Source organism: Nitrospirillum amazonense (genome assembly GCF_029594735.1).
GTDB lineage: Bacteria > Pseudomonadota > Alphaproteobacteria > Azospirillales > Azospirillaceae > Nitrospirillum > Nitrospirillum amazonense.
In genome coordinates this window covers 230,687-458,309 of record NZ_JARPAF010000004.1, presented here as the reverse complement: position 1 = coordinate 458,309, position 227,623 = coordinate 230,687, and the positions used below count along the sequence as shown (strand labels likewise).

At 67.3% G+C, this 227,623-nt stretch carries 210 protein-coding genes, 6 tRNA genes and 2 pseudogenes (2 of these 218 cut by a window edge); 73 read left to right on the top strand and 145 right to left on the bottom strand.

Annotated elements, in window-relative coordinates; all coding sequences use genetic code 11:
- The 5 genes from P5F91_RS22885 to proS all read right to left on the bottom strand — a co-directional run.
- On the bottom strand, positions 1-588 hold the 5' portion of the coding sequence (locus P5F91_RS22885; protein WP_277908353.1) for a pepsin/retropepsin-like aspartic protease family protein. Its footprint begins 405 nt before the window's first position; only the first 588 of its 993 coding nucleotides appear in the window; it begins with the start codon at positions 586-588; its stop codon lies off the left edge, out of view.
- A gap of 148 nt (positions 589-736) precedes the next feature.
- A complete protein-coding gene (locus tag P5F91_RS22880; RefSeq protein ID WP_277908352.1) occupies positions 737-1,651 on the bottom strand; it encodes a DNA-3-methyladenine glycosylase family protein in 915 nt (304 codons plus the stop codon).
- A complete protein-coding gene (locus P5F91_RS22875; RefSeq protein ID WP_277908351.1) occupies positions 1,648-2,385 on the bottom strand; it encodes an ABC transporter ATP-binding protein in 738 nt (245 codons plus the stop codon). Before P5F91_RS22875 ends, P5F91_RS22880 begins: the two co-directional genes overlap by 4 nt.
- Complete coding sequence (locus P5F91_RS22870) at positions 2,378-3,658, bottom strand: lipoprotein-releasing ABC transporter permease subunit (protein WP_277908350.1); 1,281 nt, start codon at positions 3,656-3,658, stop codon at positions 2,378-2,380. Before P5F91_RS22870 ends, P5F91_RS22875 begins: the two co-directional genes overlap by 8 nt.
- Positions 3,659-3,778: 120 nt before the next feature.
- Entirely contained in the window at positions 3,779-5,095 is a 1,317-nt protein-coding gene (gene proS / locus P5F91_RS22865; protein ID WP_277908349.1) for a proline--tRNA ligase, read from the bottom strand.
- 451 nt (positions 5,096-5,546) lie between these two features.
- Here proS and P5F91_RS22860 point away from each other — a divergent pair, with 451 nt between their 5' ends.
- Entirely contained in the window at positions 5,547-7,238 is a 1,692-nt protein-coding gene (locus tag P5F91_RS22860) for a methyl-accepting chemotaxis protein (RefSeq protein WP_277908347.1), read from the top strand.
- 85 nt (positions 7,239-7,323) lie between these two features.
- Here P5F91_RS22860 and P5F91_RS22855 read toward each other — a convergent pair whose 3' ends face one another.
- From P5F91_RS22855 to P5F91_RS22845, 3 genes are all read right to left on the bottom strand, one after another.
- A complete protein-coding gene (locus P5F91_RS22855) occupies positions 7,324-9,141 on the bottom strand; it encodes a DUF885 domain-containing protein (RefSeq protein ID WP_277908346.1) in 1,818 nt (605 codons plus the stop codon).
- 134 nt (positions 9,142-9,275) lie between these two features.
- Positions 9,276-9,821, bottom strand: coding sequence for a hemerythrin domain-containing protein (locus P5F91_RS22850; protein WP_186454506.1), 546 nt, complete (start codon positions 9,819-9,821; stop codon positions 9,276-9,278).
- A gap of 86 nt (positions 9,822-9,907) precedes the next feature.
- The gene (locus P5F91_RS22845; RefSeq protein WP_145608495.1) at positions 9,908-10,378 is read right to left on the bottom strand and encodes a hypothetical protein; all 471 of its coding nucleotides are present in this window, start codon (positions 10,376-10,378) and stop codon (positions 9,908-9,910) included.
- Positions 10,379-10,453: 75 nt separating this feature from the next.
- On the opposite strand from P5F91_RS22845, the gene P5F91_RS22840 reads away from it, so the two are divergent.
- Entirely contained in the window at positions 10,454-11,746 is a 1,293-nt protein-coding gene (locus P5F91_RS22840) for an NCS2 family permease (RefSeq protein WP_277908345.1), read from the top strand.
- 753 nt (positions 11,747-12,499) lie between these two features.
- Positions 12,500-13,399, top strand: a complete 900-nt coding sequence (locus P5F91_RS22835; RefSeq protein WP_145608498.1) for a LysR family transcriptional regulator — start codon at positions 12,500-12,502, stop codon at positions 13,397-13,399.
- Here P5F91_RS22835 and P5F91_RS22830 read toward each other — a convergent pair whose 3' ends face one another.
- The gene (locus P5F91_RS22830; RefSeq protein ID WP_145608500.1) at positions 13,400-13,957 is read right to left on the bottom strand and encodes a DNA-3-methyladenine glycosylase I; all 558 of its coding nucleotides are present in this window, start codon (positions 13,955-13,957) and stop codon (positions 13,400-13,402) included. It lies immediately after the preceding gene.
- Between the two features lie 79 nt (positions 13,958-14,036).
- On the opposite strand from P5F91_RS22830, the gene P5F91_RS22825 reads away from it, so the two are divergent.
- The 3 genes from P5F91_RS22825 to P5F91_RS22815 all read left to right on the top strand — a co-directional run bounded on the left by P5F91_RS22825 (position 14,037) and on the right by P5F91_RS22815 (position 16,212).
- Positions 14,037-15,233 (top strand): iron-containing alcohol dehydrogenase, encoded by a 1,197-nt coding sequence (locus P5F91_RS22825; RefSeq protein WP_277908344.1) that lies wholly within the window; start codon positions 14,037-14,039, stop codon positions 15,231-15,233.
- 29 nt (positions 15,234-15,262) lie between these two features.
- Complete coding sequence (locus tag P5F91_RS22820; protein WP_145608504.1) at positions 15,263-15,601, top strand: hypothetical protein; 339 nt, start codon at positions 15,263-15,265, stop codon at positions 15,599-15,601.
- A 266-nt stretch (positions 15,602-15,867) separates the two neighbouring features.
- Positions 15,868-16,212, top strand: coding sequence for a YXWGXW repeat-containing protein (locus tag P5F91_RS22815; RefSeq protein ID WP_211106805.1), 345 nt, complete (start codon positions 15,868-15,870; stop codon positions 16,210-16,212).
- Positions 16,213-16,323: 111 nt separating this feature from the next.
- On the opposite strand, the gene P5F91_RS22810 is transcribed toward P5F91_RS22815, so the two are convergent.
- The 32 genes from P5F91_RS22810 to P5F91_RS22655 all read right to left on the bottom strand — a co-directional run bounded on the left by P5F91_RS22810 (position 16,324) and on the right by P5F91_RS22655 (position 47,482).
- Entirely contained in the window at positions 16,324-16,857 is a 534-nt protein-coding gene (locus tag P5F91_RS22810; RefSeq protein WP_145608507.1) for a hypothetical protein, read from the bottom strand.
- Positions 16,857-17,363: a hypothetical protein gene (locus tag P5F91_RS22805; RefSeq protein WP_145608509.1), complete on the bottom strand. Its 507-nt coding sequence runs from the start codon at positions 17,361-17,363 to the stop codon at positions 16,857-16,859. Before P5F91_RS22805 ends, P5F91_RS22810 begins: the two co-directional genes overlap by 1 nt.
- Positions 17,364-17,424: 61 nt before the next feature.
- The gene (locus P5F91_RS22800; protein ID WP_040846278.1) at positions 17,425-17,688 is read right to left on the bottom strand and encodes a DUF1467 family protein; all 264 of its coding nucleotides are present in this window, start codon (positions 17,686-17,688) and stop codon (positions 17,425-17,427) included.
- A 96-nt stretch (positions 17,689-17,784) separates the two neighbouring features.
- A complete protein-coding gene (locus P5F91_RS22795) occupies positions 17,785-19,449 on the bottom strand; it encodes a ribonuclease J (RefSeq protein ID WP_277908343.1) in 1,665 nt (554 codons plus the stop codon).
- A gap of 44 nt (positions 19,450-19,493) precedes the next feature.
- Positions 19,494-20,285, bottom strand: coding sequence for a type III pantothenate kinase (locus tag P5F91_RS22790; protein WP_145608512.1), 792 nt, complete (start codon positions 20,283-20,285; stop codon positions 19,494-19,496).
- Between the two features lie 17 nt (positions 20,286-20,302).
- The gene (locus P5F91_RS22785) at positions 20,303-21,025 is read right to left on the bottom strand and encodes a biotin--[acetyl-CoA-carboxylase] ligase (RefSeq protein WP_277908341.1); all 723 of its coding nucleotides are present in this window, start codon (positions 21,023-21,025) and stop codon (positions 20,303-20,305) included.
- Between the two features lie 62 nt (positions 21,026-21,087).
- The gene (nuoN, locus tag P5F91_RS22780; RefSeq protein WP_145608514.1) at positions 21,088-22,527 is read right to left on the bottom strand and encodes an NADH-quinone oxidoreductase subunit NuoN; all 1,440 of its coding nucleotides are present in this window, start codon (positions 22,525-22,527) and stop codon (positions 21,088-21,090) included.
- An 18-nt stretch (positions 22,528-22,545) separates the two neighbouring features.
- Positions 22,546-24,231 (bottom strand): NADH-quinone oxidoreductase subunit M, encoded by a 1,686-nt coding sequence (locus P5F91_RS22775; protein ID WP_145608516.1) that lies wholly within the window; start codon positions 24,229-24,231, stop codon positions 22,546-22,548.
- A gap of 19 nt (positions 24,232-24,250) precedes the next feature.
- Positions 24,251-26,212 (bottom strand): NADH-quinone oxidoreductase subunit L, encoded by a 1,962-nt coding sequence (gene nuoL, locus P5F91_RS22770; RefSeq protein WP_145608518.1) that lies wholly within the window; start codon positions 26,210-26,212, stop codon positions 24,251-24,253.
- A 5-nt stretch (positions 26,213-26,217) separates the two neighbouring features.
- Positions 26,218-26,526: an NADH-quinone oxidoreductase subunit NuoK gene (nuoK, locus tag P5F91_RS22765; RefSeq protein ID WP_044559312.1), complete on the bottom strand. Its 309-nt coding sequence runs from the start codon at positions 26,524-26,526 to the stop codon at positions 26,218-26,220.
- Between the two features lie 15 nt (positions 26,527-26,541).
- Positions 26,542-27,150: an NADH-quinone oxidoreductase subunit J gene (locus tag P5F91_RS22760; RefSeq protein ID WP_145608520.1), complete on the bottom strand. Its 609-nt coding sequence runs from the start codon at positions 27,148-27,150 to the stop codon at positions 26,542-26,544.
- Positions 27,151-27,317: 167 nt separating this feature from the next.
- Positions 27,318-27,806, bottom strand: a complete 489-nt coding sequence (nuoI, locus tag P5F91_RS22755; RefSeq protein ID WP_040846283.1) for an NADH-quinone oxidoreductase subunit NuoI — start codon at positions 27,804-27,806, stop codon at positions 27,318-27,320.
- Positions 27,807-27,896: 90 nt separating this feature from the next.
- Entirely contained in the window at positions 27,897-28,916 is a 1,020-nt protein-coding gene (gene nuoH / locus P5F91_RS22750; protein ID WP_145608522.1) for an NADH-quinone oxidoreductase subunit NuoH, read from the bottom strand.
- The gene (nuoG, locus tag P5F91_RS22745) at positions 28,909-30,975 is read right to left on the bottom strand and encodes an NADH-quinone oxidoreductase subunit NuoG (RefSeq protein WP_277908340.1); all 2,067 of its coding nucleotides are present in this window, start codon (positions 30,973-30,975) and stop codon (positions 28,909-28,911) included. The genes nuoH and nuoG overlap by 8 nt, the downstream gene beginning before the upstream one ends.
- A gap of 20 nt (positions 30,976-30,995) precedes the next feature.
- Complete coding sequence (gene nuoF / locus P5F91_RS22740) at positions 30,996-32,276, bottom strand: NADH-quinone oxidoreductase subunit NuoF (protein WP_145608526.1); 1,281 nt, start codon at positions 32,274-32,276, stop codon at positions 30,996-30,998.
- Between the two features lie 5 nt (positions 32,277-32,281).
- On the bottom strand, positions 32,282-32,914 hold the full coding sequence (nuoE, locus tag P5F91_RS22735; protein WP_145608528.1) for an NADH-quinone oxidoreductase subunit NuoE: 633 nt from the start codon (positions 32,912-32,914) through the stop codon (positions 32,282-32,284).
- Complete coding sequence (locus tag P5F91_RS22730; RefSeq protein WP_145608530.1) at positions 32,911-34,104, bottom strand: NADH-quinone oxidoreductase subunit D; 1,194 nt, start codon at positions 34,102-34,104, stop codon at positions 32,911-32,913. The genes nuoE and P5F91_RS22730 overlap by 4 nt, the downstream gene beginning before the upstream one ends.
- Before the next feature lie 8 nt (positions 34,105-34,112).
- A complete protein-coding gene (locus tag P5F91_RS22725; RefSeq protein WP_145608531.1) occupies positions 34,113-34,760 on the bottom strand; it encodes an NADH-quinone oxidoreductase subunit C in 648 nt (215 codons plus the stop codon).
- 21 nt (positions 34,761-34,781) lie between these two features.
- The gene (locus P5F91_RS22720) at positions 34,782-35,354 is read right to left on the bottom strand and encodes a NuoB/complex I 20 kDa subunit family protein (protein WP_040849827.1); all 573 of its coding nucleotides are present in this window, start codon (positions 35,352-35,354) and stop codon (positions 34,782-34,784) included.
- Between the two features lie 81 nt (positions 35,355-35,435).
- Positions 35,436-35,804 carry an NADH-quinone oxidoreductase subunit A gene (locus P5F91_RS22715; protein WP_040849814.1) on the bottom strand — a complete coding sequence of 123 codons (369 nt, stop codon included), beginning with the start codon at positions 35,802-35,804 and terminating at the stop codon, positions 35,436-35,438.
- A gap of 447 nt (positions 35,805-36,251) precedes the next feature.
- Positions 36,252-36,328, bottom strand: a tRNA-Asp gene (locus P5F91_RS22710).
- 175 nt (positions 36,329-36,503) lie between these two features.
- The gene (locus P5F91_RS22705; RefSeq protein ID WP_145608533.1) at positions 36,504-36,728 is read right to left on the bottom strand and encodes a hypothetical protein; all 225 of its coding nucleotides are present in this window, start codon (positions 36,726-36,728) and stop codon (positions 36,504-36,506) included.
- Between the two features lie 188 nt (positions 36,729-36,916).
- Positions 36,917-38,602: a Na+/H+ antiporter gene (locus tag P5F91_RS22700; RefSeq protein WP_145608534.1), complete on the bottom strand. Its 1,686-nt coding sequence runs from the start codon at positions 38,600-38,602 to the stop codon at positions 36,917-36,919.
- Positions 38,603-38,666: 64 nt separating this feature from the next.
- Positions 38,667-38,825 (bottom strand): hypothetical protein, encoded by a 159-nt coding sequence (locus P5F91_RS22695; protein ID WP_186454508.1) that lies wholly within the window; start codon positions 38,823-38,825, stop codon positions 38,667-38,669.
- A gap of 53 nt (positions 38,826-38,878) precedes the next feature.
- Complete coding sequence (locus tag P5F91_RS22690; protein WP_145608536.1) at positions 38,879-39,730, bottom strand: hypothetical protein; 852 nt, start codon at positions 39,728-39,730, stop codon at positions 38,879-38,881.
- A 325-nt stretch (positions 39,731-40,055) separates the two neighbouring features.
- A tRNA-Val gene (locus tag P5F91_RS22685) sits at positions 40,056-40,130 on the bottom strand.
- Between the two features lie 321 nt (positions 40,131-40,451).
- Positions 40,452-40,724: an HU family DNA-binding protein gene (locus tag P5F91_RS22680; RefSeq protein ID WP_004274300.1), complete on the bottom strand. Its 273-nt coding sequence runs from the start codon at positions 40,722-40,724 to the stop codon at positions 40,452-40,454.
- Between the two features lie 160 nt (positions 40,725-40,884).
- Positions 40,885-43,293 carry an endopeptidase La gene (lon, locus tag P5F91_RS22675; protein ID WP_145608538.1) on the bottom strand — a complete coding sequence of 803 codons (2,409 nt, stop codon included), beginning with the start codon at positions 43,291-43,293 and terminating at the stop codon, positions 40,885-40,887.
- Positions 43,294-43,653: 360 nt separating this feature from the next.
- The gene (gene clpX / locus P5F91_RS22670) at positions 43,654-44,919 is read right to left on the bottom strand and encodes an ATP-dependent Clp protease ATP-binding subunit ClpX (RefSeq protein ID WP_040849805.1); all 1,266 of its coding nucleotides are present in this window, start codon (positions 44,917-44,919) and stop codon (positions 43,654-43,656) included.
- A gap of 265 nt (positions 44,920-45,184) precedes the next feature.
- Positions 45,185-45,820 (bottom strand): ATP-dependent Clp endopeptidase proteolytic subunit ClpP, encoded by a 636-nt coding sequence (clpP, locus tag P5F91_RS22665; RefSeq protein WP_145608540.1) that lies wholly within the window; start codon positions 45,818-45,820, stop codon positions 45,185-45,187.
- A gap of 131 nt (positions 45,821-45,951) precedes the next feature.
- Positions 45,952-47,289, bottom strand: coding sequence for a trigger factor (gene tig, locus P5F91_RS22660; RefSeq protein ID WP_277908339.1), 1,338 nt, complete (start codon positions 47,287-47,289; stop codon positions 45,952-45,954).
- A gap of 108 nt (positions 47,290-47,397) precedes the next feature.
- Positions 47,398-47,482 (bottom strand) — tRNA-Leu (locus P5F91_RS22655).
- A 363-nt stretch (positions 47,483-47,845) separates the two neighbouring features.
- Here P5F91_RS22655 and P5F91_RS22650 point away from each other — a divergent pair.
- Positions 47,846-48,550 (top strand): GNAT family N-acetyltransferase, encoded by a 705-nt coding sequence (locus P5F91_RS22650; RefSeq protein ID WP_277908338.1) that lies wholly within the window; start codon positions 47,846-47,848, stop codon positions 48,548-48,550.
- A gap of 76 nt (positions 48,551-48,626) precedes the next feature.
- On the opposite strand, the gene P5F91_RS22645 is transcribed toward P5F91_RS22650, so the two are convergent.
- The 4 genes from P5F91_RS22645 to P5F91_RS22630 form a co-directional block, all read right to left on the bottom strand.
- Positions 48,627-50,975: a transketolase gene (locus P5F91_RS22645; protein ID WP_422394491.1), complete on the bottom strand. Its 2,349-nt coding sequence runs from the start codon at positions 50,973-50,975 to the stop codon at positions 48,627-48,629.
- A 161-nt stretch (positions 50,976-51,136) separates the two neighbouring features.
- Positions 51,137-52,957 (bottom strand): hybrid sensor histidine kinase/response regulator, encoded by a 1,821-nt coding sequence (locus P5F91_RS22640; RefSeq protein WP_277908337.1) that lies wholly within the window; start codon positions 52,955-52,957, stop codon positions 51,137-51,139.
- 467 nt (positions 52,958-53,424) lie between these two features.
- Complete coding sequence (locus P5F91_RS22635; protein ID WP_138918590.1) at positions 53,425-53,676, bottom strand: hypothetical protein; 252 nt, start codon at positions 53,674-53,676, stop codon at positions 53,425-53,427.
- A 486-nt stretch (positions 53,677-54,162) separates the two neighbouring features.
- Positions 54,163-55,734: an NAD(P)H-hydrate dehydratase gene (locus tag P5F91_RS22630; protein ID WP_145608548.1), complete on the bottom strand. Its 1,572-nt coding sequence runs from the start codon at positions 55,732-55,734 to the stop codon at positions 54,163-54,165.
- Between the two features lie 125 nt (positions 55,735-55,859).
- Here P5F91_RS22630 and P5F91_RS22625 point away from each other — a divergent pair, with 125 nt between their 5' ends.
- On the top strand, positions 55,860-56,516 hold the full coding sequence (locus tag P5F91_RS22625) for a glycine-rich domain-containing protein (protein ID WP_277908336.1): 657 nt from the start codon (positions 55,860-55,862) through the stop codon (positions 56,514-56,516).
- Positions 56,517-56,534: 18 nt separating this feature from the next.
- Here the strand turns inward: P5F91_RS22625 and P5F91_RS22620 are convergent, their stop codons facing one another.
- Positions 56,535-56,900 carry an MmcQ/YjbR family DNA-binding protein gene (locus P5F91_RS22620; RefSeq protein WP_145608552.1) on the bottom strand — a complete coding sequence of 122 codons (366 nt, stop codon included), beginning with the start codon at positions 56,898-56,900 and terminating at the stop codon, positions 56,535-56,537.
- Positions 56,901-57,024: 124 nt separating this feature from the next.
- Positions 57,025-57,100: transfer RNA gene (locus P5F91_RS22615), tRNA-His, on the bottom strand.
- A 486-nt stretch (positions 57,101-57,586) separates the two neighbouring features.
- Between P5F91_RS22615 and P5F91_RS22610 the strand changes: the two genes are divergently transcribed.
- The 4 genes from P5F91_RS22610 to P5F91_RS22590 all read left to right on the top strand — a co-directional run bounded on the left by P5F91_RS22610 (position 57,587) and on the right by P5F91_RS22590 (position 63,923).
- Positions 57,587-57,925, top strand: coding sequence for a P-II family nitrogen regulator (locus tag P5F91_RS22610; protein ID WP_004274165.1), 339 nt, complete (start codon positions 57,587-57,589; stop codon positions 57,923-57,925).
- 236 nt (positions 57,926-58,161) lie between these two features.
- Positions 58,162-59,571, top strand: a complete 1,410-nt coding sequence (glnA, locus tag P5F91_RS22605) for a type I glutamate--ammonia ligase (RefSeq protein ID WP_145608554.1) — start codon at positions 58,162-58,164, stop codon at positions 59,569-59,571.
- A 297-nt stretch (positions 59,572-59,868) separates the two neighbouring features.
- A complete protein-coding gene (locus P5F91_RS29920; protein ID WP_422394490.1) occupies positions 59,869-61,677 on the top strand; it encodes an ATP-binding protein in 1,809 nt (602 codons plus the stop codon).
- Complete coding sequence (locus P5F91_RS22590; protein WP_145608557.1) at positions 61,677-63,923, top strand: EAL domain-containing response regulator; 2,247 nt, start codon at positions 61,677-61,679, stop codon at positions 63,921-63,923. The genes P5F91_RS29920 and P5F91_RS22590 overlap by 1 nt, the downstream gene beginning before the upstream one ends.
- Here P5F91_RS22590 and P5F91_RS22585 read toward each other — a convergent pair.
- Positions 63,913-64,293: an MmcQ/YjbR family DNA-binding protein gene (locus P5F91_RS22585; RefSeq protein WP_145608559.1), complete on the bottom strand. Its 381-nt coding sequence runs from the start codon at positions 64,291-64,293 to the stop codon at positions 63,913-63,915. The two genes, P5F91_RS22590 and P5F91_RS22585, sit on opposite strands and share 11 nt — an antisense overlap.
- 91 nt (positions 64,294-64,384) lie before the next feature.
- Here P5F91_RS22585 and P5F91_RS22580 point away from each other — a divergent pair, with 91 nt between their 5' ends.
- Positions 64,385-64,927 carry a GNAT family N-acetyltransferase gene (locus P5F91_RS22580; RefSeq protein WP_145608561.1) on the top strand — a complete coding sequence of 181 codons (543 nt, stop codon included), beginning with the start codon at positions 64,385-64,387 and terminating at the stop codon, positions 64,925-64,927.
- On the opposite strand, the gene pdxR is transcribed toward P5F91_RS22580, so the two are convergent.
- The gene (gene pdxR / locus P5F91_RS22575) at positions 64,924-66,348 is read right to left on the bottom strand and encodes a MocR-like pyridoxine biosynthesis transcription factor PdxR (protein WP_145608563.1); all 1,425 of its coding nucleotides are present in this window, start codon (positions 66,346-66,348) and stop codon (positions 64,924-64,926) included. The two genes, P5F91_RS22580 and pdxR, sit on opposite strands and share 4 nt — an antisense overlap.
- A 129-nt stretch (positions 66,349-66,477) precedes the next feature.
- Here pdxR and P5F91_RS22570 point away from each other — a divergent pair, with 129 nt between their 5' ends.
- Complete coding sequence (locus tag P5F91_RS22570; RefSeq protein WP_277908335.1) at positions 66,478-67,116, top strand: FMN-binding negative transcriptional regulator; 639 nt, start codon at positions 66,478-66,480, stop codon at positions 67,114-67,116.
- Between the two features lie 107 nt (positions 67,117-67,223).
- Here P5F91_RS22570 and P5F91_RS22565 read toward each other — a convergent pair whose 3' ends face one another.
- On the bottom strand, positions 67,224-68,138 hold the full coding sequence (locus tag P5F91_RS22565) for a protein phosphatase CheZ (RefSeq protein ID WP_145608567.1): 915 nt from the start codon (positions 68,136-68,138) through the stop codon (positions 67,224-67,226).
- Between the two features lie 389 nt (positions 68,139-68,527).
- Here P5F91_RS22565 and P5F91_RS22560 point away from each other — a divergent pair, with 389 nt between their 5' ends.
- Entirely contained in the window at positions 68,528-68,812 is a 285-nt protein-coding gene (locus P5F91_RS22560; RefSeq protein ID WP_145608569.1) for a hypothetical protein, read from the top strand.
- Positions 68,813-68,817: 5 nt separating this feature from the next.
- On the top strand, positions 68,818-69,780 hold the full coding sequence (locus P5F91_RS22555) for a DUF1028 domain-containing protein (protein WP_277908334.1): 963 nt from the start codon (positions 68,818-68,820) through the stop codon (positions 69,778-69,780).
- On the opposite strand, the gene P5F91_RS22550 is transcribed toward P5F91_RS22555, so the two are convergent.
- Together P5F91_RS22550 and P5F91_RS22545 are read right to left on the bottom strand one after the other, a co-directional pair.
- Positions 69,755-70,561, bottom strand: a complete 807-nt coding sequence (locus P5F91_RS22550; protein WP_277908333.1) for an enoyl-CoA hydratase-related protein — start codon at positions 70,559-70,561, stop codon at positions 69,755-69,757. The two genes, P5F91_RS22555 and P5F91_RS22550, sit on opposite strands and share 26 nt — an antisense overlap.
- Before the next feature lie 67 nt (positions 70,562-70,628).
- Positions 70,629-71,477, bottom strand: a complete 849-nt coding sequence (locus tag P5F91_RS22545; RefSeq protein WP_145608576.1) for a hypothetical protein — start codon at positions 71,475-71,477, stop codon at positions 70,629-70,631.
- A 480-nt stretch (positions 71,478-71,957) separates the two neighbouring features.
- On the opposite strand from P5F91_RS22545, the gene P5F91_RS22540 reads away from it, so the two are divergent.
- The 4 genes from P5F91_RS22540 (at position 71,958) to P5F91_RS22525 (ending at position 74,931) form a co-directional block, all read left to right on the top strand.
- Positions 71,958-72,608 carry an RNA polymerase sigma factor gene (locus P5F91_RS22540; protein WP_145608578.1) on the top strand — a complete coding sequence of 217 codons (651 nt, stop codon included), beginning with the start codon at positions 71,958-71,960 and terminating at the stop codon, positions 72,606-72,608.
- Positions 72,605-73,126: a hypothetical protein gene (locus P5F91_RS22535; RefSeq protein ID WP_145608580.1), complete on the top strand. Its 522-nt coding sequence runs from the start codon at positions 72,605-72,607 to the stop codon at positions 73,124-73,126. Before P5F91_RS22540 ends, P5F91_RS22535 begins: the two co-directional genes overlap by 4 nt.
- Positions 73,127-73,176: 50 nt before the next feature.
- Complete coding sequence (locus tag P5F91_RS22530) at positions 73,177-73,635, top strand: periplasmic heavy metal sensor (RefSeq protein ID WP_145608582.1); 459 nt, start codon at positions 73,177-73,179, stop codon at positions 73,633-73,635.
- Positions 73,636-73,740: 105 nt separating this feature from the next.
- The gene (locus tag P5F91_RS22525) at positions 73,741-74,931 is read left to right on the top strand and encodes a beta/alpha barrel domain-containing protein (protein WP_145608584.1); all 1,191 of its coding nucleotides are present in this window, start codon (positions 73,741-73,743) and stop codon (positions 74,929-74,931) included.
- A gap of 84 nt (positions 74,932-75,015) precedes the next feature.
- Here the strand turns inward: P5F91_RS22525 and P5F91_RS22520 are convergent, their stop codons facing one another.
- The 11 genes from P5F91_RS22520 to P5F91_RS22470 all read right to left on the bottom strand — a co-directional run bounded on the left by P5F91_RS22520 (position 75,016) and on the right by P5F91_RS22470 (position 88,278).
- A complete protein-coding gene (locus P5F91_RS22520; protein ID WP_145608586.1) occupies positions 75,016-75,435 on the bottom strand; it encodes a 3TM-type holin in 420 nt (139 codons plus the stop codon).
- Between the two features lie 23 nt (positions 75,436-75,458).
- Positions 75,459-75,875: a glycoside hydrolase family protein gene (locus P5F91_RS22515; RefSeq protein WP_145608588.1), complete on the bottom strand. Its 417-nt coding sequence runs from the start codon at positions 75,873-75,875 to the stop codon at positions 75,459-75,461.
- Between the two features lie 46 nt (positions 75,876-75,921).
- Positions 75,922-76,317 (bottom strand): hypothetical protein, encoded by a 396-nt coding sequence (locus P5F91_RS22510; RefSeq protein ID WP_145608589.1) that lies wholly within the window; start codon positions 76,315-76,317, stop codon positions 75,922-75,924.
- 67 nt (positions 76,318-76,384) lie between these two features.
- Positions 76,385-77,179, bottom strand: a complete 795-nt coding sequence (locus P5F91_RS22505) for a hypothetical protein (RefSeq protein ID WP_277908332.1) — start codon at positions 77,177-77,179, stop codon at positions 76,385-76,387.
- A gap of 14 nt (positions 77,180-77,193) precedes the next feature.
- A complete protein-coding gene (locus P5F91_RS22500; RefSeq protein WP_277908331.1) occupies positions 77,194-80,088 on the bottom strand; it encodes a LamG domain-containing protein in 2,895 nt (964 codons plus the stop codon).
- A gap of 10 nt (positions 80,089-80,098) precedes the next feature.
- Complete coding sequence (locus tag P5F91_RS22495) at positions 80,099-80,644, bottom strand: hypothetical protein (RefSeq protein WP_277908330.1); 546 nt, start codon at positions 80,642-80,644, stop codon at positions 80,099-80,101.
- A 7-nt stretch (positions 80,645-80,651) separates the two neighbouring features.
- Positions 80,652-81,095: a phage tail assembly chaperone gene (locus P5F91_RS22490; protein ID WP_211106810.1), complete on the bottom strand. Its 444-nt coding sequence runs from the start codon at positions 81,093-81,095 to the stop codon at positions 80,652-80,654.
- Positions 81,092-86,278 carry a phage tail protein gene (locus P5F91_RS22485; protein ID WP_277908329.1) on the bottom strand — a complete coding sequence of 1,729 codons (5,187 nt, stop codon included), beginning with the start codon at positions 86,276-86,278 and terminating at the stop codon, positions 81,092-81,094. The genes P5F91_RS22490 and P5F91_RS22485 overlap by 4 nt, the downstream gene beginning before the upstream one ends.
- A gap of 4 nt (positions 86,279-86,282) precedes the next feature.
- Positions 86,283-86,747, bottom strand: coding sequence for a C40 family peptidase (locus P5F91_RS22480; RefSeq protein WP_145608598.1), 465 nt, complete (start codon positions 86,745-86,747; stop codon positions 86,283-86,285).
- 21 nt (positions 86,748-86,768) lie between these two features.
- Complete coding sequence (locus P5F91_RS22475) at positions 86,769-87,686, bottom strand: DUF2163 domain-containing protein (RefSeq protein WP_277908328.1); 918 nt, start codon at positions 87,684-87,686, stop codon at positions 86,769-86,771.
- Positions 87,687-87,690: 4 nt separating this feature from the next.
- Complete coding sequence (locus tag P5F91_RS22470) at positions 87,691-88,278, bottom strand: DUF2460 domain-containing protein (protein WP_277908327.1); 588 nt, start codon at positions 88,276-88,278, stop codon at positions 87,691-87,693.
- Positions 88,279-88,522: 244 nt separating this feature from the next.
- Here P5F91_RS22470 and P5F91_RS22465 point away from each other — a divergent pair.
- A pseudogene (locus P5F91_RS22465) lies at positions 88,523-89,560 on the top strand (integrase core domain-containing protein).
- Between the two features lie 851 nt (positions 89,561-90,411).
- Here P5F91_RS22465 and P5F91_RS22460 read toward each other — a convergent pair.
- The 25 genes from P5F91_RS22460 to P5F91_RS22340 all read right to left on the bottom strand — a co-directional run bounded on the left by P5F91_RS22460 (position 90,412) and on the right by P5F91_RS22340 (position 111,766).
- Complete coding sequence (locus P5F91_RS22460) at positions 90,412-91,131, bottom strand: hypothetical protein (RefSeq protein ID WP_145608604.1); 720 nt, start codon at positions 91,129-91,131, stop codon at positions 90,412-90,414.
- A 220-nt stretch (positions 91,132-91,351) separates the two neighbouring features.
- Entirely contained in the window at positions 91,352-94,033 is a 2,682-nt protein-coding gene (locus P5F91_RS22455; RefSeq protein ID WP_145608607.1) for a hypothetical protein, read from the bottom strand.
- Between the two features lie 129 nt (positions 94,034-94,162).
- The gene (locus tag P5F91_RS22450) at positions 94,163-94,675 is read right to left on the bottom strand and encodes a hypothetical protein (protein ID WP_145608609.1); all 513 of its coding nucleotides are present in this window, start codon (positions 94,673-94,675) and stop codon (positions 94,163-94,165) included.
- 69 nt (positions 94,676-94,744) lie between these two features.
- Entirely contained in the window at positions 94,745-94,924 is a 180-nt protein-coding gene (locus P5F91_RS22445) for a hypothetical protein (RefSeq protein ID WP_277908326.1), read from the bottom strand.
- A gap of 41 nt (positions 94,925-94,965) precedes the next feature.
- Positions 94,966-95,292, bottom strand: a complete 327-nt coding sequence (locus tag P5F91_RS22440; RefSeq protein ID WP_145608613.1) for a hypothetical protein — start codon at positions 95,290-95,292, stop codon at positions 94,966-94,968.
- Between the two features lie 4 nt (positions 95,293-95,296).
- Positions 95,297-96,034 (bottom strand): hypothetical protein, encoded by a 738-nt coding sequence (locus P5F91_RS22435; RefSeq protein ID WP_145608615.1) that lies wholly within the window; start codon positions 96,032-96,034, stop codon positions 95,297-95,299.
- A gap of 3 nt (positions 96,035-96,037) precedes the next feature.
- Positions 96,038-96,259: a hypothetical protein gene (locus P5F91_RS22430; RefSeq protein WP_145608617.1), complete on the bottom strand. Its 222-nt coding sequence runs from the start codon at positions 96,257-96,259 to the stop codon at positions 96,038-96,040.
- A 21-nt stretch (positions 96,260-96,280) separates the two neighbouring features.
- Positions 96,281-96,703 (bottom strand): hypothetical protein, encoded by a 423-nt coding sequence (locus P5F91_RS22425; RefSeq protein WP_145608619.1) that lies wholly within the window; start codon positions 96,701-96,703, stop codon positions 96,281-96,283.
- A gap of 14 nt (positions 96,704-96,717) precedes the next feature.
- A complete protein-coding gene (locus P5F91_RS22420) occupies positions 96,718-97,224 on the bottom strand; it encodes a hypothetical protein (protein WP_145608621.1) in 507 nt (168 codons plus the stop codon).
- Positions 97,221-97,805 (bottom strand): hypothetical protein, encoded by a 585-nt coding sequence (locus tag P5F91_RS22415; RefSeq protein WP_145608623.1) that lies wholly within the window; start codon positions 97,803-97,805, stop codon positions 97,221-97,223. Before P5F91_RS22415 ends, P5F91_RS22420 begins: the two co-directional genes overlap by 4 nt.
- Positions 97,806-97,862: 57 nt before the next feature.
- Positions 97,863-99,380 (bottom strand): hypothetical protein, encoded by a 1,518-nt coding sequence (locus tag P5F91_RS22410; RefSeq protein ID WP_145608625.1) that lies wholly within the window; start codon positions 99,378-99,380, stop codon positions 97,863-97,865.
- 102 nt (positions 99,381-99,482) lie between these two features.
- A complete protein-coding gene (locus P5F91_RS22405; RefSeq protein WP_145608626.1) occupies positions 99,483-100,418 on the bottom strand; it encodes an HK97 family phage prohead protease in 936 nt (311 codons plus the stop codon).
- Positions 100,419-100,422: 4 nt separating this feature from the next.
- Entirely contained in the window at positions 100,423-101,865 is a 1,443-nt protein-coding gene (locus P5F91_RS22400; RefSeq protein ID WP_145608628.1) for a phage portal protein, read from the bottom strand.
- A 139-nt stretch (positions 101,866-102,004) separates the two neighbouring features.
- On the bottom strand, positions 102,005-102,385 hold the full coding sequence (locus P5F91_RS22395; RefSeq protein WP_277908325.1) for a hypothetical protein: 381 nt from the start codon (positions 102,383-102,385) through the stop codon (positions 102,005-102,007).
- A 215-nt stretch (positions 102,386-102,600) separates the two neighbouring features.
- Positions 102,601-102,999: a hypothetical protein gene (locus P5F91_RS22390; protein WP_145608632.1), complete on the bottom strand. Its 399-nt coding sequence runs from the start codon at positions 102,997-102,999 to the stop codon at positions 102,601-102,603.
- 20 nt (positions 103,000-103,019) lie between these two features.
- Positions 103,020-104,045, bottom strand: a complete 1,026-nt coding sequence (locus P5F91_RS22385; RefSeq protein WP_145608633.1) for a hypothetical protein — start codon at positions 104,043-104,045, stop codon at positions 103,020-103,022.
- A gap of 11 nt (positions 104,046-104,056) precedes the next feature.
- Positions 104,057-105,643: a terminase family protein gene (locus P5F91_RS22380; RefSeq protein ID WP_277908324.1), complete on the bottom strand. Its 1,587-nt coding sequence runs from the start codon at positions 105,641-105,643 to the stop codon at positions 104,057-104,059.
- On the bottom strand, positions 105,561-106,121 hold the full coding sequence (locus P5F91_RS22375; RefSeq protein WP_277908323.1) for a helix-turn-helix domain-containing protein: 561 nt from the start codon (positions 106,119-106,121) through the stop codon (positions 105,561-105,563). The genes P5F91_RS22380 and P5F91_RS22375 overlap by 83 nt, the downstream gene beginning before the upstream one ends.
- 351 nt (positions 106,122-106,472) lie before the next feature.
- Positions 106,473-106,913, bottom strand: a complete 441-nt coding sequence (locus P5F91_RS22370; RefSeq protein ID WP_277908322.1) for a PepSY domain-containing protein — start codon at positions 106,911-106,913, stop codon at positions 106,473-106,475.
- A 3-nt stretch (positions 106,914-106,916) separates the two neighbouring features.
- Positions 106,917-107,981: a glucosaminidase domain-containing protein gene (locus P5F91_RS22365; RefSeq protein WP_277908321.1), complete on the bottom strand. Its 1,065-nt coding sequence runs from the start codon at positions 107,979-107,981 to the stop codon at positions 106,917-106,919.
- 350 nt (positions 107,982-108,331) lie between these two features.
- On the bottom strand, positions 108,332-108,910 hold the full coding sequence (locus P5F91_RS22360; RefSeq protein ID WP_277908320.1) for a hypothetical protein: 579 nt from the start codon (positions 108,908-108,910) through the stop codon (positions 108,332-108,334).
- Positions 108,907-109,608, bottom strand: a complete 702-nt coding sequence (locus P5F91_RS22355) for a hypothetical protein (protein WP_277908319.1) — start codon at positions 109,606-109,608, stop codon at positions 108,907-108,909. Before P5F91_RS22355 ends, P5F91_RS22360 begins: the two co-directional genes overlap by 4 nt.
- The gene (locus tag P5F91_RS22350) at positions 109,598-110,848 is read right to left on the bottom strand and encodes a hypothetical protein (protein ID WP_277908318.1); all 1,251 of its coding nucleotides are present in this window, start codon (positions 110,846-110,848) and stop codon (positions 109,598-109,600) included. Before P5F91_RS22350 ends, P5F91_RS22355 begins: the two co-directional genes overlap by 11 nt.
- Positions 110,849-110,870: 22 nt before the next feature.
- The gene (locus P5F91_RS22345) at positions 110,871-111,497 is read right to left on the bottom strand and encodes a hypothetical protein (RefSeq protein ID WP_277908317.1); all 627 of its coding nucleotides are present in this window, start codon (positions 111,495-111,497) and stop codon (positions 110,871-110,873) included.
- On the bottom strand, positions 111,494-111,766 hold the full coding sequence (locus tag P5F91_RS22340) for a hypothetical protein (protein ID WP_277908316.1): 273 nt from the start codon (positions 111,764-111,766) through the stop codon (positions 111,494-111,496). The genes P5F91_RS22345 and P5F91_RS22340 overlap by 4 nt, the downstream gene beginning before the upstream one ends.
- On the opposite strand from P5F91_RS22340, the gene P5F91_RS22335 reads away from it, so the two are divergent.
- Positions 111,765-112,385: a helix-turn-helix domain-containing protein gene (locus P5F91_RS22335; RefSeq protein ID WP_277908315.1), complete on the top strand. Its 621-nt coding sequence runs from the start codon at positions 111,765-111,767 to the stop codon at positions 112,383-112,385. The genes P5F91_RS22340 and P5F91_RS22335 overlap by 2 nt on opposite strands.
- A 32-nt stretch (positions 112,386-112,417) precedes the next feature.
- Here P5F91_RS22335 and P5F91_RS22330 read toward each other — a convergent pair whose 3' ends face one another.
- A complete protein-coding gene (locus P5F91_RS22330; RefSeq protein WP_145608646.1) occupies positions 112,418-112,822 on the bottom strand; it encodes a hypothetical protein in 405 nt (134 codons plus the stop codon).
- Positions 112,823-113,324: 502 nt separating this feature from the next.
- Between P5F91_RS22330 and P5F91_RS22325 the strand changes: the two genes are divergently transcribed.
- Entirely contained in the window at positions 113,325-113,864 is a 540-nt protein-coding gene (locus tag P5F91_RS22325; RefSeq protein WP_145608647.1) for a hypothetical protein, read from the top strand.
- 18 nt (positions 113,865-113,882) lie between these two features.
- Here the strand turns inward: P5F91_RS22325 and P5F91_RS22320 are convergent, their stop codons facing one another.
- The 4 genes from P5F91_RS22320 to P5F91_RS22305 all read right to left on the bottom strand — a co-directional run bounded on the left by P5F91_RS22320 (position 113,883) and on the right by P5F91_RS22305 (position 116,020).
- Positions 113,883-114,146, bottom strand: a complete 264-nt coding sequence (locus P5F91_RS22320; RefSeq protein WP_145608648.1) for a hypothetical protein — start codon at positions 114,144-114,146, stop codon at positions 113,883-113,885.
- Between the two features lie 200 nt (positions 114,147-114,346).
- On the bottom strand, positions 114,347-114,694 hold the full coding sequence (locus P5F91_RS22315) for a hypothetical protein (protein WP_277908314.1): 348 nt from the start codon (positions 114,692-114,694) through the stop codon (positions 114,347-114,349).
- Entirely contained in the window at positions 114,654-115,289 is a 636-nt protein-coding gene (locus P5F91_RS22310; RefSeq protein ID WP_277908313.1) for an NIPSNAP family protein, read from the bottom strand. Before P5F91_RS22310 ends, P5F91_RS22315 begins: the two co-directional genes overlap by 41 nt.
- 89 nt (positions 115,290-115,378) lie before the next feature.
- On the bottom strand, positions 115,379-116,020 hold the full coding sequence (locus tag P5F91_RS22305) for a hypothetical protein (protein WP_277908312.1): 642 nt from the start codon (positions 116,018-116,020) through the stop codon (positions 115,379-115,381).
- 108 nt (positions 116,021-116,128) lie between these two features.
- On the opposite strand from P5F91_RS22305, the gene P5F91_RS22300 reads away from it, so the two are divergent.
- Positions 116,129-117,133: a helix-turn-helix transcriptional regulator gene (locus P5F91_RS22300; protein ID WP_277908311.1), complete on the top strand. Its 1,005-nt coding sequence runs from the start codon at positions 116,129-116,131 to the stop codon at positions 117,131-117,133.
- A 57-nt stretch (positions 117,134-117,190) separates the two neighbouring features.
- On the opposite strand, the gene P5F91_RS22295 is transcribed toward P5F91_RS22300, so the two are convergent.
- From P5F91_RS22295 to P5F91_RS22285, 3 genes are all read right to left on the bottom strand, one after another.
- The gene (locus P5F91_RS22295) at positions 117,191-119,599 is read right to left on the bottom strand and encodes a TonB-dependent receptor (protein WP_277908310.1); all 2,409 of its coding nucleotides are present in this window, start codon (positions 119,597-119,599) and stop codon (positions 117,191-117,193) included.
- 312 nt (positions 119,600-119,911) lie between these two features.
- On the bottom strand, positions 119,912-121,318 hold the full coding sequence (locus tag P5F91_RS22290) for a DUF2252 domain-containing protein (RefSeq protein WP_277908309.1): 1,407 nt from the start codon (positions 121,316-121,318) through the stop codon (positions 119,912-119,914).
- Between the two features lie 248 nt (positions 121,319-121,566).
- A tRNA-Thr gene (locus P5F91_RS22285) sits at positions 121,567-121,641 on the bottom strand.
- 223 nt (positions 121,642-121,864) lie between these two features.
- Here P5F91_RS22285 and P5F91_RS22280 point away from each other — a divergent pair.
- The 4 genes from P5F91_RS22280 to gcvA all read left to right on the top strand — a co-directional run bounded on the left by P5F91_RS22280 (position 121,865) and on the right by gcvA (position 125,158).
- Entirely contained in the window at positions 121,865-122,020 is a 156-nt protein-coding gene (locus tag P5F91_RS22280; protein ID WP_277908308.1) for a hypothetical protein, read from the top strand.
- A gap of 169 nt (positions 122,021-122,189) precedes the next feature.
- A complete protein-coding gene (gene dcd, locus P5F91_RS22275) occupies positions 122,190-122,744 on the top strand; it encodes a dCTP deaminase (RefSeq protein ID WP_088873773.1) in 555 nt (184 codons plus the stop codon).
- A 143-nt stretch (positions 122,745-122,887) separates the two neighbouring features.
- Positions 122,888-124,171 (top strand): UDP-N-acetylglucosamine 1-carboxyvinyltransferase, encoded by a 1,284-nt coding sequence (murA, locus tag P5F91_RS22270; RefSeq protein WP_277908307.1) that lies wholly within the window; start codon positions 122,888-122,890, stop codon positions 124,169-124,171.
- Positions 124,172-124,252: 81 nt separating this feature from the next.
- On the top strand, positions 124,253-125,158 hold the full coding sequence (gcvA, locus tag P5F91_RS22265; protein ID WP_277908306.1) for a transcriptional regulator GcvA: 906 nt from the start codon (positions 124,253-124,255) through the stop codon (positions 125,156-125,158).
- Between the two features lie 164 nt (positions 125,159-125,322).
- Here the strand turns inward: gcvA and P5F91_RS22260 are convergent, their stop codons facing one another.
- The 5 genes from P5F91_RS22260 to P5F91_RS22240 all read right to left on the bottom strand — a co-directional run bounded on the left by P5F91_RS22260 (position 125,323) and on the right by P5F91_RS22240 (position 131,853).
- Positions 125,323-126,120 carry a crotonase/enoyl-CoA hydratase family protein gene (locus tag P5F91_RS22260; RefSeq protein WP_277908305.1) on the bottom strand — a complete coding sequence of 266 codons (798 nt, stop codon included), beginning with the start codon at positions 126,118-126,120 and terminating at the stop codon, positions 125,323-125,325.
- Between the two features lie 106 nt (positions 126,121-126,226).
- On the bottom strand, positions 126,227-127,075 hold the full coding sequence (locus P5F91_RS22255; protein ID WP_277908304.1) for a substrate-binding periplasmic protein: 849 nt from the start codon (positions 127,073-127,075) through the stop codon (positions 126,227-126,229).
- 67 nt (positions 127,076-127,142) lie between these two features.
- Positions 127,143-130,280 carry a ligand-binding sensor domain-containing diguanylate cyclase gene (locus tag P5F91_RS22250; protein WP_277908303.1) on the bottom strand — a complete coding sequence of 1,046 codons (3,138 nt, stop codon included), beginning with the start codon at positions 130,278-130,280 and terminating at the stop codon, positions 127,143-127,145.
- A 186-nt stretch (positions 130,281-130,466) separates the two neighbouring features.
- Positions 130,467-131,024: an FKBP-type peptidyl-prolyl cis-trans isomerase gene (locus P5F91_RS22245; protein ID WP_277908302.1), complete on the bottom strand. Its 558-nt coding sequence runs from the start codon at positions 131,022-131,024 to the stop codon at positions 130,467-130,469.
- Positions 131,025-131,169: 145 nt separating this feature from the next.
- Positions 131,170-131,853: a hypothetical protein gene (locus P5F91_RS22240; protein ID WP_277908301.1), complete on the bottom strand. Its 684-nt coding sequence runs from the start codon at positions 131,851-131,853 to the stop codon at positions 131,170-131,172.
- 163 nt (positions 131,854-132,016) lie between these two features.
- On the opposite strand from P5F91_RS22240, the gene P5F91_RS22235 reads away from it, so the two are divergent.
- The 6 genes from P5F91_RS22235 to P5F91_RS22210 all read left to right on the top strand — a co-directional run bounded on the left by P5F91_RS22235 (position 132,017) and on the right by P5F91_RS22210 (position 136,552).
- Complete coding sequence (locus tag P5F91_RS22235) at positions 132,017-133,285, top strand: glycosyltransferase (RefSeq protein WP_277908300.1); 1,269 nt, start codon at positions 132,017-132,019, stop codon at positions 133,283-133,285.
- 283 nt (positions 133,286-133,568) lie between these two features.
- Positions 133,569-133,952: a response regulator gene (locus P5F91_RS22230; RefSeq protein ID WP_004271341.1), complete on the top strand. Its 384-nt coding sequence runs from the start codon at positions 133,569-133,571 to the stop codon at positions 133,950-133,952.
- Complete coding sequence (locus tag P5F91_RS22225) at positions 133,952-134,827, top strand: protein phosphatase CheZ (RefSeq protein WP_277908298.1); 876 nt, start codon at positions 133,952-133,954, stop codon at positions 134,825-134,827. Before P5F91_RS22230 ends, P5F91_RS22225 begins: the two co-directional genes overlap by 1 nt.
- Before the next feature lie 219 nt (positions 134,828-135,046).
- The gene (locus P5F91_RS22220; protein ID WP_277908297.1) at positions 135,047-135,790 is read left to right on the top strand and encodes a substrate-binding periplasmic protein; all 744 of its coding nucleotides are present in this window, start codon (positions 135,047-135,049) and stop codon (positions 135,788-135,790) included.
- A gap of 108 nt (positions 135,791-135,898) precedes the next feature.
- Positions 135,899-136,303, top strand: coding sequence for a hypothetical protein (locus P5F91_RS22215; RefSeq protein WP_277908296.1), 405 nt, complete (start codon positions 135,899-135,901; stop codon positions 136,301-136,303).
- Positions 136,304-136,351: 48 nt separating this feature from the next.
- Positions 136,352-136,552, top strand: coding sequence for a helix-turn-helix transcriptional regulator (locus P5F91_RS22210; protein ID WP_088873784.1), 201 nt, complete (start codon positions 136,352-136,354; stop codon positions 136,550-136,552).
- Here P5F91_RS22210 and P5F91_RS22205 read toward each other — a convergent pair whose 3' ends face one another.
- Entirely contained in the window at positions 136,553-137,236 is a 684-nt protein-coding gene (locus P5F91_RS22205) for an alpha/beta fold hydrolase (RefSeq protein WP_277908295.1), read from the bottom strand.
- 88 nt (positions 137,237-137,324) lie between these two features.
- The gene (locus tag P5F91_RS22200; RefSeq protein WP_277908294.1) at positions 137,325-139,598 is read right to left on the bottom strand and encodes a tetratricopeptide repeat protein; all 2,274 of its coding nucleotides are present in this window, start codon (positions 139,596-139,598) and stop codon (positions 137,325-137,327) included.
- A gap of 177 nt (positions 139,599-139,775) precedes the next feature.
- Between P5F91_RS22200 and P5F91_RS22195 the strand changes: the two genes are divergently transcribed.
- Positions 139,776-140,117, top strand: coding sequence for a BufA1 family periplasmic bufferin-type metallophore (locus P5F91_RS22195; RefSeq protein ID WP_145608666.1), 342 nt, complete (start codon positions 139,776-139,778; stop codon positions 140,115-140,117).
- 40 nt (positions 140,118-140,157) lie between these two features.
- On the opposite strand, the gene P5F91_RS22190 is transcribed toward P5F91_RS22195, so the two are convergent.
- Positions 140,158-141,984, bottom strand: a complete 1,827-nt coding sequence (locus P5F91_RS22190; protein WP_277908293.1) for a tetratricopeptide repeat protein — start codon at positions 141,982-141,984, stop codon at positions 140,158-140,160.
- A 277-nt stretch (positions 141,985-142,261) separates the two neighbouring features.
- On the opposite strand from P5F91_RS22190, the gene P5F91_RS22185 reads away from it, so the two are divergent.
- Together P5F91_RS22185 and P5F91_RS22180 are read left to right on the top strand one after the other, a co-directional pair.
- Positions 142,262-143,623 carry a chloride channel protein gene (locus P5F91_RS22185; RefSeq protein WP_145608668.1) on the top strand — a complete coding sequence of 454 codons (1,362 nt, stop codon included), beginning with the start codon at positions 142,262-142,264 and terminating at the stop codon, positions 143,621-143,623.
- A 111-nt stretch (positions 143,624-143,734) separates the two neighbouring features.
- Positions 143,735-144,832 (top strand): alpha/beta fold hydrolase, encoded by a 1,098-nt coding sequence (locus P5F91_RS22180; protein ID WP_277908292.1) that lies wholly within the window; start codon positions 143,735-143,737, stop codon positions 144,830-144,832.
- A 23-nt stretch (positions 144,833-144,855) separates the two neighbouring features.
- Here P5F91_RS22180 and P5F91_RS22175 read toward each other — a convergent pair whose 3' ends face one another.
- Positions 144,856-145,719 (bottom strand): MBL fold metallo-hydrolase, encoded by an 864-nt coding sequence (locus P5F91_RS22175; protein ID WP_145608670.1) that lies wholly within the window; start codon positions 145,717-145,719, stop codon positions 144,856-144,858.
- 105 nt (positions 145,720-145,824) lie between these two features.
- Here P5F91_RS22175 and P5F91_RS22170 point away from each other — a divergent pair, with 105 nt between their 5' ends.
- From P5F91_RS22170 to P5F91_RS22155, 4 genes are all read left to right on the top strand, one after another.
- Entirely contained in the window at positions 145,825-146,145 is a 321-nt protein-coding gene (locus P5F91_RS22170) for an ArsR/SmtB family transcription factor (protein ID WP_211106812.1), read from the top strand.
- Entirely contained in the window at positions 146,142-146,567 is a 426-nt protein-coding gene (locus tag P5F91_RS22165; RefSeq protein WP_145608671.1) for a YeeE/YedE family protein, read from the top strand. Before P5F91_RS22170 ends, P5F91_RS22165 begins: the two co-directional genes overlap by 4 nt.
- 4 nt (positions 146,568-146,571) lie before the next feature.
- Positions 146,572-147,018: a DUF6691 family protein gene (locus tag P5F91_RS22160; RefSeq protein ID WP_277908291.1), complete on the top strand. Its 447-nt coding sequence runs from the start codon at positions 146,572-146,574 to the stop codon at positions 147,016-147,018.
- A gap of 135 nt (positions 147,019-147,153) precedes the next feature.
- A complete protein-coding gene (locus tag P5F91_RS22155; protein ID WP_145608673.1) occupies positions 147,154-149,595 on the top strand; it encodes a methyl-accepting chemotaxis protein in 2,442 nt (813 codons plus the stop codon).
- Between the two features lie 205 nt (positions 149,596-149,800).
- On the opposite strand, the gene P5F91_RS22150 is transcribed toward P5F91_RS22155, so the two are convergent.
- The 3 genes from P5F91_RS22150 to P5F91_RS22140 form a co-directional block, all read right to left on the bottom strand.
- Positions 149,801-150,409, bottom strand: a complete 609-nt coding sequence (locus P5F91_RS22150; RefSeq protein ID WP_277908290.1) for a hypothetical protein — start codon at positions 150,407-150,409, stop codon at positions 149,801-149,803.
- 302 nt (positions 150,410-150,711) lie between these two features.
- A complete protein-coding gene (locus P5F91_RS22145) occupies positions 150,712-150,954 on the bottom strand; it encodes a hypothetical protein (RefSeq protein WP_145608674.1) in 243 nt (80 codons plus the stop codon).
- A gap of 119 nt (positions 150,955-151,073) precedes the next feature.
- Entirely contained in the window at positions 151,074-151,610 is a 537-nt protein-coding gene (locus P5F91_RS22140) for a DUF3291 domain-containing protein (RefSeq protein WP_277908289.1), read from the bottom strand.
- 167 nt (positions 151,611-151,777) lie between these two features.
- On the opposite strand from P5F91_RS22140, the gene P5F91_RS22135 reads away from it, so the two are divergent.
- Positions 151,778-152,095 (top strand): chorismate mutase, encoded by a 318-nt coding sequence (locus P5F91_RS22135; protein WP_145608675.1) that lies wholly within the window; start codon positions 151,778-151,780, stop codon positions 152,093-152,095.
- Positions 152,096-152,107: 12 nt separating this feature from the next.
- On the opposite strand, the gene P5F91_RS22130 is transcribed toward P5F91_RS22135, so the two are convergent.
- A complete protein-coding gene (locus tag P5F91_RS22130) occupies positions 152,108-154,486 on the bottom strand; it encodes a DUF6600 domain-containing protein (RefSeq protein WP_277908288.1) in 2,379 nt (792 codons plus the stop codon).
- Between the two features lie 214 nt (positions 154,487-154,700).
- Between P5F91_RS22130 and P5F91_RS22125 the strand changes: the two genes are divergently transcribed.
- Positions 154,701-155,372, top strand: coding sequence for a hypothetical protein (locus P5F91_RS22125; protein WP_145608677.1), 672 nt, complete (start codon positions 154,701-154,703; stop codon positions 155,370-155,372).
- 360 nt (positions 155,373-155,732) lie between these two features.
- Positions 155,733-156,755, top strand: coding sequence for a heme-binding protein (locus P5F91_RS22120; protein ID WP_338424090.1), 1,023 nt, complete (start codon positions 155,733-155,735; stop codon positions 156,753-156,755).
- Between the two features lie 98 nt (positions 156,756-156,853).
- Here P5F91_RS22120 and P5F91_RS22115 read toward each other — a convergent pair whose 3' ends face one another.
- Positions 156,854-157,723, bottom strand: coding sequence for an alpha/beta hydrolase family protein (locus P5F91_RS22115; RefSeq protein ID WP_145608679.1), 870 nt, complete (start codon positions 157,721-157,723; stop codon positions 156,854-156,856).
- A 95-nt stretch (positions 157,724-157,818) separates the two neighbouring features.
- On the opposite strand from P5F91_RS22115, the gene P5F91_RS22110 reads away from it, so the two are divergent.
- The 3 genes from P5F91_RS22110 to P5F91_RS22100 all read left to right on the top strand — a co-directional run bounded on the left by P5F91_RS22110 (position 157,819) and on the right by P5F91_RS22100 (position 159,715).
- Positions 157,819-158,367 carry a TetR/AcrR family transcriptional regulator gene (locus P5F91_RS22110; protein ID WP_186454516.1) on the top strand — a complete coding sequence of 183 codons (549 nt, stop codon included), beginning with the start codon at positions 157,819-157,821 and terminating at the stop codon, positions 158,365-158,367.
- A gap of 38 nt (positions 158,368-158,405) precedes the next feature.
- Positions 158,406-159,101 (top strand): aspartate/glutamate racemase family protein, encoded by a 696-nt coding sequence (locus P5F91_RS22105; RefSeq protein WP_277908286.1) that lies wholly within the window; start codon positions 158,406-158,408, stop codon positions 159,099-159,101.
- Positions 159,102-159,187: 86 nt separating this feature from the next.
- Positions 159,188-159,715: a hypothetical protein gene (locus tag P5F91_RS22100; RefSeq protein WP_145608682.1), complete on the top strand. Its 528-nt coding sequence runs from the start codon at positions 159,188-159,190 to the stop codon at positions 159,713-159,715.
- A gap of 38 nt (positions 159,716-159,753) precedes the next feature.
- On the opposite strand, the gene P5F91_RS22095 is transcribed toward P5F91_RS22100, so the two are convergent.
- Positions 159,754-160,596 (bottom strand): hypothetical protein, encoded by an 843-nt coding sequence (locus P5F91_RS22095; RefSeq protein WP_277908285.1) that lies wholly within the window; start codon positions 160,594-160,596, stop codon positions 159,754-159,756.
- A gap of 186 nt (positions 160,597-160,782) precedes the next feature.
- On the opposite strand from P5F91_RS22095, the gene P5F91_RS22090 reads away from it, so the two are divergent.
- A complete protein-coding gene (locus P5F91_RS22090) occupies positions 160,783-161,214 on the top strand; it encodes an OsmC family protein (RefSeq protein WP_004272298.1) in 432 nt (143 codons plus the stop codon).
- A 77-nt stretch (positions 161,215-161,291) separates the two neighbouring features.
- On the opposite strand, the gene P5F91_RS22085 is transcribed toward P5F91_RS22090, so the two are convergent.
- Complete coding sequence (locus tag P5F91_RS22085; protein ID WP_145608684.1) at positions 161,292-162,686, bottom strand: class II 3-deoxy-7-phosphoheptulonate synthase; 1,395 nt, start codon at positions 162,684-162,686, stop codon at positions 161,292-161,294.
- A 341-nt stretch (positions 162,687-163,027) separates the two neighbouring features.
- Here P5F91_RS22085 and P5F91_RS22080 point away from each other — a divergent pair, with 341 nt between their 5' ends.
- The 3 genes from P5F91_RS22080 to P5F91_RS22070 all read left to right on the top strand — a co-directional run bounded on the left by P5F91_RS22080 (position 163,028) and on the right by P5F91_RS22070 (position 166,770).
- The gene (locus P5F91_RS22080; RefSeq protein WP_277908284.1) at positions 163,028-165,406 is read left to right on the top strand and encodes a S8 family serine peptidase; all 2,379 of its coding nucleotides are present in this window, start codon (positions 163,028-163,030) and stop codon (positions 165,404-165,406) included.
- A gap of 116 nt (positions 165,407-165,522) precedes the next feature.
- Complete coding sequence (locus P5F91_RS22075) at positions 165,523-166,029, top strand: DUF1993 domain-containing protein (protein ID WP_277908283.1); 507 nt, start codon at positions 165,523-165,525, stop codon at positions 166,027-166,029.
- Positions 166,030-166,173: 144 nt separating this feature from the next.
- On the top strand, positions 166,174-166,770 hold the full coding sequence (locus P5F91_RS22070) for a glutathione S-transferase family protein (protein WP_277908282.1): 597 nt from the start codon (positions 166,174-166,176) through the stop codon (positions 166,768-166,770).
- Between the two features lie 43 nt (positions 166,771-166,813).
- Here the strand turns inward: P5F91_RS22070 and P5F91_RS22065 are convergent, their stop codons facing one another.
- The 6 genes from P5F91_RS22065 to P5F91_RS22045 all read right to left on the bottom strand — a co-directional run bounded on the left by P5F91_RS22065 (position 166,814) and on the right by P5F91_RS22045 (position 170,581).
- Positions 166,814-167,260 carry a type II toxin-antitoxin system VapC family toxin gene (locus tag P5F91_RS22065; RefSeq protein ID WP_277908281.1) on the bottom strand — a complete coding sequence of 149 codons (447 nt, stop codon included), beginning with the start codon at positions 167,258-167,260 and terminating at the stop codon, positions 166,814-166,816.
- Positions 167,257-167,544, bottom strand: a complete 288-nt coding sequence (locus P5F91_RS29915; protein ID WP_422394489.1) for a type II toxin-antitoxin system Phd/YefM family antitoxin — start codon at positions 167,542-167,544, stop codon at positions 167,257-167,259. Before P5F91_RS29915 ends, P5F91_RS22065 begins: the two co-directional genes overlap by 4 nt.
- A gap of 63 nt (positions 167,545-167,607) precedes the next feature.
- Positions 167,608-168,522 carry an amidohydrolase family protein gene (locus P5F91_RS22060; RefSeq protein WP_277908936.1) on the bottom strand — a complete coding sequence of 305 codons (915 nt, stop codon included), beginning with the start codon at positions 168,520-168,522 and terminating at the stop codon, positions 167,608-167,610.
- A gap of 15 nt (positions 168,523-168,537) precedes the next feature.
- Complete coding sequence (locus P5F91_RS22055) at positions 168,538-168,912, bottom strand: amidohydrolase family protein (RefSeq protein ID WP_277908280.1); 375 nt, start codon at positions 168,910-168,912, stop codon at positions 168,538-168,540.
- Between the two features lie 4 nt (positions 168,913-168,916).
- Positions 168,917-170,029, bottom strand: coding sequence for an isoaspartyl peptidase/L-asparaginase family protein (locus P5F91_RS22050; RefSeq protein WP_277908279.1), 1,113 nt, complete (start codon positions 170,027-170,029; stop codon positions 168,917-168,919).
- Positions 170,030-170,131: 102 nt separating this feature from the next.
- The gene (locus P5F91_RS22045) at positions 170,132-170,581 is read right to left on the bottom strand and encodes a monooxygenase family protein (protein WP_277908278.1); all 450 of its coding nucleotides are present in this window, start codon (positions 170,579-170,581) and stop codon (positions 170,132-170,134) included.
- A gap of 61 nt (positions 170,582-170,642) precedes the next feature.
- Here P5F91_RS22045 and P5F91_RS22040 point away from each other — a divergent pair, with 61 nt between their 5' ends.
- Entirely contained in the window at positions 170,643-171,224 is a 582-nt protein-coding gene (locus P5F91_RS22040) for a TetR/AcrR family transcriptional regulator (protein ID WP_277908277.1), read from the top strand.
- Positions 171,225-171,389: 165 nt separating this feature from the next.
- A complete protein-coding gene (locus P5F91_RS22035) occupies positions 171,390-172,661 on the top strand; it encodes an AmpG family muropeptide MFS transporter (protein ID WP_277908276.1) in 1,272 nt (423 codons plus the stop codon).
- Here the strand turns inward: P5F91_RS22035 and P5F91_RS22030 are convergent.
- Positions 172,631-173,200, bottom strand: coding sequence for a hypothetical protein (locus tag P5F91_RS22030; protein WP_277908275.1), 570 nt, complete (start codon positions 173,198-173,200; stop codon positions 172,631-172,633). The genes P5F91_RS22035 and P5F91_RS22030 overlap by 31 nt on opposite strands.
- A gap of 255 nt (positions 173,201-173,455) precedes the next feature.
- Here P5F91_RS22030 and P5F91_RS22025 point away from each other — a divergent pair.
- Positions 173,456-173,530, top strand: a tRNA-Met gene (locus tag P5F91_RS22025).
- Between the two features lie 97 nt (positions 173,531-173,627).
- Here the strand turns inward: P5F91_RS22025 and P5F91_RS22020 are convergent.
- From P5F91_RS22020 to P5F91_RS22000, 5 genes are all read right to left on the bottom strand, one after another.
- On the bottom strand, positions 173,628-174,149 hold the full coding sequence (locus P5F91_RS22020) for an META domain-containing protein (RefSeq protein ID WP_186454517.1): 522 nt from the start codon (positions 174,147-174,149) through the stop codon (positions 173,628-173,630).
- Positions 174,150-174,262: 113 nt separating this feature from the next.
- On the bottom strand, positions 174,263-175,282 hold the full coding sequence (locus tag P5F91_RS22015; protein ID WP_277908274.1) for an alpha/beta hydrolase family protein: 1,020 nt from the start codon (positions 175,280-175,282) through the stop codon (positions 174,263-174,265).
- A 48-nt stretch (positions 175,283-175,330) separates the two neighbouring features.
- Entirely contained in the window at positions 175,331-176,206 is an 876-nt protein-coding gene (locus tag P5F91_RS22010) for a class I SAM-dependent methyltransferase (protein ID WP_277908273.1), read from the bottom strand.
- 54 nt (positions 176,207-176,260) lie between these two features.
- Positions 176,261-177,397: a tRNA 2-thiouridine(34) synthase MnmA gene (mnmA, locus tag P5F91_RS22005; protein ID WP_277908272.1), complete on the bottom strand. Its 1,137-nt coding sequence runs from the start codon at positions 177,395-177,397 to the stop codon at positions 176,261-176,263.
- A gap of 151 nt (positions 177,398-177,548) precedes the next feature.
- Positions 177,549-177,863, bottom strand: a complete 315-nt coding sequence (locus P5F91_RS22000) for a ferredoxin family 2Fe-2S iron-sulfur cluster binding protein (protein WP_040848268.1) — start codon at positions 177,861-177,863, stop codon at positions 177,549-177,551.
- 214 nt (positions 177,864-178,077) lie between these two features.
- On the opposite strand from P5F91_RS22000, the gene P5F91_RS21995 reads away from it, so the two are divergent.
- Both P5F91_RS21995 and P5F91_RS21990 read left to right on the top strand, forming a co-directional pair.
- The gene (locus P5F91_RS21995) at positions 178,078-178,776 is read left to right on the top strand and encodes a hypothetical protein (RefSeq protein ID WP_145608700.1); all 699 of its coding nucleotides are present in this window, start codon (positions 178,078-178,080) and stop codon (positions 178,774-178,776) included.
- Positions 178,777-178,886: 110 nt separating this feature from the next.
- Positions 178,887-180,896 carry a CocE/NonD family hydrolase gene (locus P5F91_RS21990; RefSeq protein ID WP_277908271.1) on the top strand — a complete coding sequence of 670 codons (2,010 nt, stop codon included), beginning with the start codon at positions 178,887-178,889 and terminating at the stop codon, positions 180,894-180,896.
- Between the two features lie 25 nt (positions 180,897-180,921).
- Here P5F91_RS21990 and P5F91_RS21985 read toward each other — a convergent pair.
- The 4 genes and pseudogenes from P5F91_RS21985 to cysE form a co-directional block, all read right to left on the bottom strand.
- Positions 180,922-181,665 (bottom strand): annotated as a pseudogene (locus P5F91_RS21985) (YoaK family protein); the annotation flags it as partial.
- Positions 181,666-181,838: 173 nt separating this feature from the next.
- Positions 181,839-182,519, bottom strand: coding sequence for a hypothetical protein (locus tag P5F91_RS21980; protein ID WP_145608702.1), 681 nt, complete (start codon positions 182,517-182,519; stop codon positions 181,839-181,841).
- Positions 182,520-182,600: 81 nt separating this feature from the next.
- Positions 182,601-183,836, bottom strand: coding sequence for a cysteine desulfurase family protein (locus P5F91_RS21975; RefSeq protein WP_277908270.1), 1,236 nt, complete (start codon positions 183,834-183,836; stop codon positions 182,601-182,603).
- Positions 183,806-184,561, bottom strand: a complete 756-nt coding sequence (cysE, locus tag P5F91_RS21970) for a serine O-acetyltransferase (RefSeq protein ID WP_145608703.1) — start codon at positions 184,559-184,561, stop codon at positions 183,806-183,808. Before cysE ends, P5F91_RS21975 begins: the two co-directional genes overlap by 31 nt.
- A gap of 260 nt (positions 184,562-184,821) precedes the next feature.
- On the opposite strand from cysE, the gene P5F91_RS21965 reads away from it, so the two are divergent.
- Positions 184,822-185,478 (top strand): alpha/beta hydrolase, encoded by a 657-nt coding sequence (locus tag P5F91_RS21965; RefSeq protein ID WP_145608704.1) that lies wholly within the window; start codon positions 184,822-184,824, stop codon positions 185,476-185,478.
- Positions 185,479-185,569: 91 nt separating this feature from the next.
- Positions 185,570-186,379, top strand: coding sequence for a substrate-binding periplasmic protein (locus tag P5F91_RS21960; RefSeq protein ID WP_186454519.1), 810 nt, complete (start codon positions 185,570-185,572; stop codon positions 186,377-186,379).
- 11 nt (positions 186,380-186,390) lie between these two features.
- Here P5F91_RS21960 and P5F91_RS21955 read toward each other — a convergent pair whose 3' ends face one another.
- Positions 186,391-187,170: an SDR family NAD(P)-dependent oxidoreductase gene (locus tag P5F91_RS21955; RefSeq protein WP_145608706.1), complete on the bottom strand. Its 780-nt coding sequence runs from the start codon at positions 187,168-187,170 to the stop codon at positions 186,391-186,393.
- 157 nt (positions 187,171-187,327) lie between these two features.
- Between P5F91_RS21955 and P5F91_RS21950 the strand changes: the two genes are divergently transcribed.
- From P5F91_RS21950 to ybaL, 7 genes are all read left to right on the top strand, one after another.
- Complete coding sequence (locus P5F91_RS21950; RefSeq protein WP_277908269.1) at positions 187,328-188,230, top strand: AraC family transcriptional regulator; 903 nt, start codon at positions 187,328-187,330, stop codon at positions 188,228-188,230.
- Positions 188,231-188,382: 152 nt separating this feature from the next.
- Positions 188,383-189,654 carry a tyrosine--tRNA ligase gene (gene tyrS / locus P5F91_RS21945; protein ID WP_145608708.1) on the top strand — a complete coding sequence of 424 codons (1,272 nt, stop codon included), beginning with the start codon at positions 188,383-188,385 and terminating at the stop codon, positions 189,652-189,654.
- Complete coding sequence (locus P5F91_RS21940) at positions 189,654-189,974, top strand: hypothetical protein (protein ID WP_277908268.1); 321 nt, start codon at positions 189,654-189,656, stop codon at positions 189,972-189,974. The genes tyrS and P5F91_RS21940 overlap by 1 nt, the downstream gene beginning before the upstream one ends.
- 258 nt (positions 189,975-190,232) lie before the next feature.
- Positions 190,233-191,441: a hypothetical protein gene (locus P5F91_RS21935; RefSeq protein WP_277908267.1), complete on the top strand. Its 1,209-nt coding sequence runs from the start codon at positions 190,233-190,235 to the stop codon at positions 191,439-191,441.
- Between the two features lie 138 nt (positions 191,442-191,579).
- On the top strand, positions 191,580-192,470 hold the full coding sequence (locus P5F91_RS21930) for an ABC transporter ATP-binding protein (protein WP_277908266.1): 891 nt from the start codon (positions 191,580-191,582) through the stop codon (positions 192,468-192,470).
- Between the two features lie 53 nt (positions 192,471-192,523).
- The gene (locus P5F91_RS21925) at positions 192,524-196,156 is read left to right on the top strand and encodes an ABC transporter permease/M1 family aminopeptidase (RefSeq protein WP_277908265.1); all 3,633 of its coding nucleotides are present in this window, start codon (positions 192,524-192,526) and stop codon (positions 196,154-196,156) included.
- 193 nt (positions 196,157-196,349) lie between these two features.
- On the top strand, positions 196,350-198,095 hold the full coding sequence (gene ybaL, locus P5F91_RS21920) for a YbaL family putative K(+) efflux transporter (RefSeq protein WP_277908264.1): 1,746 nt from the start codon (positions 196,350-196,352) through the stop codon (positions 198,093-198,095).
- Between the two features lie 54 nt (positions 198,096-198,149).
- On the opposite strand, the gene P5F91_RS21915 is transcribed toward ybaL, so the two are convergent.
- Positions 198,150-201,479 carry a S41 family peptidase gene (locus tag P5F91_RS21915; RefSeq protein ID WP_277908263.1) on the bottom strand — a complete coding sequence of 1,110 codons (3,330 nt, stop codon included), beginning with the start codon at positions 201,477-201,479 and terminating at the stop codon, positions 198,150-198,152.
- 310 nt (positions 201,480-201,789) lie between these two features.
- Between P5F91_RS21915 and P5F91_RS21910 the strand changes: the two genes are divergently transcribed.
- The gene (locus P5F91_RS21910) at positions 201,790-202,674 is read left to right on the top strand and encodes a type 2 periplasmic-binding domain-containing protein (RefSeq protein ID WP_277908262.1); all 885 of its coding nucleotides are present in this window, start codon (positions 201,790-201,792) and stop codon (positions 202,672-202,674) included.
- A 22-nt stretch (positions 202,675-202,696) separates the two neighbouring features.
- On the opposite strand, the gene P5F91_RS21905 is transcribed toward P5F91_RS21910, so the two are convergent.
- From P5F91_RS21905 to P5F91_RS21880, 6 genes are all read right to left on the bottom strand, one after another.
- A complete protein-coding gene (locus P5F91_RS21905; RefSeq protein WP_277908261.1) occupies positions 202,697-203,155 on the bottom strand; it encodes a hypothetical protein in 459 nt (152 codons plus the stop codon).
- A 54-nt stretch (positions 203,156-203,209) separates the two neighbouring features.
- On the bottom strand, positions 203,210-203,698 hold the full coding sequence (locus P5F91_RS21900) for an arsenate-mycothiol transferase ArsC (protein ID WP_004272607.1): 489 nt from the start codon (positions 203,696-203,698) through the stop codon (positions 203,210-203,212).
- 8 nt (positions 203,699-203,706) lie between these two features.
- Positions 203,707-204,207 (bottom strand): UPF0262 family protein, encoded by a 501-nt coding sequence (locus tag P5F91_RS21895; protein ID WP_004272608.1) that lies wholly within the window; start codon positions 204,205-204,207, stop codon positions 203,707-203,709.
- 12 nt (positions 204,208-204,219) lie between these two features.
- Positions 204,220-205,512, bottom strand: coding sequence for a histidinol dehydrogenase (hisD, locus tag P5F91_RS21890; RefSeq protein WP_277908260.1), 1,293 nt, complete (start codon positions 205,510-205,512; stop codon positions 204,220-204,222).
- The gene (gene hisG, locus P5F91_RS21885; protein ID WP_277908259.1) at positions 205,502-206,260 is read right to left on the bottom strand and encodes an ATP phosphoribosyltransferase; all 759 of its coding nucleotides are present in this window, start codon (positions 206,258-206,260) and stop codon (positions 205,502-205,504) included. Before hisG ends, hisD begins: the two co-directional genes overlap by 11 nt.
- A gap of 155 nt (positions 206,261-206,415) precedes the next feature.
- A complete protein-coding gene (locus P5F91_RS21880; protein WP_277908258.1) occupies positions 206,416-206,697 on the bottom strand; it encodes a cysteine rich repeat-containing protein in 282 nt (93 codons plus the stop codon).
- Between the two features lie 179 nt (positions 206,698-206,876).
- On the opposite strand from P5F91_RS21880, the gene P5F91_RS21875 reads away from it, so the two are divergent.
- The 4 genes from P5F91_RS21875 to P5F91_RS21860 are packed head-to-tail and all read left to right on the top strand — an operon-like array spanning position 206,877 to position 209,296.
- Positions 206,877-207,749 carry a sterol desaturase family protein gene (locus tag P5F91_RS21875; RefSeq protein WP_277908257.1) on the top strand — a complete coding sequence of 291 codons (873 nt, stop codon included), beginning with the start codon at positions 206,877-206,879 and terminating at the stop codon, positions 207,747-207,749.
- On the top strand, positions 207,746-208,360 hold the full coding sequence (locus tag P5F91_RS21870; protein WP_277908256.1) for a sigma-70 family RNA polymerase sigma factor: 615 nt from the start codon (positions 207,746-207,748) through the stop codon (positions 208,358-208,360). Before P5F91_RS21875 ends, P5F91_RS21870 begins: the two co-directional genes overlap by 4 nt.
- Complete coding sequence (locus P5F91_RS21865) at positions 208,357-208,791, top strand: hypothetical protein (RefSeq protein ID WP_277908255.1); 435 nt, start codon at positions 208,357-208,359, stop codon at positions 208,789-208,791. Before P5F91_RS21870 ends, P5F91_RS21865 begins: the two co-directional genes overlap by 4 nt.
- 46 nt (positions 208,792-208,837) lie before the next feature.
- On the top strand, positions 208,838-209,296 hold the full coding sequence (locus P5F91_RS21860) for a periplasmic heavy metal sensor (RefSeq protein WP_277908254.1): 459 nt from the start codon (positions 208,838-208,840) through the stop codon (positions 209,294-209,296).
- 8 nt (positions 209,297-209,304) lie between these two features.
- Here P5F91_RS21860 and P5F91_RS21855 read toward each other — a convergent pair whose 3' ends face one another.
- A complete protein-coding gene (locus P5F91_RS21855) occupies positions 209,305-210,012 on the bottom strand; it encodes a LysE family translocator (protein ID WP_277908253.1) in 708 nt (235 codons plus the stop codon).
- Positions 210,013-210,494: 482 nt separating this feature from the next.
- Positions 210,495-211,976, bottom strand: a complete 1,482-nt coding sequence (locus P5F91_RS21850) for a catalase (protein ID WP_277908252.1) — start codon at positions 211,974-211,976, stop codon at positions 210,495-210,497.
- Between the two features lie 156 nt (positions 211,977-212,132).
- Here P5F91_RS21850 and P5F91_RS21845 point away from each other — a divergent pair, with 156 nt between their 5' ends.
- The gene (locus P5F91_RS21845) at positions 212,133-213,020 is read left to right on the top strand and encodes a hydrogen peroxide-inducible genes activator (RefSeq protein ID WP_145608725.1); all 888 of its coding nucleotides are present in this window, start codon (positions 212,133-212,135) and stop codon (positions 213,018-213,020) included.
- A gap of 15 nt (positions 213,021-213,035) precedes the next feature.
- Here the strand turns inward: P5F91_RS21845 and P5F91_RS21840 are convergent, their stop codons facing one another.
- The 4 genes from P5F91_RS21840 to P5F91_RS21825 all read right to left on the bottom strand — a co-directional run bounded on the left by P5F91_RS21840 (position 213,036) and on the right by P5F91_RS21825 (position 221,525).
- Positions 213,036-216,299, bottom strand: coding sequence for a DUF3857 domain-containing protein (locus P5F91_RS21840; RefSeq protein ID WP_277908251.1), 3,264 nt, complete (start codon positions 216,297-216,299; stop codon positions 213,036-213,038).
- Positions 216,300-216,428: 129 nt separating this feature from the next.
- On the bottom strand, positions 216,429-218,966 hold the full coding sequence (locus P5F91_RS21835) for a DUF3141 domain-containing protein (protein ID WP_277908250.1): 2,538 nt from the start codon (positions 218,964-218,966) through the stop codon (positions 216,429-216,431).
- Positions 218,967-219,253: 287 nt separating this feature from the next.
- Positions 219,254-219,667, bottom strand: coding sequence for a hypothetical protein (locus P5F91_RS21830; RefSeq protein WP_145608727.1), 414 nt, complete (start codon positions 219,665-219,667; stop codon positions 219,254-219,256).
- 157 nt (positions 219,668-219,824) lie between these two features.
- Positions 219,825-221,525 carry a methyl-accepting chemotaxis protein gene (locus P5F91_RS21825; protein WP_277908249.1) on the bottom strand — a complete coding sequence of 567 codons (1,701 nt, stop codon included), beginning with the start codon at positions 221,523-221,525 and terminating at the stop codon, positions 219,825-219,827.
- 469 nt (positions 221,526-221,994) lie between these two features.
- Between P5F91_RS21825 and P5F91_RS21820 the strand changes: the two genes are divergently transcribed.
- Complete coding sequence (locus P5F91_RS21820; protein ID WP_145608729.1) at positions 221,995-222,951, top strand: hypothetical protein; 957 nt, start codon at positions 221,995-221,997, stop codon at positions 222,949-222,951.
- A gap of 6 nt (positions 222,952-222,957) precedes the next feature.
- Here the strand turns inward: P5F91_RS21820 and P5F91_RS21815 are convergent, their stop codons facing one another.
- The 3 genes from P5F91_RS21815 to P5F91_RS21805 all read right to left on the bottom strand — a co-directional run bounded on the left by P5F91_RS21815 (position 222,958) and on the right by P5F91_RS21805 (position 226,639).
- A complete protein-coding gene (locus P5F91_RS21815) occupies positions 222,958-224,325 on the bottom strand; it encodes a DUF3667 domain-containing protein (protein ID WP_277908248.1) in 1,368 nt (455 codons plus the stop codon).
- A gap of 123 nt (positions 224,326-224,448) precedes the next feature.
- Entirely contained in the window at positions 224,449-225,144 is a 696-nt protein-coding gene (locus P5F91_RS21810; protein ID WP_145608731.1) for an HAD family acid phosphatase, read from the bottom strand.
- Between the two features lie 10 nt (positions 225,145-225,154).
- Entirely contained in the window at positions 225,155-226,639 is a 1,485-nt protein-coding gene (locus P5F91_RS21805; RefSeq protein ID WP_277908247.1) for a metallophosphoesterase, read from the bottom strand.
- 300 nt (positions 226,640-226,939) lie between these two features.
- Between P5F91_RS21805 and P5F91_RS21800 the strand changes: the two genes are divergently transcribed.
- Positions 226,940-227,623, top strand: partial view of a beta-galactosidase gene (locus P5F91_RS21800; RefSeq protein WP_145608733.1) — the 5' portion only. 267 nt of this gene lie beyond the right edge of the window; only the first 684 of its 951 coding nucleotides appear in the window; it begins with the start codon at positions 226,940-226,942; the stop codon falls past the right edge of the window.

Genomic DNA, 227,623 nt, shown 5'->3' with positions numbered 1-227,623 from the left:
ATTGAGCCGCACCCAGATGCGATTGCTGAAACGGCGGCGTGGATCCTGGGCGTACTGCATGCCCGCTTCGGCGTAGGTGTCGGCCCAATAGGCCAGGGGCACGCCATCGCATCCCTGCGGTTGAAAGAAGCGGACCGTATTGTGGGCGAAATCCAGTTCCACATCGGCCTGGGAAAAGACGTCTTGGCCCAGGACAAGGTCGATATCCCCCGCGCCGGCGGCGACCACCATGAGGCTCAGATGGTCCGCCTGCCAGCCGCCGACCGTCAAGCTTTCCACCGACGCGGCCCCGATCTCCCGAACGCCACGGCCAGGCGTCAGCACCCCATGGGCCATGGGCAGGCGTGTCACCTCCAGCCCCAGGCGTTGGGCCGCCGCTTCCGTCAGCGTGGTCTTCGAACTGCCCGTGGACAGGGCGACGCGGATGGTGTGGCCGTTCAGCGTGCCATCCACTTCCGGCCGCCCCTCATTCAGCCGCACCCCCAATTCGGCAACCTTCTGAAGGTGGCAATCCTCAGCCCCGGCCAAGGCCAGCCCCGGCATCAGCAGAAGGGAAAGAGCCAGGACGGCAAGGGGGCGTCGGAGCATCGCAGGCGATTCCAGAAATCGAATTTCGCCCCTATATTGCAAACTTGCCCGCAACCAACAAGTGCGGCACGGAACATCCAATACCAGCGACTCCACAGGACCACCCGACCGCGACATCCCGCCGCAGTCGACGGTCATGCCGACGGCCTCAGGCCAGGCTGGCCCACAGATGGGCGGTGGCCAGGCTGCGCCAAGGGGCGTGGGGCCGCATCAGCGTCGCCTGCTCCTCCGCCGTGGGGCGGCGATCCATGGCGTGGAAGCGCTGCAGGGCCGCCGCCAGGCCGGCGTCGCCCACCGGCACCCGGTCGGGCAGGCCGCAGCCGCGCATGAGGACGTAGTTGGTGGTCCACGGCCCGATGCCGCGCAGGGCCAGCAGCGCCGCCTCGGCAGCCGCCTCACCGGCTGGGTCGGTATCCAGCCGCTCCAGCGCGGCCAGGTCCAGTTGGCCCGCCACCGCCGCCTGGGCGGCATCGAGGAGGTAGCGTGCCTTGGAGCGGGAGAAGCGCCGGGCGGTCAGCACGTCCGGATCCAGGGCCGCCACCGCCGCCGCGTCCGGGTGCGCGATCATGCCCGACGGGTGCGGCCGGCCGGCCAGCAGGATCAGCTGGCGGCGCAGGTCCGCGGCGAAGGTCAGGTTGATCTGCTGACCGATGATGGCCCAGGCCAGCGCCTCGAACACGGTGGCCGCCAGGGGTGGACGAAAGCCCCGGCGGTTTCCCACCAGGCGCGCCGTCGTCGCGTCGTGGTCCGCACGCGCCTCCAGCCCGGCGGCGGCATCGGCCAGCGCCGGCGTCAGGCCCAGCATCCGCAGGGCCACCCGCTGGGCGCGCGCCAGGATCAGGGGATCGTCGCTGTCCATGCCCATCACCAGGGTACCGCCGCCGGCGGGTACCGTGAGGGTCAGCAGGTAGGCCCGGCCGTCGAACTCCAGCGCCTTGGTCAGCGCGGGGCCCGCCACCCGTTCCGCCGGGGCGTCGCGGTCGCGGTACCAGTCGCGGCCGTGATAGCGCCAAGCGGCGTCGGGGTCGAAGCCCGGCGGCAGGTCCAGGGTCAGCTGACTCAAGACTCCACCAGCACGCCGTCCCGCAGTTCCACCACCCGGTCCATACGCGCCGCCAGGTCCAGGTTGTGAGTGGCGACCAGGGCGCCGAAGCCATCTTTACCCGTACCGCTGCCCCGCACCAGGCGGGTCAGCAGGGCGAACACGTCGTCGGAGGTGTGGTGGTCCAGGTTGCCCGTGGGCTCATCCGCGATCAGCAGGCTGGGCCGGTTGGCCAGCGCACGGGCGATGGCCACGCGCTGCTGCTCGCCGCCCGACAGGCGGGCCGGACGGTGGCTGCCCCGCGCGGCCAGGCCCACCTGGGCCAGCAGCTCCTTGGCCCGTTCCCGCGCCACCGCCTTGGACACGCCGGCGATCATCTGCGGCAGGATGATGTTCTCCTCCGCGCTGAATTCCGGCAGCAGGTGGTGGAACTGATAGACGAAGCCGATGGTCTGCCGCCGCAGCGCGGTGCGGCCCGCATCGTCCAGCGTGGCGGCGTCGCGGCCGTCGATGCGGATGACGCCGCCGTCGGCATGCTCCAGCAATCCCGCGATGTGCAGCAGGGTGGACTTGCCGGCGCCGCTGGGCCCCACCAGGGCCACGATCTCCCCCCGGCGCACCGAACAGGCGGCACCGCGCAGCACCTCCAGCACCGCACCCGCCTGCTGGAAGCGGCGCACGACGCCGGACAGTTCCAGGACGGTGTCGCCCGTGGCGGGGATGATGGGCTGTTCCATGACGGACACGTCACTCATAGCGCAGGGCCTCCACCGGATCGAGGCGGGCGGCCCGCCAGGAGGGGTAGACGGTGGCGGCGAAGGACAGGAACAGGGCCATGACGCCCACCTGCGCCACCTCCATCCAGTCCAGCTTGGCCGGGATCTGGGTGAAGAAATAGATCTCGGCGTTGAACAGGTCGCGGCCGATGATGGCCTGCAGGAACTGGCGGATGGCCTCGATGTTCTTGGTGAACAGCACACCCAGCACCATGCCGAAGACGGTGCCGACCACGCCGATGCTGGCGCCCGTCAGGAAGAAGATGCGCAGCACCATGCCCCGGCTGGCGCCCATGGTGCGCAGGATGGCGATGTCCCGCCCCTTGTCCTTGACCAGCATGATCATGCTGCTGATGACGTTGAACGCCGCCACCAGGATGATCAGCGACAGGATCAGGAACATGACGTTGCGTTCGACGTCGATGGCGCTGACGAAGGCGGCGCTGCGCTGGCGCCAGTCATAGACGCGGTACTCCTGCCCCGCCGCGCGGGTGGCGGCGGCCAGGTAGGGGTCGATGTGGGTGGGGTCCTGCACGAACACCTCGATGGAGGTGTAGCCGTTGGCCACGCCGAAGAAGGTCTGCGCCGCCGCCAGGGGCATGAAGATCAGGCTGTTGTCCACGTCGTACATGCCGACGTCGAAGATGGCGGCCACGGGATAGGTGCGCGCGCGGGGGATGGAGCCGAAGGCCGTCTGGTTGAAGCGCGGGCTCACCAGGCGCAGCTGGTCACCCACATGCAGGTTCAAACGCTTGGCCATGCGGCTGCCGATGGCGATGCCGTCGCCCAGGTTGGCCTCGTCCCCCGTGGCGCCGGTGGCGGCACCGAAGGCCTCGGCCGCCCCCTCCACCAGATGGGTGGAGACGATGGGCCGGCGGCGGAAATCCTCCGGCGTGATGCCGTGGACATAAGCCGCGCTGGCCGTCCCGTCCTGGGTGATCAGGGCCTGGCCCTCCACCGTCGGCATGACGGCGGTGACGCCGGGCACGGTCAGCAGGCGCTGGGTGACCGCATCGTTCTCGGGCATGGGGCCCAGCAGGGACTGCACCTCCAGATGGCTGTACAGGCCCAGCACGCGGCCCAGCAACTCGGTACGGAAGCCGTTCATCACCGACATGACGATGATGAGGGTGGCCACGCCCAGGCCGATGCCCAGCAGGGAAAAGCCGGCGATGACGGAGATGAACCCCTCCTGCCGGCGCGCCCGGAGGTAGCGCATCGCGACCATGCGTTCGAAGGCGGAAAAGATCATTCGGGGGGCCGGGCCGTCGAGGTGGGAAGTGAGGAGGCAATGCACGTGATTCTGGGCGGAAAAAAGGCACCCGCCCTCTAGCATGCGCCAGAAGGGCGGGCCCCCCGTTTCCTGCCCTGGTCAGGCCTTGATCAATTCGGCCAGCGCCGCCTCAACCGGCAGCTCGCGCTTTTCACCGGTGGCGCGGCGCTTCAGCTCCACCACCCCGGCCTTCAGGCCGCGCGGGCCCACGGTCAGCTGCCAGGGCAGGCCGATCAGGTCCATGTCGGCGAACTTGGCGCCCGGGCGCTCGTTGCGATCGTCGTACAGCGTCTCCACGCCGGCGGCGTTCAGCTTGGCGTACAGGTCGTCGCACAAGCTGGCGCACGCGGCGTCATCGGCCTTCAGGTTGATCAGGCCCACGTGGAAGGGGGCGACCGCGTCCGGCCAGATGATGCCGTTTTCGTCATGGCTGGACTCGATGATGGCGCCCATCAGGCGGGACACGCCGATGCCGTAGCTGCCCATCTCCACCGCCACCGGCTCCCCGTCCGGGCCGGCCACGACGGCGCCCATGGGCTTGGAATACTTGGTGCCGAAATAGAAGATGTGGCCGACCTCGATACCGCGGGCGGAAACCAGCTGGTCCTCCGGCACCTCGCAGGTGGCGGGGTCGTGCTTCTCGTCCGTAGCGGCGTAGATGCTGGTGTATTTGGCGAAGAAGTCCTTCAGGTCGCTGCCGGCCTCGGGCGGGTTCTGCAGCACGTCCAGGTTCAGCCAATCCTTGTGGCAGAACACGCCGCTCTCACCCGTCTCGGCCAGGATGATGAACTCATGGCTGAGGTCGCCGCCGATGGGGCCGGTGTCGGCGCGCATGGGGATAGCCTTCAGCCCCATGCGGGCGAAGGTGCGCAGATAGGCCAGGAACATCTTGCGGTAGGACAGCTTGGCCCCTTCGGCGTCCAGGTCGAAGGAGTAATTGTCCTTCATCAGGAACTCACGGCCGCGCATGACGCCGAAGCGGGGGCGGATCTCGTCCCGGAACTTCCACTGGATGTGGTACAGGTTCTTGGGCAGGTCCTTGTAGCTGCGCACGAACGTCTTGAAGATGTCGGTGATCATCTCCTCGTTCGTGGGGCCGTACAGCAATTCACGGTCGTGACGGTCGGTGATGCGCAGCATCTCCTTGCCGTAATCGTCATAACGGCCCGACTGGCGCCACAGCTCCGCCGACTGGATGGTGGGCATCAGCAGTTCCTGGGCGCCGGCGGCGTCCTGCTCCTCCCGCACGATCTGCGAAATCTTGCGCAGGACCTTCCAGCCCAGCGGCAACCAGGCGTAGATGCCGGCGCTGGTCTGCCGGATCATGCCGGCGCGCAGCATCAGCCGGTGGGAGGCGATCTGCGCCTCCGCCGGGGTTTCCTTCAGGGTGGGCAGGAAAAACTGGGAGGAGCGCATCGCGGGAACCCGTCGCCTTCGTGAACTTGGATTACGGAAATGGAGCCGCGACTTTAGGCAATGACGTCCCCCCTGTCCATGGCGGCGGGAAAGGCGCCTTTGGCCGCGCCGCCCCACCCAAAAGATGCTCCGTGTCTACGCATGACGGGCACAACCATCCGATTTATGCAAGATAGCCATGCGCTTTGGAGTCGAACGTAAAATCCTGCGCCTATTACGGCAGTAATAATGATTGAATCACCAAATCTTGCGTCGATTGGAACGAAACACTCCACTTTATGGGAAACAATATATTAACGGCAATTTAAGAAAATTTCTAATATGTAAATGTTATCGCAATATCAGATGGAAGCCATGCATTGACCTTGAAATCCGGCTTGTGGTTTTTACCGGCCCTTAACCAATCGCTGCTATCACGCCGGGAAAGCCCGCCGCCGCAAGGACCGCAATCATGTTGGCCAATGCCAAAATTCTGACAAAGATTAACCTGGTCATCCTCGTCATGGCGCTTTCCGCCGTCGCCATCGGTATCGCCGGCTACATCGGCATGTCGACGCTGTCGGTCGCGGCGCACCGCCTGGACGTCATGGGGACCAACCTGCACCAGGCGGCGCAGCTGAACGCCAACGTGATCTACATGAACCGCGGTGAATACCGCATGGCCGCCGATCCCAAGGATACCGAGGACGTCGCCAAGAACGTCGCCGGCCGGGTCGATGAGTTCACCAAGAACATGACCCTGCTGGACCAGCAGGTGGAGGCCAAGTACCGGCCCATGCTGGCGGAGATCAAGACCGCCTTCGCCGCCTACAAGAAGGAATTCGACGGCACGATGGCGGCCAGCCGCAAGCATGCCGACCTGAAGAACGAGGCCGCCCGCCAGGAAATCCTGGACGAGGTCGCGCAGTCCCGCACCGCCTCCACCGCGCTCAGCAACAAGATCAAGGCGCTGCAGGAGTCCCTGGACGAGGACGGCACCGCCGTGGCGCAGGACGCCCAGACCGTCGCCCGCGACCTGACCATCATGATCGTCGCGGTCGCCGTCATCGGCATCGCCGTGGGCATCGTCGTCGGCATGCTGATCGCCCGCCGCGGTCTGGTCACCCCCATCACCCACATCGTGCGCAATCTGCAGGACCTGGCCCACGGCCGCCTGACCATCGAGATCTTCGGCACCGAGCGCGGCGACGAGGTGGGCGACATCGCCAAGACCGCCCTGGTCTTCCGTGACAACGCCCGCGAGGCGGAACGCCTGCGCGCCGAGCAGGAAAAGGAACAGGCCGCCCGCGTCGCCCGTGCCGCCGCCCTGGAAAACCTGACCCGCACCTTCGACGTGCAGGCCGGCGACGTCATCGGCGCTGTCGCCTCCGCCGCCACGCAGATGCAGGCCACCGCCAGCTCGCTGTCCGCCTCGGCCGAGCAGACCACCCGCCAGTCCGCCACCGTGGCCGCCGGCGCGGTGGAGGCCTCGGCCAACGTCCAGACCGTCGCCGCCGCCGCCGAGGAACTCAGCTCCTCCATCCAGGAGATCAGCCGCCAGGTGGCGCAGTCGACCACGGTCGCCGGCGACGCCGTGCGCCAGGCCACCCACACCGGCACCATCGTCGCCGGCCTGGAACAGACCGCCCAGCGCATCGGCGACGTGGTGAAGCTGATCACCGACATCGCCAGCCAGACCAACCTGCTGGCCCTGAACGCCACCATCGAGGCGGCGCGCGCCGGTGAAGCGGGCAAGGGCTTCGCCGTCGTGGCCAGCGAGGTGAAGAGCCTGGCCAACCAGACCTCGAAGGCCACGGAGGAGATCAGCACTCAGATCGCCCAGGTCCAGGAGGCGACGCGCGAGGCGGTGACCGCCATCGGCGCCATCTCCGGCACCATTGAGAACATCAACAGCATCGCCACCACCATCGCCTCGGCGGTGGAGGAGCAAGGGGCGGCGACGCAGGAAATTGCCCGCAACGTGCAGCAGGCGGCCGCCGGTGCCGACAGCGTCACCCAGAACATCCAGGGTGTGTCGCAGGCCGCGGATGAGACGGGCCATTCCGCCCATGACGTGCTGACCGCCGCCACCTCCATGGCGCGGGAGGCGGAGAAGATGCGGGGCCTGGTGGAACAGTTCCTGGTGGACGCCAAGGCCGCCTGAGGCGGACGACCTTGTCCTGAACGCCAAACGGCCCGGCAATCGCTCCCCGGGCCGTTTTCTTTGCCACCGTCCTTGGCGCGGCGGTTCAGCCCCGCCGCACGCGGGCGATATAGTCCCCCACCATGGTCTGCAGCACGTCCAACGGCACGGCGCCGGAGTTCAGGCCCACCTGGTGGAAGTCCCTGATGTCGAACTTGTCGCCCAGCGCGGTCTTGGCCTGGTCGCGCAGGCGGTTCCAGAGCGTGTGGCCGATCTTGTAGCTGCAGGCCTGGCCCGGCCAGGCGCAGTAGCGGTCGGTCTCCCGCGTCATGGCGCTTTCGGTGTCGCCCGTCAGGTCCACCATGTACTTCACCGCCTGCTCGCGGCTCCACCGCTTGTGGTGCATTCCGGTGTCGATGACGCAACGGCCGGCGCGGAACAGCAGGAACTTCAGGAAGCCGATGCGGCCCAGCGGATCGGCGTCGTACATGCCCAGCTCATCGGCCAGCTGCTCGGCATATAGGGCCCAGCCCTCGCCGTAGCCGGAGAAGAACATGTTGGCCCGGTAAAGCGGGATGCCCTTGGTTTCCTGCGCGATACAGCCCTGCAGATGATGGCCGGGGATGCCCTCATGATAGACGGTGGTGGGCAGCGACCATTTGGGCCATTCGGCCGTGTCGTGCAGGTTGAAGTAGATGGTGCCCACCCGGTCGCCTTCCAGCGGCGGGGATTCATAGTAGGCCAGCGGCGCGCCGGCCTCGATGGCGGCCGGCACACGCTGCACCCGCGCCTTGGCCTTGGGGATGTCGCGGAACATGCGCGGCAGGCGCGACGCCATGTCGTCCAGCTTCACCTGCAAATCGGCCACCAGCTGGGCCTTGCCCTCGTCGGTGTTGGGATAGTTGCTCTCGGGCCGGGCGCGCAGAGCCTTGATGCGCTCCGCCACCGTGCCTTGGGTCAGGCCCTGGGCCGCCAGCAGCGATTCCAGCCGCGCGCCGATCTCCTTGGCCTGGTCCAGGCCGATCTGGTGCACCTCATCCGGGGACAGGGTGGTGGTGGTGCTGGACTTCAGGCCCTGGGCGTACCAGGCCTCGCCGTCCTTGATGTGCCAGACGCCGGCGTCGTGCGTGGCCGTCTTGCGGGCAGCCTCCACCGCCGCGATCTGGCGGTCCAGCGCCGGGCCGACCTTGTCGGTGTAGATCTTGGCCGCCTGGGCGCCGTAGGTGTCGCCCAGGCCCTTTTCCTCGGCGCGTTTGGCGACGGAGGAAACCAGGCCCGACGCACCCGCGTCCACCCGCAGGGCACGCAGCTGGGTCAGGGTCGTGTCCAGCATGAAGTCGGCGGCCAGGATGCCCTGGGCGGCGTCATGCTTGAACTGCGCCGTCTCGGTGTCCAGCGCACCGGCGAAGGCCTCCAGACGCGCCAGATACGCATCCGCGTCGGCCTTGGCCTCGATGGGGTGGTGCACGTCCAGGAAGTTGGGAATGGACTGATAGGAACCCTGCAGCTGGCACAGCTCATAGGGCGATCCGCCGGAGCCGAAGGGGAATTTGCGGTTGCTCTCCACCGCCTCGGCCAGCACGTACTCCACGCTGTCGTAGTTCACGGCGTCGATGCCGGTCAGCGCCTTGCGGTCGATGGCCTTGAGGCGGCGCAGCTGTCCTTCCGTCACCGCGTTGTCGGCCTTGCGCCCGGCGGGGCTGCGGTCGTCCAGCTTGGCACGCAGGCCGGCCAGCTTGCCCGTGTCCATGCCGGCCATGGTGGCGCCTTCGGGGCTGCGCCGCAGATCTTCCTGGAAGAAGGTGTCCAGCAGGTGGTTAAGGTCGGCGGCGGGCTTTGAGGCATCGGCGGCAAAGCCGGGACGGACCGTGGCCAGGGCGACCGAGGCGGCGCTGGCGGCCAGGAAGGCGCGACGATTGAACATGAAGTCCCCATTATAATTTGATGGGCGAGACTACCGCCCCCGGGGACCGGGAAAAAGGCCGGGCCTGTAACGGAACGGTTACAGGCGGTGCCCGCGCCCCCCGGTGAGGAAGGGGCCGCGGGCGTCACGCGTCATCAGGAGTAGGCCTGGCCCCACTCCGCCATCAGTTCCTGCTTGCGGGCCTTGAGGCGCTCGCCCATCTCGTTCAGGTCCTCATCGCCGCGCTTGGCCTGCGAGAACAGGCCGCCGGGCTGCTCCTCCTCCTTGACGTGGTGCTTGATGTACTCACCCAGCACCTTGACCTTGGCGTCATAGAACTCGTCGCCGGGCTTCATGGCCTCGATCTCGGCGATGAGTTTCTTGGCGCCGTCATGCTCGACATAGGCCTCGTCCAGCATGTCGTCCTCCACCTCTCCCCGTTCCTCGGGATAGAAGATTTCCTCTTCGATGGCGGTGTGGACCTTCAGGGCCAGGGCGATCTTGTTGAACAGCGCCAGCTTCTCATCATCGCTGTCCAGCTGCTCGTACTCGTCGAACCAGCCTTCGACCTCGCGGTGGTCCTTCTTCAGCAGGCTGACCGCCAGCGGATCACGCGTGGCGGTGCGGCGCGTGCGGCGCGGCGTCGTGCGGGTCTTGGCCTTGGTATGGCTGCTGTGGGCGGTCTTGTGGGCCGTGGCCATGGGTGCGCTCCTTCTGCGGATGGTTGGCGCCGTTGTCGGGCCCCTGAAACCCTCCGCGCGCGCCCAAGGTTCCGCTTCGGTGCGCCTCAGCGGCCCGACAGCCCTTGCTGGCGGCAGAGCGCCGCCAGTTCATCCGCCGCCGGATCGGTCAGGGGCTGACCGTCGAACAGCACCTGGTCACCCACCACCGTCAGCAGGCCCAAGTAGGCGTCGGGCCTGCTTCGGGCCGTGCCGGGGGCCTGCGGCAGCGCGCGGGCCAGGCGCGCCGTCAGCGGGATCTCGATGCGCTGGGGTGCGGGCAGGCGGACGCCGCCGTCCAAATCGGCCGGCGCCACCGGGTTACCGTCCACATCCACGCCCGGCTGATAGGCGACATCGGGCGCCGGCTCATGCCGCACCGCCCATTGGCAGGCGGCGGGGTCGACGGCGATGGTCGGACCTTTCGACGTGCCCTTCTGCGCCCCCTCCTGGGACGCCCCTTGGGGCACCCCCTGCCCCCAGGCCGTACCGGCAGCCAGCACCAGCAGGCCGGTCATCACAGCGGCGATCCGCGGCATTGGCTTTGTCCTTGCTTGGCGAGGGCGTCCGCGCCGACCATGGGCGCGATCCTTAGAATAACGCGGGGGCATCACGTGCTTGATCGTTTTTTCGGGCTGACGCCCCATGGCACCACCGTGCGTACGGAAATCCTGGCCGGGGTCACCACCTTCCTGACCATGGCCTACATCATCTTCGTGAACCCCCAGGTGCTGGGCAAGGCCGGCATGGACCCAGGGGCGGTGTTCGTGGCCACCTGCCTGGCCTCCGCCCTGGGCTGCTTCATCATGGGGCTGTACGCCAACTATCCCATCGCGCTGGCGCCGGGCATGGGGCTGAACGCCTACTTCGCCTATTCGGTGGTGGGCGGCATGGGCTATCCCTGGCCGGTGGCGCTGGGCGCCGTCTTCCTGTCGGGCGTGGGCTTCACAATCTTGAGCCTGCTGCCGGTGCGCGAGGCCATCGTCAACGCCATCCCGACGGGGCTGAAGCATGCCATCTCCGCCGGCATCGGCCTGTTCCTGGGCCTCATCGCCCTGCAGAACGCCGGGATCGTCGCGGCCCATCCCGCCACCATGGTGACCCTGGGGCCCCTGGGCAAGCCGCAGGCCCTGCTGGCCTGCGCCGGCTTTCTGGCGCTGGTGGTGCTGGTGGCGCGCGGGGTCACCGGCGCCGTGGTCATCGCCATCATCGGCACGGCGCTGGCCGGCATGGCGCTGGGCGTCACGCCCCTGATCGCCAGCCCCGTCTCCCTGCCGCCCAACCCGGCGCCCACGCTGTTGCGGATGGATGTGGTCGGCGCCTTCAACATGGGCCTGACCGCCATCATCTTCGCCTTCCTGTTCGTCGACCTTTTCGACACCGCCGGCACGCTGGTGGGCGTATCCCACCGCGCGGGGCTGCTGGACGCCCAAGGCCGCCTGCCCCGGCTGAAGCGGGCCCTGCTGGCCGACAGCCTGGCCACCACCGCCGGCGCGGCCCTGGGCACCTCCACCGTCACCGCCTATATCGAGAGTGCCGCCGGCACCTTCGCCGGCGGGCGCACCGGCCTGACCGCCGTGGTGGTCGGCCTGCTGTTCCTGGCTGCCCTGTTCCTATCGCCGCTGGCGGCCGCCATTCCAGGCTACGCCACCGCTCCGGCGCTGTTCTACGTCGCCTGCCTGATGGTGCGCGGCCTGGCGGAAATCGATTGGGACGACGTGACCGACTCGGTCCCGGCGGTGATCACGGCCCTGGCCATGCCCTTCACCTTCTCCATCGCCGACGGCATCGCCTTCGGCCTGATCGCCCACTGCGCCATCAAGCTGCTGACCGGCAAGGGGCGGGAGTTGGGTTTGGCCCTGCCCATTCTGGCAGCACTCTTCACGCTGCGCTTCGCCCTGGCTTAAACGCCAGGGCCTTGATCCAAATAGGGAATTCCCTGGCTTTCGTTGAGTGAAATTTATGATTGGCCGCTGTTTTTGACCGAAAAGGCCGCCTTTCGGGCATCGTGCCTTGAAAATGATCAAAAAACAGATGACGGAATGATTTCGTCTCCCTATACTCCGCCCTCGTAAACACAAGGGCATAAAAAAGACCGCGCTCGCGATAGCGCGGCGCGGCCTTGAGTTTAGGGAGGAATCGCCACCAAGCGACTCAATGTCAGAGGGGGATGTACCCTCCAACGCTTGGATAATGCTACGCCGAGTTTTCGAAAGGCAAGCCCTAACGGAGGGCTAGCCTTTCTTTTTGTGCTTTTTCTGTGCTTTTGCATAATGATTGGTCAATTGCCCCGTTTATGGGCTGGTAATTGCTCAATATATAAGCTGGCGCTACCCGGCGACGCTTCGGAAGCGCTCCGCAGCGCAACAGAATCACCTCCGAATCATCCCCTTTTCATGTTGCGCCGCCGAAGCTCGGGCCGCCGTCTATCCGAAATGGCGGAGGTCACCCCTGCCGGACGACCGCGCCAACCGATCGCGCCTAGCACCGTCGGCCGAGGCGAAATGCCCAGGGCGACAGCAAAGCCCCCATGGTTGCGGTATCAGCCTGAATAATAGGCAATCGGCTACACACCGGGGCACCAGACGGCCGCCACATGGACGGCCGCCAAGATTTCCGTTTAAAATCCCCAGACCCTTTATTCATTGTCGCTCGTGATCATGACGACCACCGCCACCACCGCTTCCTTCCGGCCCCTGGACCTGGACGCCGTGCACGCCTTCGTGTTGGTGGCCACGCTGCGCAGCTTCACCCGCGCGGCGGAGGCGCTGGGCACCACCCAGTCGGCCATCAGCCTGAAGCTGAAACGCCTGGAGGACAGGCTGGGCCAGCGGCTGCTGGAGCGCACGCCACGCCAGGTGCGGCTGTCGTCGCAGGGGGCCGCCTTCCTGGAACCGGCCCGCCGGCTGCTGGCGGCGCATGACCAGGCGCTGGCCGGGCTGGAAGAGGCGCCGCACCGCCTGGTCATCGGCATCAGCGACCACGTCGCCGGCCGCGACCTGCCTGGCCTGCTGGCCCGCCTGCAAGGCCGCGACCCCACCTTGGTGATGGAGGTGCGCATCGCCGCCTCCCGCGACCTGGGCGCCCTGCTGGAACGGGGGGAATTGGACGCCGCCATCCTGCGGCTGGAACCACCCCTGGACGGACGCCCAACGGAACTGGCGACTGAGGCCGGGGAGCCGCTATTCATCGACCCCCTGTGCTGGTTCGCTGCCCCGGGCTGGGAGCCGCCCCCGGCCGCCCCGCTGCCCATCGCCACCTTGTCCGCCCCGTGCGGCGTGCGCGGCCATGCCGTGCGGGCGCTGGACGCCGCCGGCATTCCCTGGACCGAGGTGTTCGTGGGCGGTGGCGTCGCTGCGGTCGGTGCCGCCGTGTTGGCGGGGCTGGGCGTCGCGGCCCTGGCGCCACGCGCGGCCCCCCTGGGTGCCGTCGAGGTGGGCGGGCGCTTTGGCCTGCCGCCCCTGCCCAGCGCCCCGGTCGTGCTGCGCTCCGCCGTCAGCGACCGGCGCAGCCGCGCCGCGCTGGCCACGCTTGTGGCGGCGTTCCGCGCCGCCGGCTAGCTAATAGACAAACCCGTCGGCCACAGCCTTGCGCCACGGCTGGCCCAGCGCGGCCAGCTCATGATCCACGGGGCAGTCCTCGGCATGGGCCAGCGGCAGATAGCCGATGCTCATCAGGAATTCGCCCACGATCTCGCCGCCGGTAAAGCGGAAGGTGCGGCGGAACAACTTCACCCACTCCGCCTTGGTCAGGGGATGGTGCGCGGCGATCCAGGCGGCGAAGCCGCCGTGGCTGGCGCGCAGGGCCTGGATGACCCGGGCGTTGTGGATGGCGGCCTCGATCTTCAGACGGTTGCGCACGATGCCGGCGTCCTGCATCAGGCGCTCCACGTCATCCGGCCCCAGGGCGGCCACCTTGTCCACGTCGAAGCCATGGAAGGCGGCGTTGAAGGCGTCGCGTTTGCGCAGCACCACCAGCCAGGACAGGCCGGCCTGGTTGACCTCCAGCATCAGGCGTTCGAACAGCACCGCCTCATCCGTCGTCGGGAAACCATGTTCCCGCTCATGATAAGGCCCGTGGAAGGGATGGCCCGGGGCGATGGCGCAGTATCCCGACATGGGCTTAAATCCTGTGGTGAAGGGTAGGAGGACGAGGCGGGCGGATGCTAGAAGGGGACGCGGCAGGAGGAAACCCCAAATGACCCCAACGAACATCAATACCCATGTTGGCGACATCCATCACAGCGACTTCACGTTCGAGACCACGCCCCGCATCCTGGCCCAGGTGGGTGGGGCCGCGCGGCTGGGTGAGCTGGCGCGCGACCTGGGGGTGGGGCGCGTCTTCGTGGTCACCGATCCCGGCCTGGTAAAGGCCGGGGTGGTGGAGCCGGCCTTGGCCGGCCTGCGTGCCGCCGGCATCGAGACCGTGCTGTATACCGAGGTGCAGGCCGACCCGCCGGAGGCAGTGGTGCTGCACGCCGTGGCCGCAGCCCGCGCATCCCAGGCGGATGCCGTCATCGGCCTGGGCGGCGGCAGTTCCCTGGACACGGCCAAGCTGGTGGCCCTGCTGGCCGGCCATCCGCAAAACCTGCCCGACATCTATGGCATCAACCTGGCGCGCGGCCCCCGGCTGAAGCTGATCCAGGTGCCGACCACGGCGGGCACGGGCTCGGAGGTGACGGCCATCGCCATCGTCACCACGCCCAGCCATGAGAAGAAGGGCGTGGTCAGCCCCCTGCTCTATCCCGACGCCGCCGTGCTGGACGCGACGCTGACCCTGGGCCTGCCCCCGGCGGTGACGGCCATGACCGGCATAGACGCCATGGTGCACGCCATCGAGGCCTACACCAGCCGGCTGAAGAAGAACCCCCTGTCCGACAGCCTGGCCACCCGGGCGCTGATGCTGCTGTATGCCAACCTGCCCCGGGTGCTGGCCGACGGCCGCGACGTGACGGCCCGCGCCGCCATGCTGCAGGGTTCGCTACTGGCCGGCATGGCGTTCGCCAATGCGCCGGTGGCGGCGGTGCACGCCCTGGCCTATCCCCTGGGCGGCCATTTCCATGTGCCGCACGGCCACAGCAACGCCCTGGTGCTGGCCCCCGTCCTGGCGTTCAACCGCAGCCATGCGGAACAGGCCTATGCCGAGTTGGGCCGATTGATCGACCCGGCGTTGAGCGGCGCCGACGACCCCGCCGCCTCTCACGGTTTCGTGGACGCCATGACCCGCCTGGTCGGCGCCATGCCCTTCGGCCGGCGCCTGGCGGAGGTGGGCGTCACCGCCGGTCACATCCCCCTGCTGGCGGCGGACGCGATGAAGGTGCAGCGCCTGCTGGTCAACAACCCCCGACCCGTCACCCTGGACGACGCCGTGGCCCTGTACAGCGCCGTCCTCTGATCCCTTGAAAAAGAGCGTTCCCTTCGCCCATGACACCGACCCTGTCGCCCGCCGCCCGTCGCCGCTTGTTCCGCAACGTGCTGGCCTTTTTCATCACCCTGGTCGCCGTCTGCGTGGCGGCGGGGCTTATCGGCGGCACCATGGCCGTGGTGCTGGTGCTGCGCCTGGTGTTCGGCATCGGCGCCCTGTGTTCCGGCGTATGGATGTTCTTTCTGCTGGCACGCCAAATGATCCGCAACGGCCGCCCGCCCCATCCCTTCTTCTATGGCGGCTACGCCATCATCCTGGGCTGCCTGGGCGGCGTGGCGGTGCTGGGCGTCCTGATGCTGCTTCAGGTGGCGCAGCAGTTTTCCGGGGGCACGCCCTGATCTATCCCCAAGGCGGCAAATCGCCTCAGCCGGACCGGATAGCCAGGATGATCTAGTTGCCGGTGGGCATATGAACATTTTCCAATAGAGCGGACAAAATGTGGAGCCGGTGGCGACACCATTTTGCCATCAATCCTTGGCCTCATTGGCGGCGATGGCCGAGTGATTGGCGATTACCTGCGTTATGTATGACGGGAACTTGCCGTCTTCTTCGTAACAAGGGTGGCGCCAATGATATCGGCCCCGTCAAACCAAGAGGTGACCCCATGAAGTCCGTCATGAAGTCCGCCCGTGCCACCGTCAGCGCCGCCGCCCTGGCCGTGGCCCTGGCCGGTGGCCTGTTCATCGCCGGCGCCGGCACGGCCAATGCCCAGGTGGGCGTGGACCTGTGGGTGCGCGAGGCCCCGCCGCCGCCGCGCCATGAGGTGATTCCCCCGCCGCCGGAACCCGGCCATGTCTGGGTGGGCGGCCACTGGGCCTGGCATGACCGCTGGGACTGGGAGGAAGGCCATTACGCCGCCCCGCCCCATCCTCACGCCCATTGGGTGCCCGGCCACTGGCGCACCCGCCCCGACGGCCGCCACATGTGGGTCGAGGGCCACTGGCGCTGACCTGTGCGCCAGTCCTTTGACTGGCACCACGGCTGAATGAGAAAGGGCGGCATCCGGTTGACCGGTGCCGCCCTTTTCCCATGCCCTCTTTTCCATGCCCTCGGCCAAGCCTCAGCGGCGGCGGAAAGCGACGGCACCCAGGACCCGGTACCCCATGGAGGCGCTGAAGCGCTGGGTGGCGCGCTTGGTCGCCTCCTCCGCCGTGTCGGCCCCCACCAGGTAAACGCGGCCGGATACCCAATCGTCGACATAATCCGACGGCGCCATGCGGGCGGTCGCCGTCTCGCCGAAATCGGGGTTGGAGATGGTCAGTTCCCAGAAGTGCTGCGCGTTCAGGGTCTGACGGTCCAGCAGGACCAGGGGCTGCAGCCGCCGCTCGCGCAGGGCCTTGCGCTCCTTGTCCAGGTTGTCCAGTTCTTCGCGCAGTTCCTCCAACGTGGCGGTCACCGTGTCCATGGTGTTGGTGATCTGCTCCAGCTCACCGGAGGTGCCGTCGATCTCCTGCCGGAACTGGGCCACCAGGGCCTCGCGCTTCTCCAGTTGGCGGCTCAGTTCCAGCCGGCGCACCGTCAGTTCGCGCCACTGGCGGAACAGCAGCGCCGCCAGCAGGCCGATCATCAACAGCATCAGCCAACCCAGTTCCATCACGCCCCCCGACGGAAGCCGGTGGGGCGCAAGGGGCCCTTTTCCGGGAAGTGCATTTCAATCTGGCGCCGGGCGGCGGCTTCCGATTCAGCCCAGATGCTGCCGCGGTGGTCGACACCGCGCAGAGCGGGCGGCAGCTCGCGTCCTGGTTCCACCGTGGCCGACGGCATGAGGTTGCAGGCATACTCCTCCTTGTCCTTGGAGGGCTCGCCGATTTGGTGCAGGACGTAGAAGTCGCGGGCGCGCATCTCGTTGTTGTCGACGCGCAGCTGGGAAATGGCCATGCGCATCTTGGCGGCATCCGCCCGCTTGGAGCCGAGCGCCATGCGCTGCTGTTCCAGGAAGGACAGAACCTGCGTCTTCTCGTTGGAGACGGCGCGCATCTTGTCGGTGGAGGAGCCCAGCGACTTGCGCAGGCGCAATTCCACGGTCTGCCGCCACAGCCACAGCAGAATGGCGGCCAGCAGTAGCAGGGCGGAAAACCCCATCAGGATTTGGATCAGCATTCCCCAGACGACCAAACCGGCCCGTGCCAACCGCCGACCGGCCGCGCCAACCCCACCCGCCTCAAGAAGGGGCGTTCCCCGGGGGATCGAACAGCTGATCGTAGTTAATGAGGCCAAAATGAAAAACAGCCCAGACGAGCCCGAGAATTACCGCTGAAATCAGGCTCGTCCATATGAATTTGCGCTTGAGATCGGGAAATACCGGGGCGCCGGGATCGTTGCCCTTTTGCGGGCTGTCATCGCGCCGCACGCCAATGGGCAGCACCGCGAACAGAACCACCCACCACAGCGTGAAATAGACCGCGACCAGCGTGACCAGGCTCATGACGCTTCCCATCCCGTGGGCCCGTGATCAGCGCAAGGAAAGGCGCGCACGGGCCGTTTTGGCGGCGTCCCAGGGGCGCCGCTTCCCCTGCCCGGCCTACACCCGCACCAGGTGTACCTCGGTCACCGGCTTGCGGCCCTGCGCCGCATGGAAGGTGCGGCGCACCGCCAGCCGCGCGGCCTCGGTCACGGCCACATCGTCACGCCGCTCCGCCTCGGCCAGCTTATCGACCGCTTGGCCGATGCCTTTGACCAGCCCCTCGATGAACAGCGCGTCCTCTTCCCCGTCCAGCAGGCCGATGACCGACAGCTTCGGGTCCGCCAGCAGCTCGGTATCGTCCATCACCAGCGTGACGACCGCCGCGCCGTTGAAGACCATGCGGTTGCGGGTACGCAGCAGATTTCCGCCCAGGGGCACGAGGCGGCGACCGTCCAGGCACAACTTGCCCGAGGGCACGGTGCCGATGATCTCCGGCTCGCCCGGACCGATGCGGATGACGACGCCATTCTCGGGCACCAGGGCGCGCGGCACCTGGCATTCCAGCGCCAGGTCGGCATGGGCCTTCAGGTGGCGCTGCTCGCCATGCACCGGCACGGCGAGGAAGGGGCGCACCCACTGGTACATCTGCGCCAGCTCATCCCGCGCCGGATGGCCGGAGACATGGACGTCGGCGTCGCTGGCCGTCACCACCTCGATGCCACGGCGGATCAGGCCGTTCTGCACCTTGGCGATGGCCTTCTCGTTGCCGGGGATCTCGCGGGAGGAAAAGACGACGACGTCGCCCGGCTCCAGGTCGATCTCCGGATGGTCGCCGTCGGCGATGCGGGCCAGGGCGGCGCGCGGCTCCCCCTGGCTGCCGGTGCAGATCAGCACCTGGGCCTCGCGCGGCAGATAGCCCACGTCATGCTCGGTGACGAAGGGCGGTAGGTCCTTGAGATAGCCGGTGGCGCGCGCCGCCTCGTTGATGCGGCGCAGGCTGCGGCCCACCAGGGCCACCTGGCGATCGTGCGCGGCGGCGGCCTTGGCGATGGAATGCAGGCGGGCGACGTTGGTGGCGAAGCAGGCCACGGCCACACGGCGACCGGGGTAGCGGCCAATCAGCTCCTCCAGTCCCACGGCGACCGTGCCCTCTGAACCCGAGGTGCCGGGCACGGTGGCGTTGGTGCTGTCGCAGACCAAGGCGGTGACCCCCTGGTGGCCTAGGGCGATCAGCGCCGCCTCGTCCACCGGCGCGCCCACGCGGGGATCGGGGTCCAGCTTCCAGTCTCCGGTGTGCAGGACCGTGCCGCCGGCGGTGCGGATGACCAGGGCGTTCGGCTCGGGGATGGAATGGGTGAGGCTGATCAGCTCGATATCGAAGGGGCCGACCTGGAAGCGGCCGGACAGCGGCACCTCGATGATCTGCACCAGGCCGCTGAACTCCGTCTCGCGCAGCTTGGCGCGTAGCACGGCCGCGGTGAAAGGGGTGGCGTAGACGGGGCAGCGCAGCTCCGTCCACAGGTACTGCACGGCACCCAGGTGGTCTTCATGCGCGTGGGTCAGCACCAGGCCCGCCAGATCCTCCCGCCGCTCGGCGATGAACTCGGGGTCCGGCATGACCACGTCCACGCCCGGCGCGGCATCATCGCCGAAGCTGACGCCCAGGTCGACCATCAGCCATTTACCGGCATAATGGTAGAGGTTGAGGTTCATACCGATTTCGCCGGACCCACCCAACGGCAGGAAATACAGGGCGTCGGGGGACAGCAAATCGTCGATCATGGAAACCTGGAAAACGGGAAACGGCGGGACGGGCGAACGGGGCGTCAGCCCCCTGATTTGGCGTTGCGGCGATGGATGAGCAAGAGCCCGCGTAAGGTCAGGTCGCTGTCGATGTGGTCGACCATGCCCGTCTCCTCCGCGAACACCCGCACCATGCCGCCGGTGCCGATGACGGTGACGGGGGGCGTGCCGGTGGGCGACAGCTCCGCCTTGATACGGCGCAGCAAGCCCTCGATCATCGCGGTGTAACCCCAATACATACCGGACTGCATGGCACCCACCGTGCCGCGGCCGATGACGCGATCCGGCTTGGCGATGTCCACCTTGGGCAATTGGGCGGCCACGCGGTGCAGGGCGTCCAGCGACAGGGTGGGACCGGGGGCGATGATGCCGCCGGCGAAGGCGCCATCGGCATCGACCACGTCGAAGGTGGTGCCGGTGCCGATATCCAGGACCACCAGCGGCGCCTTATATCGTTCCGTTGCCGCAACGGCGTTGACCAGACGATCGGCGCCGGCCTCGCGCGGGTTGTCGATGCGGATCTCAATGCCGACATCCACCGCCGGGTCACCGATGCGCATAGGCACGCAACCGAAATGATCCTTGCATAGCCGGATGAGGTCTGGTGTGGCCGCCGGCACGACGGAGGATAGGATGGCGGCGTTGACATCCCGGGCCACGAGGCCCTTCAGCGCCATGGCCGAGGTCAGCCACACCGCGTACTCGTCGGAGGTGCGGCGGCTGTCGGTGGAGATGCGCCAGCGGCCCCGGGGCGTGTCGCCGTCATAGATGGCGAAAACCACGTTGGTGTTGCCGGCGTCGATGGCGAGCAGCATGGGGCGGGCTCCCTGTCTCAGGCGGTCTGCCGGGCAGCATGGGGGAAAAAGACGTCCCCGGCCGTGACCTTCACCAGCCCCTGGGGCGTTTCCACCAGCAGCGCGCCATCAGCGTCCAGATCGACCAGGCGGCCCTCGAAGCTGCGGTCGTGCAGGCGGACGGTGACGGGGCCGCCGATGCCCTGGGCAGCGTTCAGCCAGGCGGCGCGCACGGGCGCGAAGCCATAGTCCTGCCAGCGGCGGTACCAGCGGTCAAAGGCGCAAGCGTAGGCCGCCATGACCAGGTCCGGCTCCACATCCGCGCCCTGGGCCAGCAGCGAGGTGGTGGCGTAGCCCGGGGTGTCCGGATGGTGTCGAACATTCATGCCCATGCCGACCGCCACCCAGGCGACGCCGCCGTCCGTCTCGGCCTCGGATTCCAGCAGGATCCCGGCGATCTTGGCACCATCGACCAGGACATCATTGGGCCATTTCAGCTTGGGTGCCGCGGCGACCAGGCCATCCACCGCCTCCCCCGCCGCCAGGGCGGTGACGAAGGACAGCTCGGCCGCCCGCTGTGGCGTGCCGCCGGGCCGCAGCAACAAGGTGCAATAGAGATTGCCGGGCTCGGAAGTCCAGGACCGGCCGCGCCGGCCCCGGCCCGCCTCTTGACGAACGGCCCGCACCAGCGTGCCTTCCGGCGCGCCAGAACGGGCCATGTCCTTGACGATGTCGTTGGTGCTGCCGCAACGCTCCAGCACCGTCGGCCGGATCCACTCCGGCAGACGGTGGGACGGGGCGCCGGGATTCAGCGCCCGCCCGCTCAATGGAACAGGCTGGCGGCGGCGGCGGCGGCGCTGTTCAGCACCGGGGTGCCGATCACCAGGGCCACCGGGAACACCACCAGGGCGGTGGCGGTGACGACCCAGGACAGGCCGGCCGTGGGGCGGTCCAGCGGCTCCTTCACGTCGTCGAACCAGGAGACCTTACAGATCTTCAGGTAGTAGTAGAGGCTGATGCCGCTGGTCAGCGCCATGATGATGGACAGCGGGTACAGCCCGGCCTTCCACGCGGCCATGAACACCAGCAGCTTGCCGAAGAAACCGGCCGCCGGCGGCACGCCCGCCATGGAGAACATGAAGACGGCCAGGGCCAGGGCCAGCATGGGATTGGTCTTGGAGAGGCCCGCCAAGTCGGCGATCTCTTCCACGGCCTTACCTTTCTGGCGCATGCCGATGATGATGGCGAAGGTACCGACGGTCATCACCAGGTAGATCGCCATGTAGATCAGCACGGCCTGCACGCCCTCGGCGGTGCCGGCCGCCACGCCGACCAGGGCGTAGCCGATGTTGGCGATGGAGCTGTAGGCCATCAGGCGCTTGATATTGCTCTGGCGGATGGCCGCCAGAGAGCCCACCACCATGGAGGCGACGGAGCAGAACTCGATCACCTGGCGCCACTGCGGCAGCAGGGAACCGAAGGGGCCCTCCAGCACGCGGATGAACAGGCAGATGGCGGCCACCTTGGGGGCCACGGCGAAAAAGGCCGTGACCGGGGTGGGGGCGCCCTCGTACACGTCCGGCGTCCACATGTGGAAGGGCACGGCGGAGATCTTGAAGGCCAGGCCGGCGGCCACGAACACCAGGCCGACGATGACGCCCAGGGGCGCCGGGCCGGCCTGCAAGACCTGGGCGATGGTGATGAAGTTGGTGGTGCCGGCGAAGCCATAGATCAGGCTGATGCCGTACAGCAGCATGCCGGAGGACAGGGCACCCAGCACGAAGTACTTCAGGCCGGCCTCGGTGCTCTTGGCGTAATCGCGGCGGAAGGACGCGATGACATAGAGCGACAGGCTCTGCAGCTCCAGGCCGACATAAAGGGTCAGCAGGTCGTTGGCCGACACCATCATCATCATGCCGACGGTCGCCAGCAGCATGAGCACCGGATATTCGAACCGGTCCATGTCCTCACGGGCGATGAAGTTCTGGGCGATGATGATGGACAGGCCGGTGCCCAGCAGGACCAGCAGCTTGGAGAAGACGGCGAAGCCGTCGGTGATGAACAGGCCGGAGAAGGCCACGTCGTAGCCTTCCTGGCGGACCAGCAGCACGGATGTCGCCACCAGCGCCACCACGGCCAGGCCGCTGACCAGGCGGGTGCCATTCTTGCCGCTGAACACACCCAGCATCAGCAGCGCCAGCGCCGCCACGGCCAGGAAGATCTCAGGCAGGGCCGGGATCAGATCGGTAAGGACAGGTTGCATGGATCGTTTCCCGCTGGATCAGTGGCCGGCGTCGGGGTTGGCATCCGCCTTGGGCTCGCTCTGCGCGGGCGTCTCGGCGGGTGTTTCAGTAGTGGACGGCTCAACCGCCGGCTCGGTGCCCGGCGTCTCACTCGTCGCCGGGTGGGCCGAGAGGGTCCCGGCGTTGGCGGCCGGGACGAAGGCGGAGGCCGGGTTGGCAACCGGCGGGGTCAGTCCCTCGGCGGCCAGGGCTTCGCGGTGGTGCGACAGGATATGGTCCAGCGAGGCGGCGTACACGCTGCTGAAGCTCTTCGGATAGACGCCCATCATGATGACGATGGCGACCAGCGGGGCGAAGTAGAGGATCTCCTTCCCGTTCAGGTCGGGCATGGCGATCACGTCCGGCTTCTCCAGCTTGCCGTAGAACAGCTTGCGATAGAGCAGCAGCATGTAGGCGGCGCCGAACACCAGGCCGGTGGAGGCGAACAGGCCCACCCAGGTGTTGGCCTCGTACGCGCCCAGCATGGACAGGAACTCACCCACGAAGCCCGAGGTGCCGGGCAGGCCGACCGAGGCCAGCATGAACAGCATGAACACCACGGCGTACTTGGGCATGTTGTGCGCCATGCCGCCGTAGCGCGCGATTTCACGGGTGTGCAGGCGGTTGTAGACCACGCCGATGCAGAGGAAGAGCGCCGCCGACACCACGGTGTGCGACAGCATCTGGAACATGGCGCCGTCCAGGCCCTGGGCGTTGGCGGCGAAGATGCCCATGCTGACGTAGCCCATGTGAGCCACGGAGGAATAGGCGATCATCTTCTTCATGTCGGTCTGAGCCAACGCCACCAGCGAGGTGTAGATGATGGCGACGACCGACATCACGAACACCAGGTTGGTGTAGGTGGCCGAGCCGATGGGCAGCATCTGCAGGTTGGCGCGGATCAGACCGTAACCGCCCATCTTCAGCATGACGCCGGCCAGCATGACGGAGCCGGCGGTCGGCGCCTCCACGTGGGCGAAGGGCAGCCAGGTGTGGAACGGCCACATCGGGGTCTTCACCGCGAAGGCGGCGAAGAAGGCCAGCCACAGGATCTTCTGCATCGACGGATCGAAGGTGTGGTCCAGCATCACTCGCATGTCCATCGTGCCGACCTGCAGGTACATGGCGACGATGGCCAGCAGCATCAGGACGGAGCCGATGAAGGTGTAGATGAAGAACTTGTAGGCGGCGTAGATGCGGCCCGGACCACCCCACACGCCGATCATCAGGAACATCGGCAGCAGGACACCTTCGAAGAAGATGTAGAACAGGATGAAGTCCAGCGCGGTGAACATGCCGACCAGCATGGTCTCCAGCAGCAGGAGCGACATCATGAACTCCTTCACCCGCTTCTCGATGCTGTCCCAGGAGGCCAGCACGCAGACGGGGGTGAGGAAGGTCGAGGCCAGCACGAACCAGACGGACACGCCATCGATGCCGCGCAGGTACTGGATGCCCAATGCCGGGATCCAGCTGTGTTCCTCCACCAGCTGGAAGCCGGCGCTGGAGGGGTCGAACTTCACCAGGATGAACAGCGAAACGATGAAGGTGAGAAGCGAGGTCGCGAGGGCGATCGCCTTCGCGTTCCGCGCCACGGCCTGTTCTTCGCCGCGCACCAGCAGGATGAGTAGGGCGCCAATCGACGGAAGGAACGTCGTCAGCGACAGGATCGGCCAATCAGCCATCTTAGATGCCTCGTCCTGCTCAGGGCTTGAAGTAGAACCAGCCGACCAGCGCGACCACGCCGATCACCATGGCGAATGCGTAATGGTAGACGTACCCGGACTGCAGACGGCTGACGCCGGCGGCCACCCCGCGGGTGGTCTTGGCGACGCCATCGGGGCCCAAGCCGTCGATGATGGCGCCGTCGCCGGCCTTCCACAGGCCGAAGCCGAGGACCTGGGCCGGCTTCACGAACAGCACGTCGTAAATCTGGTCGAAGAAGTACTTGTTGAAGACCAGCACATGCAGCGGCTTCACGATCTTGGTGAAGGTCGCCGGGATGCCGGGCACGAACATGTAGCAGACATAGGCCAGGGCGATGCCGGCCAGGCCGACCAACAGCGGCAGCAGGCCCACCCACTCCGGCCCCTCATGGGCGGCGTGGATGCTGTCATGGGCGTGCAGGACCTGGATGGCGCCGCGCCAGAATTCGGCGCGGGCGGCATGGCCGACGAACCACTCGTAGCCGCCGATACCGGCGATCAGGGCGCCGATGGCCAGCACGGTCAGCGGACCAGTCATGACCAGCGGGCTCTCATGCACGTGGTCCATGACCTCCTTGGAGGCGCGCGGCTTGCCATGGAAGGTCATGATCAGCAGGCGCCAGGAGTAGAAGGCGGTCATGAAGGCGGCGGCGATGCCCAGCCAGTAGGCAAAGTGGCCGACGGCGGTGCCGGAGCCGTAGGCGGCCTCCAGCACGATGTCCTTGGAGTAGAAGCCGGCGAAACCGAAGCCAGGGAATGCGCCAATCTTGGGGATGCCAACACCGGCCAGGGCCAGGTTGCCGATCCACATCACCGCGTAGGTGAAGGGGATCAGCCTGGCGATACCGCCCATCTTGCGCATGTCCTGCTCACCCGACATGGCGTGGATGACGGAACCGGCGCCCAGGAACAGCAGGGCCTTGAAGAAGGCGTGGGTCATCAGGTGGAAGACGGCGGCCTGGTAGGCCGACACGCCGATGGCGAAGAACATGTAGCCCAGCTGGCTCATCGTCGAATAGGCGATGACGCGCTTGATGTCGAACTGGGTCATGCCGATCGTCGCGGCGACGAAGGCGGTCAGGGCGCCCAGCACGGTCACCACGGCCAGGGCGGCGGGGGCATACTCGAACACCGGGCTCATGCGGGCCAGCATGAAGACGCCGGCGGTCACCATGGTGGCGGCATGGATGAGGGCCGACACCGGGGTCGGGCCTTCCATCGCGTCCGGCAGCCAGGTGTGCAGGCCCAGCTGGGCCGACTTGCCCATGGCGCCGACGAACAGCAGCAGGCAGGCGCAGTCCAGCGCCGACACATGCCAGCCCAGGAAGTTGAAGGTGGCGTGGGCCTTGCCGGCGGCGGCCGGGAAGATCGTGCCGAACTCGACACTGCCGAAGATGATGAAGATTGAGAAGATGCCCAGCGCGAAGCCGAAGTCACCGACGCGGTTCACCAGGAACGCCTTCATGGAGGCGTCGTTGGCGCTCTTCTTCTCGAACCAGAAGTTGATCAGCAGGTAGGAGGCGACACCGACGCCCTCCCAGCCGAAGAACATCTGCACCAGATTGTCCGACGTCACCAGCATGAGCATCATGAAGGTGAACAGGCTGAGGTAGGACATGAACCGGGGCTTGTCCGGGTCATGGCTCATGTAGCCGACGGAGTAGATGTGGACCATGGTCGACACGCCGTTGACCACGATCAGCATAACCGCCGTCAGGGTGTCGACGCGCAGGGCCCAATCGACGTGGAAGTCGCCGCTGGCAACCCAGTTGGCCAGCGGAACCACGGTGGCATGACCGTTCACGGCCACGTCGATGAACAGGATGATGGACAGGACCAGCGCGACCACCATGGCGCCGCAGGTGACGAGCTGGGAGCCCAGGTCACCGATGCGGCGGCCGAAGAAGCCGGCGATGAACGCCGCGAGGAGCGGCAGGAAGATTGCTGCGATAACGGCCATGGCCCTCAACCCTTCATCAGGTTGATGTCCTCAACCGCGATCGAGCCACGGTTGCGGAAGTAGATGACGAGGATGGCGAGGCCGATGGCGGCCTCGGCAGCCGCGACGGTCAGGATGAACAGGGCGAAGACCTGTCCCACCAGATCGTGCAGGAAGACCGAGAAGGCGACGAGGTTGATGTTGACCGCAAGCAGGATCAACTCGACCGACATCAGGATGATGATGACGTTGCGACGGTTCAGGAAGATGCCGAACACGCCCAGGATGAACAGGATGGCCGCCACCGACAGGTAGTGGCCCAGACCGATATCCATCATGTTTTCCATGGTTTACACGCCCTCCCCGGTCCGGACCTTGACCACGGCCACCACGTCCTCGCGGCGGCGGGCCAGCTGGTCGGCGATGACCTGGCGGCGCACGCCCTTGCGCGAGCGCAGGGTCAGCACAATGGCGCCGATCATGGCGACCAGCAGCACCAGGCCCGAGGCCTCGAAGATAAAGGCGTATTGGGTGTAGAGCAGGTCGCCCAGCGCCTGGGCATTGCCCACGCTTTCCGGCGTCGGCGCCGCGCGGACGCTGTCGGCCGGGCCGGCGTAGACCCAGCCGGAGATCACCAGGCCCAGTTCCGCCAGCAGGGCCGCCCCCACGGCGAGGCCCGCCGGCAGGTAGCGCAGGAAGCCCTTGCGCAGTTCCTGGAAGTTGATGTCCAGCATCATGACGACGAAGAGGAACAGCACCGCCACGGCGCCCACGTAGACGATGACCAGGATCATCGCCACGAATTCCGCCCCGATCAGCACGAACAGGCCGGCCGCGTTGAAGAAGGCCAGGATCAGGAACAGGACGGAGTGCACCGGGTTGCGCGCCGTGATCACCAGCATGCCGGCCAGCACCAGCACGGCGGCGAACAGATAGAAGGCGAGAGCGGGCAGTATCATCGGCGGCTCTCCTTCCGGTGCGGGTTGCGGACGTTGGCGATCAAGATTTCTCTCCGGTAACCGGGCCCATCGTCTGGGTCCCTGACTCGACGTCGGGGGCGCGGGCGATCCCGCGCGCGGGTGTCACGGGGTTAGGCGTCACAAGGCGTTAAAGGCGCACTCAAGGCTCAGCGGTAGGGCGCATCCGCGGCGATGTTGGCCGCCAGCAGCGGCTCCCACCGGTCGCCGTTCGCCAGCAGCTTTTCCTTGTTGTAGAAAAGCTCCTCGCGCGTTTCGGTGGCGAACTCCAGGTTCGGCCCCTCGACGATGGCGTCCACCGGGCAGGCCTCCTGGCAGAGGCCGCAGTAGATGCACTTGGTCATGTCGATGTCGTAGCGGGTGGTCCGGCGCGAGCCGTCCTCACGGGGTTCCGCTTCGATGGTGATGGCCAGGGCCGGGCACACTGCTTCGCACAGCTTGCAGGCGATGCAGCGCTCTTCCCCGTTGGGATAGCGGCGCAGCGCGTGTTCGCCACGGAAGCGGGGGCTGAGCGGGCTGCGCTCATACGGGTAGTTGAGCGTCACCCGGGGCTTGAACATGTAGCTGAAGGTCAGGGCGAAGCCCTTCACCAGCTCGGTCATGAACAGGCCGCGCGCCGTGCGGTCGAGCCAGGCCATGTCGTCACCTCATTCCTTGATGCGGGGGGCGGCTCCCCCCGCGGTCACAAGTCAGTACCAAAGTCCCGCCCCGGGGCGGGGACGCATCGCTCAGTGCGGCAGCTTGTCGAAGTAGACAAGGAAGCCGGAGGTCAGGATCACCCAGACCAGAGAGAAGGGCAGGAAGACCTTCCAGCCCAGGCGCATCAGCTGGTCATAGCGGTAGCGGGGCAACGTGCCGCGCACCCAGATGAACACGAACATCAACAGGCAAATCTTGATGATCAGGTTCAGCGGGCCGGGGATGAAGCCCAGGAGGGGGAACGGCTGCCAGCCGCCCAGGAACAGGATGGAGGTCATCCCGCTCATCAGGAGCATGCTGATGTACTCGCCCAGGAAGAACAGGGCGAAGGTCATGGCCGAGTATTCGGTGTGGAAACCGCCCACCAGCTCGGACTCGCCTTCCGGCAGGTCGAAGGGGGCCCGGTTGGTTTCCGCGAGCGCCGAGATGAAGAACACCACGAACATGGGGAACAGCGGGATGCAGAACCACAGGTGGGTCTGCGCCCGGACGATGTCCGACAGGTTCAGCGAGCCGACGCACAGCAGCACGGTGATGATGACGAAGCCGATGGAGACCTCGTAGGACACCATCTGCGCGGCGGAGCGCAGGCCGCCCAGGAAGGCGTACTTCGAGTTGGACGCCCAGCCCGACATGATGATGCCGTAGACGCCCAGCGAGCTGATGGCGAAGAGGTAGAGCACGCCGACGTTGATGTCGGACAGCACCAGGCCCTCACCGAAGGGGATGACCGCCCAGGCCACCAGCGCCAGGATGAAGGTGATCATCGGCGCCACCAGGAACACGGCGCGGTTGGCGCCGGCCGGGATGATGGTCTCCTTGGTCATCAGCTTCAGGCCGTCGGCGAACGGCTGCAGCAGACCGAAGGGGCCGACCAGGATCGGGCCCTGGCGCAGCTGGATGGCGGCCAGCACCTTGCGTTCCATGTAGGTCATCATGGCCATCGCGATCAGCAACGGCACCGTGATCACCAGGATCTTCAGGATGATCGCCACCAGGGTCGCCCAGGTGAGGGGCAAGCCCAGGTGCAGGGCGAGGAAATCAGCCATGGGTACCGGTCCTCTCGGCAACGGCGGGCGACACGAAGGCCTCCGTGCATTCGGCCATGGTGGCCGAGGCGCGGCTGATCGCGTCGGTCATGTAGAAGTTCTCCACCGGCAGGGTGAAGGGGGCGGCGGCCACGGCACCGGCGGTACCAAAGGCACCCCAGGCGGCCGGGGTGACGCGGTCGATCTGGGCGAACACCGGGTTGGCGTCGGCCAGCCGCTTGCGCAGCTGCTGCAGGGTGTCATACGGCAGGGGCTTGCCCAGGGCGCCGGACAGCGCGCGGATGATCTTCCAATCCTCACGCGCCTCGCCCACCGGGAAGGTGGCCTGGCGGGTATGCTGGGCGCGGCCCTCGGTGTTGACGTAGGTCGCGTTCTTCTCGGTGTAGGCGGCACCCGGCAGGATGACGTCGGCGCGGTGGGCGCCCCGATCACCGTGGTGGCCCTGATAGATCACGAAGGCGCGGCCGAAGTTCTGGGCGTCGATCTCGTCGGCACCCAGCAGGTAGACCACCTCGACCTCGCCCTTGCGGGCACCGTCCAGGATGCCGGCCAGGTCGCGGCCCCCCTCGGCGGGCAGGAAGCCCAGGTCCAGGGCGCCGACGCGCGAGGCGGCGCGGTGCAGGACGTTGAAACCGTTCCAGTCCTCACGCACCAGGCCGCAAGCCTCGGCCACCGCGCGGGCGGCGGCCCAGACGGCGGCGCCGTCCGGACGGGCCAGGGCGCCGGAGCCCAGGATCAGCAGGGGCTTCTTGGCGGCCTTCAGCGTCTCGGCATAGGGGTGGCTGCCGTCGGCGATGGCGTTCAGCAGCGTGGCGTCGTTGCCCAGGTGCTCGATGGGGAAGGTCAGATCGACGCGCGGGCCCAGTACGGTGACGGTCAGGCCGCCCTGCAGGTAGCGCTTGCGGATGCGGGCGTTGACCAGCGCGCCTTCCCAGCGCGGGTTGGTGCCGATCAGGAGAATCTGGTCCGCCTGCTCGATGCCCGCGATGGTGCTGTTGAAGATGTAGCCGGCGCGGGACGCCGCGTCGATGGCGCTGCCGTCCTGGCGGCTTTCCAGGCTGGCCACACCCATGCCGCCCAGCAGGTCCTTCAAGGCCAGCAGGCTTTCGGCGTCGGCCAGGTCGCCGGCGATGGCGGCGATCTTCTCCGGTGCGGCACCCTTCAGCTTGGACGCGGTCAGGGCCAAAGCCTCTTCCCACGAGGCGGCACGCAGCTTGCCGTTCTCACGGATGTAGGGGCGGTCCAGGCGCTGGCGCTTCAGGCCGTCATGGGCGTAACGGGTCTTGTCGCTGATCCATTCCTCGTTCACCGCCTCGTTCAGGCGGGGGAGGATGCGCAGCACTTCGCCGCCGCGGGTGTCGATGCGGATGTTGGACCCGACGGCGTCCAGGACGTCCACCGATTCCGTCTTACGCAGTTCCCAGGGCCGGGCGGTGAAGGCATAGGGCTTGGAGGTCAGCGCGCCCACCGGGCACACGTCCACCAGGTTGCCCGACAGCTCGGACGAGACGGCGGCCTCGACGTAGGTGCCGATCTCCATATGCTCGCCACGGCCGGTGGCGCCCATCACGGACACGCCCGCGATCTCGTCGCTGAAGCGGATGCAGCGCGTGCAGTGGATGCAGCGCGTCATGATCGTCTTGATCAGCGGGCCCAGGTTCTTGTCCTTGACCGCGCGCTTTTCCTCGCCGTAGCGGCCACGGTCGAAACCGTAGCCCACGGCCTGATCCTGCAGGTCACACTCGCCGCCCTGGTCGCAGATGGGGCAATCCAGCGGGTGGTTGATGAGCAGGAACTCCATCACCCCCTTGCGCGCCTTGTGCACGGTGTCGGTGTCGGTCTTGATCACCATGCCTTCGCCGCAGGGCATGGCGCAGCTGGCGATGGGCTTGGGGGCCTTCTCCATCTCCACCAGGCACATGCGGCAGTTGGCCGGGACCGACAGCTTCTCGTGATAGCAGAAGCGCGGAACCTCGATGCCCAGCTGCTCGCAGGCCTGCAGCACGGAGGTGCCAGGCGCCACTTCAAGCTCGATACCGTCGATGGTCAGTTTCGGCATGTCTCAAATCCTTCCACCGATCACTCGGCAGCGATGCTCTGGCGATAATCGGCGATGCGGCGTTCCATCTCCGGACGGAAGTGCCGGATCAGGCCCTGCACGGGCCAGGCGGCGGCATCGCCCAGGGCGCAGATGGTGCGGCCTTCGATCTGCTTGGTGACGTCCTGCAGCATGTCGATCTCTTCCAGGCGGGCCTGGCCGCGAACCATGCGGTCCATGACGCGGGCCAGCCAGCCGGTGCCTTCGCGGCAGGGCGTGCATTGGCCGCAGCTCTCATGCATGTAGAACTTCGACAGGCGGGCGATGGCGCGGACGATGTCGGTGGACTTGTCCATGACGATCACGGCCGCCGTGCCCAGGCCGGACCCGACCTCACGCAGGCTGTCGAAATCCATCAGCACGGTGTCGCAGATGCTCTTGGGCATCACCGGCACGGAGGAGCCGCCGGGGATGACGGCCAGCAGGTTGTCCCAGCCGCCGCGCACGCCGCCCGCATGGCGCTCGATGAGTTCCTTCAGGGGGATGCCCATCTCCTCTTCCACGTTGCACGGCTTGTTCACGTGGCCGGAGATGCAGAACAGCTTGGTGCCCACGTTCTTGGGGCGGCCGATGCCGGCGAACCAGGCGGGACCGCGGCGCAGGATGGTGGGAACGCCCGCGATGCTCTCCACGTTGTTGACCGTGGTGGGGCGGGAATACAGGCCGGCGTTGGCGGGGAACGGCGGCTTGTTGCGCGGCTGGCCCTTCTTGCCCTCGATGGACTCGATGAGCGCGGTTTCCTCGCCGCAGATGTAGGCGCCCGCGCCCTTGTGCAGGTAGATGTCGTAGTCGTAGCCGCTGCCGCAGGCGTTCTTGCCGATCAGGCCGGCGGCGTAGGCCTCGTCGATGGCGACCTGGACGTTGGACGCCTCGTTGTAGAACTCGCCACGGATGTAGATGTAGCAGGCGGTGGCGCCGATGGCGAAACCGGCGATCAGGCAGCCTTCGATCAGCTTATGCGGATCGTGGCGCAGGATCTCGCGGTCCTTGCACGTGCCAGGCTCGCCCTCGTCGGCGTTGATCACCAGATAGACGGGGCCATCCACCTTCTTGGGCATGAAGGACCACTTCAGGCCGGTGGAGAAGCCGGCGCCGCCACGGCCGCGCATGCCCGATTCCTTCACCTGCTCGATGATGGTATCGCGGCCGCGGGCCAGGATGTCCTTGGTGCCGTCCCAGTCGCCGCGCTTGCGGGCGGCTTCCAGGCGGAAGTCCTCGTAGCCGTAGAGGTTGGTGTAGATGCGGTCTTCGTCGCGCAACATCGGCCTTACTCCTGCGACGCCGGCTTGACGCCGTTACGCTGCGCCATCTCGATCAGGGTCGTCGGACCGCCGATGGGCGCGGAATTGATGCGGCCGTTCTGCGGGCCGGGCTTGGGCGTCTCGCCCCGGATCAGGGTATCCAGCAGCGCCTCGGTGGAGGGGCCGTCCAGGTCCTCGTAATAGATGTCATTGAGCGAGATGACGGGCGCGTTGACGCAGGCGCCGGCGCATTCCACCTCGACCACCGTGAACTGGCCGTCGGCCGTGGTCTCGCCCGGGCCGATGCCCAGCTTGCGCTTGCACGCCGCCAGCACCTCGTCCGACCCGCGCAGCCAGCACGGGGTGGTCGTGCAGACCTGCACGAAGTGCTTACCCACCGGCTTCAGGTTGTACATGGTGTAGAAGCTGGCGACCTCGTACACGCGGATGGGGGCCATGCCCAGCATGCCGGCGACGTAGTCCATGGCGGCGCGGGGCAGCCAGTTGTCGTGCTGGCGCTGGGCCAGGTCCAACAGGGGCATCACGGCGCTCGCCTGGCGGCCTTCCGGATACTTGGCGATGATCCGCTGGGCCAGGGCCAGGTTGTCGGCGGTGAATTCGAAGGTCGCCGGACCGGCAGGGGTCTCGGAAGCGCTCATCGGTCGATCTCTCCGAACACGACGTCGATGGAGCCGATGATCGCGACGGCGTCGGCGAGCATGTGGCCCCGGGACATGAAATCAACACCCTGCAGATGGGCGATGCCCGTCGGCCGGATCTTGCAGCGATAAGGACGGTTTGACCCGTCGGAGACCAGGTACACGCCGAACTCGCCCTTGGGCGATTCGGTGGCGGTGTAGGTCTCGCCGGCGGGGACGTGGTAGCCCTCGGTATACAGCTTGAAGTGATGGATCAGCGATTCCATCGAGCGCTTCATGTCGCCACGCGGCGGCGGGGCGATCTTGCGGTCGTCCACCTTCACGGCGCCGGGGGTCTGGCGCAGCTTGGCCACGGCCTGCTGCACGATCCGGTTGGACTGCCGCATCTCCTCCACGCGCACCAGGTAGCGGGCGTAGCAGTCGCCGGTCTTGCCCACGGCGACGTCGAAGTCGTACTCGGCGTAGGTGTCGTAGGGTTGGGCCTTGCGCAGGTCCCACGGAATGCCGGAGGCGCGCAGCACCGGGCCGGTGAAGCCCCAGGCCAGCGCCTCGTCACCCGAGACGATGCCGATGTCGACCAGGCGCTGCTTGAAGATGCGGTTGGCCGTCAGCAGGCCTTCCACGTCGTCGACGAACTTCTCGAACTTGGCCGCGTAGGCCTCGATGTCGTCCAGCATGCCGGCCGGCAGGTCCTGGTGGACACCGCCCACGCGGAAGTAGTTGGCATGCATGCGGGCACCCGACACCCGCTCATAGAACTCCATGAGCAGCTCGCGCTCCTCGAAGCCCCACAGGGCCGGGGTCAGCGCGCCCACGTCCATGGCGAACGTGGTGACGTTCAGCAGGTGGTTCAGGATGCGGGTCAGCTCGGCGAACAGCACGCGGATGTGCTGCGCGCGCTTGGGCGGGGTGATGCCCAGCAGCTTCTCCGCGGCCAGGACGAAGCTGTGCTCCTCCGACATGGGCGAGACATAGTCCAGCCGGTCGAAATAGGGCATCGCCTGGATGTAGGTCTTGTACTCGATGAGCTTCTCGGTGCCGCGATGCAGCAGACCGATGTGCGGGTCCGCCCGCTCCACGATCTCGCCGTCCATCTCCAGAACCAGGCGCAACACGCCGTGGGCGGCAGGATGCTGCGGCCCGAAGTTCATCGTGTAGGGTTTGATTTGGCTTTCGACAGGATTGGCCATGGCCGATCTCACTTCTTCACGCTGCCGTCGCGCAGCGACGCGCCCAGCGGGATGACCGCCTTCTCGTCGCCCGGCAGTTGCACATCGGTCATCGCCTCCCAGGGCGACATGAAATCAAAGGCCCGGAAGTCCTGCGTCAGCTTCACCGGCTCATAGACGACGCGCTTCTGCTCGTCGTCGTAGCGGACCTCGACGTAGCCCGTCAGGGGGAAGTCCTTGCGCAGGGGGTGACCTTCGAAACCGTAGTCGGTCAGGATGCGGCGCAGGTCGGGGTGGCCCGCGAAGAACACGCCGAACATGTCCCAGGTCTCGCGCTCGTACCAGCCGGCGGCCGGGAACAGCGGGACGCAGGACGGCACGGGCGTGTCCTCATCCGTGGTGACCTTCACCCGCGCGCGCAGGTTCTTGGACACCGACAGCAGCATGTAGTTGACCTCGAACCGCTCCGGCTTGGAGGGCCAGTCCACCGCGGTGATATCGACCAGCTGGGTGAAGCGGCAGCCGGCGTCGTCACGCAGCACGGTCAGGGTCTGCAGCAGGCCCTCGCGCGTGGTGCGGACCACCAGCTCGCCGTTCTGGATCTCGGTGCCGGTCACGGCACCCGGCAGGGCCGCCGCGATCTTGGCGCCCAGCGCCTGTAGGGTTTCTTCGTTCATTCCCGATCCCTCGAGGGCCGCTTAGCGCCGAACCAGGCGGTTACCGCCCTTGATCTTCTTCTGCAGCTGCAGCACGCCGTAGACCAGCGCCTCAGCCGTGGGCGGGCAGCCCGGAACGTAGATGTCCACGGGCACGATGCGGTCGCAGCCGCGCACCACGGAATAGCTGTAGTGGTAGTAACCGCCGCCGTTGGCGCAGGAACCCATGGAGATGACCCAGCGCGGCTCCGCCATCTGGTCGTAGACCTTGCGCAGGGCCGGGGCCATCTTGTTGCACAGGGTGCCGGCCACGATCATCACGTCCGATTGGCGCGGGCTGGGGCGCGGAATCACGCCGAACCGGTCCAGGTCGAAGCGGCTCATGTAAGCGTGGATCATTTCCACGGCACAGCAGGCCAGGCCGAAGGTCATGGGCCACAGCGACCCGGTGCGCGCCCATTCCTGCAGGGCGTCCAGCTTGGCGACGACGAAGCCCTTATCCTGCAACTCCGTCGTCACGGCCTTGATATAGGCGTCCTGGGCGGGGCCCGGCGGCAGGGGCGCGCCCGCGCCGGCGGGAACACCGGCGGGGGAAACGGAAGAGTGGGTTGGCAAAGACGTCACGGGTCTGGCTCCGGTGTGAACGGGCAGCGATGCGAAGAAACGAGAGGGAAAAGGCTCAAGCGCCGTCCGGGATCACTCCCAGTCCAGCGCGCCCTTCTTCCATTCGTAGATGAAGCCGATGGTCAGGATGCCCAGGAAGGCCATCATGGACCAGAAGCCGAACAGGCCGATGCGACCCAGCGACACGGCCCAGGGGAACAGGAAAGCCACTTCCAGGTCGAAGATGATGAACAGGATGGCGACCAGGTAGAAGCGCACGTCGAACTTGCTGCGGGCGTCGTTGAACGGCTCGAAGCCGCACTCATAGGCCGACAGCTTTTCACTGTCCGGCTTCTGCTTGGCGACCAGCATGGAGCCGAAGACCATTGCCGCCGCGATCACCCCGGCGATGGCCAGGAAGATGATGATCGGCAGGTACTGGCTCAGCAGCTCGGTGGACATAACCTGACTGGACATGAGTGTGCCCCAAATTTCGTCCCGGTTGGCCCGACGGGGCTTGCGGAAGGTGCCAGCCGCAAACAAGTGCATGAAGCCCAGGCCCACACATCTGATTGTCGGTTTTTGGCCCCACCCGGCCTGCCCGCCGGTTCTGGACATAACCTCCGAACCCATGCGGGGGTCCGGACGCCTGCAACAAAAGCCCGGCTTGGGGCCGGGCGTGTTGGAATATAGGCGGGTGCCGTGCCCAAGGAAAGCAAATTACGCCATGCGTCCCGCAGGGGCCAAGGCGCTGAAAATATGGGGGAAATGACTTAAATCGCAGTTGTTGAGAGCCACTCTCAACCGCCACTCTACCGCAGGTGCGAGAACCCCGGAAAGCAAGCAGGCCGCGCTGTTGCCAGCGCGGCCTTGCTAACGCATCGAACATCCTGTCCGTGTTCGATGAAGTGGCGCGAGTGACGGGACTTGAACCCGCGGCCTCCGGCGTGACAGGCCGGCGCTCTAACCAACTGAGCTACACCCGCGTCGTTCGCAACTTTGCTTTCTGGCCTTATTTCGCACCGTTCGTTTGTCGTTCGGTGCGTTTCGCGCCGTCAGCGTCGCTGCGGTGCGCGGTTTGTAGTAAAAACGCCCACCCCTTGTCAAACAAGAAAAACGCGGCGGTGGCGATTTTTTTTGTCTTTTTATAAGTTGTTGATTTTAAGCGACTTTCTGAGCGCGACGCAGGCTGTCCAGCCGGTCAAGCGCGTCCAGCAGGCGCATCGGCACGCCGCGGTGGTCCACGGCATCGGGCCCACCGAAGGCTGTCATGCTCAGTTCCAGGGCCTGGGCCAGCGGCTCCGCCACCGTAAGGTTGCCCTGCTCCACCGCCAATTCCAGCGCGCTCAGAATCCGATCGCCCAGGCGGCGCTCATCACTCTCCATGACCGTATGCTCCGGTTCGTTGCCAGGCAGGCCGCCCGGACTCATGCGTCCGGGGATGGACCGAGGGTAGCACTTTCCAGGAAGGCGCCCGACGGGAAAACGACCACTGCTGTTGGATAGGGGCAGCCATGTGTGGGCCGGCAGCGACCCCGCCACCGCAAGTGGCGGCGGCAACACCGGGGCTGCGCCTAAAGCACGCGGGAGCGGCCGAGGGACGCTTCCATCATGTCCAGGCTGTGCATCATGCGGCGCCAGGTCTCGTCGCTGATGGCGTGGGTGCGGTGCAGACGCGCCAGCTCATCGCGCTTGGCCCGGACCGCCGCCAGCCGCAGCTCCGCCTCGATGGCCAAGCGCCGGCGGCTCAACACCCGGGCATCCACCGGCATGTCGGGGTCCTCCACCTGGCGGCGGTAGAACTCCATCAGGCGCAGCGCCGCCTCCGTATAAAGATCGGCCTCGGATGCGGCGGGAGACACGGCCTGGTGGGCCTGCTCCAGACGGCGCAGGGCAGCGCGGGCCAGGGCGGCCTCCGCCACCCTCTCCTCCTCCACCGTAAGGTCCTCTCCCGGCATGCTGAGGCCGCGCAGCAGCCAGGGCAGCATCAGGCTGGCCATGGGCAGCGACACCAGGATGACGCCGGAGGCCAGGAAAATGGCGACGTCACGACCGGGAAAAGCCACGCCCTCCCGCAGCCAGACCGGCAGGGACAGGACGCCCGCCAGGGTGACGGCGCCGCGCACGCCGGAAACGGTGGTGACGCTGACCAGGCGGAAGGTTGAGCCGGCGGCCCCCCCGGCCCGCGCGCGCCCCCGCCGCTGGGCAATGGCCCGGCTGACCAGCAGCGACAGCCAGACCCATACCAGCCGCAGGGTCAGCAGGGCGCCGACGATGGCGGCGACATGCAGGCCCAGCCAGCCGAGGCTGACCGGCATATCCATGGGCCCGGTGTGCGGGGCGCCCGCCTGCATGGCGATCATGGGCGCCTGGACCAGGATGCCGGGCAGTTGCCAGCCCAGCAGCACGAAGATGACGCCGTTGAGGGTGAACTGGATCATGTCGCCCACCGCCGTGCCCTGCAGGCGGGTGGCCACCTGCCCCGACTCCTCCAGCGGCAGCAGGTTCAGCGTCATGCCGGCGGCGACCGCCGCCAGGATGCCGGACATGTCCAGATGCTCCGCCGCCAGATAGGCGGCGAAGGGAACCAGCAGCATGGTCAGGATGGTGGCGGCGGGGGAATCGCCCCGCAGGCGTATGATCCAGCTCTGGACCAGGTGCACGGCGGCCACCACGACCACGCCCACCAGCAGGCCGCCGCCCGCCGCCCAAAGGAAGGCCACCGCCGCGCCGCCGATGGAAAAGGTGCCGGTGAGCGCCGCGGTCACGGCGAACTGCAGGCACACCAGGCCGGAGGCGTCGTTCAGCAGTGCCTCCCCCTCCAATATATGCTTCAAGCGGCGGGGCATGCCGCCGCCGGCCGCCATACCCGACACGGCCACGGCGTCGGTGGGCGACAGCACGGCCGCCAGCGCGAAGGCGGTGGACAGGGGGACGGCCGGCAGCAGCCAGTGGATGACATGGCCCGCCCCCACCACGGTGAACACCACCAGGCCCACCGCCAGGGTCACGATGATGCCGCCCAGGCGCCGCAACTCCGTCGCGGGGAATCGCCAGGCGTCCAGGAACAGCAACGGCGGAATGAACACCAACAGGAAGAGGTCGGGGTTGAGGACGATGGGCACGCCCGACGCCCAGCCCAACGCCGCCCCCAGCGCCACCTGGATCAAGGGCTGGGGCACCCGCGTCACGAACCGGCCGATGATGCCGGAAACCGCTACGGTCACCAGCAGGATGAGGACGGCGGTCATCGTTTCCATGGGGCGTCTAGTCCAGGCGCGGGGGCGGGCAGCGGGGGCGGGCAGGCGTTTCCGGGCGGGCGAATTAGCGTCCTGACCGGTCCCGGCCCGCCAGCAAGGCCGCCGCCAGGACGACGGCGCCCAGGACGATGACCAGGACGTTCATCCACGGGCCAGCGCTGCGATCATGGTTCATATCCCAGACGCGCCCGCCGATCATGGCCAAGCCCAGGATGATCAGCAAGATTCGATGCTGGCGGGTTAGCCCGCCGGCCCCGTCAGGCGGCAGGAGACCCATCACCGCCCCTGGCCGCCCGCGGCCGGCAGGACCTGGGCAGCCGTGCCGTCCTGGCTCAACGCCCGGTGCGCCCGGGCAAGGGCCACGCCCAGCAAGGCGACGCAGATGAAATTCACCACGGCCATGGCCAAGGTCCACAAGAGACTGACGACCACGTCGGTGCTGGCGGCCATCAAGTCGCCTATAAACAGTCTGTTGAAGAAGAAGCAGGGAAGCTGGAATGCCGCCTGACTGATCAGCACCACGCCAGTCAGACGCCAACCCAGGACAGACGAAGCTCTCCAGTACTTGCCGAAGGCGGGTTGCTCGCCTTGCAGAATAGCGACCAAACCAATACCCAAGCGCACGGTAACATGTAGCGCCAGCACACCCACGGCGATCGCTGCAGCGGCCCCAGCCAGCCAGACGCCAGGCCCCGCCTGATCTTCAGTTGTCGGATCCACCAGCAGGGCTTTGACGAAAAAAAGGACCATCAAGAGAATGGCCCCTGTGAAGAAGTAGAGGATCTGCCAGCCGGTGGCGGCCCACTCGTTGCGCCCGAAGCCAGGTTGCAGGAAAGTCACCGGCTCCTTGCTGGTATGAATCCAACGGCTCCAGGCAGAGAGGGAGCGCATATGTGCCCAGGTCTGGAAGACGGCGGTGATAAGAAGGAGGAAGCCGAACTCTTCCATTCGCTCGTCATTGAGCTCATGACCGACGAACTGGATGTTGCGCGTTTGAAAAAAAAGGGCAGTCGCCAGACTGAAGACGGCCGGCATACCCAGGAAACGGACGATGCGCGCCGGGTTGGCGAATACCTCGCGATAAAGATCGACCACTTCCCCCCAGATCGACTGCCCGTTCGACGCCATGCCCCCTCCAAAACCGGACGCCGTCGCCGCCGTCCTCACATGCGCAACCACCACCGTCCCCGCTGCATAAGGGTGAGGATGGGAAGGCTCCGCGCGCTTTGCCAATCACAGAAATGCCCCGTGCCGCTGGATCGCCCCTATATGGGCAACCCGGGGGGATGATTACAGGTTTGCCCCGCCGGTCAAAGTGACAATCCGGGGCCAAATGGCATAGCGACACCAGCCGCCGCCCCGGCCTTCGACCCGTTGACGCCCTGCTGCGGGTGTCTGGGCGAAAGACTGGCGGCATGCTGTCCTGGACCTGGAGCGATGGGACCTGTGGCGATGGTGGGCGGTGAGGGATTTGAACCCCCGGCCCGATGCGTGTAAAGCACCTGCTCTACCCCTGAGCTAACCGCCCATCGCGTCCGACCAGCCCCCCGCCGTCAAGCGGGTCGCCGGGACATGAGGCTTTAGCGGCCCGTGACCCGTTTGGGAACCCCTTTTGCGAAAGGGGGCCTGGAAAAATAATAATGCCGCGGAAACAAAAAAGACGGGAACACCCATTGGCGTCCCGCCTTTTATAAGCACTGGGCTCGGGACTGTAGCCGGCCATGGCCGGTGTCCCCCGAGCGCACCGCCCCATAGTTGGAGCGGCGTGCCTGAACATCCGGGCGGGGGCGGGCCGCAGGCTGCGGCGACCGGCCCCCAAGACCGGCATAAAACGGCGGTTGGGCCGTTCTTAGTTCAGCGCGTCCTTCAGGCCCTTGCCGGGCTTGAACTTCGGCTGCTTGCTGGCGGCGATGGAGATCGCCTCACCCGTGCGCGGGTTGCGGCCTTCCGAAGCGGCGCGCTCGGCAACGGCGAAGGTGCCGAAACCAACCAGGCGAACCTCATCACCCTTCTTGAGGGCTTCGGTGATGCCCTCGAACACCGCATCGACCGCCTTGTTCGCATCAGCCTTGGACAGCTCCGCACTCGCGGCGACGGCGGCAACGAGATCGTTCTTATTCACTTAAGGCCCCCCTTCTTGAAGCAGGAATCTGATCTTGGATTTCGTCCCGGTCGCGGGGCACGCGCCGGGATTGGGATTCGGTTCGGACGTACGGCCCCGGGGTTATCCGCCCCGGGGCCGTCGCGTCAGGTCTTCAATTCACACGATTTCGGTTCGTACTTCAATGCCGAATCACGTCATCCTTACCGTCTTCCGCGGCTTTCGCGGCGACGGGCTCAACGACTTCCGGCTCCGACCACTCGATCGGCACCAGCGGCTGCACCAGCGCGTTGGCCAGCACCTCGTCCGCCGTCGTCACCGGGATGATGGTCAGGCCGCGCTTGACGTTGTCGGGAATGTCAGCGAGGTCCTTCTCATTATCCTTTGGAATCAACACGGTCTTGATGCCGCCGCGCAAAGCCGCCAGCAATTTCTCCTTCAGGCCGCCGATGGGCAGGACCCGACCGCGCAGTGTGATTTCGCCGGTCATGGCGACATCCTTGCGCACGGGAATGCCCGTCAGCACCGACACGATGGAGGTTGTCATCGCAACGCCAGCGGACGGACCGTCCTTAGGCGTAGCCCCTTCGGGTACATGGACGTGAATATCCTTGCGCTCGAAAAGCGTCGGTTTGATGCCGAATTGGGCGGAGCGGGACTTCACGAAGCTCTCGGCGGCCTGCACCGATTCCTTCATGACGTCGCCCAGCTTGCCCGTGGTGGTGACGCGGCCCTTGCCGCGCAGCATCACCGCCTCGATGGTCAGCAGCTCGCCGCCCACCTCGGTCCAGGCAAGACCGGTGGTGCAGCCCACCAGATCCTCCTTCTCCGCCTCGCCATAGTGGAACCGGCGCACGCCGGCATACTTGTCGAGGTTGCGACGGGTGATCGACACCTTGTCGACCCCCTTCATCAGGATCTCCTTGATGGCCTTGCGGGCCAGGTTGGCGATCTCACGCTCCAGGCTGCGCACGCCGGCTTCCCGGGTGTAGTAGCGGATGAGGTCGCGCAACGCGTCGTCGGAGATGGTGAACTCGCCCGCCTTCAGGCCGTGCGACTTCAGCTCCTTGTCGATCAGGTGGCCGCGGGTGATCTCGATCTTCTCGTCTTCGGTGTAGCCCGACAGCCGGATCACCTCCATGCGGTCCAGCAGAGGCTGGGGCATGCGCAGGGTGTTGGCCGTGCAGACGAACATCACGTCGGAGAGGTCGTAGTCCACCTCGAGGTAGTGATCGTTGAAGGTGCCGTTCTGCTCGGGATCCAGGACCTCCAGCAGGGCGGAGGACGGGTCGCCCCGCCAATCGGCGCCCAACTTGTCGATCTCGTCCAGCAGGAACAGCGGATTCGACGACTTCGCCTTCTTCATGCCCTGGATGACCTTGCCGGGCATGGAGCCGATGTAGGTGCGGCGGTGGCCGCGCACCTCGGCCTCATCCCGCACGCCGCCTAGCGACACGCGGACGAAGTTGCGGCCCGTGGCCTTGGCGATGGACTTGCCGAGCGAGGTCTTGCCGACGCCGGGCGGGCCGACCAGGCACAGGATGGGACCCTTCACCTTGTCCATGCGCTGCTGCACGGCCAAGTACTCCAGGATACGCTCCTTGACCTTCTCCAGGCCGTAGTGATCGGCATCCAGGATGGCCTCGGCCCCCTTGATGTCCTTCTTCACCTTGGTGCGCTTCTTCCACGGAATGGACAGCATCCAATCCAGGTAGTTGCGCACGACCGTCGCCTCGGCGGACATGGGGCTCATGGTCCGCAGCTTCTTGACCTCAGCCAGCGCCTTTTCCCGGGCTTCCTTGCTGAAGCGGGTCTTGGCGATGCGTTCCTCGAGCTCGGCGACCTCGTCCTTGCCATCCTCGGACTCGCCGAGTTCCTTCTGGATGGCCTTCATCTGCTCGTTCAGATAGTACTCGCGCTGGGTCTTCTCCATCTGCCGCTTGACGCGGTTGCGGATGCGCTTTTCCACCTGCAGCACGCCGATCTCGCCTTCCATGAAGGCGTAGACCTTCTCCAGCCGCTCACCCACCGTCGCCGCTTCCAGGAGCTGCTGCTTCTCCGGAATCTTCAGCGCCAGGTGCGAAGCGATGGTGTCGGCCAGCTTGCCCGGTTCCTCAATCTGGTTGACCGAGACCAGGACCTCCGGCGGAATCTTCTTGTTCAGCTTGATGTACTGTTCGAACTGGGCCACCGCGGCGCGGGCCAGGGCCTCCGCCTCTTGCGCTTCGCCCGTCTTTTCCTCGATGGGCTCGGCGTAGGCCTGGAAGAAGTCCTCATTGCGCTCGAAACTGACGATGCGCGCGCGCTGCCCGCCTTCGACCAGCACCTTCACCGTCCCGTCGGGCAGCTTCAGCAACTGCAGCACGGTGCCGATGGTGCCGACGGAATAGATGTCGTCGGGCGTGGGATCGTCCTGGGCGGCGTTCTTCTGGGTGACCAGCAGGATCTGCTTGTCATCCTTCATCACGTCTTCCAGCGCGCGCACCGACTTTTCGCGCCCCACGAACAGGGGCACGATCATGTGCGGGAACACCACGATGTCGCGCAGGGGGAGGACCGGGTAAAGGGTTCCTCGGGTGGCTTCCAACATAGATCTGACCTTCCACTCAGAATCTCAGCGGCCAGCCCGTAATGGGCCTGGCCCGCCATCCACCAGCCGCCCCGTCATGGGCACGGCGTCGGGAGGTCGCCCTGGTAACGTGGCACACCGATCCCCCCCCTTCAAGGGCTTGAACCCGACGAAATCTGCGCTACGGAAGGGTCGGACGGCGGGAAACTCGCGCTTTTGCAACCATGTGGCCCGCCATTTGGGACCCTCGCGGTCCCAAGTGCCTGGATTCCGGACCAATTATGCGGCGAAGGCAAAATAAAACCCGGGAAACCCCCACGATCAGGGACTTCCCGGGTCTCAAGACTATCCAAACTGGCTATCGCCGATGCACGGGCCCCGTCAGGCGACGGGGGCGGCCTCCGCCTTGCGGTCGGCGTAGATGTACAGCGGCTGGGCGCGGCCCTCGACCACCTCGCCATTGATGACGATCTCATCCACGCCCTGCAGGCCCGGCAGATCGAACATCGACTCCAGCAGGATGGACTCCATGATGGAGCGCAGGCCACGGGCGCCGGTCTTGCGCTGAATGGCCTTGTTGGCGATGGACTTCAGAGCCTCTTCGGCGAAGGACAGCTTCACGTCCTCCATCTCGAACAGGCGCTGATACTGCTTCACCAGCGCGTTCTTGGGCTTGGTCAGGATCTCGATCAGCGCTTCCTCGTCCAGGTCGTTCAGCGTCGCCACCACGGGCAGACGGCCGACGAATTCCGGGATGAGGCCGAACTTCAGCAGATCCTCAGGCTCCACCTCGCGCAGCACGTCGCCGGTGCGGCGGTCGTCCGGGCCCTTCACATCGGCGCCGAAGCCGATGGACGTGCCCTTGCCGCGGGCGGCGATGATCTTCTCCAGGCCGGCGAAGGCGCCGCCGCAGATGAACAGGATGTTGGTCGTGTCCACCTGCAGGAATTCCTGCTGCGGATGCTTGCGCCCGCCCTGCGGCGGCACGGAGGCGACGGTGCCTTCCATGATCTTCAGCAAGGCCTGCTGCACGCCCTCGCCCGACACGTCGCGGGTGATGGACGGGTTGTCGGACTTGCGGCTGATCTTGTCGACCTCGTCGATGTAGACGATGCCACGCTGCGCCCGCTCAACATTGTAGTCCGCGGCCTGCAGCAGCTTGAGGATGATGTTCTCCACGTCCTCGCCCACGTAACCGGCTTCGGTCAGCGTGGTGGCGTCGGCCATGGTGAAGGGGACGTCAATGATGCGGGCCAGCGTCTGGGCCAACAGGGTCTTGCCACAGCCCGTAGGGCCGATCAGCAGGATGTTGGACTTCGCCAGTTCGACGTCGCTGTGCTTGGTGCCGTGTGCCAGCCGCTTGTAGTGGTTGTGCACGGCGACCGAGAGCACGCGCTTGGCGTGGCTCTGCCCGATGACGTAGTCATCCAGCACCGCGCAGATGTCGCGTGGGGTGGGAACGCCGTCGCGGGACTTCACCAGCGTCGTCTTGTTCTCTTCGCGGATGATGTCCATGCACAATTCCACGCATTCATCGCAGATGAACACCGTGGGGCCGGCAATGAGCTTCCGCACCTCGTGCTGGCTCTTCCCGCAGAAGGAGCAGTAGAGGGTATTCTTCGAATCGCTGCCGGTCGACTTGGTCATAAAAGCTCCGTACATCACCGGGACAGTCACCCGGAGCCATCACGATGACGGAACCGGGGCCCGATCCTCCCGGGATCGGCCGGCGGACAAGGGGATGAAACACCGCTCACCCGCCACTGCCTGCCCATTCAACACCACGGAACGCTGGGCTTTCAACCCCCCGTGTGTCTCTTCGTGTCCGAACACCCATACCGGGGTATCCCGGTGGGGGCGTTCCGGCGGAAGGTTAATCCCGCCGGAGCCCGGACGCTAAACCGTTGGCACCTCAGGCCGCCTGGGCGGTCCCACCGGCGCCGGGACGGGTGGCGATGACGTCGTCGATCAAGCCGAACGCCTTGGCCTCGTCCGCGGTCATGAAGTTGTCACGCTCCATCGCCCGCTCGATCTTGTCGATCGGCTGGCCGGTGTGGCGCACGTAGATCTCGTTGAGGCGATGCCGGATCTTCAGGATCTCGCGCGCCTGGATTTCGATGTCCGCCGCCTGGCCCTGGGCGCCGCCCGAGGGCTGGTGGATCATGATGCGGCTGTTGGGCAGCGAGAAGCGCCGCCCCTCGGAGCCGCCGGCCAGCAGCAGCGAGCCCATGGAGGCCGCCTGGCCGATGCACAGGGTCGCCACCGGGCAGCGGATGTACTGCATGGTGTCGTAGATCGCCAAGCCCGAGGTGACGATGCCGCCCGGCGAATTGATGTAGAAGGAGATTTCCTTCGTGGGGTTTTCCGCTTCCAGGAACAGAAGCTGGGCGCAGATCAGGCTGGACACCGCGTCGTTCACGCCACCGACGAGGAAGATGATCCGTTCCTTCAACAGGCGCGAATAGATGTCGTAGGCCCGCTCACCCCGGTTGGTCTGCTCGACCACCATGGGGACCAGCGTGTTCATCTGCGGCTCAAAGTCGATCATGCCTGCTCCAGCGCTGCGTCCGACCCGGGGGCCATCCCCGGGCCCGTTGCCGGTCCGGGGGAGGGACGATCCCTCCCCCATTCCGTTTGAATACCGAGGCCCGTCAGAAACCGAAGACGGGAGACGCGACCTTAGGCCGCCTCTTCCTCATCGGGGTCCTGCATCAGCTCTTCAGCCGACACGGGCTTCTCCGTCACCTTAACCTGTCCCAGGATGAAGTCGACAACCTTGTCTTCAAAAACCGGGGCCCGCAGGCTTTCGACCGCCTGGGGGTTGTTCTTGAAGAAGTCGAAAACCTCACGCTCCTGGCCCGGGTAGCGCCGCACCTCGGCCAGCACGGCCTGGTTCAGCTCTTCCCTCGCCACCGTTATATTGTTCTTCTGACCGATCTCGGAAAGGACCAGGCCCAAACGAACACGCCGGACGGCGATGTCGCGGTACTCCTTCCGGAGCTCCTCCTCGTCCTTGCCGGCGTCCTCGCCCGCGTCGCCGGCCTTCAGCTCGTCCTGCAGGCGCTTCCAGATCTGGTCGAATTCGATATCGACCATGCCCTGCGGCACCTCGAAGCTGTGCAGCTCCGCCAGCTGGTCCAGCAGGGCGCGCTTGGCGCGCAGGCGGCTCATGACGGTGTAGTCGCCGCCCAGGCGATCCCGGATCACGGTCTTCAGCGCGGCCAGGTCGTCGAAGCCCAGGCCCTTGGCGAACTCGTCGTCGATGGTCGCCTCGACCGCCTGCTTCACTTCCTTCACGTCCACCTCGAACACGGCGGCCTTACCAGCCAGCTCGGCGGCGTGGTAGCCCTCGGGGAAGGTGACGTTGACGGTGCGGTGGTCACCGGCGCGGGTGCCCTCCAGCTGCTCCTCGAAGGTGTCGATGAAGCTGCCGGAGCCCAGCTCCAGCTCATGGCCCTCGCCCTTCATGCCCGGGCGCTTCTCACCGTCGACCGAACCGTCGAAGTCGATGACGACGATGTCGCCCTTGGCGGCCGGACGGTCCTCGGTCAGCGGCGCGGAGGTCTTGCGGCCGGCGGCGATGCGGCCCACGGCCTCGTCCACCTGTTCATCGGTGATCTCGACCACCGGCTTCTCGATGGCGACGCCGCTGAGGTCGGCGGGCTCGAATTCCGGCAGCACCTCGTAGGCCAGCTTGAACTCCAGGTCGCTGGCGCTCTCGACCTCGAACTTCACGATCTCGACCTTGGGCTGCAGGGCGGGACGCAGGCTGTGCTGCTCGACCACCTTGGCGGCGCTGTCGGACATGGCCTTGTCCAGCACTTCACCCATCACCGACTGCCCATAGCGCTGCTTCAGCACCGACATCGGCACCTTGCCCGGGCGGAAGCCCGGCATGCGCACGGTCTTGCCAATTTCCTTCAGCTGGGCGTCCACGCGGCCGGCCACGTCGGCGGCGGGGATGACGACCGTGTATTCGCGGCGCAGGCCTTCGGTGCTGGTCTCGGTGATGTTCATGGGACTATTCGAACCTGTCTCTTTGATCGGCCCCGGATGCCGGCGTTCCCGGCCCCTGGGTGCCCGGGGCCGGACGGACCACGGGCGGTTGGGTTGATATCTCGTGCTTGGTGCGGGCGAAGGGACTCGAACCCCCACGACTTTCGTCACCGGAACCTAAATCCGGCGCGTCTACCAGTTCCGCCACGCCCGCGGCCAAACCCGGTTCTAGGATCGCTTGGGCGCCCCATTCCCAGAAGCCCGCCCCCGCCGACGCCGGTGGCGTCAATGGGGAATAGGCATGGAAATGGCGCCCGGACCCTTCCAGGCGCCGTCCGATCTATAGCACCCGCGCACCCGCGTAAATAGGAATCTAGGCCAGGGGTGGGGCCTATCAAAGGGCCGAGCGCCGCCCGTCCCACCCCACCGGTCAGCCCCGCCGGCCAGACCGAAAGTGGCGGCCATTGCGAGGCCCATCGACGAATCACCCCATGAAGCCGGCTATCGGCGGCAACGAAGTGCTTGTTATGCTGTACTTCCCCAAGGACAACCCGCGCCAACCGAGGTTCCCCGCCGCATGACCGCCGCCGCCATGACCGCCCCGTCGCCGCCGCCCCTCACCCCCGATCTGCCCCGCCCCGCTCTGACCGCCGACCGGCTGCCCGGCCGCACGGTGGATCTGGAACGGATCGACTTGGACCGCCATGCCCCTGGCCTGTGGCTGGCGATCGGCCAGCACGCCAACCTGTGGGACCACATTCCCGGCGGCCCCTTCGCGGACCAGGCGGCCTTTACCCAATGGCTGCGCGACCGCCTGCCCCGGCCGGGGCAGACCATGTACGCGGTGATGGACAAGACGGGCGGCGCGCCGGCGGCCGCCGGCCTGCTGCTGCTGCTGAACGCCAACCCCGACATGGGAACGGTGGAGATGGGCCTGGTCTACGGCCCCCTCCTCAGCCGCAAGGTGACCGGGACGGAGGGCGTGTTCCTGCTGATCGACTATGCGCTGGGCCAAGGGGCGGGCCAGGGGGGCTATCGCCGCCTGGAATGGCGCTGCGGCCCGCCCAACGTCGCCTCCATCAAGGCGGCGCTGCGCTACGGCTTCACCCATGAGGGGTTGCTGCGCCAGACCTTGTGGCTGAAGGGCCGCAACTGGGACAGCAACGTCTTTTCCATTCTGGATGCGGAATGGCCGGCGCGCCGCCAGCGCCTGGCGGCTTGGCTGGCGCCGGAGAACTTCACGGCCGACGGCACCCAGATCAGGGCATTGGGAGAGTTCTGAGGGTCTGTGTCGCCCTCAAGCGGCGGCCGCGGGCCACCACCGGCATGGGGGCTCATGCCGGTGGCTTGGTCGCATATCAGCCCAAAAGCACCTTGGCGCACGCGTCCACGATGGCGTCGGCATCCAGGCCCTGGACCCGATACAGGTCGGGGATGTCGGCGGACTGGCCGAATGTCTCAACCCCCAGGGCCGCCACGGTCTGGCCGCGCACGGAGCCCAGCCAGGACAGGGTGGCGGGATGGCCGTCGATGACGGTCACCAGCTTGGCACCGGCCGGCAGGGCCGACAGCAAGCGGTGGACATGGGCGTCGCCGCCCCTGCCCTGCCGTTGCGCCGCCGTCCAGCCGGCGTGCAGCCGATCCGGCGAGGTCACCGCCAGCAGGCCGGCGCCGGGGCAGTCCTCCAGCACCTGGGCATGGGCCTCCAGCGCCTCGGGCGCCAGGGCGCCGCAATAGACGATGGCGAACTCCGCGTCCGGCGCCGGCGGACGCAGCCAATACCCGCCGGCGATGACGGCGTCGCGGTCCAGGCCCCGGTCGCGCTTGGGCTGGTCCACTTGGCGGGTGGTCAGGCGCAGGTAGAGGGAGCCGCCGTCCGGCCGCTGCATATGGTCGAACCCCCAGGCCATGATGGCCGCCAGTTCATCGACATAGGCGGGCTCATAGCTGGACACGTTGGGCAGGCCCATGCCGATCAGCGGCGTGGCGATGGACTGATGCGCCCCACCCTCAGGCGCCAGGGTGACGCCCGAGGGAGTGGCGACCACCATGAAGCGGGCATCCTGGTAGGCCGCGTAGTTCATGGCGTCCAGGCCGCGCTTGATGAAGGGGTCGTAGAGGGTGCCGATGGGCAGCAGCCGGGCGCCGAACAGGTCATGGCTGAGGCCCAGGGCCGCCAGCATGAGGAACAGATTGTGCTCGGCGATGCCCAGCTCGATGTGCTGGCCGCCGGGGGCCCCTTGCCAGCGCTGGGCGGAAACCACCTTCTGTTCGCGGAAGACATCCTGCGTCTCGGTACGCGCGAATAGGCCGCGCCGGTTCACCCAGGGGCCTAGGTTGGTGGACACGGTGACGTCGGGGGAGGTGGTGACGATGCGCGCGGCCAGGTCGTCGTCGCCCTTGGCGATCTCACCCAGGATTTTGCCGAATCCCTCCTGCGTCGACATGCGGGCGCCCAAATCGACCGCCAGGGCGGGCGGCACCGGGATCGCGGCGGCCTTCAGGCGGCGGCTCGCCTTACCCGGACCGGTACCCTGGGCGAAAGGCACGTCCGCCAGGAAGGCGTCCAGCGCCGCCGGGTCGACGTCCAGGCCCGCATACCGGTCCCATTCCTGGCCGTCCTTCAGCCCGCAGGCGGCCTTGAAGGCGGCCATCTGGTCCGGGTTCATCAGGCCGGAATGGTTGTCCTTGTGTCCCTGGAAGGGCAAGCCCCGGCCCTTGACCGTGTAGGCGATGAAGCAAGCCGGGCGGTCGTCGGTCGTACCGTGAAAGGTCTCCAGCAGCGTGGGTAGGTCATGGCCCGCCAGGTTGGTCATGAGGGTGCCCAGGGCCGCGTCGTCATGGGCGTCCAGGATGTGGCGGATGCCGCGCGTGTCGCCCAAGTCGTGGGTCAGCGCCTCGCGCCAGGCGGCCCCGCCCTTGAAGGTCAGGGCGGAATACAGCTGGTTGGGGCAGGTGTCGATCCACTGGCGCAGGGCGTCGCCCCCCTCTTGCGCGAACGCGGCCTCCAGCTTCTTGCCGTACTTCAGGATCTGCACGTTCCAGTCCAGCGAGCGGAACATGCCCTCAATGGGCACCCACAGCCGGTCCGACACCACGCTGTCCAGGCTCTGGCGGTTATAGTCGATGATCCACCAGGTGTTGCGCAGATCGTGCTTCCAGCCTTCCAGCATGGCTTCGAAGACGTTGCCCTCGTCCATCTCGGCATCGCCCACCAGGGCGACCATGCGTCCCTCCGGCTGGTCCGACAGGCCCTTCAGGCGCACATAGTCCTGCACCAGGGAAGCGAAGGCGGTGACGGCGACGCCCAAGCCGACCGAGCCGGTCGAGAAGTCCACATCGTCGGTGTCCTTGGTGCGCGAGGGGTAGCTCTGGGCCCCGCCCAAAGCGCGGAAACGCTCCAGCTTCTCCTGGGTCTGGCGGCCCAGCATGTATTGGATGGCATGGAAGACGGGGCTGGCGTGCGGTTTCACCGCCACCCGGTCCTGCGGCCGCAGCACGTCGAAATAAAGCGCCGTCATGATGCTGGCCAGCGAGGCGCTGGAGGCCTGGTGGCCGCCCACCTTCAACCCGTCGCGCGACGGGCGGATGTGGTTGGCGTTGTGGATGGTCCAGGCCGACAGCCAGAGCACCTTGCGCTCCAGCGCCTCCAGCAGGCGGATCTTGTCGGCGGGGGCGGCCATAACGGTCGAGGCGGCGTCGGGCATACCGTAGATCTTCCCTAAGGGTGGGGCGCGTGCCACCGCGAGGGGAGGCGGCGCCCGATCGTTGCCCAGGGTTATAGACCCGGCCGCGCCGGGCCTGAAGCCCGGTATTTAAAAATTTGCCCCTTGAAAGTTTTGATGCCGTTTCGCCGCAGGCTGGTCCCTCAGGCGTCCAACGCCCCCGCCTGGTCATCCCTCCGGCCTCCGCCCTCGTCCTCCCCGCGCATCGCCTCCTCAATGGCGGCGCGCAGGACCTCGGGCAGGTAGGGCTTGTGGATCAGGACGCAGCCGGTGGCCGACGCCTCCTGGATGCGGGCGGGGTCGGTGTCGCCGGTGACGATGATGCCGGGCAGATGGCGCCGCACCTCGTTGCCCAGGCGGGCCACCAGCTGCACGCCGTTGAGGGGACCGGGCAGGCGGAAGTCGCTGATCACCAGGCCCGGCAGGCGCACGGCGTCGCGCATGGCAGCCAGGGCGTCGTCGGACCCGGCGGCGGTGATGACGCGATAGCCCCAGCTCTCGATGATGGCGCCCAGCGCCATGCGCTGCAGGGCGTCGTCCTCCACCGCCAGGATGGTGCGCGGGTCGCTCTCCCGCTGGGCCGGGCGCTGGCCGTCGCGGGGAAAGGCCCGCAGGCTGTCCCTGGTGGCCGGGGCCCCCACAGCCGGCGCCGTCGGCACGCAAGGCACCAGGACCGAGAAGACCGAGCCACGGCCGGGAACCGAGCGCACGGTGACGGTGGTGCCCAGCAGGCGGGCCATGCGGCGGACGATGCCCAGCCCCAGTCCCAGTCCCTTGGTCCGGTCACGTTCCGGATTGCTCAGCTGGACGAAATCTTCGAACACCGTGTCCAGCTGATCGGCGGAAATGCCCACGCCCGTGTCCCACACCTGGACCAGCATGGACCGGCCCCGGCGGCGGGTGGAAACCAGGACGCGCCCGCCGCGGCCGGTGTAGCGGATGGCGTTGGTCAGCAGGTTGCGCAGGATGCATTTCAGCAGGACGGGGTCGGTGTCCGCCTCCTCCAGGGCCGCCTGCGGGCCGGCCTTGGCGGCGGCGCGCAGGCGGATCTCCACCCCCGCCTTCTCGGCGTCGCCCCGTACGGCGCTGACCAGGCCGGCCACCATCGCCTCCAGACCGAAGCGCTGCGGATTCGCCGTCACCGTGCCGGCGTCCAGCACCGACACGTCCAGCAGGGCGCGCAACAGCTCCTCCCCCGCCGATAGCGCTTCCCCCATGCCCGCGATCAGCTTGCGGTCAAGAGCGTTGGCCAACCCGTTGGCGGATGCAGGGCGGAAAACGGCGCCACCGGCAGCCGCCGGGGCAACAGCGGCGCGGCCGTTGGCCGCCCGCTCACTCAGCATATTGTGGTAAAGCCGCATGGTCTGCAGCGGTTGGCGCAGATCATGGCTGATCGCGGCCAGGAAGACGGACTTGGCGCGATTGGCCCTTTCCGCCTCCTCCGCCCGCGCCTGGCTTTCGGCGACGGCGGCGCGTAGCGACTCATAAAGCTGGACATTGGTCAGGGCCACGGCGGTGGAATGGGCAACAGCCTGCAGCAATGCCACCTCCTCGGCCTTGGGCATGCGCACCGTCGCCCAATAGGCGCCGATGGCGGCCACCGGCTCATCCGTGCGGACCGGCACCATCACCAGGCTTTTCACAAAGGTGGGGCGGTAGGCGTCATGGGGGATGCGATCATCCTGATAGATGTCGGGAATGACCGCCGGCTGCCGGTTCAGCATGACCCAGCCGGATATGCAGGTGGACAAGGGAAAGCGCCGGCCCTTCCACAGGGGGCCGATGGCATCCTCATCCGCGTAGTGGCACAGCTCGCCATCCCGCAGGACGAAGGTGACGCCGTCGGCACCGCTCAGCGCCCTGGCCGCCATGCGCACCACAGCCATGACGCTGGGCACGTCGCGGCAGAAGGACAAGGCCTGGACCAGATCCACCAGGTCACCCACAGGGCCGGTGAAAGTCACGGGAGGGAACGGAGCCGGGACGGAAGGCGCAGGCGGGATGGGCGCCGACCACGCCGGGGCCTCAGAGGACATCGCGTCTTTCCATCCCATACCGACCGTCCCTAGCACGCCTTCCGGGGCATACCGGCATGGCGGAATGCCTGCCGGCATAGCCACCAGCGAGAGTGGCCCAGGTGGACGATATGGGCAATTCCACCAACTATTCCAGGCCGTTCCGGGGACTACCACCTCCGGCGAGGGACACGCGGCCGGTTCGGCGGGGCGGTTCCGATCCCGTCCACCGCCTGGTCATGATCTGTAGGAAACGCCGCCGGCGTTGCAGCCATGCGGCGGATGCGATGGCCCTCACCCGCGCACCCTCAGGAAAACACGCAGTCACCCTGGGTGGAGACGGGCTGCCGGGTGGGGTCGGGTTGGAAAGGGTGGTTGCGCAGAAGATGTATGAGCGCACCGAGTAGGGGGTCCCGTCAGCTGGCGACCCGCTCGTTGAACAGGCGGCTGAAGCTTTCAGCCGACAGCGTGCGCTGGTCCGGGGCGCAACTGCCTTCGGGCAGGTTGTTGCGCACCATGAAACGCACGTGTGGGATGTGGAAACTGTCTGTGGTGATGGTCAAGACCTCTGCCGTTTCCGTCACGCTGCCGGAAACGACCCGACGATACTGCGCGCCAACCTGCAACGGATCGTCCAGGCGCGACCGGCGGAAAAGAGAGAAGCCCACACTTGCCCCCCTAATAAAGCAGGCCCGGCACTCCACCCAATGAACAGGGCGTTTATTGGCGCCGACACCAGACGTTCGGGATAAAGGCCCCGTCGCCTTGCCCCGCCCGCGATACCTCGACATGGGTCGGCGCCACCCCCACAGTTCCCAATACTTCGGGAAGCCGACCCTTCCCAGGCCCGGACCAGATACGCGTGCCGGAAGCCCAGTGGGGGTGGAAATGGTTATTGTGCCGGCCAGTCACGCCCCTGGTCGGGGGCAAATGCCGCGAAGCAGTTTCAATCTATATCAAGAGTATCTCATTGTTTTAGTGCGGGCAATGCTTTTGGCATATGGCAAATATGGCATTTTAAATATTCCTGCCGCGACAGGCTGTGGGGGTTGGTCTGCGCCAAAGGGGAGGGCTTAGTCGCCGACGTGGATGTCAGCGGGCTTATCTACAATTTTATAGGATTTTTATTTGGCATCTCGCCGCCCGCCTTGCCGTCACGTTGCCGCCAAGTCCGCCAACAGGGTCGGCACCTGTTCTGGCAAGTCCTCGGCCACCAGGCCGGGACCGAAGCGCAGGGCGGCCCGGGCATGCAGCCAGGCGGCGGCCAGGGCGGCATGCCAGGCGTCCATGCCGCCGGCCAGCAGGCCCAGGCACAGGCCCGCCAGGACGTCACCCGACCCTGCGGTGGCGAGCGTGGGCGGGCCGCCGGCCTCGATGGCGGCACGGCCATCAGGGTGGGCGATGACCGTGTCCGGCCCCTTCAGCAGGATGACCGCACCCAGATGGCGGGCGGCGGCCTGGGCGCGCGTCAGCTTGTCCCCCGCCAGTACGGCGTGCCCCGGCCCGAACAGGCGGGCGAACTCGCCTTCGTGCGGGGTCAGCACCACCCGGCCCGCCAGATGAGCCCCCAGCGCGTCCGCCTGGCCGGCGAAGGCGGTGAAAATGTCGGCGTCCAGCACAAGGCCGAAGCCGGCACCCCCGGAGCCGGCATCCACTTGGCCGCCCGCGCGCCGGCGGGCAGCGGCGACCAGGGCGCGCAGCAGCGCCTGGCCATCGTCGTCCGTACCGGCGCCCGGACCCAGCACGGCTGCCGTGATGCGCGGGTCGGCCAGGATCGCCTCGGCGGCGTGCAGGTCCGCCATGGGGCGCACAATCTGGCTGGGGCTGGAAAGGCGATAGATCAGCTCCGCCGCGGGTGGGCTGGCCACCGTCACCAGGCCCGCGCCGGCGCGCTGCGCGGCGCGCGCCGCCAGACGCGCCGCCCCGGTCATGACCGCCCCGCCCAGCACCAGGGCATGGCCCCGCCTATATTTATGGTCATCGACGCGGGGGCGCGGCAGGTGGCCGGTGAACAAGGCCGGCCCGTTCTCCCAAACGTCCGTGGCCACCGCCGGGTCCGCCAGCACGACATCGGGAATGCCGATGTCGGCCACGATGGTGGCGCCGCAGGCCACACGGCCGGGCAACAGCAGATGCCCCGGCTTTTTGCGGAAGAAGGTGACGGTGACGTCGGCCCGGACCATGACGTCGCCCACCGGCGCGCCGGTGTCGGCGTCCAGGCCGCTGGGCACGTCCACCGCCAGCACGACGGCCCCGCCCCGGCGCGCATCCGCGATGGCGGCCACCACCTCCGCCGCCCTGCCGCCCAGGGGGCGCGACAGCCCCACGCCGAACAGCGCGTCGATCACCACCGTCGCCCCGGCCAGCACGGCGGGTACGGCCTCCAGCACCGAGTCCCGCCCCCAGATCTCCACCCAATCGGCCGCCGCCAGGGCCGCATCACCCGTCAAGCGCTCCAGATCCCCCAGCGTGGCCAAGCGCACGGGCCAGCCGGCGGCGGCCAGATGACGGGCCGCCACGAATCCGTCACCGCCGTTGTTGCCCGGCCCGCACAGCACCGTCACCGGACCCAGGCCGAAGCGCGCCATCACGACGCCCGCCACCGCGCGGCCCGCATGCTCCATCAAGGTGATGCCCGGCACTCCCCCCGCAATGGCGGCGGCATCGGCGGCCCGCATGTGGGCCACGGACAGCAGGGCGAGGGCGGAAGCGGCGGTCGGGGCCATGGGCGGACACTCGGGCGATTGAACGACCAGGGGTTGATGCCGGCGGCGGCAAGACAACGCCACGCTGGCGGCGGCGGGATTCCCCAGGTATAATGGAGTCGTCCGTAACCACCCGTCGAGGGCTTATGTCCGCCATTTGGGGACCGGGTACGTTGATCCTGGCCAGTTGGGCCACCATAGCCGCCTGGGGCGGCCACCTTCTCAACAAACGTCAAAAACGCCTGCGGGCCGTGTTCGTCCACGACCTCTCGCTCGCGACGGAGCGCTTCCGCAAGCGGTATGACCTGGACGCCGCCGGCGCCGCTTTCTGGGAACAGGAGTTCCGGCGTTATTTCGGCCTGATGGCCGCCCCGCCGGGATGGGCGGCAAAACAGCCCTTGGGCGCACCCGACAGCCTGGTCGATGACTATTGGCACGAACTGGTGCTGTGTACCGCCCTGTATGCCGCCTACTGTCAGGCCGTGGCCGGCCGCTTCATCCATCATCATGTCGGCGCCGGTAGCGCGGAGGCTTATGCCCGCACCTGGATCGCCTACAAGGAGTGCTACGGGGCGCCCGACCCGTTGGCATGGCCGGCGCCCAGCCCCCTGGCCGTGGCCTGGGTGAGCAAGACGCGGAGTCACGGCGGCGGTGCGACCGACTCATTCTCCACCAGCGGGGATGGCGGCGGCCAAGGCCACCATCACGGCGGCGGCGGGGATGGGCATGGCCATTGCGGCGGCGGGCACGGCGGATGTGGCGGCCATGGCGGATGCGGGGGCAGTAGCTGCGGCGGCCACTGACGTTCGCCGCAGATCCGACTATGCCGAACCGGCCACGTCGAACCGCCGGACCAGGGTCTTGGGCGCCACCGCGCGCCATTGGCGGTGTAGCAGGCCCATCACCTTGTCCAAAGAGCTCTGGCTGGAGATGGCGGACAAGCGCGCCAACACGATGGGCCAGCCCACATAATGGTCGGTCAGATGATAGACGGCGGGTTCGATAGCCATCAGCAGGGCGCGCTCGTCCGTGTCCACGCCGGTAACAACCAGGGTGTCGCCGTCCTCGCGCAGGCGGGCCAGGAGCTTGCCGCGCACCTTCAGCGCTGGCGTGCCATAGGAGGTGCCCTCCTCTACTCCCGGCCAAGCCAGGGCCCGGGCGCAGATGTCGCCGAAGGTGAAGGTCATGGTGCCGCCCGGCTTGCCTGTCGGGAAGTCAGTCTAGCGCCGCCGCATGGTGAAAGGACCCAGAAAAGCAAAAAGGCGCCCGGTGAGGGCGCCTTTGCTGTCCTTATACATAGTACAAGGAGGATGGGGCGATGGATGGGACTCGAACCCACGACCGCTCGGACCACAACCGAGAGCTCTACCAGCTGAGCTACCACCGCCGCCGTGAGGCGGGTTTCTGCACCACCTGCCCCCACCCCGTCAAGCATTCTGATAAAATAATCTTCACATGCCGGGGTCGCGCCCCGCGATAGGCTGCAATCGAGGCATTGGCATCCCCGCAAATCAGCCACACCGACACCTCAAAGGACAAAATACAGGCCGTTGATTAATTTTTGTGCTGTTGTTTGCATAAGAAGCGCGCATACGTTGGGGGCGGAGGGGCCGGAGGGCCGGGCTCGCCCCGTCGGCCGGGTTGGCATGGGGCGTGCTATCCTGTTGCCCCGGTCCGGCCGGGCCACATGGGGGGCGGCGACGCCTGTTGCGGGATGCGCCCCACCCGTGTTGTCTATGGGCCAGATACCGAATTGAAAATCGTGGGGGGTTTCCGGCATCAGTTCCCAGGCATGCGGCCCCGTTGGTCCCCGCAGTCCCGGCACTGGTGCCGACCATCTCCCGCCCTTGAAGCGAAGGCGTGGCCGTAAGCGATGAAAAAGATCGAAGCCATCATCAAACCGTTCAAGCTGGACGAGGTGAAGGAAGCGCTGCACGAAGTCGGCATCAAGGGCATCACCGTGACCGAGGCCAAGGGCTTCGGCCGGCAGAAGGGCCATACCGAGCTGTATCGCGGCGCGGAGTATGTCGTGGACTTCCTGCCCAAGGTGAAGATCGAGATCGTGATGGACGATCAGTTGGTCGATCGCGCCATTGAGGCTATTCAACAGGCGGCGCATACCGGCCGTATCGGCGACGGCAAAATTTTCGTGACCCCGGTGGAGGATGTCATCCGCATCCGCACCGGTGAACGGGGGCCGGACGCCGTCTGACGCCGGTTCGCCGGATGCCACGCCGGGTGGCATAGACGGAAACGGCCGGGCGCGTTGCCGTCCGGGATATCAATGGTCATCGATCATTGATCATACATTTGGGGCTGGCGGCCCGGGATGGGAGTAACCCAGGGCGCCGGAACATTATGGGATGGGGGGCGCAGCGATGTTCCCGCCCATGCACGCAAAGTCAGTAGTCACCCAACATCTCCCAGAACTTTAGGGAACCCATCAAGATGTCCGATATCGCGAAGTTCTTCGACCTGGTTAAGGAGCACGACGTCAAGTACGTCGACTTCCGTTTCACCGATCCGCGCGGCAAGCTGCAGCACACCGCCCAGCACATCAGCACCGTGAACGAGGAGATGTTCACCGACGGCGTGATGTTCGACGGGTCGTCGATCGCCGGTTGGAAGGCCATCAACGAGTCGGACATGATCCTGATGCCCGACCCCGCCACCGCCATCCTGGACCCGTTCGCCGCCCAGCCGCTGCTGACCGTGTTCTGCGACGTGCTGGAGCCCTCCACCGGCCAGCCCTACAAGCGCGACCCGCGCTCCATCGCCAAGGCCGCTGAGAACTACATGGCCAGCGCCGGCATCGGCGACACCGCCTACTTCGGCCCCGAGGCCGAGTTCTTCGTGTTCGACGACGTGAAGTTCGACGTCTCGATGAACCGCGTCATGTACGAGTTCGACAGCGAGGAAGGCCCCTACACCTCCGCCAAGGCCTATCCGGAGGGCAACCTGGCCCACCGTCCGGCCGTCAAGGGCGGTTACTTCCCGGTGGCCCCGGTCGACGCCGGCCAGGACCTTCGCGCCGAGATGGTGACCGTGCTGGCCGACATGGGCGTCGAGGTCGAGAAGCACCACCACGAGGTGGCCGCGTCCCAGCACGAACTGGGCATCAAGTTCGGCACCCTGGTCCGCATGGCCGACACCATGCAGCTGTACAAGTACGTGGTGCACAACGTCGCCCACGCCTACGGCAAGACCGCCACGTTCATGCCGAAGCCGGTGTTCGGCGACAACGGTTCGGGCATGCACTGCCACCAGTCCATCTGGAAGGAAGGCAAGCCCCTGTTCGCGGGTTCCGGCTACGCCGACCTGTCCGAGACCGCCCTGTACTACATCGGCGGCATCATCAAGCACGCCCGCGCCCTGAACGCCTTCACCAACCCGCTGACCAACAGCTACAAGCGCCTGGTCCCGGGCTACGAGGCGCCGGTGCTGCTGGCCTACTCCTCGCGCAACCGGTCGGCCTCCTGCCGCATCCCGTTCGTGAACAGCCCGAAGGGCAAGCGCGTCGAGGTCCGCTTCCCGGACCCGGGTGCGAACCCCTACCTGGCTTTCGCCGCCATGCTGATGGCCGGCCTGGATGGCATCCAGAACAAGATCCACCCCGGCGACGCGATGGACAAGAACCTGTACGACCTGCCGCCGGAAGAGCTGAAGGAAGTGCCGACCGTCTGCCGTTCGCTGCGTGAGGCCCTGGAGTCCCTGGCCGCCGACAACGCCTTCCTGAAGAAGGGCGATGTCTTCACCGAGGACTTCATCAACAGCTACATCGACCTGAAGATGGAAGAAGTGCTGGCGTTCGAAACCTCGCCGCATCCCATCGAATACAAGATGTACTATTCGGTCTGATTGGATCGGCTTCCCTCAGGGAAGCCTCCTGTCGGGGAAGGGCCGTCCAGCCGGGCGGCCCTTTTCTTTTGTGCGGGGCCGCGCCGCCGCCCCCTCTTTCGCACCCTTGCCCGCCGCCGTCCTGTACCGGAGGATAGAGCCAGGCCCCTGTCCGCCGCCGATGGCAGACGTTAAGCTAAGGGGATAACGTGTCTTTTCCCGGCCGGGGCACCGCCTGGGCAGCGGTTGCCGCCCGGACATGCGAGGCCCAGATGCCGGGATCGGCCCGACGGCGGATCGCAAGCGGAAGCATGGCTCATGGCACAGTCCTCCGGCCCCCGGTCGCTTGAAATGGGAGCGGCGGAAATGGTCGCCACCACCCCGCTCCGGCCACCGGCCGACTTGTCCAACCGGATCGCGCGCACCGCCGGCGGATTGACCTTGCGGCTGCGCCTTCTGCTGGCCTTTGGCCTGCTAACCTTGGGCATGGCGTTGGTGGGCGGGCTGGCCATGGACCGGCTGGGCGCGCTCAACGACAAGGCGGCCGTCATCCGGGACAACTGGCTGCCCAGCACGGCCGTGAACGGGCAGATGATCTCGGCCATCAAGAGCCACCGCCTGGCGGAGGCGCGGCTGTTGTTCGCCCCCGAGGCCGACCTGGAGCGCAACCTGCAGGCGCTGGACCAACGCAGCCAGGATGTCGAGATCGCGCGCCGCGACTATCAGCAATATATCGTGATGAACACGGAGGATGAGCAGCGCCTACACGCCTTCGACCAGGCCTGGGCCGCTGGACAGCAGTACCAGATGCGTTTGCGCGACCTGGTGCGGGAGCATAACCGGGACCAGGCTATCGCCCTTTACAACGGGCCGCTGCGCGACGCCGATACCCAGGCGACCGACGCCATCCTGCGCGATCTGGCCTTCAACGTGAACCAGGGTCGGGCCACGGCCCGCGAAGGCAACACCATCTACGCCGCCACGCGCCTGCTGCTGTGGTCCGCCATCGGCCTGGCGGTGGTTGCGGGCACCGCCCTGGCCTGGCTGGCCATCCGTACCATCGCAGCCCCCATCCAGGCCATGACCCTGGCCACGGAGGCCTTCGCCCAGGGCCATTACGACCATCCCCTGCCCTGCACCGACCGGCGGGACGAGATCGCCGGCCTGGCGGCGGCCCTGGCCGTGCTGCGTGACAAAAGCGCGGAGCGCGACCGGTTGATCGCCGCCCGCACCAATGAGGCGCAGTCCCTGTCCGCCGCCAAGACGGAGGCGGAGACCAACCTGGCCACGCTGCGCCAGTTGCAGGACCAGTTGGTGGAATCGGAGAAGCTGGCCGCGCTGGGATCCCTGGTTGCCGGGGTGGCGCACGAGGTGAACTCCCCCCTGGGCGTGGCCGTCAGCGCCAGTAGCACCCTGGCGTTGGAGACCAAGCGCTTTCTGGCGGCCATCGAGGCCGGGCAGCTGCGGCAGAGCACGGTGGACCGCTTCGCCCGCGTGGCGCGTGACAGCACCGACCTGCTGGAGCGCAATCTGGACCGCGCGACCACCCTTGTGCAGCACTTTAAGCAGGTGGCGGTGGACCGCGCCAGTTCCCAGCGCCGCCGCTTCAACCTGGGCGAAATGGTTTCCGACACCCTGACCACACTGGGCCCCATGCTGCGGCGCGCCTCTTTCAGGGTGGAGACCACCATCCCGGACGGCATCGACCTGGACAGCTACCCCGGTCCGCTGGGCCAGGTGTTGACCAACCTGATCCAAAACGCGGAACTCCACGCCTTCGACACGGCACTGCCGGCGCGGGAACGCCAGACCACCGGACAGCTGCTGCGCATAGAGGCCAGCCGCAGCGCGCGGGATGTAACCCTGCGCGTGCAGGACAACGGCGCCGGGATGGGCGAGGATGTGCGGCGGCGCTTGTTCGAACCGTTTTTCACAACCAAGATGGGCCAGGGGGGATCGGGCCTGGGCATGCATATCGTCTACAACATCGTCACGGGCATCCTGGGCGGGGCCATCGCCGTGGCCTCCACGCCCGGTCAGGGGACGACCGTGACGCTGACGGTACCCCTGATGGCGCCACACACCGCCGACGACGCGCCGTCGTCCTCACCGGGAGAACCCGGCTGATGGCGAACCCGGCTGAAGCCCTGATCCATATCGAGGATGACCGGGGAACCGCCCGACAAAGCGGGCCGGGCTGGCGCATCCTGGTTGTCGACGATGACGAGCAGGTGCACCTGGCCACCCGCCTGGCCCTGGAGGGTATGGATTTTCGCGGCCGGCCGCTGACGCTGGACAGCTGCTATACTGCCTGGGAGGCGTTCGAGTATCTGGCCGGCACGCCCGACATCGCCGTCGTGTTGCTGGACGTGGTGATGGAGGATGAACGCGCCGGCCTGGATCTGGTGCGCCGTATCCGGGAGGAATTGCGCAACGACCAGGTGCGCATTGTGCTGCGCACGGGCCAGCCGGGCTATGCCCCCGAGCTGGAGGTCATCCGCCAATACGACATCAACGATTACAAGGCCAAGACCGAGCTGACGGTCACCCGCCTGGCCTCCAGCATCATCACCGCCCTCAGGTCTTATGAGCAGATCGTGGCCTTGGACCGGCACCGCCGGGGGCTGGAGCAGGTGATCAAGGCCTCCGCCGACCTATTCAGCGAGCGCAGCCTGAACGAGTTTAGCGCCGGCGTCCTGATCCAGCTGGCCGCCCAGATGGGCATGGAGCCTGAGGGCCTGTTGTGCGCCCAGGGCACGGTGGACGGCCCTGTCATCGTGGCCGCCGCCGGCCGTTTCGCCGGCCACATCCGCAAGCCCCTGTCCAGCCTGGGCAATATGGAGATCGAGGCCGCCTTGCTGGAGGCGTTCTCCCGCCGCGAAGGGTTCAAGAGCCGGGGTGGTGACATCCTGTACCTGCAATCGGGCAGCGCCCACCCGGCGGCCATCTACATGTCCACCCCCACGCCAGTGGACGAGCAGAAGCGCGACCTCGTGCGCCTGTTCACCATCAACGTGGCGCTGGGCTTTGAAACGGCGACCCTCTTCGAGCACCTGCGATCTGTCGCCTTCACCGACCCCCTGACCGCCCTGCCCAACCGGGCCGGCTTCATCGCGGCGTTGGACCGGGCGGCGTCCGGCCAGAACCTGGTGGTCATCCTGCTGGACCTGGACCAGTTCCACTTCATCAACGCGCGCCTGGGCTTTCAGGTGGCGGACGCTTTGCTGCGCGCCGTTGGGCACCGTCTGGTGGCCAATTTCCCCGAGGCTGTGGCCATCAGCCGCTTCGGCGGTGACCGCTTCGCCCTGGCCCTGCCGGCCCCGGCGCAGGCGGAACTGTCGCTGGCCCTGCTGGAAAGCCGGCTGGAGGTGGCGTTCGAGACCGGATTCGATGTCGCCGGCCGCCACGCCAGCCTGTCGGCCACCAGCGGCTGCACGTTCACCGTCACCGGCACGACCGGTGGCGATGACGGCCAGCCGGCCGGCGACCTGCTGGTGCAGCAGGCGTCGCTGGCCCTGAAGGATGCGAAGTTGCGCGCCCGTGGCCGGCTGATCGCCTTCAATCTGGAGCTGGAGCGGCGCAACCATGCCGGCCTGGCACTGCTGGCCGAATTCCGTGCCGCCCTGCGCAACCGCGAACTGGTGCTGCACTACCAGCCCAAGCTGGACCTGACAACCGGGCGGCCGGTAGGGGTGGAGGCGCTGGTGCGCTGGCAATCCCCCCGGCATGGCCTGCTGATGCCGGCCCAGTTCCTGGATCTGGCGGAGGCCAGCGGCCTGGTGCTGCCCATGGGGCTGCAGGTGTTGGAGATGGCCATACGCCAGCGCCGCGCCTGGCGGACGGAGGGATTGGACATCCCGGTTGCCGTCAACGTCTGTGCCTTGCAAGTGCAACAGGCGGATTTCCTGCAAGGCATCGACGGCGTGCTGATGGCGCAGGAGGCCACGGCCGAGGGCATCGAGATGGAGATCACCGAGTCCGTCTTCGTCGGCGACGACGCGCGCACGTTCGACCATATCCAGGGTTTGCGGGACCGTGGCTTCGGCGTGGCCCTGGACGATTTCGGCACCGGCTATTCATCGCTGAGCTACTTGAACCGCTTGCCGGCCACGACGGTGAAGATAGACCGGCGTTTCGTCCAAGACATGAACCGGGACGCCAAATCGGACATGCTGGTGCGCGCCATCATCCAGGTGGCGGCAGTCATTGACGCCAAGGTGGTGGCCGAGGGTGTGGAGACGGTGGACCAGGCGGAGCGGTTGCGCGCCCTGGGCGTGCCCGTGGCTCAAGGCTTCCTCTACAGCCCCGGCCTGCCGGCCGACGAACTGGCCATCTGGTGGCTGAAGCAGGATGCGCCAGGGGTTAAGGACTAAGCCGTTTTCCTGCGCCAACTACCCTTTTTCGAGGCCGCGTCGGCCCCTGGGCCACCGCCAGACGCCAGGCAGCCGTCAAAGCGCCGGTCAGCATGGCCTCATCCGCTGCCGCCAAGGCCACGTGGGTGGCGCCACCCCACCCCCAGCCGCCGGGAACCGGCTGGAAGACGGCCGGAGCCGCTGCCACCCTCATCTCTTGCTCCTCCACCGCCAGCTTGACCATGCCGCGCCCGAGACCAGGGTCCCCCGCGTCTTGATCAAGCGTGGCGAAGATGCGGTTACCCACGCGAAAATCGGCATGGCCCATGTGCGCGCCTTCCTCCACCCCGGCCAGCGAGCGCGCGATGCGGCGGAAATCGTCTGGCGTCATGGCGGCAATTCCCCAAAGCGACGGGACAGGCGGTGATACCAGTGTATCATCAACAGCTTAAGGCATGGATCGAAGATGGGAGAGGGACACCGTGGCCTACACCTTGCGCAAGGCGACATTGGCGGACAAGCCGGCGTTGCAGGCCTTGATCCAAGCCTCTGCCCGGGGCCTGAGCGGGGACCACTACACGCCCGAGGTGGTGGAGGGCGCGCTTGCCGGCGCCTTCGGCGTGGACAGCGACCTGATCCATGACCAGACCTATTTCGTGGCGGAGGAGGCGGACGGCCTTTTCGTCGGCTGCGGCGGGTGGAGCCGGCGCATGACCCTGTTCGGCGGAGATGCCCGACCGGATCGTAGCCCGCAGATGCTGGACCCGGCCCGCGACCCCGCCCGCATCCGCGCCTTTTTTGTCCATCCCCAGCGCGCGCGCCAGGGCATTGGCCGCGCCCTGCTGGAGGCCTGCGAGGCGGAAGCGCGGGCGGCGGGCTTTCAGGCGCTGGAACTGATGGGAACCCTGCCCGGCGTCCCGCTCTACCGCGCCCTAGGCTTCCACCCCACGGGCGAGGTGCTCCACCCCCTGCCCAACGGGCAGACCATCGCGTTCGTGCCCATGCGCAAGGAGTTGGGGGCTTAACCCTGGCGGATCGCCGCCGACAAGATGCGCGCGGCGGGAGCCATCGCCGCCTCCGCCGTGCCAGCGAAGCCCAGAACGAAGCCACCGGCGGGTGCGGAACCGAGGTAATAGGAGGAAAGGGCCGCCGCCTTGACGCCCCGCGCCAGGACGGCCTCCGCGATGGCCGCGTCGTCGCCCGGCACCCGCAGCCGGGCCACCAGATGCAGGCCGGCCTCGGGATTGCCGTCAGCATCCAGCACATCGGCGGCATGCTCGGCCAGGGCCGCCATCAGGGCCTGGCGCCGGGCGCGATAGAGGGGGCGCATGCGCCGCACATGGGCGGCAAGGCGACCCTGGGTGATGAAGCGCGCCAAGGTCTGTTGCGTCAGACCCGGCGCCCCCCGGTCCTGCATCCACTTCGCATTGGCGAACCGGTCCGCCAGGGCCGGCGGCACGATGAGATAACCCAAGCGCAGGCCCGGGGCCAAAACCTTGCTGAAGGTCCCCAGGTAGAGGACCCGCCGGCCGCCGTCCAGGGTGTGCAGCGGCGTCAGCGGCCGGCCGCCATAGCGGTATTCCCCATCGTAATCGTCCTCCAGCACCCAAGCATCGGCCACCTCGGCCCAATCAAGCAGCGCCAGGCGGCGCCCCAGGCTGAGCGTCGCGCCCAAGGGATATTGATGGGTTGGGGCCACCAGGGCCAGGCGGGCGCCGGGCCGGGCGGCCAAGCCGGCGGCCACGTCCATGCCGTCGCCATCCACCGGCACCGGCACGATTTCCAGCCCCGCCGCCGCCAGGGCGCACCGGCCGGCGACATAGCCAGGCTCCTCGAACCAGACGGCGTCGCCAGGAGACAGCAGGGTGCGGGCCACGAGATCGATGCCCTGCTGGGCGCCGCTGACGATGATGACTTGACCGGGGGTGCATGCGATGCCGCGGGCCACGGCAACATAGTCGGCGATGGCGGCACGCAGCTCCACCGTGCCGCAGGGGTCGCCATAGGCCAGCAGGTGCGCCGGACGCCCGCGCTGGGCCGCCATCCCCGCCTTGGCCCAATCGGCCCAGGGGAACTGGTCCAGCGCGGGGATGCCGACGGCCAGGGGCATGGGGGGCGCCGTCAGCGCTGTGGGGTTGGCGGATACGGGGGCGCCGGGCACGGCGCGGGGTGCCGTCGTGGCCACGCCCTCGGCCACGTACATTCCGGCCCCGACACGGCCTAGCACATAACCCTCGGCCACCAATCGATCATACGCCTGGACGACGGTGATGCGGGCCAGCCCCTGGTCGCGCGCCAGTTCCCGGCTGGACGGCAGCCGCGTACCGGCAGGCAGGCGGCCGGACAGGGCGGCATCGCGGAAATAGGCGACGATCTGGTCCTGCAGCGATGTGGACGCCTGCCGGTCCAGCATCAGGCTATTCCAGAGGGGCGCGATGGCGGACATGGACGGCGCAATCCCTCATACCGGAACGGGCCTACTGGACTTATCAGAACGCGATAATTGGCGCTATGAGGCAATCCAGTTTCGCAGGAAGCTGCGCGCCATCATCCGCAGCATGGAAAGCCTGCCGCCATGTACCGCCCGATCCATTTCAAGGAAGACCGCTTACCCGTGCTGCACCAGGCCATGGCGGCCATTGGCTTGGCCAATCTGGTGACGGTGGGGGCGGACGGCGTACCCCAGGCCAGTCCCCTACCCCTGCTGCTGCGGGCGGATGAGGGACCTTGCGGCACGCTCTATGGACACTTTGCCAGAGCCAATCCGCAATGGCGGGAGACGCCGGCGGGCAGCCCGGCGCTGGCCATCTTCATGGGACCCGACGCCTATATTAGCCCGTCCTGGTACGCCACCAAGGCGGAAACCGGCAAGGTGGTGCCCACCTGGAACTACGCCACCATCCATGCCCGGGGGCCGATCACCTTCTTCGAAGATGCAGACGCCCTGCTGAACCTGGTGGGCGGCCTGACCGATCGGCATGAGGAGGGCCGCGCGGCCCCCTGGAGGGTCGCTGACGCGCCCGACGATTTCATCCAGGCGCAACTGCGCGGCATCGTCGGCTTCCGCCTGATGCTCACAAGCGTGGAAGGCAAGTGGAAGATGAGCCAGAACCGCCCCGCCGCCGACCGCACCAGCACCGTGAGCGGACTGGCTCGGGATGGGGCCGCCAGCGTCGCCGCCCTGGTGCGGGCGGGTGGTGCATCGGTGCCCTGACTATTGGGGAAAATGCTCCACATGCCGGCGCACCCGGCGGCCTTCGCCCCCCTGCAGAAGGCCGTATCAACATATTCGCGCGCGAACCAAGGCGGGCCTACATGGCTTCAGTGCGCCGCCTCGAACAACGCGTCGATTTCCTGCTGGGTGCGCAGCGCATCGGCCGACAGGCCGGTGGTGCTGGGGATGACCATGTCCTTCACCGGCGCGGCTGGCTTCGCCGCCACCGGTTGCGCGGGCGAAACGGCACTGAACAGGGCATCGATGGTGGTCTGCGACGGCGCCTGTAGGGCGGGCCCATGCAGAAGATGGGCATCGGGCCGGGCGTCGTCATGCTTGTACGGCAGCAGCACCTCGCGCGGGGCATCCGCCGGCGGCATGGCGGGGGCGGTCGAGGCCTGCGGCAGGGTGCGCCAAAGGCCGGTGATCACGCCCACCCGTTCCTCGATATAGCTCAAGGTGTTCACCACCTTGGCGGTGCGCTGACCGCAGATGTCCTGGAAGGAGCAGGCCATCATCACGTCCATGCAGGCGTTCTCCAGCGCCGTCAGCAACTGACCGTCGACCATGCGGCCCGGGCGCAGACGACGCAGGGCGCCGGTCATGCGTTCCACCGTGGTCAGGATGCGATTGGTCGCCTCCTCCGTCGCGGTAACGATAGCGTCCAGCTCCGAGGTGGCGGCGCTGATGCGGTCGGCCTTGGGATCGCTGGGCTTGATGGCCGCGATTTCACGTTTCACCAGGCGGATGGTGTTGGCCATGGCCTCCACCTCTGCCTTGAGGAAGGCGATTTCAGGGTTGCCCAGTTGACCACCGGCCGGGGCCGGCGCAGGGTCATTGCGGGAGGCCGCGATCAATCGCTGGATGCTGGCGATGGTACGCCGAAGCTCATCGGTTTCCACCGATCGTGCGCGCCGCTGAACCTCATAGAAAAAGTCCCGGCCCTTGGCCGTGGCCAGCAGGGATTCCTCCATCTGCCTGTATTCGTCCAGCGTCAGGCCGGAACTCCGGGTCGTCTGCATGCCCATAACGCCCTCTCACAAATACGCCACGCGGCCGGCCTGCCCCGGCTTACGGTGCTCAAGCCTAACTTCCTCATGAGTATGAGTTTTCCGTCAATATAGGCTTCCTCCGTAGACGTATGTATTTCAGATGAGTTTTACCTTACGCAATGTGGGTAGTTCTCATCACATTTGTGATAAAAGCCGGCACGTCTGGCTCTGTACCTACCTCTAACTAAATAAAGAAACCCGTTCCCTTTTCACATAAGAACAACCATAGATGGTGCCGTGCCCACTCCGCCTACCCCCGTGACCGTGCCCATCCGGCAATGGTACGATTGCTCCATTACAGGATGCCCAACCCTGGAACGGGCCATTCCTAAGACACCCATTTCTAAGACAAGCGAAAGATGCGGACCTTGCGCCACATATTTCCCCATTGTGCGACGCGGCTGGTCGTCCTGTTGCTGGCCGGCGCAGTGATGGGGACCACCCATGGCGCGCTGGCGGCGGAAGCGGAGGCGGAAGCCAAATCGGTGGCGCTGGAGGCCAGTTGCAAGCCCAACAAAGTGGAGGCGGTGCAGCGCTTCGTCGGCAACAATCCCGACATCGTCTACAAGATCACCTGTCAGAACGGGAAGGACTTGGCGGTTTATGTCCGCTGCCAGGGCCGCACCTGCTTCCTGGTGCGCTGATGCCCATGCGGTGGTGGTTGGCCCCCCTCGCCCTGGCCGGCCTGCTGGCCGCGACGGCACCGGCGGGTGCCACCTTCTCCATTATCGCCTGCGACCAAGACCGCTGCGGCGTGGCCGTCGCCACCAACAACCTGGCGGTGGGGGCCAGCGTGGACTACGCCCAGGCCGGCGTCGGCGCCGTCGTCACACAGTTCGAAACCAACCCGGCCATGGGTCCCAAGGCCCTGGCCCTGATGGCCGCCGGTCATACCCCAGCCGAGGCCCTCGCCACCCTGTTGCGGGAGGATGGTGACTTCGATGGCGAGGGAATGGAAGCGCGCCAAGTGGCCTTGGTCGACGCTCAAGGACGCACTGCCGTCTTTACCGGACGCGACGCTATGGCGTCCGCTTACGCTGGTGATAGGCGCGGGCCGGGCTATGCCGTGCAGGGCAACGGCCTGGCGGGCCCCGCCGTGCTGACGGCCATGGAGGATGCCTACAAGGCCGCGCGGGGTGGGTTGGAGGATAGACTGCTGGCGGCGCTGGAGGCTGGCCAAGCAGCGGGTGGGCAGAGTATCGGCAAGCTGTCCGCCGCCTTGGTGGTGCGCACGCCCGATGGCTTCCCCCTGGATTTGGACTATCGGGTGGACGCCAGCGCCCAGCCCTTGCCCGATCTGCGCGCCCTGGTGGAGCGCCACCATGCCTGGCAGGCGGTGATCCGCGCCGACAGGGCCGCCCGCAAGGGTGACACGGCCGCGGCGCGGGCGGCCCTCGCTGAAGCCGCTCAACTGGCCCATGGCTGGGATCGGGTGTGGCGTCGCGCCGCCCGGGTGGCACTGATGCTGGGCGATACCGTCGCCGTACGCGATTACTTGGCGCGCATGGCCGCGGCCAATCCGGTTTGGGGCCTGCAAGAGGCCGCCGATCCCGTATACCGGGGACTTGCCTCCCCGGTTGACGCGGCTAGCGCCCCCAACCCCGCCAGGTGAAGATGGGCCGGCGCTTGGCCAGGAAGGCCTGGCGCCCCTCTTCGAAATCCACGTTGCGGGCGGCCTCTTCCAGGAAAGTGGCGGCGCCGGCACCGGTGGTGGCTGTGGCGCCATCCTGGACGGCCTGAATGATGCGCTTGGCCGCCTGTATTGAGAATTGCGATAGGCCGCACAGGGTCGTTGCATACTCGCGCGCCGCGTTCGCCAGCGCGGCGTCTTCCACCACCCGGTCCACCAGGCCGATGGCCAGCGCCTCCTCCGCCCGGATCAGCCGGCCACTGAACAAAAGATCTTTGGCGCGGGCGGGCCCGACATGATCGACCAGGCGCCTCGTGTCCTCGAACGGGTAGACGAACCCCAGCTTGGCCGGGGTGATACCGAAGCGGGCGCCGGCCCCGGCAAAGCGCAGATCGCAATGCAACGCTAAGCCGCAGCCGCCCCCCACGCATAACCCCTGCACCATGGCGATGGTGGGCTTCGGGCAGCGCTCCAGCGCCAGGTTGGCGGATCTCACCGCGGCGTTGAAACGGGCAGTGCCCTCCGCCGTGGCGAACAGCTCGGCGAATTCGGTGATGTCGGCCCCGGCGGAGAACGCGGTACCACCGGCACCGGTCAGTATGACCACCCGTACATCGGCATCGATCCCCAGCCCGTGCATAAGGCCGGGCAGGGCCAGCCACATCTCCAGCGACAGCGCGTTGTGCTTGTCCGGGCGGTCCACCGTCAGGGTGGCCACGCCCTCCTGCACCGACAGGCTAAAGCCCGGAACCGCCTCATCCATCCCGTCCACCGGTGTTGCACCAACCGCCGTGGCATAGTGGCCGGGTTCGACCGCCCCCGGCAATGCCTTAGCCCCTTAAGGGACGGAAATAGCGCAAGACGGACTGCAACTCCGTACGCAGGCCGGAATCCTCACGCAACCGCGCCTGCAGTGCATTGTCGCGCTTGGCTAGATAGACCACGTGGTCCTTGGGTGGAAGGGAGCGGTAGGAGGGCTTGGCGGCCAGCGTGCCATCATCCTGCACCGTCGACAGAAAAAAAGAAGACCGCATGAATTTGGAAAACAGTTTGTTCGCCCCCTCCGCCGGCTCCCGCGAAATGATCGAGCATATATAGAATAGTCGAAAGTAATAGTAATTATTATAGATGCGCTGAACGACAAAGAATTGCTCACTTGGGGCAGAAACCTTTGAGATCAGCTGCTGATCTTTGAATCCTGCATAGAAGTAATTTGACGCCTCGCGAGCGAACAGTAGCGGCTTCTCCCGTTCCTGGCTGATGCGCTTGCGATAATCGATTAGCGCGCGCCCCACCAGGGTCTGGATCATACGCCGTTCCACATCCAGATCCGGCGGCAAGCCCATCAAGAATTCCATCGCGGGCAGCAACTGCACGGGGTGCGTGATGGCGACGCGCTTGGCCCGCCCCTTGCCCAGCAGAGAAGCCTGCAGCCACTCGATGGTGTCATGCGCCTGCCAACGCAGCCGGGTCATCATGGGGATGGTGGACAGGCCGCTGGCCTGCAGAAACAGACGTACCTGATCCCGCCAGGATTTCTGCGGCAGCGTGAAATATTCCACATCGGTCAGGCGAAGGGGCGAGGCGACGCTTTCCCCCGCCACCGGTTCCGGCCGGTGGTTGAGGCTGCGTCCGAAGATGACGCCCTTAGTCTTCCGTTCCCGCTCCGCCAAGCTCATGACAGCAGTCCGCCCGCCCGCACCGCACCTGTCCGCTCTCCGCCTCACCCGTCCGCGACGCTTCGCGCGGTAATCTTCATGTGCGGGAAAGGTATCATATTTGATCACATTGATTAACTAATAGCGCGCACCACTTTCGCGAGTAGGCATATAAAGTGACATTGACCGCCGCCTGTCCGTTCTGTCGCACCCCTAGATAGCGCAGGGTTGCGCGACAGCCTCACGTACCATAGCCAAGTTTGTGTCACAGGCGTAGGCGGCTTTTCAGGTGGCGCCGCCATTTGCCCTTCCCCCTACCGCCCGTAGATACACAACCTAACCAGGCAAAATCCGCAAGGGATGCCGTCGCCCATGTCCCCGTCCTTTCCTTCCCTCAGTTCAACTGTCACGGCCACGCCCTCGTCCGGCGGGGAGGGCTACGCCTATGGCCTCTCTGGCGCAAAGGCAGCGATTGGTCTAACTACGCGGGTGGGCGGCCTAATGGGGCTGCCCTTCACCCGGGACGGCAAAGGCGACCCTGTGCAGCGGAGCGATGGCCAAAACCTGGCCACCAGCAGTGATGAATACCTGGTCGGCCGGGTTGCCCAGGGCGACGCGCAAGCCTTTCGGGTGCTGACGGATCGGCATTTGGACCGGACGGTCACGCTGGCGCGCCGCGTCCTGGGTGGGGCGGCCGAGGCAGAGGACGTGGCGCAGGAAGCTTTCCTGCGCTTGTGGCAACATGCTGAGCGTTTCCGCCCGGCCGAGGCCCGCTTTTCCACGTGGTTTTACCGAATCACCGTAAACCTGTGCCTAGATCGCAGACGCCGGCCAGTGCACGACACGCTCGAAAACGTGCCTGAACCGGTGGATCCATCCCTTGACGCCGTCGCCCTGGTGGAACGCTCGGAACTCGGGCGGTTGGTGGCGCGGGCAGTTGATGATCTGCCCGAACGGCAACGGGCGGCCATTTCCTTGTGCTATGATGCGGGCCTGAGCAACGCGGAGGCCGCGGCCGCCATGGAAGTAAGCGTCGGCGCGCTTGAAACCCTGCTGGTTCGGGCCCGGCGCGCCTTGCGGGCGACGTTGGCGCCCCTGGCGCCATCCGATGCCCAAGACGGTCGACGCTCACGGACGGGAGGGCCGCGATGATGGACGGGATGATGACGATCGCGGAATTCGAGGATCTGGTGGATCTGCACGGCCCGGACCCAGAGTTGTGGCCGGTGGCGGACCGCCCCCGGGCAGCTGGTCTGCTAGCCCAATCGGATGCGGCGCGGGTCGTGCTGACCCAGGCTGGCTTGACCGAACAGGCGCTGACGGCTATGCCCCTTGACCGGGCCAGCGCCGAACTACGCCGCGCCATTTTGGCCATCCCCAACGCCGCGACCGGGGGGCGAGCCGCCACGCGCATCACTGACCGTAGGTTGCCTACCCCGCGAACGGGACTGCCCGGCCGAGCCCCAGCCTTCGCCGGCGGGAGCCGCGCGGTCTGGGCGGGCGGTATTCCCGCTGCCCTGGTATCTGGACTGGCGGCGGCCGTGGTCGGCATCGTATTGGGGGTACATGGCGTTTCTCCCCTGGCTCTGCCCTCCAATGACTCGCGAACCTCCGCGACGACCGAATACATGAAGGCTATGACTGAAATCGACACGGAGATTGGACAGTGACCGAGGGGCGTGCGCATTCCGACCCGGGCACTTCCCCTGGGAGCCCCACGTTGTCCAAGCTGGTGATCGTCCTGCTGGCCATTTCCGTCTCGATCAATCTGCTGGTCGCGGGCATGGTCGTGGGTCAGCGCCTGGATGGCGTCCGCCCGCCGGGCCGGGTGAATGTTGCCCGTGGTGACGCCAACCCCAATAACAACACCCGCCCAGGCCCCTATGACCTGTTCGTGAAGAACGCGCCGGAGCAAGTGCTGCCGTTCCTGAAGGATGCCATCACGGCTCACCAGGATCTGTCGCAGATCCAACTGCAACAACTGCGGGATGCCCGCCGCGAGGCGGTGCAGCAGTTGAAAGCGCAACCCTTCGACGCCGCGGCCGCCAATGCGGCCTTCGCCCGGGTGCGCGGCTTGATTGCAGAAATTCAGCAGAATGTGCACGAGACCGCACTGGGCGCTTATGCCCGCGCCTACGGCCAAACGCCACCTTCCGCCAACCCCGACAAGCCGCAGTAAGGGCGCGCGGTTCCACGTACACCTACAACGCGGCTTGCCCAAGCCCACGGGCCATCGTCTATGATCCTCCAGCGCATGTCCTGAGGACGACGGAAGGATGGCCACATGGCCGAGGATAATAAGCAAGTGATGGCGCCCAGCGCCGGCATCTCAACGCCCCCCGGAGAGACCGCTCAGGCCTGGCCTCCGGCAGACGTTGTCGGTCAATGGACCGACGTCTATTTCAAGCGCACCCGTACCATCGTGGAACGGCACGGCGACGTTCCCGTCACCTACGCCGTTTTCATGCGGCGGCCCGTGGTGTTCGCCCCCAGGCTAGCGCTGGACTGGCTTAAATCGGTGGCGGCGGCCCGGGGCTTCACGCCGGAAATCGAGGTCCGCTACCACGAGGGACAGTGGGTGGGTGCTGGCGAACCCATGATGTGGATCACGGGGCCCTTCTCACAGCTCGCGGAGCTGGAGACCTTATTCCTGATGAAGCTGGGGCCCGCTTGTGTGGCTGCTCATAACGCCTTCGTAATGAGCGCGGGCCTCCCCAAATCCGCCTTCCTGGCCATGGACGCCCGCCATTGCGCCGGTACTGAAATGGCCGACCTGATGGCCTATGCCGCCAGCGTCGGCTCCCAACGGGCCAAGCGCAAGGTCGGCGCCATTGGCTTCATCGGCAACGCCACAGATGCCACCGCCCACTATTTCGGCCAAACCCACGGCTTCGGCACCATGCCGCACGCTCTGATCGGCTACGCCGGCTCCACCGTCAAGGCGGCCGAGCTTTACCACGATACCTTCCCCGGCGAAGCGATGACCGTGCTGGTGGATTATTTCGGCCGTGAGGTCAGCGACACCCTCGCGGTATGCCGGCGCTTCCCTGAGCTGGCCGCCGCAGGCAGCCTGTCGGTACGCCTGGACACACCCGGCGGACGCTTCGTCGAGGGTTTGGATCCTCCGCAAAGCTATGCGGTGTTGGAGCGCCGCGCGCCGGACAGCATCCGGGGATACCGCGATGAAACCGAGCTGCGCTATCTGATTGGCGCCGGCGTTTCCGCCGCAGGTCTGCACTGGGTACGTGAGAACCTGGACCAAGCGGGTTTCACCAAGGTGCGCATCGTCGCCTCAAGCGGTTTCAGCCCCGCCAAGTGCCGGGTCATGGCCGATGCCCAGGCGCCCATCGACGTGGTGGGCACCGGCAGCTTCCTGCCCGAACATTGGGGGGAAACCTATGCCACGGCCGACATTGTCGCCTATGATGGCGTGGCCCGCGTGAAGATGGGACGCGAGTTCTTACTGAAACGCTAATTCCCAAAGCAGGAAAGCCCCAGGCGGCCTTTCCGCCATTCGGGAAAGGCCGCCTGGGGGCGTTCGCGACATGATGCGGGGACGTTACTTAACGCCTTTGACTTTTTCCAAGGTGCGCAGGCCGCCAAGGCCAAGCATACCGAGCAAAATTGTTGTCAACTGATCATCAAGCTTGGGGGGCTGGATCACGGCATGGCCAGCGACCAACCCGGCCACCCAGACGAGCAGCGGCATGGCGATGTACTGATAGGCCAGCGCGGTGCCACACACCCAACCGATGAAAGGACGCCACCCCGCAACGAAGACGCTGTTGTTGCCAGCTTCGGCACGATTGACGTCCAACTGGGCCAGATCCAATTGCTGGATCCGATCGGCGGCCTCTTTGTAAGCGGCGGCCTCGGCTTGTGCACGGGCGGCCGGGTCCGGAATGAAGTCCAGTAGCTTGGTCACAACCGGACCGATCACGCCTGTGGCCGGTGATAGGATGTCCTGTAAAATACCCATTGGCGAAACTCCCGTGACGTAACTCAGCCGGCCTTGAGCAGCGCCGCGATACGGTTGGCCCTGGCGCCGACTTGGCTGGCCCAACGAGAGGCGAGGGCGGATTCCGCCGCCGCGTCGAACCGACCTGCCTGGAGATGGCCCAGGGTGATGTGAAAAGTAAGTAAGGTTGGAACGCCCATGTTGAACGCCATATTGGCCAGGGCGCGCTGCCGCGCCTCGGAAAGGGTGCGCCACCAGGGTAAAGCGTGGTCTAGTTCCGCTATAACGCGGGCTATGTCGTTTGCCAGCAGGGCATCGACTTCACCGCCCGACAAGCCGACATCGCTCAGGTTGCGGCCGACACCAATAGTCAGCTTTCCAACGGTGTCAGTGTAAGGTTTGAGGCGAACACCTTCGTCACGGCGCAGGTCGGCAGCCAGCGCCATCGAATCCAAAGTCATCGATGTCATCCTATCGTTTGGATGTTTGAAAGGGCATAACCTCGCGTCAGACCACCCCTTGCGCAAATTGGTTGGCGGCCAAGCGGTGCAAGTCGTCGATGCGCTCGTGTGCGCGGGTCAGGTTCTGGCTTTGCCTGTCCAGCTTGGTGCCCAAGGCCTCAATCTGGGTGGCCAGCGCCGCCAGTTGGACAACGACAGCTTTCATTTCGCCCTGAGCCGCAGCGAAGGCCTGTCGTCCCTGCTTGTCATTGGCAATATCACGCTCCGCCCGTTCCAGACGGCTTGCCAAGACCGCTACCCGTTCCGCCAAGCCAACGTCCTCGTCATCTTCGGCCCGCCGGCGGCGGGAGCTACGATGCGCCAGGGCGGAAACGGCGATGGCCAATGTAGAGCCCAGGGTGGCGCTGATCGCCAGGGGGGTTTCTCCTGCCACGATGTCCATGTGTTCACCGATCCTTGTCAGAATAAAAACGCCAAAGGCAGGCAGACAGCGGATGGATAACCAATTCTCAAGCCCGGCGCTCACCCGCCAGGATGGCCTTCGCCCGCTCGGATGAGAGCAGCCCCGCCATCTGAAACACCTGGAGCGCGGCCGCGGTGGCCGGATTGTCGAGATCAACTGTATTGGCGCCCAGCGCCGCCTGCCGCGTGGCCCGCACCTCGGGATCGCTGCTGGTGGAGATAGCCAGCCACTCGGCCGGGGTCAGCAGATAGACGATGGCGTCCCGGGGCGTCATGACCCGGGGCCAACGGACCAGCATCAGAGCGCGACAGGCGGTGGCTTCCTCCGCCGTAAGGGGCCGAACGTCGGACCAGGCGCCGGCAACCAGGTCAACCGTTTCGGTGGCGGGGTCGAAGGTGGGGAGCGGCGGCGGCACCAGCTCGAACGGCGCCTCGGCCAGCAAGCCGGTGGCGGGGTCCGTCTCCAGCGCATCGTCCCGCGTGCGGATCAGGTGCAGCAGCTCGGCCGGGGCGTTGGCCAGCAGCGCGCCGGCGGCAGCCCAGGCGGCATGGGCCGGGTTGGGCTGATCGCCGACGTGGGCGCCAGCGTCGTCGAACAACGGCACGGTGGCGTCCGGCTCCGGCCGGCTGGCCAGCAGAACCGCATCGTCATAGGCGTCAACTTGTGCTTGGAGGGCGCGGATGGCGCGGTTGATGGCCAGCTGGCCGGCGATGTCCGCCAGCGACGCGGTGGCGACGTCGGCCGGATGGTCGGCACAGCGCGGCCGGCCGTCCACCAGGCTCCAGCGGTAGACCAGGCTGTCGCCCTTGTAGGCGTCGATCATGTCGGTGGCACGGATCATCGTGGCGCCCTCCTTCAGGCGGCGTAGCGGGTGGCGCCGCTGCGGTTGATGTGGACGAGGGTGGCCCAGGCCAGGCGTTTGCCGGCCACGCCGGTCGCCTGGACGCACACCGTCTGCGAGGCGGTCTCGGCCACCACGGTGACGTCGCAGGTGGTGGTGGCGCTCTCATAGTCGGTGGCCAGCGTCTGGACGGCCGCCACCGTGACGTTGCCATTGGGCAGGCGGTAGACACGGGCCCGGCGCTGGTAGCCCATGCGCTCCGTCGGCGTGGCACCATACTCGGTGGCCTCGACATCGACGAACAGCTGCAGCTCATCGCCCTCGGCCACCGGCAGGCGGGCGATCACCGTGGGTGTGGCGTCGGTGGTGGCGACGACGGGGAAGACGACGCGGTTGGCGTCGATGGGCGCCACCGGCACCCGATCCGCCAGGATGCGGTCGCGGAAGGTGATGGCCGGCTGGCTGGCGACGGCCTGGTTGGCCGTGGCGATGACATAGCCGCCCTGTCGCGCGGCGACCGCGCTGTGGTTATCGCTGTTGCTGGTGGTCGCGAGGCCGGTCAGGTGGGCCGTGCGCACCAACCCCTGGAACACTGACGTGCCGTCGCTCTTGGCAGCGTAGAGCGCGCCCGTGTCCGGGTCATGCGCGAGGCCCTGTACGGCGGCGGAGGTACCGCCCAGCACACACTTGGCGCCCGGCTGGAACAGGGGCCGCTCATCCGCGTACATGCGGGCGATCTGTTCAGGCGTGGGCGCCGTGGCGCTGATGCGGAGTTGGGCGATGGAGTTGATCAGCGGCGCCGTCAGCGTGGCACCGAGCCCGATGCGCAATACGTGGGCGGCGGCTGTAAGGTTGGTAGTGCCGCCGGTGGTGGAGGCCGCCACCCGCATACCATTGTACCACAGCTCCCAACAGCCACTCCGACGACACGCGATTACCTGCGCCCAAACCCCAACCGGCACCGATGCCATCGACAGGGTCATGACGCTGAACACATCGAATTGAAGCGCTCCTGCCGACTTCGATAATCCCCAGGAACCGGCATCGTAAGCATTGGAGGAACACCGAGTGACATAAGTTTCGTTGCCGCCACCCGGGTTTATCCATGCCGCCAACATGAAATCCCCGGTGCCAAAATCCAGGGCGGCGGTGTAAGGCTGCTCTAGGTAGTTGCTGGTTGAAAATCCGCCGATGGCCGACAGGTCGGCCGTCGTCGCGACCAGCGACTTGGTCAAGGTACCCACGGGTCGCACGCCAACTGCAGCGACGGACCGATCCGGTTCAATCAGATCGACGGAAAGACTGGTCACCAGCCCGGTCTGGCCGGCGGTATAAGGGCTGTCGAAGTTGATCCGAACTTTGGGGGATGTGTCGGTGGCGCGGAACTGCATGAACACCGTCGATGCAGTCGTGCTGGCCGTATAGCCACCGGCCAGCGGCACTGTCGCGCCGTTGTCGGTTACCTCGCTCCGCATAATTGCGCCGACAGTCCCCCGCCGCATCGTGAGGGCAACCAGATAGGTCTGCCCCACGACGCATCCGGAGAGCTGATACACCGCCTTGCTCGCTGTCACGGTCGAAGCCGTCTCCGCGATTTGCAGGTCGGAGCCGCTGATCGACAGCGTCAGATTGCCATCCGTCGTGGTCCACCCCGTGGTGCCGGCCGAGCTGGTCCACGTCGCGATATTGGCCCCCGTCACGCTGGCCGTACTGGTCGAGGACAGCGCCAGGCGGCAATCACCCACCAGCCAGCCAGTGTTGAAGGCGCCCCCTCCATTGGCGATGTTGGCGCTACCTGTGATGCAGGCGACCATGCCCGACGCCGGGTTAATTGGGTCAGGCGCCCTGAGCGCCAGGCCGCTGGCCGAGCGGGCCGCTATGTCGTTGATGCCCGTGGGGACTCCCAGCAACGCCGGGATGCTGCTAACAGTCTCGGAGCGGATCGGCGTGAAGCCGGTGACCGCCAGCGTCGTGGGGTGGTAGACCCGCACCGTGGTGCCGTCGCTCGCGTGCAGGAAGTTCTCAGCGTCAAAGGCGACCGATGTGACGGCGGCCGACGAGGACGGATAAGTGACACCACCGAACGGGCCGATGATGTCCAGATAAAAGCCGGTTCCGACCGCCACGGTCGGACGCGGCATTCCAGTGGAACGATCGATAGGCGCGCCAGGGAGAACCGTGGCCGCCACGGCGTTCACGACGGTGTTGGTCAACACGCCGCGACCGGTGGCGATGGTATACCCGGCCCCGGCATTACGGCTGGCGATGCCGGTAGCATAGGCCAGCGATGTCGTGGCGTTGGTTAGCACCGCCCGATCGCTGATGAAATCCACCTCGATGAGGCCGTACCCCCCGGCCGCGCCCCACAGATGGCCGTCGCGCGCGAAGACTGCCTGCGGGGACTGGACCATGTTGTAGGTGGCCAGGGCGGCCCCGCCGCTGTTGAACACCATCCACATGGCTGGCGTCGCCTGATCCGCGTCATAGATGATCATGGTGCTGCCCACCACGACGATCAGCGCCTGACCCGGGAAGCTCGCCCGGCTGCCCCGAGTGCTGCTGGCGGCTTCGGTGACCCAACTCTGCCAGGTGCAGCGCTTGCGCCAGGCGCCACCATCGCTGTCGCGCGTCGTGTCGTACCAGAACACCGCCGCCGGCGCCCCGGCCTGGATCTGACCCAGGAAGCTATTGAGCGATGACAGCCCGCTGACCGCCACAGCCGCCGCCTGGGCGGCCTGGGCGATGGTGGCCGATGACGCGGCGGTGGTCACGGCCGCCTGGGCCGTGGTGGCGCTGGTGCCGGCGGCGCTGACGGAGGCGTCCAGCGTGGCCTTGGCCACGTTCACGGCACTGGTCAGCGCGTTGACGCTGGTGGTGAGGCCAGCGACTTGGGTGGCGAGATCGGTCATGAGTGGCCTCTTACTTGAAGGCGATGGCGGTGACGTAGCGGGTCTGGCTGTCGGTGAAGGCCGTGGCCATGCTCACCAGCAATCCATCGATGCTGTCGGCGGTGGATTGCGCGGCGGCGGCGCTGCCGGCAGCGGCCGTGGCCTGGTTGGTGGCGATGCCGGCCTGCGTAGTGGCTGCGGCAGCGGCGGCCTGGGCCACCTGGACGTTGACGTAGGCGTTCACCGCCGTGGCCGTCTGCTTGCCCAGCGCCAGGATGGCGCGGTTCACCACCACGTTGGTGTTGCGCAGGCCGTGCGACAGCAAGGGCGCCCCGGTGGAGGGGTCGAAGTCCCGCACGGCCTCATAGGCCGTGTTGGTGTAGGACGCGCCGGGCCAGGGCGTCTCCAGCGTCAGACTGCCGTCCGCCGTCACGGCGACGACGACGCCCACGGGATCGTCCTCGCTGACGGTCAGCAGGGTGCCGGGAGCAAGGTTGGCCAGCCACGCCGTGCCCGTGCCGGTGACCATGGCGCTGCCGTTGGTGAGGGTGATGGTGCCGGTGGTGTATTGGGTCATGGCGGCCTCAGCTGGGGGGCACCGGCCACGCCGGCACGGTGGGGTCGGTGGTGTTCGCGGGCAGGTCGCGCAGCGCCTGGCGATAGGCTGTCCAGGCCGCGCGCTGCGCGTCGGTCATGGCGGCCCAGCGGTCGGGCAGCACCCGGATGTCGCTGGCGGACAGCATCAGGTCGCGCTGGTCTCGCAGTTCCGCCACAGCGCGGGCCCAGGCTGCCGCCGCCAGGTCGGCCTCCTCCCGGGGCGCCAGCGCGCCGTCCACCACCCGGCAGGACCAGATGCCCTCGGCCTCACCGTCGGCGATCTTCAGCCGGCCGATACCATCGGGACCCACCCCCTCCACCAGCAGGCTGTACGGGTTGCGGTGGTGCAGGGCCAGGATGCGGCCAGTGGCGGGATCGTAGTCGACATAGAGATGCACGGCCGCGTCGGCCGGTGCCGGGGCGTCGGTCATCGGAACCACCTCACTTGCACATAGACGTTCCAATACTGGGTTCCGGCGTAGGTGGTGGTCACGCCGTCGGCGCTCGTGTCGGCGGGTCGCCAGCCCTGCAGGGTGTAGGTATAGGTATCCAGGCTGGGGTCGCTGAACGCGTCCATGGTGAACACCCACTGATAGGGTGCGCTGGTCAGCGTGGCGCCAACCGTGGCGGTATCACCGGTGCGCGTGTTGCTGCGCACAACCTGGATCTTCGGACTGCTGGCCGCACCCGCCGTGCCCGGCGTGGCACTGAAACTCACCTTGATGTCACACGGGTTGCCGCGCACCTGGAAAGCGGGAACGGTGGTGATGGTGGTCCACGCGCCCTTGTTTGCCATCGTGATGCTGGAACCATCCTGATAGGCAGACACCGATGCCGTGCCGCTGGCCACGCCGACGCCCAGGTCGTTGCTGTTGAACAGCTCCCGCCCGTTCTGGTCCCAGCTCCAGATGCCGTAATCGCCGCCACGGTAGCCGATCTGCACGCGGTCAGTGCTGCCGTTGGCACTGACATTGATGGATGGGCCGCCACCCAGGTTGCCGTGCAGATCAATGTAGCCGCCCGATCCGGCCCAGACCCTGATGTCCTTGCTGACGATATTTCCACTCGTCAGTTGCCCCACGCCGATGGTCCCGGCGTAGACGATGCCAGCTCCAATAGTGCCGCTGGTCAGGACGTTGGCCGACAGGTTCTGGATGAAGGCGTTGTTGATCACCACCTGGCCGCCGGAGGTGACGAAGAATGGAGACTGCGTCGTGGTGCTGTTGGGTGGCACCAGGGCCAGGGTGTCCGCGCGGATGATAAAGGTGCTGCTGCTGCCGCTGTTGGCCAGCCCGATCCCGGCCACATAGCCGTTGATGTCGGTCTTGAGCACCCATTGGGCGTTCAGACCGTTGACACTGGACTGCAGGGTGGTGATCGACGCGGTGTTGCCGTTCACCGTCGTGGACAGGCTGGTGATGGAGGTGGCGTTGGCGCTGTCTCCATTGGCCCGGGCCGTCATCTCGCTTTGAAGGTCCGCCCGGGTCTTGGGCAGGCCGGTGGCGCTGTCATTCACCTGGGCCGACAGGCTGCTGATGGAGGCCGACAGGGCGTTGTCGGCATTCGCCCGGGCCGTCTGCTCCGTCTGGATGGCGGCAGACGTGGCCAGGGCCTGGCCTTCCTGGGTGTAGACCGTGGCGACGGCGCCGCTTTCCACCTTCACCTGCCGGAAGGCGATGGACGTGCAGTTGCTCAGGCCTTCGGCCACGAACCGGGCCACCATCTGGGTGGTGCCGGTGGGCGCCGTGGCGGTGACGGCATGGGCCGGCCGCGTGCCGGGCGCGCCCAGGCCATGGCTGGTGCCGATGGGTTTTTGCGGACCGTCCAGCAGGACGTTACCGGCCGCATCCTTGAAAATCAGGTCAAAGTAGACCTGGCCAGCCCCGCCCGCGTTCAGGATCATGTGGCTGTCGCCGGTGATGGTGTAAGTCGCGCCAGGCGTGCTGGGCATGGGTGGGCTGCTGGCGGCCACCACCCCCGATGGGTTGGCCAAGTAGCCGATCAAGCCCGCAACGGCCTCCGTCACAGCCGCCATGGCGCCCAGCGTCCAACTCCCGATGTCGGGACACAGGTTGGGGTTGGGTCCGACATAGGCCGTCAGGCTGGCGAGCGACGTCGACAAGGCGCTATCGGCGTTGGCCCGGGTGGTCTGCTCCGCCGCCAGGTCCGCGCGCGTCTTCGCCAAGCCGGTGCTGCTGTCGTTCACCTGGGCGGCCAGGGCGCTGGTCGCACTGGCGTTGGCGCTGTCGGCGGTGGCGCGGGTGCTGGCCTCGTTGCTGATGGCGGAGAAGGCCGCCGCCAGGCCGGTGGTGGGGTTGTGCACCTCGCTGGCCAGGGTGGTGATGGACTGGGCGTTGGCGCTGTCGCCGCTGGCCCGGGCGGTCTGCTCCGCCTGGATGGCGGCGCCGTTGCCGTTGATCGCCGCCGTCAGGGTAGTGGTGGTGGTCGCCAGGCTGTTGGCGGTGGTCTGCTGCGCCTGGCTGACGGTGTCGATGTGCGCCTGCAACTGGCTGGCGCTGTCCAGGATGGACTGCGCCCGCGTGGCTGCTTCCAGCTGGATGGCCTGGGCGCGGACCGCCGCCTCGGCCGCCACCTGGGCCGCGACGCTGCCGGCCACGTCGGTACCGCCGGTGACCAGGCCCAGCGTGTTCACCAGGTCCGTCACCAGCTTGTCCTTGCCGATGGTGTTGGCGGCGATCTGGGCCGATGTCACATAGGGCACCAGGAACTGCAAAGGCGCGCTGATGGGGCAACCGGCCGTGCCGAAAGTGTCGAAGGTCTGGCACACGGCGTAATAGGTCTGCCCCGCCGTCAGGCCGGCCACCATTAAGGGCGCGGTGCTGCCGCTGGCCGCCGGTGCCCCGCTGGTATCAACGGTCGCGGTGGCCCCCACCCAGACATTGACCCCGGCGAAGTCCAGCGCGTCCGCACCCGTGGGGGCGATGAAACCGAACAGGGTGCCGGCCGTGGTGGGGAGTGCCGTCAGCTGCACCTGCGCCGGCACGGGGTTGTTGACCGTGAGGGTGGCGGCCTTGCTCTCCCCGCCCAGCTTGTCGCGGATGGTGACGCTGAAGGTCAGGCGGCGGTGCGGGCCGCCGGCGTCCTTCGCGTTCATGCTGTCGAAGAGGTAGAAGTACTCCTCCGTGGTCACCAGGTCGGCGCGCAGCACGGCACCGCTGTCCGGTTCTATGACCGTGACGGCGTAGGCCTGGAAGTAGGGGTTCACGTAGCCGGAGCCGGCGCCATAGGGCTGGTTGCCCAGGCTGGCGCTGGTGGCGGGGAAGTTGCCCTGCCACACCAGATGGATGTCCCGGCCCACGAACTCGGTATCCAGGCCCTGGCCGTACAGCTCCAGGTGGGTGACGCTGGCGCCGCCCAGCACACCGCCCACCGCGATGCTGACGGCGGGCCCCCAGGTGGAGCGCACGTCGGTGCCGATGCTGCTGGCCGCCTGCACCGTGTAGGTCACCGCCTGGGTCACGGGCATCAGCAGGGTGTCGGTCGATCCGGCCGGCACCTTGACCTGCTGCCAGTCGGTGACGCCGCCACTAACCGCCACGCCCCAGCGCAGCACGGTGTCGGTCGCCATGCCGGCATTGGCCGGCGTCCAACGGGCGCGGATGCCCAGCTGCACCGTGCCGTCGGCCAGGAAGGCGTTCTCCACCGCCAGGGTCAGGCCCGTGGGGGCCGGCAGCACGCCCACCGCGCCAACCGGGTTGTAGAGATACGCATTCGCCTCCGCCAGGCTGCGCTCCGCCGCCTGGAAGATGTTGAAGCTGGTCAGCTTGATGTACAGCGTCTGGCCGATGTAGGCGGCGGGCAGGTCATACTTGAACACGGCCTCGTCCAGCCGCAGGAAGGGCGTGCCGGCCGGGTAGTCAACGGCTACGGTGCCATAAAGGCCACGGTTCAGGTCACAGAGATGGTAGGCGGCACTACCGGTCAGCGTGGCCGGGCCGTAGGCAAGCATCTCCGCCCCCACCAGGCTGAGCGTGCGCCCGGCGGCGGCATCGTCGGCGCTGCCACCCGCCAGCTTCAGGCGATTGGTGGCCAGGCTGATGTAGGCATCCGCCGCCCCCGCCGTCAGGGCCTGGCCCAGGGTGCCCAGCCGCGCCGGCGCCGTGATCTGGCCCACCCGCTGATAGGTCAGGTCGTCGACCGACACCCAGACGGAGCAGCCACCCCAGTTGGGCGACAGGCCACAGGCACCGATCCACACCTGCTGCACGCCGCCGGATAGGCCAGGCGATGGTTCGAAGATCACCGGGTCGGCCAGGTCGCCGGGATCGACGCCAGTGTTCAGCGGCGTGTTGCTGGTCACCGGCGTGGGGTACAGCGTGGCCGTGCCGATGCCGGCCGGCAGCTCCTCCACCGTGAAGGTCAACAGGCCCTCCTCATCCTCATCGATCTGGATGATGCGGACGGGGAACTTGGCCAGGCCCAGGGCGGTGTCGGTCAGGGTGACGATGTCGCCCGGCTCCAGCAGGGCGAAGGTCCAAGCCAGCTTGAACTGGTAGGTGTTGCGGACGTAGAGCTGGCGCTGAAGAATCAGGGTGGCGATGGCAGACGCGGTGGTGGCATCGCAGATCTCATGGGCCTGCACGGGGTCACCAGTGCGCAGGCCATAGGCGTCGATGGCCGCCAGGTCGCGCACCTCCGCCGTGGCCGTCTGGTAGGAGTTGGCGCGGTCCTTGAACTCCAGCTTGGCGGTGTTGGTGGCGTCGGCCGGGTCGGTGCGGCTGAGCGTCACCGGGTCATCGCCCGTACCGGCGATGAAGTCGTCATCGGTCAGGTCATAGACGGGCGTCAGGTCGGGCGTGAAGGTGACACCGTTGCCGGTCAGCGGCTGGTCGCCCAGGGGCAGCGCCCGCACCTGGTCGCCGGACCAATAGATCAGGGTGTTGGTCAGCTGGGCCCAGCGGTTGACGACGTCACTGGCGGCCTCCTGCTGCGCCAGCAAGGGCGACATCAGCAGGCCGGCGGCGGCGCAATAGCTGCGCCAGGCGCCGAGGTCACCGATGCGGTCGGCGGGCAGGCCCACGCCATAGCGCTCATTAGTCAGGAAATCGACCAGGATGTCGGCGGGGTTGGCGTCGAAGGCGCTGGGGCCGGTGCGGGGCACGGCATTCGACTGCACTTCGAAATTATGGTTGGGCAGGCTGGCGCTGCTGCCCAGGTCATAGGAGGGTGAGGCCACATAGGCGGTATGCGGGTAGGACAGCGCCTGGTCCGTATGATTGGTGTACAGCGAGGCGAAGGGCGCCTGGTCGGCGGCGCCGGTGAACAGGGTCAGGTTCAGCTTGGCGAGGCTGGTGTCGGTCTTGTCCGCCCACACGCGGCCGATGGTGTTGACCACGCCCTCGCACAGGCCCATGGCCACGGCGCAGCTGTAGACCTGGGTGGTGGACTGCGCCCCGCCGCCCTTGCCGCCGCCGGTGTCGCTGGCCACGGCCTTGGAGGTGAAGTCGTTGTACCAGAACAGGTTGGGGGCAGCGCGCTGGGTGCCCCACAGCAGGGGAATGGGTAGGCCGGCGGCGCTGGTCTGCACCTGCAGCCCGGTGTAACTGGGTTTGGTGTCGGCATTGGTCTTGCCGCCGCCGAATAAGCCGGACATGGCATCAACCCCACAGGCTGTAGAAGATCAGGGGACGGTCGAGGAAAGGCAGTTGGCGCAGGTCGCCCACCACGCAGCGGCCGTCACGGGCATAGGCGTGGACCAACTCGAAGCGTCCCGTCATGATGGCGCCGTGGCTGAAGCACCGGCCGAAGCGGGCCAGCACCACGTCGCCCGCCTGGGGCAGTCGCACCGCCGGATCGAAGGGCCGGCCGAAGCGCCCGGTCCAATCGACATAGCGCTCGTCCGAGCGGTGCAGATGCCAGTCGGGCGGATAGGGGCGCGGATCGAAGGGTGGCAGCACGCCCGTGTCCACGAACACGCGGACCAGCAGCATGGAGCAATCGACACCCGCCCCCTTCATGTCGGCCAGTTGGTGATAGGGCGTGCCCACCCAGGTCAGGGCCTCCCCCGCGACCGAAGCGCGCGCGGCCACCTCCCCAGCGACGCGGCTTGCGTCGTCGATCATGGTCATCTCCGGGAAATGGGATCAGGCTGCGGTTTCGGCGGCCGGGATGTAGGGGAAGGCGCGAAGGTTGGCCAGGTTGTTGAACCGGGCCTTGCAGGTGGTGGCGGTATGGTCGCAGCCATAGGTGATGGTGAACGGATCGCCCACGGCCGGCGCATGCGGCAGGGGATAGGCCAGCCCCATGTTGCCGCCGCTGACCACCTTGATGGCCCGCACCACCCCGGCGTTGAGGCCACCGGTGAAGCTGATGGCGCCCTGGACGAAGCCCTGGGGATCGACCGCAGCACCGACCCCGTCGGGGGCCAGGGCGGAAAGCGGCGTCGCTGGCACGATGGTGCCGACAATCGACCCCTGGCCCACGCTGTTGCTCCAGCTATAGCGGGAGCGCAGCAGGGAGCAGCCGCTGTCGTACGGGGTGTGCAGACAGTTGGCCTGGTAGAGGTTGCGCGGCATCTGCTGGTCCAGCAGCACCAGGTCGCCCTTAACCGTCAGCGTCGCACGCGCCCGGCCGGCTTGGGCGGTGGACACACGGCCCTCGAACAGCAGGATGGTGCCGAAGGCGGCGGTGCTGGCTCTGGGCATCAGCGCCCGCTCCAGCCGGATGCGGGCGCCGTCGAAGCCGCCGTTGTTGACGAAGGCGTTGACCGGCACGTCGCCCAGCAGCTCACTGGCGGCGCTGTCGATGGTGATCTCCATCTGCGGCACCTCCAGCTGGGCCTTGGCCGACCAGGTGGTCCGGGCGATGCGGGGGCCGGTGGCCAGCCAGGTGTTGCTGCCGTAGCTGACGGCCCGGTCGGTGCTGGTCCAGCGCCAGACCGTGCCGGTGGGGGCGCTGGGGTTGCCGACCTGGGCCGTCAGGGTGACGGTGAACAGGTCAGCCGACCACAGGTTGGGCGTGGTGCGCAGCCATTGGATGAAGGCGGTGTCGGTGGAGCGCATGGCGTCAGGCCCTCACGCTGATCAGGTTGACCTGCTTCGCCTGCCACAGCTGGGCGGCGAACTTCTCGAACTCCAGGCCGTCATCCTTGAAGCGGCACAGGAACGCGTATTGGAAGTCGGCGGAGATAACCGTGCCGGCGCCGGGTGCGCTGGCGAAGGTCAGGACGTTGCCGGCGACGCTGTAGCCGGAGGTCTGGCGGGCGCCGTTGACATAGACCGTCACGCCGCCGATGACGCCGCCCACGGGCTCGACATAGCCGCCGAAGGTGCGGACCAGGGTGAAGCTGGCGGCGGCACCGTCCCCCACGGCGATGGTCTGAGCCGTTGCTTGGCCGTCATCCGGATCCTGGAACAGGAACGGCATGAATGCGCCCTGCATCTGCAAATAGAAGCCCAGCAGCTGCTTCAGCTCGTTGGCCGCCGCCGTGTCCCGCAGGAAGTCATAGCTGAGCTGGAATTCCCAGAGGGGCGCCGACCACATGGCCATGCGGGTCTCACGGCCAGACGCCGCTGTGGCAATCTTGGTGGAAAGCGTCGGTTTCTTGGTGACGGAATAGCCCAGGCCCGCCAGGGCCGGATAGATCGCGGTCATGGCACAGCCTCGCTCAATATTTTCGATCTGAGATCGCTCGCGGAAACCTGAATTGCCAGGTTCGGAATGATTTTCTGTGCTGAGAGAGTAATGACCTGACAGTTCCGGCCACACCGGCCCCCCGCGGGGGCCGGTGTGGCCATGCCACCTCTGGTGGGTTTGATGGAGTTGCGAGCAACATCACCCCAGGAACCGGAGAGCGACATGACCTACGGCACAGAAGGTAGAACGCCGTAAGCAGAGCCTGCTTGAACTTGCGTCCGACCTCGGCAACGTCAGCAAGGCCTGCAAGGTAATGGGCTACAGCCGACAGTAATTTTATGAGATCCGCCGGAACTACCAGACCTTTGGCGCCGACGGCCTGATCGACCGTCCGCCCGGCCCGCGCGGCCCCCATCCCAACCGCGTGTCGGCGGAGGTGGAAACGGCGGTGCTGGACCATGCCCTGGCCCATCCCTGCCACGGCCCCCTGCGGGTCGCCCAGGAACTGGCGATGCGGAACATCCAGGTATCATCCGGCGGCGTGCGTGGCGTGTGGCAGCGCCACAACCTGCTGACCAAGCACGACCGCTTGCTGCACCTTGAGAAGAGCACGGCGGAGCGCAAGCTGACCCTGTAGGACGAGCAAATCCGCCTGCTGGAACGCTTCAGCCCGGAGTTCCGGGAACGGCACATCGAGGCGCCCCACACCGGCGCCCTGGTGGCCGTGGACACCTTCTTCGTCGGCGTCCTCAAGGGTGTGGGCAAGGTCTACCTGCAGACCGCCATCGACTGCCACAGCCGTCATACCTGGGCCAGGCTCTACGCCAACAAATTGCCGTTGATCGCCGTCCAGACCCTGAACGACGACGTGCTGCCCACCTTCGAGGCCGAAGGCGCCACCGTCGAGGCTGTGCTGAACGACAACGGCCGAGAGTTCTGTGGCCGCGAGGATCAGCACCCCTATGAACTGTTCCTCCAGTTGGAACGCATCGAGCACAAGCGGACCAAGTCAAACGCCGGCAATCCAACGGCATTGTCGAGCGACTGCACCGCACGCTGCTCGACGAGCACTTCCGCGTCGAAGGCCGCCGCACCTGGTTCGACACCATCGAAGACCCGAAGGGCAGCGCGGAGCAGCAAGATGCAGGTCGTGCTCGACCAGTACCTGATCATCTACAATACCAAGCGGCCCCACCAGGGACGCGGCATGAAGGGCACAACACCCCTCCAGGCCTTCCGCGACGGCATCCCCAAACCACAGAACGAGGCGCCCGAAGCCAACCTCAAACCCGCCGCCTGATGACCTCACCCGAAGTGGCGACTGTCAGGGGATAACCGTCTCTGTACAGATCTTCTCTATTTTACAAATGTATTTGTTTATAAATGACCGCCAGTTTCCTATATATAAAACCCTGCGCCGTTATTTCGACGTTTTATATATTCTGCCTAATAATCTTCATTTATTACAAATTTATCATCCTCAAATTTAATGCTTGCCCCGCATATCTTTTGCGAAGCGCCATAATTAGCATAATTCTTAAGTATATTGTAGTATACGAACTTATTAAATTCGATATCTGACAAATTTGGGCACGCCGTTATGAAGACTGGATAAAATATCCTATACAAGCGATAATTTCCAATTTGATCTGGAGAGCTAACGCCTTTAAGAAAGGTCGTAAGATTTCTAAGATCAATAATGACACTATCAACGTATCTATATTCGGAATCATCCGTAGCCAGCGTAACACCAAAAGTATCAAGATATGGTCTGTCGTTCACAGACGCATTTATGTAAATGGTGGTCTTAGGCCGTATTCTGGTACCGCGGGCGACAGGATCATCGCCTAAGAGGGACTGGCCTTGCGATCGCGTAAATGTCAAATCTATAAACATCGTCGTGCCAAGACTGGCTATGCATTGTACAGCTGGCAAATTTATACAACCTGGCCGTTCCCTGCCAGTGCGTATTGCGTCTTGATGCTGGAGCAGAGCAAGCCTTTGCGGGTCTCTAGTTAAGGCTGATTCGGCAAGAACATCTCCAGAACCGGAGGGCTGCATTATAGCGGAGGATTGTTCCGACCGAGCTGGCGCGAAAAAGGCAGCCGAAATCAACAAAGTTATTATGAAAATAACTTTCTTTATTCTCATTTACTTATTCCCCGCTCGTTTTATTACTATATACTCATCGACCTCAGAAAGTGGACGTCGGTGTTTCTCGGCCCAATATCTTTCCTCCCGGTTCATTTTTATTTTGCGCACATCAACTTCTTTGTGCACCTCATATCCGCAAAAACCCCCATGGACATGATCTGCAGAGCGATTTGTACTAGAACCTACATTATACGAATCAAATGCATCCAAGTATAAAAACTCATAAAGCTTTTTGCGATCAAGGCCAGGACAGGCTCGAGCAAAAATCAACCGAAAAAGGTCATAAATCTGATAACGATCGAATTCCTCTTCCGTCCTCGCCCCAAACAGCCGCACCTGAGCGTCAATCATCATGATTCTTATACTTTGGACATTCCGTTCTGCCCCCCCATCGACAACGAGGGAAACTCCATAATTTGTGCCCTTGGCGGGTCCACTGTGCGTTGAGAAACCGTTGGTGAGAACGTCCATCTCAATCGACGATGCCAAACCCGGCCGCCCCGTCAAGTCAGGCGGGGTGTCCCCAAACAGGGTTTGCTCCGGTCGGGGGAACATTCGGACACGCGCAACCGTCGCCAAACTTGCTAGGCAACGTGCCGCCGGCACGTCCATACAGGCCATCATCTCTTGACCCGACCGGATCAACCCTTGATGACGACGGACCTCCGACAACTGGGCGTCCTGGGGCTTGATCTCCTCAGGCTCGGCATAGACCATCTGCGCATCCCGCAGCTGCAAGCCGGTCGGAGCCTGGCGCGGGGGCGCGAGGGAGACAACCGCGTCCGCCCTTGGCGGAGGGGGTAGCGTAAATGGTGGTGGGGGCGGAGGTGAACCACACCCGGCCAATGCGGCCAAGCTCAACCCCACCACGGTCATCCTATATCGCACCTGACTACCTCCCCTCGCTGATACCGCCGACCATGGCTCTGGCGCAGTATTAGAAGGAAAAATTTCGCTTTTGCCCACGCAGCGCCGATACCAGCTTGTCGCCATGGCGATTGAAGAAGCTGGCCACGTCGCGGCTGTCCATGGCCTGGACAGTGAAGGTCACATTGGCGCCACCACCGGTGCCGGAAACAGCATTCGTGTTGGCGACACCGCGGCCCGGCAGGTTCAGGTTGGCGGCGGCGTAGGCCGGCACGGCCAGGTTGGGCAGTGTCTGGGCCGCCAGCGCCGACCGGAGGGGCGAGGCGATGCTGGCCGGCAGCACCATCTCGTCCTTGTGCAACTCCGTCAGCATGCCATCGGCCGGCACCCGCCCCCAGCCGCCGGCAGCACTGGACAGGCTGCTGGTCAGGCCGGAGATCGCCAGTTGCACAGCGGCGGAAATAGCCGGCGCGACCCACCACGCCGGCCCGGCGCTGGCGGAGGCGTAGGCATTGGCGGCGCCGGTGGCCGCCGCATCTTTAATCTGGGCGGTCGCGGTCTCCACCGACTGCGCCATGGCCTTGGTGGCCGTGTCCTGGTCGGAATCCTGCCTGATCAGGTTGCTCATGATCCAGGCGTTGGCCTGCTTCTCGGCCATGCCCACCAGTTCAGACAGGGCGGATTTCGCCATGTCGCTGACCGCCTGGCGCACCGTCTTGGTGCCGGTGACCAGCCCCTGCACCATGGTGCCCATGGATTTGGTGATGCCGCTGACCGTCTGCTGGTATTCCTTCTGCTTGTCATGCTCCAGTTGGTGCGTGATGTCACGATCCTGCTGTTCAGCGGCCCGCCTGATCTTTGCTATCTTCTCGTCGTAGTCCTTCGCGACGCTGGCTTCTTCCCCGGATGCGGCGGCTGCAGCCAACGCCTGCTGCCTGTAACCTTCGAGAATGGCCACTGTAGCGTCATTCTGCGCCTTGACCTCGGCTCGCTTGGCGGTGGCAACTTCCGCCAGGGACATATTCTGGAGCTGGCGTTTCTGCTCCTGATCCTTCGCGTATCGCTGCCAATCCTCGTTACTCTGGTCAATGTCCTCTTTCGCCTTGTCGTCGAGGTATTTGCGCACGGTGGCCAGGTCCGTCTCCTGAGCTTTCCTTAAAGCATCGGAACCTTTGCCGTAACGCTCTTGTTCTTTTGCCGAAAGCTTGGCGAGAATGTTATTGTGGTCATCCATGTTCCGGAGGCTGTCCTGCAGTTGTTTGCGCAGGTCCGCTGTCTCCTCATCCAAAGTTGCCTTACGGGCGGCGGTAATCTCCTTTTCGACCCGTCGTGCCTCGGCTGACCGCGCGCCATAGTTGGCCTTGACGAAATCCAACTCCCCAGCCAACGCTGCTTCCCGCTCAACTGAGCCTTCGCGGGTGGCGGCCACGCCATCGCGGATGTTTGCCAATTGGTCGCCCAGCGCCTCACGAGCCCGCCGGCGCCGCTCCGTGGTGGCGGCCTCTTCCTGAGCTTGACGAGCGCGGGCGGCCGCGTCGGCCTGCGCCTTTTCCTCAGCCGCAATGCGCGCCACTTCGGCGGCCCGTGCCCGCTCCGCCTCCGCCGCCCTTCCATCGGCCTCCTTAGCCTTCTGGTCCGGACCAGGGGTTTTCTTTAACGAGTCGACACGGTTTCTGGCGACTTCGACATCCTGGTCTGCCTGATGACGCTCCTGAGAAAGGCCGCTCCAGCCGTTGTCTTCCTCGAAAAAGCCCCTCCCAAGAGCCTCTCGCTTACGTATCGCCTCTGCCAGATCGTGTTCCGCTTGGACCAGGGGGTCGTATCTCTGGCTAAGGGCGTGCATCAGTATCGCGCGCTCGGCCAGCAGATCGTTGTTCTGCTTGGCGGCGCGCAGCGCCTGTTGATCGCTGACCGTCAGGAAGTTCAGGGCCTTGTCCAGCTCCAGAATGGCATCCGCCCCGCCCTTATAGGCGCCGGCAAGCGCCTGGGCGACCTTGTCCGCCCCACCCAAAGCCGGCGCCAGGCTCGCCAGCATACCGGTATAGCCCTGCAGCTTGTCCTTCTCTTCCACCGACGCCACACCGATGGACCGGATGGCATCCACGACGGCCGCGGCGTCCTTTTGAGAAAGGCCAAAATCCTCATGCAAAGAATTAATCCAGGCCTCAACCTGTTCCGCCGAACCGGTGGCGCCCAGGCCCACCGCCGTCAGGTGGCCGGAGATGTCCTTCGACAACTGCTTGAGCTCAACGAAGTCACCGATCACCACATAGGCGGCGGTCCCCAGCGCCGTCAGCCCGAGGCTGACAGCAACCCCCACCGGTCCGAATTCCGCCAGAGCACCAACCACCGCAGGCGCTTGCTCGACAATGGCCAGCAAGGGATTGGTCCCATCCCGGATTTCCTTGCCCATGGACAGGGACGCGCCACCCAGGTCCTTGAAGGCACCCGCGACCTTCTTGAAACTGCCTTCCGTCTTCTCCTGTGCCTCGGCATCCTTGCGGCTAGCCTCGGCGTGTGCGCTCGCCTGGGCGGTGGCCTCCGTCAAGGCCGAGGATGCCGCGGATAGCTGCCGGGACGTTTCCGCCATATTGGCGGACAGGCGGGAGGCGACCTCCTTAAGGGCCTGGACGTTGTTCTGTAGTGTGACAGCGGCATCGGTGGCCTGATCCATGGCCTGACCGCCCTGGGTGGCCGCCTTGGCCAGCCCACTAGCGTCGCCGTCAATTTGGACAGTCACTTTATCGGCCATGGCATCCCCGCAAAAACGCCACCCCATGCGGGGTATGGCATTCTTTCGTTCTAGTGGATATCAAAATCTATTTAAGACAATATTATTCATGTCAGGAAATTTAAGATGATTAAACATCGTCTATTTTTATTAATTGTTCCGCATTTTCATCAATTCCTCCAAAGCCGGTACATATCTTATTGTGGATTCGCACCACGAACCATTAGTTGTAATCTTTATTTTTGATATAGAGCCTGACCAAAAATAGGAATGATACCCTTCCTTCACAGATTCCTTCATTGGCTTGCCATATTTATTCATATATACATCGAGCAAATTGCCGCAATTCGAGCGTGACAAGTACATACCTACGAAATTCCCTTTATATGCAAGCAAGCGAACGTCATCGCCGCGCCCGTCAACAGGGAGTTTCTCATTATTCGGCTCATACGAAGTTATGCCGACTTTTCCCTCTGGCGAGTTGGAGTTATCCTTCTTCTCCAATCCCAGGCGTTGAATGTGGTCCGCGAGAGGGCTTCCAAACGCGATGCCATCAAAACCCGTCGGCTCATTTGGGAAATGCTTGCCATAGAGAAAATAGGCCCCCGCGCCCGCCATGAACACAACAGCCGCCGCCGCACCTGTCAGATACTTCTTATTCATTTTCGCCCCCTGTTGCCGAAGTGGCAATATTCAACAAACCGAACAAAATAGCAACAACTTCCACAACTTTCAGCCGATATTCCCCTCGCCGAACATCGCCAACAAGTCCGCCAGCCCCATTTCATCAGCTGGTGGCGGCCCTCCAGATTTGATGCCCAGATAGGCCGCCACCATCAGGTGAACCGGCGGATGGTGGCGCCAATAGCGCCACAGCGCCTGGTAGCGCGGTAGGGTGAACTGCCGCTCCACCTCGTCCCAGGCGCCACAGCCTGACGCCACCAGCTCCGCAGTCAGGTCGTCGATGTCGTCGACGATCCCGCCTGCGGTATCGGCTCCCCCGTCGGAATCAGTCCCGACTCGCGCAGGATGCCCACCACCGCCGACACCAGGGCCGGGAACTCGGTGGCGGCCAGTTTCTGCTCAATGGCCTCAGCCGTCAGGTCGGGCGCGGTACTTTTCAGGGCGGCCGCCACGATGCGGATGCCGGCGGATGCCTGGTCCACCGGGTCGGTCAGCAGGGGTAGCCCCTTGATGTCGGCCCACGCCGCCTTGAGGGCGGCGAAGTTCATGGGCGGCACGGGATAGTCCGTGCCCCCGATCACCACGTTGGCGCCCATGGTCTTAACCCTGGACGCTGAGCTTGCCCACCGTGCCCGAGGGATCGGCGAAGGCCATGAAGTCCAGCTCCGGCTGCATATAGTCGCCCTGCTTGGTCGCCAGCTGCAGCTTGCTGGAGGTGCAGGCGTTCAGGCTGAGCACAAAGTTCTGGCCACCGAAGGGCGTGGTCAGCACGCAGGAGAAGGTCGGGGCGACACCCTGCAGCTGGTTGCTGATCGTGGTGACGGTGCCGCCGGTGGCGCTGGTGTAGCTGTAGCTGATCAGCAGGCCGGCGCCGGTGTCGGCGGCAGCAAAGGTGTAGGTGCCGCCCGACTGGCTGTACTGGCCGGTCGTCGGCGCGCTGGCCACCTTGGCCAGCGGCACGCCGGTGGCGGCGAACACCACGCCCTGGTCGGCCTGGAAGCCGGTGCTGTTGGCCACCGTGACGGTGTAGGGGTTGGTGGCCGGCACGCTGGCCGCTTCATTCAGGGCCACCAGCTGCTGCCCCGTGGACTGGCTGCCGCCGAAGAACAGGCTGTTGAACAGGGCGCCCTGGATCTGGCCGGTCTTGGCCTTGCCCTGGATTTTGGCCTGGCCGCGGGCAACGGACACGGGGAACTGGTTCTGGCCGTACAGCTCCTTGAGCGTGAAGTCGATATCGACGGAGACGGACTGAAGGGTGCCGAACTGAATGGGGGTCGCGTTCGCCACACCGATGGGCGTGCCGAACAGGGAACCGGCGCCGAAGGAATATTGGGGCATGGATCAGATCTCCTGCAGGATGCGGGCCTTCAGCCCATCCAGGGTGGTGACAAGGTGGTTGTAGGCGTCGGTCACCCGCGCCACGGGCGAGTTGTGGATTTCCTCCGCCAGCCAGGCGGCCACCGCCCGTTCCAGCCGTTCCGGCCAGTCACAGGGGGCCGGAACGGAAACGGGCAAGGGTTCAGCGGCGGCGGCCGTATCGGCCGCCGCATCGACATCGGTCATGGCAAGCATCCTTGATAACGATTAGGGAATGAGCAGGTGCAACGGCACGATGGCCACGGCCTGGGAGCCCAAGGCCCCCTCATCCGTGGTCACCTGGCCCTCGATCCAGCAGTCGTAGACCAGCCCGCCCAGGGTCTGCTTGTCCTGGCCGGGCGGAGGCCGGAGGGCGGCCTCCACCGCGTCCAGCAGGGGGTTCAGCACAACGGCGCCGGCGGTGTCGTCGTCCGGCGCCTGGGCGTAGAGCAGAATGTCCACCCGCAGCACGCGGTGGGCCGGGAGAGTGTCGCGGCGCGTCACCTCCTCCCCCCGGCTCATCAGGAACAGGGCGGGCTGCTGTGCCGGTGACAGGTCGTTCCACAGCCGCACGCGGCGGCTGGCGGTGGCGAAGGGCGCCGCCGCTGTCAGCCGGGCGAACAGGGCGGCATGGATGTCCTCACGGGCCATGATGGGTCCTGGTTTCAAGAATTGAGCTGATTGGCGGCGGCCGTGCCGATGGCGTCGGCCAAGGCGGCGCGGATGCGGTCGGCGTTGTCGGCCAGGGCAGATGTCAGGAAGGGATGGCCGGCATAGTCGACGCGCCGGTCATAAGCCTGGACCGGGACGCTGACCGGGGCGATGGACCGGCCGAAGGCTTGGGTGATGGTGCGCAGATGCGCCCGAACAGATTCCGTGCCGTGAAAGCCGTATTCCTGGAAGGCCGCATAGGCGGCGGCAGGCGAGGAGTCGTCCACCGTCACCCCCGCCGTCGCCGCCAGGCCGTTGACCGTCAGCGTGGGAATGAGGGCCCGGCTGAGCGTGCCAGACCCGCCCTTGACCTGACTGTCCAGGCGGGCACCAGCGGCGTTGGCCAAGGCTTGCGCCTGAATCCCCATCACCTCGGCCAGCGCGGCGCCAATCACCGTCGGAAGGGCCGTCAGGCGGTCTTGCAGTTGGACAAGACCGACGACATCGACGCCGCCGCTCACAGCGGCGCCACCCGGCGATAGGGTGCCAAGGCGGCCGCCAGGCTGTCCGGCATTTCCTTTTGCAGGTAGCTGGTGGTCTCCCCGCCATGGGCCTTGGAAACCAGGCCAACGCGGTCGCGCTCGCGATATCGCAGGGCCACCAGTTCCACGCACGCCTGTTCCAGGATGGCCGGCAGGGGGTCGTAACCGGCCGTCCAGGTGACAGTCACCCGGCGGCGGCCTTTGGGAAATACGCCGCCGGTCAGCACCAGAGACAGGCCATCGTGGGCGTAGCCGTAGGCCAGGGGCTGATCCGCCGCCTGGGTGGGCACGGGCGTGCCGTCCACCGCCACCGCCATCACATCCATCACGGGATAGTAGGGCAGCGGCAGCACGGCGTTACCCGTGCCATCCAGGGTTTGGGTGTAGGTGGCCAATGACGGGTCCCGGCCCAGCCAAGCGCGAATGAAGCCGCTTTCCGCCTGGATCAAGCGCGTCAGCAGGGCGTCATCCGCCGTGCTGGTCAAGGGTGGGCTGAACCACGCCTTGACCGTGGCCACGTCGGCCAGGGGTGGAGGAGTGAGCGGCGTGGTGTCGTCCATGGGCAGCAACCTCCGAAGAGGCGGGGCATGGGACAGGCCAGCCCCGCCCGGCCCGCGTCAGCCGTTGGCGATATTGGTGATGACGCCGAAAGCCGGCGGGAAGTAGTTCTGCAGCACGCCGTCGCAGTAGACGCCGTACTCGTACCGCCGGGTGCGCAGCGGCCATTCGATCTGGTAGTAGTCGCGCCGCATGCGCATCTGCGTCACGTTGGTGACGTTGGCCAGGGGATAGGGCAGGCGCGTGGTGCGGAACAGGATGGTGCCCGCCGGCATGTTGGGATGCACCTTGATGTCCAGCGTCTGGCCGCCCACCATGCTGTAGCGGTTGAGGTAGGTGCGCACCATGACACCGCCGCCCAGCAGGGCCTGGTCGGTGTTGAAGACGAAGCGCTGGGCGGAGTTGGCGTTGCCGGTCAGGATCTTGCGGCTGATGGTCTGCGCCTCCTGGCTGCTGACCCAGATTTCCTGGGGCGACAGGCGGTAGTTGTCCCAGAAGGCTTTCAGCGCCGTCTCGATCTCCACGATGCCGCCGGCGCCGTCGGCGGTCAGCGGAGTGCCGGTACCGGCCGTGCCCGTGGGCATGACCTGGACATAGGCGTTGGAGCCGCCCTTGAACGCCTGGTACAGCAGGCCGTCGAAGGACAGGCTGTTCTGGCTGTTGTCACCGCCACCCAGACTGGCGGCCGTTTGGGTGCCCACCGCCAGGTCGGTGATGACGACAGAATTGATGGTGGTGATGGCGCCCAGCTTCTCCGCCCCGGCGGCACCCCAGAACCAGGCATAGGCGACGGCACCCGCCAGCGGCGCCACGGTGGCCGCCAGGCTGCCGGCCGAACCGGTGGTGGTGCCGGTGGCGGCGGTGGACGGCTTGGCGGCACCGCCGCCGAACTGGTCGCTGGAACCATCGGCGTTGGTACGGGTCATCTGGCCCTGGATGCCGCCGGTGACCGAGCCGTTGAGATAGCCCTCCAGCGTCAGGCCCACGGCGATGACGGACCAGGTGCCGGCCGCCAGCGCGCCGCCGCTGTTGGACGCCGTGACCACGGGGGTGGCGGTGGTGCCCAGCGCCACCGAGGCGTTGCCGCCCAGGATCATCTGTTCTTCCTGGATCATCAGGCTTTCCAGCAGGTTCTGCACCGCCAGCGCCCGCACATCGTCCAGGCCTTCGGCGGCATAGTCCGCCTCGAAGTCCACGCTGGCTTCCAGGCCCAGGCCCCGATAGACGGCGTTCATGTCCTGGGTGCGGACGGCGATGACGCCGCCGCGGTTGCCGCCGGACACGCCGGCGCGCACGCCGGTGGTGTTGACGCCGGTGATGGCCTTCCAGTTGGCCTGGATGCCGCCCCGGCCGGAGACACGGGGAATGCTGTTGCGCAGCGGCGTCAGCACCGGATAGAGCAGCTTGGCCCCGGGTTCCAGGTCATAGAAGGTCAGGCCCGAGGTGGGGCTGCCGGACTGGGTGAAGGTGGACTTGGCGAGGTCGTCGCCAGCCAGGCGCTGGCCCTGCGCAGCCTTGAAGGCCGCCAAGGTGTCCCCGGTGACGGTGGGGGGGACGGCGGTGGGAATGCCGGTCATCGATGTCTCCAACAGGGTGAAAAAGGCATGCGGCAGCCCACGCCGCCGTCAGGTGACGGGGCGGGCGAACAGCCGGGAAGGGATCAGGTCGGAAGGAAGGGTTTAGAAGGCCGGCGTCATGTGCGCCGGGTGGCGCTGCGCCTTCTTGATGGCATCCAGCGCGGTGGCCGGATCGTCCAGGGTGGTCTTGGTCGCGGCGGTGCCGGCCACGGCGGCTTTCAGCACATAGTCTTCGGCACGGGGCTGCGCCTCCAGCGCCTTAACACGCGCGGCCAGGGCGTCGCGCTGACGCAGCAGGCCGGCGCGATCAGCCCGGGCACGGTCCAGGGCCTTGCGCAGATCGCCGATCCCCAGGGCGGCGGTCTTGTCGTCCGGCGCTTCATCCTCCTCCGCGTCGGCATCATCGTCCGGCGCCTCATCGGTGTTGGCGGCCTCCAGGGCGGAGAGCAGCTCTTTCATGTCCTCGGCCGACAAGCCGGCCACGGCGGCGCTCAGCGCCTTCAGGATGGTGGCCAGCGCTGTGCAGTCGGCCAGGGCATCACAGTCCCCGCCGCCGTCCGTCTTCTTGGACGACGCGTCGGTATCGGTCATGTCGGTATCCTCCAGCTTGACCAGGGTGATGACGGCATCGGGGTTGGCCGGGCGGTCCACCAGGCTGATTTCCGTCAGGCGCAGGGCGGTGATGGTGTTGCGGTCGTCCGGGTCACGGGCGACGACCTTGCCGCCGATGGAAAAGCCCTTGTAGACGCCGGCCTTGACCTTGCGGATGGCCACAGGGTCCACTACCGTAGCGGTGATGCGGGTGCGGCGGTCGGCGCCCACCGCGGCCGCGTCCACCCGGCCGGCGGCCAGGGGCTGATGCATCTCGCGCAGGGGCCCCGAGCCCAAGCGTAGGAAGTCGGGCAAGGCCGCCTTGACGGCATCGGCCTCAACCACCTCGCCGTCGCCGTCCACGGTTTCGGTGGTGGCGATGCCTTCCACCATCAGGGTGCCGTCGGCCCCCTCCTCCACCTTGGTGAAATTGCCGAACAAGCGCATGGCGTCAGGTCTCCTCTTCAGGGCCAGTGGGGGCGGGGTTGGGGTCGGAAGTGGGTTCAGGGCGCACGTCGGGCTCCTGCCCTGGCAGGCCTTGCGTCGCCTGCTCCAACGGCACGGCCCCGCCACCGGTGTAGATCAGCGGCCGGTCGCCGCCGGGCACGGGGGGATAGCCGATGTCCGCCCGCACCTCGTTCAGGGTCTTGATGCCGGCGCGCACATGGATATTGGCGATGGTGGCGGCCTTGACCGGATCGACCTCGCGGGTGTCGTTCCAGGCGAATTCCAGGTCGGCGGCATCGAACTCGCGGTCCAGCACGTCGTCGATCAGTTCCTTGACCCACAACATGGTGGGCCCCAGCCCCTCCTCGTGCGCAGCGTCGTGGGCGGTCTGGGCGGTGGCGCGGTTCATCTGCGCCACGAAGGCCTGTGGACTGACGGAGAAGGCGAAGCACGCCACCCGCGCCAGCCACTCGTCAAACACACCCTTCAACTCCGGTTCCTTGATGGGGATGAAGGTGCGGGCGACGCCGCCGGGCACGAATTTGGCGTGGCGGCGGCTGGCGGTGTCCCCCTCATGCAGCGCGTCCCAATAGGTCTGGAACTGGCGGATCTGGTCGGGCGTCCAGGCATCGGGCACGCCGATCAGCGCCTCGGGGATGTTGCCTTCGGTGTAATATTGCAGCTGCCATATCTGCCGGCGCAGCGCGATGTTGACCGTGGTCTCGATCTGCTCCACCGGGCTCAGCCCATAGACACGGTGCGGCCGCGGGTTGCGCGGGGCGTAGATCAAATCGTCGGTGGTGTAGTCCACCGCCGGTAAGCCCTTCAGCTCTTGCTGATACGCCACCGCCGGCGGCAGGGGGGTGCGGCCGAAGGGGTCGATCACCCGCTTGATGGTGGCGCCGTCCATGACCTGCAACGCCCGCGCCCGGCCGCCCAGGGTGCGCGCCACATAGAGCGTGGGCGCGTCGATGACCAGCAGATCCTCCAGCAGCAGGCGCAGCCAGCGCGACCAGGAATGCACACCGTCCGGCCGGCGCAGAAAGGCGGTCAGCGCCGCGATGCGGGCGTCGGGCCGCGCGTCGGCGGCGTTGGTGGTTGGCGCCGCCCCACGCACCCGGATGGTCCAGGTCAGGCCCGCCATCTGATCCTTGCGGGTTTCGATAAGCAGGCGCAGCAGGTCCCAGCTGTCGGCGAGCGCCCGCAGCGCCTCGAACCGCGTGCCCTCATAGGCCTTGGGCCGTTGCAGCAGGTTGTAGCCAGAGGGGAAGTCGAACTGCCGCCCCGCCACCTCTGGCGCCGAAGGCGGCAACGGGTCCAAGGGCCCGAACCAGGAGGAGGCGTCACCTGTCACCGTGTAGGAGACGGCCGCCCCCAGGGCGCGGCTGGCGCGGGCAAGAATCCCCGGCGCTACCGCGCGCCCCTTGCTGTCGCGGTTGCTTGACATGAGTTTCGTCTTTCGTGATGGAGGCGGGCAAGCGGAATTACGCCGTAGCATTTTCGCAGCGGAGTGTTTGACCTGAGGTGGAAGGATAGGGCGTGGTTAATGAACGACGCTTGAGGCGCGCGCCGGCTCCACCAGCTGCTTAGCCAAGGGCAAGGGCACCGCGATCGACAGCAAACCCGCCCGGCATCTCTTCAAAAGCGCTCCCACCATAGCCAGCGAGAGCCTCCCTGACCGCAGGGGTCGCCTGGCACCCAAATACACTCAATCGGCGCCACATGGGATGATGCTGGTCAATCGTATCCAGAAGGGAGATGAACGCGTTCTCCAGTGACGTCTTATCCGCCCTGGTGAAGACCGTGACCTGGTGAGCATGACCACCCTTGGCCCACAGCCGCTCGGCGGCTTCCCTGTTCGCGGGTGATTGACATAGCCAAACAGGATGCAGTCCAACGAATGCGTTGAGCCGCTCACCGAAATCGGGGTCGAAGGCCAGGACAACATCGTCGTCTAAGAATGGCATCTGCTCAGTCCCCTTTCCAAGGCGCCTCTTTCCGTCCTCATCGCATCAAAACAGATCGTCCGCTGCCCACGCCTTCACCTGGACCAAGGCTTGCGCCCTACTCAAGCCCCAATCCCGGCCCCCAGCGCCGATGAGATTCTGAACGGAATCCTGATCCAGGGCATGGAGAGCGGCGACATGTTGGAAACTGAGCCCGACTATACTATGCGTTGCCATCAAAGAACTTCGAATTCCCGCGCCGCCACCACCACGTCGCAACCCCAGGAGGGATTGAGAACGCACAACAGGATTTCGCTCTTTCTTATTTTACTGACGTAATCATTGATTGTTTCTGTTTCGGAAAACTCCGCACCATCCGACAACGTCAGCATCCACTTGATGAAGTGGGTTAAATTCTCAGCCACCTCGTCCTGGCCGGAAAAAATCTTAACATCGTGCACGACATTCTGATTGATGAAGTCAACGAGACGAAACTCCACAACACCAGAGAATCTTATCGCCTTCTTCTCTTTTCGCCCTTCGCGCATGAATTCAAGAATTAGGGTCGCATCGACCGGATCCCAACCGACACCTATCAATTCCGCGTCATGAAAACCTGACAAATTACGCATCATTACCCCCGTGAAAAGAGTTTTTATTCTTTCCCTGTCTCTTCTTTCGGCGGCCTAGGGTCGTCGTCCCTCAGCTTACGTCCATCCTGCCGTTTCGTTCGCTTGCTGCCAGGGATCGGCAGCCAGTCATGAGCGTGCGGCACTCCCCAATGATCATGATCATAATCTATATCGAGTATGGGATAGCCGTCAGGGCCATAAAGTCGTTGCTGGCCGCTGCCAGGGTTGATTGCCCAGGTTCCAGGCTCTCCTTCGTTAGGCGTTTTCGTCTTCTGCGAGAAAACCCTGTCGCCACCCGCCAGCGCAGCGATAACTCCCGGAGCCATCGCCAGACCATCGGGGCCTGCCTGTGCAAACGGGACACCATCGGGGGTTCGATATTGTCCATTAAGATCACCGCTGCCATCGTAGATCAGGCGCGTGTGCCCGTCGCCGTCCTTGACCGTCAAAGTCAATTGGCCTTCCGCGTAGCCGTAGTCCACGCCGGTACCTGGAACCTGACCGCTGCGTGTCTGGCCGATATTGCCGGGGATGAGGATGGCGCCCACAAGCGTGGCGCGGCCCGCTATCGTCCGCGCCACCGCCAGGGCGGCGTCCAGGGCCGCTGTTCCACCGGCACCGATGGAAGTCCAGGTCCCGGGCTTCGCATCCAGCGCACCAGCGGGAATCCGGGGCTGGGTCAGATAATTGGCGGTTGCCTGCTTGGCCAAACCATTCTCGTTCGCGCTCACAGCAACCACCCGTTCCGGCAACGGTGGTAGGCGGACATGCAACAGGGCGATGTGGGCACGGACCACGTCGCCCTCGGTCAAGGCTCTCGCGACCGCCGCGAGCGCAGGCATGCGGCCGACCAAGTTCACAGGCTCGCCGTAGTGACGCGACAGCGTGCTTTCCAACACCGCACGGTCGCGGGGCCGCCAGACGCCGGACGGCGACCGATCCAGCAGCGGCAGGTCGCCCAGACGGGCACCGGTATCGCCATCCATGGACGCACGCCGTCCATCACCGCCCGGCGGCGCCAGGTGGTATTCGGTGATCCAGGGATGCATAGGGACTTTCCTCAGGCCGGGGCGTGGGTTGCTGGGGCGGGGGGAACAAGCCCCGCCGCCATCTCCGCGTAGACGGCCAGCAGGCCGGTGCCGTCGCCGGCGGGTTGGGCGTGGGCCAGCACCAGGGCGTCGCCCTTGTCGGGGCTGCGGCCGATGCGGGCCTTGATGTCGTCCTTGGCCTCGATCTGGATGCCGCGCGCCGTCATTTTCCAGCGCGGCGCCACCAGATCGGCCAGCAGTTCGCGATCCGGCGGCAGGGCGAGGTCGGCACCCAATTCGGGCTCCAGCGCCTCGCGCAGGCTCCAATACCATTCGGCGCGGCGGTTGACGAAGCCCAGGCGGCCGCCCCGGTCGCGGGCGCCGCTGGCCGCCGCGGCATTCATCGCCACCATGCGCAGGCCGTGTAGGACGCCCAGATCCTGCACGGAGGCGCCGACGCCGATGGCGTCCACCTGCACCGCGACGCCGCCGGGCGTCTCCACGGCCGTGGCACCCGCCAGGCGCCGCAGGACGAGGCCTACAACGGCGGCGCCATCGGGTGTTTCGCGGCCCGGCACCACGTCCAGCGGGGCGAACCAGACCCCGTGCCGGGCGGCCAGCACGGTTCGGTCCCGCCCGCCCCGCGCCACATCCACGCCCAGCGCCACCAAAGGCGGGGTGGCCTCACCAGAAGGTTGCCAGCGGGCCATCGCGGCCTCCACCCAGGCGGTGGGGATGACCTGCCAGGGATGATCCTCCCGCCCCGCGCCGAAGTCGCCGCGCAGCATCTTACTGCGCAGCGGTTCCGGCAGAGACTGCAGGGTGGCGATATAGCCGGCCCGCATCATCACCGGGTTGTCCTCCACCCGCGCCGGGATGAAGGTGCGGGACTTCGGCGTCAGCACGTCGCCATCACCCAAGGTCACAGGTTCTGGTCCCGGGACCTCACGATCCTGGCCCTGACCGTCGGTGACGAACCAGCGCAGTTCGCCCGGTGCGGCGGGATTGGGATACGTCGGGTCCAGCCAGGGCGCCCAAAAGCGGATGACCCAGGCGCCCTCGGCATCAGTGGGCGGGTTACCGGCGCCGATGACGCGGCATCGCTGGGCCGGGTCCACGCCCGGGCCCGGGCGGTTCCAGCCCACCAGGAAGCGGAACTGCGCCTCGGTGAAGTGCGGCAGTTCATCGAAGGCGATCAGGTCGTGGGGGCGGCCCTGGTATTTATGTACATCATCGGCGTGCTGCACGGCGCCGAACTCGATGACCCGGCCGTCATCCAGGCGCCAGGTCCAATCGGACTTGGACCAACGCCCCCGGCCACGGAACAGCTGCTGCGCCCGGTCGGTGACGCCCTTCAGCTGGGGAAATTCGCGACGAAAAATGATGGACAGGCGGTGGCGGGTATGGGCGGCGCCCAGCAGCAGGTCGGTCTTGCCGCCGCCGGCGGCCCCACCGTAGTAAAGAAAGTCGGCAGCACTGGTTAGCGCCTGGGTCTGCGGCCCGGGAAAGGGCGCCCAGCGGGTGTGCGCCCGCCGCTCAATTTCCGCCCGAACCACCGTCAGGGCCCGGGTCAAGACCCGCCGCTTCCAGGCGGCGGAGAAGGGCTTCGAGTTGGGCATCGTTCAGGCTTTCCAAGGCCACGGGATCGATGGGCGGCGACGCGGCGCCACCAGCGCGGGGGAGCGGACCATAGCCCTCACCCTCGCCTTCCAGCGGACCACCATCATCGGCGTCACCTGGCTTGCCGCCCCAGCCCAGGCGCACGCGGCACCAGAAGATGAGCGAGGGGGCGTGGCCCTCCAGCGCCTTGGCGTACAAGGTTTCCACGATGCGGGCGTGGGCGCGGGCGGCGCCCATCTCTAGCTCCCGCCCGAAATGACGGCGCAGCGTGCGTGGGCTGATGCCCAGCATGCGGGCGATGACACCGCGGGGAACCCCTTTGCCGGCCAGGTCCGCCACCTCCGCCCGGCGACCATCGCTGATCACCAGGCGGGCGCGGGTGGCGCGGACGGAGGTGGGGGCGGGCAACACCGGAATGTCGGTTGGGGGATGAGAGGATAAGGTTTCAGGGCCCGCCCCCTGGACAAGGGACGGCATGGGCGGCGTCTTGCGCATCGGCACGGCGGCGCACCTCTCGAAGGCTGTGAGAATGAGAGAAAGCCACTCAGGCCAGCGGCACATTCAATCGCCCAGGCCCGAAAACGAAGCACCCGGCAAGGCGTTCAGCCTTTCGGGCGCAAATCGGCATCTCATATTTCGATATATAATGGAGCTGCGAAGTGAGGTCAAGCGTCTTTTACATGCACGTCACTTTTTTGTTGGTCCGCCCCTGGCAGCCACGATACCCATGATGCGCGCGACCTCCGGCCATACATGGCTGCATCACCGATAGTCATTTATCGCACTCGGATTTCGTTGGCGCTGACATCTCATGCAATCTTATACATATTACCAATCTTTCAGACATATAGGCCGCCGCATGCTCAGGTTGGCATACAGGAGATCTTCCCTTTCAGAAAAGTTTATCTCCTTGAGTGTTTTCTGAGCAGCCTGCAATTCCAGCTTCTTAATCTTCTTGCACTTCCAAACGTCCCATACGTCGCCTGTCCAGGGATTCACCGCCACTTCGGCATAATGACCATTACCATGGACAGCATAAGCCCAGTAGCCATAGAAGCGCCCATCGTCATCGAGCCCACCTTCGAGCCAAGCCCCATCATCAACCATTTCCAATGCAATATTTGCCAATGCCTCCGCTTGGTCCAAATTCACCTTGTAAGGCAGAACATCACTCCGCTGATCCGCACCAAGGGCGCGACCAGGTGACCATGAAAGGGCCGCCGCGAAAATCAAGACCACAGAACTGGGCCAGCTTTTTAATATTCCCATTATTCATTCCCCCGCATGCTCAGCGGTAATAGGCCGCAATTTCCTGATAGTCCCCGCCACGTTCCCAACGTAGTCCACTACAGGTTCTCCATTTTCCAATATGCCGAATTGACGAGAGTCCTGCAATTTTCGCGCGAGCTCCTCTGGAGCTCGCACCCCACGAATCAAATCGCCATGGCTTTCCGCGAAGGATCGGAAGGAATCTTCCGGTGTAGCGAACGTCGACATTTCAACGTTCCCCTTTTTGTTGAACATCGTTCCATTCTCATATTTAGAATGAGCGTGTTGGCCAAAGTAATTGTTTCCATCTTTGGCAAACCTTGAATCCGGGTTTTGACCGCCCCATCCCGATTCCAGTGCTGACAGCCCTAAAATATTCTCCACCGGAACGTTGAGCTTCGCAGCAATCTCGCGGGCAACGCCAATAGTGCGCTGCACGAACCGCCGCTTCTTTTCCACGGTATCATTCTGAATCGGCCTGGCCGCGCCATGCCCTCTATTCATCACCGAAGACGGCGTACCGCCTCCGGCATCCGAAGGGGAGTAGAATTGACCGCCGCCTGGGCCAGAAGGCCGATGATTCTCATTATACTTTAAGACGGCCTGATCATCGCCATAGCCAGCAACTTTCCTTAACGTTTCCGGATTCATCCCCTGGTCCAGCAGTGTTTCCGCCAGGAACAGACGGCGGGCGGCATTGTCCGCGTCAGGCAGGACGCCTAGGCCGGCATGGGCCAAGTGGATGGCCGCCTGCACCGGTTCATCCGCCGCCAGGGCGCGACCGGCGGCCTGGACCTTGGCCAGGATGCGCCGCGCCTGCTCCGCCGTGTGGGGGCGGTCATAGGCGATGGCGAGCAAGGTCAGCAGGCGGCCGGCATCGACATCCAAGGCCTGCGGCGCCCAGGCATCTTTCGATCGCTTGGCCAGCAGGGTGCCAGTCCCCAGCACCAGGCCGGCCGGGGTCAGGACGGGATATGCGCTCAAGCCCCCGCGCCGGCGGTCCCGCCAAGCGGCGGCCAGGGCGGTATGATCGGCACCCGTATCGTCACGGGAAGGAAGCACGGTCATGGTCGGTTCTTTCCGGCGAGGGTCAATCGCGGGGCATGCGGTAATGGTCGGCCAGGGCGTCCAAGGCCGTGGTCAGCACCGCCCAGCAAACCAGGAGGCGGGCTGCGGCCATAAGGGCCAAGAACAGCATTTAGACATATCGCGCATCGGCACGGAGGTACGTTCCTGGCACGCTGAAAGGAATGAGAACGGCTATTTCACATAGGAAGCAGCGAGGCCCGCGTGGGCGTCGAAAAACAAAACGCCCGGCAAGGCATTCAGCCTTCCGGGCGCAAATCGGCATTTCATATTTCAATATATATGAATATAGCGGCATCGGAAACTGGCGTCAAGTGGCTTTTACATGTGATTTAGTTATTTCCAGAAGGCGATGAGAGCCGCGTAAACGCTTCCACCGTCAGGGGCTCATAGCGATAGGCCTTACCCGTCCAGGACATCATCTCGTAATGCCTGGGATAATCCCCGCCCTCATCTGGCCGATCAGCGTTGCTGTCGATATAGACATGGATGAAGCGCCGATAGCCGTTGTCCGTACGATCCAAGACAACCAAGTCACCCGCATCCGTCCACAGCGGCGTCAGAAAAGTCCAGATGTCGTCTTGTTTTTGATACACAAAGACCGTACATCCCGACGTGCCACAATAATAGGCATCCGCGACAGCCAGAAGTATTTCTGGAATGCCATCTCCATTCAAATCGACTTCGGCGTAGCGCACAATTTTTTTCGGATCGGCAATATGCCCAAAATCGTCGGCGCCGGCGGGTGTATTGATGGAGAGTAATTGGCGAGCCAATTTAATTTTGGCTCCCGACAATTCGGAGAATACTACTAGATGTCCAGGTGCTGGTTTCGGCGATTGCGCACCAACCGGAGCGGGACAGGTGGCCAGCAGCATAAAGCTCAAGAACAATCCCAATCGCCGTTTCATTTCTTTTTTCCTGTTTTTTGGTCCGCGCCGTCTTGGTTGTAAGGTGTATCCTTGAAATCAACGAGACGGACTTCCACTTGGCGGAAACGGGAGGGCATCTGGTCCGCTTTCCCTACGGTATCGTGCGCGTCGTAAGTTTGGAAATAGGCGATCACGCAATAGACGCCGACCCGATGGGCGGCACCGATCAACGCGGACTGGTTAATTGTCGCTGTTTTTCCGTCAGCCGTCTTGAAGGTGCGCCCATCGTAGCGCTTAAGCAGCGGCGCCATGGCTTCAACTTGGTAGGCGATCAACGTTTCAGCCGCACCGTCCTGCGCCGCTGGATTGTGAAGATAATCCTCGTCACTTTTGATATGGAACGCCTTCGCGTATTCCGTCCGCCCCCAGCCATCGCTCCCCCATCCGTGCTTCAATCCCAAACCGATGAGGACACTGCTGCGCAGCATGTAGCGCCCCAATCGTGGATCATCAAAACGAGATTCATCCGGGTCGACGGAACTGGGCGTCTTGGGAGCTGCAGCCCAAGCACCAACCGGGCTGGAGGTAAAAAAGCCGACCAAAACCACGCAAGCCAATCCCAAAGCGCGGTGCATATCACGCCCCCGAAGTTGATATTTCGGCATCATACCACCCGCGTTAGGGGGGATCTCGGCAAAAATCGCCTGTCGGTGGGGGAGTCGCAGATCAATTTTCATCGTTATAGGGCACATCCTGGAACTCGCGCAGTCTCGTTTCCACCTTGGCATCCAGTCGCCCCTTCGCGTGTTTGTCGTCGGCGTCGGCCAGAATTTTATTGCGATAAGGCTTGGTATCCCGCCCGTCATATCGGGCGAAATATGCCCGGACCGCCGCCCCTCCCACCCGGTGGAAGGCGCCGATAAGTCCAGCTTGCGTCACCTTGATGGCTTCACCTTTTATTCCAATGAATGTCCGACCTCCGTATTTTTTGTACAATGGCGCACTTTCTTTAACGATCTTGTTGATCAGATTTATACCCTGCTCATCCTGGGCCTCTTCGCTATTCAGAAAATCATCATCGGTCTTAATGTTATATTTCCTGCCGAACTCTGTGTCCCATGCGTCCTTCCCTTTGCCGCTCTTGGCGCCCAGAGCAATCAGCGTTGTTTCCTTTATTTGATAGCGCCCATACGCAGGGTCCGGATGTTTACCAGTTCCTGGATAGAAGGCGTCGTATCCATAGCTTTCCGCATGACCATTCGCCGACTGCTCGCTACCCGCGAGCTTATCGAGCAGTCCCGGTTGCGGCGTCTTTAGCCAGCGTTGCTGCCACTGTTTAGCCGGGGCAGCCGCCGTCGCGACAGCGCCCCTGACTGCCAAGGTACGGGATAAGCCTCCATCCTCGGGATCCGGGCTTACAAGGAAACGCGGCCCCGAACCGGCGGATGAATCGCCACCTGCGTCAGCCGCCGTCCACCGACCGTGGTTGTCCCTGGGCTGATCAGGACTGTATTTTACCATCGGAAAGCCGGCCGCCTTCATCAACGCGTCCGGAGTCATCCCCTGGTCCAGCAGCATCTCCGCCAGCAACAGACGGCGGGCGGCATTGTCCGCATCGGGCAGGACGCCCAGGCCGGCATGGGCCAAGTGGATGGCCGCCTGCACGGGTTCACCCACCGCCAGGGCGCGGCCGGCGGCCTGGACCTTGGCCAGGATGCGCCGCGCCTGCTCCGCCGTGTAGGGGCGGTCATAGGCGATGGCGAGCAAGGCCAGCAGGCGGTCGGCATCGAAATCCAAGGCCTGCGGCGCCCAGGCATCTTTCAGGCGCTTGGCCAGCAGGGTGCCAGTCCCCAGCACCAGGCCGGCCGGGGTCAGGACGGGATAGGAGCTCAGGCCCCCGCGCCGGCGGTCCCGCCAAGCGGCGGCCAAGGCGGGATGATCGGCACCCGTATCGTCGCGAGAGGGAAGCACGGTCATGGTCGGTCCTTTCCAACAACGGTCAGTCGCGGGGTAGGCGGTAATGATCGGCCAAGGCGTCCAGCGCCGTGGTCAATGCCGCCCAGCCCTGGGGCCAGTCGCCGGCCCAGGTGGCCTCGAACCGACGGGGCATGATTTCATCCGCGCACACCCCTTCCACCAAAGTCAGGGCCAGCAGGCCATGGGGCCCGCTGGCCCGGATCAGCACGCGGGCCTGGGCAAGGCGATCATCGGTGCGGGCCCAGCGGTTGGGATCCACATCCACCCGCACGACACCACTGCCGGACTCCGGCACGTAGGCATGAGGCTTGGGCGCCTCGGCCAAGGACAGCCAAGCGCGCCATAGGCCGCCCACGGCCTGGCCGGCATCGTGCTGCCGTTGGGTCAGGCGACCGCGCAGCAGCAGCTGCCCCAGGGGCTGCCCCGCCCGCTGGTCCAGCAATTGAGCCACCGGCAGCGAGGCCGGGGCACCCAGCAGGTCGGCCCGGCGTTCCAGCGCCTGCGGCAGGATGGCGGCGGCGGCGGCCTGCACCAGTTGGCCGCAGGCATGGCGGGCACCGGCCTTACGCGGACGACCGGCCCGGCGGCGGGGCGGCGCCTTGTGGATGGTGGCGGATGACGGGCCGGAAGCGGTTGTGGGCGTGGTCATTCCGAAGGCGTCCTTTTGCCGTAGAGGGAGGTGGCGATGGCTTCCACCGCCAGGCGATCAAATTCGTTGGGCAGATCCTCCAGCCGGATCATGGCCACGCCGCGCTTATGCCAAGCGGCGGTAGCCATGGAGCGCAGGTCGTCGGGCGTTGAGGGCGTGCGGCCCAGCCGGCCCTGCAAGCTAGTAGTGACGGACGCACCCGCGGCGCGCGACGCCGCCGCGCCGGCCGCGCATGAACGGGGGGCGGCGCCCCGGGAACTGGGGGACATGGACTTCCTTTCCTATTTCGGGCTTCAGAACCAGCGGGCTGCATTAGCCCCTGGTCATATCGCCAAGGATAGGGTAAATTTCTCCCGATTTCCAGGGTATAAATCCCCCGCGACGCCGCTTTCGCCTCAGGGTAAATTTCCCCACATGACCACCGCCGCCAAAGTCATCCCGAACGCCCCCGCGCCCAGCCCATTGGCTGAGCGGCTGGGCCGTCGCCTGTCGGCGCTGAACCTGGGCTATGCGGAATTCGAACGAGCAGCCGGCCTGAACGAAGGCACCATCAAAGGCATCATGTACGGCAAGTCCGCCTCCCCCCGCGCCGACACCATCTACAAGATCGCGCGCGGCCTGGGCTGCCGAATCGAGGACCTGATCGGTGAGAGCCGGCTGGGCGACGACTCGAGGGACGAGGTTGGCCATCTCGCCACTCCGCATCCCATCCCTTATGCCGTGCAGGAACCGCCGCCGTTGCCCGAACATGCGGTGCTGGACGCCGTACTGGACAAGGTGCGGGCTGCCTACCGCCAGGGCGACCTGGACCTGGCCGCTCAGTTGGTGCGCCTGTTCCAGTTGGACCTGGAAAAGCTGAAAATCGAACGCGAGATCGCCCGGCGCTGAGGCGCCGCCGACGCCAGCCCTCTTATCAGTCATCAGCATGACGCCCATCCCAGGCAGGCGGCCAGATCGCGGCTGAGCAACATGTCGGCTGGGCCGTCGTTCTCCCCCACCGTTGCTGTCGAATCAGCCGGCAGGGCATCCACCAGATAGAGGCGCACGCGCAGGCCGCTCGGGACTGCAGCCGTATCCAACGCAACCCAGGCGTCGGCGGCGATAGCCGCACCCCCGGCCACCTGGTGCAAGGACGGCACCATGTCCACCTGCCGGTGCCGGGTCAGCGACAACAGAGTCCATGGCCAAGCATCGCTGACCAACGCCACGACCGGCACGCCGCCCACGATGACCCGCAGGCGCCGCCCGGCGGGCGGCGCCTCGGGCGTGCCGGGATAAACCTCCCCAGCCAGGGGCAAACGCCGCTGCGACACGCGACCGGACATTCCACTCCTCTATCCCGCAATGGCCCCGATCCTGTTCCGGGATGCCGTTCCTGGTACCGGCCCGGCCCAGATCTGCCCCAATGGGACAGCCCCAAGCGCCAAGCCCTGTAAATCCGTACGTCCTCGATAAATCTTTGGCCGAAACTCCCGGTTAACGTGCGCCCCAGGGCATAGAACGCCTTTCGGCACGCCTGCCATATGTTCTCTATACGTTCTCATTTTGACGCGAGGCGGTCAAGCGGCGGCCGATGCGCCACTGACGGAACGAGCCGGAGAGCGTCACCCAGCAGGGGGATTATTCCCCGAATTTGCTTGACGGGGTATTTTTCTCCTGCCAGGGTAATCCTCACCGGCCGGCGCTTCCCCATCGGCGCCGCCCGGCGATGGCGACCCGCCCCCTGCCCCTCCCCGGGTGGGTCGCCCCCTCCCCGGGGTGGGCAGGCGCCGAACGGCTGCCGCCGCCCCGGGGTTCCTTTTGACAGTCAAAAACGGAGCCCGCCCCATGTCGTCCGCGTCACCCGCGCCGCCTGTTCCCATTGCCGCCGCCCTGCCCGCGCGCGTCTCGGCCATGCAGCCCTTGGCGGTCCAAATTCCAACCCTGGCGCGCCATGTGGCGCACGCGGCGCTCAGCGTCCGCCTGGCCAGCCGGCGGCTGGATCAGGGACACGGCCAAGCAGCCTGTGACGAGTTGTTGGAAAACGCGGCGCCTGCGCTGGAGCAGGCGCTGGAGGGCATGGGCCGGCTGGAAGCGGCACTGGAGGCCCACGGCCAGGTAAGGGAAGCGGACCTGCGCCCGGCCGCCACCTTGCGCGTGCGCATGGAGGCAGCGGCGAGCCTGCTGAAACAGGCGGACGTGCTGGCCCGGGCTGGCTTGGCCGAGGAAGCGGGCGACAGCCGCGAAGCGGCGCTATGGACGCTGGAGCGAGGCCTGGCCCTGGTGCCGCCCTTCAGCCCGGCGCCCTCGCCGGCGGCGGAAATTCCCATTCGCGCCCTGCCGCCCCGCTACCCGGCAACTCCCCCCATCGGATTGGCGCCGCCCTGAGGCGTACCGGACAGGATCTCAGCGGCGCACCACGGTGGTGCCGCCGCTGCCCCAGGCGCTGACGCCCAGTAGGAAGCCGAAATCGTACCAGCGGCCGGGGTTGGGATAGGCGTAGACCCGCGTATCGGAAATCAAGCTGTAGAGGAAACTGAAAGGCGCGATCAATCCGTGCAGCAAGCCGTAGAGGAAGCCGGGCAACTCACGGCCCGCCATGGGCGGCGGCTGGGTGGCGCACGCGCTGAGCAGCAGCCCCGCGCCCAGGATGCCGGCTCCCACCAACATGGGTTTCAGCCAACGGCGGCGGCGCAGTCCGGTCGGAATGGGCGCGGTCGCGGGGGATGACACGGACTGAACTGTAGACTGTTCCATCTTGGCCTCCCGGCAAGGACTTGGTCCCGCCACTGTCCGGAAGCCGGGGCCCGAGGCCAAGGCCCCCAAAAGGCGGCCCGGGGCCCTAGACATTGGTCAGCCCTAGACATTGGTTAGAAGGACCCTTGCCACCGGGATCCGGAAGTCGGGGCCAAACGGCGAACCTCCGGCGCGCCTTTCAGCACATGCCCGCGCCACCAGGGCGTCACGACATGGGCGCGATAGCGGTCGTAGGCCGCCGCGTCAGCGAATGCCTGGAAGGTGACGAAGACAACCTCCCCCTCCCGCACCGGCAGGCGGGGAAAATTGTTGGGTTCAGGATTGGTGACGAAGGCCGCCAGAATGGGACCGCCGGCCGCCGCCAAAGCCGGCGCCCCGTCACGCGCGAAGGCGTCAGCCAAATCCAGCGCCGCAGCGGCGTCATGGGCTGGGAAGGGGTAATAGAGGGTGGCGACCAACATGCCATGCCCTGCCGGCGGCGCGCCGGGAGGCGCGGGCGACAGGGGCGCAGGCGGCAGAGGCGCAGGGCTGGGCGTCACCGGCGGCGGCAACGGCAAAGCCTGAAGCCGCGCTTGCCGGCCGCAGCAGCAGGACATTATCGGAGTCCAGCATGGTGCCGTTCGCGGCTTCACGGTGCGCCTGCCATACTGGTCCGCCATAGAAGGCCGCCAGGCTGGCGGCGCGTGCCGGCATGTCAGGGAAACCCCGCAGCCAGACGAAGCGGTCGGGGTCATCCAAGTCGCGGAACTGGCCCACCACGCGCACACCCACCGCCTCCTGCCCTGTCAGGAAATAGCGGTCGAACAGGTCGATCAACGCGTCCCGCTGGCCTGGCTTCAGGGTGTACTGACGCAGCTCCAAGACAGCGCAGCAGGCGGCGGGGCTCGTGACCGGCGAAACCTTGACCTTAGGCGTCGGCGCCTCCGCCCGCAGCGCCACCTTCAGGGGCAAGGCGTCGGCCGGCATCAGGTCGGGCGGCCAAGCCAGCGCCCGGTCGGCCATGCCGGCGCCCACCAGCAGGGTCAGGGCCAGCAATATGGCGGTCTGCAGTCTCATGGTGGTTTTCCTTGTTCTTGTCGTTTGAGCTGTTGGTCACGCTAAAACCTCAAGTAAAGTTGAGGTCAAGCCCCTTCAAGCGCGCCCCTTCAAGCGCGGGTGAAGGCCAGGGTCCAATTGGTTTCCCAGCTGCGGCCCTCATCGGCCGACCACGCCTGCTCCCATAGGGCGGAGGTGGTGGTGATGCGTGACCAGATCACCCGCGCCTGAACCGGCCGACCCAACAGCGGATCGAAATCCTGACCGCGAAAGTCACCCCGCCGGCCGGCGAACAGGCCACCGGTGAAACGCCCGGTCAGGGGGGCCTGCAAGGTGCCGGTGCGCCCGTCCACCCGGTGGAGTGCCCAATGCCGGGCCGCCGGGTCGTACAGGCGGAAGGTAACGGCGGCGCTGGGCTGGTCCGCCAGGGCCGGTAGCTCCAACTCATCCAGGCAGGCCAGGCCGCCCAGCATGACTTGGCCGTGGGCGCTGGCCCGCGCCTCGTCCCAGCGGTCATCGCCCACCCAGCGACTCAGCCGCCGGCGGCTCAGCACCGACCAGCGTCCTGCCAGGAAGTCGAAGTCGCCTGCCCCCGGGCCGCCCGTGAGCAGATCGGGCTGGTACGGATCGGTCGGGAGGCGATCGACAGCGGGCAAGTGCTCCGCCTGAGCCGGGACGGCGGCGAAGGCCATGAGACCGGCGCCCAACAGGGCGGCGCGGCGAGTGGGGGTAAGGGGGCTGGCGGCGTGCATGGAAACGGTCCTCCGCGATGGGAAAACCGGGCGTTCTGTCCGGTGAATGCACTTTACCGGGAAAAACCTGACATCCTTTGTCAGGTATAATCTGCTAGTTTGAAATTCATGCGCGCCAGCCGTCTTCTTTCCCTGCTCATGCTGCTTCAGACCCGAGGTCGCCAGACCGCGCAGGCCCTGGCCGATGAGCTTGAGGTCACTGTCCGCACCATCTATCGGGACATCGACGACCTGAGTGCCGCCGGCGTCCCCGTCTACGGCGATCGGGGACGCGCCGGGGGATTCCAGCTGCTGGATGGCTACCGCACCCGTCTGACCGGCATGACGGCGCAGGAGGCGGAGAGCCTGTTCCTGGCGGGCCTGCCGGGACCGGCGGCGGAACTGGGCCTGGGCGACACCCTGGCCGCCGCCCAGCTGAAGCTGTTGGCGGCCCTGCCCGAACAGGGGCGCCAGACGGCCTCGCGTCTGAACGCCCGCATCCACCTGGATCCGGTGGGCTGGTTCCAGGAACCGGGCAAGGTCGACATCCTGCCCGACATCGCCCGGGCGGTGTGGAACGAGCAAGTCATCCGCATGCGCTATGAGCGCTGGGCCGGCATCGTGGAGCGCACGGTGGAACCGCTGGGGCTGGTTCTGAAAGGGGGCGTCTGGTACCTGGTGGCCCAGTCCCATGTGGAGACGCCGCAGACGAAGGCCGGCAAGCCGGCGGGCGGCCCGCGCACCTACCGCGTTTCCAACATCCTGGCCCACACGGTGCTGGACCGGCGCTTCACCCGGCCGGCGGATTTCAATCTGCCGGCCCACTGGCAGGAATCGCTGCAAAGCTTCGAGGCCGGTTTATACACCGGCACCGCCCGGGTGAAGGCCACGGCGGCGGGCCTGAAATCCCTGCGCAATTTGGGCCCGGCCTTCAACGAACGCATCACCGCCACCCTGCAGGCGGCCGACACCGACGGCTGGGCGGAAGCCGACATTCCCCTGGAGGCGGTGGAATGGACGGCCCGCCAGTTGCTGGGCCTGGGCCTGACGGTGGAGGTCCTGGGCCCCCCGGCATTGCGCGCCCACATGGGGGAAATGGCGGCGGAGCTGCACCGCCGCTATGCGGCACCCTGAAAGGAAAAGGGCACCGGCGTCGCCACCGGTGCCCCTTCCAGACTTATGCGGCCACGATCAGTAGGTGACCGTCATCTTGGCGGAGATGAAGCGCGGCGGCGCCGGCTGATAGCTGGGCAGGTTGGCCGCGACGCCATTGTAGGGCTGGGCGTTGTTGCCGAAATTGATGCCGCCCAGGTAGCGCTTGTCGAACAGGTTGGTAACCGACAGCACCAGCTTGGTCGCGAACCGGCCGGTCAGCGCTTCCGGCAGGGTGTACCCGGCCGCGACGTCGAAGGTGTAGAAGGACGGCACCTCTTCATCATTGGTCAGGGTGCTGAAGCGGTGAGCCGTGTACTTGCCCTGGATCTGGGCGAAGTAGCTGTCCCGCTCATACCGCAGCAGACCGGAAACCAGCCATTCCGGCGTATCCGTCAGCTGCTTGCCCGCCGTGGGCAGGGGCACCGTCGAGCCGTTGGCCAGACCGACGTACAGATCGTTCTTCAGGTGGCTCTGGGTATAAGCGGTGGACATATAGGCGGAGAAGCCGTCAATGGGCTTGGTGCCGACCTCGGCCTCCAGACCCTTGATGATGACGCCGCCGATGTTCTTCGACACCGTGGTGTTGGCGGTCACGTCGAACAGCGACTGCTGGCGGTTGGAGTAGTTGGTGTTGAACACGGTGACGGAGCTGATGAACCATTCCCCGGCGTAGCGGTAGCCCGCCTCCAGATCCACGGTGGTTTCCGGCTGGATGGTGGAGAGGTTCACGCCCGGCGTGTACAGGGCGGAATTGTCGGTGGCGCGGAAGGTCTGCGTGGCCGACGCGAAGATCTGGTTGCTGTCGTCGATGTGGTAGACCGCACCGGCGCTGGGCACGAATTTGCCCTGGTCCAGTTCCGGATGGGTCGGCGCGATGGCGTTGGCGTTCGCGGTGCGCAGGCTGAGCGGCAGATAGTTGATGCCGCTGCGGTTGATTTGCGAATGCTGCAAACCGACGCTGAGCGCCAGCTTGTCATCGAACAGGTTCAGGGTGTCGACCACGAAGGGGCGCACCACTTCCGTCGTCGTCTTCTGGTCCTGGGTACGGACGACGCTGCCGTCGGCGCGGAACACATGCTCGTTGTAGAGGTCGGGCCACAGGCTGACGGGATTGCCGTTGGCGTCGACCGACAGCAGCGGCTTCCATTCGCGCAGCTTGCCAGTTTCGTACTGGAAGCCCACCACCAGCTCATTGTGGCCATAGGTCCACTTGCCACGGGTGACGAAACCCGGGCGCATCTGCTGCTGGGCGAAGAGGTTGTAGAACAGCTTGTTGTCCAGCGTGTCGTGGTCGCCGTTCAGGTCGATGCCCTTGAACGCCTGGCCCGGAACGCCGAACTGCGCCGCGTTGGTTTCGGAGAAATAGCCGGCGGTGCCGCCGCCGCCGAAGCCGTACCAGAGGTAGGGCTGGACATCGAGGCGCAGGTTGTCGGTCAGGGCGAAGTTGCCCTTCACCGACACCACCAGGTTTTCGAACGGGTTGGTCGCCAGCTTGTAGTAGTTGGAGCGCTGGGTCAGCAGCGGGCCGTTGTTGTCGTTCTGCACCGTGCCGGTCGCCGCCGGGGCGGTGGGGGCGAAGAGGGTGGCGAAGTTGAAGTCATAGCCGTACTGGGCGATCTGTGCCTTGGTCAGCGCCTGATAGGAATAGGTTTCGGCCGTGTTGTAGAAGGCGCTGAGCGCGATGCGGCTGCTGTCGCCGATGTCGTGCGCGATGGAGGCGTCGACATGCTGGCGTTTGGTCGTGCCCTCGCCGCGCCAGACGTCCACCTCGGCATTGGAGTAGGAGATGAAGGCCTTGGTGCGGAAGCCCAGGTCGCCCGTATCCACGCGCACAAACTCGCGGCGCAGGTTGTTGTCGCCCAGCGCCTGCTGCAGCGTCACATGGAAATCGTCGGACGGCTTCTGGATGACCATGCCGATGTTGCCGCCCGTCTCACCCACGTTGGGCGTGTCGGCATCGCCGGCACCCTGCATGATGTAGACCTGGGACAGGTTCTCGGCGTCGATGTATTCCTGCGGGTAGACGTTAAAGGTGCCGCTGTCGTTGACCGGCACGCCGTCCAGGATCAGGCCGATCTGGTTGGATTGGAAGCCGCGGACGGAGATGGCGCCACGGCCGGTGCCGGTGGCGTCACGGCCGTTGGAGTTTACGCCCGGCGCCAGGTTGATCAGCTGGAAGGGGTTGGCCGCCGCGGGCTGATCCTGGATGAACTTCTGCGTGACGGCGGAGGCGGACTTCGGCGCCTCCTGCATCGTGATCTGGCCGGTGGCGCTCACGGGGCGGCCGCCGGTGATCAGGATGGTTTCCACGTCGCCGGCCGACGAGGCCTCCTGCGCCATGGCGGCCCCGCACACCATCACGTTGAGGGCGGCACCCGCTAGCAGGATGCGGCGCAAGCGCAAACGTTCGCGGGCGGCGACGCCGCCCGGCGTGAAAGTCGTCATGAGAATCCCCCGATCTTTTCCTACCGGCGCCCTGCTTCCCAAGAGGTCGCCAACCAATGTTTGTGCACCTGCACTAACATTGGGGTGTTGCAGTTTCAAGGCGTTGGGAGAAAAGGTCGGTTGCAGTATGTCCTTTGCGCTTCGCAGCGGCGAATTCGCCCAGAACTTGATCAAATGGTCAGGTTTTGTGACTGTTTTCTGACCGCCTGGTCAGGCAAATTGACGCACCCCAACCCAGCCCCACCGCACGGAAAAGGCGAATCGGGACAAAAACGCGATGGTTGCCGAATTGGAGGCGACGGGCGCCGGTCATCACCCCTTTTTGCCCTTGGCCTTCCGCGGCAGATCCGCCACCTCCAGCCGGCCATCGGCCACGGCCTGTTTCAACGCCCCATGGTCAGCGGCGCTGATCTCGGCATAGCCGGCGGCAAAGTCCGCCACCGCGTCGTCGAAGGTCCCGGAATTGCCAAGGTAGCCCGCGATCAACGCCGCGTCACCGGAGCGGGCGTGGGCGCGCGCCAGCGTGGCGCCGCACAGGGTGGCGTAGAAATCCAGCCGGTCGTCCTCCATCAGCGTGCTGGCCGACGCCAGCCGCCGGTCCTTCAACTGGCGGATATAGAAATGACGTCCGGCCTCATCCGCCGCCCACCCCAGGAAGCCGTCGCTAACCGTCTGCAATGTCCGCTGGCCCACCACCACCCGCTGGCCCTGGTTGGCGTAAGGCGACGGGCCGGCATAGGGCGCCAGCACCGACGCGGTCGCCTCCTTCACCTGCAGGAACAAGGGATGTCCGTCAGGGTCGACGAACAGGCCGATGGCGCAGAAGGTGCCGACGGAGCCCACGCCTACGACCTTGAAGGCCACGTCGGCCAGTTGGTAACGGTCGATGAGGAAGCGGCGTTCCTCCGGCAAGGTGTCCCGGTAACGGGTGAACAGCGCGCGGGCGCGCAGGGCTGCCTGGCCCTGGCGGTCCGTCCCTTCGTCAAAATGATAGATCAACGGTGGGGCATCACGGATGCGGGCCTGGCTTCCATCGCCCTGGGCCAGGCGGGGAAAGTCGTCGCCGGCGGACGGGGTAGCAGCCGCCTTGGCCAACAGGTCCATCTCTTTGGCGCGCGTGGCCTCATCGTTGATGCCCTGGACCATGGCGGCGATGTCCACCCTGCTGGACCAGGCGGTCAGCGGGTCCAGCGCCGCCAGTTCCCCCATGCGCAGGCGATAGGCGGTGACGGCGGCGCGCGCCATGTCCTTCGCCCCCCCGGGCGCATGTCCCGCGTCCTGTGCTGCCAGCACCAGCGAAGCGGCGAGCCGCTTCACATCCCATTCAAAGGGCGCCGACAGCGTCTCGTCAAAGTCGTTGAGGTCGAAGACGGGCCGGCCTTCGGGGCTGGCGTAGATGCCGAAGTTCATTAGATGACAGTCGCCGGAGGCCTGGACGCGAATGCCGCTGACGGGCAACTGGGCCAGGTCGCGGGCCATGACCGCCGCCGCCCCCCGCAGGAAGGTGAAAGGGCTGGCCATCATGCGGGCCCAGCGCACGGGCAGCAGCGACTGGATGCGCGTGGCGGAGGTCGCAACCAGCAGCGCGATAGGATCGCCCCGGCCCTTCAGCGGCGGCAGGGCCGCGTTACCGGAGCGGGGGGCGGCGTCGCGCAGTGCCTTGCCGGCCTCCTTACGCTTATCAGCGGGCAGGGCGCGCAGGGCGGCGAGATCGGGCATGAGTGTCTCCGGGCTGATGAAGGCTCGGGAAAGCGGCAGCTACCGCCGAGGAACGTCCGAAGTGTCGGAAGCGATTATGGCACCGATGTGAAGTCCCAACGCCATGGCCAGGGACTCAACCGGTGTACGGATTTTCCACCAGGATACCCGTGCCGTTCCACGATTGTTCATGGGAAACGACGATTGGCCGCACCTTCGCCCCGATGGGCGACGCGGACTTAAGTATCTGATTTTAAAGAGGGTTCGGATGGTGCTGCCAGAGAGGATTGAACTCTCGACCTCTCCCTTACCAAGGGAGTGCTCTACCACTGAGCTACGGCAGCGCCCGTCCGGTGGGCGGGGTAATTGCCACAGGGGCGGAGGGGATGCAAGCCTTTTGAGCGAAGAAAATGAAAGAATTTTGATCGGCAGGTTCCAGGCCCTGACGGTCCGCGGGGTCGAAGCCCTTGGCGTGCCGCCATTCTGCGCCTATTTTCGGGGCCCCGCGATAGGGCAAAGGCCAGGGCATTCACCTCCAGCCCGGCCCCTTAGGAGTAACACCGCCCCATGACCGACAAGCCGCCCGCGAAATCCGGCGCCGATAAGACCATGACCCGGGAGGAACGCCTGGCCGCCGCCCTGCGCGAAAACCTGCGCCGCCGCAAGGTGCAGTCGCGCGAACGGGAGGACGCCACCGACGCCCCGGCGGCCGAGACCGAGTGACCCCCCAAGATGTGGTGGGTACGGCCGCAAGCCCGCGCCCATTCCTGGTGCATACACCCACCAGCCAAGACGTCAGAGTCACCTTGAGCGGCGGACGGGGAGGGTCTAAGAAGGGAAAGCGCACCGTTAGTGCACATCCCACCGACCCCCGACCGCAGGAGCGACGCCCATGGCCATCATGCCCGACACCTGGATCCGCGACATGGCGCAGAACCGGGGCATGATCGAACCGTTCGTTGAGGCGCAGAAGCGCGAGGGCGTCATCTCCTACGGCCTGTCCTCTTACGGCTATGACGCACGGGTGGCGGACGAGTTCAAGATTTTCACCAACGTCGACAGCGCCATCGTCGATCCCAAGCGGTTCGACGACGCCAGCTTCGTGGACCGCAAGACCGACGTCTGCGTCATCCCGCCCAACAGCTTCGCGCTCGCGCGCACGGTGGAATATTTCCGGGTGCCCCGCGACGTGCTGGTGATCTGCCTGGGCAAGAGCACCTACGCCCGCTGCGGCCTGATCGTGAACGTCACGCCGCTGGAGCCGGAGTGGGAGGGCCACGTGACGCTGGAGATCAGCAACACCACACCGCTGCCCGCCAAGGTCTACGCCAATGAGGGCCTGTGCCAGTTCCTGTTCCTGAAGGGCGACACCATCTGCGAGACGTCCTATGCCGACCGCTCGGGCAAATACATGGGCCAGCGCGGCGTGACCCTGCCGCGCCTGTGAGCCGCGACCCACATTGATTTTCCAGGCGGCGGACCGCCGCCGCCCCAATTCCGCCATACCCCTCCGCCATCACCCTTTCAGCCGGCGCCGCCCCCAAGATGGGGGCGCAAGACCGGTACGTTCGAACCGATCGGCCCTTTCCCATGGACAAGTTACGCATACGCGGCGGCACGCCGCTGAACGGCAGCATCCGCATCAGCGGCGCCAAGAACGCGGCCCTGCCGCTGATGGCCGCCTGTCTCCTGACCGAGGGGACGCTGACGCTGGACAACCTGCCCCACCTGGCCGACATCACCACCATGGCCAACCTGCTGGCTCAGCACGGTGTGGACATGGTGTACGAGGGGGGCGCCACCTCCTGCGCCCAGCGCGCGGTGAACCTGACCGCGGCCACCATCACCTCCACCGAGGCGCCCTACGACCTGGTGCGCAAGATGCGCGCCAGCGTGCTGGTGCTGGGGCCCCTGGTAGCCCGCTTCGGCCAGGCCAAGGTGTCGCTGCCCGGCGGCTGCGCCATCGGCACCCGCCCCGTCGACCTGCACATCAAAGGGCTGCAGGCCATGGGCGCCAAGATCGAGCTTGAGGCCGGCTATATCCACGCCTCCGCCCCCGAAGGGCTGCGGGGGGCGGAGTTCGTCTTCCCCCAGGTGTCGGTGGGCGCCACCGAGAACCTGCTGATGGCCGCCTGCCTGGCCAAGGGCGAGACCGTCCTGATCAATGCCGCGCGTGAGCCGGAGATCACCGACCTGGCCCACTGCCTGGTGGCCATGGGCGCCGAAATCAGCGGCATCGGCACCGACCGCCTGCACATCGTGGGCAAGCCGTCGCTGCACGGCGCCCGCCATCGCATCGTGTCCGACCGCATCGAGACCGGCACCTATGTCATGGCGGCCGCCATCACCGGCGGCGAGCTGGAACTGGTGGGTGGCGAGTTGGAACACATCCAGGCCGTGGCCACGGCCTTGACCGCCGCGGAGGTGGTCTTCACCCCCACCGACACCGGTTTCAAGGTGCGCCGCGCCAATGGCGAGGTATTGGGCGTGGACGTGATGACGGAGCCCTTCCCCGGCTTCCCCACCGACCTGCAGGCGCAGATGATGGCGCTGATGTGCACGGCCAAAGGCGCCTCGATGATTACCGAGACCATCTTCGAGAACCGCTTCATGCACGTGCCGGAACTGGCGCGCATGGGTGCCAACATCACGGTCCACGGTTCGTCCGCCCTGGTGCGTGGCGTGCCGCACCTGACCGGGGCGCCGGTGATGGCGACGGACCTGCGCGCCTCGGTCTCGCTGGTGCTCGCCGGGCTGGCCGCCCAGGGCGAAACCACGGTTAACCGCATCTATCACCTGGATCGCGGGTATGAGCGTATCGAGGACAAGCTGAACGCCTGCGGCGCCCAGATGGAGCGTCTGAAGGGCGATTGAGCCGGCCGGGAATCCGTGGGGGCGGTGGCGGGCCACCCCTCGGATGAACTATTCTCATCCGAAAATGGATGAGCCGCCGCCATGCCCTACCACCTGCCGCCGCTAAGCACCCTGCGCCCTTTCGAGGCCGCGGGGCGCCATCTCAGCTTCAAGCAGGCGGCGGAAGAATTGAACCTCACCCCCAGCGCCATCAGCCATGCTGTGCAAGCGTTGGAGGATTGGCTGGGCACGCCGCTGTTCACGCGGGGGCACCGCAGCCTGGCCTTGACGCCGGCGGGTGTGGCCTATCTGCCCGAGGTGCGTGGCATGCTGGAACGGCTGGCCGTGGCCACATCCGCCCTGCCCGGCCGCGCGCCCAGCGGCCGGCTGGCGGTCAGCGTGGCGCCCACCTTCGGCCTGCGTTGGCTGGTGCCACGCCTGCCCCGCTTCCGCGACCAGCACCCGGACATCACCCTGACCCTGGACACGAGCCAGCGCCCAGCGGACCTGCCGCGGGACGGCGTAGACGTGGCCATTCGCATGCGCCAGGACGACTGGCGACCCGACGAGGGGACCGACCTGCACGCCGTCTGCCTGGTGCGGGAGGCGTTGATGCCCGTCTGCGCCCCCGCCCTGGCGGCGCGCGTGACCACCCCGGCCGACCTGGAGTCCCTGCCCGTGCTGCACGTCGACAGCGTGACGGAGGAGTGGGCCACGTGGGCGGTGCTGACAGGGGTGGATATCAGCGCCCTGACCGGAGGCGCCCGGTTCGACACCGTGCACATGGCGCTGGAGGCGGCGGCCAGTGGCCTGGGCGTGGCCATGGGCCGCCTGCCCCTGGTGGACACCGACTTGGCCACCGGCCGCCTGGTGGCCGTGCTGGGCCCGCCCAGGCCCATCCGCACCGGCTATTGGCTGATCACCAGCCGGGCCGGCCGCAACCGGCCGGAGGTAGCGGCCTTCCGCGCCTGGATCAAGGCGGAGCTGGCCGCGCCCCCGATCGTGTAGTCATACCAGCGGCACGAGATGGCAACTCGTGCCGCTGTAGGCCCCGACCGGGGCCGCCGGAGCGAGCACCGCAGGGCGCAGCAAGGACAAGCCTAGGCGGACGGATGTCCGCCGCCCGGCGCGTGAGGGAGCATTTGAACGGTAATGTTCAAATGCCGTGCGTATCAGGTGCCGGTGTAAACGGCGGGACGGCGGGAGATCCAGGCATCCAGCCCTTCCTCCAGATCGTGGCCGGGGACCAGGGCGGCGAAGGCGGCACTTTCGGCCGCCAGGCCCTCCGCGATGGGCATATTCACCCCGCGTGTCACGGCGGCCAGGATGGCGGCAACCGCGCCGGGCGCATGACGGATGATGCGGTGGGCGAGGTCCCGGGCGGCGGGCATGAGTTGATCATGCGGCACCACCCGGTTGACCAGCCCCAAGTCCAGCGCCCGTTCAGCGGTGAAGCTATCGCCGGTCAACAGCAGGTCCAGCGCCCGCTTGCGCCCCGCCAGACGCGGCAGTCGCTGGGTCCCGCCGAAGGTGGGCGGCATCGCCAGTTTGATCTCAGGCTTGGCGAACAGGGCGCGGTCGCTGGCCACCGCAAGGGGCGCCGCCTCCGTGATCTCGCATCCGCCGCCATAGGCCAGGCCGTTGACGGCGACGATGATGGGCTTGGAGTAGGCCTCTATACGGCTGGTGAGGGCCTGGCCCCGGCGCACGAAGTCACGAACCGCCACCGCCGCGCCCAGGCGCACGCTGCCGGCGAACTCCGGAATGTCCCCGCCGGCGGAGAAGGCGCGGTCGCCGGCACCCGTCAGGATGACGGCGCGGACCGCGTCGTCGCCCTCCATCTCCTCCAACGCCTTCAGCAGGGCGTCGACCAGGGCGTAGCTGAGGGCGTTCAGCTTTTCCGGACGATTCAGGGTCAGGGTGGCGATGCCGTCGTCATCGACGGTGCGCAAGAGGACGGGGGTAGTCATTGGGACACCTTTGCGAGGGAAGAGGCGCCCACTGTTCCCGTTTCCTTATAACCCGGACAAACGCGCCTTTCGCACCTTCACATGAGCTAAATTCACCTGAGTGAAATCAGGGCACCGGACCTAAGGGTTGGACGGCCGCGCCCAGATATCGTTCCACGATTTGGTCGAACACCCCTTCGGCGCGCAACTCGTCCGCCGCCCGTCGCAAATCCTGCGCCGCCTTGGTGGCGGCCGCGTCGCGGGAGCAGCTGAGCCATCCCTCCATGGCGCCCACCCGCCACTTACTGCCCAGCTCATCGGCCAGTCCCAGGCGGCTGATCAGCGCGTCCAGCATGACCTCCGCCCCCACCACGCCATTGACCCGGCCGGCGCGCAGCATGCGCAGGGCACTCTCCAGCGAGGGGGCCGGCACCAGGGGAACGCCCAGCCTGTCCATGAGCCGGGCGACGCTGCCGCCGGTGGTGCGGGTACTGGCCACGGGGCCCAGGGCCAGCACGTCCTCCTGGCTGACCAGTCGTGTGCCGGTGCGGGCCACCACCGCCAACGGCATCTGCAGCACCGGCGCCAGGGGGACGAAGGCGAAGGCGGACATCCCCTCGCGGCCCGCGCCCGGGGCTCCCCGTAATTGAGTGCCTGTCAGCCGGCTGTCGGGCGGATGATTGTCGGACAGGGCGAACACCACCGTGCCCGCCCGCATCAGCTCGTCATACAGGCGCAGCTGTGGCATTACCTCCAGGTGGCCGGGCTGGCCGGCGCGGCGCAAGATCGCCCTGGCCAGGTCGGGCATGGGGCCGGTGGCGCCATCCCCATCCCCTTCCGTCCACAGGGGCAGGGCAGACAGCAGGAAGCGCACTGGTCCCGCCTCTGCGCCCGTATCCTCGGGCATGGCCCGGGAGGCGGAGACACGCCCGGCCACGGCCAGCACGGCGCCGCCCGATATGGCCCGAATGAACATGCGCCTGTCCAAGCCCATGGCTTGCCCCCCGGCTTTTCCCCGCCCCCTCTTCACATGTGCAGGCCGGTCACGTTCCGGTCGCGTACTCCACCCGGTTGCGACCCAGATGCTTGGCCCGGTACAGGGCCTGGTCCGCCCGCTTGATGATTTCCGCCAGCGGCGGCACCCCCGTCGGCCCATGGCTGGAGGTCGGCCCGACGGAGATAACGCCAAAGCTGCAAGTCACCGTCACGCTCACGCCGAAGGCGTCGACGTGCACGTCCGGCGCGGCCTCGGCCCGCCCTTCCTCATGCACCTGGACCACGCCAACAGGCACGTCACCCAAGGCGATGGGGGTAAGGGAGATGGCGCCATGCAGGCGGTTCAGCACGTCCCCACAGTCGTCCCGCCCCAGGCCGGGCAACAGGATCAGGAACTCCTCGCCACCGTAGCGACCAACCGCGTCGTAGCTGCGCACGGCGGCGGACAGGCGGCGCGACACCTCGACCAGCACGGCGTCGCCAGCGGGATGGCCATGGGTGTCGTTGATGTGCTTGAAGTGGTCGACGTCGGCCAGAACCACGGTCAGCGATGCGTCCTCACGCCGTCGCGCCAATTCCAACTCCAGCAAATCCAGGATGGCGCGGCGGTTCCACAGGTGGGTCAGGCTGTCGTACATGGCAAGCTGGCGCAGTTGCTCCCGCGAGGCTTCCAACTCCCGGGTCCGCGCCTCCACCAGGATTTCCAGGGTGCGCCGCCGTTGCATGTCGGCATGGGTGCGCCAGCGGTAGATGGCGACACCGATCGCGACTACGGACAGGGCGCAGCCGGCGAAGAATAACTTGGTCTGCCACCAGGGTGGTCGGATGCTGAAAGGCACCAGGATGGAGGGGGCCATGGCCTGCAACGCCGTATTGCGGGCCACGAGTTCCAGCTCGTACGTGCCTGATGGCAGGGCGGAGTAGCGGATTTCCTCGGCCGCCGTCACGTTCCAGTCGCTTTCCAGACCGTTCAGGCGATAGCGGTAGATTTGCCCGCCCCGGCTGCGGAAGCTGGGCGTGGTCAGATGGAAGGTCAGGGGGGCGGTATCCCAGGGCAGTTCGAAATTGCCGTCTGTGGGCAAGGCCATGCCGTTGCGTTCGATGCCCGTTACCCGCGTCACCAGCGCCGGCCGGTTGAACAGCAGATCCGGCCGCGTGATATGGGTCAGGCCCTTGCTGGTGCCCACCCACAGGGTTCCGTCATCATCCTCAATCAGGGCGCTCTGGTTGCAGTCGTTCCACACCAGGCCGGTATCGTGGCTGTATTGACGCAAGGCGCCAGCGTTCCACACCAGCACCCCGCTGTCGGTAGATAGCCACATCCAGCCGCGCCGGTCCTCCAGGAGGCCCAGCACCTGGCGGTCGCCCACAAGATCCTCTGTCACATCGCCCACAGGCTGTAGAACGCCGGTGCCGGCCCCCGGCGCGTTGCCTGACGGCTCCTGCACATGGGCCAGGCGGACGGTCTCGCCGCCCAACCACAGGCTGCCGTCGCGGGCGCAGGCGATGACGTTGAAGCGGGTGACCGGGGGCACGCCGGTGATGGTCGGCGCTGTCCATTTACCCTCGCCAAAGCGCAGCACGCCGGCTTCCGTCGCAAACCACAGGGTGCCGGACGGCGCCTGGCAGGCGCTGGAAACCGAGCTGTCGGGCGGAATGGGCAGGGCAGCACCCAGGGGCGCCACGAGGGGATTCGGACCTTCCGGCTTGTCGATGACGTAAAGGCCCTTCTTGCGCGTCATGACCCACAACCGGCCCTGCGCATCGATGAAAACTTGGAAGATGAGGGGCAGGTGGGCGACGACAACGACAGGCGGCGGCGGCGCCCCGTCCTTCCCCGGATCCTGGTAGAACAGCAGGCCCGAGAAGGTGCCGCCCCACAAGCGGCCGGACTTGTCCAACGCCAGGCTGCCGACCTGATGGTTCAGAACGGGCTGGCCGCCAGGCGCCGGAATGATGTGCGGGGGAATGTCGCCCCCTTCTTCCAGCCGGGCCAGGCCACCGTCGGTGCCGATGACCAGGCGTCCGGCACCGTCACGGCGAAAGGACCAGACGGATTCATGGATCAGCCCCTGGCGCGCCGTCCAGTTGGCCCAGCTGCGATAGCCGACCCAGTGGGTCAGGCCCAAGCCGGCCGATCCCACCCAAAGATCGCCGTCGTGATCGACCAGCAGGGCGCTGACCTCCCGCGCCGGCAGGCCATTGGCGTCGCCCAGCTGCTCCCAGCGGCTCGGCGCTTGCCCCTTGCCTGGATGTGCCAGGCGCAGCAGGCCCTGGTCGCCAAAGGTGACGATGTTGCGATCCATATCCTGCAGCAGGGGCAGGAACACCCGGACGTTGGTGCGGGTCGAGGGCAGCGGCAACTGCGCCGTGAAGCGCCCACCATCACCCTCGGCAGCGGCCGGCGCCAGCGCCAGCACCTGGTGTTCACCACGCGCCCACAACGTGCCGTCGACATCACGCAGCACGTTGCCCCAGCGATCCGGAGCGACGCCCTGGTCGGGCCCCCACAACTTCAGCTGGCCTTGGCGAACCTCGCACAGCGCCTGGCCGCAGCCCAGCCATATGTCGCCGCCGCCCTGCTCGCCCACACCGAACACCCGTACGCTCTGGATTCGGTTGAGCGCCGGCTGGGCGGCCTTCTGGTCCGGCGTGAAATAAGGGCGGGCGACCCAGGCGACGGCGGCCGCGGCGCCTGGCGCGGCTTCGGCCCTATGCGCCTCCACCACCAGCAGGTCCTCGCGGCCCACCACCAGCAGGTGGCCCGCATCCAGCGACGCCAGCTTCTGGCCTTGCCATACGGGCACCGGCCGCCCGTCCTGGGACACGGGGGCGAAGATGCGGCCGTCCCAGCGGTACAGGCCGCCGGTCGTACCCACCCACAGCACCCCCGACGGTGTCACGTGGATCGCGCTGACGTAGGGTTCCTTCAGCCCCTCACTAGGGCCGAAACGCTGGAATTTTCCACCATCGAAACGATAGAGCCCGTTCTCCGTCCCCACCCAGAGGAAGCCCATGGCATCTTGCGCCAGGGCAGTGATGGACAAGTTGGCGAGGCCATCTTCCTGGGTGTAGGAGCGGAAGGCGTATTCCTGCGCCGCCGCAGGCGGCAGCAGGGCGCCAAGCCAGCCCGGGACGCAGAGCAAGACGGCCGCCAGCCAGCGCCGCACTCGCCCCCACCCCATGGCGGTCGTCCCTAAGCTCACGACGGCGACTGATCCCAAAACCTTGCCCGTGCCTGTTCCCTCGGTACCGGCGGGACTCCCCGAACGGTATACATCCCAAGATGTGACGGGGTTGGGCGCAACAACGCAAGAGTCTTTAGGCGGCGACGCCCGGCGCGCAAGCCGCCGGAACGATCGCGCCCCCGATCAGCCGGCGCCCTTGCTGCGCAGTTCGCCCGGCATGACCTCGAACAACTCGACCTTGAAGATCAGGGTGGCGCCCGCGGGGATGACACCGTCACCCGAACCCTTCTGGCCGTAGCCCATCTCCGCCGGGATGACCATTTCGATCTTGTCGCCGACATGCATGCGCGGGATCACCTCGACCCAGCCCTTCACCACCTTTTCCAGGGACATGACCGCCGTCTCATCCCGCTGGTATGAGCTGTCGAAGACGGTGCCGTCGGTCAGCCTGCCCTCGTAATGCACCCGGATGCGGTTGCTGGGATTGGGCTGCTGGCCGACGGCCGGCTCCTTCTTGCGGAGGAAACGATAGGCGACGCCGTTGGTAGACATTTCCACGCCGGGCTGCTTGGCGTAATCCAGGATGAACTGGTGCTGGGCATCGACCTGGCCGCCGATAGCGGGGCGGGCGTTCAGCGGCACCTGCGCCTGGGCGGTGCCGGCCGCGAACGGAAGGGCCAGCGTCGCCGCCAGTAGGGTGGAATAGGTCAGGGTGGAATAGATAAAGCTGTGCCCGCGCATCAAACCGCTCCTGCGAAGCCGGCCGCCCATTCCGCCGCCCTTGAGATCAAGGCCGGACGCCGGACGGTGCCGGTTGTTTTATCCTGGACGGTGGCTTCCCCCACCCGATAGGGCCACCCCAGGGGCCCACCCGCGGGGATAAGGATTACGGCTTGGGCGTATCCCCGCGCAAGCCTTCCGGAACGGGCGCGTCGATTGGGCCGAAGTTCATCATGGTGTAGCCCTTGGGCAACTCAAAAAGGGCCCCGTCCTGCCGGCCGCGCTTCAGGTCGGCCAGGTCCAGGCGAATGGTGACGGGGCCATTGCCGTCATTGGCCGTGCCTTCGACCCGCATGTAGATGCCGTCCGCCGTGGACCAGACCTGGCCCTCGAACCCGCCACCCTGGTCGTAGGTGCCGATGACGCGGTAGCGGACCACCGCCTCACCCCCCAGCGTGTCCCGGCCCAGCGCCTCGGCGTCCAGCTGTGATAGACGGGTCAGGTCGGGGGCTGCCTCCGGGTCCTGGGGGGATAGGGGCGCCACCATGTGCGACTCCGGCTGCAGCACGAAGGCGGTATCGCGATCGGGACGCAGGATGAGGATGGTGCTGAGCCCCCCCTCCCTCATCTCGCGCCGTTCCCGGCCCTGGTCATGGTAGACGCGCAGGTCCTGGCGCACGCCGTTGACCGTCAGGGCCTCCGCCGCCTGGTAGTCGCCGCCCATCTTGGGCAGGCCACCTGCGGGCAGGTCGGATACCGGCTTGGACGGGGCGGACTTTGCCGGCGCCGACTGCGCCAGAGCGGAGGGCGACAGCAGCAGCAAGGCGGCGAGAAGGATGGAACGGCGCATGGGGCGGGTGGCCCTTTCACAGGGAACTAAAGATGTGGGCTGGGGACCCTAGCGCCCGGACGGGGGCCAGGCAACGGCCCGCCGCCCTTACACGACGGCGGGCGAAGAATCCGGGCGCCTTGCCACCACGCCAAGGCCAAGGTAAGTCCGGGACGTCATGTGGATGAAGGCGCCGACACCTGTGAAAATTCTGATCGTCGCCGCCGGCTCGCATGGGGACGTCCTGCCCTTCATCGCCCTGGGCGCGGAACTGCGACGGCGCGGGCATGAACCCCAGCTTTTCGCCATGGCCGTGTTCGAGCCGCTGGCGCGCCAGGCGGGAGTGCCCTTCACCGCCCTGGGCACGACGGAATTCTACGACAGCCTGCTGCGCCATCCCGACCTGAACCATCCCAGCCGGTCGCTGCGCGTCATGGCCCAAGCCATGGAGCATACGGGGGCGACGGCCTGGGCCACGCTGGACGCCGCCGTGGTGCCGGGTCAAACCCTTGTGGTGGGCAGCACGCTGGCCTTCGCCACACGGTCGCTGGCGGAGCGCCACGGCCTGCCCGCCGTCACCGTCCACCTGGCGCCCGGCGTCCTCCGCACCCTGCACGCGCTTCCGCGCCATGGGGGGCCGGTGCCGGGTGCTGGGGCGCCACGCTGGCTTAAGCAGCTGTTCTGGCGCCTGGTCGACGATTTCATGGTGGCCCCAACCCTGGGTGCGGTGCTGAACCGGCACCGCCGGGCCGTGGGCCTGGCGCCGGTGCACCGCCCCATGGGCGACTGGTTGAACCAGGCCGACCTGGTCATCGGGCTGTTCCCCGACTGGTACGCGCCGCGCCAGCCCGACTGGCCCGCCGGCCTGGTCCTGACCGGCTTCCCCTTGTACGATGGCGCCCCCACCGCAGCGCTTCCGCCTGAGTTGGATGACTTCCTGGCGGAGGGGCCGCCGCCCGTGGCCTTCACGTCCGGCACCGCCACGGCGCGCGCGCTGGATTTCTTCACCACCTCGGCGGAGACCTGCCGCCTGTCGGGCCGGCGCGGCGTGCTGCTGACCCGCCATGCCGACCAGGTGCCGGATCCGCTGCCGCCCGGCATGATACGAGTTGACTACGCGCCCTTCAGCCGCCTGCTGCCCCGCTGCGCGGCCTTCGTCCACCATGGCGGCATCGGCACCACCAGCCAGGCGCTGGCCGCCGGCGTGCCGCAACTGATCCGGCCCATGGCCCATGACCAGTTCGACAACGCCGCCCGGGCCGTCGCCCTGGGCGTCGGCACGCAGCTGACGATGCGCCTCTACCGCCCCGCCGCCGTGGCGGCGGCGTTAGAGCGCCTGACCAGCGATCACGCCCTGAAACGCCGCTGCGCCGAGATGGCCGCCCGCCTGGTCGCCGACACCGCGATCACCGAGGCGTGCGACCGCATCCTGGCCTTGGTCCCGCGCCGCTGAGACCACCCAAGAGTTGCAAGGCGCTCAAGCCCTTGGGGTCGGCTATTGGTGATTCCGTTAAAGAGACAAGCTATCCCGGGGCGATGCTTGACAACCGTTTGGGCGCCTTCCAAAGTGCCGCGCGGCGCCGTTCAGAAGGGACGCGCCGGGAAGTGTTTTCATGTCCCGGAACGGGCAGAACGCCCACCCGGCAGGATTTCCTGACCGGCCACCGGATCGGAGGGGGCACTCTCCCGCGCCCTGTTTCCATCCTCCGCTCAACTTTTGGCACTTGGGGGTTTGCGTGTCCTTGAATATCCAGGTCCTTGTCGTCGACGACTACGCGACGATGCGGCGCATCATCAGGAACCTGCTCACGCAGATCGGCTTCACCAAGATCGACGAGGCCGCCGACGGCGCCGAAGCGTTGGCCAAGCTGCGCGCATCCACTTTCGGCCTGGTCATTTCCGACTGGAACATGGAGCCCATGACCGGCCTTCAGCTCCTCAAGGAAGTGCGCGCGGACGTCCGCCTTAAGGGCACGCCCTTCATCATGGTGACCGCGGAGTCCAAGACCGAGAACGTCGTTGCCGCCAAGGAAGCCGGCGTCAACAACTACATCGTGAAACCTTTTAACGCCGACACGCTGAAGAAAAAGATCGAGAGCGTCATCGGCGCGCTGGGGTGATGCCTGTGTCGGATTTCTTTTCCGACCTGTCTGACGAGGAATACGCCCGTATCGAGGACGCGCTGCAGTCCACGGCGCGCGGGCGTGCCTTTCTGCGCATGCGGGACCGCCGGGGCCGCGTCGTCGCCATCGACGACGTGCGCCGTCTGTTGAAGGAAGCCAAGACGGGGGGCGAGGTCGACAGCTCCGGCGCCCATATCCGCATCCTGCGGCGGGAGCTGCAGGAAATGGCGTCGCACATCGCCCAGACCCGGCGCGAGATCGCGGCCCTGAAGCCGGACGACCCTTCCGCCAACCGCATCATGCTGGCGACCGAGGAACTGGACGCCATCCTGCAGGCGACCGAGCACGCCACCACCGAGATCCTGAACGGGGCCGAGCGCATCCAGTCGGTGGCCGACCGCCTGCGCGGCGAGTCGCCGGCCGTGGCCAGCGAACTGGATAACGAGGTCATGGAGATCATGACCGCGTGCAGCTTCCAGGACATCACCGGCCAGCGCATGACCAAGGTCGTGAACACCATGCGCTATATCGAGCGCCGGGTGCACACCATGATCGAAATCTGGGGCCTGGAAACCGAAGCGGCCGAGGCCATCATGGACGATCCGCAGGACGTCCGCCCCGACAGCCATCTGATGCACGGCCCCGCCCTGCGCGGCGGCATCGACCAGAACATGGTCGATGCCCTGATGGATGGCGGTGGCTTCGCCCCGGTGGCCGCCCCCCCGCCGCCTCCACCGCCGCCGCCCGCCCCGGTCGCATCGCCGCCGCCAGTGGCACCGCCGCCCCCTCCGCCCAAGCCAGCCAAGGCACCAGAGCCGCCCGCCAGCGACGGCAAGCTGAGCCAAAGCGCCGTGGACGACATGTTCCCGTAAAGACCGACACCCCCGGATGCCCCCGCATCCGGGGGTTCGCTTTTGCGGCCGGCCACCGGTTCACGTTCGAAACGCCCATGAAAGATTGCTGACGGTGGTAGAACCCGGGCGACAGGCCTGCCATCCTTTGCCATCCTGCAAGCGAACGAATGACGCCCCCGACGGCGTGGCCGGTGGAAGGCCAGCCGGGACGGTGGGGCGAGATGGGGCAGACAAGCGATGACGGCATCCGGTGCGACGGGCACCGCCGCCGGCGTGACCACGCGACGCGGGTTCTTATTGGCCGCCGCCTTATGGGGCGCGGCCGGACGCGGTGCCGGGGCGCAGACGCCCGCCATCCGTATCGGCGGCAACCCCGCCTGGTTCCCCTACAGCTGGGAGGAGGGGGATCGGCTCCGTGGCCTGGGGGCCGACAAGGCACAGGCAGCACTGGACCACCTGGGACTGGCGGCCATACCTTTGACGTTCGGTCGCTGGCAAAGGGCACTGGCGGCGCTGGAGCACGGCCGGGTGGACCTGCTGGTCTCCGCGCTGTGGAACGCCGAGCGCACGGACCGCATGCTTTATACCGCCCCTTATGCCACCGACGACGTGCGCGCCTTCGTGCGCAGTACCGATGTGGGGCGCTACCGCACCGTCGCCGATTTGTTCGGCCGGGCGGGTGTTGCCCCGCTGGGCAGCGCCTATGGCGCCGAGATGGACGCGCTGGAGTCCCGTGGCCTGAACCTAGAACGCAGCGGCACGACGGAGGGCATGCTGCAGCGCGTGCGCTACGGCCGGGCGGATTTTTGCGTCCTGGTTCATCGCAACGGACTGCATCTGCTGGAGACAATGCATTTGGCGGGCGAGCTGGCGCCGCTGCCCTTCGCGCTGGCGCCCGTGCAGATCCGCATGCTGATCCGCCGCGACGGCCCCCTGGCCGACCGGCTGGACGCCCTGAACACCCTGATCACCGACGCGTAATGCGCCTACCAAGGCAACGACACCGCCATGTCGCGCATACTTGTCTGGGTGAGCGACCTGTCTGTATTCTCCGGGGGATAGCCCCCGCCCGCCCAACGGATCCCACGCATGCCCGGCAAACGCTATCTCATCGAATTCGTGGTGGCCCTGCTGGCCTACGGCCTGCTGATGACCCTGGCCCTGATGGCCTTGAACAACGGCTGGGTCCAGGGCGGCACCCGTACCGTGGTGGCATTCGCCCCCATGGTCGCCTGCATCGGCATCTGGTGGGCCGTGGTGCGCCACCTGCGCCGCAGCGGGCCGGAAGAGGGACGGGTGCAGCTGATCGCCATCGGCTTCGCCTTCGCCGGCACCGCCCTGCTGACCTTCACCTACGGCTTTCTGGAGGTCGCGGGCTTCCCGCGCCTGTCCATGTTCACGGTGTGGCCGCTGATGGTGCTGCTGCTGGTCGTTGGCCAGTTCCTGGGCCGCTGGCTGCAGGCGCCGGAGGGGGACGAGAATGACGAGGAGTGACGGCCCGCCCCGCCCTGGGAAGAGCCGCCATCGCAAGAGGGTGCCCGCATGAACAACCGCCTGCGTGAGATGCGCGCCCGCTATGGCTGGACCCAGGCCGACCTGGCCCGCCGGCTGGACGTATCGCGCCAGACGGTCAACGCGCTGGAGACGGGACGTTACGACCCGTCGCTGCCCTTGGCCTTCAGGATTGGGCGGCTGTTCGGCCTGCCCATTGAGATGATCTTCCGCGACGACGCGACGCCCTGATTAGGCCAGCGCCTCGGCCACGGCGCGCAACACGTCCGGATTACGGCACATGGTGACGTGGGCGCCATCCACCGCCACCACGCGGCCCTGTGGTTCCGGCACCCAGCAGCTTTGCCAGGCGACGACGCCATCGTCGCGGCTGTATATGGCGGTGGTGGGCATGGACAGGGGTTGGGACAACTGCCCAGGCTCAAGATCCTCGGGATAACGGCGGGCAATGAGTCGGATCAGGGGTTCCAGGGGCGTGGCCGTGGGCAGGCGCACCGGGCTGCCGATGGTGACCACGCGGCGCACCTGGTCCGGCCTGTGCTGCGCCAGGTCGCGGGCCAGCAGGCCGCCCAGGCTGATACCCACCACATCGACGGTCGTGCCCGTCGCGGCGCAGATCTCATCCAGTCGGCGGCGCAGGCCGGCGCGGGCTGGCGCCGTGGGGCCCCAGTTGATCCCCTGCCCCCAGGTTCGGGGCGTGTGGCCGCACCGGGCCAGAAAGCCGCGCAAAGGCCGGGTGAAGGGGTCGGCGGTGAGGAAGGCTGGTATGACCAGGACGGTGCGGTCGCCCACCGGCAGGGGGGGCGGCGGCGCGGGACGATAGCTGGGCAGCGACCAGATCTCGCCCCACAAGCCACGATACGGCGGGCGGGCCATCGCCCCCGTACGGTCGAAAACGCCTGTCAAATCCCGCATCGCCACCTCACCCCTTAAACGATTGGCGGTGGGGCGGGCCGATTCAAGCGTCGTGACGGCATCCTAACCCAAAAGACTGGCTATCCATTCAAACTGCCCCGGGACTCGTTCCTGCAGAGGCCCCCCTAACGATGGACGCTCCCACATAGGCGGACAGCGCATCCGCCAGGGCCGCGACCACGCCGGACCAATCGCCGGGGCGCGCCTGGCGGAACAGGGTGGCGGTCGGGTACCAGGGACTGTCCGTCCGCCGGGTCAGCCAGCGCCATTCCGAGCCCGTATCCAGCATCAGCCACAGGGGCCGGCCCAAGCCGCCGGCGAGATGAGCCACGGCGGTGTCCAGGGTGATGACCACATCCACCTGGGCCAGGATGGCGGCCGTGTCGGCGAAGCTGCGCAGGCCGTCGCCCATGTCCAGAAAGTCCTCGCGCACCGCCAGCGGCAGGTCCACCGTTTCCAGATCCCGGCGTCCGTCGTCCGTCTGCACCGACACCCAGCCCACGCGGCCGGCCAGGCGCGCATCGGTCAGCAGCGGCAGCAGGGGTGCCAAGCGGGGCGCCCGGTGGCGGTGGTAGGGAAACAGGGTCGAGCCCGCCCAACTGAGCGCCACCCGCACCGGCGGCAGGGTGTCCAGCACCCCGGCCCAGCGGGCAACGGCATCGGCCGGCGGGGCCAGGTACGGCACCGTGTCCGCCGCCCAGCCCAGGCCCGTGCCCGCCAGGGCCAGCAGGGCCATGCAGTCCGCCTGCACCCACTGATGCCCTGGCCTGGGCGACGGCAAGGGGTCGCGTAGGGTGCCGACGTCCTCCACCAAATCAGAGGCCGCTAACAGGTCCAGCAGGATGTCCATGCCCCGGAACACCACCCGCATGCCCGCCGCCCGCAGCGGCCGCGCATAGCGGATGAACTGCATCACGTCGCCATGCCCCCGGGTGGCGGTGATGACCAGATGCGCGCCCGGCCTCACCACGCCATCCCAGGGCGGCACATCGGCCAAGCCTTGGCCCTGGCCGGGCATATGCCGACGCCAGGCGAAATGCGGGGCGCCGCGCACTACGTCGCCCTGCTGCAGCAGGGCCATGCCCAACCCCTGGTGCAACACCGCGATGTTGGCGTCGCGCGTTGGCGGATGACGGTCCAGCGCCGTGCGGAAACAGGATTCCGCCGTCACGGGATCCCCGCGCCGCAGGGCGATGAAACCCTGGTTGGCATGCGCTTCGGCCGAGTGGGGGTCAAGATCCAGGGCAGCCGCCACATGAGCGGCCGCCTCGTCAACGCGGTTGGCGTCGATGCAGGCGGCCGCCGCGGTCACGCGCAGATCCGCGCGTTCCGGCGCCGCCTCCACCGCCCGCAGGATGGGTGCCAGGGCGGCGTCCGGGTCATACGCCGCCAGCAAGACGATGGCCAGGTCGCGCCAGGCGTCCACCCCCGGTACGCCCGCCGCCCGCGTCTGCGCCACGGCCACCGCGTCGCACGCCAGGCCACAGGCGCACAATGCCCGGGCCAGGTTACCCTGGACGCGGAAGGCGTCGATACCGGAGACCACCCCCTGGGCCTGTTCCTGCGCCAGATAATCCAGCGCCAGCCGATAGGCCGCGGCGGCGGCGACGCTGTCCCCCTGGGCGAAGCGGGCATCACCCAACTGGGCCAGCAGGCTGGCGCGCGCGCCGATAACCGCCAGGGCGTTATTGATCACCTCTGCCGCCTCGGCCGGCCGACCCAGCTGATACAGGGCGGCGGCTTGGTTGCTGTGGTGGGCCACATTCTGGGGCGCATGCCGCACCGCCGCCGCGAAATGCTCGACAGCGGCTTCGTCCCGCACCTGCAGCGCCAGCACGCCCAGCATGTTCCAGGCGTCGGCATACGTTCCATCCGCGGCCAGGGCTTCGCGGCACAGGGCTTCCGCCGCCCCCAGGTCGTCCGTGCGCAGCCGCTGCCGCGCCAGGGCGAGCAAGGCCACAGCATCCCCCTGCGGCGGCGGCGCGGGAACCGCGGGCACGGCGGCCAGTCGCGCCGCCACCTCGGGCACCCAGGGGGTGCCGGGCGCCGCCAGCGCCAGGGCCCGCCGCCAACTGGCGGCAGCCTCCTCCAGCCGTTCCAGGTCCGCCAGCACCAGGCCCAGGCTGGCGTGCAGGTCGGCCATGGCGTCGAAGCGCGTCAGGGCCTGGCGGATATGGGACTCCGCCTCCCTTAGGCGGCCGGTCTGGGCAAGCAGCATACCCAGCAGATGGGCGGCGTCGCCCCGGCCGGGGTCGCGGTCCAGGACCTGGCGATAAATGGCCTCCGCCGCCTCGTGCTTGCCGGCCTTGTGCAGGCCCACGGCGTAACGGACGAGGTCATCGGTTTGGAAGGTGTCGGTCATGGGCGGAGGCTTTCCTTCAGGCTTTCCCGTCTTTCGAGACCTGCACGCACGATACTATCCGTTTTGTCGCACGATCCGCGCTAAAGGCTGTTTTGCAAGTATCGCCGCCTGCCCTATCTTCCCCCTAGCCGGAGGGGCCGACGCGGCCGTCACCCGGCCCCAACAGGAGGAAGGCCCATGTCTCAATCCCGTGTTTCGTCCACCGTCCGGCAGACCGCCGACGTTTCTGCCACGCCGCAGACGGCCGTCACCGTCGCGGCCGCCCTGGCCGGCGCCCTGGCGCTGGCGGCGTTCGCCGGCCCGGCCCACGCCGCCGACGCCACCGAGAAGTGCTATGGCATCTCCAAGGCTGGGCAGAACAGCTGCGCCAACGCCTCAGGCACCCATTCCTGCGCCGGCCAGTCCACCAAGAACTATGACGGCCAGGATTGGAAGGCCGTGAAGGCCGGCACCTGCGCCAGCATGGGCGGCAAGACCGAGGCGTTCAACGGCACCGGCACGCCGAAGGACGGCAAGTAAGTTCCGGCGGCGGGGCCCGGCCATCCAGGCCGCCCCGCCGCTATTCCGCGACATGGCCGCGCAACGCCGCGGCCATGTCAGCGACCACGCCCGGCCAATCGCCGGGGCGCCGCTGCCGGAACAGGCGGGCGGTCGGGTACCACGGGCTGTCCTCCCGCCCCGAGAACCAGCGCCATTCGCTGCCCGTGTCCAGCATCAGCCAAAGCCGGCGCCCCAGGGCCCCGGCCAGATGGGCCACGCCCGTATCCAGCGCGATGACCAGATCCGCCTGCGCCAGGATGGCCGCGGTGTCGGCCAGGCTGCGCAGTCTATCACCCAAATCCAGGAAATCCGCCCGGTCGGCCAAGGCGGCACCCACCGTCGCCAGGTCGCGCCGCCCATCGTCGGTCTGAACGCAGACCCAGCCCACCCGGCCCGTCAGCGCCGGATCGTCCAGCAGCGGCAGCAAGGGCGCCAGGCGCGGCGCCCGGTGGCGGTGGTAGGCCAGGCGGGTCGACCCCGCCCACACCAGCGCCACGCGGAACGGCGGCAGGCCATCCAGCACCCCCGCCCAGCGCTGGACCGCGTCCGCCGGCGGCGTCAGATAGGGCACGGTATCAGCGGCGAAACCCAGGGACGTCGCCGCCAGGGGCAGCAGCGCCAGGCAATCGGCCTGCACCCAGCCGGCATCCGGCGGAAGCGGCTGGGCCAAAGGCCCCGCCCCCTCCACCAGGCCGGATGCGTTCAGCAGTTCCACCAGGGCCGCCATGCCCCGGAAGATGACCCGCATGCCCGCCTGGCGCAGGAACGGGGCATACCGGATGAAGTGCATGACATCGCCCAGTCCCTGGGTTGCCGTCACCACCAGCGCGACACCGGGCCGGACCACGCCATCCCATACCGATATGCCGGCCAGCGCCGGCCCCAGGCCCGGGATCCGATAGCGCCAAGCGAAATGGGGGGCGCCACCGGCGATGTCGCCCTGGCGCAGCAGGGCCGTGCCCAGGCCCTCATGCAGGGCAGCCAAGGGAAGGCCACCGCCAGCGGGCGTGCCATCGAGGGCGGCACGGAAAGCGGCGGCGGCCCCGGCGGCATCGTCCCGGCGCAGAGCGATGAAGCCGCGGTTGGCCTGAGCCTCGGCCATGTCCGGCGCCAGGGCCAGGGCGGCCGCCACCTGGGTCGCCGCCTCGTCGATGCGGTTGACATCGATCAGCACGGCGGAGGCGACGACGCGCAAATCGGCCCGGTCGGGTGCCAGCGCCACAGCGGCCAGCGCCGGTTCCACCGCCGCGTCCACCTGGCCGGCTGCCAGCAGGGTATTGGCCAGGTCGCGCCAGGTGAGGGCGCCGGGCGCCGACGTCACCCTTTCCCGCGCCACCGCCACCGCCTCATCCCACCAACCGCAGGCGGACAGGGCACGCACGAGATTGCCCTGGACCCGTATCTTCTCAGGGCCGGGCGCCAGATGGTCCAGCCCGGCGCGATAGGCCGTGACGGCGCCCGGGGTGTCGCCCAGGGCCATCCGTGCGTCGCCCAGGGCCGCCAGCAGCCCGCCGTGGGGGCCCAGCAGGGACAGGGCGCGGCCGAGCGCCGCGGCGGCGTCCGCCGAGCGCCCCATCTGGTGAAGCGCGCCGGCGAGGTTGCGGTGATGCTCCAGCACCTGGGGGCCGTGGCGGACAGCCTGGGCGAAACACTCCGCTGCCGTCGCGTCCCGACGCTGCAGCAACAGGGCGCCCAGCATGTTCCACGCGGCGGCGCAGGCGGGATCCTGGGCCAGCGCGTCGCGGCACAGCGCCTCCGCCCCCGCGCCATCGCCCGCATCAAGCCGCGCGTGCGCCTGGGCCAGCAGTATACGCGCGCGCTCGTCGGCGTCGGGCATGTCTGTCATGGGCGATCACGTCCTTTGAGGCATGAGGGTCCGTCAATTCGCCGCACCTTACAGCCAGTGGACCCAATTGGCACTCGGGCCGAATTGAAACCGCCGCCGCGGCCTGGATATCGCCAGGGCCGCCCACCCCGAGGCCGCAGGCATGACAGGCCGACGGGCCTGCGTTCACCTTTATGAAGGACAGGATCAGGTCGCCCCCGGCCGGATCATGGTCTAGGGTGCGTCGACATCCTCACCGTCCCTCCAGACACAATTTCCCGAGAAGGGGCCCCCTCCCATGGCATTGGCAGCATACCGACGCACCCGCCGCCTGTGGCTTTCCCGCGAGGGGTGGCAACGGCGGCTGGTGTTCTGGGGTGGTGGCGTGCTGGTGGGTCTGGCGGCCGTCGTCTTCGCCGCCCTGGCGGACAAGGCGCAGGAACTGTTCGGCGGCGCCATCGCCGGCCGGCCTTGGCTGCCCCTGCTGCTCACCCCGGCGGGGCTGGCGCTGTCAGCCTGGCTGACGCGGGCCTATTTCCCCAATGCCGGCGGCAGCGGCATACCCCAGGCCATCGCCGCCCGGGAGCTGCGCGACCAGCGGGAACGGACAGCCCTGGTCTCAATCCGCTTGGCGGTGGGCAAGATCGTGCTGACCCTGGTGGGGTTGGCGGTCGGCGCCTCCATCGGGCGCGAGGGGCCGACGGTGCAGGTGGGCGCCTCGCTCATGCATCGGGTGGGCGCCACCTTCGGCGGACGCTTTCCCGGCCTGTTGCTTGCCGGCGGCGCCGCCGGCGTGGCCGCCGCCTTCAACACGCCCCTGGCCGGCATCGTCTTCGCCATCGAAGAAATGGGGCGCGGCTTCGACATGCGGACCGGCGCCCTGGTGCTGGCCGCCGTGACGGTGGCCGGCGCCGCCCCGCTGGCCATCCAGGGCGACTATCTCTATTTCGGGCAAAGCACGGCCCATATGGCCACCTGGCAGGACTGGGCGCTAGTGCCGCTGTGCGGCGCCATCGGCGGCCTGGCCGGCGGCGCCTTCAGCCGGGTGGTGGTCCGCATGGCCAAGGGCATCGGCCACTGGCCCGGCCACGCCGGCCGCGCCGGGCGCTGGATCAAGGCCCATCCCGTCCCCTTCGCCGCCCTCTGCGGCCTGGCGCTGGCCCTGCTGGGCCTGGCCACCGGCGGCGACACCTATGGCACCGGCTATGCGCAAGCCAAGGCCCTGCTGGAGGCGGCGTCCCATCCGCAGGCCGCCGCCGCGGTATCCCCCATCTTCGGGCCGGCCAAGTGGCTGGCCACGGCCCTGTCGTCCGTCAGCGGCATTCCCGGCGGCATCTTCTCCCCCTCCCTGGCCGTGGGGGCCGGCTTGGGTGCGGAACTGGGGCACCTGCTGCCGGGCGCCAATGCCGAGGTCGCGGTTCTGGTGGGCATGGTCGCCTACTTCGCCGGTGTGGTGCAGGCGCCCATCACCGCCTTCGTCATCGTGCTGGAAATGACGGGCAACCACGCCATGGCCGTGCCCATCATGGCCGGCAGCCTGATCGGTTGCGGCGCCGCCCGCATGATAGGGGCGGAGGCGGTGTACCACGCCCTGTCCCACGGCTTCCTGGACCGGGCGCACAAGGCCATCGCCGCGCGGGGACCGTCCGCCGCGCGCTGACCCTGGCAGGGTCGCACCCAGGGATGGGAACCGACCAACGGAATATACCGGGTTGGGTGAATGTCGGCGTATATTGCATACGATAAGAACCCCGCCTGGAGCCTTCACGCCATGATCCGATCCCTCGCCCGCGCCGTCGGCGCGCCCTTGTTGTTGGGCGCCGCCCTGCTGGCCACCGCTGCCGCGCTGGCCGCCGAACCGGTGAAGCCCGTCACCAAGGAGGGTGACGTGACGGTGAAGGACTTCAGGTTCAAGACCGGCGAGACCCTGCCCGAGGTGCGGCTGCACTACACCACCCTGGGCGCGCCGCACCGTGACGCCAAAGGCCATGTCGACAACGCCATCCTGATCATGCACGGCACCGGCGGCACCGGCGCCCAGTTCCTGCGCCCACAATTCAGCGACGTGCTGTTCCAGCCGGGCGGCATGCTGGACCCGGCGCGCTATTACATCATCCTGCCCGACGACGTGGGCCACGGTAAGTCCAGCAAGCCCAGCGACGGCCTGCACGCCCATTTCCCGCAGTATGACTACGACGACATGGTGGCGCTGGAACATCAGCTGGTGACCAAACTGGGGGTGGACCATCTGCGTCTGGTCATGGGCACGTCCATGGGCTGCATGCACGCCTTCGTCTGGGGCGAGACCTACCCCGACGCCATGGACGCGCTGATGCCTCTGGCCTGCCTGCCGCAGACCATCGCCGGACGCAACCGCCTGTGGCGCCAGATGTCGATTGCCGCCATCAAGGCCGACCCCGCCTGGCAGGGCGGCGAATACAAGACCCAGCCGACGGAAGGCCTGCGCACGGCCGCCGCCCTTCTGTCCATCGCCGGCAGCGCCCCCATCCAGATGCAGAAGACCTATCCCACCCGCGAGGCGGCCGACGCCGCGGTGGAGAAAATCCTGGACGTGAGCGGCATGGAGGCCAACGACCTGATCTATCAGCTGGACGCGTCACGCTTCTACGACCCGTCCCCCAAGCTGGAGACCATCAAGGCGCCGGTGCTGTGGATCAATTCCGGCGACGATTTCATCAATCCGCCGGAACTGGGCCTGGCCGAACAGCTCGTGAAGCGCATTCCCAAGGGCCAGTTCATCCTGATCCCGGCCAGCGACCAGACCCACGGCCACGGCAGCCACACCTGGGCGGTGCTGTGGCAGGACAAGCTGGCCGACCTGCTGGCCCGCACCACGCCCAAGAACTGAGCGGCGGATCGCTGAGCGACCGGTTACAGGGCGTCCAGCGGGATTTTCAGGTAGCGGACGCCATTCCCCTCGGGCGGGGGCAGGTTCCCCGCCCGCACATTGACCTGGACCGAAGGCAACAGCAGGCGGGGCGTGTCCAGGCCCGCGTCGCGCTGCCGCCGCAGGACGACGAACGCGGCCTCATCCACCCCGTCGCGCAAGTGGATGTTGCGGGCGCGCTGCTCCGCCACCGTGCTTTCCCAGGCATAATAGTCGCGACCCGGCGCCTTGTAATCGTGCGCGGTGAACAGTCGCGTGTCCGGCGGCAGGTCCAGCAGGCGCCGGACGGAACGGTAGAGCGTGGCGGCGTCGCCCCCGGGGAAATCCGTGCGCGCGCTGCCGTAATCCGGCTGGAACAAGGTATCGCCCACGAAGGCCGCGTCACCGATCACATAGCTGACGTCGGCCGGCGTGTGACCGGGCGTGTGCAGCACCCGCACCGTCAGCCCGCCCAAGGCCGCCGCCTCCCCATCCTGGAACAGATGGTCGAACTGGCGGCCATCGGTCGCGAAGTCACCCCCCAGGTTGAACAGGCGGCCGAAGATGGCCTGGGTCTGCCGCACCTCCGCCCCGATGCCGGTCCGGCCTCCCAACGCCCGCTGCAGATAGGGGGCGGCGGATAGATGATCGGCGTGGATGTGGGTCTCCAGAATCCACTGTACCGACAGGCTCCGCGCCCGCACGGCAGCAATGATCCGGTCGGCCGAGGCCGTGCCCGTGCGCCCCGATTTGGGATCGAAATCCAGCACGCTGTCGATGATGGCGGCCGCCCCGCTGGCGGGGTCGGTGACCAGATAGGTCACGGTGTTGGTGGCATCATCGAAAAAGGCCTGCACGTCGGGGGCCATGGCCGCTGTCCCTTTCAAGGAGATGTCCGGCAAGCGCCGGAACGCTTGCCTGAAGCTGGTGCCTTCCTATATATTAGTCAAGTCTAATTTAGAAATTAGGAATGTATGATGGATTTGCCCGACCCCTCGTCCCTCGAGGCCCGCGCGGCGGAGGCGGAGGCCTTCCTGCGGTCGCTGGCCAGCCGGCACCGGCTGATGATCCTGTGCGCCCTGGTGCAGGGGGAGATGACGGTGGGCGCCCTGGGGCAACACCTGGGACTGGCGCAGTCCAACCTGTCGCAGCATCTGGCGAAACTGCGGGATGAGGGGCTGGTGGCCACGCGGCGGGAGGGGACGGTGATCCACTACCGCATCGGGTCCGACAAGGTACGCCCGATGCTGGAGGCGTTGTACGCCCTGTTCTGCGCGCCGGAGGAACAACCATGAACGGCTTCACCCCCGCGGATGCCCTGATGGGCGGCGCCCTGATCGGCGCGGCGGCAGCCGTGCTGTGGCTGGGCCTCGGTCGCATCGCCGGCATCAGCGGCATCGTGGGTGGCCTGATGACCGCCGCACGGGGCGATCGGGTCTGGCGCTTGGCTTTCCTGGCCGGGGTCATGGCGGCGCCGGTGATGTACCGTCTGGCGGGCGGCCCCGTGCCAACCGGCGCACTCGGGGCCAGCCCCACGCTGGTGATCGTCGGCGGGCTGCTGGTGGGGGTGGGCACGCGGTTGGGGGGCGGCTGCACCAGTGGCCACGGCGTCTGCGGCCTGGCCCGGCTGTCGCCGCGTTCCGCGACAGCCACCGGGGTCTTCATGGCCGTGGCCGCATTGACCGTTTTTCTCCACCGCCATGTCCTGGGGGGCTGAGCCCATGCGCGGTCTCATTCTAGCCTTGGCGGCCGGCCTGATGTTCGGGTTCGGCCTGACCGTGTCATCCATGATCAACCCGGCCAAGGTGTTGGCCTTCCTGGATGTGGCCGGCGGCTGGGACCCCAGCTTGGCCCTGGTCATGGCGGCGGCGGTGCCCGTGGCGGCGGCCGGCTTCGCCCTGGGGCGCCGTCGGCAGGCGCCCCTGGCGGCACCCGCCTTCCAGCCGCCGGCCGCCCGTGCCATCGACGGCCGGCTGGTGGCCGGGGCCGCCCTGTTCGGCATTGGCTGGGGATTGGTGGGTTATTGCCCCGGTCCGGCGCTAGCGGCCCTGGGCGTCGCGATGGCCGACCCAAAGGGGGCGGACCTGGTGGGCGCGCCCCTGTTCATCCTGGCCATGCTGATCGGGATGGCCACCGTCGCCATCATCGATCGCCGCGTGCGGAAGTAGTTTAGGAAATTATTTTCCGAATGAACTGCCCGTATTCTTCGGTATAGGTTTGCGCCACATCAATCACAGATCGATAAAATAAACGACAAAGGCCGGACAACGCAGCCAGCGCCAATAATTGGCAGGACAAATGACATGCGCGACACCGGCCCAGTGACCCAAAACGAAATCCTGGTCGGCGAAGGGGAAATGCTCGTCTCCAGAACCGACGACAAGGGACGCATCACCTTTGTCAACCAGACCTTTATCGCCATCAGCGGCTTCAGCGAGGCGGAACTGCTGGGTGCACCGCATAATCTGGTGCGCCATCCCGATATGCCGAAGGCCGCGTTCGCCGACCTGTGGGCCACGGTCCAGGCGGGACAACCGTGGGAAGGGCTGGTGAAGAATCGCGCCAAGTCCGGCGACCATTACTGGGTGCGGGCCAACGTCACTCCGGTGCAGGAGGACGGCCGCATCACCGGCTATATCTCCATCCGCACCAAGCCCGGCCGGGCGGAGGTTGCGGCGGCGGACCGGTTATACACCGCCCTGCGGCAGGGCGGTGGCGGCGTCCGCCTGGCCGGTGGGCAACTGCACGGGACCGGAGTGGCGCACGCGATCGCACGCTGGCTGGGCGGCTTGAACGCCCGGCTGGCCGCCTTGGTGCTGGTGCCCACCGCCGGCCTGGCCGCCGCCACCGCCGGCCTGCCCGCCGGGTGGGCGGCGGCGTTGGCGGTGCCCCCGACCCTGGTCCAGTGCCTGACCCTGGCGCGGCGTCTGCGCACCATCCTGCACCGCCAGGTTCAGGACATCGACGCCCTGATCCAGGGCGACCATTTGCACGTCATCGACCTGCCGGCCCTGCGCGATTTCCAGGCCGCAGCCGGCCGGCTGCGGGCCCTGAGGGCCATCCTGGCCTATCAGGCGCGGGAGCGGGTGGAGTTGGAAGCGCGGGAGCAGGAAACCACCCGCCGCACCCTGCTGGAGACCTGTCAGCTGATCGAAACCGACCTGGAGGCCACTTGGCGCGACATCAACCGCACCTCCGCCGAGGTGGAGAACGCCGTGACCGGCCTGCTGGGTAACATCCAGGAGGTGCAGCAGGATACTGTGGTGGTGGCCGCCGCCGCGACGCAGGCCAGCGGCACCGCCGCCACCGTGGCCGCCGCGGCCGAGGAACAGGGGGCGGCGGGGACGGAGATCGCCCACCAGGCGTCACGATCCAGCGATATCGCCCGCCGCGCCGTGCTGGACGCCCGCAACGCCGCCCAGGCCCTGCACCGCATGGAACATGCGACGGCCGAGGTGGGCCAAGTGCTGGCCCTGATTGGCGACATCGCCAGCCAGACCAACCTGCTGGCGTTGAACGCCACCATCGAGGCGGCGCGCGCCGGCGATGCCGGCAAAGGCTTTGCCGTCGTGGCCGGGGAGGTGAAGAGCCTGTCCGCGCAGACCGCCAAAGCCACCGAGCAGATCGCCCAGCAGGTGACGGACATCCGCAGCGCGGTGGACGGCAGCGTTCAGGCCCTGCACGCCGTCATCCACACCATTGAGCTGATCGACCAGGCGGCTACCGCCACGGCGGCGGCGGTCGAAGAACAGGCCGCCGCCAACGCTGAGATCGGCCGAGGCGCCGCGCAATCCGCCGACGTCGCCACCCAGGTGTCGAGCAGCGTCAACCACATCCGCGGCCAAGCGGACACCGTGTGCTTGGCCGCCGGCACCGTCAGCCGCCAGGTGGCCGCCACCAACCAGGCCGTCAGCCAGATGAAGACGCGCCTGCTGATGGTGCTGCGCCAGTCGGTGGCGGGGGACCGGCGCGAGTCCGACCGCATTCCGTGCGACCTGGCAGCAGCGGTGACCCTGGATGGGCGACGTCATCCGGCGCGCGTCCTGGACCTGTCGCTGGGTGGGGCCGTGGCGGCGCTGGCGGATAAGGACGTCGCGTTGCCACCGGACGGCGCCGCCGCCGTGCTGCATCTGGACGGCGTGGGCAATCTGCCCTGCAACCTTGCGGCCCAGAGCCCCGCAGGCCTGCATGTACGTTTCCACCAACTGGATGCCGCTGTGCGGGAGCGCTTGAAAGGCACTTATTACGCCATGATCGCCGCGGATGAAGGGCTGATCACCGCCGCGCGGAAGGTGGCCACCGACATTACCGCGGCCCTAATCCAGGCGCTGCGGGACGGTCGCATCACCCACGACGCCCTGTTCAGCGAAGCCCTGGACCCCGTTCCCGGGACCTCGCCGGAGCAATACATCGCCCCCTACACCGCCTTGGCGGATGAGCTGTTCCCATCTCTGCAGGAACCTGCGCTGGCCCAGGACGGTCGTATCATCTTCTGCGTGGCCGCGGCCACCAATGGTTATGTACCCACCCACAACGCCCAACCGGACGGCAAAACCCGCAGCCGGCGCCGCTATCTGGATCGCACCGGCCTAGCGGCCGCGCGCAACAGCCGCCCCTTCCTGATCCAGGCCTACAACCGTGACCTGGGTGATGGCGGATCACGGCGCATGAAGGAGATCGATTGCCCCATCGTGGTCGATCGCCGCCTCTGGGGAAATGTGCGGTTGGGGTTCGTCTTCACCTAGGCCGGCTCAGGCTCGGTACCTTGGCCCGCCGCTCAGGCGCCCCGGGGGGAATGGCCCATGCCGGTCAGGTCGTCGCCGGCAATAAGAGGGCTGGTCACAACGAAACCCCCGGGGACGGGCCCCCGGGGGTTTCGCACAACGCGCCTGAAGGGAGATGGACGGTGCCTCACAAGCGCGCGTCCGGCCGCACCTTACAGACGGGGCCTTACAGACGGGGATTGTCCGGCTGGCTGGTCGAACCGGTGGTGCCGCTGTCCGGACTGGACGGAGCCGGGGGCGGCGGCGCGGCCTCCTCCGGGCTCTGGCCGGGATCGGTCTTCTTCTGGGCGGTGTGCTTGGCCGACTTCCTGGCCTTGGACGACTTCGCGGCCTTGCCCTTGTCGTCGTTGGGGTCATGCGGCGGCAGCGGTTGCACCACGGGCGGTTTTTCCGTCACCGCCTGCCCGGAGGACGAGGACATGGAGCCGCTCTGGTCCGACGGGGCCGGAGGCATGGTCGACGGCGACGAAACGTCCGGTTGGTTCATACCGGGCTGCTGGCCTGACTGCTGGCCCATCCCGGCGCGGTCACCCGGCAGGCCGTGGGAATTGGACGGGCTGGGACTGGTGGCATCCGGCGCCGGCGGCAGGGTCGACGGCGTGCCGCTGCGGGTCGTGTCTTCGGATTGTGGCGTGCCCGGCATGGGCGTGCCCTCGGGCGGCGCGGTCTGCGCCCAGGCGGCAGCGCTCAAGACGGGGGCAGACGCCAGGCCGGCGGCCAGGGTCAGCGCGGTCGCCGTGCGGGCCCAGCCCGCGGTGGTCAACTTCGTGAACATGGGTCGTCCTCCATTCCTTGTAAGAAAGGCGTGACATCAGGGGACCGCCCAATGGTGGCGAAAAAACGTCGCAACACCGCAAACAATGTGGTCCGGGCGGGGGTATACCCTTTGCCCCAACGGCACCCCTGGGATGGGCCGGATCCTGGAACCGGGCCGGCGGGTAAGCGGGGCAGAACGGATATGAAAACGCCCTGGGGACCGTAAAGTTCCGCCAAGGCGTTTCATCTGGGGCCGAAAGCCGGCCAATTGGCGGGGTACCCCGCAAAAGTGGGCCGGCCCCCGGTCGCCGTTACCCGGCTTTAGCCATGGGGATGATGCACGGGGGCGTGATGCGCCACATGGTGCACGTGGTGATGGTGGTGATGATGGTGGCGGTGATGCACCACGCGATGATGGACCACCTCGGCCTGGGCGCTGCCGGCCGTCATGAACGGCGCCAACGCCAGGCCGAAGGCCAGGGCCAGGGCAGCGATCCCGCGACGACGCCAGGACAGGCCGACGGACGGGGAGGCGCTGGTGGTGGAGCGGGTCAGGACGGGCATGGTCTCGATCCTTTCGACATGGACAGGTCCCGGCCTCGCCGGGCACTTTCATGACACCGCCCAAAGGTGGCGAAAAAACGCCACCCCCCGGGATTTAATGCGACCTTCCCGGGGCGCGCTCACTCCCAGCCGACGCAATGCGGTTCCGGCGCCATGTCCTGAGGCGCCGCGGGCGGGGCGGCCGGGTGCGGGTACTTCTGCTTGAAGGTGAAAGCGTCGGGCGTGGCCCCGTGCCGTTCCAAATGGGCCAGACGCTCCAACCCCTCCCGCGGGGTGGGGCGATGGCCGGCGGGAACCCACCAGAGGACCTGGTACATGTCCACGGGCCGTTCGAACCACTCCCGCCGCCGCGCCATGACGGTGCGATGGGCGGATTTGTAAACGTAATCGAACAGTGCCTCGGCCGAGGCCCACACCGACATGTTCACCAGGAAGCGCGGATTGTCGCTGACCAGGATGTCGGTGGCGTTGCCACTGTCGGACTGCAGGCGCCAGACGAAGCCGGGGCTGCCTTCGGCCAAGGCGTTGATCTCGTCCAGCTGGTTCACGAAATCGGCGATGCGCGGGTCATCCATGGCGTAGAGCGCCGTGCCAACGTTCATCTGCGCCAACTGCCAGCCGCCCGGCGCGGCCCCCGTCTCTCCCCCGGCCTCCATGGCCACCCCCGTAAATTTGGTTCAGGAAGGTCTGAATTTATGCATCGGCTGTTGCGGCTTCCAGCGCACACACGACCGTTTGTTATAAAAGCCCCTCATAATTTTCACTGACGACGGTCGGCGGCGGATTGTACTGTCGGGCCCGTCCGTGATCCCAAGGAGTGGCCATGTCCGGCGCCGAGCACCCTGCCCCAGCCATTCATCCCGAACTGAAGCGCCTGCGCGACAGCATCGACAACATAGACGCCGCCCTGATCTACATGCTGGCGGAACGGTTCAAGTGCACGCAGCAGGTCGGGGCGCTGAAGGCGCGTATTGACCTGCCCAGCAGCGACCCAGGCCGCGAGGCGGCCCAGATCGAGCGCCTGCGCCGCCTGGCCGAGGGCGCCCACCTGGATCCGGACTTCGCGGCCAAGTTCCTCAACTTCATCATCAAGGAAGTGATCCGCCACCACGACGGCTTCCGCACGGCTGAACAGGTCTGATCGCCATTCCCATCAGTTGTGATGGGGCTGGCCGGGATCGTTGGGGCGGCCCGGCGCTTGCTGATGTTGCGGCTCAGCGTGCGGTTGAGGCTGTGGGTGCTGCTGCGGTTGTGGATGTTGCAGGGGCTGTGGATGCGGTGCCTCCGGCCGCGCCTGAGGCGGCGGCATGCGCTGCGGTTCGGGCCGGGGGGCCATATCCATATGCGGCCGGGGCTCCGGCGGTGACTGCGGCCGCATCTGCGGCTCCTGCGGCCGGGACGGCTGATGGACTTCGTGCGGAGGTTGGGGGCGCTCGGCCTGGTGCGGCGGCTGCGGCCCCCGCGGCTGGCGCCGTTCCTCAAAGTTTGGCGTGTCGGGCCGATGGCGTTCCCCATGCGGGACTGCCGGCGCCCCCTGCGGACGTTCGGGCCCGGCCTGTTGGGCGGGGCCCGGCTGGCCCTGAGGCGGGTGGGCCGCCGAATGCGGGGGGCCGCCCGCCCCCCCTTCCTGGTGATTGGGTTGCTGTGGCGGTCCATCGGGCCGCTGCGCGAGAGGGGACGCCTGACCGGCTGTGGGTCCGGGGCGTTCCTGCGCCGCCTGATGAACCGGCGGCGGGCCGGGCGGCTGGTTCTGGTCGCGCAAGGTCGGCAGCCCGCCAGGACCCCGGTTGGCCCAGGCAGCGCCCTCAGGTCGGTTCGTCCCTGGTTGGCCCGGATGGAATCCCGGCTCATCCGGCCGGCGGTCCGTCGGACGGAAACCACCAGGCTGGTCGGTCCCGGGCCCGTTGCCGTTGGCCCCGTTACCATTGGGCCCATTACCGTTGGAATGCGGATCGCCCGGCCGGAAAGCACCGGCCTGCGGACCTCCGGCAGGGGCACCATTAGGCCCGCGCAAATCCAGGGGCCGGGGACCTGCGCCTTCGGCCCGTGGCTCGAAACGGGGGCCGGGGTTGGCTGGGTGCGGGACGGGAGTGCCGCCCGGCGGGCCGGGCAGGTGCAGATGCTGCGCCACCTGCGGCGTCACACCGGCGGTGGCGACGGTGGGTTGCAACGGCGGTCGTCCCACAACGGCGCGCGCGTTGGCGAGCTGATGCTCGTCCCAAGGCCGGGCGCCGCCGTTATAGCGGCCGTAGCGGCCGGCCACCATGGCGTCCGCCGGCATCATCGAGGCGCCACGTCGGTTGGCGTAACTGTTGATGGTTATGTTGGTGACGTTGTTCACGACCGTCAGGTTGCGAACCACCGGCCGGTTCACATACTCCACATAGCGCGGGCTGGCCCGGTACCAGGGGTGGTATGGTTCCTGCCAGCCCAGCGGGCACCAGCCGACGGGTGGGTGCCCCCTGTCGTCATAATGGGGGCCGCCGATGCTGACGCCGATGGCCACGCCAGCCCCGAAAAAGGCGACCAGCGCCGGGGCGTAGACCGGCGGGGGCGGCGGCCCGCCGACAACGACGGTGCCGCCCGGTGCCCAGGCCCAGCGGCCACGGATATCCACCCACCGCCCGTAGTGGAAGGGGGCGAATCCCCACGGCGCATCATCGATCCAGGTCCATCCCCAGGGGGCGACATAGGCCCAGTGACCGTCGCGGTAGGGCGCCCAGTCAGGCGCGACCTGCGGATACCAGACCTGCCCATAGTCGGGCGTGGCCTGCCAGCTGCCGTATTCGCCCAGGTCGTCGGCGCCCGGCATGGCCATGACGTCCGGCGGGGGCGTGGAAGAGCCGACGCGGTCGGTGCGCAGCATGGCCGTCAAGAAGGGGTCGTGTTCGGCGGGTCGCACATTGACGTTGGGCGGATTGTCGCCCGTGATCTCCCCCGTCTGCCCACCATTGATCCGCAGGGACAGGCCCTGGCCGCTGAGTTGCGCCGACCCTTCCAGCACGGTGACGCGGGTGGGGGTGTCAGTATCCCCGGCCGAAACCTCGTACTTGCCGGGCCCCTCCAGCGTGACCAGGCCGCGCGGCGTGCGCAGGCTGTAGCGTTCGCCGGGCAACAGGCCCCGGATGCGCACATAGACCTGGCCCTGCGCGAGGTCGGCGGTGAAATCGCGGTCGTCCAGGCTGTCGATATCCAGCTCGGTGGTGCCGTCCATGATCAGCCGGGTGGTGGAGATATCGACCGTGGCGCTGGCCCCCGGCTCGGTCCACAGCGCGTTGCCGCTGGTGAGGGGGTAGTTGGGGGTGGCGGGGTCCCACTGGGTGCCGTCGGCGGTGTGGAAGGAGACGGTGCCCTGCACCCGTGCCAGCCGGCCCACCCGTGCCGGCGGATCGCCCGCATATTGGTCGCCGCCATCGTCGTAGGCCGGCGCACCCTCTTGGGCGCGCGCCAGATCGCCCATGAACGGGGGTATGGTCATCAGCAGCGCGAGCGCGGTCATGGCGCCGTAGCGAAGGCCGAGGCGCCGGGCCATGGGGCGTTCAGGTACCGCATAACTGGACATGATGGCAGGTTCCACCCTGGTTCTCGTCAATCCATGTCAGGCTGCGCGCGCATGGTGGCATAACTGCGACGAATGATGGCCCCTATTTGGACGGTGGGCGAATCCTATTGCCCGGGGCCAAACGCCGCGCGCAGAGTGCGCCCGCCCGGTCACGGAGGCCGGTTGGTGTAAGGGTTCCAGAATCATGCAGCAGTCGTTGGATACCGTGCGCGGCGCCTTCGAGGCCGATAACGCCCCCCTGGTCCCCCGTGTCCGGGCCTTCCTGGCCGATGTCCTGCGCACGCCCGCGTCCCATGCCCGCTTCATAAACGAGCTGTCGTTGATGGAGCATATGGGCAGCAACAAGATCATGGCGACCCAGCATGGCGCCGGCATGGACCTGCCCACCCTGAAGCACCTGGCGGAAGAGGCACGCCACGCCTTCTTCTTCAAGCGCCATGCCGAGGGCGTGGCCCGCCGCCCGCTGGACTATGTCCAGGCCGACCTGCTGTCGCCCGCCGCTGGGCGTCTGTATTTCCAGAAGCTGGACATCGCCGTGGAACAGGCCCTGGCGGGCGAACCGCCCCGCTCCAAAGTGCTGTACCTGCACATGTCGCTGATCGTGGAGTTCCGCGCCGTGTGGTTCTACCACCTCTATGAGACGGCGTTGCGCGGGGCGGGATCCAAAATCTCGCTGAAAAGCCTGCTGGCGGAGGAACAGGGCCACCTGTCCGACATGGCGACGCGGCTGGGCGCCCTGGGCGCGTGGGAACCCGCCCGCCTGGTGCGGATATGCCAGACGGAAACCGCCCTGTTCGGCACTCTGCTGGGCCGTCTGGAACGGGCGGTCGCCGCCCCCGCAGCCGTGGCGGCCTAACCTAAATCACCCATAGCGCCCAGGCGGTTGTGCGCTGCGGGCTGGGACGGATGAGTCCCGGCAGGTTGGCATCCATCGATGGCCAGCACGCCGCTACCTTGGCCGCCCGCCGGGTCAGCGGCGCGCCGGCGCGTAGCCTAGAGGCATCCCCGTTGCCGCCTGCTTGGATCCCCCGCGTGAGGGCGGCTTATTGCTACAGCTAAACCGTGCTTAACCTCCATTATTTGCAATTTACCTGTCACTTTTGATCACATATGCAATTAAGAGATGTTTTGACTCGCAGTAATCTTTTTTTGGTGCTACACCCCGAGAATTGCACCTCTGTGGTTGTGTCGGCGGCCCCTTGCACCACCGGCACCCATGTGCAGCGATTCAGAGAGGCCGAATATGACGGGGGAAAATGCGCCTGGTTTGAGGCGCCGCATCTTAACCGCGCAACAGAATTCGCCGGCACTGGGGCCACTGGCCCAGTTGCCGGGTCATTGGGTGGGCAAGGGCCGCGGTTGGAACATGATCGCCTTGCCGGTCGATGCTGCGCATTCCGGGGGGGTGTCGGGCAAGTTCCGTATCCTGTTCAATCAATTCGATGAAAGCTTGTCCTTCACCCACGAACTAAACGACGTGCCCAATCGCGGCGCGCCCAATGATCAAAAGATCGTAGGGTTGCAGTACATCCAGAATGTCACGCAGGTTGCCGCCATCGACTCCATGGGATCGCAGATTTCGCCCCTGAAGGCCGGCGAGGGTATTCACCGTGAGCCGGGGTTCTTCCTGAACCTGACCAATGAAGTCACGATCAGCGCGAACACCCCGCCCATGAACGGCCTCCCGCTGAATGTCGCGCGTGTGGGCAGTATTCCCCACGGCGACACCATCACCACGCTGGGTGTGTCCATCGACGTCACCAACGCGCCCATCAGCCTGGCCCCGGCCACCATCGGTGATTTTTCCGCCCTGCCCATCGGGGCGGGACCACGCGACCTCAGCAACCCCTACCTGGCGCCCTACAAACAGTTTCATGACACCCCCTTTAAGGGTGATGTGCCCTCGTCGGGCTTCCCCGGCTTCGACCCGACCGACCCGCTCAGCCTGCTGACCTTCCCGGCGGCGGAAACCTTCTCGAAAATGACCGTGCTGCTGATGGATACGACGGTGCAGGGGGGTATCGAGAACCTGCCCTTCATCGTCAAGAACGCCAATGCCACGGAGATGCGCTTCGTCCTGTGGGTCGAGGAACTGCCCGGCCATACCCCGGACCAGCCGAAGCTGCAGTTGCAGTACGCCCAGCGCGTCATCCTGGAGTTCTTCGATTCCCCCGAGTTCCCGGGACGGAAGATCCAGTGGCCGCACATCACCATCAACACCCTGCAACTGGTGCCGTGATACCACTCGCGGCCGAGCCACCGGCCGCCCAACCTGCCGTGGAAGGGGGCCGGGTCAGCTCCGCCGTCCGGTCGCATGGTACCGGACGGCACCGGCCCTTACGCGGTGCCGTCCAGCAGCAGCGGCCAGGCCCAGGCGTTGCGCTCGGTGAACAGGCGCAGATGGCCAATAGCTTTGGACCCGGCCTCCGCCGGGGTGATGACCCGGTGGCTGATGGTGGCCGCCGGGTAGAAGTCCGCCAGGCGGCGCACCCGTTCCGGCGGCATCATCTCATCATCCGCGATGCCCACCAGGGTGACGGCCCCCGTCATGCGATCGGGCATCGGATAGGGCATGGCCCGACCCCAATCCACCCGGTAAAAGGCGCGTGAGGTGCACCAGCGCCGCCACTGCCAGAACACCCCCTTAGGCAAATCCGCGCCCAGGCCCAGCAGCCGCCCCGGCAGATACCCGCAAAGCAGGGTAGCCAGCGGCCCCAGCAGGAACCAGAAAGCGATGACCGAGGGCATGTAGCTCAGCGGGTGCTTGGTCCAATGCGCGGGACCGGAGGCGACGGCGATCAACCGCGCCACCCGTCCGGCGTTGGCGTGGAAAGGCAGGCACATGCCACCCAGGGAATGGCCGACCACCCAGATTTCGGCCTCTGGATACCGATCGCATAGCCAGTCCAGCGCCGCCGCCTGGTCGACCACACCCCACACCGCCATGGTGGCGTCGGACCGGGTGACCGGCCCGGCGGCCGACGCGCCGAAGTCGCGGTAGTCATAGGTCAGCACCGCCGCGCCCCGGGCTGCCGCCAGCCAGGCGGCGAAACGCGTGTAGTAGTCGCGCGGCACGCCGGTGGCGCCATGCAGCACCACGGCCAGCCGGGGTTCACGCCCGTCCGGCGGCAGGGCCAGGCGGCCGGCCAATTGGGCGCCATCCGGGGTGGTGATGTGTACCGATTGGTCGCTTGTATCTTCCGCCATCGACGCGTCCCCCGTCCGCTGCGATCCGTTCTATGGTGACCGCCATAGAACGGGATATCACTAGACCGACCGACATACAATTGGCATTAAGGGGCATGCCGCGCCTGTCAGATGCCAAGAAGCTTTTCGTCGATACCGCCGTGACCCTGTTTCGGCGCAAGGGCTACAATGGCGTGGGCCTGAACGAGATCATCGCCGTCAGCGGCGCGCCCAAGGGTTCGTTCTACCACCACTTCCCAGGCGGCAAGGAAGAGCTGGCGGAAGAGGCAGCCCGCCTGGCCGGGCATCGCATCGCCCGCATGATCGACCAGGCCTTCACCGACGCCCCCACCTTCGCCGACGGCGTGTACGCCCTGGCCGACACCATCGCCGACTGGTTCGAGGCCTCGGACTGGCGCGATGGCTGCCCCGTCACGGCCTTGGTCATCGGCGCCATCCCCGACTCCGCGCGCCTGTCCGCCGTGGTGGCGGAGGTGCTGGAGGACTGGGCCGTGCGCACGGCAGGCCATGCCGAGCGCCTGGGCGTCAGCGACCCGCGGGAGCGGGCGGCGCGCTTTTTCATCGCGCTGGAGGGCGCCTGGCTGCTGGCCCGGGTGCAACGCACCCGTGCGCCGTTCAAGCTGGCGGCCGCCATGGTGCTGTGAGAGCGTTTCCCGTGCACGAGGCGAAGGGGGCGTCCACCATGCGTATGCTAGGCCTGATCGGCGGGATGAGCTGGGAAAGCACCACGCTCTATTACCGGCATCTCAACACCATTGCCCGTGACCGGCTGGGCGGGCTGCATTCCGCCCGCGTGCTGCTGTGGTCGGTGGATTTCGCCGAGGTGGCGGCCAAGCAGCATGCGGGTGACTGGGCAGGCGCCGGGGCCCTGATGGCCGATGCCGCCCGCCGCCTGCAGGATGCGGGTGCCGAGGCGCTGATGATCGGCACCAACACCATGCACAAGTCGGCGGACGCCGTACGCGCCGCGACCAGCATCCCCCTGCTGCACATCGCCGACGCCACCGGCCGCGCCCTGAAGGCCGCCGGCAGCACCCGCCCGGTCCTATTGGCCACCCGCTATACCATGGAGCAGGACTTCTACCGCGGCCACCTGGCCCAGCACTATGGCGTGGATGCCCTGGTGCCGGATGCCGCCGGCCGGGACACCGTCCACCGCGTCATCTACGAGGAACTGTGCCGGGGCATCGTGCTGCCCGGCTCCAAGGCCGCCATCCTGGCGGAGGTGGATCGCCTGCGCGCGGCTGCTGCCGATGGCGTCATCCTGGGCTGCACGGAAATCGGCATGATCATGGGTCAGGACGACAGTGATCTGCCAGTATTCGATACAACGCGACTGCATGCTGAAATGGCCATGGACTTCGCGTTAACAGATTAATATCTGAATGTTTTACGCCTATGGATTGCAATCCTCCATAGGAACGCTAGCATGGCGCCAGCGCGTCGGTTGGCGGGGTATGGGTGTTGTCCAGGTGGGTGAAGGGGGCCTTAGGCCTGGCCATCGTGGCCATCGTCGTTGCCGGATGGAATCTGGTCAGCGTCACCCTGCCCGTGGCCCGCGCGCTGGACCAGGATCCACGCAACACCCCGGTCCATATCGTCACCTATCACCGGGCCCTGGTGCTGCCGGGCACCCTGGTGGTGGACGTCTGGGGCACGGCGCCCACGGCCACACCGCTGGATGTGCTGCGCGTCCTGATGCAAGCCGCCGCCACCTTGCATGAGCGCAGTTATGACACCGTGGTCCTGGCCTATCGCGGCCGGCCCCGCTTCACCCTGCCCGGCTTTTACTTCCAACAGCTGGGCCATGATTACGGCCAAGGCGAGAATGCCACCGCCCTGATTCGGACCCTGCCGCAGAACGTGCGCACCCTGGACGGCAATGCCGCGTTCGAGACCTGGACCGGCGGCATGCTGGGTGTCCTGGACCGGCAGATGGACGACGTGCTGACCTTCAGCCGGCGCTGGTGGATGGAACCCCACACCTCTTGAGCCCGATACCTCTTGAGCCCGATACCTCTTGAAACGTGCTACCGCTCTCGCACAAGGTGCACGCCGCCCACGGTGCGCTCCAGACTGGCCAGCACGTCCGGAGGCAAGGGCCCCGCCGGCGCCTCCAGTCCCATCACCCCGTAGCGGCCGGCCAACAGGGCTGGCGCCAGGCACCACCACACCTGGTCGCGTGCCACGCCGGGATGATCGGCCAGATAGGCGTCGGCCGCTTGGTCAATATCATCCAACAGGGCCGCGGCGACGCCCCACTCCCCATAGAGCGCCGCGATGGCCTGGCGCAATCTGGCGGCGTTTTGGCGGCGGGCGGCCAGGATGGCTTCCACCGTGGCATCCCCCAGGTCAGGCGGCGTCACGGTCACGCCGTCCTGGGCCAGATTGGGAATCTGGCCACGGATAGCGTCCATCTGCGCCGTCAGGTGGGCGCGGGCATCGGCCGTGTCGCGCGGGTCCAGGCTGTTGGTCGAATGGAATTCCACCACCCCGCCGGGCGCCACAATCTTGCGCCGTCCCGCCAGGAAGGGCAGCAGGGCGCAGGCGGAGGCGCATCGCCCCTGGACCATCACGTCCAACTGCCGCCCATGGATCAGGCGGGCCATTTCCAGAGCGACCGCCACGTCGCCGCCCCCGGAATCCAACACCAGCGTCCGTGTCTCCGGCGTCAGGTTACGCGCCAACAAGTCAGCGTCGCCGAGCGGATGCTCGCCCGGCAGGAAGCGCCGGGGCAGGATTTCACCGTGGAAGGCCAAGGTGGCGGCGTCCACCCTCTGCCACGCCCTGTCCTGATAGGCCTGGGCGCGTACCACCATCGGATGCAGCAGGGCCACGGTCAGCAGGCTGGCCCACAGGAGCCGGCACCTCACGGCGTGGCCGGGGGACAATGCGGGCGGCGCGGAAGATCGTGCATGGACGGCCTGGAATGGTTGCGATCAGCGCATCACGGGGGTCGCCGCATGGAACTGACACGATAGCTTGCTACTCTACCCGCAGCGCCCAGGCCCCCGATAGAGCGGCCAAGGGTGTATTCCATTGCATCGAGGAGGATCGTCATGGCCCAGTTGAAGCGCACCGCGAACGCCGTCTGGCACGGGACCGGGAAGGATGGCGACGGCACCCTGACGACGCAGAGCGCCACGCTGTCCAGCGTGCCCTATTCCTACATCGCCCGCTTCGGCGATGGCAAAGGCACCAACCCCGAGGAACTGATCGCCGCCGCCCATGCCGGCTGCTTCAGCATGGCGCTGGCCTTCATGCTGTCAGGCGCCGGCTTCACCCCGGAAGAGATCAAGTCCGACGCCGTGCTGACCATGGAAGGCGAAGGCGGCGGCTGGCGCATTTCCGCTGTCAAGCTGACGGTGCGCGCCAAGATTCCAGGCATCGAGCCCGGCAAGTTCCAGGACCTGGCCGCCGAGGCCAAGGCCAACTGCCCGGTGTCGCGGGTGCTAAACGCCGAGATCACGCTCGACGCCGCCCTGGCCTGATCAGAACGGCCCAGCGCCAAAAACAACGGGCGGGGCCTCGCGGTCCCGCCCGTTTTATTTCGGTGGCGAAACAGTCCTTATTCGGCTGCCTCGGTCCGGCGCGGCTGGCCGGACCGGCTGGCCTTCAGTCCCTCGGCCACCAGGAACGCCAACTCCAGCGCCTGGTTGGCGTTCAGGCGCGGGTCACAGGCGGTATGGTAGCGCTGGGCCAACGCGTGCTCGGTGATGGCCTGGGCGCCGCCCGTGCACTCCGTGACGTCCTGGCCCGTCATTTCGAAATGCACGCCGCCGGCATGCACGCCCTCGCCCCGGCAGGCGTCGAAGAAGCCGCGCACTTCGGCCAGGATGCGCTCGAACGGGCGCGTCTTGTAGCCGGTGGCCGACTTGATGGTGTTGCCGTGCATGGGGTCGCAGCTCCACACCACGGTGCGGCCTTCGTCGCGCACCCGGCGCAGCAGCGGCGCCAGCTTGTCCGACACCTTGTCATGGCCCATGCGGGCGATCAGGGTCAGGCGGCCGGCCTCGTCCGTCGGGTTCAGGATGTCGATCAGGCGGATCAGCTCATCCGGGTCCGTGGTCGGGCCGCACTTCAGGCCAATGGGGTTCTTCACGCCACGCAGGAATTCCACATGCGCGCCATCGGGCTGGCGGGTGCGGTCCCCGATCCACAGCATGTGGGCGGAGACGTCGTACCAGTCGCCGGTGGTGCTGTCGACGCGGGTCAGCGCCTGCTCATAGGGCAGCAGCAGCGCCTCATGGCTGGTGAAGAACTCCGTCTCGCGGATCTGGGCGGTGGTCTCCGCCGTGATGCCGCAGGCAGCCATAAAGGCCAGCGCCTCATCCAGGCGGTTGGCCAGGTCGCGGTACCGCTCTCCCTGCGGGCTGCGGTCGACGAAGCCCAGGTTCCACTGGTGCACCTTGTGCAGGTCGGCATAGCCGCCCTGGGCGAAGGCGCGCAGCAGGTTCAGCGTGCTGGCGGCCTGGTTGTAGGCCTGCACCATACGCTCCGGATCCGGCACCCGCGCCTCGGCCGTGAAGTCGAAGCCGTTGATGATGTCGCCGCGGTAGGAGGGCAGTGAGACGCCGCCAATATCCTCCAGGTCGGCGGAGCGCGGCTTGGCGAACTGGCCGGCCATGCGGCCCACCTTCACCACTGGCGTGGCGCCGCCGAAGGTCAGCACCACGGCCATCTGCAGCATCACGCGGAAGGTGTCGCGGATGTTGTTGGGATGGAACTCCGCGAAACTTTCGGCGCAATCGCCGCCCTGCAGCAGGAAGCCCTGGCCCTTGGCCACCCGCGCCAAGTGGTCCTTCAGGCGCCGCGCCTCGCCGGCGAAGACCAACGGCGGATAATTGGCGAGGCGGGCCTCCACGGCTTGCAGGCGCTGGGTGTCCGGATAGGCCGGCATCTGCCGCACTTCCCGAGACCGCCAGCTATCGGGCGCCCAGCGCCCCGCCTTATCCAGTGCCATGACCCACCTCGTGAAACCCGAAAGCCAGCCTGAATTCCAAGACTTTAAGAGTAGCGACGGAGGTATCCGACGGTCGCGGGCGCGAACGCCCCTTCAAGTCTGGCAGCAAGCCGGTCTCGTTATGTACTGCCCTGTTTTATACTTTTCCAGTCTTCTTGAGGCCCTTTCACGCATTACTGTTACCCGGCAAACGCGGTTGCCGGTCGCGCCACCCCTTGAACAAAGCCCTACCCTATCCAGATGGCCGAGTCCCGGCCTAGGCAAGATGGCTTAGACTGTTCCCCTTCACGGGTCCAAAACGGGCCGGCCATGGGTCGTCAAAGGCGATCGGGAGAGGCGGTATGATGGTCCAGAACACGCGCGCCCGCGCGTCCCTGACGCGGCTGGTCCGGGTCGGCCTGCTGGCGGGCGCCTGCCTGCCCAGCGCCGCCGCGGCGCAAACCTACGCCACCGGCTACTCCGCCGGCTGGTGGTCGCAACTGGGCCTGACCAACGCCATCGAGGTGGCGGCCACCGGCGGCAGCGGCATCACCATCGGGCTGGTCGATACCGGCGTGGTGGCGACCCAGGCGGACGTCACCGGCCGCGTGTCCACCGCCTCCGCCTGCGCCGCCCGCACCTTCACCTGCCCCAGGGGCTACACCGACGACAACGGCCACGGCACTGCCACGGCCGCCATCGCGGCTGGCGCCGTCACCAGCACCGGGGCCGGCATGGCCGGTGTGGCGCCCAAAGCCACCATCCTGTCGGAGAAGGCGCTGAACGTCGGCGGCAGCGGGACGGACACGGATGTGGCCAATGGCATCATCAAGGCCGCCGACGCCGGCGCCAAGGTCATCAACCTGTCGCTGACCTACCTGCCCACCAACGCCATCGTCACCGCCATCAACTACGCCGCGGCCAAGGGGGCGGTGCTGGTGTTCGCCGGCGGCAATTCCGCCACCGCGCTGAATGGCGGTGCCAATTCCACCGGCCTTTCCGCCGCGGCCCTGACTCACCTGGCCTTCGCCGGGTCGGTCAGCGGCGCCAACAAGCTGTCCAGCTTTTCCAACACGCCCGGTTCCGGCTATGCCGTCGCCGGGACGACGCGGGTCAGCTACGCCTCCCTCTGGCTGATGGCCCCGGGCGAAAGCATCGTCGCGCCCGGCATCCAGTACGGCGTCAATGCCCTGGCCTATTGGAGCGGGACATCCATGGCCGCCCCCATGGTGTCCGGCGCCGTCGCCCTGCTGGAGGCCACCTGGCCCGTGCTGTACCGCAACGGCACCGCCACCGCCGTCCTGTTCGCCTCGGCCACCGACATGGGCACCAAGGGCGTGGACTCGACCTATGGCAACGGCCTGATGAACCTGACGACGGCGTTCAAGCCGTTGGGCACCCTGTCGGTGGTGGAGGCCAACGGCAAGTCCCTGCCCGTCACCAGCCTGACGGGCAGCCTGATCACCGGCGGCGCCCTTGGCGCGCTGGGTAGTGTCAGCGCCCAATTGGCCAGCTATACCGCCTTCGACGGTTACCAGCGCAACTTCACCGTCAACCTCAGCGGCCTGATCGCCAAGCAGCCGGTCTCCGCCTCCTCCATCACCGCGGCGCTGCCCGCCCCCACCGTCACCACCAGCAGCACCAAGTTCGCCGACGGCGGCAACCTGACGCTGGCCTATACCGACGGCCCCAGCCTGGGCGCCACCGGCCGCCCCCAGGCCCTATCGTCCCGGGACGGCTATGCCGGCCATGACGGCTGGGCCCTGTCCTACAGCCAGGGCGGCATGACACTGGCCGCCGGCCAGGGCTTCCCGGCCGCCGCCTCCTTCGCCCAGGCGCTGTGGGGCGACGCGACGCCGGTGGCGGATGCCGCCGGCACGACCGCCGGCACGCTTGGCGTGTCCACGGCCCTGACCGGCCTGGCCCAGGGCGGCGGCTTCGCGGCCCTGGGCACGGATCTGGACGGTTGGGTGGGCCGCGCCCTGGGTGGCGCCCGCCTGGCGCTCAGCTGGTCGGGCGCGCCGGGGACGGACAGTTTATCCCGCCGCGACCTGGCGGGCGGCGACTGGAACCCGTGGCGCGGGCCCGTGCTGACTGGCGGCGGGCTGGACCGCCAGGCCGACGCCGTGGCCGCCGGCCTGAACTGGACCCTGGGGCCGGGCTGGACCACCAGCCTGTCGGCCAGCCTGCTGGATGAGCGCGACGGCCTGCTGGGCAGCCGCTATCGCGGCGGCGGCGTGGTGGGCCTGGGCGACCATAACGATACCGTGTCCCTGGGCTTGGCCACCGCCGTCACCCTGTGGCCGGGCGGCAGCCTGATGCTGGACGCCAGCTTGGCCCGCACCGGCGCCGCCGACAACGCCCACGGCGTCGTCAGCGGCATCGGGCCCCTGCTGGCGCGGTCTTACGGCCTGGCGCTGGCCCAGCGCGACACGGTGACGGAGGGCGACAGCCTGACGGCCGTCTGGCGCCGTCCCCTGCGCGTGGTCGCCGGCACCGCCACCCTGCTGATGACCAGCGTGGACGACCAGGGCTATGCCACCACCACGCCTATGCGGGTGTCCCTGCGGCCGGACGGGGCGGAGACGGACATGGCGCTGAGCTACGCCGCCCCCGTGGCCACCGGCCGCTGGGGCCAGGCGCTGAGCGTGACCGGCAGCCTGGAACTGCGCCAGGACGCCGGCAACATCCGGGGCCTGACCGATCAGGTGGCGCGGGTCGGCCTCAACTTCCGCTTTTAAAAGCTGTTCGCCACATCGGTCATGTAAAATTCAAGCGCCAGGGTGACCGCGCGCACATCCGCCACCTGGGGCGCCCGTATCTTGGCCGCCATCCCAACCCTATCGGAGTGCACCCGATGTCGCTTTCCATGTACCAGGCGTCCGTGCCGGTGTTCCTGCGCCTGCTGGGCAATCTGTCCGCCATCCTGGACAAGGCCGTCGCCCATGCCGAGGCCAAGAAGATCGACCCGGCGGTGCTCGTGAATGCCCGCCTGGCCCCCGACATGCACCCGCTGGCCCGCCAGATCCAGATCGCCAGCGACGCCGCCAAGGGCGCCGCCGCCCGCCTGGCCGGCGTCGAGGTCCCCAGCTTCGCCGATACCGAGAGCACCTTCGCCGACCTGCAGGCCCGCATCGCCAAGACGGTGGATTTCCTGAAGGGCGTGACCCCAGCCCAGATCGACGGCAGTGAAGAGCGCACCATCACCCTGAAGATCCGGGGCGAGGACGTGCACTTCCCCGGGCAGGCCTTCCTGCTGTTCTTTGCTATCCCCAACTTCTTTTTCCACGTCACCACCGCCTACGACATCCTGCGCCACAATGGCGTGGAGCTGGGCAAGATGGACTTCCTGGGCCGTCCGTAAGCGACATCCGGGTCTTTGCAGATCAGAAGGCGGCGTCCCCGGGGCGCCGCCATTTTCATGTACGGGCTACTGCCATATTCTGTCAGCGTCACATCATAAAGTGACCCCCGAGACCAACAACCGACACCCTTGGGAGACGTCACGATGCTCACCTTCTTCCACTGCCCCAGCACCCGCTCGTCCAGCATCCATTACCTGCTGGAGGAACTGGGCGTGCCGTATGAAAGCGAACACATCGACATCCGGGCCGAGGGCGGCGCGCCGGAAAGCTATCGCGCCATCCAACCGCACAAGAAGGTGCCGGCCGTCCGGCATAACGGCGTGGTGGTGACGGAGCGCGCGGCAATCACCCTCTACCTGGCTGATGCCTTTCCGGAGGCGGGCCTGGCCCCCGCGCTGGACGACCCGCGCCGCGGCCCCTACCTGACCAGCGTGGTCTACATCGATTCCGTGGTCGACCCCTGCCTGGTGGCACACATGAACCAGTGGCCCTACGACGGCAAGGGGGCGGCCTACGGCAAGTTCGAGGACATGGTGGCCAACCTGGAGCGCACCTTGAGCGCCCACGACTACGCCGTCGGCGACCGCTTCACCGCCGCCGACACCCAGTGGGGCGTCATGATGTACTGGGCCCTGGACGTCATGGGCCTGTTCAAGGACAAGCCCGTCTTCCGCGCCTACCTCAACCGCCTGGCCGAGCGCCCGGCCTTCCAGCGCTTCGCCAAGGCTATGGCGGCATAATTCCGGAGACCCGGAATCTCCGGCTGGCTGGCCGACGGGGGGCCTAGCCCCCCGTCAGCGTATCCCAGGGATTTAAAATAGCGGCCCCGCTATGTCTCACGTCCTGAACGTTCCGGGTAACCAATGTCAACCCGTGCTCCAGAGCCGTGGCGGCGAGCAGTGTATCCATGACAGGGGACGGGTGCCCAGTGAGACGCCGGACCGTTCCCGTCACGATGCCCCACCGCCGGACAATGGCATCACTGACAGAGAGAGTACGGCCTTGGAACCGGTGGGCGAGACCGTCGCGGGTTATGCCAATCTGAACACGACGCGCGTCATCTTCGGGCAGGTTATGGATGCCCTTTTCATATTCTCCCAATGTGAGGATGCTCAGGAAGAGCTTCCTCTCGTCCACCGACGCGGCCCAACTTTTCACGGACGGCGCCCCTCTGGGATTGATCAGTGCCGCCACGACATTGGTATCGAGCAGCCATCCCTTCGCCGTCAAAGGTCAACATCCCGGCCCATGTCACGATCCCGGACCGGTTCCAAGTCATCACCGCCGTATAAACTCTCCAGAAATTGGACAAGCGGCTGGCGAGGCGGTTGCGGTGGTATGAGATCCGGCAGATCCTCAGCTGCGATCACGACAACAGGGTCGCGACCCCGGGTCGTGACGGTCTGCGGCCCCTCCGTGCGCGCACGACGGACGACCTCACTAAAACGCGCTTTCGCATCCTCCAGCTTCCAAGTCGCCCCTGGGGCACAGACGATCTTAGCTTTGCGGGTCATGGCAGCATCCATCTGACTAGCTGACCAGATTGTACCGGAACACTGCTAGCCACGCCATCACCCCTATGGCTTCCGCACCACCGCGCCACCCTTCATGACAAAGACGACGTTGGCCACGGCGCCGATGTCCTGGGTGGGGTCGCCGGTCACGGCCACCAGGTCGGCCAGCAGGCCGGCGTGGATGCGGCCGAAATGGTCGGCTTGGCCCAGGATGCGGGCGTTGGTGGCCGTGGCCGCCGTCAGCGCCTGGACCGGGGTCATGCCGTAGCGCACCATCCACACCAGCTCACGCGCGTTCTCGCCATGGGCGAAGACGCCCACGTCGCTGCCGCAGCCGATGGTGACCCCCACCTTCAGCGCCCGGCGGAAGGCAGCCTCCGCCGCCTGCATGGCCGGCGTGGGCGGGGTCTGGCCGGGGACGTAGCCCTTGAAATAGCGGCTGGTGGCCTCCGGCGCCGTCAGGGTGGGCAGATAGGCGACGCCGCGCTTGGCCATTTCCTTGAAGGTGGTGTCGGTGCCGTCATAGCCATGCTCGATGGTGTCCACGCCGGCCAGCACCGCCCGGCGCATGCCCTCATCCGACGCGGCGTGCGCCGCCACCGGGCGGCCGGTGTCGTGGGCGGCGGCGATCAGGGCCGCCATTTCCGCCTGGCTGAAGGTGGGGCGGGTGCCGCCGTCCGGCCCTGTGCGATAGTCGGCATAGAACTTGATCCAATCCGCGCCGCGCGCCGCCTGACCCCGGGCGGCGGCGGCCACCGCCGCCTCACCGCTCGCCTCTTCCGCCCCCTGGGGCAGGTCCATATCCTCGCGGAACTTGGCAACGGAAGGTCCGTAGGCGCCGCTGGCCACGATGGCACGGGTGGCGACGAACAGGCGCGGTCCAGGGATCAGCCCATCCTCGATGGCCTTCTTCAGCCCGATGTCGGCATAACCCGCCCCCTCCGTCCCCAGGTCACGCAGGGTGGTGAAACCCGCCAGCAGGGTGGCCGTGGCCTAACGCCCCGCCCGCAGGGTGCGGTAGGACAGGCTTTCGCGCAGCACCTGGTCGTCCCACGACGCCTCGTTATAGGGGTGCAGGAACAGGTGGGAGTGCAGGTCGATCAGGCCGGGCAGCAGCGTGGCGTCCGGCAAATCCAGCACCGCCACATCGGCCGGCGCGCCCAGGGACGCCTCAGGCCCCACGGCCTGGATGTGGTCACCCTTGACCAGGACGGCCCAACCGGCGTGGGGTGCCGTCTCCTCCGCCGTCCAAACCCGTGCCGGGCGGATCAGCAGCAAGGCATCGTCCGCCCGTGCCACCAGCGGCAGCAAGAACAGGACCGTGGCCACGCAGGCCGCGAGCAGCCCCCTTGGAGTGAACCGTCGCATGGGATCAGGGCTCGTTCTTCGGATGGGCCTTGGCGGCGCCCTCGTCCTTGAAGATGCCGAATTCCGGCGTCCCGCCCTGCTTCACCCGGATGCGGTACATGCCGGTGGTGTTGAAGCCCCAGGCCAGCGTGCCGTCGGGGGCGGCGGCGATGACGCCGCCGTCGCCGCCCAGGGCCGTCAGGCGGTGCTGGATGACCTCATCCACCGCCGCCTGCAGCTTCATATGCTGGTACTGCACCAGGGCGCAGATCTCCCGCGCCACCGTCAGGCGGATGAAGTACTCACCCGACCCGGTGGCGGAGACGGCGCAGGATTGGTTTGAGGCATAGGTGCCGGCGCCGATGATGGGGCTGTCGCCGATTCGGCCCGGCCGCTTGGCGGTCATACCACCGGTGGAGGTGGCGGCGGCCACGTTGCCCTTGGTGTCCACCGCCACGGCGCCCACCGTGCCGAAGCGATGGGCGTCAGCCGGCTCGAAGTTTCTGAGGTCCAGCAGGGTATGCTTGTCCGGCTCCGCCGGCGCCCCGGCCGGACGCGGCGGTACCGGCACGCCCTTGTCCGTCAGTTCCTTCACCAGCGCCTGCCAGCGCCGTTCGGTGAAGAACCAGGCGGGGTCGGCCTGTTCCAGGCCCGCCTCCTTGGAAAAGGCGTCCGCCCCCTCGCCCGCCAGCAGGACGTGCGGCGTCTTTTCCATGACGGCGCGGGCCAGGCTGATGGGGTGGCGGGTATGGGTGACGGTGGCGACGGAACCGGCCTTCAGGGTGGCGCCGTCCATGATGGCGGCATCCATCTCATTGCGGCCGGCGGCGGTGAAGACGGCCCCCCGGCCAGCGTTGAACAGGGGGTCATCCTCCAGCACCTTGACCGCGGCCTCAACCGCGTCCACCGCCGCGCCGCCGGACTTCAGCACGGCGGTGCCGGCCTCCAGCGCCGCGGTCATGCCGGCCTGGTAGGCGGCCGCCGCTTCCGGCGTCAGCTTGGCGGGATCGACCGTGCCGGCGCCGCCGTGCAGTTCCAACGACCAGGGGTGCGCCTTTTCGGCCGCCGGCGCCGTACCGCCCAGCAGCGTCCACCCTAGAGCCACACCCGCCAGCATCCGCGCACCGGTCGTCGCCATGCCCCTATCCCCTCAACGCCGTCATCCATGACCGTCCCCCAAGGACGGCCGCCGATCATCCCGCAGAACGGATAAGGGATAAAGGCCCATCAGCCAGGAACGTCAGCCCGCGGCCAGGCGCTCCCGCGCGCTCATGAACGGACCGGTGGGGGTGCGGGCGGTGGCGAAGGCGCCGAAGCCGATGAGGCGGGGCATGTTGACGTACACCGCCTCCATCCCGCCCTGGCGGCGGTAAGTCTCATGCCAGAAGCCCGCACCGGCATCCTTGGCCAGGAAATCCCGCCACCAGGTCTTGTGCGGCTCGCTGCGGGTGAAGCGCTCCAGGCTGTCCAGGTCGCGCCAGTATTGCCGCATGCCGATGTGGCGCAGGCCATAGATCATCCGTTCATGCGCCAGCAGGCCCTCGGGAAAATCCCGGGCGATGCGATTCAGGCCCTGGCCCAGCCGCATCAGGCCCCGGATGCCGCGCAGGCTGTTCACATGAAAGCCCAGGTAGATCACCACCAGGTCGGGATAGGCGGACAGGTCGACCGAGGCGCGGCGCTGTTGCATGACAGCCTCTCAATGAAGTTTACTTCGTAAACATACGGCATTTAAAACAGGGATGTTTACAGTGTCAACCGAGAAGGCTACCTATCATCACGGCAAGCTGCGCGACGCCCTGGTGCGCACGGCGCTCAGCCTGCTGGAGGAAAGCGGGGTGGAGGCCCTGACCCTGCGGGCGGCGGCGCGGGGGGCGGGGGTGTCGGCCATGGCGCCCTACCGCCATTTCGCCGACAAGGCCGACCTGCTGGCGGCGGTGGCGGAGCAAGGCTACGCGGACCTGCGCGACCGCCTGGCCCGGGCCGACGCGGCGGCGGACCCGCGCCAGGCCCTGGTGGAGCAAGGGGTGGCCTATGTGCTGTTCGCCCTGGAGCGTCCGGCCCTGTTCCGCATCATGTTCGGGGCGCCACTCGGCGGCATGCCGCCGAAACCACCCACCGCTGGAACCGCTTACGGCATCCTGGCCGCCCGGGTTGCCGGCCTGGTGCCGGAGGAGAAGCGCGAGGCCGCCGTGGTGGCCGCCTGGTCGCTGGTCCACGGCCTGGCCTGCCTGACGGTGGACGGCCGACTGACCCCCCAGGCCGATGCAGCGTCGCCCGAGACCCTGGCGCGCCAGGTGACCGGCCTGTTCGCGGCGGGGCTGCCGGCGTGATGGCGTGAAGCCTGGACGGGGGCATGCCGCGCAGGCGATGATGCCGCCGTCCCAGACGTCCCCGACAAGGGCCCCATCAAGGGCAGCGCCGCCTCCATGACCGTACCGTCGACTCCGCCATCCGCCGCACCTGCCCCCGCATGGACCCTCTGGCTGGATCGCCGCGTGCTGACGGTGCTGTTCCTGGGCTTCGCCAGCGGCCTGCCCTATTTCCTGCTGTTCTCCACCCTGTCGGCCTGGCTGACGGAGGTGCACGTCAGCCGCACCGCCATCGGCCTGTTCGCCATGGTGCGGATGCCCTTCATCTTTAAGCCGCTATGGGCCCCCCTGATCGATCGCTTGCCTGTGCCGATATTGACGCGACGGTTGGGCCAGCGGCGTGGCTGGGCACTGGTGACCCAAGCCCTGCTGATGGCTACCCTGCTGGCCATGGCGACCAGCGATCCTGCCGCCAATCTCTATTGGCTCGCAGTGGTCACCATCGCCACGTCCTTCGCTTCAGCCAGCCAGGACATCGTGCTCGATGCGATGCGTGTGGAACTGCTGCCCGACGCAATGCTGGGGCCGGGGACCAGCGCCTTCATGGTGGGTTATCGCTTGGGTATGATCGTGGCAGGCGCGGGTGCCCTTTATCTAGCAACCGTACTGTCCTGGCCCATGGTCTACACCATCATGGCGGCCTTGGTCGCCATCGGCATGATAACCGTATTGCTAGCTTCCGAACCGGACCACCCGCCAGTCACGGCCTATCAAGATCTGAAGACATGGGTGCGCGATGCGGTGATAGCGCCGTTTATGCGTTTCGCCACTCGGCGTGGCTGGCTTGCCATTGTGCTGTTTGTCGCGGTCTACAAGGTCGGGGACGTGTTTGTGAATGTTATGGCCACCAATTTTTTCTTATCAGACGGTTATTCCAAAGTAGAGATCGCGACTGTCACAAAGCTACTGGGCCTAGCTTGCGCCATCGGCGGCGCCGTCTGCGGCGGCATGCTGGCAAGCCGACTTGGCCATATGCGATCACTGCTGCTATGCGGTTGCCTTATGATTTTCACCAATCTTATGTACGTCGTGTTGGCGACCCAATCCCACAGCATCGTCCTATTGGCTGTGGTCGTCGGGCTGGAACTCTTCGCCGGCGGCATGAGCTCGGCAGCGTTCACAAGCTTTCTATCCCGCCTGTGTGATGCAGGCTTCACCGCCACGCAGTACGCCTTGCTGTCCAGTCTAGCCACTCTGCCCTTGGACATGCTGTCTGGCAGCAGTGGGATTTTGGCCGACCGCCTTGACTCTTGGCCGTTGTACTTCACCGTTTGTGCGGCCATGGGCATACCCGGCCTATTGATGCTAGGGCTTATGTCCCGTCTGGCGGACATTCGCCATCGTCCAGCAGAAGACGCCACCGCCGATCAGGACGGGCCGCGACCCGTGCCGGCATGATCGGCAAGCGGTGCCGCCTCCACCGTCACCGCCCCCAGGTCGATGCCAGCCTCCCCTCCCTTGCCCGACAGCCTTACGCTGCCACCCACCAGGCTGACGCTGTTGCTGATCCCGGCGCCGCCCAGGGTGCGATTCACGCCCGCCAGCAGACCGCGCAGATTGATGGGCCGGTCGGCATAGATCACCGGGTCCAGCACCTGGGTGCGCAGCACCAGCCGGCCGCTGGTCAGCGAGGCCAGCGGGTCCACCTCCACCACCGCGCGGGCGGCGGTGATGGACGGCCGGTCGGGCGTCAGGGGATTGGCCAGGCTGAGGTCATGCAGCACCAGGCGGGCGATGACCCCGCGCTGCACCTCCGGCTCCGCCCGCACCACCACGCCGCTGGCGGGGTCGTCGCTCAGGCGCGCCATGACGGTCTGGGCCCAGCCGGGCAGATCCACCGCGTAGGGGAAGACCACCACCAGGACGACCGCCATGAGAATGAGGAACCCCACCAGGCGGAACAGCAGGCGGAAGGGGGCCGTGATCAGGGACAGCATGCGGGTTTGGCGGCGTCCAGGCGGATAGGATGCGGCGGTGACTGTATCGGTGGTACCCTTGCCCCGCCACCTGTTCTTCGCGGCGCCGATCGCCCGGCGCGGGAGGGATTGGCGCTTGATAAGGGCCGCGTTCGGCGGCGCATCGGACCCATGCCGAAAAATGCGCCGTGGCTTTGGCGAGGGCCTTGACAGGCCCCGGTCAGGTGTCCTACATGACGGCCCTCACCAACGCCGGCCCGTCCGGCGGTGGTTTATGGCAGCGTAGCTCAGTGGTAGAGCAGGGGAATCATAATCCCTTGGTCGGGGGTTCAAATCCCTCCGCTGCTACCAATTCGGTGGTGTCTAACCCGCACCCGCCGCTTACACGAACCCCTGGGGCGACCTGCACGGACCCCAGGGGTTTGTTGTTTCTGAACATCGCGATAGCTTACTGGCCCACGGTGTTGCCGACCGACCCCGGTTCCGGCGTCTCCCCACCCAGGACACGCACGAACAGCAGTTCGTCGCCCTCGCTGCTGGCCAGCGTCAGGGTATCCAGATCGCGGCCGGGATCACGCTCGCGGGTCAGGGTGGTGGCGTTGGCCAGGACGTTCAGGTAGTCCTGCTCCAGCTTGGCGCGTTCCGGCGACAGGCAGGCCATGCGGGTGGTGGCGGCCGGCAGCACCTGCAGGTATCCCCCGCCCAGGGTATAGCCACCGCGATAGCGGTTGCAGCCGGCACTGCCCGACAGGATGTTGGCCGCCCCATCGCGGCTGAAGCGTATGCTGATGGGCCCGCCGTTGCCGCCGGGCATGAGGGGATAGGCGCCGCCGTTGCGCTGCTGCCAGTGCTGCAGTTCCCACCCCGTGCCGGCCAGATCCTCCGCCGAGACGTTGGACACGGGCGTGGGCATGGAGCACCCGACCAGGGCCAGAGCCGCCAGGCACATGATCGCAACGGTACGCAGCATCCTCATCCTCCCCAAGGTGTCGGCAAGCCCTTGTTCCGCATGCCGAATGTGGTGAGGTCAGACTACGCGCGGGCAAAACCGCTGGCGATACCCCTTAAGCGTGCGCCGTCCGGCTAGGGGGCCTTGCCCTCCGGCCTAAGCGGGTCCGTTTTCCAGAACCAGGCGAAGGCGCGGGCGTATTCCGCCGCCGTCTCCGCCGTGCTGCCGGGCGTGGTCGCCAGGCTGTGGTCGGCACCGGAAATGCGCCGCAGGGTGACGTCGCGTCCATTGGCGAGCAGCGTGGCGGCCGTCAGTTCCAGTGACAGCAGGGGTGTGGCCTGGTCCTCCGTCCCGCCGGCCAGGTAGACCCTCGCCTTGGACCGCCGCAGTTCCTCCGCGGCCGAAACCCGCAAGAAGGAACTCCACCGCCGATAAGGGTGGCCCCAGACGAAGGTGGTGGCGTTGTCGGGGTCGGCGTTGATGGCCCGTACCTGGTCCGCCAACCCGTCCAGCCCGTCACGCCCGACATGGGCCCAGCCGCCGCCCAGGTAGGCGAAGGCGATGATGTCGAACAGTTGCGTGGGCCCGCCGGCGCCGAAGGCCGCGACATCGGTGATGGTGGCGTCGTGCCCCGCCAGCAGGGCCGCCATCACCGCCCCTTCGGAATGGCCGAAAGCCAGGGTGCGGGCCGCGTCCACCCCCGGCTGTCCCCGCGCGTCGGCCAGCGCTGCCTGCAGGGCGGCCAGCCAGCGCTCCGCCGTGAAGTCCTGGTTGAAACGGGCATCGCAGCCTTCCGCCCCCGTGCCCTTCGCCCCCTCGGGCAGGCCGGCATAAGGCTTGTCCACCGCCAGCACGGTGAAGCGGCCATCCTTGAGTGCGGCACCCAAGGCGAAGAAGCGGGTGCTCCTGCGGCCGTCCGTGTCATGGAACAGCGCGGCGCAGCCGGAGCCCTGGATGACCACCGCCAAGGGGCGCGGGGGCCCCTGCGGCGCGGACAGGTAATAGGTCACCTCACGGCCCAGGGGGTCGATGATGTGATGTTCCAACAGGGGCCACCCCGGCACCGCCGTTCCAGCCGACGAGGCCCCCATCGCCGCCCCACCCCCCATGCACGCCCAGCCCATCAGGACCAGGCCGGGCATCCACCGCCGCATCGCCCACCTTCCCCAGCTACCTATCGGAAAGTGTATGGGCGCCATCGATTACAATCCACGCGTTATTGGTGACGGGCTGGTAACAGAGGCGTGCGCCAGGCGTCCGACACCGCCCAGCGCCAGGCCGTCGGCACGGCCGGCGAAATAGCGGGGGTTCAGCTCCGCCGGACCCACATCCACCACCGCGCCGAAACCCAGGCCACGGAGATCCTCGGCCAGCGCGTCGGGGGTGAAAAAGGTGCGCCACGGCTCACCCTCCGCCGCCGCGCGGTCTGCGATGGCCTGGAACGTCACGCGCTGGCCGTCGGTCAGGCGATCGGGCGGCAGGCTATAGTCGAAGACGATGCCGCTGCCGGCGGGCAGCGCCGCCACCCGCCGCAGGGTGTCGAGGATGGCGTCCCGCGTCAGATAGACGGTGACGCCCAGCCAGGCGACAAAGGCCGGCCGGTTCCAGTCGAAACCGGCACGCGTCAGACCATCCGCCAGGGTGTCGCTCTCGAAATCGACGGCGGCATAGGCCACACCGGCGGGCGGGGCGATGCCCGCCGCCGCCAGCATCTCTCGCTTCCACGCCTGTGTCGCCGGATGGTCGACCTCCAGGACGCGCAGGCCGGGATGGGGATTGCGATAGGCGAACGTGTCGAGGCCGGCGCCCAGCACCACGTACTGGTCCACACCCTGGGCCACCGCCGCCGCCAGCGCGTCTTCGGCGAAGCGGCTGCGCGCCACCAGGGCCGCGCGCAGGAAGCGCGCCGGCGGCGCATGTAACCGAGCCTCATCCGCCTGGATGCGGGCCTCCGCCTCCGGCCCCAGGAGGGGTAGGGCCAAGGGGTCGGTGAAGACGAGAGGCGCGTCCATCAATTGATGCGCCGCCCGCAAGGCGGCGACGGCCAGGGCGGTGCGGCTGGCACGACCTTGTTGCATGGGACCTCCGGCACCTGGGAAACGGAGCCGCACTGTACCATGGGAAGGTGGAGCTTACGCCGCGCCCACGATCCAGCCGCCACCCAAGACACGGTCATCCTGGTAAAACACGGCGGCCTGGCCGGGGGCGACACCGAACTGGGGCTGGTCCAGTTCAATGGTGGCTGCCCCCTGGGTATCCAGGAACAGGCGGGCCGCTAGGGCCGGCTGGGCGGAGCGCAACTTGACCGTCACGGGCACGCCATCGGTTGGGATGGCACCGCCCAGCCAGTTCACCTCGCGCACGGTCACGCGGGTCCGGGCCAGGGCCGCGCGCGGGCCCACCACCACCTGGGCGCTGGCGGCATCCACGCGCACCACGTAAAGCGGGTCGGTATCGCCGCCGGGCTCCACCGCCAGGGCGGCGTTGCCGCCCAACCCTAAGCCCTTGCGCTGGCCCACGGTGTAGTTGATGACGCCGTCATGCCGGCCCAGCACACGGCCATCGACATGGACGATGTCGCCCGGCGTCACGGCACCGGGACGCAGGCGGTTCACCACGGCGGCGTAGGAGCCGTTGGGGACGAAACAGATGTCCTGGCTGTCCGGCTTGTCGGCCACCGGCAGGTTGTAGCGGTCGGCCAGCGCCCGGGTTTCCGTCTTGGGCATGCCGCCCAAGGGAAAGCGCAGGAAGTCCAGCTGCGCCTGGGTGGTGGCGAACAGGAAATAGCTCTGGTCCTTGGCCGGGTCGGCGGCACGATGCAACTCGGCGCCGTTTGCCCCTTGCACCCGGCGCACGTAATGGCCGGTGGCCAGCGCCTCCGCCCCTAGATCGCGGGCCTGGTCCAGCAGGTCACGGAACTTGACCCGCTGGTTGCAGCGCACGCAGGGGATGGGCGTTTCGCCGCGCAGGTAGCTGTCGGCGAAATCCTGCATCACCGCGTCGGAGAAGCGGGATTCGTAGTCCAGGACGTAATGAGGGATGCCGATGGTCTCGGCCACGCGCGAGGCGTCGTAGATGTCCTGGCCGGCGCAGCAGGCCCCCTTGCGCCCCACGGCCATGCCGTGGTCGTACAGTTGCAGGGTGACGCCCACCACGTCGTAGCCTTCCTCCTTCAGGAGGGCCGCGGTGACCGAGCTGTCCACTCCGCCGGACATGGCGACTACCACGCGGGTGTCAGCCGGCGCCTTATCGAAGCCTAGGGAATTCATGGGCCCGCATATGGGCCAAGATGCGCCAAAGCGCAAGCGCGGCCTGGCGGTCATTCCCGCAAGGCCGGCCTGTGTGTTTGCACGCCCTCATACGCCGGGCGCCCGCGGTCGCGGGCTACAACGGCATGAGGAGAACCTCATGCCGTCGGCATCACTTGGCGCCCGGCAGCTGCACGACCAGGCCGTCCAGCTCTTCGGAAATGCGGATCTGGCAACCCAGGCGCGACGTCTTGGTCAGGCCGAACGCCAGGTCCAGCATGTCCTCCTCATCTTCCTTGGCATCCGGCAGCAGGTCGTACCATTCCGGCGCCACGACGACGTGGCAGGTCGAGCAAGCCAGCGAGCCCTCGCAGGCGCCTTCCAGATCGATGTTGTGCCGACGCGCGACCTCCAGGATCGACAGGCCCAGCGGGGCGTCCACCTCGCGGCGGGTTCCATCGGTCTCAACGAACGTCATCTTGGGCATGGGATCTGGATCACTCTGATAAGGGTTGGCCAATAAATGGGTCATCACCGGCGGGCGCCCCGGACGCCGCCCGGATCAGCCTGCTTTGGTAGAGGGCGGCGGCCCACTTGTAAAGATGGCGTCACGCATGCCGGCCGCCAACGGTGCGCCTGCGGCCGGGCGCGTCATGGAATCGACACGGACGGCGCTGTATGAAGGTCGGGAATCGCTGCCCATGACAGACAAGGCCCGTCCCATGCTGCCCCTTCGCTGGCTGTTGCCATCATTCCTGGCCCTCGCCCTGATGGCCCAGCCCGCCGTCGCGGCCAAACCCCAGGGCACAAAAGCGGCGCCGGGCGATGGTCCCCAGGGCATCGCCAACCTAAATCCCATCGCCCTTGAGTACGGCGTCAACACGCTGGACAACTTCGCCCCGGACGGCCGGACGGCCATCGTCATCCGCGCCTGGCGCGATAACGGCAACGCCTGGGGCCACGCCACCTACATGGTGTTGATGAAGCCGGCCGGCGGCGACCGCCACGGCTGGAACCTGGTGTCGGTGGAGGCGGAGACACCGCCCGGCGTCGCGGAAATCGTGCGGGACAGCCCGCACACCGGGGAGGACGCATTGCGATCCGTCGTCTTCGCCCACGGCACGGTGGAGGGCAAGCCGCAGACCTTGCTGTTGATCGCCACCCGCAAGATGGGTGACTCCGTCCCCGACCCGGCCCCCACCACCATCGCCGTCTATCAGCTGACCGCCAACGCCCAGGACGACGACCCCGTGGGCACCACCCCCGACACCTTCCGCCGCATCCGCAGCTGGCAGACCAAGAAGCCCTATTGCAGCAGCGACGCCGCGCTGGCAACCGAGCTGCACATCCCCCGCCCCGCCGACAGCGAGGCGCCGGAGACGGCCGACGGCTGTTCCTGACCCCATCCCAATCGCCGCTTCCGCCAGGATCCGTAATGGCTTAGCTTGACGGCCAAACGGTTCGGGCGCCGGATCGCCCGCAATTGGGCATTGGCTGGATGGGGAATGGCATGACGATGGGCAAGGGCGCGGCGTGCGCGGTGGCCGCCTTGGGTTTGGCGTTGACGCTGGCGGGGCCAATGGCGGCACCGGTGGCCCTGGCCCAAGGGGCGGCCCAGGGGGCCGCGCAACAGGGGCAGGACAAGCCCTACAGCGTGCCGGAACACTACACCAAGTATGAGTACCGCATTCCCATGCGCGACGGCGTGGAGCTGTTCACCGTCGTCTATGTGCCCAAGGACCAGTCCAAGACCTATCCCTTCCTAATGGTGCGCACGCCCTATGGTGTCGGCGCCCGGGTGGGCAGGGAGCTGTGGTACGGCAGCGAGGCCTATCCCAAGCAGCTGGGCCCGTCACCGGACTTCGACAAGTCCGGCTACATCTTCGTCTTCCAGGATGTGCGCGGCCGTTTCATGTCCGGCGCCAGCTGGGTGGAAATGCGGCCGCACATCGACGTCAAGAAGTCCAAGACGGACACGGACGACAGCAGCGACATGCACGACAGCGTGGATTGGCTGCTGAAGAACGTGCCGGGCAACAACGGCAAGGTCGGCATCTGGGGCATCAGCTACCCGGGCTTTTTCACCTCGGCCAGCATCATCGACAGCCATCCGGCCATCAAGGCGGCCTCGCCCCAGGCGCCGGTGACCGATCTGTATATGGGCGACGACGCCTATCACGGCGGCGCCTACATGCTGGCGGCCAACTTCAGCTTCTACGCCGCGTTCAAGCCGCAGAAGAACCCGACCACGGAACCGCGCGGCTGGTCGGATTATGATTTCGGCACCACCGACGGTTATGACTTCTACCTGAGGAAGGGCAGCCTGGCGCAGATCAGCGACCTGTTCAGCAAGGAGGACGGGATCAACTGGCGCGAAATGGTGGACCACCCCACCTACGACGACTACTGGAAGCCGCGCGCCATCGCCCCGCACCTGAAGAACATCAAGGCCGCCGTGCTGACCGTGGGCGGCTGGTTCGACGCGGAGGATCTGCACGGCCCCTTCACCACCTACAACGCCATCGAGGCGCAGAACCCCGGCACGCCCAACAACCTGGTGATCGGCCCGTGGGTGCACGGCGGCTGGGCCCGGTCCTACGGCCGCAAGCTGGGCGCGGTCGACTTCGCCTCAGACACCGGCGATTATTACCGCAAGAACATCCTCTTCCCCTTCTTCGAACAACACCTGAAGGGTGCGCCCGACCCCAAGCTGGCCAAGGCCACGGTGTTCGAGACGGGAACCAACGTCTGGCGCCAGTATGCCTCCTGGCCGCCCAAGCAGGCGCAGACCCGCACCCTGTACCTGCAGCCCGGCGGCGGCCTGGCCTGGACGGCGCCGACGGCCAAGAACGGGACCAAATTCGACGAATACGTCAGCGACCCGGCCCATCCCGTGCCCTACGTCGGCTACGTCACCACCGACGTGCCCAAGGAGTACATGGTGGCCGACCAGCGCTTCGCCACCACCCGGCCCGACGTGCTGGTCTACCAGACCGCCCCGCTGGAGAACGACGTCACCATCGTCGGGCCGGTGTCGCCCAAGCTGTTCGTCTCCACCTCGGGCACCGACAGCGACTGGGTGGTGAAGCTGATCGACGTCTATCCGCAGGACCTGCCGCCCGGTCAGGCCGGCGGGGCGGAGGGGTCAACCGACCCCAAGGCCGACGTGCCGCCGCCGTCGGTCGATCTGGGCGGATACCAGCAGCTGGTGCGCGGCGATCCGCTGCGAGCCAAGTTCCGCAACAGCTTCGAAAAGCCGGAACCCATGGTGCCGGACCAGGTGACGCCCATCCGCTACGCCCTGGCCGACGTCAACCACACCTTCCGCCGCGGCCACCGCATCATGGTGCAGATTCAAAGCAGCTGGTTCCCGCTGACGGACCGCAACCCGCAAACCTTCGTCGACATCCCCAACGCCAAGCCGGAGGACTTCAAGGCCGCGCGCGAACGCGTCTACCGCAGCCCCGACTACCCGTCGGCACTGGAGGTGCGGGTGATGCCGGGGGTGGGCGCGCCCTGAGCCGTCAGCGCCGAGCGGGCGCGCGCCGCAGGTCGTCGATCAGCGGCACGATGGCCAGCAGCAAAAGCAGCAGGGCCAACGGCACGGTCACGGAAAAGCCGATGGCCTTGAAGCCCAGGGCGCCCAGCACCCCGCCGATGAAGAACGACCCGACCAGGCTGGACAGCAGGCGCAGCTTGGCTAGGTCGGCGTGGACGCGGGTGGCGTCCTGGCCGGCGGCCCTGACGGCGTCCGGCGCCCGCCGGTTCCAATAGAGCATCTTGCCCAGCTCGATTCCGATATCCGTCACCATCCCCGTCAGGTGAGTGGTGCGGATGCGGGCGCGGGATATCTTGGTGATGATGGCGTTCTGCAGACCCATGATGAAGCACAGCAGCGGCACGGCCACGTCCAGGAAATAGGGAACCGCAGGGCGCAGCACGCCCAGCGCGCCGAAAAGCAGCAGCAGGGCGGCCTCAAGCAACAGGGGCAAGGCGTACTGGCTGGTGTTGGCCCGGCGCCGGCCCCAGTTGATCAGGATGGCGGAACAGGCGGCGCCGGCCAGGAAGGCGCCCAGGGCGCGCAGCCCCATCAGAACCATGTCGGTGGCGCCCAGCACCAGGTTGTCGGCCAGGCCCGACACCACCCCCGACATGTGCGACGTGTACTGACCCACCGCCAGGAACCCCCCGGCATTGGTCATGCCGGCGACGAAGCACAAGGCCACGGCCAGCTGCGTATCCTCCCGGTCGCCGCGTTCCGGCGCGATCAGGCGTCGCAGACGGTCCAGCGGCCCCGCAGGGCCCGGCCGCCGGGCGCCGTCGTCAAAGGAGGAAACGCTGGCGTAAGTCTTGTCCATGCCCCGCACCCGGTGGCTGCCGGGCGGCCCAGGCGCCGCCCATCCCCAAACATAGCGCCGGAGGGCGGGGGGTGATCAAGGATGGGGATCGACGGGGGCGTGTCTCAATCCAGGTCAGGCGGCGTCACGGCGCCCAGCGCCTCACCCAGCTGCTGGCACAGGGCCAGGCGCTCGGCCAGTGCCGGCACGGCGGCGAGGTTGTCGTTGTGGAAGGCTGCGGACAGGTCCACCAGGGTGCCGGCGATGGCGCCGATGACGCCCAGGGTCGCCTGCTCCAGCTGGTCCTCATCCACCGGGTTGGCGGCGTGCAGTTCCGCCACCTGGGCCGCCAGATCAGCCATGTCGGCATCCTCCGGCCCCTTGCCCGGCGTGCCCGGCAGGTCGCCGTCCGGGCGCACCAGGTCCAGGAGATAGCGGGCGCGGGCCGCGGGATCGCGCAGGGTGGCGTAGGCCTGTTCCACCGCCTGGCGGTGCCGGTCAGCCAAGGCGCGTTCCTGGGGCCCGCGCGACTTCAGCCGTTCCGGATCCAGGATGCGGATGAAGCCGGTCCGCTGGCGGTCCAGCACCGCGCGCTCGACATCGAAGCGGCGTTCCAGGTTCAGGCGTGCGAAGGCGTCCAGGTCGGCCGGCGGCTGGATGGAGCCGCAGTTGTGGCAGAACAGCGCCCGGCCGGAGACCGGCTTGCCACAGGCCCAGCAATCCCCCATGCCGCCCGGCACCACGCCGGAGACACCCTGTCCCGCTCCGTTCTGCGGGGCTTTGTTCCCACCACTACCTTCGGCCATGCGCCCGCCTACCCCTGCTTCACCCCGCCCCCGGGGAGTCATACCCTAGCCCGGCCTTCTTAAGCCAGCCGGGGCGCAACCCTACTGCTGCCGCACCGTCTGCGAAATGACAGACTGCCTATCCTGTGGCGATAGATGGGCCTGCTGTGCCGCCGGTGCCGGCGCACGACGGCCGTGCAGAGCCGTCCAGGCGTCGGCGAACTGGCGCACCTCATCTTCGGTGGTCGACCAGCCCAGGCTGACGCGGATGGCGCAACCGGCCAGATCCGGGCCTATTCCCATGGCCGCCAGCACGTGGGAAGCCGCAACCTTGCCGCTGGAACAGGCGGAGCCACTGCTGACGGCATAGCCCGCCAGATCCAGCGCCATCACTTGCGTTTCCCCCCGCCAGCCGGGCGTCACCAGGCAACTGGTATTGGCCACGCGCTCCGCCCTGGCGCCGGCCACGACCAATTCCGGCGCCGCCGCCCGCAGGCGCGCCTCCAACCCGTCGCGCAAGACCGCCAGCCGGTTGAAGGCGCCGGCGTCGCAGGCCGCCGCCGCCGCGCCGAAGCCGACGATGCCGGCCACGTTCTCCGTCCCCGCCCGCCGCCGCCGCTCCTGTCCGCCACCGCGCAGGATGGGGGCCAGGGGGGCGCCGTCGCGCACGGCCAGGGTGCCCACGCCCTGGGGCCCGCCGATCTTGTGGGCGGAAACGGTCAGGTAATCGGGCGCGAGGGCGGCCCAGTCCCAGGCCAGGCGGCCCACCGCCTGGCTGGCGTCGCAATGAAACAGGGCGCCGTGGCGCCGCACCAGGGTCGCCACCTCGGCCACCGGCTGGATGACGCCGGTCTCGTTGTTCACCGCCATGAGCGACAGGAAGGCCGGGCGGCCGGCATTCCCCAGCATCGTGTCCAGCGCGCCCAAATCGACCACGCCATCCGGGTTGACTGGGCAGCGGCCGGCCCCCGGGGTCGCCTCCAGCACGCTGGCATGCTCGATGGCGCTGGTGATGACGGGGCGCTCGCCGGCGCTGGCCAGCGCCAGGGCGTTGGCCTCCGTCCCGCTGCCGGTGAAGATCAGGGTGGCGGGGGGGAGGTTCAGCAGTGCCGCCACCTGGCGGCGCGCCACCTCCACCCGCCGCCGCGCCTCACGCCCCTGGGCATGGACGGAGGAGGGGTTCCCCGGCAGGGACAGCGCCGCCACCATGGCCGCGACGGCCTCGGGCCGGGGCGGGCAGGTGCCGTTATGGTCGAGATAGATCGACGGCATCAGGGTGAACCGGTTGGAAGGGACGGTCAGGCCGTTCAGCAGGGTGGGCGGCCGGACTTGCCGCACTCCTCATCCCCGACGCCGGCCCGGGCCATCTGGGGGGCGATCATCTCGGGGGTGACCAAGGGGACGATGGGGGCCGCCTGCTCCAGCTCCTCGATGCGGCGGCTGAGGGTGCTGACCTGGTCGGTCAGCGCCTGCAGGGCACGGGCCACGGGGTCGGGCAGGTTGTTGCAGGGCGTGCCGTAGGCCAGGAACTGGTCCTTTTCCGTCTTGGCCTTGGCCGTGACGGCGCGGGCCGGAATGCCCACCATGGTGGCGCCCGCCGCGACGTCGGCCACCACCACCGCGTTGGCGCCGATGCGCGCCCCCGATCCGATGGTTATGGCGCCCAGGATCTTGGCGCCCGCGCCGATGATGACATTGTCGCCCACGGTGGGATGGCGCTTGCCCTTGCTGAGCGAGGTACCGCCCAGGGTGACCGCGTGATAGAGGTGGACGTTGCGGCCGATCTCCGCCGTCTCGCCGATCACCACGCCCATGCCATGGTCGATGAAGAATCCCTCGCCTATGGTGGCGCCGGGGTGGATTTCGATGCCGGTGCCCATGCGGGCCAGGTGCGAAATGAATCGGCCCAGCGTCGGCCAGCCGTTACGCCAGCAGTGGTTGGCCAGGCGGTACAACAGCACAGCATGTAGGCCCGGATAGCACAGCAGCACCTCCAGGGTGGAGCGCGCCGCCGGGTCGCGGGCTTTAATACCCTCGATCTCTTCTTGAAGACGCTTGAACACCGATGCGCTCGCTGTGGTATAAATCGCGCCCGGAATGGTCGTCTGCCATCATTGCAGCCTGGCCGTCCCGAGAAACGGGGGGTCAGATTGTCCGATGCGTCCGCACATGGCTCCAGGAGGCCCAGCCTTGCGATATAAGATCGCGTGCCTGCGGGGTCAAGCGATGCCAGCGCCACGGGCCTTGATGTGGCTGTTTTCCCCCCGTGCAGGTTCCAACGGTACGGGTACCACGTTCCATACAGCAGCGGAAACGGAGCACGATGCCTGAAGTCATCATCAATGGACCGGCCGGCCGGATCGAGGGGCGCTACCTTCACGGCAAGTCGACCAACGCCCCCATCGCCCTGCTGCTGCATCCGCACCCGCAGTACGGCGGGACCATGAACAACAAGGTGGTCTACACCCTGTTCCACGCCTTCGCGCAGCGCGGCTTCTCTTGCCTGCGCTTCAACTTCCGTGGCGTCGGCCGCAGCCAGGGTACCTATGACCGGGGCGAGGGCGAGCTGTCGGACGCCGCGTCGGCGCTGGATTGGCTGCAGACCTACAATCCCAACGCCACGGCCTGCTGGATCGGCGGCTTCTCCTTCGGCGCCTGGATCGGCATGCAGCTGCTGATGCGCCGGCCGGAGATCGACGGATTCGTGTCGGTGGCCCCGCCCGCCAACATGTTCGACTTCAGCTTCCTGGCGCCCTGCCCCTCCTCCGGCCTGATCGTCCACGGCGACAAGGATGAATTGGTGCCGGACGCGGCGGTGACCAAGCTGGTCAACAAGCTGTCCAACCAGCGCGACATCAAGATCGACTTCAAGAAGGTCGAGGGCGCCAACCACTTCTTCAACGACCGGTCCGACGCGTTGAATGAGGTCGTGGGCACCTACCTGGACAACAATCTGGGCAAGACGCTTGCCGCCGAATAGAAACGGACCAGCGTTTTCCCGAGTACGCACCCGGCCCGGACGACGTGCCCTGGCGGCCGTTTTCCGGGTGGCGGTCCTGATATCATGCGGCATGGCGCTGGGCTATCCGCCGCCGGCGCGCGCGGTCATCGATGACGCGCCCCCACCCAACCCCACGCTGGTGATGGTCTTCGCGGAGCAGCCGCCCGTGCTGAACTGGAACCGCGAAACGCAGCAGCCCTACGGCCCCCTGGTCGACACCATGAACCGGGTGGCGGCCCGCGCCGGCCTGACCCTGGTGTGGCAGGAGCCGTGGACCCGGCGACGGCTGCTGAACGACCTGGACTCCGGCCGCCAGCCCCTGTGCACTCTGAACTGGGCGTTGACGCCCGACCGGGCCCGCCGTTTCAAATTCACCGATCCGTTGGGGCCGGCACCGGATTGGGTGCTGCTGGTCCGGGCGAGCGACCCGCGCATCGGCACCAACCCGACGCTGGCGGACCTGCTGACCCGCCCGGACCTGGTCTTCGGCTTTTCCGACGGGTCATGGGCGGACGAACGCTACGTCCAGCCGGGGCGCCCTCACCAACCAGGGGCTGACCAACCAGGGGCCGGCCAACCAGGGGCTGCCCCCACGCCCGACGCCCCCAACCGGGAGCGGGTGCGCGGCGGCCAGAGCACCCTGGTGGCCATGGTGGCCAAGGGCCGCATCGACTTCGCCCTTATCAACCGCCTGGCGTTGGACCGCATGCTGGCGGAACGGCACATCTCCCCGGCGGACCTGCGGATCATCCCCACGCCCGACGCCGGCCCCAGCCAGCCGGGCCGCGTCATGTGCACCCAGTCGACCGCCAGCGCCCTGATCGACCGCCTGAACCAGGCCATCGCCGAAGAGGCCCGCGTGCCCATGGCCGGCGATTGAGGCCTTCCGCCTCACAGCACCATGCCGCCCGACACCTCGATGCGCTGGCCGTTGACCCAGCGGTTGGCCTCGGTCAGCAGGCCGGCGATCATGGGACCGATGTCCTCGGGCAAACCGGGACGGCCCAGGGCGGTCATATCCGACACCCGCTTGTTGACCTCGGGATTGTCGCGGACGATGCCGCCGCTGAAATCGGTCATGACGGCGCCGGGGGCGACCGTGTTGGCGGCGATGCGGCGCTCGCCCAATTCCTTGGCCAGATAGCGCGTCAGAACCTCGACCGCTCCCTTCATGGCGGCGTAGGCGGCGCTGCCGGGAACACAGACGCGGGTCAGGCCGGTGGAAACATTCACGATGCGGCCGCCGTCGTTCATGAGGGGCAACAGCGCCTGGGTCAGGAAGAACACGCCCTTGAAATGCACGTTGTAGAGGGTGTCCAGCTCCGCTTCCGTCGTCGTGGCGATGGCGTTGTGGTGCGAGGTGCCGGCGTTGTTCACCAGGAAATCAAAGCGCTCCACGCCCCAGTCCGCCAGCAGGGCCCGCACCTGGTCGACGAAGCTGCCGAAGGTGACGGGCGCACCGGTGTCGAGCCGCAGGGCCGCCGCCTTGGCGCCCAGCCCTTCGACCGCCGCCACCACCTTGTCCGCCTCAGCCCCATTGGCGTGATAGGTGAAGATCACGTCCATGCCGTCGCGGGCCAGGGCCAGGACGGTACTGCGGCCCAGGCCACGGCTGCCACCCGTCACGATCGCCACCTTGCCCTTTGACACCACTGAATTTTCCAAGGTCATCGCTCATCTCCGTGCGAATGGGTGTTGACCTGGAAGATAGGCGCCGGCCCGTTTCGCTTGAATGCCGGAACCCCGCTAGTTCTTGCCTGATCCTGCTCGGCTTCCCACTTCCTGACGCAACGGCCCCCAAGCGGGGCGCCAAGCGAGAGTATGGGACATGTTGGACGCCCTGGTTGAGGCGGTGACCCGCTATACGGACGCGCAAAGCGGAACCAGCCCCTATCCCACCGCCATCGACGGCTTCATCGTCATGCGCACCAACCAGCAGAAGCCGCCTTCGCACATCATCCACAAGCCGGCCCTGTGCCTGGTGGTTCAGGGCGCCAAATGGACGGCCTTCGGCGACCGGCGCTATCACTACCGTGCCGGACAGGCCCTGATGGTCAATGTGGAGATGCCGGCCTCCGGCCAGGTCAGCGAGGCCAGCCCGGACAAACCCTACCTGGGCATCGTCATCCAGCTGGACCTGGGCATCCTGCGCGAGGTGTGGGAGGGGCTGGACACCCCCCTGCCCGTCAGCGACGCTACCGGCCCGGGCGTCTTCGTCACCGACTTCGACGGCCCCCTGGCCGACTGCGCCCTGCGCGCCGTGCGCCTGCTGGACCGGCCCCAGGCCATTCCGGTGCTGTATCCCACCATCATGCGCGAGATCTGCTACTGGCTGCTGAGCGGCCCGCATGGCGCGGAGGTCGCGCGCATGACCTTGGCCCAGAACCACACCCAGCGTGTCATCAACGCCATCCACATGCTGCGGGCGCGCTACACCGACGCCATCCGGGTGGACGAGCTGGCGGCCGTCGCCCAGCTGAGCCCCTCGGCCTTTCACCGGCATTTCAAGGCCCTGACCTCCATGACGCCGCTGCAGTACCAAAAGCGGCTGCGCCTGCTGGAAGCGCGGCGCCTGATGGTCTCGGGCGCGGTCAACGTCGAGGACGCGGCCTTCCAGGTCGGATACGAAAGCCCGTCGCAGTTCAGCCGCGAATACGCCCGCATGTTCGGCGCGCCGCCCCGGCGCGACACGGAAGCGTTGCGCCGGCTGGAAGGGAGCCGGGCGGCCTGACCAAGGGCGCGATACCGACACACCCGGTGCCGGCACCCATTCCCGACGAAGAACCCGGCTGGCTTTACGGGCCGGCGTTTTATAGGAATGGGGGATGTGATAACAGACGTCTTCCTTTTCGGCAGACGTTTCCCAGCTGGCAGAGTTCATCCATGAACAGCGCGTCCCCCTACGCCCCCAAGTCCGAGTTCCTGCGCGTCATGACGGAGCGCGGGTTCTTCCACCAGTGCACCGATATGGAGGCGCTGGACGCCGCCTTCCTGGCCGGGCCGGTGACGGGCTATATCGGCTTCGACGCGACGGCGGACAGTCTGCACGTGGGCAGCCTGGTGCAGATCATGATCCTGCGCTGGCTGCAGCGGACGGGGAACCGGCCCATCGCGCTGATGGGCGGCGGCACCACCAAGATCGGCGACCCCTCGGGCAAGGATGAATCCCGCCAGCTGCTGACCAACGACGCCATCGCCCAGAACATTCTGGGCATACGCAAGCCCATGGATCGGCTGCTGGATTTCAACGACGGGCCCAACGGCGCCATCCTGGCCAACAACGCCGATTGGCTGGATGAGCTGGCCTACATCCCCTTCCTGCGCGACGTGGGCCGCCACTTCACCATCAACCGCATGCTGACCTTCGATTCCGTGAAGACGCGGCTGGACCGGGAACAGCCGCTGACCTTCCTGGAATTCAACTACATGATCCTCCAGGCGTACGACTTCGTGGAGCTGAACCGCCGCTTTGGCTGCCAGCTGCAGTGCGGCGGGTCGGACCAGTGGGGCAACATCGTCAACGGCGTGGAGCTGGGCCGGCGCGTGTCGCAGGCGGCCCTATTCGGCCTGACCGCCCCGCTGCTGACCACCGCGTCCGGCGCCAAGATGGGCAAGACCGCCAACGGCGCCGTCTGGCTGAATCCGGAGCGCCTGAGCGATTGGGACTTCTGGCAGTATTGGCGCAACACCGAAGACGCGGACGTCGGCCGCTTCCTGCGGCTGTTCACCGAGCTGCCGCTGGATGAGATCGCGCGGCTGGAGGCCCTGCAGGGGGCCGAGATCAACGAGGCCAAAAAGATCCTGGCCAACGCCGTCACCGCTCTGATGCGGGGGGAGGAAGCCGGGGCCGCCGCCGCAGAGACCGCCCGCCAGACGTTCGAGCAGGGCGCGACCTCAGAAGGCCTGCCCAGCATCGACGTCGGCCTGGCGGAACTGGAGGAGGGCATCCCCGCCTATGCCCTGCTGCTGCGTTCCGGCCTGGCGGGCAGCAACGGCGAGGCCCGGCGCCTGATCAAGGGCGGCGGCGCCAAGGTCAACGACATCCGCATCGCCGATGAGCAGGCCAAGATCACCGCCGCCGACATCACCGACGGCGACATCATCAAGCTGTCGTCCGGCAAGAAGAACCACGCCCTGGTGAAGGTCGCCCGCTGATGCCCTTCCAAGTGAACGGGGGCCGGGGCATGATCCTGCGCCTGGTGCTGGTGGGCATGGCGGCGCTGGTCGCTCTGTTCGGCACGCTGGGCGTGGTCGTGGGCCTGCGGGTGTCGGCGGTTCTGCTGGGCCTGGGTTTCCTGGCCGCCCTGTTGCGGGTGTGGACCAAGGTGAAGCCGGAACGGCGCCTGCGCGCGACCCTGCGGCTGGTGCTGTTCTCCGCCCTGATCCTGGTGCTGATCGAGCGGCTGGCCGTGCTGGGCGGCTATGGCGTGCAACTGCATGAGGGCCTGCGCCTGGCCTTCGGCCTGGCGCTATGACCCCCGCCTGTCCATAGGACTCAAGGCCCCCTGCGCGTGACGGCGTTGCCCGTCCGAACGGCATAGGTGCAGCACCTTGCGGGCTGCCGCGAACCTGCCAGACTGTGCCCTTGGGTGGTCGCCAGGGGCGGCGCCACCCCGGGGATAGGCGGGGGCGCCATGTCGGGGGACGGCAGGGATCAGGGGGCCGCGATCGCGCAGACGGTCGACGCGGCCATAACCGGGGCGGCGGTTTCGGCACACCCGCCGGCCGGCCCCGTGGCCCGGTGCCTTTACCGCGCCCGCGCCGGCCTGGGCCGGTGGATGACCATCGCCTGGACCCTGGCCCTGATCTGGCTGCGCGCCCTTCGGCACCGCGCGGGTGCCGCCCTGTTCGGACGTACCCGCGCCTGGGGGCAGCGCCTGTCCTTGTTCCTGACCCTGACCGGCCCGCAGGTCGCCGCCGGCACCTTGCGCCACTGGCGCGACCGTGCGCTGGACAACGCCGCCCGCCACATGCGGGACCCGCGCGGCACCGGCGCGTCCGCCCGCCTGCGCCGCGCCTGGATCGCCCTGGCCGTGCGGGCGGGCTATGTCCTGGACCACCAGGCGAGCCGCCTGACCTGGCGCCTGGCCCGCACCCTGCGGGTGATGGAGCGGCAGGCCGCCGCCCCGGCCCGGCTGGGCCCGCCGCCCCGCAGGGGCCCGGGCGCCCTGTCGCGCCTGGCCGCCCGCCTTGCAGCCATAGGCTGGGGCGTGCTTGAAAGGCTGGCCAAGGGCCTTGACAGGGGGGGCCGACTGGTTTGGCGGATCAGCGCGGCAGGCAACGCGGTCACCGGCCGGTTCGGTCACGCCATCCTGCGCCTGGGTCGAACCTGGGGCGCGACGGGTCTGGCGCTGCTGCGCCGACTCCACGCCCGTCTGCGGCCAGCAACCGCATCCGCCCGGCAGTGGCTGGCGCACCATCTGCGCCCTGTGGGGCGGACGGCGCGTGATATCTTCCAGACCGCCCTGGCCCGCGCCCGCACCTATCCGTGGCGCCGCCTGGGCGCCCGCCTGCTGGTGCCCGCACAATGCGCCGCCGGCATTCTGTTCGGCCTCAGCCTGCTGCGCCGGGGCGACACGGTGCACATGCTGGCCGGCGGCCTGCTGGCCACCGCCTTCGTGCTGATGGCCATCATTTACACCTGGATGCAGGCCCACCAGCCCAAGGTGGAGGCGCCCGGCACGGCAGCGGCCGAAGAGACGACCGAGCCGGCGGACCTGCCGGAACCGGCGCCGATGGCGGAGACGCCCGTCGAAAAGACGATCGACCCGCCGCCCTTGGCGGCGCTGCAGACGGTGGCGCCGCGGGCGGTGGCGCCGCCCGAGATATCGTCGCCCGAGACGCCCCTGCCCAAGCCCCGGCGCAAGCGGACGCGGCGTAAGGCCGCGGCATCGCCACCGCCCGCCCCGCCATTGGCCGGCGATCTGGCAACGGGCGCCTGAGCCAAGGCGGCGCACAAGTGCCGGCTGAAAATGGCCCCCTGCCATCACCTCATAATGGCATTGATTTGCGTCGCCCCTGCAATACCATGGACGCTAACACCCTGATTTGCAGGGATGAACGCGGGGGATACTGAAACCATGCTGCAGATCGACGGTCTGACGCACACCTATGCCAACGGCGTGCAGGCACTGCGCGGCCTGACCCTGGACATTCCCCGGGGGATGTTCGGCCTGCTGGGCCCCAATGGCGCCGGCAAATCCACGCTGATGCGCATCGTCGCCACCCTGCAGCAGCCGACCGGCGGCCGCGTCACCTTCGACGGTGTCGACGTGCTGGCGGAACCCCAGCGTCTGCGCCAAGCCCTGGGTTACCTGCCCCAGGAATTTGGCGTCTATCCCCGCGTGTCGGCGGAAGACATGCTGGACCACCTGGCCGTGCTGAAGGGCCTGGCGGACAAGGCGGAACGGCTGCAGCAGGTCACCGCCCTGCTGCAGCAGACCAATCTGTACGATGTGCGCAAGAAGGCCCTGTCCGGCTTTTCCGGCGGCATGCGCCAGCGCTTCGGCATCGCCCAGGCCCTGCTGGGTGACCCGCGCCTGATCATCGTGGATGAGCCCACCGCCGGCCTGGATCCGGAGGAGCGCAACCGCTTCCACGGCCTGTTGTCGGAGATCGGGGAGAATGTGGTGGTCATCCTGTCCACCCACATCGTCGACGACGTGGCCGATCTGTGCCCGCGCATGGCCATCATCGAGGGCGGGCAGATCGTGGCCCAGGGCGACCCCGCCGCCCTGATCGAGGGCATGCGCGGCCGCGTCTGGCGCAAGGTGGTGGCAAAGGCGGAGGTTGATGCCTACCGCCAATCCCACCAGGTCATCGCCACGCGACTGGTGGGCGGGCGCAGCGTGCTGCATGTCCTGGCCGACAGTGACCCCGGTGCCGGGTTCGAGGCGGTGCCGGGTGATCTGGAGGACGTCTATTTCGCGGCCCTTCACCAGCGACGCCATCCCGCGGTGCTGGCCGCCTGATGCCGCCGGCCCCTGGCCACCCTTATCCTTTTCCGCAACGGACAGGTCACCCCATGGCCGCGCTGTGCCTTATTGCCCGCATCGCCTGGTTCGAGCTGCGCTATCAGCTGCGCCAACCAGCGTTGATCATCAACTTCCTCATCTTCTTCCTCATCACCTTCCTGGCCACGACGGTGGAGCAGATACAGGTGGGCGGCCGCAGCAACGGCGTCCACATGGACAGCCCCTTCGTCGTGCTGCAGATCGCGGGCATCCTCAGCCTGTTCGCCATGACCATGGTACTGCGCGGCCTGACCGACCCGGTGCTGCGCGACGCCGACACGGGCATGGCGGGCATGGTAGGCGCGACCCCGGTGCCCCGTCCCCTGCTGCTGGGCGGGCGCCTGGTGGGCGCCATCATCGCCTGCACCATCGCCATCTCCTCCTGCCAGTGGGGCGTCATCGTCGGACGCCTGGCCTGGTGGGTGGATCCGGAACATTTCGGCGCCTTCCGCCCGCTGGATTACCTGTACGCGCTGGGCGTGTTCAGCGTGCCCAACATGCTGGTCACGGGCGCGCTGTTCTTCGCCGTGGCGGCCTTCACCCGCCGCCAGATGGCGACGTATGTGGTCATGATCGCCCTGATCGGCATCTATGCCGTCAGCAGCAATGCCATGTCCGACCCCAGCTATCGCACGCTGGTCGGTTATCTCGACCCCTTCGGCCTGTCGCCCTACGCCAACATCACCCGCTATTGGACAGTGGTGGAGCGCAACACTCAGCTGCCGCCCCTGGCCGGCATCCTGCTGGCCAACCGGGCGATATGGGTCGGGGTGGGCCTGGCGCTGTTCGGCATCGCGCTGGCGGGGGACGCCTGGGCCCTGCGGCGGGGGCCCCGCCCGCCCGCGACGCCCAAACCGGCCACGGACGCGGCCCTTCCGGCGGCCGTGCTTCGGCCCGTCCCGCCCCGCCTGGGTTTGGGCGCAGCGTGGCTGATGCTCCGCCGCCGCCTGGCGTTCGAGGTGGGCGCCACGCTGCGCAGCCCCAGCTTCTGGATCCTGCTGGCGCTCAGCACCATCAACATGACGGCGTCGCTGCTGCTGCAGAACAAATGGTACGGCACTGAAACCTACCCCGTGACCCGCCTCATGGTGTTGCTGATCCTGGGCACCTTCACCATCGCCCCGCTGGCCATCGCCAGCTATTACACGGGTGAACTGGTGTGGCGGGAACGCCAGGCGGGCATGGCCGACATCGTAGGCGCCACACCGGCCCCCGGCTGGATCTTCACCTTGTCCAAGTTCCTGACGGTGGCCCTGGTCATGGCCGGCCTATGGCTAGTCGCCATCCTGCCGTCGGTCGGGGTGCAGATCGCCCGGGGACCCGTGGCCATCGAGCCCGGCCTGTACCTGACGCCCCTGATGGGCATGGCCTTCCCCGACATGCTGATCGTGGCGGCGTTGACCCTGTTCGCGCAGGTGCTGTCGCCCAACAAGTTCGTCGGCTATGCGGTCATGGTGGTCTACACCGTCCTTCTGGCGACGGCGCAGCGCCTGGGGCTGGAGGACAACCTGCTGCTGTACGGCGGCACGCCGGACCTGCACCTGTCCGATATGAACGGCTATGGCCATTTCCTGGCGGGCCATACCTGGTTCAGCGTCTATTGGGGGGCGGCGGCCGTGCTGTTGCTGCTGCTGACCCATCTGATGTGGCCGCGCAGCCGCACCCTGACCTGGCGCGACCGGGGCCGGGCACTGGTGACGGGGTGGACTCTGCCCACCGGCGCCCTGGCCGGCCTGCTGCTGGCGGCCTTCATCGCCAGCGGCGTATGGATCCACCACAACACCCACGTCCTGAACACCTTCCACAGCCGGGACGGGGATGAGGCCCGCGACGTGGCCTTCGAGCATGCCTACCGCCAGTACGAGACCCTGCCCCAGCCGCGCATCACCAGCGTGTCGGTGGATGTGGACCTTTATCCCGCCGTCCAGGGCTTTGACGCCCGCGGACGCTATGTCCTGGAAAATCACACACCGGCACCCCTGTCCCAGGTGCACATGGTCCTGCCCACGGGCATCGACTTGGGGAAAGCGTCGCTGGAGGGGGCGCGGCTGACCACCGAGGACCACGCGCTGAACTACTACATCTTCACCCTGGATCAGCCGTTGGCGCCGGGGGAGCGCCGGCAGCTGGACTTCACCATCAGCCAGCGCCATCCGGGTTTCACCAACAACGCCCGCGCCCCCATGGTGGTGGATAACGGCAGTTTCATCGGCTATGGCCGCGCGCTGCCCGTCATCGGCTTCACCAAGGCCCGGCTGCTGCAGGACCGCTTCCGCCGCCGGAAGCATGGGTTGGAGCCTATAGACCGCATGGCCAAGCTGGAGGACCAGAGCCAGTGGACGGTGTCGGACCTGGGATCGGACGCCGACCTCGTGGATTTTGAGACCACCATCTCCACCGTGCCGGACCAGATCGCCATCGCACCGGGCTACCTGGAAAAGGAATGGACGGCCAAGGATGCGATGGGCTGCGACCGCCGCTACTTCCACTATCGCACCGACACCCCCATCGCCCATTTCGAATCCTGGCTGTCGGCCCGCTACACCGTGGCGCGCGACACCTGGGGCGAGGGCGACCGCGCCGTCGACCTGGCGGTGTATTACCATCAGCCCCACGCCTGGAACGTGGACCGCATGATGCTGGGCATGAAGCGGGCGTTGACGTACGCCAGCCAGAACTTCGGCCCCTATCAGCACCGGCAGCTGCGGGTGCTGGAATTCCCGGACTACAGCCGCTTCGCCCAAAGCTTCCCCAACACGGTTCCCTATTCCGAGGGCATCGGCTTCGTCAGCGACCTGCGCGACACGACCAAGATCGATCCGGTGTTCTACGTCACGGCGCACGAGGTCGCCCATCAATGGTGGGGTCACCAGTTGATCGCCGCCAACGTCCAGGGCGGCACCCTGCTGGTGGAAAGCCTGGCGCAGTACACCGCCCTGATGGTGATGGAGCATGAATACGGCCCCAACCAGATCCGCAAGTTCCTGAAATTCGAATTGGACCGCTATCTGGGCGCGCGCGGGCACGAGGATCTGGAGGAACTGCCGCTGGTGCGGGTGGAGGGGCAGCCCTACATCCACTACCAGAAAGGCTCGCTGGCCATGTACGCGCTCAAGGATTACCTGGGCGAGGAGACGGTGAACCGGGCGCTGGCCCGCCTGCTGAAGGAAAGCCGGGCTCGCACCGACCGCTACGCCCTGTCCACCGACCTGGTGGCGGCCTTGAAGGCGGAGGCGCCGGACCAGGCAGACCTGATCAGCGACATGCTGGAAAAGATCATCCTGTACGACCTGAAGGTCACGGCCTCGCACGCCGAGACCCTGCCCGACGGCCGGTACAAGGTCAGCGTGACCGTCAGCGCCGCCAAATTCGAGGCGGACGGCCAAGGCAAGGAGGCGCCCATACCCTTCATCGCCATGCCCATCGACATCGGCCTGTTCAGCGCCGAGCCGGGGAAAGGGGCCTTCGGTGACCACGACGTCATCCACCTGGCCAAGCACCCGCTTCATTTCGGCGACCAGACCATCGAGCTGGTGGTGGACAGGAAGCCGGCGTTCGTCGGCGTCGATCCCTACAACAAGCTGATCGACCGCAATTCCGACGACAACGTGGCGCGGCTCGGGTCCGTAAACCTGGGCCCGTGACGGCGTGAACAACGGCAGTGACGGGGGTCCCGGTGCCCCCCGTCACTGCCGTTTCCATTCCGGCCCATAAAATGGCGGCACCAGGCGAATTCCGCCCGTTGCAGGGTGGGATGGGACGGCCCGGCCTGCTAGGGTGCCCCGCGAAGCCGGGGCATATGCCCCCAAAACCATATCCGGAGGCCACCCCCCGCCCATGGTGCATGAGACCCCCCTGATCGCCATCATCGTCGGCGGCCTCGGCTGCGCCTTCGTCCTCGGCGCCATCGCCACCCGCCTGCGCATCTCGCCCCTAGTGGGGTATTTGCTGGCGGGAGTCATCCTGGGCCCGTTCACGCCGGGCTTCGTCGCCGACCAGCACCTGGCGTCGCAGTTGGCGGAGATCGGCGTCATCTTGCTGATGTTCGGGGTGGGCCTGCATTTCTCCCTGTCCGACCTCATGTCGGTGAAGCTGATCGCCATTCCGGGGGCGCTGGCGCAGATCGGCGTCGCCACCCTGATGGGCATGGGCCTGGCCCGCCTGATGGGCTGGGGCCTGGGGGCGGGGCTGGTCTTCGGCCTGGCCCTGTCGGTCGCCAGCACGGTGGTGCTGTTGCGTACGCTGCAGGAACGCCGCCTGATGGAGACGCAGGGCGGCAAGATCGCCATCGGCTGGCTGGTGGTGGAGGACATGGCCATGGTGCTGGCGCTGGTGCTGCTGCCGGCGCTGGGCGACCTGATGGGCGGCATGGGCTCGCCCCCCCTGTCGCAGTTGGCCCTGACCCTGGCGCTGACCCTGGGCAAGGTGGCGCTGTTCGTCGCCCTGATGCTGGCGGGCGGGCGCCGGCTGATCCCCTGGGTGCTGCATCGCGTCACCCAGACCGGCTCACGCGAGCTGTTCCGCCTGGCGGTGCTGGCGGTGGCGCTGGGCGTGGCCTTCGGGGCGGCCGAGCTGTTCGGCGTTTCCTTCGCACTGGGCGCGTTCTTCGCCGGCATGACCCTGGCCGAATCCCCCCTGGCGCATGAGGCGGCAGAGGAATCGCTGCCCCTGCGCGACGCCTTCGCCGTGCTGTTCTTCGTGTCGGTGGGCATGCTGTTCGACTGGCACATCCTGATCGACCACCCGCTGCCCCTGCTGGGCACCCTGGCCATCATCCTGGTGGGCAAGGTGGTGGCGGCCTACGTGTTGGTGCGCGCCTTCCGCCATACCATCCCAACGGCGCTGACCATCGCCGGCGGCCTGGCGCAGATCGGCGAATTCTCCTTCATCCTGGCGGCGTTCGGCGTGGATCTGGGTCTGCTGCCGCCCACGGGGCAGAGCCTGATCCTGGCGGGGGCCATTCTGTCCATCCTTTTGAACCCGCTGGTGTTCATCGGCCTGCAGCGCCTGGCTGCCCACCGCCCGCGCAAGGCGGCGGCCACCACCGGCGAGGCGGAAACGGCGGAGGCCCCGACCAAGGTCAAAACCCTCACGGCCCCCGAACCGACCGCCCTGGCCGACCACGCCATCATCATCGGCTATGGCCGTGTCGGCCGCCTGGTCGGCGAGGCCCTGCGCCAGGACGGCACGCCCGTGCTGGTGGTGGAAGAGGACACCGGCATCCTGGAACAGCTGCGCGGCGCCGGGCAGGAGGTGATTGCCGGCAACGCGGCCCAGCCGGATGTGCTGGCCGCCGCCAACCTGGAGGGCGCGCGGTGGCTGTTCGTGGCCGTGCCCAACAGCTTCGAGGCGGGGCAGGTGGTGGCCCAGGCGCGCAAGCGCAACCCACAGCTGGACATCATCGCCCGCGCCCACACCGACGCCGCCGTGGACCATCTGCGCCAGCACGGCGCCAGCCTGGTCATCATGGGCGAGCGGGAGATCGCCCAGGCCATGCTGTCCCACACCCACGGCCTGCGCATCCCCGACCCCGCCCCCGCGCGCGACGCGCCGCCGGATGGGGCAGTGGCGGAGGCCGTCTGAAAGACTTAGCGGAGAAACGGGCGCGGATGATGAACCACGCCCGTTACCGCCAACCTATCGACCCGTCTCCGGCAGCACCGGCTTGCGGTCCGGGTAGGCCGGGCGGGTGAAGGTCTGCGGCGGGTTCTTGGCCAGCTGGTCCAGCGCCACGGCCACCGCCTTTTCCAGCTGCGGGTCGTGGCCCTGGCGCACCAGGGCGGGGTCCTGCTCCACCTCCACATCCGGCGGGATGCCGATGTTCTCCACCTCCCAGTCGCCATGGGTGCCGTAGAGCGCCCATCGCGGCGCGGTGATGGAGCCGCCGTCCATCAGCGGGGGATAGCCGCCGATGCCCACCAGGCCGCCCCAGGTGCGCACCCCCACCAGGGTGCCCAGCTTGGCCTTGCGGAACAGCCAGGGCAGCGCGTCGCCGCCGGAGCCCGACATCTGGTTGATGATCATGACCTTGGGGCCGTAGATGGCCTGCGCCGGCTCCACCATCTCCTCCCCCTCGCGGGTGGCGTCGATCATCTGCGGCGTCTTCTTCATCTGTTCGACGATGAAGTCCGCGATCTGGCCGCCGTGGTTGAAGCGCTCATCCACGATGGCGCCCTGCTTGCCCACTTGCGAGTAGTAGTAACGATTGAAGTTGGCGAAGCCGCCCGCCGCCGTGTCCGGCAGGTAGACATAGGCCAGGCGCCCGCCCGACAGCTGGTCAACCTTGCGCCGGTTCTCCTCCATCCAGGTGTGCAGGCGCAGCTTGGTTTCCGAGGGCAAGGGCACCACCGTGACCTGGCGCGACCCGCTGCCGTCGGCCTTGGGACCCACGGTCAGCACTGTCTGCTTGCCGGCCGTGCCCAGGAAGTAGCGGTAGACCTCCTGGTCCGCCTTCACCTCGTTGCCATTGACCGCCAGCAACAGGTCGCCCACGGCGACGTTCACACCCGGCTGGGTTAGCGGCGCCCGGGCGCCGGGCGTCCAGTTCTCCCCCTCCAGGATGCGGGCAAACTGGTAGCGGCCGGCCACGACGCGGTAGTCGGCGCCCAGCAGGCCGACGCTGACCTTGTCCTGCTTGGGGAAGGCGCCACCGCCCACGAAGGTATGGCCCAGGCCGATGTGGCCGGTCATCTCCGCGAACAGGGTGTTAAGGTCCACGCGGCCGGCCAGCGCCTCCAGGAAGGGGGCGTAGACCTGTTCGGCCTTCGCCAAATCCAGGCCCTGGGCCTTGGGATCGTAGAGGAAGTCGCGCTCGATGCGCCAAGCCTCGTGGTACATCTGCCGCCACTCGGCCCGGGGGTCGACCCAGACCTGCATCTCGTCCAGCTTCAGGGCGCCGGCCCCGGCGTCGGGCGCCTTGTCGGCACCGTTCACGAACCAGCGGCCGTGCTGGGCGTACAGCACCTTGCGCCCGTCGGCAGAGACGAAGAAGCTGCCGGCGTCCACGCCGTCCACGAACTTGTCGGTCTTGCGCGTCTTCAGGTCGAAGCGCGCGACCTCCAGGCTGGGCGGGCCGTTCTCGTCACCCTCCAGGTAATCCTCATCCGTCAGGGCTACCGGCTGGGCGGCGGCGAAGACGATACCCTCCGTCCCGACCTCGATGCCCGCCAGGTTCACGCGCGGGATGGGCAGGGCCAGGGTGCGCTGGTCCAGGCCGGCGAAGTCGATGCGGACCTCCGCGGCCTTCTTGCCATCGCCCTTCTTGTCATCCCCTTTCTTGTCGCCCTCATCCTGGCCGGACTTCTTGCCGTCGGCGGCCGCTTCCTCGTCACTCTCCGGCGCCAGGGGCGAGGGCAGGTCGCGGCGCAGCACCATGACATAGACGCGCCCGTCGGTGGCGCGGCCCATGCTGGACATGTCCAGCCAGCCCTGGTCCAGGCCATTGTTGGTGAAGGCCACGAAGTACAGGTACTTGCCGCCGCGATCGAAGCGCGGGGAGGTGGCGTTGCTGCGCCCGTCCGTCACCATCTGCGCCTTCTTGTCGGCCAGGCTGTAGACGAAGATGCCGTGCAGGTGGTTGGGCAGCTGCTTGGCGTAGGCGATCCAGCGGCTGTCCGGCGACCAGGCCGGGTTCAGCTGGCTGGCCGGGCTGTCATAGCGGTCGGTGTCCACCTTCACCGGGGTGGGGTGGTCCAAATCGACGACCCATAGGTTCAGCCGCTTGTCGGTATAGGCGATCTTCTTGCTGTCGGGGGACCAGAGGGGGCCGTAGAAATAGCTGGGCGGCTGGCCCAGGCCGATGACCTTCACCGGGCCCAGGCCGTCGGCGGAGCGCAGGTGCAGGGCGTACTCCCCACCCTGGTCGGAGAACCAGGCCACGGTCTTGCCGTCCGGCGACCAGGCGGGGTCGCGGTCGGCCACGCCTGGGCTTTGCGTCAGGTTGCGCACGTCGCCCTTCTCCGCCGGCACGGACAGGATCTCGCCATGCGTCTCGAACAGCACCCGCTTGCCGGTCGGTGAAATGGCCGCGTGCAGGATCTGGCCCGGGTCCAGTGTTTCCAGGTGGGCCCGGGTCTGCGGCAGTTCGCCGGAGATGGTCACCGGCACGGCATGCGCCTGGCGGGTGGTGGTGTCGTACAGGTTCAGGGTGCCGAACTGGTCATAGACGATGCCGCCCGGGCCGGCCGCCGCCGACTGGATGTCGAAGCCCCTCTCATTACGGACAACGGACGTGACCTTGGCCGTCTTGACGTCATAGGCGTAGAGGGCTACCGGCCCCTCGCGGTCCGACAGGAAATAGACGGTGTCGCCCACCCAAAGCGGATTGCGGTCGTTGGAGTTGTCGCGCGGGATCTTGACCACGCTGCTGTCGCTCAGCGCGGCGATCCACACGCGCGAGGTCTGGCCGCCGCGATAGTGCTTCCAGGCCGGCTGCCACTGCGAGAACGGCACGTAGGCCAGGCGCCCGCTGTCCGGGGAATAGCTGGCCTGGAAGCCGGAGGGCAGCGGCAGCTGGGTGGCAGCCCCGCCGGTGACGGGGATGGTGTAGAGCTGATCTAGGTCGCGCGGCGTGGTGCGCGGCGTGCGGAACAGCACGTTCTTGCCGTCCGGCGTCCAGCCCACCGCCACGTCGCGGCCGGGGTGCCAAGTCAGGCGCTGCGGCTGGCCGCCGGTGGCGGGCACGACATAGACGTCGGTGTTGCCGTCATAGGTTCCGGTGTAGGCAACCAGGCTGCCGTCGGGGGAAAAGACAGGGCCGCTGTTCTGCCCCTGCCCCGCCGCCAGCAGGGTGGCCTGTCCGCCCGCACGCGGCACGGTCCAGATCTGCCCGCCGTAATCGAAGGCGATCAGGCTGGCCGACAGGCTGGGATGCTGAAGCATCAGGGGCGGCGGGGCGGTGGCGGGCTTGGCCCCGGGGGACGGCGCTTCGGGCGGCTTCGTCTGGGCCTGGGCATAAGAACCGGACAAGGAAACGGGAACCAACAGGCACGCGAGCGCCACGCCAAGCCAACGCATCAGACACCGCCGGGTTGTGAAAAGGCAGGGAGTAATTGTTCCATACCGTGTCGGCCGGCGCCACGGCGCTTAGACGGCGCGCAACGATTTCTGACGCCGGCACCTGTGAACGATTTCATTTGTCAAAATACGCGCCGCAAATGGTGCCGCCATAAGGCAAGATCAGGGGTCACGCCGCCGCCGGGGGGATGCGGCGCGGCCTGCGGGGGACGGTTCGATGGGGTGGACAAGGGTGGCTACGGCACTGTTGTGCACGGCCTTGGTGACGACGAACACGCGGACGGCGGGTAATGCCGCACCGCCCGCGGATGACGCTTCCCCACCCCCGGCGCGCGCGCGGAACGATGAGGTCTTCACCATCGTCTACCCCCGCGCCACGGAGAGCGCCACCGACCCCCGGGATGAATATCCCCTGGGCCTGCTGCGCCTGGCCCTGGACAAGGTGGGTGTGCGCTACACCATCCGGCCCAGCGCCACGGTCATGGAGCAGGCCCGCGCCGCCGTGGCCCTGCAACAAGGGACGGAGGTGACGCTGATGTGGAACGGCATGTCCGCCAAGCTGGAACGGGAACTGCGGCCCATCCGCATTCCCCTTTTCCGGGGGGTGCTGGGCTATCGCCTGTTCATCATCAACAAGGCGGCGCAGGCCAAGTTTTCCGCCGTCCGCACCCTGGACGACCTGAAGCGCCTGACCGCCGGCCAGGCCCTGGGCTGGCCCGATGTCGACATCCTGCAAGCGGCGGGCCTGCCGGTGGAGGCCTTCCGCTATGATCTGCTGTTCCGCCTGGTGGGCCTGAACCGCATCGACTATTTCCCCCGCGGCGCCAACGAGATCTTCGCCGAGGTCGCTCAGCGCACGCCCGATGTGTCCGACCTGGCGGTGGAAAGCGATCTTGTCCTGGTCTACCCTTTCGACAGCTTCTTCTACACCAGCAAGGCCAACGAGGCCCTCGCCGCCGCCATCGAGAAGGGCTTGATGAAGGCCTATGAGGACGGCACCTTCCTGAAATACTTCAACGACAGCCCCTACATCCGCCAGATGCTGACCGAAGCCCATCTGGACAGCCGTCGCCGCATCGAAATTCCCAACCCGCTGCTGTCGCCGGAGACGGCGGCCCTGCCGGACCGGTTCTGGTATGGACGGTGACGGGAGCGTCCCCTGCCCGTGGTCAAACCACTCCTTGGCGGGTCCTTAGCTCGTAAGAACCACACAATTCCCGAATCAACATCTTCACCTTCTCTGGAGGATCGCAATCCTCGAGATTCTTAAGTGAGAAATAATCTTCTTCGCTTTCAATAAACTTCAGCTTCAATATCTTTTTTATTTCCTTTGAAAATAGATTTTTTATAAAACTAAGGCTAGGAAGCCCATCACTCTGGAGTTTTATGTCAATAATCGATAGTTGGCCAATGGAATTTCTCTCTGTTATTGAAATAGTATCTTCAATTCCAGAGCTCAACATTTTTATAGCACTAGAAATAGATTTGCTTTCCGCTCTTTCGATTTCCCTCATCGGATCAGCTTTCGCCCGCAGCTCCGGCGGCAGCCCCCATATCACGTCGAGGGACCGCTCAAACCACCGACGGTATAAATGGTAATCCGCTGATATCGCTTCCCTCAGACTCATGCCGCCTCCCTGCGATCCTGAACGATGGCGCAGTATCCCACGGGAAATTGGCCCTCACAACACCGGCACAGGCCCCAGCGGGAAGCGCTGCTTGATGCGGGCCAGCAGACTATCGCGCACCTGGCGATAGGCGGCCAGGCGGGTCTCGCGGTTGCCTTCGATGAAGCTGGGATCGAAGGTGTGCCAGAATTCCACGTCGCAGGCGGTGGTGCGGGTCATCTCCACGGCGCGGTGCTGCGCCTCCGGCGACAGCGACACCACCAGGTCGAAGCTGGTGTCTTCCAGCTGGTCGAAGGTCTTGGCGCGATGGCGGCTGATGTCGATGCCCATTTCCTCCATCACCGCGGCGGCGAAGGGGTCGGGGTCGCCCTCGCGCACGCCGGCGCTGTCGACATAGAGGCGATGGCCGTGCAGATGGCGCAGCAGGGCCGCCGCCATAGGCGACCGGATTGAGTTGTGGGTGCAGGCGAACAGCACGCTGGTGATCTGGGCCGGATGCACGGCAGGGGCGAAGGCGGCGAAAGGATCCGGGCGCTCCGCCATCTTTCCCCTCAGCCCCGGATATGCAGGACGCAGATGAGGGTGAACAAGCGGCGGGCGGTGCCATGGTCCATGGTCACCTTGGCGGCCAGCCGCTCGCGCAGCAGGTCGGAGCCCTCGTTGTGCAGGCCCCGCCGGCCCATGTCGATGGCCTCGATCTGCGACGGGCTGGCGGTCTTGATGGCCTTGTAATAGCCCTCGCAGATCAGGAAATAGTCGCGGATGACCGTGCGCAGGGGCGTCAGCGGCAGGGTGATGCGGTCAACCTCCGCATCTCCCTCGTCCCGCAGGTCGAAGACCATGCGGTTGTCCTCGATGGACAGGAACAGGCGATAGGGCCCGGCGTCCGGATGGTCCACCAGCTGAAACTGCTGGTTTTCCTCCACCAAGTCGAACAGTGCCACCGCCCGCTCATGCTCCACCTCCGGCCGGCGGCGGATGGCCGTCTGCTCCACCAGCTCGACGTGGACGATGCGCTGGCGGCCAGCGTCCGGCTTCGGGGCATCCGACATCCGGGCGTTCCCTCAGCGGCCCAGCCGGACGCGAACCGACAGCGCGTGCGCGCCCAGCCCCTCCGCATCGGCCAGAATGGCGGCCTGCGGACCCAGCCGGCCCAGGCTGGCGGCGTCGCAGCCCACCAGGGTGGTCCGCTTCATGAAGTCCAGCACATTGAGGCCGGAGGAGAAGCGGGCGCTGCGGGCCGTGGGCAGCACGTGGTTGGGCCCCGCGATGTAGTCGCCGATGGCCTCGGGCGTGTAGCGGCCCAGGAAGATGGCGCCGGCGTGGTTGACCTTGGCCGCCAGCGCGTCCGGATCGGCCACCGCCAGTTCCAGATGCTCCGGCGCCAGGCGATCGACCAGGGCCACCGCCTCGTCCAGGTCGCGCACCAGGACGGTGGCGCCGTTGTTGCGCCAGCTGGCCCCGGCGATGACGGCGCGCGGCAAGGTCTTCAGGTGGGTGTCCACCGCCGTGCGCACCGCCTGGATGAAGGCGGCGTCATCGCTGATCAGGATGGACTGGGCGCTGCTGTCATGCTCGGCTTGGGACAACAGGTCGGCCGCGATCCAGCTGGGGTCGTTGGCACCATCGGCCACCACCAGGATTTCCGAGGGGCCGGCGATCATGTCGATGCCCACGGTGCCGAACACTTGGCGCTTGGCGGCGGCGACATAGGCGTTGCCGGGCCCCACGATCTTATCCACCGGGCGGATGGTGGCGGTGCCATAGGCCAGCGCCGCCACCGCCTGGGCGCCACCCACGCGGTAGATCTCATCCACGCCGGCGATGCGGGCGGCCGCCAGCACCAGGGGGGACAGCGCCCCTTCCGGCGTCGGCACCACCATCGCCAGCCGGTTCACCCCCGCGACCTTGGCCGGGATGGCGTTCATGAGGACGGAGCTGGGGTAGGAGGCGAGGCCACCGGGCACATACAGACCCACGGCCGACAGCGGTGTCCAGCGGGCGCCCAGGCGCACGCCCGCCTCGTCCACATAATCGTAGGTGTCGGGCGTCTGGCGGCGGTGGAAGGCCTCGATACGGCCGGCGGCGACCTTCAGCGCCTCGATCACCTCGGGGTCGCAGGCGGCCACGGCGGCCTCGATCTCACACTCCGCGATGCGCAGCCGGTCGGGTGTCAGGTCCAGCTGGTCCCAGCGGCTGGTGTATTTGATCAGCGCCTCATCCCCGTGCAGGCGCACGTCGCGCAGCACCTCGGCCACGGCGTCGGCCACGTCGCTCTGGGATTCCCGCTTGGCATGCAGCAGCCGGTCGAAGTCCGCCTCGAAGCCGGCATCGGTGGTGCGCAGTTCACGCGGCATGGGTGACAACCTCCGTGAAACGGTTGATCCAGTCCTGGATCTCCGGATGGCGGGTCTTGAAAGCGGCGCGATTGACGATAAGGCGCGAGGTCACGTCGGCAATATGCTCGATCTCCACCAGGCCGTTGGCCTTCAGGGTGGCGCCGCTGGACACCAGGTCGACGATGCGCTGGCACAGGCCCAGGCTGGGCGCCAGTTCCATGGCGCCGTTCAGCTTGATGCATTCCGCCTGCACGCCGCGGCGGGCGAAGTGGCGGCGGGTGACCTCGGGATACTTGGTGGCCACGCGCACGTGGCTCCAGCGCGACGGATCGTCGCCCTGCGCCTCGGCCACCGGCTCGGCCACGGCCAGGCGGCAATGGCCGATGCCCAGGTCCAGGGGCGCATAGATTTCGGGATAGTCGAATTCCATCAGCACATCGTTGCCGCACACGCCCATCTGGGCGGCGCCGAAGGCGACGAAGGTGGCGACGTCGAAGCTGCGCACGCGGATGATCTCCACATGCGGCAGGTTGGTGGCGAAGCGCAGCGCCCGGCTTTTGGGATCGTCGAACGCGGCCTCGGGCCGCAGGCCCACGGCCTCCAGCAGCGGCCGCACCTCATCCAGGATGCGGCCCTTGGGCAGGGCCAGGGTCAGCCGCTCCGGCGCGCCGGACGCGGCGGCGCTATGCGCGTGCCCGGATGTCGAAACCGGGGCGGTGGCGGCCGGGGACAACGGGGCGGATGGTGGCGGCGCGGCGGCAGGCATGGAAACGCGGGCTCCGAAGGACGAACCCCATTCCGGGTCCGGAGGGCCGCAGAATAGCAGATCGTCCGCCCCCGCCAACGCCTTGGGTTGGAGGGCAGCCCTGTCTGTTTGCACAGGGCGGGGCTGCCCGCGGACCCGTCCTTGTTGGCCCGGCCTTACTGGTTCTGGGGCGCCTGGCCCTTGGCCGGCAGGGTGGCCAGCGCCGCCTTGCAGTCAGGCGACAGCTTGTCCTCGTGCGCCCTCAGGCAGGCGAGGATGCGGCCGCCGCCGGGCTGTTCGTCTTTGCACAGAGCCTGGCGGTCGGGCTGGCAGGCTTTCATGGCGGCGCGCGCGGCGGGGTGGGCCGGCTGACCATCCTGGGACTGGGCGAGGGCCGCCACGGGTGCCAGGACCAACGACAGGGCGAGGGAAGTGCCAACAAGCGTCTTGGACATCATATGGGGTATCCGTGTTGAAGGGGACAGGGACGGCCATTTCCGCCGCCTGGCCCTGGTACGCCGCGGCCCCCGCCAACTATTCGATCCCGTTTTTCAAAAATCCTGCGACCCCGCCCGAACACGGGAAGGCTCGGCCTGCGTATCAGCGCCAAATCCACCGTTTCCTGCGAGGTTCGGCCATGGCCATCCTGGGTGGCGCCAGCGTCCTTCCCCTGAAGTTCTACCCCGTTGTCGCGGCCGCCGTGGCGGCGGAGGTGGCGTGGTACGCCGCGCGGCGGCGGCCCTATCCCTGGTCGGAAACGGCAACCTCGGTGGCCGTCCTGCTGATGCGCATACCCATGAAGCTGGCGCTGGCCGGTGTCGTGGCGCCGGTGGCCTGGTATGCCTGGACCCACCGCATCGCCACCGTGCCGCTGGACCGCTGGTGGGGTCTGGCCCTGCTGTTTGCGGGAGAGGAGTTCTGCTACTACTGGGGCCATCGCCTGGGTCATGAGGTGCGCTGGGTCTGGGCATCGCACAGCGTCCACCATTCTCCCACCGCCTTGCATCTGGCCAGCGCCTTTCGGCTGGGGGTGACGGAAGTGCTGTCCGGCGGCTGGCTGGTCTACGTTCCCCTGTATTTCCTGGGCTTCAACCCGGTGGCGGTGGCGGGGATGCTGGCGCTGAACCTGTTCTATCAGTTCTGGCTGCATACCGAGGCGGTGGGCACCGTGGGCCCGCTGGAATGGGTGCTGAACACCCCCGCCCACCACCGGGTGCACCATGCCAGCAACCCGGAATACCTGGATCGCAACTACGGCGGCGTGGTCATCGTCTGGGACCGGCTGTTTGGCACCTTCGCCCAGGCGTTGCCCGATGTGCCGTTGACCTACGGCCTGGCCCATGTCGCCCCCAGCGGCAATCCGCTGGTGGTGTGCCTGCGCGAATGGAGGGCCATGGCCCGTGACGTAGCCCGGGCGCGGGGGGTGGGCGCCCGCCTGCGCCAGCTGTTTGGCCGCCCCGGCGACAGCCTGAGCGCGCGGGTCACGTCCTTGCGACAGGACATCCCGTGACGGGCCAGCAGCCCTGGGGCCGCCTGCCCGCCCCCGACGGGGACGATGGGGCGGACGACGACACCCTGATGGCCCGGGTCGCCCAGGGGGACGAGCGGGCGCTGCGCCAGGTGGGCCAGCGCCATTATGCAGCCACCTGGCGGCTGGCCAAGCGCCTGCTGACCTCGGAGGCGGAGGCCGACGACGTGGCGCAAGAGGTGCTGGTGCGGGTGTGGAACCATGCGGCACGCTGGACGCCTGGTCGCGCCCAGCTGTCCACCTGGCTTTACACCGTCACCTATCGGCTATGCCTCGACCGCCTGCGCGGCCGCCGGCACGCCCCGCTGGAGGCGGCGATGGACGTGGCCGACCCCAGCGACGGCGCCGCCGAGACAATGGAACGCCGATCGGAGCAACGGCGGGTACGCGATGCCCTGGCCAGCCTGCCGGGAAAGCAGCGCGCGGCCCTGGTGCTGTTCTATTACCAGGAAATGCCGGGGCCCCAGGCGTCGGCCGTGCTGGGCCTGAACCTGCGGGCCTACTGGTCGCTGCTGTACCGTGCCCGGGGCGCGCTGGAACGGGCGCTGACCAAGGGCAGCAGGGAGCCTTTTGGAAGGAAGGGTGAGCCATGACCATTGAGGAATTCGCCCGGTTGCTGGCGGCCCACGGGCCGGACATCGACCACTGGCCGCCGGAGACCCGGCGCACCGCCCGGCGCCTGCGTGCCCAGGACGCGGACGCGCACGACCTGTGGGAAGCCGCCTTGCGTCGCTGGGCCCCCCTTGCCGGCGACGGCCTGGAAGAAGATGCGCCGGGCGCGGCCCGCGTCCAGGCCGGCATCGACGCCAGCCTGCGCCGCATCCGCCAGCGGCAGGGTCCGGCCCCGTCGACCCCATGGCTGTCCTGGCGGCCGGCCGGCGCCGTCTTCGCCACCATGGCGGTGGCCGGCTGGCTGGCCGGCACCTGGCTGACACCGCCGGCCGAGGCGGCGGCGCCAGCCACGGCCTCGCTGGCCACCCTGTTCACCCTGGCGGGTGTGGGCGGTGACTGGCTGGTGCAGTAGCGCCCCCGTTCCCGTCCGCCCAATTCTTCACCGAAGGTTTGCCCCCATGCGCTCACCGGTTCTGCGCTTCGTCTTCCTCCTGTCCCTGGCCCTGAACCTGTTCCTGTTGGCCTTCCTGGGCGCCCAGCAATGGCGCCAGCGGGCGGCCCTGGGCGCCCTGCCCCCGGTGCTGGCCCACTCCGCCGCCGGAAACGCGCTGGCCACCCTGGTGGGGCAGTTGGCGGAACAGCTGCCGGCGGGGGATCGCAGCCTGCTGCGCAGCGCCATCGTCAGCCACATGGCGCAGTTGGAGGCGGCGCAGGGCCGCTTCACCGCCGCCATGGATCAGGTGCGGGCGGAAATCGACCGCACGCCGCTGGACCCAGACGCCCTGCGCGCCGCCATGGCCAACGCCCGCGAACAGCGCCAACCCATCGGCCCGGTGTTGGAGGACATCATGATGGAGGTGCTGCCCAAGATGTCGCCCGAGGGCAGGCATGTCCTGGCCCGATACCGCGGACGCTGACGCGCCTCTCACGGCAGGACCGCCCGGTGCAGCTCCACCGCCGCGAAGGCCAGGAAGGCCAGGCCGGCGGTGATGTCCAGCGCCCGCGCCACGCGCGGCGCCATCATGCCTCGCAAGGCCGCCACCCCCGCCACCAGCACCACCCACCACAGCAGGGAACCCGCCGCCACGCCCGCCACCGTGGTGGCGATGCGCAGGCGCGCCACCTCCGCGCCGGAAAGGGCCGAGAGGGGGACGAAGGCGGTCAGCATGGCGGCAAAGACGATGATGGTGGGCGGATTGGTCAGCGTCAGCAGGAAGGAGGAGGCCCAGGCGCGCGGCAGGGACAGCGTCGAGAGGGCGGCCGGCCGGCTATTGCCCTCTAGCGTTTCAGGGCCGGCGGGCTTCCGCCGCAGGGCGGCATAGGCCAGCCAGCCCAGGAACAGCCCCGCCAGCAGGTGCAGCGGCCGGCCATGGTCGGTGACGAAGGCCGAGACCTCCGTCAAGCCCAAGGCGGCGACACCGGCGTAGACGCCGTCGCCGGTGGCGATGCCGGCCCCGGTGGCCAGGCCCAGGCGCCAGCCGCCGGCCAGCGTCCGCCGCATGCACAGGAAGGCCATGGGGCCCACCGGCGCCGCCACGCCCAGGCCCAGCAGCATGGCCTTCAGGAAGACGCCGGCGAAAGCGGCCGGCAGGAACAGGTTGGGCGCGATGGTGATCAGCGTGTCCAAGTCCATGAGAACCATCCCAATTTTAAAAGGTCGTTCCCGCGCTGCACCGGCATTGCCAGGGTGGTGACGCCACCGCCCCGCAAGGGATGGGACGGCGGCATCGGCGGGATTGGGGCACAACAAAAAGCCCCGCGGGCAGCTGCTCGCGGGGCCTGTTATCGGGTGTGTCGGGGACGGTGCTTAGCCGTTGCCCCCAAAACCCCGTGTCATAAACAGACAAAGCCCCGCCCCAAGCGGCACAGCGGTTTGCTGGCTGAATTGGGTGACGAGGCGCATCGGAATATGACCCTTTGTTGTGATGGGCTGGAGGCTAAGCCGCCGGGCCGCCCGGCCACAACCTGAAAGTGCGCGATTGCTGAAGAAAAATGTGACCGGGTGGCTTTTCGGGCACACCCGGTCACCAGGTTCCCTGGTGCCAAGGCCAGTTCCCGGTGGGGGATCACGGGGAAGGGCCGGTTTGGGGACGGGCTCCAGGGTGGGATGGGGTGTCAGGGGATGGCCGTCTCCGGCCGGTCGGCGCCCTCGCCCTGGGCCAGGGCCCGGCGCACACCCGCTGCGTAGTCGGCATGGACCAGGGCGAAGTGGCCCAGCTGGCGCTCCACGATGGCCTGCGGCACGCCCTGCATGGCGGCAGCGATGTTGGCGAACAGCCGCTCTCTCTGGCCCTGGTCCATCAGGGTGAACAGGGCACGCGGCTGGCTGTAGTCGTCATTGCCCGCGCGATGGTCGTGGCGACCGACCTCGCCCGACAGGCGCAGCGGCGGTTCGGCCACGCCGGGGTCCTGGGTCGGGCCGCCCAGGCTGTTGGGCTCGTAATAGGCGTCCGGGTTGCCGGTGTCGTTGCGGAAGAAGCGCATGGCCCCGTCCTTATGATAGTGGTGCACCGGGCACTTGGGCTGGTTCACCGGCAGCGCCTCGTAATGCGTGCCCAGGCGATAGCGGTGGGCGTCGGCGTAGGAGAAGATACGGGCCTGCAGCATCTTGTCGGGGCTGTGGCCGATGCCAGGGACGACGTTGGACGGGCTGAACGCCGCCTGCTCGATCTCCGCGAAGTAGTTGTCGGGGTTGCGGTTCAGCTCCACCACGCCCACGTCGATCAGCGGATAGTCGGCGTGCGGCCACACCTTGGTCAGGTCGAAGGGGTTGTAGGGCGTCTTGTCGGCGTCGGCCTCGGGCATCACCTGGACCTGCAGGGTCCAGCGCGGGAAGTCGCCCGCCTCGATACTGCCGAACAGGTCTTCCTGGTAGCTTTCGCGCGACCGCCCCACCACCTGGGCGGCCTCGTCATTGGTCAGGTGCTTGTGGCCCTGCTGGGTCTTGAAGTGGAACTTCACCCAGAAGCGTTCGCCCTGGTCGTTCCAGAAGCTGTAGGTGTGGCTGCCGTAGCCGTTCATGAAGCGCGGGCTGGGCGGCAAGCCGCGGTCCGACATCAGGATGGTGACCTGGTGCAGGCTTTCCGGCGACAGGGACCAGAAGTCCCACATGGCGGTGGGGCTGCGCAGGTTGGTGCGGGGGTGGCGCTTCTGCGTGTGGATGAAGTCCGGGAACTTCAGCGGGTCGCGGATGAAGAAGACGGGGGTGTTGTTGCCGACCACATCCCAGTTGCCTTCCTCGGTATAGAACTTGACGGCGAAGCCGCGCACGTCCCGCTCGGCATCCGCGGCCCCCAGTTCGCCGGCAACGGTGGAGAAACGGATCAGCAGATCGGTCTTCTTGCCCACCGCCCCGAACACCTTGGCGCGGGTGTAGCGGGTGATGTCGTGGGTCACGGTCAGGGTGCCGAACGCGCCCCAGCCCTTGGCATGCACCACACGCTCCGGAATGCGCTCGCGGTTCTGGTGCGCCAGCTTTTCCATCAGTTGATAGTCTTGCATCAGGACAGGGCCGCGCGGGCCGGCGGTCAGGCTGTTCTGGTTGTCGGCGATGGGGGCGCCCGCGGTGGTGGTCATGCGGGGTGGCTGGCTGGTCATGACTATCGTCCCTCGTCGTCTTCTGATGGGCTTGGGCGCCTTGGCGCCCGACGAGGAAAAGCTACGCCGGCCGGCGTTCATGCGTAAAATCGATTGTTCGTATCGTGACGATAGACCATCTATATCGTCGGCGTGTTTTCAGGAGTTCGCCCGCCCGTGAACCTGCGCGATCTGCGATACCTTCTGGCCGTGGCCCAGCACCGGCATTTCGGCCGGGCCGCCGCCGCCTGCAACGTCAGCCAGCCCACCCTCAGCAGCCAAGTGGCCAAGCTGGAGGCGCGGCTGGGCGCGCCTTTGTTCGAGCGCACCAACAAATGGGTGGCGCCCACGCCGCTGGGGGAGGAGGTGCTGGTCCACGCCGCCCGGGCGGTGGCGGAGGCGGACGCCATCGTGGCCCTGGCCGGCGCGCGCGACCCGCTGGCCGGGCCGTTGACCCTGGGCGTCATCCCCACCCTGGGGCCCTATCTCATGCCCCGGGTGTTCGCCCCCTTGCGCCGGCGCTGCCCCGCCCTGACCCTGGAATTGTGGGAAGACACCACCGACGCGGTGGTGGAGCGCCTGCGCCGCCGCCAATTGGACGCCGCGCTGATCGCCACGCCCGCGGCGGGCGATGACCTGGTGGAGCGCCCTCTGTTCCACGAGGATTTCCTGGCGGCACTGCCGCCCGACCATGCCCTGGCGGAGGGCGACGGGCCGGTGGACGAGGCGGCGCTGGCGCCCGACCTGTTGGTGCTGGCCGATGGCCATTGCCTGCGGGACCAGGCCCTGGCCGCCTGCGCGCGGCCCGACCCCGGCGGCTGGTCCCTGCGCGCCACCAGCCTGGAGACCCTGCTGAACATGGTGGCGGCCGGTTACGGCACCACCCTGGTGCCGGCGCTGGCGGCCGAGGTCCACGCCGGACGGCGCGACGTGGTCTTCCGTCCCCTGGCCGGCACGGGGACCGGCCGCCGGATCCGCCTGGTAAGCCGCCCCACCTTTACCCGCCAGCCGGCGCTGGACGCGCTGGCGGACCTGGTGACGAGGGTGCCCCCCAAGGCGGTGTGAGCCCAGCAACCAGCCTTATGGTGTGACGCCATATTCCTTGAACGTCTCATCGACCCGGGAATCGGCAGCCCGGGCGGCGGCGAGGTCGGCCTGCCCTTCCGCTGCCATGCCCTTGCGCAGCTTCGCCAGGCCCCGGCCATAGAGACTGGAACCGCTGGCGGGGCGGTCCTTCAGCGCCGCGTCGTATTGGGCGATCGCCTCGTCATAGCGTCCCAGACGCAGCAGGACGAAGGCCCGGCTGTCTTGGATGGGGGTGGCGGTGGGCAACAGCCTCAAGGCCTCGTCACAGTCAGCCAGGGCGGTTTCCAGCGCGAAGCCCGCCGTTGCCTGCACCCAGCAAAGCTCATTCAACCCCGATGCCTTGTCGGCCACTTTCTCGCGGACCTTGGCGAAGTCCTCGCGCGCCTGCTGGTCACGATGGGTCTGGGCATAAAAGCGCCCGCGCGCGTACAGGACGTTTTCCTCGCCCTTGCTGCCAGCTTGGCTCAGGGCCTGGGTGAACGCCGCCTCGGCCGCGGCGTTGTCGCCCAGCCGCGCCTCTGCCGCCCCCAGGGAGGCGAGATACTCACTCTGGTTCGGCGCCAACGCCACGGCGGCTGTCAGGTCAGCGACCTTGCCCTTCTGGTCGGACGACGATCGCGCACGGGCGCGCTGGGCATAGACGGAGGCGGTGGGCTTCAGCGCCAGGGCGTGATCGTAGGCAGCCACCGCTTCATCCTTCCGGCCTAGGATTTCCAGGGCTACCCCCTTCAGGGCATAGGCTTGAGCGTCGTTGGGCCGCGCGGCGATGGCCGCGTCACCCTCCGCCGCCATGGCATCCGTGTCGCCTCGCTGACGCAAGACGTTGGCCCGTACCTCATAGGCATCCAGGCGGTTGGGATCTAGCCGCTTCAACTCGGTGGCGTCCGTGAAGGCTTGGTCAAATTTATGCAGCCGATAGTAGGCCAACATGCGCTGTCCCATGGCGGCAAGATCGAGCGGCCAAACTTGCAGGGTCCGCGAGGCGAAGAGGACCACGTCGTCATTGCGCCCCTGGTCCAGGGCCAACTGGCCGATGCCAACCATCGCCTGCTCACAGGCGGGATCAAGGGCTAATGCCTTGTCAAAGTCCGCCTGGGCTGCCTTGGCATCACCTGTTTCCATGCGGACATACCCGCGCATGCCGTAGGCTGGCGCCCAGTCTGGTTTCAAGGCGACGGCCTTCTCCGCATCCGCCAGAGCGCCCGCCTTATCACCCCGGCGGAAGAGGACGCCGGCACGATTCACCAATCCCTCGGGCGTAGGGGGCGCCTTTTCCAGGAACGCCGCTTGCTCCTTCTCCGTGGGACGGTAGTTCAGGGGAGAGATCAGGAAGACGGTCTCTTCCGACAGGGCGCGGATCTGCGCGGCGGCGGCTTCGACTTCCACCGCGGAAGCCATGTATTCCGGCTTCAGGGCACGGGTGCTGACATCCAGTGTCAGGACGTTGCGCTCCACCTTCAAATCGCGGTGGAACGCCATTTCCATTATCGTCTTGTCCACGTTACCGCCTTGAACCGTGGCGCCTAAGGCGTCCGGCGGCAGGATGATGGTCTCGCGCGTCTGTTCAAAAAAGGGATAGGCGACAGCGAAGGGGGCATCCTGGTGCGGGCCCGGTTGCCGCTTGGCGTCCGCCTTCCAGCCCAGTTCCCCTTCCTGCAGTTGCAGGGCCACGGCGGTGGTGGCCCCCAGGCGCTTCCATTCCAGCGTCTGTTCCCCATCCATCAGCAGTGTCTGCCGCCCCGTGGCCACGTCGAAATCGGCGCTGACCGTCTGCGGTCGCAGGTTGGGATAACGCTTAGTCCAGAAGTTCCGCAGCGTCCGTTCACGCGCGTCGGCCGTCAGGTTGTCCAGGCCCTGCTTGACCTGCAGGGCGCCGTCACCGGTCAACAGCTGTTCACCGTGGACGCGGGCAGGCACGCTGATCCCGGCGGACGCGTCGATGGCAAGCGTCGTCAACGCCGATGGCTCATCCGGGGCGGGCGGCACCACGGGCACCAGGGCCGCCCCTTGGGGCAGCAACGGCAGGGCCCAATGGAAATAGGGCACGGGCAGCCGATCCAGATCCCGGCCGGCATCGCCCGACCGGGTGCCATCCAGCCAATAGTCACGGCCGTCGATGTGGGCCCGCACCAGCACGTGGTCGAACAGGCCCGGCATGGGCAGGCGGGCATCCAAGCCGTCACCGCCTGTCGAGCTGACCAGGGCGGGTTCAGCCAGGATGTCCAGGGCGTGCAGTAGGGCCAGCAGCAGCGCTGTCTTGCCCTTGCAGTCACCAAAGCGGCGCGTCCAGGTCAGATCGGCCACCGCCGGCACCAGGGCCCCGTTGTTCATACCCAGGAACAGGTAACGCACCTGATCCTCCACCAGGGCCAGCGCCAGGCCGGCGCGCACCTTGGGCTCGGCCGACGCGGCTCGGATGCGTGCCACCTCCGCGTTAAGGGGCGAGTCCGGCGCCAGCACCGCCGCCTTGGCGTACAGCGCTTCCATCTGGGTGGAGAGTTCGGCCCAGGAGGCATAGGTGCTGAATTCCAGTTGGCGGAAATTGAAGTAGCGGGCGGGCGCGCCCTCTGGCCCGTGCAATTCCGCCACCTCCTTCATGTCCAGGCTCAGTTCGCCCGGAGCTGTCCTGGGCTTGTCCAGTCCATCGGTGACGCGCCAGCGCAAGGGCTGAGACCGGGGCCAGTTGGCCCGGACATGGACACGGGCGACTGGTTCTTTCCAAACCTCGGTGAACAGTACTCCCGCCTGACCTTGCAGGACGGGGTCGTTCCGCGTCAGTGTATAGGCGGCTTCCAGCACATCGCCCACCTGCAAGCCCGGGGGCTGCAGGGTGACGGTCAGGGTGCCGTCCAGGGCCGCCGCTTCCAGATTGCGTTCCCGCCGCAGGATAGTGAACGGTTGGGACGACGCCAACAGGTCGATGACCTGGTCACCCCGGCGGATCTGGTATTGATGCAGGGTGAGGACTTCGGTATCGGGGTTCCAACTCAATTGCAGGGAGCCCATGGCCCCCAGCCCCTGCGGTGTCTGCGCCCGCAACACGTCGTGACGGTAAAGCGAAAGGCCGCCAGCCGCCTGGTTCATCTGCCAGTCGGTCAGCAGCACCTGGATCGCGGCCGAGGTGCTGCCCCCCGCCAGGGCCACGGGGGCGGTGACCAGCTTCACCCAGGACTCCGGCGGGGCCACGACGGGCTTATCCGCCGCCAAGGCGTAATTGAAGCCGCCGCCCAGGCACCAGGCCAGGACCGCACCCGCCAAACACCCACGCATATCCATCCCCCACGCCAACCAACCCGGCCAACACCACCGGCCCCGGGACAGCATTCTAGACGGGAGGGCGGATCAGACCAATGGCATTTGCCCGCAGGACGTGTGAATGCGCGATCCTTACCGCCGGGGCGCCTTGGCGCGGCGGGGGGTCGGGGCGCGCTGGGGCACGGTCACCGGGGCCGTGGCCACGGGGCCGGGCTTGGGTTCGGCCGCCACCTCCACCGGCGGGCTGGTGGTGGGTTCTTCAGTGATGACGGAGGTCTCGGCGGGCGGGGGCTCCGTCGGCGTGGGGGCCGCCTTGGCCCGGCGCACCTTGGCGGCGGTGGGTTTGGACCGGGGCGGCGTCGGCGCGCTGGGCTCCGCCGCGGCGGCGGGGGCAGCCGCCGCCGGTGCCTGGTCCAGCACCGGGTTGGGCAGGCTGGTGTCGGGCGCCGGCGCGGTGGCGGCGGGAGAGGCCTTGCCCGGGGCCCTGGGCGCCCTGGCGGCCAGGTCCTGGAATAGGGCCACCATGCTGTCCAGCCGTTCCTGGCCCTTGGTGTCCAGCGGCCCGGCGGCGCCGGCCACCATCACCAGATCTTCCGAGACGCGGGTGATTTCCTCCACCGTGGCGCCAGCCAGTAGGTCGGGCAGGGTCTCCAGTGCCGCGGCCGGGTCCAGCAGCAGCATCAGGAACTGGTCGCGCACCAGCCGCTTGAACTCCGCCAGTTCCAGGCCCCGGCCGTGGGTGTCGCGCAAAGCCCGCAGGGCGTTGAAGCCCCGGGCGTCGGCCATGCGCTCCGCCAGCGCCACATGCAGCAGGGCGCGCATGCCGGCCTCGCGCAGGCCGCCCACATGCAGGCGCCGGCGCAACTCCGCCCCCTGTTCCGCCAGGAAGCGGCGGTGTTCCGGGGTCTCGCCGGGATGGCTCCGGGGCGGGGCGTCGTCGGCGTTCAGGCCGAACAGCGCCTGGGTCAGCGGGTGCCCGTAGATGCCCATGAACAGTGCCTCCGCCGTCGCGTCGCGGCGGTCGCGGTAGACGTCCAGCGCCGTTTCCATCTGGTGGGCCAGGCGCTGTTCCAGGTTGCGCCAGATGTTCTCCGACCCCACCGGGCGACGGTCGCGCCGGGCAGCGGCGGCCAGCTCCGGCACGCCGTTCAGCCAGGGGTTGGTGTCGGAGAACAGTTCATAGCTGAGGCGCAAGGGGTGGAGGCCGCGCAGGATTTCCGCCGTCGTCTCCCCCACCAGCTGGCGCACCCAGGGCTGCACCAGGTCGCGGTACAGACCCAGCGTTACGCGCGAGAGACGGGACACGGTGGCGAAGCGGCGTTCGTCATCCGGCAGGGGTTCGACGTGGGCCGCCACGTCATTGATGCTGCGGGCGGCGAAGCGCAGGACGTTGGGGTCGCCCTCCTGCCCAGACTGGCCGGAGGGGGCGGCCTCGGCCGGCAGGATCTGCGCCTCGTACAGGCCGGGGGGCAGCACGTCGATGAAGTCGATGTTGGACGCGAACTCGCGATGCTCCTTCCGCGCCACGGCGGCGGAGACGAAGATGCCCAGGTGGCCGACGCTTTCATGCACGGCGTAGACGATGGTCTGGCCGTGGCAGCGGATGTCGTCCACGCTTTCATACAGGTCGCAAATCCAGCCCAGCGCCTGCGGCGGCGGAGAGATGTTGTCACCCTTGGAGCAGAAGACGATGATGGGGGAGCGGATGGCCCGCAGGTCCACGCGCACGCCGTCCTTGGTGACGATGTCGGCGGTGGCCAGGCGATTGCCCACGAACAGCTTGTCGACGATGTACTGGATTTCCTCGCCGTTCAGCAGAACGTGGCCGTTCCACCACTTCTCGAAGCCCAGGTAGCGCGGCGCCTCGGTGTCGACCTTGTCCCATAGGGCGTACTGCTTGCCCACCAGGGTGTTGGCGGGGTTCAGGTTCTCGAAATTCTGCACCAGCCAGGCGCCGTCGAACAGGCCGGCGCCCAGGTCGCTGGCGAAGGCCGTCAACCAGCTGCCGCCCAGCAGGCCGCCGCTGTAGCGCATGGGGTCCTGCCCGCGATGGCCGGCCCAAAAGGAAAGCGGCGTGCCGGCGATGATGATGGGGCCGAACAGGTCGGGGCGGATGGCCGCCGTCATCATCAGCTGCCAGCCGGCCTGGCAGTTGCCGATGACCACCGGCTTGCCCTCGGCCTCCGGATGCAGCGCGATGACCTTTTCCAGGCAGGCGGCCTCGGCCGCGATCACGTCCTCCACCGTCTGGCCCGGCACCGGGCGCGGCAGGAAGCCGATGAAATAGCAGGGATGGCCGGCGGCCAGGGCCACGCCGATCTCGCTGTCCGACTTGAAACCGCCGATGCCGGGGCCGTGGCCGGCGCGGGGATCGACGATGACGAAGGGGCGCTTCTTCAGGTCCAGCTCGACGCCCGCCGGCGGAATGATGCGCTGCAGCGAATAATTCACCGGCCGGGGCAAGGTGGCGCCATCCAGCACCGTCTCGCTTTCGAAGCTGAGCACCGTGGGCGCCGTCTGGGCCATGTGTTCATGGTACTGGGCGCCGCGCTGCCGCAGCACGTCCATGACCAGGGCGGTGCGCTGGAAGGCATCGACCGTGTAGGCCAGCCCATCCTGCCACAGGCGGAAAGGCCAATGATTACTGGGGTCAAGGAAGCCCTCGGGCATCTCAAACGGGCCCTTTGGGTCAAACGGGCCCTTAGGGCCGGTCGCGTCGGTAAAGGCCATCAGCTTTCCCTCTTCAGTCGGTCCCCCGCGCCGCTTGCCCCCGGCGCCAGGGATAACCCCGCGAGGCCACAGTATAACCAAGCGCTCTCGCAGCCGCGAAGAAGGTTTTGCGTCGCACAAAGGGAATAGGCCGCCGGGGGGTCTGGACCGGCGGCCTACCCAGGGCGGGGGCCAACCTCACGCCGCACCGGCCGAAGCGGTACCCCGCCCGCAACAGGGGCGGAAAGTCAGAAGCTGAGGCAGCGGCTGCCCTCTTGGCCGGCGGCGCGCTCCAGCACCAGGGCCAATTCCGCCGCCACGGTGCGGGCCTGCCGCCAGGAGGCGCAGGGGATGCGGTAGCGCCAGGGCACCGGCTCCCCCGCCCACAGGACCACCTGGGCCAGCGCCTCGGGCCGGGCGATGTCGGCCGGCCGGATGGGCTGCACCGCCACCTCGGCCAGGGGGAAATCGCCGGCACGGCGGGGATCACTGATCCACACCCGGCCTGCGGCCAGGTCGACGCACACGGAACCGCCGGCCGGCAGGTGGGCCGGCGTGGCGAAGAACCAGTCGGCCGCGCGCGGCGACGGCGGCGTCTGGTCCGCCGTGGCGATGTCGGGGGTATGGGTGATGAGGTCGATCAGGGTGGTGAAGCCCAACATGGCGGCGTGTCCGGCAGGGGTCGTCCAGGCCCCCATTGAGCCGCCATCAGGCCATTAAAATTCCATAGCAGAAGGCGCCGCCGTTCATTAAAGCCCCGAAAAGGAACGGCCCGGCATCCTGCGATCCCGGGCCGCTGGAGCAGGCGTCACAGCAGGATCAGGCCGCCTTCACCCCGATGATGAAGCGCGACACCTCGGCGCTCAGATCCTCCGCCTGATGCGATACGTCGCGGGCGGAGTCCTGCAGCTGGCCGGCAGCGGCGCCGGTGGCCACCGCCGCCTGGTGCACACCGGTGATGTTGCGTGACACGTCCTCGGTGCCCTTGGCGGCCTCGTTCACGCTGCGGGCGATTTCCGAAGTGGTGGCCGACTGCTCCTCGATGGCGGAGGCGATGGCCATGGCGATGTCCGACATCTCGTTGATGGTGCGGCTGACGCTCTCGATGGCGGCCACGGCCTGGGTGGTCAGGCCCTGGATCTCGCCGATCTGGCTTTCGATGTCGCCGGTGGCCTTGGCGGTCTGGTTGGCCAGGCTTTTCACCTCGCTGGCTACTACGGCGAAGCCCTTGCCCGCCTCGCCCGCCCGCGCCGCCTCGATGGTGGCGTTCAGCGCCAGCAGGTTGGTCTGCCCGGCGATGGCGCTGATCAGCTGCACGATCTCGCCGATGCGCTGGGCGCTGTCGGCCAGGCGCCGGGCGGTGCCGCTGGTGTCGTTCGCCTCCTGGATGGCTTTGGTGGCGATGGTGCGCGACTTTTCCACCTGGCTGCTGATCTCCTGCACCGTCGCCACCATCTCATCCGTGGCGGAGGCCACGGTCTGGACGTTGGCGGAGGCCTGCTGGGCGGCGGCGGCCACGGCACTGGACTGAGTGTTTGTCTGCTCCGCCGTGCTGGCCATGCTCTCGGCCGTGGCCTGCATTTCCGTCGCGGCACCGGCCAGGGCGTCCACCAACTGGGCCACCTTGGCCTCGAAGCCCTGGACCAGGCCTTCCAGCGCCACGGCGCGGCGCTCCTTGGCCTGACGCTCCAGCTCCTGCGCCTGGGCCAGGTCGCGGGCCTTGACCATGCCGTCGCGAAACACCTCCAGCGCGCGGGCCAGCGTGCCCACCTCGTCCCCCCGGTCCGTGTCGGTGACTGTGACCCCCAGGTTGCCGGCCGCCATGGTCTCGACCACGCCGGTGGTGCGGGCGATGGGACGGACGACGCCCGAGACGATGACTACCGTGGCGCCGCCGCACAGCAGGGCGGTGACGGCGATGGCCACCCAGGTCATCCACACGGCATTGTCGGACAGGGCCTGGCCCGCGTCGGCCGCCTTCTTGCCCTCTTTCCCGTTGAAGTCGTTGTCCGCGATGATGGCATCGCGCGCCGCCTGGTATTGTTTCAGGCCCTCGCCCAGGTAGAGCGGCAACGCCTGCGCCACCTCGCCCTTGGTCACCATGTCCTGGACCCGCGCGGCGATGGCCCTGTACTGCACCCAATTGGCGTCGAATTCCTTCATCAGCCGCTCGTCATCCGTGCCGGCGGTTATCAGCGGCTGATAATCGGCGCGCGCCTTTTCCACGGCGGCGGTCGCGCCGGCGTACTGCTTGACCGTGGCCTGTATCAGCGTCGCGTCGTTGGCGCTGGCGGCGATGATCACCCGCCCCTCAACCACGCGGGCGTCGGCCACCGCCACGCCCAGACGGCCCAGCAACGCCGTCGATGGCAGCCAGTTGTCGCGCATGTCGGCGGCGGTGCCGCTTACCGCTTCCGTGCGGCTGAGGCCGAACAGCCCCAGGCCCAGCGTCGCCAGGAAGACCACCAGGAACGCCGTCAGGACCTTCAGGCGGATGGAGAGGTTGCGCCAGGCTGTCATGATAAGGGGTCCTTTCCTGGATGCGGCTTGCTATGGACGGCCAATGGCGATCCGATGAGATGACGCCCCCTTGATCCCCCTCCCCCAATTAAAGAGGGATTAACAGACACTTGTCGAAATCTGCTGCAAAAATCATATTAATTCATTGATTATTATAGAAATTTTTCTCAATGCTTTAGCTGTACTGTGGGATAGCCGGAGGGTGCGTGCGTAAATGTCGCACCCCCACAAGACGGCGGCACGCGATGACGCCAAGTTTACCCGGGCGACCTAATGCTCAAGCCTTAACGACTGGTTAGGACTGGCGGCGTAGTCTTCAATCCCTTGGGCAACCCTGGCCCCCGGGATCAGGGGTCCCTCAGGAAAAAAGCCGCCGATAAGGTCGGCCGTACCAAGGCCCAGAAGGGCCCGCCACCACCAAGCGACAACGGCCCTTTGGCAGAAGGGGCCGAAGGGATGTGTTTGCGCCATGATGCCCGCCCCGCGGTTCAGCCAGCGGCAGCCCGTCTTGCGGCTGACCCTCGCCTTCCTGATCCTAGCCTTCCTGACCCCCGCCTGCTGGGCCGTGTCCGCCCTGGCCGCCAGCGATGATCCCGTCGATACCGGCGGCCTGGCCATGCCTGGCGCCTCCGTCCCGGCACCGCTGGTGGTGCACGCCCTGAACCAAGGCACAGCCCCCGCCTACGTGCTGAAGGTGCTGAAGCTGGCCCTGGACAAGAGCGGCCGGCCCTATGTGCTGAAGGTCGACAACCACGCCCTGCCCACTGCGCAGGTGCTGCGCCTGCTGGAGCAGCCGGACAACGGCACGGTGGATGTCTATTGGCTGCCCACCGCGCCGGCGCTGGAGGCGCACTTCCAGCCGGTGCGGGTGCCGCTGGATCGGGGCCTGATGGGCTATCGCCTGCTGGCGGTGAATGAGGCGACGCAGGCCAAGATCAATGCCGGCACGCCCCTGTCGCCGGGGCAACTGTCGCTGGCGCAGGGGCAAGGCTGGCCCGAAGCCCATCTGCTGCGCGCCGCCGGCCAGACGGTGCATGAGACGGCGGGCAACCTGTACAACGAGGTCGCCACCGGCGGTGCCGACGCCGTGCCGCGCAGCAGCCTGGACATCGACCAGGAGGTGGAGCGGGCGCGTGAGGCCGGCGTGCCGGTGACGGTGGCCCGCGACGTCGCGCTCTTCTACCGCGACTTCTATCTCTACTTCTTCGTGGCCAAGCATGACGACCGGCTGGCCGACATGCTGCAGGACGGGCTGTATCAGGCCTACGCCGACGGGTCCTTCATGGCGCTGTTCCGCAACGACCCGCAGATCCGCGCCGCCATGGCCTACACCCGCCAGGGCCGCCGTGTGCTGGCCCTGGCCAACCCCGACGCCACCACACCCACCCGCGCCATCGCCGCCAGCCTGACCGAAAGCCTGGAGTAGGCGCCCTTACTCCACCAGCCCCATGGAGACGATGAAGACCAGGTAGAAGGTCAGCGCCAGCAGGGCCACCCACAGCAGCACCATGGTGCGCCACAAGGCGCCGAAGGTACCGAGGCGGTAGGCCCCCTTCAGATGGGCGTACATGTGGACGGGCGGGGCGAAGCACATGAGGCTGCCGATGGCGGCCGCCCCCAGCCCGGCGCGGGAGCCGAGAGCGGCCACCGCCGTCAGCACGGCCATGAAGGACAGGGAGTGCAGCGCGAAGACCACGTGGTCGTAGAGGTAGATGCCGCGCTTGAACAGGAACATCAGCCAGATGAAAGGCACGGATAGCGGGACCAGCAGGAAGGACAGCTTGGAGGCCGATTCCTTCATCTTGTAGAGCGTCAGCTCGGGGTTGCGCAGGGCGTGGCGGATGTGTTCCTCCAGCTTCGGCATGCCGAGGTCGACGTCGAACATCTCCTTGGAATCGGCCAGGCGCTTGGCCGCCCGCGCCCAGGACGGCTCATCACCCGTGGCCGGCTCCTCGTCCGTGGCGCCGAACAGCTTGGCCACCTGTTGCTGGCGATGCTCTTCCTTGGTGGGTTTATGGGGCTGGGCCTGGGGCTCGGCTGAAGATGCCGCCGCATCAGGGGCGGCCGTAGGCGGCGCCACACCGTCCGCAGGAACCGCGGCGGGAGCCGGGGCGCCGCCGGGCACCGCCTGGCCAGCCTTGTCCGTTGCCTTAAGGCTGGCGGCCGCCGCCACGTCGAAGGCCTTCAGCACGGCCTCCGCCACCTTCAGTTCCTGCTGGCGCTTGTCCCGGCGGGCGGTGGCCTTGTCGACGTTGCCGCCGTCCTGCCGCGCCTCGGCCAGGTCGTTTTCCGCGTCCTGCAGTTCCGCCTTCGCGTCGTTCACCGCCGATTCCAGCTCGACCCGGCCGTCGGCCATGGATCCGTGGTCCAGGTTCTTCAACGCGTTGCCGTTGATCACCTTGTTGGGGGTATCGATGAAGGACAGGGAGAAGAACATGAGGAAGACGCAGAACAGGAACAGCGCCAGGGGCGAGACATAGCGCACGCGGTGGCCGTGAACATAGTTGCGCGTCAGCTTGCCCGGCCGGAACGCCAGCATGGGAAAGGTGCGCCAGACCTTGCTGTCGAAATGCAGGATGCCGTGGAAGAACTCTTCCGCGATGTGCAGCATGGACCGGTGGACGTGCCCCGGCTGTCCGCAGGCATGGCAATAGGCGCCGGCCAGATGCGCACCGCAGTTGGCGCAACGGTGGTGCCCGTCCTCATGGCTGACGGCCGTGTGGTGCCGTTCGCCCTCGATGGCCCTGGCCACCAGGCTGGCTTCCGCCAGGCCACCGGCCGCGTCGATCTCCCCGCTCATCCCCGCCCCCCAAGGCATCCACTCCGCCGCCACGCGGCGCTGGCCCCCGCGGTTGCGCGGGGTCGTGGCCGAGGATGCGGGCGGCCCGCTTTAATTGCAAGATTGACAGGCCGGCTTAAGGATTTAGGGGATGAAGTAGAAGGGATTGGCCAGCTTGAAGGTGCGCTCGGCGTGGCCGCCGGCCAGGTCGCTGTCCTGGTCGCCCATGTTGGCGATGATGGTGTAGCCCTGCGCCTCGATGCGCGCCCGCTCCGCCGCCTTGTAATCCGCCGCAGAGCCATGGGCACCGGCGGCGCGCAGCACCAAGCCGGCCCAGCCCTCATACCCGGCGGCCGCCAGGTTGCGGGCGGTGGCCTCGCGCTCCGTCTCCGGCCGGCCGGTGATGAAGAACACCGCGACGCCCGCCGCCCGCGCCTGGCGGTAGAGTTCCAGCGTCGGCGCGATGACGGCGGCGCGTCCCATCATCTCCCACGCCGGGGCCGCGCAGGGCCCCCGGTCCAGATCGCAGCCGCCGGCCTTGATGTAGCCGAAGTCGTTGATCTTCAGCTGCAGCCAGTTGCTGAGCGAGGTCTCGTCAATGTCCAGCACCAGGGCGGGGTGGGATCCGGCCGGCAAGGTGGCGGCGCGCGCCGTGATCCAGGCCCCAGCCTCCCCCGCCACGCGTGCCAGGTCGCGATCATAGGCGCCACTGTCGTGATAGGCCACCAACTGGGTCTTCACCACGCCCAGGTTGGGCAGGTCCGCCACCGGCCCCGCCTGGTTGGCGCAACCGGCCAGCACCGTCAGGGACAGGGCGAGGATGAGGGCGCGAACGGACATGGTTGCTCCTTCAGGGGGCCGGGCAGGCGCAGCGGGTGTAGGCCTCCGCCAGGGTGTTATCCAGGGCACAGAGGTACAGCGCCTGGTTATCCGGAATCATGGCGGAGGCCTGGGGCCGGGCGACGCTGTAGATGCTGCGGTAGAGCGCGCGGGCGGGGCCGCTGTCACGGATATGCGCGATGATGCCGCGCAGGGCATCGGGACTCAGCGGCTTGGCGCCCCAGGCCTGCGCGGTGTCGTATTCCGGCACCCAATGCGCGTTGGCCACGCTGGGCTGATCGCTCAGGTTGGTCAGGTAATAGGTGGTCAGGTGGGTGATGGTGCCGTCGGGCGCCGCCTGGCCCAGCTTGAACGACGGGCTTTGCTGGTAGACCGGGCTGACGGCCGGAGTCACCAGCACGGGCACGCCGGCACCCGGCGGCCCCACCAGGCGCAGGTCGTCCATATGGATGTGGCCGGCGAACAGCACCTTGATGATGTCGTGATACTGCGCCAGCTCCGCCTCGAACCGCGCCTCCATGCCGGGGGCGAACAGTTCCACGGGCGCGGTGCAGGCAGGTATCGGTTGGCCGGCCACCGCCGCCGCCTTGGCCGCCTTGGACCAGTTGTTGGCGGTGGCGAAGCCATCGATGCCCGGCACCACGTGTGTGATCAGCCAAACGCTGTCGCCTGCAGCCCTGGCGTCGGCCAGGGCTTGGTGCAGCCAGGCCAGCGTGGTGTCCTGCGGCGTGTCATCCGCCCGGCCGCAGTTGTTCTTGTACTTGCGGGTCAGCATCACCGTGTCGAAGGACAGGATGCGCACGCCCTTCAGGGTCGGATGCGGAATGACGTAGTTGCCGGCCTGGCGCCAGTCGCGCCCGATGCCGGCCTGGTCCGCCCGGCCGTTCAGGGTACGACCGAAGCCCTGGGTCAGCAGCGGCAGGGTGTCGCCCAGGAACTGGCCGCTGGGTTCCACGGCGTAGTCGCCGCAATAGCTGTCGTTGTTGCCCAGCGCCGTCAGCACCGGCACGCCGGGGAAAGTGCGGCGCAGGGTTTCCAGCAGGGTGGTGACCGTTTTCAGGGCGAAGGCGCGGTAGGCGGCCTCATCCCCTTTGTGCGCCGGCAACGCCGCCTCGAACGTGTCGCGGAAATCGTGGGCCAGCATGTCGCCGGTGTGCAGGATATAGGCCGGGTGCGGCTGGGCGTGCCGCATGGCGGCCAGGGCGGAACGCAACACGAACCAGTTGCTGTCCCGGCCGAAGGGCGACAGGCGGCGGCCGGCCGTGCCGTCCAGGATGGCCGGCCAGTCCTTGGCCGGCGCCGCGTCCAGCCGTGCGGCCAGACTGGTATCGTCCAGCGGGTTGAAGTGCATGTCGCTGACGACCAGGAAGGGCGCCGATTCCCCAGCTGCCGGCCTGGTCGTCCCGGACTGGGCCGCGCGGGCGCCGGTGGCCCCTAGCAGCGACAGCCCCATCGCCACCACCACGGCCATGACCGGCCAGGTCCTTGCCTTCACCACCAACCGCCCCCTTGGTTTCGCAACCGCAGTATCGCGCCCCGTTGATGGCGGGCCATCCCCGCCCTGTCAATGGCCGCCGGCCCTGCGGCCGAAAAAACATGACCAGATGGACAGGATTTGTCACAACCATTGAATATTTGTTTCCGCGAACCCTTTGGTATTCCTGGTTGTATTCAGCCGAAAGGCCCGATACCGTTTCGTATTAACGCTGCGTTTCAGCGCGGGCGGCGTTACCAACCCTTTGAGAATGCGAAGCCGCACCGCAGGCGATACCGGCCCGCGCCCGTATCACGCGCCATGACCCGCCTGATCCCCGGCCTTCTCGCCCTCCTGCTGTTCAGCCTGCCCGCACAGGCGGCGGCGCCCCGCACCTTCCTCTACATGCCGGCCGACGCGCTGGGCCGGTATGACGCCATGCTCTACCGGCCGGAGGTCGAGGGGGTGCAACTGGTCTATTCCTGGAAAGGCCTGGAGCCGGCGCGGGGCGAGTACGACTTCGGCGCCATCGACGCGGCGCTGGCGCGGCTGGAGCCCCTGGGCAAGAAGCTGGTCATTCAAGTGCAGGACCGCTTCTTCACGCCCAAGGCGCGCAACCTGCCGGACTATCTGCTGACCGACCCTACCTATGGCGGTGGGCTGGTGGCGCAGATCGATCGGCCGGGCCAGGGCAAGCCCGTTGCCCAGGGCTGGGTGGCGGCCCAGTGGAACCCGCCCCTGCGTGCCCGCTACCAGGCCCTGCTGGCGGCGCTGGCCGAGCGCTTCGACGGCCGGGTGCTGGCCATCACCCTGCCGGAAACGGCCGCCGACATCGATCCCAGACAGCCCAACGCCGGCTTCAGCTGCGACGCCTATGTCGATGCCACGCTGGACAACCTGGCCGCCACCCGCCGGGCCTTCACCCGGTCCCGGGTGGTGCAATACGTGAACTTCTGGCCCTGCGAGTGGGGGGACGACCACCACTATATGTCCCGCCTGTTCGCC

Bases quoted from the DNA above. Each gene is read 5' to 3' on its own strand.
- P5F91_RS22800 (WP_040846278.1), bottom strand. From the start codon at position 17,688: ATGAGCCTGGTCACGCTGGTCGCGGTCTATTTCACGCTGTGGTGGGTG.
- nuoN (WP_145608514.1), bottom strand. From the start codon at position 22,527: ATGCAACCTGTCCTTACCGATCTGATCCCGGCCCTGCCTGAGATCTTC.
- P5F91_RS22235 (WP_277908300.1), top strand. From the start codon at position 132,017: ATGAAGGCGCCGACACCTGTGAAAATTCTGATCGTCGCCGCCGGCTCG.
- P5F91_RS22875 (WP_277908351.1), bottom strand. From the start codon at position 2,385: ATGAGTGACGTGTCCGTCATGGAACAGCCCATCATCCCCGCCACGGGC.
- P5F91_RS22120 (WP_338424090.1), top strand. From the start codon at position 155,733: ATGTGCAGCGATTCAGAGAGGCCGAATATGACGGGGGAAAATGCGCCT.
- P5F91_RS21810 (WP_145608731.1), bottom strand. From the start codon at position 225,144: ATGTCCGTTCGCGCCCTCATCCTCGCCCTGTCCCTGACGGTGCTGGCC.
- P5F91_RS22405 (WP_145608626.1), bottom strand. From the start codon at position 100,418: ATGCGCTTGTTCGGCAATTTCACCAAGGTGGAGGAGGGGGCCGACGGC.
- P5F91_RS22870 (WP_277908350.1), bottom strand. From the start codon at position 3,658: ATGATCTTTTCCGCCTTCGAACGCATGGTCGCGATGCGCTACCTCCGG.
- P5F91_RS22690 (WP_145608536.1), bottom strand. From the start codon at position 39,730: ATGGCGTCGAACGGGCAGTCGATCTGGGGGGAAGTGGTCGATCTTTAT.
- P5F91_RS22150 (WP_277908290.1), bottom strand. From the start codon at position 150,409: ATGTTCACGAAGTTGACCACCGCGGGCTGGGCCCGCACGGCGACCGCG.
- P5F91_RS22460 (WP_145608604.1), bottom strand. From the start codon at position 91,131: ATGGTCTATGCCGAGCCTGAGGAGATCAAGCCCCAGGACGCCCAGTTG.
- P5F91_RS21825 (WP_277908249.1), bottom strand. From the start codon at position 221,525: ATGACAGCCTGGCGCAACCTCTCCATCCGCCTGAAGGTCCTGACGGCG.
- P5F91_RS22730 (WP_145608530.1), bottom strand. From the start codon at position 34,104: ATGGCCAATCCTGTCGAAAGCCAAATCAAACCCTACACGATGAACTTC.
- P5F91_RS21820 (WP_145608729.1), top strand. From the start codon at position 221,995: ATGATGCCCGCCCCGCGGTTCAGCCAGCGGCAGCCCGTCTTGCGGCTG.
- clpX (WP_040849805.1), bottom strand. From the start codon at position 44,919: ATGACCAAGTCGACCGGCAGCGATTCGAAGAATACCCTCTACTGCTCC.
- proS (WP_277908349.1), bottom strand. From the start codon at position 5,095: ATGCGCTCCTCCCAGTTTTTCCTGCCCACCCTGAAGGAAACCCCGGCG.
- glnA (WP_145608554.1), top strand. From the start codon at position 58,162: ATGTCCGATATCGCGAAGTTCTTCGACCTGGTTAAGGAGCACGACGTC.
- P5F91_RS22815 (WP_211106805.1), top strand. From the start codon at position 15,868: ATGAAGTCCGTCATGAAGTCCGCCCGTGCCACCGTCAGCGCCGCCGCC.
- P5F91_RS21960 (WP_186454519.1), top strand. From the start codon at position 185,570: ATGGCGCTGGGCTATCCGCCGCCGGCGCGCGCGGTCATCGATGACGCG.
- P5F91_RS22070 (WP_277908282.1), top strand. From the start codon at position 166,174: ATGCTCACCTTCTTCCACTGCCCCAGCACCCGCTCGTCCAGCATCCAT.
- P5F91_RS22700 (WP_145608534.1), bottom strand. From the start codon at position 38,602: ATGGAAACGATGACCGCCGTCCTCATCCTGCTGGTGACCGTAGCGGTT.
- P5F91_RS22200 (WP_277908294.1), bottom strand. From the start codon at position 139,598: ATGACCGACACCTTCCAAACCGATGACCTCGTCCGTTACGCCGTGGGC.
- P5F91_RS22245 (WP_277908302.1), bottom strand. From the start codon at position 131,024: ATGCGCGGGCACAGCTTTATCTATTCCACCCTGACCTATTCCACCCTA.
- P5F91_RS22415 (WP_145608623.1), bottom strand. From the start codon at position 97,805: ATGGACGACACCACGCCGCTCACTCCTCCACCCCTGGCCGACGTGGCC.
- P5F91_RS22255 (WP_277908304.1), bottom strand. From the start codon at position 127,075: ATGTTCATTCGGGCCATATCGGGCGGCGCCGTGCTGGCCGTGGCCGGG.
- P5F91_RS22085 (WP_145608684.1), bottom strand. From the start codon at position 162,686: ATGGCACTGGATAAGGCGGGGCGCTGGGCGCCCGATAGCTGGCGGTCT.
- P5F91_RS21930 (WP_277908266.1), top strand. From the start codon at position 191,580: ATGCTGCAGATCGACGGTCTGACGCACACCTATGCCAACGGCGTGCAG.
- P5F91_RS22260 (WP_277908305.1), bottom strand. From the start codon at position 126,120: ATGACTACCCCCGTCCTCTTGCGCACCGTCGATGACGACGGCATCGCC.
- P5F91_RS21830 (WP_145608727.1), bottom strand. From the start codon at position 219,667: ATGTTGGGCTTCACCACCCTGATCGACCTCATCACCCATACCCCCGAC.
- P5F91_RS22220 (WP_277908297.1), top strand. From the start codon at position 135,047: ATGACGGCATCCGGTGCGACGGGCACCGCCGCCGGCGTGACCACGCGA.
- P5F91_RS22305 (WP_277908312.1), bottom strand. From the start codon at position 116,020: ATGCACGCCGCCAGCCCCCTTACCCCCACTCGCCGCGCCGCCCTGTTG.
- P5F91_RS22075 (WP_277908283.1), top strand. From the start codon at position 165,523: ATGTCGCTTTCCATGTACCAGGCGTCCGTGCCGGTGTTCCTGCGCCTG.
- gcvA (WP_277908306.1), top strand. From the start codon at position 124,253: ATGCCCTACCACCTGCCGCCGCTAAGCACCCTGCGCCCTTTCGAGGCC.
- P5F91_RS22855 (WP_277908346.1), bottom strand. From the start codon at position 9,141: ATGTTCAATCGTCGCGCCTTCCTGGCCGCCAGCGCCGCCTCGGTCGCC.
- P5F91_RS22315 (WP_277908314.1), bottom strand. From the start codon at position 114,694: ATGTTGGTCGCCACCCTCTATTACCCCTTCCCAGCCCATGACGCCGCT.
- nuoI (WP_040846283.1), bottom strand. From the start codon at position 27,806: ATGGCCTGGCTCGACCGCACGGCGCGCGGCCTGTTCATGACCGAGCTG.
- P5F91_RS22725 (WP_145608531.1), bottom strand. From the start codon at position 34,760: ATGAACGAAGAAACCCTACAGGCGCTGGGCGCCAAGATCGCGGCGGCC.
- P5F91_RS21860 (WP_277908254.1), top strand. From the start codon at position 208,838: ATGCGCTCACCGGTTCTGCGCTTCGTCTTCCTCCTGTCCCTGGCCCTG.
- P5F91_RS22215 (WP_277908296.1), top strand. From the start codon at position 135,899: ATGCCCGGCAAACGCTATCTCATCGAATTCGTGGTGGCCCTGCTGGCC.
- P5F91_RS22825 (WP_277908344.1), top strand. From the start codon at position 14,037: ATGACCCCAACGAACATCAATACCCATGTTGGCGACATCCATCACAGC.
- P5F91_RS22760 (WP_145608520.1), bottom strand. From the start codon at position 27,150: ATGATACTGCCCGCTCTCGCCTTCTATCTGTTCGCCGCCGTGCTGGTG.
- P5F91_RS22585 (WP_145608559.1), bottom strand. From the start codon at position 64,293: ATGACGCCAGACGATTTCCGCCGCATCGCGCGCTCGCTGGCCGGGGTG.
- P5F91_RS21865 (WP_277908255.1), top strand. From the start codon at position 208,357: ATGACCATTGAGGAATTCGCCCGGTTGCTGGCGGCCCACGGGCCGGAC.
- P5F91_RS22860 (WP_277908347.1), top strand. From the start codon at position 5,547: ATGTTGGCCAATGCCAAAATTCTGACAAAGATTAACCTGGTCATCCTC.
- P5F91_RS22850 (WP_186454506.1), bottom strand. From the start codon at position 9,821: ATGGCCACGGCCCACAAGACCGCCCACAGCAGCCATACCAAGGCCAAG.
- P5F91_RS22055 (WP_277908280.1), bottom strand. From the start codon at position 168,912: ATGCGACGGTTCACTCCAAGGGGGCTGCTCGCGGCCTGCGTGGCCACG.
- P5F91_RS22210 (WP_088873784.1), top strand. From the start codon at position 136,352: ATGAACAACCGCCTGCGTGAGATGCGCGCCCGCTATGGCTGGACCCAG.
- P5F91_RS29915 (WP_422394489.1), bottom strand. From the start codon at position 167,544: ATGACCCGCAAAGCTAAGATCGTCTGTGCCCCAGGGGCGACTTGGAAG.
- P5F91_RS22565 (WP_145608567.1), bottom strand. From the start codon at position 68,138: ATGCAGACGACCCGGAGTTCCGGCCTGACGCTGGACGAATACAGGCAG.
- P5F91_RS22395 (WP_277908325.1), bottom strand. From the start codon at position 102,385: ATGCCATTCTTAGACGACGATGTTGTCCTGGCCTTCGACCCCGATTTC.
- P5F91_RS22325 (WP_145608647.1), top strand. From the start codon at position 113,325: ATGTCGTCCGCGTCACCCGCGCCGCCTGTTCCCATTGCCGCCGCCCTG.
- P5F91_RS22400 (WP_145608628.1), bottom strand. From the start codon at position 101,865: ATGTCAAGCAACCGCGACAGCAAGGGGCGCGCGGTAGCGCCGGGGATT.
- tig (WP_277908339.1), bottom strand. From the start codon at position 47,289: ATGAACATCACCGAGACCAGCACCGAAGGCCTGCGCCGCGAATACACG.
- P5F91_RS22550 (WP_277908333.1), bottom strand. From the start codon at position 70,561: ATGGATGAGGCGGTTCCGGGCTTTAGCCTGTCGGTGCAGGAGGGCGTG.
- P5F91_RS22310 (WP_277908313.1), bottom strand. From the start codon at position 115,289: ATGAGACTGCAGACCGCCATATTGCTGGCCCTGACCCTGCTGGTGGGC.
- P5F91_RS22155 (WP_145608673.1), top strand. From the start codon at position 147,154: ATGCGCGACACCGGCCCAGTGACCCAAAACGAAATCCTGGTCGGCGAA.
- P5F91_RS22115 (WP_145608679.1), bottom strand. From the start codon at position 157,723: ATGGCGGAAGATACAAGCGACCAATCGGTACACATCACCACCCCGGAT.
- murA (WP_277908307.1), top strand. From the start codon at position 122,888: ATGGACAAGTTACGCATACGCGGCGGCACGCCGCTGAACGGCAGCATC.
- hisG (WP_277908259.1), bottom strand. From the start codon at position 206,260: ATGCCTGCCGCCGCGCCGCCACCATCCGCCCCGTTGTCCCCGGCCGCC.
- P5F91_RS22830 (WP_145608500.1), bottom strand. From the start codon at position 13,957: ATGTCGGGATACTGCGCCATCGCCCCGGGCCATCCCTTCCACGGGCCT.
- P5F91_RS22485 (WP_277908329.1), bottom strand. From the start codon at position 86,278: ATGTCCGGCTTATTCGGCGGCGGCAAGACCAATGCCGACACCAAACCC.
- P5F91_RS22240 (WP_277908301.1), bottom strand. From the start codon at position 131,853: ATGCGCCGTTCCATCCTTCTCGCCGCCTTGCTGCTGCTGTCGCCCTCC.
- nuoL (WP_145608518.1), bottom strand. From the start codon at position 26,212: ATGGCCGTTATCGCAGCAATCTTCCTGCCGCTCCTCGCGGCGTTCATC.
- P5F91_RS22775 (WP_145608516.1), bottom strand. From the start codon at position 24,231: ATGGCTGATTGGCCGATCCTGTCGCTGACGACGTTCCTTCCGTCGATT.
- P5F91_RS22195 (WP_145608666.1), top strand. From the start codon at position 139,776: ATGTCTCAATCCCGTGTTTCGTCCACCGTCCGGCAGACCGCCGACGTT.
- P5F91_RS22490 (WP_211106810.1), bottom strand. From the start codon at position 81,095: ATGACCGACGCCCCGGCACCGGCCGACGCGGCCGTGCATCTCTATGTC.
- P5F91_RS22145 (WP_145608674.1), bottom strand. From the start codon at position 150,954: ATGCCCGTCCTGACCCGCTCCACCACCAGCGCCTCCCCGTCCGTCGGC.
- P5F91_RS22540 (WP_145608578.1), top strand. From the start codon at position 71,958: ATGGGGCTGCCCTTCACCCGGGACGGCAAAGGCGACCCTGTGCAGCGG.
- P5F91_RS21905 (WP_277908261.1), bottom strand. From the start codon at position 203,155: ATGAGTCTGAGGGAAGCGATATCAGCGGATTACCATTTATACCGTCGG.
- P5F91_RS22705 (WP_145608533.1), bottom strand. From the start codon at position 36,728: ATGGAGAGTGATGAGCGCCGCCTGGGCGATCGGATTCTGAGCGCGCTG.
- P5F91_RS22845 (WP_145608495.1), bottom strand. From the start codon at position 10,378: ATGCCGCGGATCGCCGCTGTGATGACCGGCCTGCTGGTGCTGGCTGCC.
- P5F91_RS22430 (WP_145608617.1), bottom strand. From the start codon at position 96,259: ATGACCGATGTCGATGCGGCGGCCGATACGGCCGCCGCCGCTGAACCC.
- P5F91_RS22625 (WP_277908336.1), top strand. From the start codon at position 55,860: ATGTCCGCCATTTGGGGACCGGGTACGTTGATCCTGGCCAGTTGGGCC.
- P5F91_RS22645 (WP_422394491.1), bottom strand. From the start codon at position 50,975: ATGCCCGACGCCGCCTCGACCGTTATGGCCGCCCCCGCCGACAAGATC.
- P5F91_RS22020 (WP_186454517.1), bottom strand. From the start codon at position 174,149: ATGCTGCGTACCGTTGCGATCATGTGCCTGGCGGCTCTGGCCCTGGTC.
- P5F91_RS22510 (WP_145608589.1), bottom strand. From the start codon at position 76,317: ATGGACATCGTGGCAGGAGAAACCCCCCTGGCGATCAGCGCCACCCTG.
- P5F91_RS22135 (WP_145608675.1), top strand. From the start codon at position 151,778: ATGTCCGGCGCCGAGCACCCTGCCCCAGCCATTCATCCCGAACTGAAG.
- P5F91_RS22330 (WP_145608646.1), bottom strand. From the start codon at position 112,822: ATGTCCGGTCGCGTGTCGCAGCGGCGTTTGCCCCTGGCTGGGGAGGTT.
- P5F91_RS22250 (WP_277908303.1), bottom strand. From the start codon at position 130,280: ATGGGGTGGGGGCGAGTGCGGCGCTGGCTGGCGGCCGTCTTGCTCTGC.
- P5F91_RS22130 (WP_277908288.1), bottom strand. From the start codon at position 154,486: ATGGCCCGGCGCCTCGGCCTTCGCTACGGCGCCATGACCGCGCTCGCG.
- P5F91_RS22365 (WP_277908321.1), bottom strand. From the start codon at position 107,981: ATGACCGTGCTTCCTTCCCGTGACGATACGGGTGCCGATCATACCGCC.
- P5F91_RS22105 (WP_277908286.1), top strand. From the start codon at position 158,406: ATGCGTATGCTAGGCCTGATCGGCGGGATGAGCTGGGAAAGCACCACG.
- P5F91_RS21835 (WP_277908250.1), bottom strand. From the start codon at position 218,966: ATGCCCGAGGGCTTCCTTGACCCCAGTAATCATTGGCCTTTCCGCCTG.
- P5F91_RS21815 (WP_277908248.1), bottom strand. From the start codon at position 224,325: ATGAGCGGGGAGATCGACGCGGCCGGTGGCCTGGCGGAAGCCAGCCTG.
- P5F91_RS22375 (WP_277908323.1), bottom strand. From the start codon at position 106,121: ATGCCGTCCCTTGTCCAGGGGGCGGGCCCTGAAACCTTATCCTCTCAT.
- tyrS (WP_145608708.1), top strand. From the start codon at position 188,383: ATGAACAGCGCGTCCCCCTACGCCCCCAAGTCCGAGTTCCTGCGCGTC.
- P5F91_RS22630 (WP_145608548.1), bottom strand. From the start codon at position 55,734: ATGGCCCCGACCGCCGCTTCCGCCCTCGCCCTGCTGTCCGTGGCCCAC.
- nuoF (WP_145608526.1), bottom strand. From the start codon at position 32,276: ATGTTGCGCGACGAAGACCGCATCTACACCAACCTCTACGGCTACGAG.
- P5F91_RS22110 (WP_186454516.1), top strand. From the start codon at position 157,819: ATGCCGCGCCTGTCAGATGCCAAGAAGCTTTTCGTCGATACCGCCGTG.
- P5F91_RS22620 (WP_145608552.1), bottom strand. From the start codon at position 56,900: ATGACCTTCACCTTCGGCGACATCTGCGCCCGGGCCCTGGCTTGGCCG.
- P5F91_RS22360 (WP_277908320.1), bottom strand. From the start codon at position 108,910: ATGAAACGGCGATTGGGATTGTTCTTGAGCTTTATGCTGCTGGCCACC.
- P5F91_RS21880 (WP_277908258.1), bottom strand. From the start codon at position 206,697: ATGATGTCCAAGACGCTTGTTGGCACTTCCCTCGCCCTGTCGTTGGTC.
- P5F91_RS22410 (WP_145608625.1), bottom strand. From the start codon at position 99,380: ATGACCGGCATTCCCACCGCCGTCCCCCCCACCGTCACCGGGGACACC.
- P5F91_RS22225 (WP_277908298.1), top strand. From the start codon at position 133,952: ATGCCTGTGTCGGATTTCTTTTCCGACCTGTCTGACGAGGAATACGCC.
- P5F91_RS22570 (WP_277908335.1), top strand. From the start codon at position 66,478: ATGTACCGCCCGATCCATTTCAAGGAAGACCGCTTACCCGTGCTGCAC.
- P5F91_RS22000 (WP_040848268.1), bottom strand. From the start codon at position 177,863: ATGCCCAAGATGACGTTCGTTGAGACCGATGGAACCCGCCGCGAGGTG.
- P5F91_RS21895 (WP_004272608.1), bottom strand. From the start codon at position 204,207: ATGTCGGATGCCCCGAAGCCGGACGCTGGCCGCCAGCGCATCGTCCAC.
- P5F91_RS22715 (WP_040849814.1), bottom strand. From the start codon at position 35,804: ATGTCCACCGAGCTGCTGAGCCAGTACCTGCCGATCATCATCTTCCTG.
- nuoH (WP_145608522.1), bottom strand. From the start codon at position 28,916: ATGGCTGATTTCCTCGCCCTGCACCTGGGCTTGCCCCTCACCTGGGCG.
- P5F91_RS21950 (WP_277908269.1), top strand. From the start codon at position 187,328: ATGTTGGACGCCCTGGTTGAGGCGGTGACCCGCTATACGGACGCGCAA.
- P5F91_RS22010 (WP_277908273.1), bottom strand. From the start codon at position 176,206: ATGCAACAAGGTCGTGCCAGCCGCACCGCCCTGGCCGTCGCCGCCTTG.
- P5F91_RS22050 (WP_277908279.1), bottom strand. From the start codon at position 170,029: ATGGCGACGACCGGTGCGCGGATGCTGGCGGGTGTGGCTCTAGGGTGG.
- P5F91_RS21925 (WP_277908265.1), top strand. From the start codon at position 192,524: ATGGCCGCGCTGTGCCTTATTGCCCGCATCGCCTGGTTCGAGCTGCGC.
- P5F91_RS22090 (WP_004272298.1), top strand. From the start codon at position 160,783: ATGGCCCAGTTGAAGCGCACCGCGAACGCCGTCTGGCACGGGACCGGG.
- P5F91_RS22810 (WP_145608507.1), bottom strand. From the start codon at position 16,857: ATGGAACTGGGTTGGCTGATGCTGTTGATGATCGGCCTGCTGGCGGCG.
- P5F91_RS22170 (WP_211106812.1), top strand. From the start codon at position 145,825: ATGATGGATTTGCCCGACCCCTCGTCCCTCGAGGCCCGCGCGGCGGAG.
- clpP (WP_145608540.1), bottom strand. From the start codon at position 45,820: ATGATCGACTTTGAGCCGCAGATGAACACGCTGGTCCCCATGGTGGTC.
- P5F91_RS22355 (WP_277908319.1), bottom strand. From the start codon at position 109,608: ATGAAAATTGATCTGCGACTCCCCCACCGACAGGCGATTTTTGCCGAG.
- P5F91_RS22350 (WP_277908318.1), bottom strand. From the start codon at position 110,848: ATGACCGTGCTTCCCTCTCGCGACGATACGGGTGCCGATCATCCCGCC.
- P5F91_RS22505 (WP_277908332.1), bottom strand. From the start codon at position 77,179: ATGATCCGTGCCACCGACATGATCGACGCCTACAAGGGCGACAGCCTG.
- P5F91_RS21980 (WP_145608702.1), bottom strand. From the start codon at position 182,519: ATGGCCGAAGGTAGTGGTGGGAACAAAGCCCCGCAGAACGGAGCGGGA.
- P5F91_RS22340 (WP_277908316.1), bottom strand. From the start codon at position 111,766: ATGTCCCCCAGTTCCCGGGGCGCCGCCCCCCGTTCATGCGCGGCCGGC.
- P5F91_RS22470 (WP_277908327.1), bottom strand. From the start codon at position 88,278: ATGACCGCGATCTATCCGGCCCTGGCGGGCCTGGGCTATTCCGTCACC.
- P5F91_RS22015 (WP_277908274.1), bottom strand. From the start codon at position 175,282: ATGCGGCGGTGGATGCCCGGCCTGGTCCTGATGGGCTGGGCGTGCATG.
- P5F91_RS21900 (WP_004272607.1), bottom strand. From the start codon at position 203,698: ATGGCGGAGCGCCCGGATCCTTTCGCCGCCTTCGCCCCTGCCGTGCAT.
- P5F91_RS22165 (WP_145608671.1), top strand. From the start codon at position 146,142: ATGAACGGCTTCACCCCCGCGGATGCCCTGATGGGCGGCGCCCTGATC.
- P5F91_RS22205 (WP_277908295.1), bottom strand. From the start codon at position 137,236: ATGCGGGATTTGACAGGCGTTTTCGACCGTACGGGGGCGATGGCCCGC.
- P5F91_RS22835 (WP_145608498.1), top strand. From the start codon at position 12,500: ATGACGACCACCGCCACCACCGCTTCCTTCCGGCCCCTGGACCTGGAC.
- mnmA (WP_277908272.1), bottom strand. From the start codon at position 177,397: ATGAATTCCCTAGGCTTCGATAAGGCGCCGGCTGACACCCGCGTGGTA.
- P5F91_RS22535 (WP_145608580.1), top strand. From the start codon at position 72,605: ATGATGGACGGGATGATGACGATCGCGGAATTCGAGGATCTGGTGGAT.
- P5F91_RS22480 (WP_145608598.1), bottom strand. From the start codon at position 86,747: ATGATCGACGACGCAAGCCGCGTCGCTGGGGAGGTGGCCGCGCGCGCT.
- P5F91_RS22390 (WP_145608632.1), bottom strand. From the start codon at position 102,999: ATGATGCGTAATTTGTCAGGTTTTCATGACGCGGAATTGATAGGTGTC.
- P5F91_RS29920 (WP_422394490.1), top strand. From the start codon at position 59,869: ATGGCACAGTCCTCCGGCCCCCGGTCGCTTGAAATGGGAGCGGCGGAA.
- P5F91_RS21995 (WP_145608700.1), top strand. From the start codon at position 178,078: ATGACAGACAAGGCCCGTCCCATGCTGCCCCTTCGCTGGCTGTTGCCA.
- P5F91_RS22175 (WP_145608670.1), bottom strand. From the start codon at position 145,719: ATGGCCCCCGACGTGCAGGCCTTTTTCGATGATGCCACCAACACCGTG.
- lon (WP_145608538.1), bottom strand. From the start codon at position 43,293: ATGTTGGAAGCCACCCGAGGAACCCTTTACCCGGTCCTCCCCCTGCGC.
- P5F91_RS22560 (WP_145608569.1), top strand. From the start codon at position 68,528: ATGCGGACCTTGCGCCACATATTTCCCCATTGTGCGACGCGGCTGGTC.
- P5F91_RS22030 (WP_277908275.1), bottom strand. From the start codon at position 173,200: ATGCTGTCCCTGATCACGGCCCCCTTCCGCCTGCTGTTCCGCCTGGTG.
- P5F91_RS22525 (WP_145608584.1), top strand. From the start codon at position 73,741: ATGGCCGAGGATAATAAGCAAGTGATGGCGCCCAGCGCCGGCATCTCA.
- P5F91_RS22320 (WP_145608648.1), bottom strand. From the start codon at position 114,146: ATGTTGGTGGGAGCCGGCATCCTGGGCGCGGGGCTGCTGCTCAGCGCG.
- P5F91_RS21955 (WP_145608706.1), bottom strand. From the start codon at position 187,170: ATGACCTTGGAAAATTCAGTGGTGTCAAAGGGCAAGGTGGCGATCGTG.
- P5F91_RS22080 (WP_277908284.1), top strand. From the start codon at position 163,028: ATGATGGTCCAGAACACGCGCGCCCGCGCGTCCCTGACGCGGCTGGTC.
- P5F91_RS22455 (WP_145608607.1), bottom strand. From the start codon at position 94,033: ATGGCCGATAAAGTGACTGTCCAAATTGACGGCGACGCTAGTGGGCTG.
- P5F91_RS22590 (WP_145608557.1), top strand. From the start codon at position 61,677: ATGGCGAACCCGGCTGAAGCCCTGATCCATATCGAGGATGACCGGGGA.
- P5F91_RS22500 (WP_277908331.1), bottom strand. From the start codon at position 80,088: ATGACCGATCTCGCCACCCAAGTCGCTGGCCTCACCACCAGCGTCAAC.
- P5F91_RS22185 (WP_145608668.1), top strand. From the start codon at position 142,262: ATGGCATTGGCAGCATACCGACGCACCCGCCGCCTGTGGCTTTCCCGC.
- pdxR (WP_145608563.1), bottom strand. From the start codon at position 66,348: ATGTCCGCCATCGCGCCCCTCTGGAATAGCCTGATGCTGGACCGGCAG.
- P5F91_RS22160 (WP_277908291.1), top strand. From the start codon at position 146,572: ATGCGCGGTCTCATTCTAGCCTTGGCGGCCGGCCTGATGTTCGGGTTC.
- P5F91_RS22345 (WP_277908317.1), bottom strand. From the start codon at position 111,497: ATGACCACGCCCACAACCGCTTCCGGCCCGTCATCCGCCACCATCCAC.
- P5F91_RS21940 (WP_277908268.1), top strand. From the start codon at position 189,654: ATGCCCTTCCAAGTGAACGGGGGCCGGGGCATGATCCTGCGCCTGGTG.
- P5F91_RS22450 (WP_145608609.1), bottom strand. From the start codon at position 94,675: ATGAATAAGAAGTATCTGACAGGTGCGGCGGCGGCTGTTGTGTTCATG.
- P5F91_RS22475 (WP_277908328.1), bottom strand. From the start codon at position 87,686: ATGCGCTCCACCGACACCGCCTTCATCCAATGGCTGCGCACCACGCCC.
- P5F91_RS22820 (WP_145608504.1), top strand. From the start codon at position 15,263: ATGACACCGACCCTGTCGCCCGCCGCCCGTCGCCGCTTGTTCCGCAAC.
- P5F91_RS22610 (WP_004274165.1), top strand. From the start codon at position 57,587: ATGAAAAAGATCGAAGCCATCATCAAACCGTTCAAGCTGGACGAGGTG.
- ybaL (WP_277908264.1), top strand. From the start codon at position 196,350: ATGGTGCATGAGACCCCCCTGATCGCCATCATCGTCGGCGGCCTCGGC.
- P5F91_RS22295 (WP_277908310.1), bottom strand. From the start codon at position 119,599: ATGACGACTTTCACGCCGGGCGGCGTCGCCGCCCGCGAACGTTTGCGC.
- P5F91_RS22795 (WP_277908343.1), bottom strand. From the start codon at position 19,449: ATGATCGACGATTTGCTGTCCCCCGACGCCCTGTATTTCCTGCCGTTG.
- P5F91_RS21965 (WP_145608704.1), top strand. From the start codon at position 184,822: ATGCCTGAAGTCATCATCAATGGACCGGCCGGCCGGATCGAGGGGCGC.
- P5F91_RS22190 (WP_277908293.1), bottom strand. From the start codon at position 141,984: ATGACAGACATGCCCGACGCCGACGAGCGCGCGCGTATACTGCTGGCC.
- P5F91_RS22045 (WP_277908278.1), bottom strand. From the start codon at position 170,581: ATGCAACAGCGCCGCGCCTCGGTCGACCTGTCCGCCTATCCCGACCTG.
- P5F91_RS22440 (WP_145608613.1), bottom strand. From the start codon at position 95,292: ATGGGCGCCAACGTGGTGATCGGGGGCACGGACTATCCCGTGCCGCCC.
- P5F91_RS22385 (WP_145608633.1), bottom strand. From the start codon at position 104,045: ATGCATCCCTGGATCACCGAATACCACCTGGCGCCGCCGGGCGGTGAT.
- hisD (WP_277908260.1), bottom strand. From the start codon at position 205,512: ATGCCGCGTGAACTGCGCACCACCGATGCCGGCTTCGAGGCGGACTTC.
- P5F91_RS22335 (WP_277908315.1), top strand. From the start codon at position 111,765: ATGGACTTCCTTTCCTATTTCGGGCTTCAGAACCAGCGGGCTGCATTA.
- nuoG (WP_277908340.1), bottom strand. From the start codon at position 30,975: ATGCCGAAACTGACCATCGACGGTATCGAGCTTGAAGTGGCGCCTGGC.
- P5F91_RS22290 (WP_277908309.1), bottom strand. From the start codon at position 121,318: ATGCCCGATCTCGCCGCCCTGCGCGCCCTGCCCGCTGATAAGCGTAAG.
- P5F91_RS22300 (WP_277908311.1), top strand. From the start codon at position 116,129: ATGCGCGCCAGCCGTCTTCTTTCCCTGCTCATGCTGCTTCAGACCCGA.
- P5F91_RS22650 (WP_277908338.1), top strand. From the start codon at position 47,846: ATGACCGCCGCCGCCATGACCGCCCCGTCGCCGCCGCCCCTCACCCCC.
- P5F91_RS22495 (WP_277908330.1), bottom strand. From the start codon at position 80,644: ATGACCCAATACACCACCGGCACCATCACCCTCACCAACGGCAGCGCC.
- P5F91_RS22180 (WP_277908292.1), top strand. From the start codon at position 143,735: ATGATCCGATCCCTCGCCCGCGCCGTCGGCGCGCCCTTGTTGTTGGGC.
- P5F91_RS22435 (WP_145608615.1), bottom strand. From the start codon at position 96,034: ATGCCCCAATATTCCTTCGGCGCCGGTTCCCTGTTCGGCACGCCCATC.
- nuoE (WP_145608528.1), bottom strand. From the start codon at position 32,914: ATGAGCGCTTCCGAGACCCCTGCCGGTCCGGCGACCTTCGAATTCACC.
- dcd (WP_088873773.1), top strand. From the start codon at position 122,190: ATGGCCATCATGCCCGACACCTGGATCCGCGACATGGCGCAGAACCGG.
- P5F91_RS22425 (WP_145608619.1), bottom strand. From the start codon at position 96,703: ATGGCCCGTGAGGACATCCATGCCGCCCTGTTCGCCCGGCTGACAGCG.
- P5F91_RS22790 (WP_145608512.1), bottom strand. From the start codon at position 20,285: ATGCTGCTCGCCATCGACGCCGGCAACACCAACGTGGTTTTCGCCATC.
- P5F91_RS21990 (WP_277908271.1), top strand. From the start codon at position 178,887: ATGACGATGGGCAAGGGCGCGGCGTGCGCGGTGGCCGCCTTGGGTTTG.
- P5F91_RS22805 (WP_145608509.1), bottom strand. From the start codon at position 17,363: ATGCTGATCCAAATCCTGATGGGGTTTTCCGCCCTGCTACTGCTGGCC.
- P5F91_RS22545 (WP_145608576.1), bottom strand. From the start codon at position 71,477: ATGAGCTTGGCGGAGCGGGAACGGAAGACTAAGGGCGTCATCTTCGGA.
- P5F91_RS22520 (WP_145608586.1), bottom strand. From the start codon at position 75,435: ATGGGTATTTTACAGGACATCCTATCACCGGCCACAGGCGTGATCGGT.
- P5F91_RS21875 (WP_277908257.1), top strand. From the start codon at position 206,877: ATGGCCATCCTGGGTGGCGCCAGCGTCCTTCCCCTGAAGTTCTACCCC.
- P5F91_RS22515 (WP_145608588.1), bottom strand. From the start codon at position 75,875: ATGACTTTGGATTCGATGGCGCTGGCTGCCGACCTGCGCCGTGACGAA.
- P5F91_RS22125 (WP_145608677.1), top strand. From the start codon at position 154,701: ATGCAGCAGTCGTTGGATACCGTGCGCGGCGCCTTCGAGGCCGATAAC.
- P5F91_RS21850 (WP_277908252.1), bottom strand. From the start codon at position 211,976: ATGACCAGCCAGCCACCCCGCATGACCACCACCGCGGGCGCCCCCATC.
- nuoK (WP_044559312.1), bottom strand. From the start codon at position 26,526: ATGGATATCGGTCTGGGCCACTACCTGTCGGTGGCGGCCATCCTGTTC.
- P5F91_RS21855 (WP_277908253.1), bottom strand. From the start codon at position 210,012: ATGGACTTGGACACGCTGATCACCATCGCGCCCAACCTGTTCCTGCCG.
- P5F91_RS22555 (WP_277908334.1), top strand. From the start codon at position 68,818: ATGCGGTGGTGGTTGGCCCCCCTCGCCCTGGCCGGCCTGCTGGCCGCG.
- P5F91_RS22380 (WP_277908324.1), bottom strand. From the start codon at position 105,643: ATGCCCAACTCGAAGCCCTTCTCCGCCGCCTGGAAGCGGCGGGTCTTG.
- P5F91_RS22140 (WP_277908289.1), bottom strand. From the start codon at position 151,610: ATGGAGGCCGGGGGAGAGACGGGGGCCGCGCCGGGCGGCTGGCAGTTG.
- P5F91_RS22280 (WP_277908308.1), top strand. From the start codon at position 121,865: ATGACCGACAAGCCGCCCGCGAAATCCGGCGCCGATAAGACCATGACC.
- P5F91_RS22370 (WP_277908322.1), bottom strand. From the start codon at position 106,913: ATGGGAATATTAAAAAGCTGGCCCAGTTCTGTGGTCTTGATTTTCGCG.